Here is a 230,686-nt window from a genome sequence, read left to right as displayed (position 1 = left end):
CCTTGACGGCGTACACCAAATCGGCACGCTCATCTCGTGTGCGGATGGTCTTCGGCGTAAATTCCGCGCGGTCGCTAATCCAAAAGATGACGCCCTCGTCGCGATGCATCGGCTTATGTCGATCACCGGAGTCGGTAAAGACGTTCACCCGCTGACCCAATCGGACTTGCGAGAGCTGATCGCCGGTGATATAGACGCGCAGTGTCATGTGCGAGAGGTCGGCGATGCGATAAAGGGGTTGCCCAGGTGCAGTCATCTCGTTGGCGCGGACGTAGCGGGTCATCACGGTTCCACGCGTGGGGTTCACGATGTGACACCGGCGCAGTCGGTCGTCCATTTGCTCCACTTGCACGGCCAGGGCGCGGGCTTCTTTGTCGATGCCGTCGGTCGAGGTGCGCAGGGTGGACCTCTGTGCGGCGATTTGCTTCTGAAGCACGGCCACTTGTGCCGTTGCATCGTCCAGTTGCTTGCCCGTCGCGGCGTCGCCGGCCACTAAATGGGCCACGCGCTCCCGTTCGCGCACGGCCGTAGCCAGTTGTTCCTCCAGGGCAGCCAGCTGCACAGCCGTCTCGGGCCTTCTGGCCGTCAGGGCCTCGATGCGGGCGACGAGTTGCTCCCTCGTCAGGGAGAGGTCAGTCGTATCCACGCAACCGACGATCGCTCCACTGTCGATCACAGCCCCTTCCTCCACGTCGAGACGCAGTATAACGCCCTGCGACTGGGACGAGACGACCGTTTCTTCAGCTTCAAAGGCGCCGGAAGCGTCAAACGTTTGTTCGCTCTTGCATCCTCCCGCCATGCACATCAGAGCCAAGGCCGGGAAGAGGGAAAAATATCTCTTCATATCAATAGGTGTAAGTGGTTATGCGACTCTGTCGCGGTAATGAGAGGTAGATCGAAGTAGTTACGCGACTCTGTCGCGGTAGTAAGGGGTAGATGTAGGGCAGATGGCCCCTCTATGACGAAAAAATGCGTTGTACCCGGCCAGCTTCCCAGGCCTCGGCAGAGGCCTTGACCTTCTTTTGCTTCTTTTCTTGGGTCAAGCCAAGAAAAGAAGATATCGCCGCGGTAAGAACTACTCTCCTAACGTCATTTGATAGTTATACGCTTCCCAGAGCAGCTGCAATTCATGTTGTGCAAGGCCGAGCCGCGCCCGATTTTCCGCATTCACATGCAAGATATAGTCGTTCGCCGTCGCCGTTCCGAACTGCAACTGATTTCGAGTGCTCTCCTTCACCCGCTCTCGGAGCCGAATCACCTCCGCATCCGACGCCATCAGTCGGCGCAGCTTCTCCATCTCCGAGGCATGTTTATTCAGCGTCAATTTTGTCTCCAGTAAGAACGTTTCATGCTGCACATCCACCGCGCGAGCATTTAATTCCAGCTGACGTTTCTGTTTCCGCAGCGTGTATAGGCCTGCTATGTTCCAACTTAGTCGCAGCCCACCTACGGCATAGGGCTTAAAATTGTTGTCAAGCATGTTCAGCGCCGGCCTACCGTACCCTCCCTGCACAAAAAGGCTGATATGCGGCAAGTTGACGTCATGCAACAACCGCCGATTGACGTCGATCGACGCTTTTTGGGCTTCAAACAACCGCAGTTCCGGCCGACGGATCTCGCCCGACGGCTCCGTCGGCCATGCCGTCGGCCGACTGAGCGCCACGTCGCCCTCCAACTCCCTTCCAACCAGCAAACCGAGCGAGCTGACGTAGTTCTCGCGCGTAGCCCTCACCTCCGTGAGTCGTTGTTCGGCCACCATCAGCTCGGCTCTCAGCGCATCGGCCGCACTTCGGAGCATCACCCCATGTGCAGCAGCCGTATCCGCCCGGGCGATCCCTACCCGCAAGTCTTCAGTCATCAACTCGGCCATGCGCGCCTGCTCATCGAGCATGAGAATACCGAAAAAGAGCGCGTTTACACGCACCTTCAGCGCATGCATCTCCACATCGATCTGGCTGCGCTCTGTCGCCGCGTTAGCATGCGCCAAACGCACGTTGTCGCGCACTGTCAAGAGTCCGGTGAGCGGTTGCACCGCCTCGGCATAGACTCGATACTGATCTTTAGCCACCTCCGGCGGCTCGAATCCGGGCAGTGTGAACGGGACATGCGTCGTCGCCGACTGGATTGAGGCTTGTCCCGCCAGCGTAAGCTGCGGCAGCCGCCCTTTTGCGGCATTACTCGCCGAGGCATCCCCGTTCTCCGCCGCGATAGCGTATCGTTTCGCCGTAGGATGGTGCTCCGCTGCCCACGCTTGACAACTGTCGAGCGAAAGAGTTGGCCGGCTATCCTGGGCTGTGAGCTGCATCGCCGCGAGGAGTGCTCCCATCGCCACGGCACAGGCACGCCTCCTCGATACCGTGATATAAGCTGTCCGTGTCATGGCTTCAGTCGGCTGAGGATGGTCTCTTTAATCTCCGTCCGCCGACGGCAGATGAGTTCCGAGTACTCCGCGTCGCTCATTTCCCACACATTTCGGAAAACGGGTATGATCAAAAACGTACCGAGGCACAACGTCAGGACAGACATGAACAAATCGATGGTCTGAATGGGACGAATTTGTCCATTGGAGGCTGCCGCGCGCAATTCCGCATCGATCGGTGCAATAATGCTCCCCAAGGCCTCCCGCAGTCGGTTGGTAATATGCTCATTGACGGCCGGCGATTGCTGCGCCTCGTAGAGCATAAAGGCGGGTAGCCGCGGGTTTCGGCTGAGGAAGTCGAAATACACATCTATGATCTCCGCGACTCGCTCCTCCAGGGACTTCCCCGAACCACTGATGGCCGTAAGGCTCTCGATGACGAGCTTAATTTTCTCGCCATATATCCTTTCGAAGAGCTGTTCCTTAGTCCGATAATAATAGTGTACCATCGCCGAGTTACATCCCGCCTTCTTAGCGATTTGAACTGTCGTCGTCTTCACGAAACCCTGATCAATAAACAGTTCTTCTGCCGCTTTCAGGATGGTTTGCTCCATGTTTTGCTTCTCTATCTTCATAATCAATCGAGTTGTTTAACTGCAAAGTTAAACAGGTCAATGAAAACGGAAAGAAACGGGACTATTTTTCGGAGGGAAAAGCTAAACGAGCCGCGTTTTGATACTGCGATGAAGTAAGGAGAGATGGAGCGAGGCGAAATTTGAGGTCTCTTGGGGATTTGAGAGGCAGGAAAGGCGTGGGACAAAAACAATCAGGCCCAAGGAGTCTCATATTCGAGAAGTCCTTGGGCCTGATCGTCGAGGGAACCGTCCGCGCAACGGTCAGCCGTTGCTTGGTTGCGATGCGGGGTCTAATTCTATGCGGAAGGTGGTGCCTTTACCGGGTTCGGAGGAGCGAACGTAGATGCGGCCGCCGGGAGATGTCTCTACGATGCGTCGCACGAGGGAGAGTCCGAGGCCCCAACCACGTTTTTTGGTGGTGTATCCGGGGCTGAAGACGGTCTTAAAGCGTGACTTGGGGATGCCTTTGCCCGTGTCGGTCACGTCAATCCAAATGTGTCGCTTACGGCGACCGGTGGTGATGGTGATCATGCCACGACCTTCCATGGCATCGACGGCGTTTTTGGTCAGATTCTCTATGACCCACGAGAATAGGGATTCGTTCATCTGCACATAGAGTGGTTCTGGGGCGGGTTGATAGACAATCCGAACCTTGGCCGATACGCGTGTGCTCATGTAATTGCACGACGAACGTACCGCCTCGTTGATATCGAGAAGTTTGAGCGTAGGGACAGAGCCCACCTTAGAGAACCGGTCGGCTATGACTTCGAGCCGCTTTACGTCCTTCTCCATCTCGTTGAGGTAGGTGGCCTCGACATCTTTGGTCTTGAGGTATTCCACCCAGGCGATGAGCGACGAGATAGGTGTGCCGAGTTGGTGTGCGGTTTCTTTGGTTAGTCCCACCCAAACCTTGTTTTGCTCGGCGCGCTTGGTGCTGGCCAGGGCTAAGAAGGCAATGAGGATGAAGACGAAAACGACGGAGAGCTGTACGTAGGGGTAGATGAGTAGCCGCTTGAGGAGAATGGAGTCGTCGTAGAAGAGATACTGGTAGGAGTTGTTGCCGATGTCGACAACGATAGGCGTGTGTTTGGCTTGAAACTCGCGCACTTTCCTCTTGAGAAAGACGCTGTCTCCCTCGGTGGGGACGGGGATGTTGCGGTGGCTAAGGATATTCCCATGATCATCGCAGAGGATGACAGGGATGGAGGTGTTTCCCTCAATGATGCGAAGGATGACCATGAGGTTCTGGTCGGTGTCTTCTGTGGTTAGGACGCGGTAGGCCTCGGTCCATATCTCCATGCGCGAGCGTTCTTCCTGCGCGAGCTTCTTGATGAGGGAGTCCGATACGGCCACTGAGGCCAGCGCAATGAGGATCGCTACGATGATGAAGACGTATTTCAGTTGCTGTCGCGATTCATAGAGGATGTTCATGACTTGGTCGTTCTAAAAACACCTCAATCCAACGGAGGAAGGGGGTGAATATTGCTGCGACAGGGAGGGATGCAACGGCCAAAGTGCTTTTGGAAATGCTTGCGGGAGTCCCGCAAGTCTCTCGAGAAACTTTTTGGCGTTTGCGGGAGTCCCGCAAGTGCCTCGGAAAACTTTTCGGCGTTTGCGGGAGTCCCGCAAGTCTCTCGAGAAACTTTTTGGTGTTTGCGGGAGTCCCGCAAGTGCCTCGGAAAACTTTTTGGCGTTTGCGGGAGTCCCGCAAGTCTCTCGAGAAACTTTTTGGTGCTTGCGGGAGTCCCGCAAGTGCCTCGGAGTACTTTTTGGCGTTTGCGGAAGTTCCGCAAGTCTCTCGGAAAACCTTTTGGCGTTTGCGGGAGTCCCGCAAGCATTTCCAAAAGCACTATGACCGTTGCAGCGCGCTATTGAGATGATCCTGAAACGCGTGTTTTTTCCGGATCAATCACCGTCCGACTACGGTGCCGATGATGGCCGTTCGAGGGATGGGGCCGAGGTGGCGGGAGTCGATGGCGGCGTCGGGATTGTCGGCCAGGATCCAGTAGTGGTCGTGGCGGAAGCGGTAGCTGTCGGTGGGGTGACCGTCGAGATAGAGACGACCGGCACGGAGAGTGGCCCGACCCTGTGCTTCGCGGAGCAAGGCCTCGCCACAGAGGCGGAGGGTGTAGGTATCGATGGCGTAGTTCTGTCGGGCTGCGGGGAGGATGAACCGGAGGCGAGGTATCTCATGGGGGGGCGGTGTGGGGAGGAGCATGCGGGGGAGAAGCTCGCGGACACGATGGGCCTCCGTAGGGGTGAGGCAGAGGCAGAAGTGAGCCGTGTCGTCGGATAGGTGACGGATAGGGATGTCGAGCGAGAAGAGGAGGCTGAGGAGGGAGAGTCGGAGGTCGCGTGGGACGCGGTAGGTGTCGAGGATGTCTGCGGGTGCGGGGTAGAGGCGGCCGTGGATGAGGTAGCCGTCGGGGGTGACGGTGACGGTGTCGCCGGGCAGGCCCACACAGCGGCCGAAATGCAGGGCGTCGCCATCCTGTGGTCGGGGACTGCGATAGAGGACAATGGTCCCGCGACGAATCGGTGTGCCGCGTTTATCCACCGCCACACGGTCGCCCGGACGGAGCGCAGGCTGCATGGCGCGTGTGGCTACGGCGTAACGCCCAACCCAGAAACGCCCCACGGTGAGGGCTATCAGCAGGGCAGCTAATAGCACGACGACGCAGCGGATGAGGGGGCGTTTCATGGGGAGGCGTAGACGAGGCGAATCAATCCGAGCGGACGCGTCGGAACATGCGGTTCCATCGGATGCCGCCGTTGAAGAGGCTGCGATCCTTGTCGATGGAGAGCCAGATGAGGATGGGTTTGCCGATGATGTGATCCTCCGGCACAAAGCCCCACGAGCGACTGTCGGCGCTGTTGTGGCGGTTGTCGCCCATCATCCAGTAGTAGTCGTACTTAAAGGTGTAGGTCGTGGCTGGCTGTCCGTTGATGAGGAGGGTGCCGTCCGGGCGACGCTCCATGCGGTTGCCTTCGTAGTTGACGATGCAGCGGCGGTAGAGGGCCAGATTGCGCTCGTTGAGATCGATGGTGGCGCCTTTGCGTGGGATCCAGATGGGGCCGAAGTCGTCGCGTGTCCAACCGGTGACGTACCCCGGGGGATAGGTCGCTCCGCCGAGCTCAGCGGGCTCCACCTTAATGGTACGCACGAAGGGGAGCTTACGCAGATAGGCCAACGCTTCGGCGGTCAATGGGAGGCGATAGACGGGGTTGTAGCGTCCGTCCGCATTGGTGGTGAAGCCGAGGTAAGCCAGGGCTTCGTAGTAGTATAGGTCTTCGTTATGCTGCCCGGCGGAGACCAGTCGGCGGTCTTCGCGGCTGATGTTCATCTTGCGGAACTGCTCCTCGGTGAGGAGTGTGCCGTTGGTCTCGACGAAGTAGCAGAGCTGCATGCAGACGGGGTCTTTCTGGAGGCGACCGTTGATGTAGAGCTTGTTGTTGCGCAGCATCAGGGTGTCACCGGGCAGTCCGACGCAACGCTTGACGTAGTTCTCACGCTTATCGACAGGCCGGTAGACGATCTTGCCGAAGATGTCGCGGCGGGTGTTGACGACGTCGTACCCGTTCTCTTGCGTGAGCCAGTAGTAGTCCGGGTTCTGCTGGAGCAGGGCCACGGTGTCGCCCGTGGGGAGGTTGAAGACCACGATGTCGTTGCGCTGCACATGTCCCAGGCCTTTGACCCGCTTGTAGCCCCAATGCGGCCAGTCGAGGTAGGACTTGCAGTTGAAGAATGGCATCGTGTTTTGCACCAGCGGGAAGGAGAGGGGCGTGTTGGGTACACGCGGCCCATAGCTCAGTTTGCTGACGAAAAGGTAGTCGCCCACGAGGAGCGTTTTCTCGAGCGAGGCCGTGGGGATTTGGTAGTTCTGAAACACGAACAGGTTGATGAAATACACGGCGATGAGCGCAAAGAGGATGTCGTCCACCCATTCCAGCGCCTCGCGTACGTGCTTGTTTTTCGAGCGTTTCCATGCGCCCCAGGGGACAAACCGGGTGAGGAATATGTCCGCCAAAACGAACAGCCCGAGCAGCAGCCAGAGGTTTTCCATCCAAATGCAAAACAGGACGTACAGCGTGGCCCAGATGCCGAAGCCGATCCATTGTCTTCTTGAAATCTTCTTCATTGTGCTATTGTGTGTGTAGGGTGGGTGGCCGCCTTAGGCGTTCACCCGGAGTAAATCATTCATACCAAAGACGCCCCTTCGCCCGACGATGAACTCGGCCGCCAGAAGGGCTCCGAGCGCGAAGCCATCGCGGCTCTTGGCCTCGTGGATGAGGCAGATGGTGTCGACAGGGGAGTCGTACGTGACCTCGTGAGTGCCCGGCACTTCGCCCTCACGGACGGACTCGATGCCGATCTCGTCGGCCTGCTGCGCCTGGCCGCGCACCCACCGCGTCTTGCGGTCTATCCGGCGGACGATGGCCTCGGCCAGGGTCACGGCCGTGCCGCTCGGGGCGTCGAGCTTGTGTATGTGGTGCGTCTCTGAGAGGCGGACGTCGTAGTCTGGGTAGGCGTTCATCAGCTTGGCCAGATGGTCGCTCAGGGCAAAGAAGAGGTTCACACCGAGGCTGAAGTTGGAGGCATAAAAAAAGGCGCCCCCCGCCGCGAGGCAGTGCTCCTTCAGTTCGTCCATGCGGGCGGTCCATCCGGTGGATCCGCTCACTACGGGTAGGCCCGCGTCGATGCAGCGGGTGATGTTGTCATAGGCCGTCTGGGGGCCGGTGAACTCGATGGCCACGTCGGCCCGACGGAAGGCGTCGGAGTCGAAAGCGGTGCGGTAATTATCGATGTCGATGAGGGAGACGATGCGGTGTCCCCGGGTGGGTGCGAGGCGTTCGATGGTGTGGCCCATCTTGCCGTGGCCTATCAATGCTATGTTCATCGGGCGTGAAATCTGTGTAAATGAATGGCGCAAAGATAGGACGCGGGCGCTCGAATGCACGTACCGGGGGCCATCTTCCGGCACTCAACGTCGTATGCGGCGGAAGAGGGCGTCGACCGTCCAGAGCAGGAAGACGAGTGCGCCGATCTGGAAATAGAATCGGCAGGCTGCCAGGTCGGGCCACGTGATGTGCAGATCGGGCCACGGCAGGGCGACCTTCAGCACTTGGGTGACGACGATGAGCGTCACGATCGGCAGGGCGAACAGGAGGGCCATACCGATGCGTTCCCAGCGGCGCCACCGCGCCTCCGCCAGTTGGGCCTCTCGGTAGATGTGCTCCATCGTGCGGGCGGCGAATCCGTCGGGCAGATCGGCCTCAGGCCGCTGGGCGAACAGCTCGCGCAAGGGGTCTTTTTCCTTCTCTTCTATCATGGGTCAATCCTCCATAGCTTGCATTAAACTCATCAATTTCTTACGGGTGCGGTGGAGCCTGACCTTCACGTTGGAGAGGCTCAGCCCCGTGATGGCAGCCAGCTCGTCGACCGTCTTTTCTTGCTTATAGAACATATGTACGAGGGCACGATCGTCGGCTCGGAGCTGCGCCAAGGCACGGTCGAGGCGGCGGAAACGCTCCTCGTTGGCCTCCGCCTCGTCGGCCTCGTCGTCGATGGGGTCGGGCAGGCGCTCGATGGCCGTGTCGTCGTCCATCGAGGCCGGCCGGTCGGGGCGCTTTTTGCGCAGGGCGGAGAGGGCCGTGTTGTAGGCGATGCGGTAGATCCAGGTGGCGAAGCTGCAATCGCGTCGGAAGGAGCGGAGCGAACGGAAGGCCTTCAGGAAGGCGTCCTGAGCCAGCTCTTCGGCGTCGGCGCGGTTGCCCGTCATGCCCACCAAGAGGGCAAAGACGGGTCGGCTGTAACGCTCCATGAGTGGGGCGAAGCCGGCCGTATCGCCGTCCAGAACGCGGTTGATGTATGCTTCATCGTCGATCATCCCTAAGTCTCGTTTTTGTCGTGCAAGGATATGACGCAAAGGCGTGCCGCAGGTTACAATCGGCGCACTCCCACGCCTGCGACGGGCCAAACCGCACCAGCCTCCGCAGCCACCCCGACCAGTGCGACGCCTATCAGGCCCCGTTTACCTATCCGACGCCGGTGTCAGCCCCGAAAAGTGCCTCGTTTCCCTACCCGACACCGATGTCAGCTCCAAAAAGTGCCTCGTTTACCTATCCGACACCGCTGTTAGTTCCGAAAAGTGCCCCGTTTACCCAGCCAACACGCCTGCACGCCCCAAAAAGAGGCGTTTTTGGAAAAGCCATCTATCAGTTCGTGCTTATATACGTAGTATATCGGATCCGCACCATCAAATCGGACCAAATATACGTCGTATAGATTCATCCACTGTATAAATCGGATCTCATATTCATCGTATATCAGAATCAAGTGAACAAATCGGTTCAGATATACGCCGTATAGACCTGTCGCTTATATAAAGCGGCTTATATTCACAGTGTATATTTAACCCGATTCTAAGAGCTGAGTTAAATACACTGTGTTTATTCGATTCGCTTGAATAGTGCGACAGAAATACAGGCGGTTTATTTGATGCGATTCTATGGAGTGATTTACATGTACGATGTATAAATGATCCGTTTCTATAAAGCGATTCACACAAACGGCTCTTTTTAGGGCTTGCAAGCGTGTCGGCCGGGGAAACGAGGCACTTTTTGGAGCTGACATCGGTGTCGGATCGATAAACGAGGCACTTTTCGGAGCTTGCAGGCGTGTCGGATAGGCAAACGAGGTCTGATTGGCATCGCACTGGTCGGGGTGGCTGCGGAGGGCGGCGAGGTTTGGCCCGGCGCAGGCATGGAGGCGCCGATTGTAACCTGCGTCCATCCCTTGCGTCCATAGGGCAAACAGAAACGAGAGAGATTTCAAACCGTATTTAATCAGCGTTTAATTGAAAGGATAGCGTTATGCATGAATTAGTGCCTATAGGTGTTGTAGGGATCGTGTTTTACTTCACGTATAAGATGATCGAATTGCCTTCGCGGCGTAGAGAGCGAGAGATGATGATCGAGCGGATGGGCCGTACGAACGGCACGGTGCCGAATCTGTTGAGTACAGACCTACCCAAGCGGTCGTTCAGTGGGCTCCGGTTGGGCTGCCTGTTGATTGGCGTCGGACTGGGTCTGCTGGTCGGGCTGATCATCAACACGGCCCTGGCGCACGGTGGATACAGCATGAACAAATGGTCCGAGGAGCAACTCTTCGAGGTGGCTTACGGAGCGCCGGTGCTCATCTTCGGAGGCCTTGGCCTGCTGTGTTCCTACCTGTTGGAGCGTCGGCTATCGACCGACGACAAGCAACGGAGCGAGCGACCGTAAGCCCTTCCGTCCCCGCCCTGCTACGTATGTGAAACAGCCCCCATCCGAATCTTATCGGGTGGGGGCTGTTGGGCGTTATAGATAGGTATGATAGGGTTTACCTATCTATCATCCCATTTTTTTCAATTGTACGACTTATGATATACGGATACATCAGGGTGAGCAGCGACCGACAGACGGTGGAAAATCAGCGGTTTGAGATCAATAACTTTTGCCAGCGACAGGCGTTGCCGGTAGACGACTGGATCGAGGAAGTTTGACCGGCCCTCCCCTACTTGATCTCCGTCCGACAGCTCAGGGGCGCCTTGAGGCGGGCGGCGCTGCGGAAGTAGACCTCAGCGTAACCGATCTTCAGCTTCGCGCGGATCTTGATCGGCAGGAAGTTCTCGTCGTCGCCCACCCACAGCTCCGCAGCCGAACGCGTCTGTGTGAAGGCGTCGTCATGAATGTCGATCGAGAAGTGGTGCGTGCGATAGCGCGCTTTGTCGCGCTCCACAACGGCGGGGCCGTGATAGCGCAAGTTCACCTTCACCAGATCGTGCCCCACGGCAATGACGGCCGGAAAGACGTCGCCCGCCCGAAGGCTTGTCCGGTTGATCGTACGCAGGAAGTAGGTGGCCCCGAGCATGTCGAAAGCGCAGCCGGAGCGGACGTAGAGCGTGGTGTCGATCTTCATCTCCGTGGGTGTGTAGCGGCGCGAGCGGATGGTGGTTCGGCTCTTGGCGGGATAATAAAAGGTGAGCTCGTCCGTCAGGCGGTAGTCGTTTTCGTTCGATCGCTTGACGCTGTAGAGCAAGGCGCCTTCGGGCGTGTAGTAACAGTCGAGGGTGTCGCGCATACGGTAGACCGACTCAAAGATTTTGATCGTGCGGAAGAGCATGCGATAGCGACGGGCCGTGGCACCGCGAAACTTCGTCGTGTTGTATGAGATTGTGGCCTCACCAGCGCGCGACATGATCACGCCCCACTTGAAGTAGAGGTCGTAATTGACCGACTCGCCCACGTTCAGCGGGATGTTGGCCGGGGGGCACTGTGCACGGGCCGCGGCGAACACCAACAGCAGTGCGCACATCATGGCGGCGGCGCGGCGTAGGCCTCGGTCAGAACGGGAAGCCGCCGCTTCGGTTGCGATCACCGGAGCGACCTTCGTCTTTGTAGTTACGTTTCTTCGGAGTCTCATCTTTGGGTTTATTTTTTGTGATTGCGATAGGCTTCTGTCGGTCGAGGGGCAACGCTCTGGGCGCCCACGTTTCCTCGATCTCCCAATTGGCACGGATGACATATTCCTTTGGGGAATAGTAGACCATCTCGGGCTGCCGATGGGTGGCGTAATCGCCCGTATCCCAGCGGTCGTTGGCGTTGGTGTCGACCGTGAGGCGGGCGTAGTAGGTGGCGGGTTGCAGGTTGGCAAAGAGCACACCGCCATCCTTCACTCGGACGCGTCGCAGAGGCTCGTCGGAGGTGTTGAGTAGCTCCACGAAGGCCGTCGTGTCGATACCGTCGATGTTGATGTACAGGTGGCCGTAGTCCTCACGCTTGCGGATACTGAAGGCCGACTCGTAGGCGTCATTCGTATGTCCGTAAATGCTGCGGAGGCGTGCAGAATCGACGGCCAAGCGATAGTTGGCACCGTAGGCCCAAGCGTGGCGCAGGTTGTACTTCAGCAGATCCAAACTGTCTTGCTCCAAGACAAACTCAACGGGTGTCCAGACCGTGTCCACCTGTTGCTCCAGGCGGAAATCTTCACGGCGGAGGTCGGTCATGGGCTCCTCGAAAAGGAAGGACACCGTATCCGTCACCTCCACCATGCCCGAGGCGTTCGACTGGAAGACGAGGGGACGGCGCTCTGGTTTGTTTTCGCTGTCTTTCGGTTTACGCCGTGTGCGTGGCTTTCGCCAGACTAAATGGAGCGTGTCTGTCTGCGGGCGGAGTGTGTTCGTAGAGTCGCTTTTGAGGTAATCCACGCGCAGATGCACCGTGTCGCGCGCCCAAACGGCCGAGTCGGTGATCCAGTAACGGACAGCCGTGCGACCCGCCATCGTTTGGGTGAGGAACCACGGAGCGTTGCGTCGCGCACCATCGAGCAACGAGACGACGGGCAGCGAGTCCAGCGGCGCGTTGAAGTGCAACGTGAAGAGGTCGGCGCGGTCGCGACCGGGGCGGAGCATGTATTGGCGCTGGGTGACCTCTTTGAAGAGCCGCAGGGTGACGTCGTCAGGCAGGAAGTGCGTGTAGTGGACGGTGCGGATCGTATCGACGGTGACGGAATCTTTCCACGTCGTGTCCTGTCGGGTGGCGAAGCGGAAGGTGGGCGTCACGGTGGAGTCGAGGAAGGCGATGGCCTCGCCGGGCTGATCGAAGCGATAATCCCGATTGGCGTCGGCCAGGGCGTAGAGGCGATACGTACCGGTGGCGATGTTGCGGATCGTGAATCGTCCGCGGTCGTCCGTCTTTGAGGTTCGATCGAAGGACAGACGGGTAAAAGCCGTGTCGGCCGGATTAGTGTGCAGCCCGACGACGACGTCAGGCATCGGCTCCAAGTTTTCGGCGTTGAGTAGCACGCCGCCCACCTCGAGCGAGTCGATTACATCGCCCGTGGAGAAGGCAAAGCTGAAATGGCCGATGGGGTTCTTCTCGTTATTGTCGGAGATGGCGTGACCAAAGTCGATGGTGTACGTCGTGTTGGGCTTCAGCGTGTCTTTAAGCTCGACGCGGATCTTCCGCCCGACGATTTGAATGCTCGGCAGCTCCTTCTGTGGCGGGGCGATGACCACGTTTTGCGACGGCTTCTCGACCTGAATCAGTTCATCGAAAACGATCTCCACGCGTCGCCCCTTGTAGTTCGTTTGCTGCGGTGGCGGTGTACTGCTGACAAACCTGGGCGGCTTCTCGTCATACGGCCCACCGTTCGGTCCCGCCATATTGGCGCACGCCACAGCGCCCCCGATCAGCAATCCCAACCCCAGTCTTTTCATCACGTATGGCACGCACGCCTTCATTCGTTCATTCATCCGCAAATCGATCTTATGCTATTTGTCATCATAATGCCCCAACAGGGAAATCACATACACGGAAACAATGTCGTTATCCACTGTATAAAGCATCCTGTTCTTTCCATCAATTCGTCTTGACCATGTCTTGGCGCGATGTTTCAAGAGTTTGGGCTTCCCTGTTCCGGTGTAAGGGTGTTCCGATAATTCCACGAACAGCTTTTCGATCTTCTTTATGATCGTCTTATCCCCCAAACGGTAGAGTCTCCGTAGGTCATCTTTGGAATCACCTACGAGTTCTACAGTATACTTTCCCATATGTTATGAATGTCTTTGATCCGCGTTGTCCGCCCTGCTTGGATGTCCTCGTAGCCTTTCTGTATAGCACGTATTTCCTTTTCCGTAAGATCATCATCGGCAATGTCTATGACTATCGGGCGCGCGTTTTCACGTGTGACAAACACCGGCTCTTGCTCTGCCATATCAAAATATTTCTGCTGGTTATCGCTGAACTCCTTTGCTGTAATCACTTGCATGGCTTTTCCCTTTCTATCCGTGTCTTGTTCTTATTTATTATGATCGGGGGCAAAGATAGACGCGCTTCGAGAAAGGCTCCGAGGCGTGGGGAGGGCTTCAAAGACCGTAAGAGTTCCCCGCTAATACCGCTCCCCCCACAGCCGTCGCATGCGTTCGACCAGCTTATCCTCAGCGGCGTTCGGTTGCCCCTCCCAGATGCGCGTTTGGAGCAGCTCCTCGGGCAGGAAGTCTTGCTTCACGAAATGCCCCTCGTAGTCGTGCGCATACTTGTAATTCTTGCCGTAGTCCAGCTCCTTCATCAGCTTCGTGGGGGCGTTACGGAGGTGAAGCGGCACGGGCAGGTTGCCCGTCTCACGCACCAACGCCAGCGCACGGTCGATGGACAGATAAGCCGAGTTGCTCTTCGGGCTGCACGCCAAATAGACCGTCGCCTCGGCCAGGATGATGCGCCCCTCCGGCCACCCGATCTTCTTCAGCGCATCGAAGCAGGCGTTGGCCAGCAGCAGCGCGTTGGGGTTGGCCAGCCCGATGTCCTCCGCCGCAGAGATGACCAGCCGACGGGCGATGAACTCCGGATCCTCGCCCCCCTCGACCATCCTCGCCAGCCAGTAGACGGCCGCGTCCGGGTCGCTGCCGCGGATCGACTTGATGAAGGCCGAGATGATGTCGTAATGCATCTCGCCCCCCTTATCGTAGGCTACGGGGTTCTCCTGCAAACGCTCCACGACCTTTTGATCCGTGATCTCGATCGGCCCCTCAGGCTCGGCCGCGATGACCAAGTCGAGGATGTTGAGCAGCTTCCGCGCGTCCCCACCGGAGTAGCGCACCAGCGCGTCGGTCTCCCGGACCTCGATCGTTCGCTCGCGCAGCACCACGTCCTCGCTGACCGCCCGACGGATGAGCGTCAACAGGTCTTCCTCTTCCAACGGCTTCAAGACATAGACCTGACAGCGCGAAAGCAGCGGACGGATCACCTCGAACGAGGGGTTCTCCGTCGTGGCCCCGATGAGCGTCACCACGCCCGTCTCGACGGCGTTCAGCAGCGAATCCTGCTGCGATTTGCTGAAGCGGTGTATCTCGTCGATGAAGAGGATGGGCGCGACCGTGCCCGTGCGAAACAGCGGCTGGTTACGCGCCCGGTCGATCACCTCGCGCACCTCCTTCACCCCCGAGCTGACGGCGCTCAGGGTATAAAACGGCGCCTCCAGCCGCGACGCCACGATGCGCGCAAGCGTCGTTTTGCCCACCCCGGGCGGCCCCCAAAGGATGAATGACGGCACACGTCCGGCCTCGATCATGCGGCGTAGCGCCGCTGTGGGCCCCGTCAGGTGGCGTTGCCCGATGTACTCATCGAGCGTCTTCGGTCTCAATCGTTCTGCAAGTGGCTGACTCATGCCGCAAAGATAGCCGCGCCTGCTGGCCCTCGCCGCCGTCCCGCGCTATACGTATATGATATGGCCTCAGACGATCAGCCCTCGGCGGACATCCCCCGACCTTCTTCCGAGGCTTTTCTTCCGAGGTGTTTAGCCTCAAATCAAGTGCATAGAGAAAAAGTACTGCGGTAATTTATCGGAAATCAACTGCTTTAAGACTACTTACTGCGGTCATTCATTGCAATGCAATTGCTTTTCGACTACTTACCCGAGTAATTTATTACAATGCGATTGCTTTTCGACTACTTACTTGAGTAATTTATTGCAATGCAACTGCTTTGCGATTATTTACCGCGGTAATTTGTCATAATGCAAGTGATTTGTAATTATCGAACTCGTTACTTGATTACAATGCAAATGATTTGCGATTATTTACCGCGGTAATTTATCACAATGCGAGTGATTTGTAATCATCGAACTCGTTACTTGATTACAGTGCAACTGCTTTGCGATTATTTACTGCGGTAATTTGTCGCCATGCAACTGCACTGCGATAAAGTAACGCGGAGTTTGATCGGAAACCGGTTGCATGGCGATCAACCCGGGTGGGAGATGTTTCTCGGCAATAGATGGAGGATCGTCAGTCGAAGCCTTTCATCGTACGTCACACCGGTAGCGATGGATAGACTGCGACGGAGTTTCCCGCACGGTAGCCTCGGCCCGTCCCCCACGGGTTGGAGGTGTCCCGCAGAGGGGCTTTTGATGGCCCAACTTTGCCGTTTTGAAGCCACATCTGGTTATTCCTTCACAATCCTTGCACTTTTCTTTTGGCACATGGTTTTTGCGCCTACATTTGCCCGCGGTTTTAACACGCAACACATTTGATAGTATTATTTTTTCGATCTTATGAAGAAGCACAATTTTTATGCAGGACCCTCTATTTTGAGTGAGTACACGATCAAGAACACGGCCGACGCCGTACTGAATTTCGCAGGCACAGGCCTGTCGCTGCTGGAAGTCTCCCACCGCGGAAAAGAGTTCGTTGCCGTAAACGACGAGGCTCGCGCGCTGGTGAAGGAGCTGCTGGATGTGCCCGAAACGCACGAGGTGATCTTCCTCGGCGGTGGCGCCAGCCTCCAGTTCTACATGATCCCCTTCAACCTGATGAAGAAAAAGGCCTCGTATCTCGATACAGGTACGTGGGCATCCAACGCCATCAAGGAAGCCAAGTTCGTTGGTGAGGTGGACGTTGTGGCTTCGTCAGCGGACAAGAACTACACATACATCCCGAAGAACTACACCATCGCACCGGATTCGGAGTACTTCCACATCACGACCAACAACACGATCTACGGCACGGAGTTGCACAAGATCCCGGAAGTGAACATCCCGCTGGTGGCTGATATGTCGTCAGACATCTTCTCCTTCCCGGTTGACTTCTCGAAGTACAACGCCGTTTATGCCGGTGCACAGAAGAACCTGGCTCCGGCCGGCGTGACGATCATCATCGTTCGCAAAGACGCGCTGGGCCACGTAGACCGTCCGCTCCCCACGATGCTGGACTATCGCACACACATCAAGAAGGATTCGATGTTCAACACGCCTCCCGTACTGCCTATCTTCTCTGCGCTGCAGACCCTGAAGTGGTATAAGGAGCAGGGCGGCATCAAGGTGCTTCAGAAGAAGAACCAGGAGAAGGCTGCCGTGCTGTATGACGAGATCGACCGCAACAAGCTGTTCCGCGGAACGGTGGCTGTCGAAGACCGCTCGCTGATGAACGTTTGCTTCGTGATGAACGACGAGTACAAGGAGCTGGAGAAAGAGTTCGCAGACTTTGCCGCTGCTGCTGGCATGGTCGGCATCAAGGGCCACCGTTCGGTGGGCGGTTTCCGCGCTTCGCTCTACAACGCTATGCCGATCGAAAGCGTGAAGGCACTGGTTCAAACGATGCAGGAATTCGAAAAGAAGCACTGATGTTGAGTTGTTTGGTTGTTGAATCGTTGAGTTGTTTGTTTGACTGATGCACTTGTATGATCGAATAAGCTGAATGCGCTAAAGCAGAGTCAGATCAGGCGAAGCGAGATTCAACAACAAACGAATAAACAGATAAACAATTAGAGACATGAAGGTACTCGTTGCAACAGAGAAGCCCTTTGCAGCCGTTGCTGTGAATGGCATTCGTGAAGCTGTCGAGAAGGGCGGCTTGGAATTGGCATTGTTGGAAAAATACACCGAGAAGGCACAGTTGCTGGACGCCGTGAAGGATGCTGACGCGATCATCATCCGTAGCGATAAAGTAGACGCCGAAGTGCTCGACGCAGCCAAACAGCTGAAGATCGTAGTTCGCGCAGGCGCTGGCTACGACAACGTAGACCTGGAAGCTGCTACGGCACACAACGTGTGCGTGATGAACACGCCGGGTCAGAACTCGAACGCCGTGGCCGAGCTTGCGCTGGGTCTGATGGTTTACGGTGCACGTAACCTCTATAACGGCACGTCAGGCACGGAGCTGAAGGGCAAGAAGCTGGGTATCCACGCCTATGGCAACGTAGGTCGCAACGTGGCCCGCATCGCCAAAGGCTTCGGTATGGAGATCTATGCCTACGACGCATTCTGCCCCTCCGAAGTGATCGAGGCAGACGGTGTGAAGCCCGTCGCATCAGCTGAGGAGCTGTACAAGACCTGCCAGTACATCTCGCTGCACATCCCGGCCACGAAGGAGACAAAGAACTCCATCGGTCACGCCCTGCTGTCGAGCATGCCAAAGGGAGCCGTGCTGATCAACACCGCCCGCAAGGAGGTGATCAATGAGCCGGAACTGGTGAAGGTGCTGGAGGAACGTCCGGACTTCAAGTACCTGACGGACATCATGCCCGGTAACCACGCCGAGCTGGCTGAGAAGTTTGCTGCCCGCTACTTCAGCACACCCAAGAAGATGGGTGCGCAGACGGCTGAGGCTAACATCAACGCCGGTATCGCTGCTGCCAATCAGATTGTAGACTTCCTGAAGAACGGCAACCGCAAGTTCCAAGTGAATAAGTAATGAATCGAAAGGATCTCCCGTTTGTGCTCATATCCCTTTCATCCATTTTGTCGGGTGTGGGTGTGGCACGATCGGGAGTTCCTTCGTTTTGGGATTGGATCATCTTAATCCTCTGCGTAATCGTATTGGTTGCTTCGGTATGGATGATCTCCCTCAATCATAAAAACAAGAAAAAGGATTCGAATCAATCATGAAGATCAAACCATTCAAAGGCGTCCGCCCACCGAAGGAATACGTTGAGCAGGTGCAGTCGCGCCCATACGACGTGCTGAACTCTGCCGAGGCACGCGCCGAAGCGGAAGGGAACGAGAAATCGCTCTACCACATCATCAAGCCGGAGATCGACTTCCCCGAAGGCACGGACGAACACGATCCGAAAGTCTACGAGAAGGCCGCACAGAACTTCCAAATGTTTCAGGACAAAGGCTGGCTTGTGCAGGACGGCAAGGAACGCTACTACATCTACGCCCAGACGATGAACGGCAAGACGCAATACGGCCTCGTGGTCTGCGCCTATGTCGACGACTACATGACGGGCAAGATCAAGAAGCACGAGCTGACCCGCCGCGACAAAGAGGAAGACCGCATGAAGCATGTGCGCGTGAACAACGCCAACATCGAGCCAGTGTTCTTTGCCTACCCCGACAACAAGGACGTGGACGCTATCGTAGCCAAATACACCAAGGGCACGCCCGAGTATGACTACACGGCCGAGCTTGACGGTTTCCGCCACACGTTCTGGATCATCGACGACGACGCCGACATCCAGCGTATCACGGAGCTGTTTGCCGCCATGCCCGCTATGTATATTGCTGACGGGCACCATCGCTCCGCCGCCGCTGCACTCGTTGGCGCAGAGAAGGCTAAGCAGAACCCGAACCACCGTGGCGATGAGGAATACAACTTCTTCATGGCCGTTTGCTTCCCCGCCAACCAGCTTACGATCATCGACTACAACCGCGTGGTGAAGGACCTCAACGGACTCTCCGACGAGGAGTTCCTCAAGAAGCTGTCCGACGACTTCATCGTGGAGAAGAAGGGCACGGAGATCTTCAAGCCCTCGCGCTTGCATGAGTTCTCGCTCTACCTCGGTGGCAACTGGTACTCGTTGGTAGCTAAACCGGGCACGTACAACGACAACGATCCGATCGGGGTGCTCGACGTGACGATCTCTTCGAACCTGATCCTCGACAAGATCCTCGGCATTAAAGACCTCCGCAGTGATAAGCGCATCGACTTCGTCGGTGGCATCCGCGGACTGGGCGAGCTTAAGAAGCGCGTCGACAGCGGAGAGATGAAGGTGGCCCTCGCGCTCTACCCCGTCTCCATGAAACAGCTGATCGACATCGCCGACACGGGCAACATCATGCCGCCTAAGACAACCTGGTTTGAACCCAAGCTTCGTTCGGGATTAGTCATCCATAAGCTGAGCTAACCCTCATTCTCGAAAGAGAAACCACACCAATCAACCGCCAAAAAAGAGAGGACACGGGGCCGCGACGAACACTAACCTGTTCTCCACCCCGTGTCCTTCTCATCTCTCCCCACATCATAATGATCAACAACATCGTATTCGACATGGGCGGCGTGCTGGCTAAGATCCATCCGGAACGCGCCATACGCAGCTTCGAGGCCATCGGTGTATCCGACGCCGCAGACCTCATCAACCCCTATAACCACAGCGGACTCTTCGGCGACTTGGAGCGCGGAACGATCGACACGGACGAGTTCGTCCGCCAACTCTCCGCCCATTGTGGCCACGAGCTCAACCCGGAGGACGTCCGCCGCGCATGGCTCAGCATAGCCAACCCCGCGGAGGTCGAGAAGCTCGACTACATCCTCCGTCTCCGGCCCCGCTACCGCCTCTATGTGCTCAGCAACAACAATCCCATCGTCACCGGTTGGGCGCGCACGAGCGAGTTTTCCGCTGCCGGTCGGCCCGTCACGGACTACTTCGACCGCCTCTACATCTCCTACGAGATGCACTGCATGAAGCCCGAGCCCGAGATCTTCCAACGCATGATCGAGGACAGCGGCATGGTGCCCGCCGAGACACTCTTCATCGACGACGGCGCCCATCATCTCGTCACCGCCCGATCGCTTGGCTTCCACACCCTCCTCGCCACCAACGGCGGTGACTGGCGTCCAGACGTCGACCGGTTCCTCAGCGAAAACAAGTAGTAGGGACGCCCTGCGGGCTCCCGGTAGTCATGCGGCTTCGCCGCGGTAGTAGGGGCGGCCATAGTGGCCGCCCGGTAGTCCGAAAGTAGTTAGGAGGCAAAGCCTTCACTCCCGCGGCGACGCCGCATAAACACATCCTTTATCCTTATGAAAATCCCCTTCCGCATTTCACTCCTCGGATGGGTGGCCATAGCCATCGTAGGCGGCATCCTATTGGGGCAATTCCTGCCCACGGCCATCGTCCGAATCTTCGTCACGTTCAACAGTCTCTTTGGCAACTTCCTCTCGTTCGCCATTCCGCTCATCATCCTCGGCCTCGTGGCCCCCGCCATCGGCGAGTTAGGCAAGGGCGCAGGGAGGCTGCTACTCATCACGGCGCTCATCGCCTACGGATCGACCATCTTCTCCGGCTTCTTCACCTACTTCACCGGTGTGGCGGTTTTCCCCCACCTCCTCACCGTTGGCACCCAGTCGCTCGAGGCGTTGCAGAACCCCGAATCGGCCATGCTCACGCCCTATTTTACCGTTGCCATGCCGCCCGTGATGGACATTATGACCGCCCTTCTGCTCTCCTTCGTCGTCGGTCTCGGCCTCGCCTCCATCCCCGGCGACACGCTCCAAAAGGGCTGCGTAGACTTTCGTGACATCGTCTCGCGCCTCATCGAGACCGTCATCGTGCCCCTCTTGCCGCTCCACATCTTCGGCATCTTCCTCAACATCACCGTTAGCGGACAGGTGGCCGGCATCATGTCCATGTTCCTTCGGGTCATCCTCGTCATCTTCGTGCTGCACGTCGTGCTGCTGCTCATCCAGTTCAGCATAGCCGGTGTCATAGCGGGCAAGAATCCGCTCCGGCTCTTGAAGAACATGCTGCCGGCTTACGCCACCGCCCTTGGCACACAGTCGTCGGCCGCCACCATCCCCGTGACGCTCAAGCAGACGCTCCGGAATGGCGTCCGGGAGAGCATCGCCGTCTTCACCGTCCCACTCTGCGCCACGATCCACCTGGCCGGTAGCACGATGAAGATCACCGCCTGCGCAATGGCCATCCTCCTCATGTCCGGTCAAGCGATCGACCCGGCCGCATTCAGTGGCTTCATCCTCATGCTCGGCATTACGATGGTTGCTGCGCCCGGTGTGCCCGGCGGCGCCATCATGGCGGCCCTCGGACTCTTGGGCACCATGCTCGGCTTCGACGAGACCCTCCAAGCGCTCATGATCGCCCTTTACATCGCCATGGACAGCTTCGGCACGGCCTGCAACGTGACGGGCGACGGCGCCATTGCCGTCATCGTCGACCGCATCGCTGGCCAGCGCCCCGGCGAGCCACAAAACGCATAAGCCCGACGCCGTGGCCGCATCTGGCCATAGCCTTGCGGGGATCTGCAGATCCCCAGCGGGATGAAATGGCGACTGCTATCGAATCAATGCCTCCAGCCCACTCTCGGTTGGAGGCATTATCGTACTATATGATTAAGCCGCAAAATTGTAAGTTAACGTCGCTGTGCTGTATGATTAAGCCGCAAAATTGTAAGTTAACGTCGCTGTGCTGTATAATTAAGATGAAAAATTGTGAGTTATCGTCGCTGTACTACATCGTTAACTCACAAAATTGTGAGTTGCCGTCGTTGTACTATATCGTTAACTCACAAAGTTGTGAGTTGCCATCGTTGTACAATGTCGTTAACTCACAAAGTTGTGAGTTGCCGTCGTTGTACTATATCGTTCACTCGCAATTTTGCGCCTTATTATTTGGCAGGACTTATCCCCTCTTGCATGGTGAGAACAGGGGGTTGCGACCGTGGCCCTAACGCCGACAGGCCGGCCGCATCGCTGGAAATGGTCTACTTTTGCCCTATACAAAACCACACTCAGACAATTAATAACATCGATTTTATGGGGAAGATATTAGTGATCGGCGCCGGGGGCGTGAGCACCGTTGCCGTGAAGAAAATGGCTATGAATGCCGATGTGTTTACTGACATCATGCTGGCCAGCCGCACGAAAAGCAGATGCGATCGCATCGCGGAGGATATTAAGAACGTACGCGTGCGCACGGCTCAGGTGGACGCCGACAACGAGGACGAACTGGTGCGCCTCTTCGAGGACTTCCGCCCCGAGCTGGTGGTCAACCTCGCCCTGCCTTATCAGGATCTCCACATCATGAACGCCTGCCTCAAGTACGGCGTCAGCTACCTCGACACGGCCAACTATGAGCCGCTCGACGAAGCCAAATACGAGTACAGTTGGCAGTGGGCCTACAAGGATCGCTTCCGCGAGGCCGGCCTGACCGCCATCCTCGGTTGCGGCTTCGACCCCGGCGTGACGGGCGTCTTCACGGCCTACGCCGCCAAGCACCACTTCGACGAGCTGCACACGCTCGACATCGTCGACTGCAACGCCGGCGACCATCACAAGGCTTTCGCCACCAACTTCAACCCGGAGATCAACATCCGCGAGATCACCCAAAAGGGCCGCTATTATGAAGATGGAAAGTGGCACGAGACGGAGCCGCTCTCCGTACATCAGGCGCTGAACTACCCGAATGTTGGGCCGCGTGAGTCGTATCTCATGTATCACGAAGAGCTGGAGAGCCTCGTCAAGAACTACCCCACGCTGCGCCGTGCACGCTTCTGGATGACCTTCGGGCAGGAATACCTGACGCATCTGCGCGTGATGCAAAACATCGGCATGACGAGCATCAAGCCGATCCTCTACAAAGGCGTGGAGATTGTGCCCATCCAGTTCCTCAAGGCCGTCCTGCCCGATCCCGGCGAGCTGGGAGAGAACTACACGGGCGAGACGTCGATCGGCTGCCGCATCCGCGGGTTGAAGGACGGTCGCGAGCAGACGTACTACGTCTACAACAACTGTAGCCACCGCGCCGCCTACGAAGAGACCGGTGCGCAGGGCGTGAGCTACACCACGGGCGTGCCCGCCATGATTGGCGCCAAGATGTTTCTCGAGGGGCAGTGGCGTCGGCCGGGCGTGTGGAATGTGGAGGAGTTCGATCCTGATCCCTTCATGAAGGAGCTCAACGTGCAGGGTCTGCCGTGGCACGAGATCTTCGGTGGCGATTTGGAACTCTAACCCCCCGTCGTTTTATGGCTATACAAGTAGGCGATCGCGTGCCCGACCTGCTCGGGACGGATCAAGACGGAAAGGAAGTGCGCATGAGCGATTATCGCGGTCGTCGCGTCGCACTTTACTTCTACCCCAAGGACAACACCAGCGGATGCACTGCCGAGGCCTGTAGCTTGCGCGACGGCTATGCCGATCTGCAAGCGGCCGGCTACGACGTGATCGGCGTCAGCAAAGACAGTGCCCGCTCGCACCGCGGATTCATCGAAAAGCAAAGCCTGCCCTTCCGGCTCATCGCCGACACAGACACCACGCTGCAGCAGCAGTTCGGTGTCTGGGCCGAGAAGAAGCTCTACGGACGCACCTACATGGGTACCCTCCGCCAGACGTTTCTCATCAACGCCGAGGGTGTGGTGGAGCGCGTGATCGAGCGTGTGAATACGAAAGATCACGCCCGCCAGATCCTCTCAGAGGAGGCATAACCCCACACATTTACAATAAGCAAACACATACATGGCAAAAGAGAAAAAAGAAGCCGCCACGGGCGGGTCGGACAAGCTGTCGGCCCTAAAGGCGGCAATGGATAAGATCGAAAAGAACTTCGGTAAGGGTTCGATCATGGCACTGGGCGACCGGCAGGTGGAGGAGAACATCGAGGTGATCCCCACCGGATCCGTCGGGCTGAACGTCGCGCTGGGCGTCGGAGGCGTACCCCGCGGACGCATCGTGGAGGTCTTCGGCCCCGAATCGTCCGGTAAGACGACCATCGCGCTACATATGATCGCCGAGGCACAGAAGGGAGGCGGTATCGCCGCTTTCATTGACGCCGAACACGCCTTCGACAGCATCTACGCCAAGAAGTTAGGCGTCGATACGGACAACCTGCTCATCTCGCAGCCCGACAACGGTGAACAGGCGCTCGAAATCGCCGAGCAACTGATCCGCTCGGCTGCGGTAGACATCATCGTCATCGACTCCGTGGCCGCCCTCACGCCGAAGTCTGAGCTGGAGGGCAACATGGGCGAGAGTCAGATGGGCGTTCAGGCTAGGCTCATGTCGCAGGCCCTGCGCAAGATGACGGGTGCGATCAGCAAGACGCGCACGGTCTGCGTCTTCATCAACCAGCTGAGAGAGAAGATCGGTGCGCCGTCGTATGGCAGTGGCCCTCCCGAAACGACGACGGGTGGCAACGCGCTGAAGTTCTACGCCTCTGTCCGCCTGGACATCCGCCGCAGCACACCGATCAAGGATGGCGATGTCATCATCGGCAACCTGACGCGCGTCAAAGTGGTCAAGAACAAGGTGGCGCCGCCCTTCCGCAAAGCAGAGTTTGACATGATCTACGGTGAGGGCATCTCTCACACCGGCGAGCTCGTCGACATGGGCGTCGAGCTGGGACTGATCGCCAAGAATGGCTCATGGTTCAACTTCGGCGAGATACGCCTCGGTCAAGGTCGCGATTCGGCGAAGCAGTTCTTCAAGGATAACCCCGAGGCTGCCGCCGATCTGGAGGCAAAGATCTCGGAGAAGATGAAGAACCAATAACAGAAGGAGGGGAGCCGTACCGCCGTGGCTTTATCTGAAAAAGAGATCTACCGCGCACTCTGCCGCACGGAAGACGGTCTCCCCCTCTTCTCTCGCGACTGGTGGCTCGACGCCGCCTGTGGCGAGGATCACTGGGACGCGCTGATCATCGAGGATCGCGGACGCATCGCCGCGGCCATGCCCCTCTACCAGCCCCTCGCGGGCGTCGTCAGTATGCCGTCCTACACGCAGACGATGGGTCCTTGGATCGCTCCCTTGGCCGCGGACACGAAGTATGCCTCTGCGTTGGCGCGCCGCCAGGAGCTTATGACGATGCTGCTGGAACGAATCGACGGTCGCCGTGCCTTCCTGCAAAACTTTCATCACGCGGTCACCGATTGGCTGCCCTTCTACTGGGCGGGCTACACACAAACCACACGCTATACCTACCTCCTGCACACCATCCACGATACAGACGCATTGCGCGAACGGATGAGCCAAAACATTCGCCGCAACCTCATCAAGGCCCGTGACCGACACGGCATCACTGTCCGCGCAGGCCTCTCCACCGACGCCCTCCTCACCGTGCAGGAGCAAACATTTGAACGGCAGGGTGTCGCCAACAAACAAGATCCACGCGCACTTCGTCGCCTCGTAGAGGCAGCGCGCAGCCGCGGCCAAGGCGAAATCTTCGGCGGTTACGACGCCGAGGGCCAGCTGCATGCGGCCGTCTTTGTCGTGTGGCAACCGAGTGGTGCGAGCTACATCGCCGGCGGTAGCGATCCCGCCCTACGCGCCTCTGGCGCTCACGCGCTCACCCTTTGGGAGGCCGTCTGCCACACGGCCCAATACACTGACATCTTCGATCTGGAAGGCTCCATGCTTCGCGGCGTAGAGCGCTTCTTTCGTGAGTTTGGCGGCGTGCAGACGCCTTACTTCTGCGTCCGCCGTGGGCAGCTCAGCTTGTGGGATCGCGCACGGATGAAATGGAGGGGATAAATGAACGAGATACAAGCCTACATCCTCCGCTTCTTGCTGGGCGACAGCGTCCCCGAGGATGCCTGCCGCGCTGTGGGCTATACCGCCGACGCGCAAGCCTTTCACACTTTCCGCCTCGTCATCCTCCCCTCGGGCTTCTTCGATGAGGACGTCTACGGCACGGCCCGCTCGATGCCCATGCTCCCCTTACCGATGCTCAAGGGCGGCGCAGGGGAGGCGGTAGATGGCGACCTGCCGATCCTCTTTGGCCGGCCGGAGATCACGCGGCGCGGACATACCATCGTCTTGCACGCCGACGTCATCGCCGGCGCTTACTTTCTGCTCAGCCGGTACGAGGAGTGGATGCGGCCGGATGTGCGCGATATCCACGGCCGTTTCCCGGGCAGGGAGTCGATCGCCCATCGCGCCGGCTTCCTCCGCCGCCCGCTCGTCGACGATTATGGCCGCTTGCTGCGTCGGCTGCTGCGCGAGGTCGGCTGCGTAGCCCCCGAACCGCATGCCACATTCAGCCAGATCAACCTCACGCACGACGTTGACGCACCCTTCTTCTGCCGCACCCTGCGCAGCATGGCGCGCGAGCTGCTCCAGGGCCATTTCATCAGCGCTTTCCGCGGTCATTTCGGCCGACTGGAGGATGACCCTTACTACACTTTTCCCTGGATGCTGCAGCAGGACGACCGCATGCGCACCATCTTCGGCGCTGACCACTGTCGGCCGATCCTCTTCTTTCGCGCCGGTGGAAACGACGTGGAGGATCGCCCGCACTACGACCTTCACGGGCGCGACATCGGCCGCCTGCTCCAACTCTGCCGCGATTACGACGTTGAGATCGGCCTGCATGCCAGCCACGAGGCGGGTCGCCGGCCTGAGCTGATCGCCCGAGAGAAGGCGGCCTTGGAAAATGCCATCGACAGGCCTGTCACCTTGAATCGCCACCACTTTCTCGGCCTCCGCGAGCCGCAGCACATGGAGGCCCTCGAGGACGCCGGCATCACGGACGACTACACGATGGGATACGCCGATCAAGTCGGTTTCCGCCTCGGCACCGCGCGCCCCGTCCGCTGCATTTACCCTGCCACGCGCCACCTTTCGCACAGGCTCACTCTCCATCCGCTGACCGTCATGGAGTGCACCCTCTCCGCGGAGCGCTACATGCACCTCGACGAGCGTGATGCCCTCCGACTCATCATCGAATTGGCCGACGAGACGCGTCGCGCCCACGGCAGCCTGACCCTCCTCTGGCACAACACCTCCGCCACACCCCGCGCGGGTTACCTCAAAAACCTCTACAGCCGTACGTTGGTGTTGCTGGCCGATAGCGCCTATGAATCGCTGAGAAGGTAACCGAGGGGGTAGGGGTAATCATTTGTTTTTCGGCTATTCTTCATAGCGCAGGGACGATTTTTTATTCGTCTCTGCGCTTTATTCGTGCGCATTCGTTTCTATTGAAAACGTAGAGAGTGAGTCTGCTATATGATCCTAAAGATATGCGGGCGAAAAAAGTGGCCATTTGTTTCGATGGATCCCCATTACATGAAAAAATAAGCGTCAATCTGCTTGAATGGGCACTATTTCATGCCTAAATAATCGCGTATCTTGAGGAAGTATAATCAGAAACGCTGCAATCGGAGATGCTCCTCACAGAGACATGGCTATTGACGTTGCAATCGGTAGCGTCCCTCACGGTAACACGGCTATTGACGTTGCAATCTGGAGTGCTCCTCGCGGGAGCATGGCTGTTGACGCTGTAATCGGTGGTGCTTCTTACGGGAGCATGGCTATTGACGTTGCAATCGGGTATGCTCCTCGCGGGAACATGACTATTGACGTTGCAATCGGCGGTGCTCCTCACAGGAGCATACCTATCTGCATTGCAATCGGGTGTGCTCATCGCGGGAGCGGGCCTATCTGCATTGCAAACGGGTGTGACCATCTAAGAATATCTCCCGTCTTCAATAAAGTAGAGTTACGATACAGCTTTTTTGCGCCCGCAGAGCTCGCGGAAGGTGCAGTAACCGCAAGATTTTTCCTCGTTGGTCTGTATGAAGGGAATGCGTGGGTCGAAGAGTTCATCAAGCACATGGTGCATAGCGATCTCGAAGTCGGGTAGGCACTGGCCGACAAAGTCATCAATGAGGAGGCCGTATGTTCTTTGGCCTTCTTCTTTGGTGTAGATCGAGGGGTCGAAGACGTCTTTGAAAAGACTGCGCACATAATAGATGGACGGCCGAAGGGGCAGGCTTCGGGTGAGGTTTTCGGCGTGCAGCATCCATGCGTAGATAAGTACTTGCATGACGGCAGACTGGCGATTCATCCCCTTGTCCCGGTCGAAGAGGTCGGCGGGAGTGGCGAACTGCATCTTTTTCTCTGTACCTGTCTTATAATCTACGATGCGGAGCGAGCGGTCGACCTCGTCGAGTCGGTCAATGTAGCCCTTGAGCCGGACGCGGCGGCCGTCGGAGAGGGGAAAGGCCGACAGGATGCGTCGCTCGGAACCGACATAGACGAAGGGGGCCAGACTCTGGTCGTAACGAAGGATGCGGAGTATATATTTTTCGATCATGGCGGCGGTTAAGCTGTTTTGGCCGGTGAGGGGGCGGACGTCGCCCGGGGTGTGGAAGAAAAGTTCAGCGAAGGCTTCGCCGATCTTATGCCGCAGGTTTTCGCGATTGGCTATGACGGAGCCTAACCATGCCTTGTTGACGGTGGCGTTGCAGAGCGGCTTGTAGATCCCCTCCATGACGCGGTGGAGGATGCTGCCGAAGAGGCGGTTCTCAACGCTTTCGGTGATTTCATCCTCTTCCTGTAGGCCCATGACGGAGGAAAGGCAGAAACGCAGAGGGCAATCGATGTAGCTGTTAATCGTACTCGCAGAGAGTGCTTTTTCACCCTCCCCGAGGAACGATTCTAACTGATGGAGCACATCGCCCGTTTTGTCTATCCGTAGACGGAGGTCGTCAGACGAAGCGATAGCGAATGCCGGGGCCTCGTCTTTCATAGACACTTCGTAATGGTAGCGGAGTTGGTGGATGAAGCGGCTGACTTCACCCGTGGTGCGAAAGCCATCCGTGCGGGTGTCATAGAGGAGGTTTACGCTGCGGGCCCGCGAGATCATACGATAGAAATAGTAGGCAAAAACACTATCGCGCAGCTCGAAGGTAGGCAGACCGAAGCCGTGGCGAAGGGTGTGCGGGATGAACGACGGGGTGGCGCCGCGCGCAGGGAAGAGGCCCTCGTTCATGGAGAGGATGATGAGTCGGTCGAAGTCGAGGACGCGCGTTTCGAGCACGCCCATGATCTGGAGTCCGGCCAGCGGTTCGCCGCGGAAGGGGATGGATACGCTTTCGATAAGGCGAGCCAAGAGGCGGGTATAGGTATCGACCGACATGGAGATTTGGGCCTCGGCGATGAGGTCGTTCATGCGCGTTAAGGTGGTGTAGTAGGCGTAGGTGAACTCACCTTCGACGGCGTCCATACCGACCGGGTCGGTGGCGTCATCGTCGGCCGTTTCATCGATCCTGTCAGGGAAGAGGCCGTTGAGCCCTTTGAGTAGGTCGATGAGATAGCGCGAGAGGTCGGCTGCGGAGCGGACGCGTCGGAAAATGAGTCGGAGGAGGTCCGTCTGGGCCAAATCTTCCGCAGGGATATAGATGCGGTTATTGGCGATGATATTGCAGAGTAAGTCGGTCACGATGCGCGGCGCAGCACGGCGGACATAGCGGTGGTTGAGGATGGCTGTCACCTCGCGGTGGTAGTATTCCACGCCGCCGCCGGAAGTCGTGCGGAGGTTCTTCTGCAAAGCCAAAACGTCCTCGATAAGCGAGGCTACGGGAGTGCCGGAGAGGGGGTATCCCAGGGTGATATTGATGTGCGGCACAGTGTGGGGGATGGCGTTAAGGATGGGGATAAGCAGCTGTTCGTCAGGCAAGACGACGGCCGTTCGGAGCGCCTCGTCCTCCATCATGCGGAGGCGTCCGTCGGCCATGCGCAGGAGCAACTCATGGACGTGTTTCGTTTGTCCGATGCGCGAAGGCAGGCCGGTCAGGGTGATTACGGGCTCGTTAGGCTCCTCCGGGGGTAGAAACAGGTCGGAGGGGAAGCGGCGGAGATAGTCTCGGAGGAAATGCGCGGCGCGGTTGTCTTTGTCGAGCACGCGTCGGAAACCGTCTTCGCCCGCGTCGGCGTTGATCGTTCCGGCGTCCCAATAGAAGTCGGCGATGCCTTGTTTTTGAAGCTCCACCAAGAGTGCCTCCTCGGCGCGCGAGAGCGCATTGAAGCCCACGAAGACGACGCGGCTATAGGACAAATCGGCGCCCCCTTCGCGTCGGATACGCTCCACGACGTCGCGCGCGATCATACCCTCGTAGCCGCGCCCCCGGTTGGTGAGCTCGGCGCGGAAATCGAGGTAGATGTCGTGCAGGATGTCCCAGACGCCGAGGAAGGATCGGCGGTTGCCATCGTCCTCGGTGTCGGGACGGAAGGCGGCCCAGAAGCTGCGGATGGCTTCGACTTGTTCAGGCTCGAGATAAGAGAGATCCTTCTCGAACTCGTGGAGATGGCTGGCGTTGGTGAAGAGTTGGCGTGCGTCAACGAGATAGTTGTCGACATCGTTGAAGTCGCTGAGCAGCATTTCGCCCCAGTGGACGAAATCGTCGAACGTTTCCTGTCGCTGGCTGCGTCTGACATAGATATGGTAGAGGAGGAAGAGCATCTGCAAGTGATCCGCAGGTTGGAGCGTGCTGAGTTGCTCGAAGAGGCCGTTGAGGGTGAGGATGGTAGGGGAGAAAATCGGTCGGCCTACGGTCTGCGAGAGGTATTTGCGAAAGAAGAGACCTGCACGACGGTTGGGGAAGATGAAGGCCATCTGCTGCACGTCAGCACCATAGGCATCGTAAAAACATTTGGCAATCTGCTGAAGGAAGGGAGTCATAGAAAACGAAAAACTAAGAGTAAAGAATAGGGGGAGATGACTGTGAACGCCATTTTTTTGATCCAATCCGTAGGGATAATCGTCGGAATGGAAATAGAAAGTTATCGCGCGGAGTGGGCGCAGGGCGACAAAAGAGCAAAAGAAAGGGGCAACCCGTGCGGGCTTCCCCTTTTTTCTGATGACATGTAGCGCGGAGGCCGGTCAGATGGTCTCGCGGCTGGAGATATATTTCATGAATTGCGTCCGCTCGTACATCGATGCGTCGGCGGCATTCGAGAGGCTGAGGCGGCCGCGGAACTCCTCGACAGATTCGTACTTCGTGCGCTCCATCCAGTCGGCGATCTGCGTGATCATCTCAGGTATCACCTTCGCGCCGTGCTTGTAAAGTGTGCTGCAAAGCTGCACGGCTGAGGCTCCGGCCAAGATACATTTGATGGCGTCCTGCCACGTATGCACCCCGGTGGATGCGGCGATGGGCATGTCCGGCAGCGCGCCCGAGACGATGGCCGTCCAGCGGAGCGTGTCGCCCAGCTCGGACGGGTCGCTGAAGGGCGGCGCAGCGACGATGCGGCAGCGCTCGATGTCGATGTCCGGCCGGTAGTAGCGATTGAAGAGCACCACGGCATTGGCACCGAAGCCTTGCAGACGGTTGACGAAGGCGGGGATAGTGCTGAAGCCCTTGCCGATCTTCATGATGATGGGGATGGAGATGCGGCTGCGCACGTCTTTTAGAATCGAGCTGTAGTGCCGGAGCACTTCGCGGCTGTCGGAATGGATGTCGGTGTCTAAGTAGAACACGTTGAGCTCGAGGGCGTCGGCGCCCGCACGTTCGATCTCGGCGGCGAAGTCGGCCCAGGTGTCCGCGCGGTAGCAGTTTACGCTGGCGATCACGGGGATCACGTGGCAGGCGGCTTTGCTATCGCGGATCAACTGGAGATACTCTTCGCGTCCATTTGCGCGGACGTAGGCGCGGACATAATCTTCGGCCTCCGGGTAGTCGCTTGCGCCGGCCATTAATAGGTCACCTTGCGCCTCGATCTGCTCTTCGAAGAGCGATTTGAGGACCACGGCCCCCGCACCTGCTTCTTCCCATTTGCCGTTTTTATCAGCCTTGCTCGTAAGTCCCGAACTGCCGACGATCAACGGGTTACGCAGCGTCAAGCCGGCATATTTTGTCTCTAAATTTCTCATTGGTTATGCTGTTTTCGTTTACTATTCAAATTTCTATGTCCGACCCTTAGCTGTACTGTCGCGGCCCGAAGATCTTCGTGCCCACGCGGACCATCGTGCTACCGGCCTCGATGGCCGTCGGATAATCGTCGCTCATACCCATCGACAGCTCCGTGAAGCATGAGTCGACGGCTCCGGGCATCGCCCGCACCTCGTCGAAGAGTGTGCGGAGCCGATCAAATTCACGACGCACATGCTCGGTATCGTCCGTGAATGTAGCCATGCCCATTAGGCCTGCGATCTTGACGTGTTTGTAGGCCGAGAGTGCACCGTCAGCAAACAGTTTGCGACACTTGTCCACGCTGAATCCGTGCTTCGAGTCTTCTTCGGCGATATGCACCTCGATCAGTACGCGGATCTGTCGCCCCACGCGCTCTGCTGCCCGATCCACCTCGGTCAGCAACTTTAGCGAGTCAATGCTTTGAATGGTGTGGATGAAGGGAGCGAGGTATTTCACTTTGTTGGTCTGTAGCGATCCGATGAAGTGCCACTCGATATCGTTGGGAAGTAGAGGCTGCTTGGCTACAAGCTCCTGTACACGGCTCTCACCGAATAAGCGTTGCCCGGCATCGTAGGCCTCGCGCACCACTTCGGCAGGGTGGAACTTCGATACTGCCACCAACTCCACGTCTTTGGGCAACGTTCTCCGGATGGCTTCCAGACGTTCTGCTACCGTGCTCATGCCTCGTCCTCCGCAGAGCTTTTTTTCGGTGCTTCACCTTGCCGCGCCTTTGCGCCTTCAGAGAATGGGAAGACGTCTATCAGCGGACTCTCCGTGATGGAGGCTACTTCATAGTCAGCCATAGAGCCCTTCATGCCCTCATCGATCGTGTCTAACGCTTCCCTTACCGATGAGGCTTGGGCCAGCATCTGGACGGTGGTGCGTTTCTCCATCCCGCTCTTCTCGTCGAGCGAGATGTAGCAGACCTTCGCCTTATAGTATCGGTCGCCCTGTTCGTTGTAAAATAGCTCAGAGAGTCGTACCCGCTTGATGTCGGCTACTAAGAATTCACCTGTGATATAGGGTTGCAGCTCCTCGATGATCCGTGCCTCAGCCTCGGTGAACGACATCGCATCCACCAGATAAGGCTCTGTAACCTTCTTCTGCATCCCACCTTCGATCATCTTTTCGTATGATACCTTGCATTCAAACCAATTCATAACATCTGTCTTTTCTGCTTGCTGTACTTCATATATATCTATTTCACCTTATCTGTCCGCAAACGGCTATACACCTCTAAGTTCGTATGTCGACCGTTAGCTAATCGTGCCCCTCCACGCTCCGTCCCCTCGTGTACGAATCCTAGTCGCTCCGGTATGGCCCGGCTACGGATATTTTCCGTCGCACATTTGATCTGTACCCTGAACATCCGCTGTTTCCGAAATGCCCAGCGACATAATGCCTTTACCGATTCTGTCATGAGTCCTCGGCCCTGATACTCCTCACGCAGCCAGTATCCCAGCTCCGTTCTGCGGTTTTCTCGATCTGTATCCTTAAACCCGATCAATCCTGCAAATTGCTCCTCGCAAGCAATCACAAATACGTAATCTCCTCGTTCAAAATCAAGCATTGAGGTTCGCACATAGCGGAGAGTATCTTCAATAGTCCGCGTTCCACTCACGAAAGGTAGCCATTGAGCTAAGTAACGGCGTTGTGTGTCGATCGCGTTGAAAATATCCGGTGCATCCAGAGGAGTTAACAGTCGCAGAACTACAGCCGTGTTCAGTTTTATCTTCTCCACATTGTTTTGGCCCTCCCTCATGTGCTACTCATATAATAAGTAAGTGTGTATGTTGATTGGATTCCGCTCTATCGTAATCGTATTTCGGAAGTGCAAAGCTATGATATATTTCCTACTCCCTCCCTAATAAAAGTCTCAGTTAGGCATAGAGATCAGCATAGTTGCTTACGACTGCTATGATGCTCGGGCAAGTGTTTCTTAGCCTCTTGGATTGGCTGTCTTGATAAAAAAAACAGCGGTCCTCGTTTTCGTGTAGAGACTGTAAATCAGCAATCAAGCATAATTTAACACAGCAGATGTAGTGGTAAGATTTGGAAGAGAAGAAAGTCCATGTACTTTTGCACCCGCTTTCGAGAGAGGGAGCGACGATAAAGATGAAATGCTGGAAGAGCGAACGGTAAGAGTCGTTAAAGAAAAAGAACTTGGAAAGCAGTCTTCTTCTTAGTTAATAGGAAGAAGTCGATATATTTAAGTGTAAGATTCAGCGACGGGAAGCTTGATAAGAGTTATCCACTCAAATGTGAGTAAAGAAGCAAGCACCGTTCAACAAGAGAGTCCACTCGAAAATTTTTTTCTCGAAAAATTTGGTGGAATGAAATAAAGGGTTTTATCTTTGCGCCCCGAAACCTGCAAGAGAGAGCAGGTCGGAAGAAAGAAAAAATGCTAGAATGAGGAAAGTCAATAATAGATTCCTCTATCAGCGAAAGAGCGATCTTTGTAAGATTTACATGTATACAAGATGTAGTACAGAAAGAATAGAAAGTACCGTCAATGATACAATAAGAAAAGGGCATCTATGAGCGAAGCAAAGGATATAAACAATATCAACAACGGAGAGTTTGATCCTGGCTCAGGATGAACGCTAGCGACAGGCTTAACACATGCAAGTCGAGGGGCAGCAATTTGTAGCAATACAAAGTTGGCGACCGGCGCACGGGTGAGTAACGCGTATGCAACCTACCCACAACAGAAGAATAATCCGGCGAAAGTCGGTCTAATACTTCATAAAACAGGGACACCGCATGGTGTTATTTGTTAAAGATTTATCGGTTGTGGATGGGCATGCGTGCCATTAGGTAGTTGGTGAGGTAACGGCTCACCAAGCCTACGATGGTTAGGGGTTCTGAGAGGAAAGTCCCCCACACTGGTACTGAGACACGGACCAGACTCCTACGGGAGGCAGCAGTGAGGAATATTGGTCAATGGGCGAGAGCCTGAACCAGCCAAGTCGCGTGAAGGATGACGGCCCTATGGGTTGTAAACTTCTTTTGCAGGGGAATAAAGATATTCACGTGTGGGTAGTTGTATGTACCCTGCGAATAAGCATCGGCTAACTCCGTGCCAGCAGCCGCGGTAATACGGAGGATGCGAGCGTTATCCGGATTTATTGGGTTTAAAGGGTGCGTAGGTGGACTGTTAAGTCAGTGGTGAAAGTTTGTCGCTCAACGATAAAATTGCCGTTGAAACTGGTGGTCTTGAGTATGGATGAAGTAGGCGGAATGCGTGGTGTAGCGGTGAAATGCATAGAGATCACGCAGAACTCCGATTGCGAAGGCAGCTTACTAAGGCATAACTGACACTGAAGCACGAAAGCGTGGGTATCAAACAGGATTAGATACCCTGGTAGTCCACGCAGTAAACGATGATTACTAGGAGTTTGCGATATAGTGTAAGCTCTACAGCGAAAGCGTTAAGTAATCCACCTGGGGAGTACGCCGGCAACGGTGAAACTCAAAGGAATTGACGGGGGCCCGCACAAGCGGAGGAACATGTGGTTTAATTCGATGATACGCGAGGAACCTTACCCGGGATTGAAATGTACCTGACGAACTGCGAGAGTGGTTTTCCAGCAATGGCAGGTATGTAGGTGCTGCATGGTTGTCGTCAGCTCGTGCCGTGAGGTGTCGGCTTAAGTGCCATAACGAGCGCAACCCTGACTGTCAGTTGCTAACAGGTCAAGCTGAGGACTCTGGCGGGACTGCCGGCGTAAGCTGTGAGGAAGGTTGGGATGACGTCAAATCAGCACGGCCCTTACATCCGGGGCGACACACGTGTTACAATGGCAGGGACAAAGGGCAGCTACCGAGCGATCGGATGCAAATCTCTAAACCCTGTCTCAGTTCGGATCGGAGTCTGCAACTCGACTCCGTGAAGCTGGATTCGCTAGTAATCGCGCATCAGCCATGGCGCGGTGAATACGTTCCCGGGCCTTGTACACACCGCCCGTCAAGCCATGGGAGCCGGGGGTGCCTAAAGTCCGTAACCGTTGAGGATCGGCCTAGGGTAAAACTGGTGACTGGGGCTAAGTCGTAACAAGGTAGCCGTACCGGAAGGTGCGGCTGGAACACCTCCTTTCTGGAGCAAGCTCAGAAGATGTCCGATTTTCTGTATTATAGTCAAGTACTTCGTTTTAGTATGTACTACTTTCTTGTTTACATGTTATAAATAGAAGAATAAAAGAAGCTGGGTAGTTGATTCTTAGATGTTCGTAAACAATCATCATGATGAGGCTAAAGAAGAAGTTTTCCATATTCCCGGCGGAAGTTGAAAGAGAGTCCTATAGCTCAGTTGGTTAGAGCGCTACACTGATAATGTAGAGGTCGGCAGTTCAACTCTGCCTGGGACTACTTAAGAGACAATATGGGGGATTAGCTCAGCTGGCTAGAGCACCTGCTTTGCAAGCAGGGGGTCAACGGTTCGAATCCGTTATTCTCCACATAATTATCAGAACCTAGATTTGGGGATTGATAAGAATAAGATCTTTGACATTGATGGACAAAACAAAGTAAAGACTTCGTGTTGAAGCAATATGAGAAGAAGTATCCTCAAGAGGGAATTTTACTCGGAATTGGTTCGATACAAAGGAGACTAAGAGAAATTAAGGTAAAAATCGAAAAGAAGAGCCTATAGATAAAACGGATTGTGCGTCCAGTGATGAACGATCAATTAAAGATAAAAAGTAAAAGAAGGGCAGACGGTGGATGCCTTGGCTCTCGGAGGCGACGAAGGACGTGATAAGCTGCGAAAAGCCCGGTTGAGGTGCAAATAACCCTTGACGCCGGGATGTCCGAATGGGGAAACCCGATTGGTAGAAGACCAATCACATCGAAAGATGAGCAAACGTGGGGAACTGAAACATCTAAGTACCCATAGGAAGAGAAAATAATAATGATTGCGTAAGTAGTGGCGAGCGAACGCGTAAGAGCCCAAACCATAGATGTTTTGGCATCATATGGGGTTGTAGGATCGCAATGTGGCAAGAGGCAAAGGAAGTGGAACCCGCTGGAAAGAGGGCCATAGAGGGTGAAAGTCCCGTACACGAATCTTTTGTGAAGCCTAGCGATATCCTGAGTAAGTCGGGACACGTGAAATCCTGACCGAATCTACGGGGACCATCCCGTAAGGCTAAATACTCCCGAGAGACCGATAGTGAACCAGTACCGTGAGGGAAAGGTGAAAAGAACCTCGAATAGAGGAGTGAAATAGACCCTGAACCCGTCTGCCTACAAGCGGTCGGAGCACCTTTAAGGTGTGACGGCGTGCCTTTTGCATAATGAACCTGCGAGTTGTTCTTTTTGGCAAGGTTAAGCATCAGTAGGTGCGCAGCCGAAGCGAAAGCGAGTCTGAATAGGGCGACTAAGTCAAAAGGAGCAGACGCGAAACCAAGTGATCTACCGATGGCCAGGCTGAAGGTTGGGTAACACCAACTGGAGGGCCGAATGGATATACGTTGAAAAGTGTTCCAATGAGCTGTGGGTAGGGGTGAAAGGCTAATCAAACTTGGAGATAGCTCGTACTCCCCGAAATGCATTTAGGTGCAGCCTCGGGTAAGGTACTGATGAGAGGTAGAGCGACTGATTGGATGCGAGGGCTTCACCGCCTATCAAGTCCGGCCAAACTCCGAATGCTCATCAGCAACATCCCGGGAGTGAGGGCATGGGTGCTAAGGTCCATGTCCGAGAGGAGAAGAATCCAGATCACCGGCTAAGGTCCCCAAATAGCAGCTAAGTTGCATTAACGAAGTCCGACCGCAGCGACAGCCAGGATGTTGGCTTGGAAGCAGCCATTCATTTAAAGAGTGCGTAACAGCTCACTGGTCGAGGGGTCGGGCATGGATAATAATCGGGCATAAGCTGTTTACCGAAGCCGTGAGATCGAAAAGATCGGTAGGGGAGCATTCCATTATCAGCGTTGAAGATGAGAGGTGACTCTTGTTGGAGCGGATGGAAAAGCAAATGCAGGTATAAGTAACGATAAAGGGGGTGAAAAACCTCCTCGCCGAAAGACCAAGGGTTCCTGATCAACGCTAATCGGATCAGGGTTAGTCGGGACCTAAGGCTAAGCCGAAGGGCGATGCCGATGGAAGAACCGGTTAATATTCCGGTACTGCTTTGTGGAGTGATGTGGAGACGGAGAAGTGACAGCTCGGCCATCTGACGGAATAGGTGGTTAAAGGGTGTAGACGTTGATTGTTGTAGGCAAATCCGCGACAAGAGTTGAACCTGACAGTATGCAGCGTACTTGTACAATGTAATAAGAGCGTAATCAGGCTCCCAAGAAAACCCGCTAAACATATCTACAAAGCACCCGTACTCGAAACGGACACACGTGGTCGGGTTGAAAATACTAAGGCGCTCGAGTGATTCACGGTTAAGGAACTAGGCAAAATGGTCCTGTAACTTCGGGATAAAGGACGCCAATAGCAATATTGGTCGCAGAGAATAGGCCCAGGCGACTGTTTAACAAAAACACATGACTATGCGAAATCGAAAGATGAGGTATATGGTCTGACACCTGCCCGGTGCTGGAAGGTTAAGAGGAGATGTCATCCTGTAAGGGAGAAGCATTGAATTGAAGCCCCAGTAAACGGCGGCCGTAACTATAACGGTCCTAAGGTAGCGAAATTCCTTGTCGGGTAAGTTCCGACCTGCACGAATGGTGTAACGATCTGGGCACTGTCTCAACTGTGAGCTCGGTGAAATTGTAGTATCGGTGAAGATGCCGATTACCCGCGATGGGACGAAAAGACCCCGTGAACCTTTACTATAGCTTTACATTGAAATTGGGCATGCGATGTGTAGGATAGGCCGGAGGCTGAGAGACGGTGACGCCAGTCATCGTGGAGCCGCTGTTGAAATACGGCCCTTTGTGTGTTTGGTTTCTAACTCCCGGGAAAGGGAGGACGGTGTATGGTGGGTAGTTTGACTGGGGTGGTCGCCTCCAAAAGCGTAACGGAGGCTTCTAAAGGTACCCTCAGACCGATTGGTAACCGGTCGCAGAGTGTAATGGCATAAGGGTGCTTGACTGAGAGACCTACAAGTCGATCAGGTAGGAAACTAGAGCATAGTGATCCGGTGGTTCCGTATGGAAGGGCCATCGCTCAAAGGATAAAAGGTACTCCGGGGATAACAGGCTGATCGCCGCCAAGAGCTCATATCGACGCGGCGGTTTGGCACCTCGATGTCGGCTCGTCACATCCTGGGGCTGGAGAAGGTCCCAAGGGTTGGGCTGTTCGCCCATTAAAGTGGCACGCGAGCTGGGTTCAGAACGTCGTGAGACAGTTCGGTCTCTATCTATCGTGGGCGTAAGATATTTGCGGGGATCCTGACACTAGTACGAGAGGACCGTGTCGGACAGACCTCTGATATGCCGGTTGTTTCGCCAGGAGCACAGCCGGGTAGTTAAGTCTGGAAAGGATAAGTGCTGAAAGCATCTAAGTACGAAGCCTTCCTCAAGATGAGATATCCATTAAAGGGTCGTCGAAGACTACGACGTAGATAGGCTGCAGGTGTAAAGTCAGTAATGGCAAAGCTGAGCAGTACTAATTGCCCGAAACTTTTTATCGGAAAAGAGTTTACAAGACGTTTTATCGCTACGGCCAGATGATCCCTTAAAGAAGAGTAGTAGATATCCGATGTAAAGCGGAGTCTTAACTCTTTGTTTTGTCCTGAAGATGTCAGAAGAAGAAAGATATTAAGGTAGTTATAGCACGGGGGATCCACCTCTTCCCATTCCGAACAGAGAAGTTAAGCCCCGTAACGCCGATGGTACTGCTGAACTAAAAGTGGGAGAGTAGGTAGCTGCCGTTTTTTGAAAGGGAAGTCCCTCTGTTGATCGATTAAGATCGGCGGAGGGATTCTTTTTTGCTGTTATCCCATGTGCTTTCCCTTAAAGGAAGAAAGAGAAGAGGGCAAAGGGGGCATCAAGATCTCCTCTGGGAGCGGAACAGGGGACTTTGAGGGAATGCTTCGGATTGAGGTGGGCTAAGAAGATAGCTGCCTCTGTCGGTGGAGGAGGAACGTATTGCAATACGCCTCATGTGTACCCGGCCCCTGATCACAGGCCCCTTTACAAGCCCCATAAGAGGTGAATGTGATACGCACTCTTGCCCTGGTACTCTCTCTTATGACCGATTTGATATGAAATAGGAAACGCCCCACCACCTACGATGGCAGTGGGGCGTTGTTTTTAGGGAGGAGACGGAGGCTTTAGTCCGTGAGGGTGAAGGCAGGGTGAGCGGTGAGCTCTCGCTTTTGGCGCTCGAACTCCTCGGGGGAGATGGGGCGGGTGAGGCGTTCGGAGAGGGTGACTTCGTAGCCTAAGGAGAGGGCGTCCTTGATGGTGTAATAGACGCAATAGTCAGCGGCCAGACCAGCAACCGTGAGGCGGCCGATGCCGAGGCCACGGAGGTAGCCATCGAGGCCGGTCTGACGTCGGCGGAGGTTGTCGAAGAAGGCGCTGTAGCTGTCGATGTCGGGGTGGATGCCTTTGCGGAAGATAGCGGCGATGGGTGCCGTGTCGAGTCGGGGGTGGAGGGCGGCGCCGTCGCTGGCCTGTACGCAATGGGGCGGCCAGAGAGTCTGCGATTCGCCGTCGCGCTCGATGGTCTCGAAGGGCTTTCGGCCGGGGTGAGAGGTGTGGAAGCTGAAATGCGTGGCGGGGTGCCAGTCTTGGGTGGCGATGACGTACTCGTAATCCGTCATGCAACGGTTTACGGGGTCGATGATGGCGGCGCCGTCGGGGACGGGGAGGCTGCCGGTGATGAAGTCGTTTTGGATGTCGACTAAAAGGAGGGCTGTTTTCATATTTATGCGTGTGTGTGAGGTTGGGGTAAATGAAAAATTGGGGGCGAAAGTAGCTGTCCAAGCCGTTTTTCCAAGCTCTGGAGCGCGTGACGTTACACCGCGTGGCTGGGGCACCCGATTTTCTGTCCAAAAGGGTTGCTCACCGAAGTTATCTACCCCCTCTTTTGTTTCGGAGGAGCCGACACTTCCCCGCAGCTATACATTTTTGAGGGGAGAAGCACTGTCACGGACCTCGATAGGCTCTTTATTTCGAGAAAAACTACAGAAATGAGGTTCATATAGCCATATATCTCGAGAAATGGAACTGAAATGGTATTCAGATAGCTACATATTTCGAGAAATGGAATGAAATGAGGTTTGGATAGCTATATATTCCGAGAAATAGTACTGAAATTAGCTTCGGATAGCTATATATTTCGAGATATGGCACAAAACAATCCACAGGTATATATATATTTCGAGGAATGATACTAAAATGAGCTTCGGATAACTACATATCTCGAGAAATGGTACTAAAGTAAGCTTCGGATAGCTATATATTTCAAGGGATAGTGCGAGATGAGACTCGGGTCGCTGTATATTTTGAGGAATGATACTAGGATAAGCTTTGGATAGCTATGTATTTTGAGATATGGAATGAGATAAGGCCTTGAATAGTTGTGCATTTTGAAATATATCTCTGAAAGAGCCGTGCGGGCGGTCTTCTCCGAAAAAAACGGCATGGACGGTGGTGCGGGGCAGTCCTACCCGAAAAAAGAAGACATAGACGGTGGTGCGGGGCAGCCCTTCCCGAAAAAAAAGAAGGCCTTGCCGGATGAGGTTTACAGGGCTTTGCGGGGATTCTTTGCTTGACAGGACGGATGTCGGAAATGTTTTTCTAGAAAGATAGCCCTCACCCCATCTCCTGTCGGAGCTGCTGTTCGGCCAGAAGGCGGTAGCGGCGACCTTCGACGGCGATGAGTCCCTCGCGTACCATTTTACTGATCTCTTTCGAGAGTGCGGGGCGAGTGACGCAGAGGTAGTGCGCCAGTTGCGAGGTGTTGTGCTCGGCCGTGAACCATCCGTCGGGGCTGGTCGGGCGATCCAGCAGGTAGGCGACGAAGCGGTTGCGGACGGTCCGCTGCGTGAGGATGCGTAGGCGGACGGAAGTGCAATGGTTGCAGTTGCCCGAGACATGCAGGAAGTTCTTCAGCAGGTAAGGCTCCTCGCTGATGAGTCGAAAGACGGATTCGCGCGGGGCCATAAGCAGTGTGGAGGGCATGGTGGCTGTGAAAGTGGCCGGCAGCGTTTGGTCGCGGCTGAAGAGGTGGGGCGTGGCGAAGGAACCCGGTGCTACGATCGTTTCAATCATCACCCGATTACCCCATTCGTCGATGAGGTCGGTTCGCACACGCCCTTCGAGTAGCACGTAAAGTGCGCGGCAGACGGTGCCTTGATGAGCGACGATTTCGTTCTTTTCCAGCGTATAGAGTCGGGCGTCGAGCCGCTCCGTAAGCGACGCGCGGAGACTCTCCGGGGCCCCTTCGAAAAGTGGGATCCGGAATAAGGTCTGTTGTAGTGACTCAGTGAGTGAGATCTCATTCATGGTGCGTGTTCAGTACTTCTACTTTTATTCTCAAAGGCAAAGGTAGCCCTTATATAGAGTCGTCAGGGGAGTGTGCGTGCGCGGCGGCGTAATAAGTATTACGGCCAATGAACCGAATAACCTCGTCCTTTGCATCCATTAATCAAACAATGGAGGACTAAACAATGAGACGAACTATGTTTTGTATGATCTTTTCGCTGTTCGTAGGCGGAATGATGGCGCAACCGGGCGACAATCAAACGACGGTAGACGTGCAGGTTCGGCCGCGAGCCGAATATCGTAACGGGGCACTCTTTCCGCGTGATCGAGGAGAACTGCCGGCTCGGTTCATTGCCAATCGAGCGCGCCTCTCGTTGGGCTATGAGCGCAGCCAACTTGAGATGCGCTTCTCCGCGCAGCATGTAGGCGTTTGGGGGCAGGATCCGCAGATCGACCGCAACGGGCGCTTCATCCTCAACGAGGCTTGGGCTAAGCTCCGCTTCGGCCACGGCCTGTTTGCCAAGCTGGGGCGCCAGCCATTATCGTACGACGATGAACGCATCCTCGGCGCACTGGATTGGAACATGGCCGGGCGTTACCACGACGCCTTGAAGCTCGGCTATGAGTCTCGACGGGATCTCCTGCACCTGATCCTGGCCTTCAATCAAAACGATGAGCGGGTGATCGGGGGCACGTATTATCACCCCGGTGCACAGCCCTACAAGTCGATGCAGACGCTCTGGTACGCCCACTCCGACGAGCATTTCCGCGTTTCGGCCTTGGCGATGAACTTAGGGTTAGAAGGCGGCACCGCGGATCGTGCTGAGACGCGCTACCAGCAGACTTTCGGGGTGAACCTCGGGGTACGTCCGGATCGTGCCTTGGATCTCTCCGGTGCGTTTTACTATCAAATGGGACGTACCGCGGCCGATGTCTCCATCTCAGCTTGGATGGCAGCCCTGCGCGCCAACATTCACGCCACCGAAGGTCTCTCGTTCCAGCTCGGCTCGGACTACCTCTCGGGCGATAAGCGCGAGAGCACCCGCTTTGAAGCCTTCAATCCGCTCTACGGTACGCACCACAAGTTCTACGGGGCGATGGATTACTTCTACGCCTCTCCCTTCGCCAACGGTCTGAACCCTGGACTGTGGGATAACTACGCCGGACTGAACGTGGCTGTCACCCCCAGCTTGAGCCTCGGCGCTACGGGTCACTACTTCAGCACCACGAGCAACCTTCAGTCAGCCACTGGTCAGCGTTCGAAGGGCTTAGGCACGGAGGTCGATTTGCAGCTTAGCTGGAAGCTCATGAAAGACGTCAACCTCATGGCCGGCTATTCCTTTATGTCCGGTACGGAGACGATGGACTATGTGAAGGGCGGCGATCACACGCGCTGGCAGGATTGGGCGTGGCTCTCGGTGAACATTCAGACGCGCGTCTTCCAAGCCATGTGGTGAAGATGGCTGCCTATGTGCTGATTGCATCTGTAATTCTTATTACACTCTTGTTTACACTTCGGGGCTACCTTTGCCCCCGTTGATTGTAGCCCCGATCCGTTATGAAGAAATTATTGACCTCCCTACCGCGTCAGCTTGTCCTTCCCCTCTTCGTTTTCGGGGGAATCTTGGCCGGGCTTGGCGCTTATGCGGCTTACATGGCGAGGATACACACGTATCTCGGCGACGACCCATCGGTGTGCATCAACTGTCACATCATGGCGCCCTACTACAACTCGTGGGATCATAGTTCGCACGGGCGACGGGCAACGTGTAACGACTGCCATGTGCCGCATGACAACGTATTCCTCAAGTATGCCTTCAAGGCCAAAGACGGACTGCTCCACGCCTCCGTCTTCACGCTGCGAAGTGAACCTATGGCGCTGCGTCCGCGCGAGGAGAGCTATGAGGTGATCATGAACAACTGCATCCGCTGTCACACGCAGCTGAATCAGGAGTTCGTCAACACCGGTATGATCTCCTACGTGGATGCTGTGAATGGCAAAGGCAAAGCCTGCTGGGATTGTCACACAAGTGTGCCCCACGGCAAGCGTAGCAACCTGAATGGTACGCCAGACGCCGTTGTACCGCTGCCCAAGTCGCCCGTCCCTGACTGGCTGAAGAAGATGATGGGAAGCGGGAAATCGAAAATCTAAAGACGAAGCGCTGAGCACTCTCGTCACTCCTTTCCACCACCCTCTCACTACTTCTTACAACCCTTTGACTACCCTCTAACTACTCCTTACTACTATGTTCAAGAGATTAACTGACACCATTAGGCGCCGACCCATCGTCGGGTGGATCCTGTTCTTCGCCGTCATGGCGGGCGTGTTTCTGCTGGGTTTATTAGCCGCATCCATCACGGAGCGGCGCGCCGAGATCGCAACGATTTACAACAACAAGAAGACCGACATCCCCGAGTTCGAGACGCGCAACGAGATCTGGGGCCTCAACTATCCGCGCGAATACGAGACTTGGGCACAGACGGAGGACACCTCCTTCACGTCCGAGTTCAATGGTAGCCACGCCGTCGATGTGCTGGCTGCACGGCCACAGATGGTCATCTTTTGGGCCGGCTACTCCTTTTCTCGCGAATACAATTCGCCCCGCGGCCATAAGCATGCCATCGAAGACATGCGCGCCATCCTCCGCACGGGTAACCCCGGTATAGATGGCGAGGGCGACATTCAGCCGGCTACGTGCTGGACATGTAAAGGCCCCGACGTGCCCCGCATGATGCACGAGGTGGGCATCGCCAACTTCTACAAAGCACCGTGGAGCTCGATGGGTGCCGAGATCATGAACCCGATAGGTTGCGGCGACTGCCACGACCCGAAGACGATGGATCTGAAGATCACCCGTCCCGCGTTGATCGAGGCTTTCCAACGTCAAGGCAAGGACATCACCAAGGCCACCCCGCAGGAGATGCGCTCGCTCGTCTGCGCACAGTGCCACGTGGAGTATTACTTCAAGGGTGAAGGCCAATACCTCACCTTCCCGTGGGACAAGGGCATGACGATGGAGGACGCCGAGGCCTACTATGACGAGACGGACTACTACGACTACATCCATGCCCTCAGCCGTGCACCTATTCTCAAGGCGCAGCACCCTGAGTATGAGATTGCTCAACAAGGCATCCACGCGCAGCGCGGCGTAGCTTGCGCCGACTGCCACATGCCGTACAAGTCGGAAGGTGGCATCAAGTACTCCGATCACCACATCACCAGCCCGCTGCAATACATCGACCGCACCTGCCAAGTGTGCCACCGCGAAAGCGAGGAGACGCTCCGGCAGAACGTCTATGAACGCCAGCGCAAGGTCAACGAGGTGCGCAACAAGCTCGAGGATGAGCTTGTGCATGCCCACATCGAGGCTGAGTTTGCTTGGAAGAAGGGCGCTACCGAAGCCGAGATGGCACCCGTGCTGAAGTTCATTCGCCAGTCGCAATGGCGTTGGGACTATGGTGTGGCATCACACGGAGCATCCTTCCACGCACCGCAAGAGGTGACGCGCATCCTCAGCGCAGGCCTCGAACGCGCCATGAAGGCTCGCCTTGCCCTCTCCCGCATCTTAGCCAAGCACGGATACACCGACGAGGTGCCCATGCCTGACATCTCCACCAAGGAGAAGGCGCAGCGCTACATCGGCCTGAACCCCGAAGAGCTGCACCGCAAGAAGGGCGAGTTCCTCAAGACCGTCGTTCCGAAATGGATCGAAGAGGCGCGGAAGAAGAACCGCATCATGACGGCTGACGCATCAAGGAGCTAAATGGAGCAACAACACCGCCGCCCCATGTGGCAACATCCCTGGCACTGGAAAGAGAGTATCGCTTTCGTGTCAGGGATTCTTCTGACCGGGCTGCTATTGCAGCTCACGGTCGGCGAGTTCGACTTCGAACTGCTGCGTTATCCGGTGAACACCGTCGTGGGTGCCGTGATCGTCCTCTTAGCCGCCGCCATCGCCTGGGGAACGAAGCGCAGCGCTATCTGCCGTTGGTATACGGGTGTGCCGCTGGCTGTGACGCTCATCGTCGCCTTCGTGGTGACGGGTATCATCATGGGGCTCACGCCGCAGTCGACTGCTCGGCCTGCCGAGGGAACGATGCACTTTACCTCCCGCCTCGGTCTCGACCGGATGACGCGCGCTTGGCCTTTTGTCCTCCTCTATTTCCTCACGCTGCTTTCGCTCGGTGCACTCTTCATTCGTCGGTTGCTCCACTTCCAACGGTCGGACTATGCCTTCTACCTCAACCATGCCGGACTCTGGCTGCTGCTCTTCGCTGCGGGCCTCGGTGCGGCGGACATGGAGCGCTTCCTGATGCGTGTGCCAGAAGGCGAGGTGGAGTGGCGTGGCACGGATAGTCACGGGCGCGTCATGCAGCTGCCTATCGCCATCGAGCTATATGACTTCAGCATGGAGGAATATCCGCCATCGCTGACTATCATCGATCGGAAGACGGGTGCCAGTCAGCCGGTAGAGAAGCCCGAGTTCTTCCCCATTGATCCGAAGATACCGCGGGGCAAACTGGCCGGCTGGGACATCCAGCTGCTGGAATACATCCACGATGCCGTCCGTAATAGCGACAGCACCTACCGCGAGATCCATATGCCCGGCGCCTCACCCGCTGCACGCATCAAGGCTCGCAACCCCGTGACCGGTGTTGAACGCACGGGATGGGTTTGCGCGGGCAACATCTCTCAGCTGTATATGGTGCTCAATCTCGACACCAACCTCTGCGTGGCTGCGACCATGCCCGAACCGCGTCGCTTTGTCTCCGACATCGAAGTCTATCGCAAAGACCAAGACGTCGGTTCCCGTGCGCGCCTTGAGGTGAACCGCCCTTTCCGCACGGGCCCCTGGACCATCTACCAGCATGGCTACGACAGCGAAGCCGGTAAGCTCTCCGAATACACCGTCGTCGAGTTGGTCTACGACCCCTGGCTCACGCTTGTTTACATCGGCATCATCCTTCTGGCCGCCGGCTCCGTCTGCATGCTGTGGGGCGGACGTCGCCGAACAGCGTAGGAGCAAATAGCCCTCTACCGTCTACCCTCCACCCTCCACCCTCCACCCTCTACTCTCTATCCTCCACCCTCTACCCTCTACCCTCTACCCTCTATAAAATGACTTGGAACGACTTCCCCTGGTTCGCCCTGCCCGCCATGCTGTGCTGGGTGGCCGCCGGTATCACCGTATATAAATACAGAGGCATAAGCCATGTGCTGATGCTCCTCGGCACCCTCATCTACGCCGTCTTTATCGGCGGCCTGTGGGTCGGCCTGGAGCGACCGCCCATGCGCACCGTCGGCGAGACGCGTCTCTGGTACGCCTTCTTCCTCGCCGCCGTAGGCTACGCCACCTTCCGCCGTCACCGCTATCCCTGGCTGCTCTCCTTTGCAGCGCTCGTGGCATGCGTCTTCACATGTATCAACCTCTTCAAGCCCGAGATCCACTCCAAACACCTCATGCCTGCGCTCCAGAGCTACTGGTTTGTGCCGCACGTGACGGTCTACATCCTCTCTTACGCCATGCTTGGCGCAGCCACCGTCGGCGCCTTCATCCGTATGCACGCCCTGCGCAATGACCCTGATCTCCCCGAGGACGAGGCGCTCTATCGGCTGATGGACAACCTGGTCTACACCGGTTTTGGCTTCCTCATGTGCGGCATGCTCATGGGCGCCGTCTGGGCCAAGGAGGCGTGGGGCCACTACTGGTCGTGGGACCCGAAAGAGACGTGGGCCTTTGTCACCGCCGCCGCCTATCTCGTCTACATCCACCTCCGTCTGCGCCACGCCCCCGAGCGTGTCGTGCTCTGGACGCTCCCCATCTCCTTCATCCTGCTGATGATCACATGGATCGGCGTCAATTATTTGCCGGCGGCGCAAGGCAGTATCCATGTTTACAGTAGTTGATCGGGAGGAAGGCTGTCCACCCGGGGGATGTGCGCTGGAAAGCCGAGCTTCTACTTGGGGAAATCCTCCGAAGTCTACCCAAGCAAGCCCTGAAATGAATGGCCTTTGGTCTCCCCGCGAAAAAGAAAAGCCCCAATGACTGAATCATTGGGGCTTTTCGCCTTCTGTGAATCCGGCAAACTCGCCGATCAACGCCTAAACATACGTGAGTCCGACGTAAGCACTCACGTGAAATACCCTTCAGAACGTGGTGAAATACCGTTCCGAGGTGGTCATCGATACGTTCGGAACCTCATTAAATACCGCTTCGAGCACAGTGGAATACCCTTCGGGGTGGTATGAAATACCTCTCGGGACGTCATAAATACCCCTCGGGACGTAATTAAATACCCTTCAGGACGTAATTAAATACCCATCAGGACGGTATTAAATACCCCTCGGAACGTGGTTAAATACCCCTCGGAACGGTATTAAATATTCCCCGGAACGTATATAAATACCCCTCGGAACGGTATTAATCCTCTCAAAAGCAGAAGCCCCGATGTCGAAGCAAGTGGACTGATTATTAGGTGGAAAGGGGTCGATATGCTTCCGGTTGCGTCGAGCGGAAAAGGCAGAAAAGTGCGGATCCGAGCAAGAGTTCAGTTACCAAACCGTTACCCTGTCTGGTGGTAGGTAACGATGGTGCAAAAGCAGGTAACTGAACCTTTCTTGTACATGGTTCTTTTGCATTGATATACAGGAATCTGCACAGGTAACGGGCGCTTTGGACTGGGTAATTTTGCCCACAGTTTTCAAAGCGTATGGATGACATGAAAATGAAGGTGTTGCTCTACCTCAAAAAGAGCAGTCGCGACAGGTCGGGCAAGGCGCCGATCATGGGACGCATCACGCTGGGACGTTCCGTCGCACAGTTCAGTTGCAAGCTGTCTTGCAATCCCGACTTGTGGAATTCGCGCGAAAGTCGGGTGGACGGGAAGAGTCGCGAGGCGGTCGAAGTCAATGCCAAGTTGGACAACCTGCTTCTCGCCGTTCAAGCCTCCTATCAGTCCCTGCTTGCCAAAGGGGCTCCGTTTGACGCAACCGACATCAAGGAGCATTTCCAAGGCAATAGGCAGGCTCGATGTATGCTGATTGAACGCTTAGATCTCCTTGTCAAAGAGCGGGAGAAGCATGTAGGTATCGATCTCAAGGCGAGATCTATGTACAACTATCGCTCTGTTCGAAACCGGTTGCAGGAGTTCATCCGACAGCAATACAACGCTACGGATCTGGCTTTCTCGCAACTTACAGAGGGCTTTATCTATGAGTTTCAGACGTTCTGTCTTGGTCGATGCGGCCTTCAAGAAAGCACCTTCTTCGGAACGGCCTCTCTGCTGAAAACGGTATGCAAACTGGCTTACCGCGAAGGGCTGACGGATGTCTTACTGTTTAATAAGGTACGCGTAGAGCGAGGGGACAAGAAAACGCCGAAAGCGCTCGACAAGGCTGCGTTAGACAAGTTGAAGGCGCTCTGTTTTGACGGTTTGGACGGGGATATGGAGACTTCCCGCGATGTGTTTCTTTTTGCCTGTTACACCGGCGCCGCCTATTGCGATCTGATGGCGCTGCGCCCTGAGCATCTTGTCCGCGACGATGAGGGCGCCCTTTGGCTGAAGTTCAGCAGGCAGAAGACGAGTGTCCTTTGCCGCATAAAGCTGTTGCCCGAGGCGCTCCGATTGTTGGAGCAACTACACAGCGATGCCAGAGAAACACTGCTTCCTTATATGAACTATGCCACCTATTTGTCTTGTCTGAAGGCGATCTCGCTAAGGGCCGGACTGTCTTTGCCCATCACCACGCACACCGCCCGGCATACCTTCGCTACGCTCATCACTTTGGAACAGGGCGTGCCCATCGAAACCGTCAGCAAGATGCTTGGACATAGCACGGTGCGCATGACCGAGCGATATGCGAAGGTTACCCCTCAGAAACTATTCGAGGAGTTCGATCGCTTGATCGCCTTCACCGAAGACTTACACCTGACCATTTAACCACAAAGCACTATGAGAAGTACGTTCAAGACCCTGTTCTACATCAACAGACAGAAGACAAAAGCAGACGGCAAGACGGCCATCTTTTGCCGCGTCACCATCGATGGTAGGAGTGCGGTGATGACAACCGGCGAGGAATGTCTGCCAGATGAATGGAACAGCAAACAGGGTATAACCGGCGAAAAGAAAATCAACCAACGCCTCGCAGCGTTTAGAGAGCTTGTGGAAAAGACTTACTCGGAAATGCTCACGAAGGACGGCGTGGTCAGTGCAGAACTCCTCAAGAACCGCTTGCAGGGCACCGTTGCCGCACCAACCACTCTTTTAACCATGAGCGAGGCGGAACTGCAATCTGTGAAGACATGCGTGGGCAAGTCAAAGGCTGAAAGCACCTACCAAAACCTGATCTATTCGGACAAGCTACTTCGGGCGTTCGTGAAGGAAAACGGAGGGCGAGACATCCCCCTCGCAGGCATTACGGAAGATCTGTTTGAGGGCTTCCGCTTCTTTCTCAAAAAACGTGGTTTGGCGGCATCGACCATGAACCACCTTCTCTGCCGATTGAGTCGGTTGATGTATCGCGCGGTAAACTTGAACGTCATCCGCTGCCATCCCTTTGAGGATGTTGCCTATGAAAAGGAGGTACGGAAGGTTCGCTTCTTGCAAAAGAGCGATGTGGCCAAGCTCATGGCGCTGAAAGTAAACGACAAGGAAGCAGAGCAGGCCCGGCAGATGTTCCTCTTCTCCTGCTTCACCGGACTGGCCATTGCGGATATGGAGCGATTGAAGTTTTCGCATATCCAAACGTCAGCCGACGGCCGGAGGTATATCCGAAAGGAACGGCAGAAGACGAAAGTGGAGTCAGTTGTGCCGTTACATCCGATCGCGGAGGAGATCCTTAGCAGATGCCGAGAAGATCAGGCGGTGAAAGGAAAAGGCGACGCCCTTGTCTTCCCACGCGGTTGCGGCCGCAGTGTGATGAATAACAAACTGAATACTGTGGGACTGGCATGTGGTATCAGGCAACGCCTCTCTTTTCATATGGCGCGCCACACGTTCGGAACCCTGTCGCTCAGCGCAGGCATCCCGATAGAGAGCATCGCCAAGATGATGGGGCACGCGTCCATATCCAGCACGCAGATCTATGCGCAGGTGACGGACAAAAAGATCTCGGAAGACATGGACAAGCTGATCCGAAAGCAACAAACGGCGTCAGCGTGATCCCCTGACGGCCGCCCTAACAGGTCTTTTTCCCTTTCACTGATTCTATCTTACTACATGACTACAGCAGAGATAATACGGTGAAAAAGAAAGGAGCAAGGCGTAGTTGGATGTAGTCAGGAAATCATGCCTCCCCACTACATAACGTCTCATGTTGTACTGTATTTTTACCCGAAAAGGATTTGCAATCAAGCATAATCTCGCAGAAAATCAAAAAGAGCCTGGTGGTATAAAAACAAGAAAAGAATTGCGCCTTGTTGACTAACAAACCTAGGGTAATCGTCCGTTTGGCATCTCTGCCTCCCGTCTATCTTTGCCGCCACGAAACAGACAACTGTTCGATTGCCCCCAGAATGAATCACCTATCCGAAACAAACCATACACAAAAGATGAGCATCCCCCCATGCTATTGCGCCTATTGCGGCCGACCGTTTAAGAGCGTCAGTGAGCTGACGCGCGCGGGGCTGTGTGCGCGCCACCCCGACGGACCCGTCCGCGGCGGACACAAGCTCTACGAGGGCAGCGAGAAGTCGGTCTACCTATGCAAATACTGCGGCGCGGAGGCACGCACCATCGACCGCCTGACGGCCTCCTTCTGTGTGCATCACCCCAAGGGTCACAATCGCGGCCGACACGCGCCGGCGCTGTAGAAAGAGCGCCGAAGAGAAGTACATCAAACATCATCATCCCCCCAAATGACTTATGGAAATAAACATGGACACGAAGACACTCATTGAGATCGCCGAGTATCTCAAGTCGGACAAAGTGGCCGACGAACTCAAGGCGCTGGAACGGCGCCTGCAAGACGACAACGTTACACTGACCCTCCCCCTCGTGGGCGAGTTTAGCTCGGGCAAGACCAGCCTAATCAACGCCCTGACCGACTCCAAGCAGTTGGAGATCGCCACCAAGCCCACCACGGCAACCATCTACTTGTTGCACTTCGGGCAAGACCGGCAGTACGCCACGATCCACCGCGCCGATGGCAGCGAGGAAACCGTGGAAGCGATCGGCAGCTTGAAAAACAGCGAGCTGGCCGATGTGCCGCTCGTCGACATCTACGACACTTCCACCCGTGTGCCGCGTGACTTGATCTTGGTGGACACCCCGGGACTGTCATCGCCGGACGCGCGGCACAAGGACGCGCTGATCCGCTTCCTGCCGGAGGCCGATGCCATACTTATGACGGTGGACTGCAACCAGCAGATCACGAAATCCCTGCTGCGCTTTATCGAGGAGAGCAACTTGGCCGGCCGCAAGGTCTACCTGATCGTCACCAAGTGCGACACCAAGCCGGCGTCGGATCGAAAGAGTATCAAGAGGTATATCGTCGATAACAGCAAGCTGCCTATGGAGCACATCGTCTGCGTCTCGGCCCAGCAGGACGACCTCGCGGAGTTCTATGCCCTGATCAAGCAGCTCTCCCAAAGCAAGCGGGAGATCCTCGCCGCCGCCATCCGTGGGCGGTTGGAAAGCCTGAAGGAGGAACTCAAAAAGGAGGTTAACGAAACGCTCAAGCTGCCCAACACGGCCGAAGAGCTCAAGGAAAAACGCGCTGAACTCGAACGCCAAGAGGAAGAGATAGAGCGGGAAATCAAACACCTGATTTCGTCCGTGAGATCCTCCATCGATGACGTGTCGGACGAGGTCGTCCGGAGCTATCAAGACTTGCTTTTCCGTCGTTTGGACGCCCTGATCAATCAGCGCGCCGACAACATGACTGCCGAAGCGAATACAATCATTCAATCTGCCTCATTGAAAGTGATGACGGACTATCGGAGGAAGATTGTGCAAGAAGTCTCAAAGCAGACGGCGAAGGCTTCGTCCTTTATTCAATCGGCTGTCAACCGTCTTGACCTCTCCGGGTTAGAGGCACCCGAACAATCAATGAATATTGACCTCGACAGTATAGGGCATGAGCACGATAAGATGATCGCCGGAGGATTGCAGCTTGCGGCCGCGGCAGCTACGTTAGCTGCTTTCCGTGCTTTAGGCGCTGTAGGTAAAGCCGCTGGCACTGTAGGTGAGGCCGCAGGCACTGTAGGTGAGGCCGCAGGCACTGTAGGTGAAGCCGCTGACACTATAGGTAAAGCCGCTGGTACGGCAAACAAGTTGAGTAAGTCGGGCCGAGTGATAGAGTTCGTGCAAAAGGGAGCTCAGGTTGCTACAAGCACCGGGATCATCGACAGCCAAATGACGCCCAAGGTGAAGGGCTTTGTGGAGGGTATTGTAAGCACCTTCACCGATCGCATGGCCAAGCCCAAACGGCTCAGAGCCACACACGACTTTATCGAGCTGCAGCTGGCGCCGGTCTTTGCCGAGCAAATGCAGCAAAACGGCCGTATCATACTGGGCCTCTTGCAGGCGGAGATCGCGGAAGAGGCCAAAGGAGTCAGTGCCGAACGAAAGGCGCGAATCGCCGACTTGACGAACGACATTGATTCGAAGAATGGCGAGTATCAACAGAAGATGGACAGATTGAAAGCATACAACACGATACTTAATTCATAAATAATGGACAAGATGGAATGGATTATTGCAGCCGCAGTGGGCGCCGCAGCAGGCGCCGGAGCGATGTACGCAAAGAACGCGTCGAAGACGAAGGATCAGGGCGCCTCCAATCACGAGGTGAGCCGTTTGGAGAGTGAGTTAGAGAGTCAGCAGCAGAAGCGTGAGGCTTTGGAGAAAGAGAACGACCGACTCCGGCAGGAAATCGTAGACCTGAAGCGGAAGGCTTCGAGGACGGGCGACGAAACGATGGATCTCGAGGATGATTTGGAAGACGAAAAGCGTAAGGTTGCTAAACGTGACCGGGAGATAGAGCAACTGAAACGCACTTTGGATGAATACAAGGGTGCACTTCAGTCCTGCAAACTCGAGCTGGAAGCATTAAAGAAAAAGGAGGACTAAGATGGAAGCACTCGAGAAAGAACTCCAAAATCTAAGAGACAAGTTGGCCCAAAGCGAGAAGGAACTGAAGGTGCTGAAGCGACAGGTCAAAGAGTTGGAGGATGACAAGGACATGGCAGAGGAAGACAAAGAGTCGTTAGAGAAAAAGCTAAAGGCACGGAATGATGACTACAATAAGCTCTTTGCTGACATGCAGCACGCGCAGGTAGAGCGCAAAAAAATAGAGGAAGAAAACGCCCATCTCAAAACGCTCAGCGAGCAACGAAAGAAGGCCATCGAGTTCGTAAGCTACATTTTGAGTGCGCCGGCGGCTGACCGCACGGAGCGCTCGTCGCGCCAGCTAACCTTGGTCGATCAGATGGCGGCCTTTATCAAGGAAGACTTCGTGCCGCTGCTGCGAGAAAACAATATCACGGCCAATCTCGACCGAGCCGACTTTGAGCGATTCATGGCCAACCAAAAGAAGACATGGATCACTGGCAAAACGGCCGTAGCCTTTATCGGTGAGTTCTCCTCCGGTAAGACCTCCATCGTGAATCGTCTGCTGACGGCCGGTAATCCGAACGCTACCCTGATGAAGGTAAGTACCAAAGCCTCTACGGCCATCCCTACCTACATCAGCAGCATTGGGGAAAATGCCTATGCCACTTATTCCTTCATCGCCAAGGATGAGAGCCGAAAGGTGCTTGAAGGCAAAATGGTGGAAGAGATGAGCAAGGAGACGCTGGACGAGGTGCGCGGCATGGATCAGCTGATCAATTATGTGGTAAGAGAGGAGGCCAATTCTTTCCTGAATGACATTAGCATATTAGATACGCCGGGATTCAGCTCCAATGACGCCAAGGACAAGGAGCGCACCTTGGAAGTGGTCAACGAATGCGACGCCCTGTTTTGGGTGATCGACGTCAACAACGGTACGATCAACCAAAGCTCCCTTGCCGTGATCCAAGAGAAGCTGGAAAAGCCGCTGTATATCATCGTCAATAAGGTGGACACCAAGTCCTCGAATGAGGTAGATCAGGTGATCAACGTGATCTCTAGCACCCTGAGGTCAAAAGGGGTCGAATACAAACAGATTATCCCTTTCTCTAAGCTGGAAGACATCGATCAGCTGATGACCGTGATCCGCTCCATCAGAAAGACGGGGCAGGCCGAAGACTACTTCAGACGTGTACAAGGTCAGCTGAACATACTGGAGGGAAATCTCCGAAGGGAAGATGAAACAACACGCGAGAACGCAAATACGCAGATACAGAGACTTAGCTTGGCCATGAGGGGAGATATTAATGTTCTCAATGCTATTGTAACCAGAATCCGCGATTATAGAAGAAAGATTATTGATCTGCCTAACAGGAGAACAACTTGGTTGGGCTTTGGTGAAAATGAATATGTAATGACAAAACAGGAGCGACAGGCTTTTGTCAGACTCCTTGATGACATGGCTAATGCTCAACTCAAGCAACTGATCGAAAAAATCGAATCTCTCCAAGAGCATGCTATGGATTTTGGTGGGGCGTCAAAAGAAGCCGCTCATAAACTGAATGAAATAGCAGAAAAATACACGAGGGTCTCGGAGCACCAAGAGCAATTCAAGAAACTCCTTAAAGGCTTGGCGAATGGTGGGCAAACAAGGCAAACAAGCTATCAGGACTCCAGGAAATCTCAGGAAGAAATAGAATATGAGAGGAGACTGAGAGATTATCAGAACCTATATAATGGTTAGACAGAAATGAACGTATTTGAGCAATTCAATCAAAAGAAAGAGGCGCAGCGGGCGCTGATTAAGCAGGCCGCCGACAACAGATTTATCACCGACGAGCAGCGGCGAGAGTTCGAGCAGAAACTCGATAACGATGTGCTGACCATTGGTGTAATCGGGCAGATGAAGGCTGGTAAATCTACCTTCCTCAACGCGTTTGTGTTTGAGCGCGACGTGCTTCCCGCCGCCACGACGCCGATGACGGCTGCACTGACCGTCATCACGTATGGCCCGGAAGAAAAAATCGAAGTAGAGTTCTATACCCGTGAGGAGTGGGACGAGCAGCGCCTCACGGCGCAGCGGGAGTTACCCCCGGACAGCAGCGAGGCCGAAAAGTCGAAGGTGCAAGCCGCCCAAGAACTTGTTGAGAAGGCCGCCCGCATAAGCAGCTGCCTGCCGGAACTGCTCGGCACGAAGCACACTGACACGTTGGACAAGCTGATCGAATACGTCGGTGTCGACGGGCAGTTCGTCTCCATCACCAAGGCCGTCAAGATCTATTGCCCCAAGGAGTACCTCAAGGGCGTCGAGATCGTGGACACGCCGGGATTCAACGACCCGATCGTATCGCGCGAGGAGCGCACGAAGGACTTTCTGCGCCGAGCCGACGCCGTGCTGCTGATGCTTTACGCCGGCATGCCCTTCAATGCCACCGACCGCGAAATCGTCTTCAAGCATCTTTCGCAGTGCGGCATCGGCAAAGTGGTTATTGGGATCAATAAGTACGACATTCCCCTCCAAGACGGCGATACGGAAGAAATGATCAAGGACTACGTAGCGAAAGAAATCAAGGAAGCCTGTCGGGCATCGAACGACGAGGATCTGAAGGACATGCTAAAGAACGAGGAGCCGATACCGCTCTCAGCCGAGATGGCGCTGCTCTCCTATCTACCGATGAGCACTATCCTCAGCAACGAAAACTACAAGTTCTCGTGGGACAGGTATGGCAGAACCTTCGACCTCGAGTCGCAAGCGGATCTAAGGAAGGAAAGCCGTTTCGAGAACCTCGCTAAGCGCGTGCAAGAGATTGTGATGAAAGAGAAAGGCGAGATCCTCTTCAACAAGTCGCGCAACGCCATCAAGGCAGCCATCTCAAAGATCGGTTCAGACTTGGATCAAGCGATCATCCGCACCAAGGAGCTGAAGGAGAACTTGGACCTGCCGGACGATGCCTTAGAAGAGAAGCAGAGCAACTTGGAACGCGCCAAGAGACGACTCGAGAAGCAATTTGATACGTACATGATTGAGCTAAAAGAGGGTATGAGCGAGGTGCGCCGCAGGCAGAAAGACGCCATCGAAAAGGAAGTGGCGGCGCATTGCGGTCAGATCATTAGTGATATTGATGCCTTTGGACGTACCACTAGCGAGGCGACCATAAAGGATAAAGTCAGACAGGATCTCGGACGGATAAAGACCCGAATCATTCCTCGGCAAATGGAAAAGCTCAAAGAGGAGAAAAAGCGCTGCATCGCCCATATTTCAGAAGAGCACGTCGAGAAGTTCAAGCGGACGATTGAGAAGTACATGGACGTCGAGACGGAGCATCTAATTCCGAAGCTGCGAGAGCTGTGTGAGGAGGGCAAGGTCGACTCCTTTATAGAGGAAGTATTAACGACTAAGCAACCTTCCCAAAAGGAAGGTTTTATCGACGCCCTGCTTTCTGCATCTTTCGAATTCCTTGATGGAATGTTTGGACCGCTCATTGATGCGGGAGTTTGGCTTTTGGGTAACGATGGGATCAAATCGAGATTCCAATCAGAGGTCAAAGACTTCAAGAACCACTTTGACACCGATAAGAAGGTTGATGAGTTAATTCAGCGCCTGACTGACATCGGTCCAATCGAAGACCGCGTCAAGAAATTGATGTTTGATGATTTCATCGATCCGATCGATAAGGATCTCAAGCAAATCATCGAGAATCGGGAAGGTCGTGAGAAGCAGCGCGCCGATGCCGCAGCCAAGCTCGACTCCCTGCAAAAGCAGAAGCAGGAGTACGAAGCGAAGGTCGCCGCTATGGCGCTGTAACGACGCTAAACCCTGGAAGGTTCAGCCTCACTTTTCAAAAAGCAGCACTGAACCTCCAGGGTGCGGCTTCACTTTTCAAAAAACAGCGCTGAACCCTGAGTCGGTGAGCTGTTTGCTCATAATGAAGTTCTTTTCACCGTCCCCAGCTGTCAACTTTTTCAGTACTGGACAAATGTGTGATTGTCTTACCGTTTTCCGCCTCCCTTGTAATTCTCCTCCAGTATCCTTTCGAGATCTGAGGCCTTGTAAAGGATCTTGCCGGCAAACTGCGTGTAGGGGATGATCCTCCGATCGCGATAGTCCTGCAAGGTGCGGGGGCTGATGTAGAGCCGCTCGCAAACTTCCTTGCCCGTGAGGAAGTGTTCGCCGCTGAAGAGAGGCCGGTGCGTCTCCGACACTTCCCGAATCCTTTCTCTTACTCGTTGCAAGGCTGAGATGACCACCTGCATCTCGCCCGTCTCCATACTCAAGTCTTGAATCGCTTCCATCATCGCTTCGTCGTGTTTGTCGTTTTGTCAGACTTTACGCAGAGTAGTCGCTCCACGTCCTCCCGCTTGTAATAGCACTTATGCCCGATCTGCGCAAAAGGTAGCACGTTCGTATCCCGGTAATGTTGCAGAGTGCGTTCGCTGATGCCGAGCAGTCGGCAAACGTCTCCGTTATGCAACCAATCCGTGTGTTTAGATGGTTCTCCGAAAGCCTTCAGGCAACATTCTGCAAGGCTCAGTATCTCGTTCCGCAGGCTTAGCCAATCGGCCTCTGTAATAATTAAGTACTTCATGATCTCACGTATTAGTTTTCTGGTTGGTATTTAGGTTTTACTGTTTTCGGCGGCAAACGTAGTCGTACAAAAAACGCTGCCTATGCAATTGGGAACAGGAGGGATGCAAATGGAACAGCAGGGATACAACCGTCGCAGAAAGGGGCGGCTTTCGCTTATTCGGAAAACAGCCGCAAGTGAAAGCAGGTAATAGCCTGCTAATTGTTCCCGATCTCCCTCCCTTTCACAACCACTTTGTCTTATCAAAGGAGTAAGTGGTTCTCATACAAGACCTATTTTCCGAAGAAATCGGCCGCAAACAGATGCAACATTATGCCGGAATACACTGCATGCTTGGATGCCGGGGATGCTCATCACACTTTCACCCCCGAAAACTCATCCCAGCCAGCCATGAAGAAACAGGCAGATAGAAGCAACATAAACGTCGATAAAACACCGGACAACGGCGGACGTTCATCAAAGAACGGGGAGATCGAGGCCTACCTCGCCCGGCATTACATGTTCCGGTACAACACCGTTTGGGGACGGGCGGAATATCGCGGCCGAGAGGACACCCAATTCGTAAAAGTCGGTCGCTATGAGATCAACACGCTGCGCCGTGAACTCGACAATGAGGCCGGGATCACAACCTCTCCGGACAACCTGTACTCGATCATTGAAAGCAGCTTTTCGCCCCGTGTTAATCCCATACAGGCGTATTTCAAAGCCTTGCCCGCCGCTGTTCCGGATAAATCAGCGGCGCATGCCATCCGTGAATTAGCCGACTGCGTCGTTGTCCGTAACCAGGAGAAATGGCTGCTGTATCTAACAAAATGGCTTGTAGCTGTAGTTGCCAACGCAATGGATGACCGCGAGTGTCGCAACCACACCTGCCTGGTCTTAACCGGTGAACAAGGGCGATTCAAGACGACGTTTCTCGACCTGCTTTGCCCGCCTAAGCTGCACGATTACAGCTATACCGGCAAAATCTATCCGCAGGAAAAAGACACGCTGACCTACGTCGGGCAGAACCTCATTATCAACATCGACGACCAGCTCAAGGCGCTCAACAAACGGGATGAAAACGAACTGAAAAACCTGATCACCTGTCCGATGGTCAAGTACCGCATGCCCTACGACAAGCACGTGGAGGAGCACCCCCACATGGCGAGCTTCGTGGCCTCGGTGAACGGCAACGACTTCCTCACCGACCCCACCGGCAGCAGGCGCTTCCTGCCCTTCGAGGTGCTCTCCATCGACATCGATCGGGCAAGGAGCGTCTCGATGGACGCCGTCTATGCGGAGGCAAAATCGCTGTTGGAATCGGGCTATCGGTATTGGTTCAACGACGAGGAGATCGCGGAGTTGTACCGCGAAAGTGAGGCGTTCCAAGTGCAGACTGCGGAGATGGAGCTCCTGTTGCGCTGCTTCGAGCTGCCGACCACAGACAGTGATTACTCCTACCTGACAACGACCGAAATCTTGACTTACCTCGGCACCTACACGCGCCAGCCGCTCACGGCCAAACGTATGGGAGAGGCGTTGAAAAAGGCCGGATACCTCAAGGTCAGCCGACGGCGAAACGGCGGTAGTCCACTGTATGTCTACAAAATACGAAAGATCCTCCCCTGTCCCCTCCTTCAAATCTGTAGTAGCAACATGTAGTCAGCCGCGTAGTGACTTCTATTTGCATGAATGCTATTGGAAAACAATCGATTATGGCGATTGTAGTTTGTAGTAAGAAGAAGCCAAAAAGTACGGGCGTTTGATCTTAAATCACTTGCATTCCAATAAAACACCACACCATTTCATTACCCATCTCAATGTTTAATCACCGTGAAAGAAGAAAACCTATCGACCATCAAGCGGTATCCCATCACGGCGTACTTGGAAAGTAAAGGCATCACGCCCGTCCGACGGCTGGCGACCTACACGATGTATCGCTCGCCGCTGCGGGATGAACGCCACCCGAGCTTCAAGGTGGATACCGAGAGGAACCTGTGGATTGATTACGCCGAAGGCCGCGGAGGAAGCATCATCGACCTCTATATGCGGCTCGAGAGGTGCACCTTTCCGGAGGCCATCCGCTGTTTGGGGCAGATGATTTTCGGTTGCAGGACAAGCGATTACCCGCGGACGGAATCCCACCGTCATACTCCAGAGAGAACAGACGGAGGAAGAAAATTGATCGGCATATCGGATGACCTTCCGCCACATTTACAAGACTACCTGACAAAAGAGCGGAGCATCGACCTCGGTCGGGCCTGGCCCTTCCTCAGATGCGTCCGCTACGAAGTGAGGGGACGGGAGTACGAAGTCATCGGCTTTACCAATGTCTCGGGCGGCTACGAGCTCAGGGGCGCCGGGTTATTCAAAGGAACGCTGGCTCCGAAGGACATTACACCAATCTTTTCCGACGGGCGGCAGCCAGTCTGCCTCTTCGAAGGCTTTATGGACTTCCTCTCCTTCCTTTCAATGAAAGAAAAGGTCGACAGCCATTGCCTCGTGATGAACTCCGTGGCGAACGTCGGGCGGTGCATTCGTTACCTGCGCGAGCGACATATCACGGCACTCCGCGCCTTCCTCGATAACGACGAAGCTGGAAGACGAACCCTGAGCGCATTCATCGACGCCGGGTTCCAGGTGGAAGACATGTCCGTGCACTACCGCGGATGCAAGGATCTCAACGAGTTTCATGTTAGCCGCGTCTGTCGCCTACGAGGACAACAAGGACAAGCTCCTATCACAACCAAACCAACCCACACAATCAAACAGAAAAGGAGATAGCAACCATGAAAGAGAAAAACACCAACAAAACTGACCGGGAGTTTCTCGACGTCTATTTGGGAGAAACGCATCCACAGGAAGCAGAGCCATCCGAGCAGGCCGTGCATGCCGAGAGTGCACTCACACCGAAACGCATCAGCACGAAAATGAGGCGAGGGACGCTGGAGGCTTACAAGCAAGCCTTCCTTGTCCCTGCCAAGCTGACAGATCGCCGGGCTGTCTATTTGAGTCGGGCGACACAGGAGCGCGCCGACTTCGTTGTCCGTCGATTGGGAGACAGGGGCGCCAACCTCTCGAGCTTCGTGGAGCACATCGTGCGCGCCCATTTGGAGGACTACGCCGGGGAGATCGAGGAATGGCGGAAGCTGTAATCCAAGTACACAGATCCATCGAAGAGTCCACGATCGAATTACGTGCTAAGCATGCAGCAAGCTTTTGAATGCACAGCAAGCTGTGATTGTAAGAAACATTATAGGGTATGTAACGGAGCGTGACGACGGTAATGCAAGACGTCAGTTTGTTCCCACAAACTGCGCTTGCTCCCTCGCCCTGTCCGGACGTGTGAGAGGGCCGTAATCACATCCGTTCTCATCGGCCCCAACCATAGTATAAGCACCACAGAAAAGACCTATCCACATGAAAAAGTACAACAAGAAGGAAGACAAGAAACCGAACAAGACCGCCTTTATCAAGGTCAGATGTACGGCCGAAGAGAAGGAACGGATCCGCTCGAGAGCCACGAACGCAGGGCGGAAGTACTCCGACTACTGTCGCGAAATGTTGCTGGGAGGATCCGTCACCGCCGTCCCTCCGATAGGCGACAACGAGAAGGAGGCGCTTGCCATCCTCCGTCAGACGGCACTATTCTACGCGCACATTTCTAACCTGATTAAGGTCAAAGACGTCTCCTGGGTAGACGCGACGAAGGCCCTCGCCACCTACGCCAAGATCGCTTTTAAGCGGTTCTTCAGCCCTCGCTATCGGGTCCCCGATGAGGTGTTTAAGCGCTTAAATATTGAAGACCATGATCGCAAAGTGTAAGGCCATCGCGCACGGAGGCAACGCGCTGGAGTACGTTTTTCGAGAGGGAAAGCTCGGCCGCGTCCTCGCCCTCCACAACCTCTGTGGCGAAACGCCAAAGGAGATCCACGAGGAGATGAAGCTCGTCGGCGACTACAACAGTCGCTGCAAAAACAAGTTCCTGCGCATCGAGATCGGCATCGCCCCGCAGGACGAGCCGCAGATGACGTTCAAGACCCTGAACCGCCTCGTCCTCCTCTTTGCCAAACAGATGGGGTTAGACGATCACCAGTGGGTGGCTGTCACGCATAAAGACACCGACAATCTTCACATCCACATCATTGCCAATCGAATCAGCCTCGGTGGACAGGTCTACGATACCACCTTCGTCAGTAACCGAGCCGCCAGAGTAGCCGAAAAACTCAGTCGCAAGTACGGGCTGACCATCGCCAACGAAGTCCGATCCGCGCGACTACATCGGAAAGCCCAAGCCGATCCCGCAAGGGAACAAACGAAGCAGCAGGTTCGGAACATCTGCTATGCCCTGCTCGAGAAGCACAAAGGAAAAGGCCTGTCGGGTCACTCCATGTTTCTCTACGAACTCCACCGAAGTGGCGTCACGATCGAGCGCATGAAGAACAAGCAGGGGAAAGTCTACGGGCTGAAGTTCACCTACGGCGGCCACAGTTTCAAGGCCTCCGAGATCAGTCGTGAGTTCGGTTTTCGCACCCTGCCGAAACAGTTCGAGACCGGCAATGCGCAGAAGCCCATCACCCCCTCCGGCCATTCCTTCATGATCCATACGAAAGACGGTCCTCCTATCGCGCAAGTCACAGGCTCCGCTGTGGACACCGCTTTAGACGCTGCGGGAAGCTTTCTTTCAAAGACCGGAGAGGGCACACTCCTACAGACACATGGAGTCGACTACGCCGAGATCTCATGGCAACGTCGATTAAGGAACCAAGGCATGAAAAAGAAGAAGCGGGGTCGGGGAATATGAGCCTTAGCCCCCATCCGCTCTACGTTCACACACTCCCAAGTCGAAAAGCAGAATCGAGAGAATCGCATCCAAAGCACCTGCAATCCAAATGGTCATAGTAACATTGCACCCTCAAATGACAAGTGCCCTTTGTTTGTGCAGATTCCAGCAACCTCAAGCGCTTCGCTCGTTTCCACCTCGTTACCTATCCAACGCCTACGGTCGAGCAACTTCTTCTTTTTCAGGATGATATTTCCAAATGATTTTCTCAGGACGGTATTAAATACCCCCTCGGGACGTATTAAGCATGCATGCGCCAACCCTTACTTGTACACCCGTTTGAGCGTCTCGAGGTCTTCGAGGCCGTGGCGGAGGATGATCTTGTCGACAAACGAGCGGAGGAAGCCGAGCCCGTAGCCGTAGATCTGGATCAGCGAGGCGGCGACGGCGCGAAGGGCGATGCTGAGGCTGCGGGTCTTGACGAGGGCGTCGACGAGGAGCAGCACTAAGTAAAAGGCGGGCAGGAGCAACCACCACGGCGACAGCACGACGGCGCACACGAGGACGCCGACGCTGCCGAGGACAAACACGGCGGGGAGCGTGTGGACGGCCTTCAGCGAGTCGGGGTAGAGCTTGAAGAGGTTGATGCGGGCTTGACCGAAGATGTGCACCTGACGATAGAACTTGCGGAGGTTGCCGCGGCGCTTGTGGTAGACGTAGGCGTCGCGGTAGAGGCGGGTGGTGAAGCCGGCTTGATGGATGCGGATGCTGAGGTCGATGTCCTCGCCATACATGTCTTTGAAACCGCCCACGCGCTCGTACACCTCACGCGAAAAACCCATGTTGAAGGTGCGGGGCTTGAACTTCTCCAGGTTGGTGCGGCCGCCGCGTATGCCGCCCGTGGTCCAGAAGGAGGTCATGGCGTAGCTGATGGCCTTTTGCGTGGGGGTGAAGCTGGGGTGCTCGCGGTCGGGGCCGCCGAAGCAGTCGGCCGGCTCGGTGGCGAGGTAGCGGCGGACGGTGGCGAAGTAGTCCGGCGGGATGATGCAGTCGGAGTCGAAGAAGATGAGATAGGCACCGTGAGAGGCACGCATCCCGACGTTGCGCGAGTCGCTGCGGCCGGTGTTGGGCTTGACGATGTAGTGGATCGTGAGGCGAGAGCGGAAGGCTTCCACCTCGGCCGTACAGGGTCGGGTGGAGCCATCCTCGACGAGCACCAGCTCAAAGTCCCCGTCGGTCTGCGCGGCGAGGCTTTCGAGCAACTCGCGGGCTTCGTCCGGGCGGTTGTAGATGGGGACGATGATGGAGAAGAAGGGCGTCGGGTTCATTTTACCAGCTTGAGTTCTTGGATCAGGCGCGGGCATTTCCCCCAGCGGTCGATCACCCAAAGGACGTAGCGGATGTCGACGCTGATGGTGCGTTGCAGGTCGGGTTCGAAAGCGATGTCGCCGCTCATGGCCTCCCAGTTGCCGTCGAAGGCGAGCCCGATGACGCGTGCGTTACGGTCGAAGACGGGGCTGCCGGAGTTGCCGCCCGTGATGTCGTTGTTCGAGAGGAAGCAGAGTTGCAGATCGCCCTGCGGGTTAGCGTACGAGCCGAAGTCGCGGTTGCGAACGAGGGAGAGAATCTCGGGTTGCACGTAGAACTCCGAGCTCGTCGGGTCTTGCTTCTCTAAGATGCCGCGTTGGGTGGTGAAGTAGTTATACCACACGGCGTCGCGGGGCTGATAGCCGCCGATGGAGCCGTAGCTGGCACGCATGGTGAAGTTGGCGTCGGAGTAGAAGGTGCGCTCCGGGTGCATCTTCTGTAGGCCTTCGAAGTAGAGGCGTTCGCCGCGCTCAACATCCTCCAGAGAGGTGGAGAGGAGCTGCCGCACGCTCATCAGCGACAGGATGGTGGAATGGGAGAGCTCGGCGGCGGGATCCTTCTTCATCACCGTCTTGTAGTGCTTCTTGTCCTTGAGCAGGGCGGCCACTTTCTCGGGCGAGGTGAAGAGGGTGCGCTTGAAGAGGTCGTTGGCGTAGCGCTCATAGTCGCCCTTGTACTTCTTGTCGATCGTCTTGTAGATGTCCGGCAGGAATTCGGCGGGCACACGCTCCTTGACTACGCGCAGCATGACGGGCAACACCTGACGGTCGAGCTCCGGCTCATAGTCCTTGTAGAAGTCGTGCAGGCTGCCATTGATCCAGTCGTCGATCTCCTCGGGCGTGCTCTTCTCCACGTCGACGCTGTTGATCATGCGTGCCAGGCGGACGATCTCCGTGCCGCTCATGAAGGCCTCCAAGAGGTAGGTCGCCATGTTGGTGTACTTATCCGACTGCGTGTAGCCCTTCTCGAGCAGCTTCAGCACGTCGCCGTAGCGCGCCTGACGTTCGGGCGACTGGGCCACCCATGCCGCAAAGGCAGCCTCTTCGGCCCGTTTGCGGGCAATGACGTCGAGGTTGGCTAGGCCGCGGTTCATACCGATGGAGTTCTTCCAATAGTTGGAGCTGCCGGCATACTTCGAGGCGTACTTGATGCGTACGGCGTCGCTGGCTTGCATGGCTTTGCGCCAGATGTCCTGCTTGAGGCCTCGTACTTCGATGCGCGGCTTGTTGGAGTTCTCGATGCGTTGGTTGACGCCCCAGGAGGAGAGGTAGCGGTCAGTGCTACCGGGGAAGCCGATGGTCATCGCGTAATCCTTCTCGCCGTAACCCTGGAGGGAGACTTCGGCCACGTAGCGCGGGCGATAGGGTTTGTTGTCGGCGCTGTAGTCGGCCGGCTTATTGTCGGCACCGGCGTAGACGCGGAAGACGGAGAAGTCGCACGTGTGGCGTGTCCACATCCAGTTGTCCGTATCGCCGCCGAACTTGCCGAGCGACGTGGGCGGAGCGAAGACGAGTCGGACGTCGCGGAAGACGTCGTAGACGACGAGGAAGTACTTGTTGTTGTTATAGAAGGGCAGCACCTCGGCGTTGGTGAACTTGTCGCCCTTGGATACAGAGTCGGCGATGGCGCGGGCGATGGAGTCGGCTGTGCTGATGCGCTCATACTCGTCGGTGATGCCTTCGAGCTGCGGCATGATGCGGTCGGTGAGGTCGACCGTCTCGCGCAGGTACTGCACTTTGAGACCTTCGACGGGCAACTCGTCCTTGAAGCTCTGCGACACGAAGCCGTTCTTCAGATAGTCGTGCTTCACGCTGCTGAGCTTCTGGATGGAGCCGTAGCCGCAATGGTGGTTGGTGAAGATGAGCCCCTCGTCGGAGACGGTGATGCCGGAGCATCCGCCGCCGAAGATGACGACGGCGTTGGCTACGCAAGGGTTCGTCTCGCTGTAGAGGGTTTCGAAGGGCACGTTAAGGCCCAGTTCCTGCATGCGTGCGATGTTTTGTTTGTTCAGTTCTTTCAGCACCCACATGCCTTCGTCGGCCCGGGCGCCCGTGGCGAGCAGCATGCACGCGGCTACTGCAGCCATGATCTTGTTTGTTCTGTTCATGTTTATATGAGTTATTATAAGTAGTTATCGGTCTGCGACCAAGTAGTTATGCGCCTTCGGCGCGGTAGTTAGGGGCTTCGCCCCGGTAGTTCGAAGTAGTTATCGGCCTGCGGCCGGGTAGTTGAGGTAGTTAGAAGGTCTTCCATTGACTACTTCTGACTACTGAGCGCACCGCAGTGCGCCCCTACCGGTCGATAATCAGTTTGATGTTCTTCTCTTCGGTGCGCGCGCCCATCCATTGCGAGAGCTTGCGCTGCTCGTCGGGGGTGAGTGCGTTTTTGACTTTGACGTAAACCAAAAGCACGGTGTCCGGCTTGTCTTGGACGGTGTTGGCGATGATGGTCGGCGTGCAGGCTAAGCGCTCCACTTGCGGATAGAGCACACGCAGCTCGGGCGTCAGCGAGAGGGCCAGGTGAGAGGCTCGACGATAGCGATCCACGGTGTGCTTGAGCGAATCGATCTGTGCAGCTTGTGCTTGGATGAGCTCCTCGTTGTTCTTGTAGAGATCCTTCATCAGCACGCTCTTTAGCTCGTTGATGTCTACGTCGCTGCCAAAGCCTTGCTGTATGTTCAGGCCGATGCCACCGAGGCCATAGTCCCTCATGCGGGCGCGGGCGGTTTCGATCATCATGTCGGGCACTTCGTCACCGAGCAAGACGACGTTGAGCGCTTTGCGTCCTGCGGTGTCGACAGCGACGGTTCGGCTGAGGACTTGCGTGTTGGGGAAATCCAGCTCTTTGTTGACGAACGACCTTACCTGCTCGTCAAAGACGGTGTTGCGGAGGACGCGATAGGTGAGGTAAAGGCTGGGGATGATGGTGCAGGTGACGATGATCATCATGTAGCGCCGAACGACCAGGGCGCGCTTCTTGTCGAGGAACTCCTTGTTCGGATACTTCAGCACCCGCACCACGATGTAGGTGGAGAGGCTGATGAAGACCGTATTGATGAAATAGAGGTAGAAGGCGCCGAGGAAGTAGCTCAGGTTGCCCGTCGCCAAGCCGAAGCCGGCCGTGCAGAGGGGCGGCATGAGGGCGGTGGCGATGGCCACGCCGGGGATGACGTTACCCTTCGACTTGGTGGAGCCGGCCACGATGCCGGCCAAGCCGCCGAAGAAGGCGATGAGCACGTCGTAGATGGTCGGAGAGGTGCGTGCCAGCAGCTCGCTCTGCGCCTCGCTGATGGGCGAGATGAGGAAGTAAATGGTGGCCGTGACGACGCTGAAGAGCGTTGCCGTAAGGTAGCTGCGCAGGGAGCGCTTAACCAGGTCGAAGTCCGTGATGCCGAGGCCCAGCCCGAAGCCCATGATGGGGCCCATGAGCGGGGAGATAAGCATGGCGCCGATGATGACGGCCGTGGAGTTGGTGTTCAGCCCGAGTGAAGCCAGGAAGATGGCGAAGATGAGCACCCAGAGGTTGGTTCCGCGAAACTCGACGCCTTTCTTCAGTGATTCGATCGTCTCTTCTTCGTCTTCTTTCTCTTGTCGCAGATCAAAGTGGCGGCTCAGGAAGAATTTGATTTGTTGCAATAAGGGAGTTTCCATTGTTGAACTTAATTACGTGTGATAATACTATGTAGTGATGAATTCTATCTCTGTGAATGATGGCCAATCGAGTACTTGTTTGAGGCTGCGCAGGCCTCTGCCGAGGCCGAGGAAGTCTGCCTGGTACTCGGCATACTTGGCTGGCGTCCCTGACGCCCCGCGCAGGCCTCTGCCGAGGCCGGGGAAGTCTGCCTGGTACCCGGCATACTTGGCTGGCGTCCCTGACGCCCTGCGCACACTGCGCGAAGCAATCGAGCGCTTGATCGGGGTCGCCGTGATGGGGCTTCATGCCGCCTTCCTCCTTCCATGAATCAACGGCAGCTCGGAGAGCGGCAGGTCGCGTTTGATGATAATGCCGACGAAAACAAGCAGGAGCGCGGTGCGGTAGGCCATGCGCCAGACCGTGTTGTCGATCTCTGGCCACATGCCTGCGGCGAAGAAGGCCGCGGCGAGTAGGGTGTAGAAGGCAGCCGAACGGAGGTCGTAAGGCACGGGGTAATAGCGCCGCCCGACGAGGTAAGAGAGCACCATCATCAGCAGATTGCTGGCAAACGAGGCCCAGGCGCAGGCCATGAAGCCGTAGTGAGGCACAAAGAGCACGATGACGGCTACGGTCATTACGCATCCGGCGGTGGAGAAGTAGGCGCCCCACTGGGTGCGGTCGGTCAGCTTGTACCACACCGAGAGGTTGAAGTAGATGCCGAAAAACAGTTCCCCGAGCATGACGATAGGCACGACGCTGAGGCCGGCGTAGTAGCGGGCGTCGACGTAGTGCTTGAGCAGGTCGAGGTAGAAGGTGACGCCGAGGAAGATGACCCACGAAAAGATGATGAAGTAACGCATCGCCTCGACGTACGAGCGGCGGTTGTCGGCGTCGCGGGTCTTGGCGAAGACGAAGGGCTCGTAAGCGTAGCGGAAGGCTTGGATGAACATGACCATCACGACGGCGATCTTGAAGCAGGCGCCGTAGATGCCCAGTTGCGCGTCGGCCTCGGCCTTGTCGGCAAAGAGGAAGGGGAAGAGGATCTTGTCGGCCGTCTGGTTGAAGATGCCGGCGATGCTCAGGATCAGGATCGGGAAGGAGTAGGCCAGCATCTGTCGGAGGCGCGCCGCGTCGGGTCGGGCGCGGAGGCCGGGCATCATGTCGGGCAGCAGCATGAGCAGCGTGGTGGCGGTGGTAAAGACGTTGGTCAGGAAGATGTATCCGATGCCGTAGCCCGGGCGGTAGAACCACGCGATCCACTCGGGGTGCGACTCGTTCAGCTGCGGACAGACGACAAGGAAGAAGATGTTCAGCACAATGTTGAGGAAGATGTTGGCCAGTTTGATGGCGGCAAATCGTACGGCTTTGTTGCGGTATCTGAGGTAGGCGAAGGGCAGGCAGCAGAAGGCGTCGACGGCCACAATGCCGGCCATCATGCCCACGTATTCCGGGTGCGCTGCGTAGCCCAACGCTCCACTGATCGGCCCGAGCAACAGCCACGCCGCCACCATGAAGAGGGCCGACGTGAAGCCCACGCTGTAAAGCGCCGTGGCATAGACGCGCATCGGTTCGCGCTCCTCCTGCTTATTGACGAAGCGGAAGAAGCCCGTCTCCATGCCATACGTCAGGATGACGAGCAGCAGTGCCGTCCATCCGTAGAGGTTCGTCACCACGCCAAACTCATTCGTGTTCGCCAGCACCCGCGTGTACATCGGCACCAGCATCCAATTCAGGAAACGCCCCACGATGCTGCTCAGCCCGTAGATCGCCGTCTCCTTCGCTAACCGTTTCATTCCTCCGGCCATAATCTCATTCAACTAACAACTAAAATCAATCAAGTGCCAGGCCAACTTGGCCGGCAGCCTCTACCGAGGCAGGGAAGTTTGCCGGGTACGTGATAGAGATGATCGTGTACCAAGCCAACTTGGCTGGCGTCCCTGACGCCTTGACTTTCTTTTGCTCCTTTTCTTGTGTCAAGACAAGAAAAGGAGATAGGGGTTCAGGAGCAACGCACCTGATCAAAACAGCGAGCCTTGCGACGGCGTCGGCACCTTACCCAGATGCTCATACGCCAGTTGCGTCACCTCCCGTCCGCGCGGCGTACGCTTCAGGAAACCCTCTTGAATCAGGAACGGCTCATAGACCTCCTCCAGTGTGCCCGGATCCTCGCCGAGCGCCGTGGCGATCGTTGTCAACCCCACCGGTCCGCCGTTAAACTTGTCAATGAGCAGATTCAGGATCTTGTTATCGATCAAGTCGAGGCCATAGCGGTCGATGTGGAGCGCTTCGAGTGCATAGCAGGCGATCTCGCGATCTACGCGGCCCGATCCCTTCACCTGCGCAAAGTCGCGCACCCGGCGCAGTAGCGCGTTGGCGATGCGGGGCGTGCCCCGACTGCGTCCGGCTATCTCCTTCGCCGCATCCGTATCGCAGCCCACGCCGAGGATGTCCGCACTGCGATGGATGATGCGCGTGAGCGTCGCCGTGTCGTAATACTCCAAGTGCATGTTGATGCCGAAGCGTGCCCGGAGCGGCCCTGTCAGCAATCCGCTGCGCGTCGTGGCGCCAACGAGCGTGAAGGGTGCGAGGTCGATCTGTATCGAGCGTGCGCTGGGCCCCTTGTCGATCAAGATGTCGATGCGGTAATCCTCCATCGCCGAGTAGAGGTACTCCTCCACGATGGGGCTGAGGCGGTGGATCTCGTCGATGAAGAGCACGTCGTTTTTCTCCAGCGACGTCAGCAGTCCGGCCAGGTCGCCCGGCTTGTCGAGCACCGGCCCAGACGTCACCTTGAAGCCCACGCTCAGCTCGTTGGCGATGATGTTCGAGAGCGTCGTCTTGCCTAAGCCCGGTGGGCCGTGCAGCAGCACATGGTCGAGCGCCTCCTGACGCATGCGAGCGGCCATGACGAACACCTTCAGGTTCTCCACCACCTCGCGTTGGCCGCTGAAGCTGTCGAACGAGAGGGGGCGCAGGGCGTTCTCATAGTCGCGCTCCGTCTCCGGCGTTGTGCCGGCAGCCTTGCGTATGTCGAATTCAGCCATAGGTGTGTGAGTTACGAGTGATGAGTTACAAGTTACGAGTGGGGCGGGGTTCCCGTAAGAGCCGCGAGCGTACCTGCGAGTCTCGCGGCGTTTGCCGAGACGTTTGCGCAGTCCGCGCAAGTCTTGCAGCGTTTGCCGAGGCGTTTGCGCAGCTTGCGCAAGTTTCGTGGCGTTTGCCGGGGCGTTTGCGCAGCCTGCGCAAGTCTTGCGGCGTTTGCCGGGACGTTTGCGCAGCCCGCGCAAGTCTTGCGGCGTTTTCCGGGACGTTTGCGCAGCTTGCGCAAGTCTTGCGGTGTTTGCCGGGACGTTTGCGCAGCCTGCGCCGGGTCTCGCGGCATTAACAGAAAAAAGAGGGGGAACAAGCCCGCAAAGAGCTGCTCCCTCTCTCTTCTCCCAAATCGTCGGATGTCTACCCTCTACCCTCCATCCTCTACCCTCTATTAGAACTTCACGTTCCGCATGTCACCCGTTTCGATGAACGCCCGATGGAAGGCGAAGCACGCGTCGAGGCTCTGCGGTGTGTGACCCTTGACGCCGCGGTCGAGGTAGGCGTGCAGCAGCGGACGATATTCGGGATGTGCGCAACGCTCGATGATCTCGCGGGCACGCTGCACAGGCGACTTGCCGCGCAGGTCGGCCACACCGTATTCCGAGATGATCACCTTCACCGAGTGCTCGCTGTGATCCATGTGCGACACCATCGGTACGAACGAGCTGATCTTGCCATCCTTCGCCGTCGAAGGCGTGGTGAAGATCGAGACGTAGCCCGAGCGCGTAAAGTCGCCCGATCCGCCGATGCCGTTCATCATCTTCGTGCCCAGCACGTGCGTCGAGTTGACGTTGCCGAAGATGTCGGCTTCCAGTGCGGTGTTGATCGTGATCACTCCGAGTCGGCGCACCACCTCGGGGTTGTTCGAGATCTCCTGCGGACGCAGAAGCAGCTTGTCCTTGAAGAAGTCCAGACGGGAGTAAATCTCGCGCAGTGCCTCATGACTTACGCTCAGCGAGCAACCGCTGGCGAACGTCACGCGACCTTGGTCCATGAGCTTGATCACGGCGTCCTGAATCACCTCGGTGTAGACCGTGAAGGGCGGGATAGCCTCGTTTTCACCCATGCAACCGAGCACGGCGTTGGCTACGTTGCCCACACCGCTCTGGAGTGGCAAGAACGACTTCGGCAGACGGCCCGCCTTCATCTCGCCCACGAGGAAGTCCGACACGTTGCGGCCAATGGCCAGCGTGACGTCGTCCAGCGGGGCGAACTTGCTGCCGTCCGGCTCGCGGTTCGTCTCCACCACGCCGACGATCTTCTTCGGGTCGACCTTGACGAAGGGTTGGCCGATGCGGTCTGACGGTTTGTAGACGGGGATCTCGCGGCGCATGGGCGGATCTTCGGGCTCGTAGATGTCGTGGATGCCGCGCAGCTCCTTCGGGTGGAAGCGGTTCAGCTCGATGAGGATCTTGTCCGCCAGACGGCAGATGGTCGGCAGGATGCCCACGCCCTCGGCAGGTACGATCTCGCCGTCTTCCGTCACGTCGACGGCCTCAACGATGGCTACGTCCACGCGGCCGAGGAATCCGTAACGCAGCGACTGCGCCAGCTCCGAGAGGTGCATGTCGAAATACTCTGCGCCGTGAGCGTTGAGCAGCGTGCGCATGTCCTTGTTCGATTGGTAGGGGGTGCGAAATTTCACAGCCTCGGCGCGTGCCAATGCACCGTCCAGGTGGTCGCCAGTAGAGGCGCCGGTGAACATTCCGATTTTGAAGGGCCGTCCCTCCTTGTGTTCTTGTTCCGCCCGTCGCGCGATGGCTTCGGGGATGACCTTCGGACAGCCCGCAGGCGTAAATCCGCTAAATCCGACGTTGTCGTCGTGTTTCACATAAGTGGCGGCTTCTTCCGCCGTGATGAATTTCAGTGACATGATTCTGTTTCTTATTTAAGTAGATGTGTATTTGCGGGCAAAGATATGGATCGGGAGTAATAAGGGAAGGATGGAGCCCCAGGGCGCACCGCCGAGGGCGCTATTCCGTGCGAATGGCCCTACACTTGCACCCGTTTTCAATCCCCACACAAACATGACACATGATTTCCTACGCGTTGCGGCCGGTGTGCCGCGACTGAAGCCGGCCGATGACACGTACAACGCCGACCAGATCATTACGATGATGCGCAAAGCATCGAAACGGGGCGTCGACATCATCGCCTTCCCCCACATGGCCATCATGGGTAGCACCTGCGGCGATTTGCGTTTTGATCAGCGCTACAACGAGGGAGTGACGTTTGGACTGCTCGGCGTCTTAGGGCTCACGGGCTCCCTCCCCATCGTCGGTATTGTCGGCGCACCGCTCCGCGTCGGCGATTGCATCCGTGAGGCGGCCGTCGTCTTCCAGTCCGGGCGGATCCTCGGTGCGGTGGTTAACGGTGGGCCGGGCGAGCGCTTCCCCACCACGAATGTGCAGATCGCTGGCGTCTCTTTCAACGTCGGTTCCGAGCTGCGTTTTCGTTGCGAGACCTTCACGTTTGCCGTCACGCTGGGCGACGACCTCTTCCGTCCGGTGTCCACCAGTGCCCAGTGTGCTACGGAGGGGGCCAGCGTGCTCTTTCACCTCGACGCTATGCCTACGCAGGTCGGCCGACACGATGCGTTGCGCGACGTCGTACGGGAGCACGCCCGCCGCTGCATAGCCGGCCTTGTCTACGTATCGGCCGGGCATGGCGAATCGTCTACGGATCACTTCTTCGACGGCGAGGCCTTCATCGCTGACCGCGGACAGATCGTTGCCGAGTCGGTGCCTTTCTCCGCCGACGAGCAACTCCTCATCAGCGAGGTGGATCTCGCCGCCTTGAGCCATGACCGCTTCCGCAGCCCCTACTTTACGGGGCGTAACCCCTTCGCACCGCAGGCCCAGCGCAGCTTGCAGGACACCCTCCCCTTCGAGGTGCACACGGACGACAGTCCGCTCAGGCGCACCATTCCCCCGCATCCCTTCGTGCCCGAAGATGCCACCGCACGCGATCGGCGTTGCCGCGAAACGTTCCGCATCCAGTCGCACGCACTGGCCGAGCGACTCCGCCACATCGGCCTGCGGCGCGCCGTGATCGGCATCTCTGGCGGACTCGATTCGACGCTGGCGCTCATGGTTGCCATCGCTGCCTTCGACCTCTTGAAGCTGCCCCGCGAAGGCATCATCGGCGTCACCATGCCCGGCTTTGGTACCTCCGATCGCACGCACGACAACGCCCTGGCCCTGATGGCGTCCGAGGGCATCACCCTGCGCGAGATCTCCATCCGTGCCGCCTGCGAGCAACACTTCCGCGACATCGGCCACGACGGATCGCCCGACACGACTTACGAGAATGCTCAGGCGCGCGAACGGACGCAGATCCTCATGGACCTGGCCAACATGGAGGGCGCCTTGGTGGTCGGCACGGGCGACCTCTCGGAGCTGGCCCTCGGCTGGTGCACCTTCAACGGCGACCACATGTCGATGTACAGCGTCAACGCGGGCGTGCCCAAGACGCTCGTCGGCGCCGTCGTGCAGTGGCTGGCCCGTCGCACCAAGCGCCCCGAGACGCGCCGTGCCCTCCTGGACATCGCCGAGACGCCCATCAGCCCCGAGCTGCTCCCGCCCTCCCCCGACGGCGCGCACACGCAGCAGACGGAGCGCACGCTGGGCCCTTACGAGTTGCACGACTTCTTCCTCTATCGCTTCATGCGCTTTGGCGACGCCCCCCGGCGGATGCTCTTCCTGGCCGAACAGGCCTTCGGCGGTCGCTACACCCGCGTGGAGTTACTCGGTGTGCTCCGCACCTTCCTCCGCCGCTTCTTCGCCCAGCAATTCAAGCGCAACTGCATGCCCGACGGCCCCGCCATTGGCTCCATCAGCCTCTCTCCGCGCGGCGCCTGGCAGATGCCCTCCGATGCCTCCTCCGCCCTCTGGCTGCGCGCGGTGGAGGAGATGGAGAAAGCGATAAAGGAGGGTGAAAAATGAAGCGAGAGCGGTGAATGATGGGCGCCATACCATGTATCGGCCCAAATTCTCCGCCCCGGCGACGCCTTGATTTCCTTTTGCCTCCTTTTCCCCGCATCAAGACAAGAAAAGGAGGTTGGGAGCGAGGGGGATTTGCCCCTGTGTGTACCCGCCTTCTGATCAAACGTCCCTTGCAGGGCCGTCTGGAGGGCGTATGCGATACGCCCCTACCGCGTTACACGCATTCGTTTCCGATCATGCACCGAATACCGCCCGTTTTCAGTTCCCTGATCCCTCGATCTCGGTAGGGCGAAAATGGTTTTTGAGCGGAATCCCGAGATGCTGGTTTGTTACCATTTGGTTTCAGGCCAGTGTCTCGGGATTCTTTTTTGAGTCAAAATTGTTTTGGATTGGATGGTGTGAAATCTGATGCAATACAGAGCTGTTTCGGATTGAATAGCGTACAATCTGATAGAATACAAAACTGTTTCGGATCGGATCGTGTGCAATCTGATGTAATACAAGATTGTTTCAGATTGGATTGCATGCAATCTGATGCAATACAAAACTGTTTCAGATCGGATCGTGTGCAATCTTGTGTGATACAAAATTGTTTCGGATTGGATTGCATGCCATTTGATAGGATACAAAAAAGCGCCAATACATATTCTATGTAAATTTGCCGGAAACAAAGCGGAGATATACCGCTATGTGTAACCATTCTTATGATACAGAAAATGAAACAGATCGAAAGCATCTACATGGCCCGCATACCGGGCGGGGCGCACTTCCTGTTCGTCAACAATGTGTGCGAACGGGCCGAGGCCGACGCCAAGGTCAAGGTCGGCGCTAAGACGGAGCTCGAGACGCTGCGTGCGACGCGCGATGAGGAGGACGCCGCGCTGGCGCTGTCGCGAAAAAGCCTCCTCTCGGACACGATCCGCGAGGCCGACAAGCGTCGGGAACAGCTCTACATCACGCTCCGCAACATTGCCAAAGCCTATCGCAACTACCCCGTCGAGTCCGAGGCTGCGGCGGCGCGGCGGCTCGTGCAACTGCTCAAGGATTACGCCATCAACCCCCGCATGCAGCGCGATGCAGAGACGGGGCTCATGGTGCACCTCCTGGACGACCTGGCCGGACGGTGTGCCGCCGATGTGGCCACTCTTCGCCTCGGGCCGCTCGTCGAGGCCCTCAAGGAGGTCAACGAGCAGCTACGTAGCACCACCGAGAGACGATCTGACGAGCGGTCGGCCTACGTGGTGGGTCGGTTGAAAAAGGCGCGAAAGGAGGCCGATCGGGCTTACAGCGCGCTCGTCCGTAAGGTCAACGCCCTGGCCGTCGTCGGCCGTGCGGAGGATTACGCCGCGTTCATCGATTACGTCAACACCGAGGTGGCCCATTACCGCCGCGAGGTGATCCCGCCGCGCAAGAAAAAGGAGGCCCCGCTCGAGGCCGATCCCATATCCGCCCCCGCCGATAGCGGGGCGTGACGCTACTTTTGCGCGCAGAAAGAATCACAACCTAAACCCCTCATTAGACTTATGACAACGAACCAACCCATGGCCGCGCTCTTCGATTTGGACGGCGTGGTCTTCGACACCGAGCGGCAATACACCGTCTACTGGCAGCAGGTCGGGCTGCGCTATCACCCCACCCTCACGGACTTTGCGCAGCGCATCAAAGGGCGCACGCTCGTGGAGATCTTTCAGGCGTATTTCGACGGACAGATGGAGGCGCAGGCCGAAATCAGCCGTGGGCTCGTCGATTTTGAATCCCGTATGCACTACGACTACCTCCCCGGCGTGGAAGCGTTTCTCGACGAGCTGCGTCGGCACGGTGTGCCGCGAGCCGTCGTCACCAGCTCGAACCGCGCCAAGATGGCCTGCGTCTACCGAGCACGGCCGGAGCTGACGACGCACTTCGATGCCATCCTCGTGGCCGAAGATCTGGGTCGGTCTAAGCCCCATCCCGACGGCTATCTGCGGGCGGCCGAGCGTCTCGGTGTAGCGCCCACGCGTTGCGTGGTGTTCGAGGATTCGTTCACCGGATTGGAGGCTGGCCGACGGGCTGGAGGGGCCGTGGTGGGTTTGGCAACAACGAACCCGGCCGAGGCGATCGCCGATCGCTGCGATCGGGTGATCGACGACTTCCGCACCTTCACCGTCGGCGATATGGTGTCACTGATTCAAATGATAAACAGACGATGAATACATCCCCCTTCTTCACACCTGAGGAGAAACGCGAGTTCTTCTCCGCTTACCGCCGACTGCTCTCGGGCCTTTCGTCCTGCCTCAAGCCGGAGGATGCGCCCAAGATGAAAGCGCTGATCCGTCGCGTGGTCGCACTCGATTGTTACGGCCGCGATCGCAACGGCATCAACGGCCTCCTGCGCAACATCAACACGGCCGTCATCGCTACGCACGACATTGGCCTGAAACGCACCCCCGTCATCGCCCTCTTGCTCTATCGTCCGGTGATGAAGGAGGCCATCACGCTCGACGAGGTGGAGCAGACGTTCGATGCCGACGTGGCCCTCATGATCCGCCGCCTGCTGAAGACCTCCGACCTCTACGCCCGCAACACGGCGGTCAACTCGGAGAACTTCCACCACCTCCTCTTCTCTTTTGCCGAAGATGTGCGCGTGATCCTCGTCATGATTGCCGACCGCCTCTGCATGATGCGCATGGGCAAGCAGATCCGCGACGACAACGACCGCATTCGCCTGGCCACCGAGGTCTCCTACCTCTACGCCCCGCTGGCGCATCGCCTCGGCCTCTACACGATCAAGAGCGAGCTGGAAGATTTGTCGCTGAAATACATCGACCCCGACCGCTATCAGTACATCAAGCAGAAGCTCAACGAGACGAAGCGCTCGCGCGACCGCTACATCGCCGAGTTCATCCGCCCCGTGCGCGAAAAACTCGAGCAAGCGGGCCTGCATTTCGACATCAAGGGGCGCACGAAGTCGATCCATTCGATCAACAATAAGCTCAAGAAGCAGCACGTGGAGTTCGAGGGCATCTACGACCTCTTCGCCATCCGCATCATCCTCGATACGCCGCCCGAGGCCGAGCGCTCGGAGTGCTGGCGGGCGTATTCGATCGTTACGGACATGTATCAGCCCAACCCGAAGCGGATGCGCGACTGGCTCTCGGTGCCGAAGAGTAACGGTTACGAGAGCCTCCACATCACCGTGCTGGGGCCGGACAAACGTTGGGTAGAGGTGCAGATCCGCACGCGGCGCATGGACGAGATCGCCGAACGCGGTCTGGCTGCGCATTGGAAGTATAAAGGGGTGAAGGAGGAGCGTGGGCTGGACGAGTTCCTGAGCGACGTCCGCGCTATGCTCGAGACCCAGTCGGCCGACCCGATGGACTTGATGAAGGAGTTCCGCACGGACCTCTATCAGGACGAGATCTACGTCTTCACGCCCACCGGCGAGGTGATCAAGCTGGGCAAGGGCGCCACCGTGCTCGACTTTGCCTTCGCCATCCACTCCAAGATCGGCTGTGGGTGCATTTCGGGTAAAGTGAACGGCAAGAATGTGCCCATCCGACACACGCTCCAAAACGGCGACTCGGTGGAGGTCGTCACCTCGCCCACGCAATCGCCCAAGCGCGACTGGCTGACGTTCGTCAAGACCTCCAAGGCGCGATCGAAGATCAAGCAAGCGCTGCGCGAGGAGTCGGCCAAGGCGGCCGAGTACGCCAAGGAGCTGCTGCAACGACGCTTCAAGAACCGTAAGATCGAGGTCGAGGAAGCGCTGCTGATGCGATACATCAAAAAGTGTGGCTACAAGACGGTGACGGATTTCTATGTCGACATGGCCGAGGGCCGTCGCGACGCGAACACGGTGATCGAGGAGTACCTCGAGCTGGAGCGCCGCGAGCACGGCGAGACGTCGGAACACGCGGAGATCCGCAGCGCCGAGGAGTTTGTGGCGCCGTCGGAACCGGTCGAGTCGCGCAGCGATGTGCTCGTGATCGACAAGAACCTGACGGGCGTGGAGTATCACCTGGCCAAATGCTGCAACCCCATCTTCGGCGACCCCATCTTCGGCTTCGTCTCCACACGCGGCATCAAGATCCACCGCACGAACTGCCCCAACGCGCAAGACATGCTCAGCCGCTTCGGCTATCGCACCATCCAGGCGCGCTGGAGCGGCAAGGGCACGGACGGTTACGCCGTCACGCTCCACATCGTCGGCAACGATGATCTCGGCATCGTCACCAACATCACGTCCGTGATCAGCAAAGAGTCGGGCGTCATGCTCCGCTCCATCAATATCGATTCCGTGGATGGGCTTTTCCAAGGCAACTTCACCGTCACGGTCAAGGACACGGCCTCGCTCAGCGTCCTGACGAAGAAGCTCCAGGCCGTCCGGGGCGTGAAGAATATCGAGCGACTAAACACATGATTCGGCTGCGCTTGCCTGTTGAGTCGTTTGCCTGTTGAGTCGTTGAGTCGTTTGGGTCGTTTATCCGTTGAGATGTTGGATTGTTGAGAGCTTGAGTAGTCGTTTGTCTTCGCGCAGGCCTCTGCCGAGGCAGGGAAGTTTGCCTGGTACAAGAAATGGCGGCGATTTATCCAGTACCCGGCCAAACTTCGCTGGCGGCCGCAGCCGCCCCCAAACAGGCGCCTGTTTACTCTCGCGCAGATTGCGTAGCCCCAAACAGGCGCCTGTTTAGCTTCGCGCAGGCTGGAGTAACCCAAACAGGCGCCTGTTTAGCTTCGCGCAAATTGCATGGCCCCAAACAGGCGCCTGTTTGGCATTACACAAAATGCAGGACTCTAAACAGGCGCCTGTTTACCCTTACACAACTAAACAAGCTCGCGCAGCGAGCCTCAGCAACTCAACAATTCAACAATTCAACCGGCGAACGCCAGCGAGCCTCAACAATTCAACCCCTCAACAATTCAACGACTCAACCCGCTTGAGGCCCATCCGTGCGGCGCGGTCGTACATGAACTGGAGGGCGGCGTCGCGTTCGTTGGGGATCACGCCGTCGAGGATGGCGTTCTTGATCGCCTCCTTGAGCACGCCTACGGGGCGCGACGGCGCGAGTCCGAACGCCGCCATGATCTCCTCGCCCGTGACGGGCGGCTGGAAGTTGCGCACGCGGTCCTTCTCCTCGATCACGGCCATCTTCTCGCGCACCAGGCGGAAGTTGTTCAGGAAGCGGCGCACCTTCTCCGGGTTCTTGCTCGTGATGTCCGCTTCGCAGAGCTTCATCAGGTTGTCCACATCGTCGCCCGCCTCGAAGAGCAGGCGCCGCACGGCCGAATCCGTCACCTCGTCGTCCGCCAGGCTGATCGGCCGCATGTGGAGCAGCACCATCTTTTGCACAAACTTCATCTTCTCGTTCATCGGCAACTTCATCCGTCGGAAGATGCGCGGCACCATGCGCTCGCCCACCAGCTCGTGGTTGTGAAACGTCCACCCGAGCTTGTAATCGAACCGCTTCGTGGCCGGCTTACCGATGTCGTGCAGCAGCGCGGCCCAGCGCAGCCAGAGGTCGTCCGAGGTGCGGCTCAGCCGGTCGACGACCGTCAGCGTGTGTGCGAAGTTGTCCTTATGGCCGATCCCTTCGCGCGTCTCTGCCCCTTTCAGTGCGCATAGCTCGGGGAAGATCAGCTCCAGCAGGCCGCACTTGTCGAGCAGGTCGAAGCCGATCGAGGGCTTGGGCGAGAGCATGATCTTGTTCAGCTCGTCGGCGATGCGCTCCTTGGATATGATGGCGATGCGTTCGCGGTTGCGGGCGATGGCGTCGAAGGTCTCCGGATCGAGGTCGAAGCCCAGTTGCGAGGCGAATCGCACGGCACGCATCATGCGCAGCGGGTCGTCGCTGAAGGTCACGTCCGGGTCGCGCGGAGTGACGATGCGCAGCGCCTCCAGATCGTCCAGCCCCCCGAAGGGGTCGACCAATTCGCCGTATCGCCCATCGTTCAGGCAGAGCGCAAGGGCATTGATGGTGAAGTCGCGTCGGTTCTGATCGTCCTCCAGCGTGCCGTCCTCGACGATCGGTTTGCGGCTGTCGCGGCGGTACGACTCGCGCCGTGCCCCGACGAATTCGATCTCGCTGTCGCCCAGTTTCACCTGTGCCGTGCCGAAGTTCTTGAACACACTGAGGTGCGCCCGTCGTCCCAGCCTCCGCGCTACGGCCCGTGCCAGCTCGATGCCACTGCCGACGGTCACTACGTCGATATCCTTCGACGGTCGCCTAAGGATCAGATCGCGCACATAGCCACCGATCACATACGTCTCCAGCCCCAGCCTGTCGGCTTCCTCCCCGATCATCGGGAAGGGTTGCCCGGCCAGCGCCTCCGCAATATCTTCTTCGTAATACATCATCTGTCTGTCATTTTCAAAGGGCGGCAAAGATAGATGCCACCCTTGCCACGGATGAAAGCCCAGTCATGAGTTACCGCAGCGTGACGCCAGCTTCGGCGCAACGGGCCACCATCACTTCAGGCCACAGCGCAGCCTGTACCTCACCGATGTGGGCGCAGCGAAGGAGGTACATGCAGAGCCGCGACTGACCGATGCCACCGCCCACTGCGGGGGGCATTTCGCCGGCTGCCAGGGCGCGGTGGAAGGGCAACGCAAGGCGATCCATGCAGCCGGTCATCTCCAACTGACGGAGCAGTGCCGCGGGATCGACACGGATGCCCATTGAGGAGAGCTCCAGCGGTGCGTCGAGCACAGCGTTCCAAACCAGAATGTCGCCATTGAGGCCATGGAGACCGTCGGGCGTGGGGGCAGACCAATCGTCGTAGTCAGGGGCGCGGCCGTCGTGACGCGAGCCGTCGGCCAGGGGGCCGCCGATGCCGCGAATGAAGACGGCACCGTAGCGTCGGGCGGCCTCACGCTCGCGCTCCTTGGGGCTTAGGTCGGGGAATTCAGCGCGGAGCTCTTCGGCGTGCACGAACGTGATCTCTCGGGGCAGCGTGGGCGGGATGTGTGGGAAGGTGCGGTGCGTCACGGCCTCGGTGGCCAGCAGGGCGCCGTAGATGCGGCGGACGATGTCAGAGAGGAACTCCACCGTGCGATCCTCCGGGCGGATAGTGCGCTCCCAGTCCCATTGATCGACGTAGAGCGAGTGGATGTTATCCAGCTCCTCGTCGGCGCGGATAGCGTTCATATCCGTGTAGAGCCCTTGGCCGGGAGGGATGCGATAGGCGGCCAGCTTCATGCGCTTCCACTTGGCCAGTGAGTGCACCACCTCGGCACGTCGGTCGCCCATGTCTTTGATGGGGAACGATACGGGGCGCTCCACGCCGTTGAGGTTGTCGTTCAGACCCGAATCGGCAAAGACGAAGAGGGGCGCCGTGACGCGTCGGAGGCTGAGGGCCTCGGCGAGTTCGGCTTGGAAGGTTTGCTTGAGCAGCTTGATGGCGTCCTCCATGCCTTCCGTAGGCAGCATGGGGCGATAGTCGGGGGGGAGGTAGAGGTTCATTGTCTACAAGTAGTTTGAGGGTAGTTATAATTAGGGATGAGGAGTTAGGAGTAGAGGCAGCATCAAGCGCTGCCCGCTATTCGCGCGCAAAGGTAAAAGGGGGATGGGCTACTTTTGGCCCCATCATTTTTTACGCAAACAATACGATTTACGCATGAAAACAAATGCACCTCAAGCCTCCCGTTACGCCGGGTATGTCTACATCTTGGTCGCTTTCCTTTGCCTCACGCCGTGGGTTACGCCACCGGTAGCGCTCTTTGCCGGGCTTGTTTTTGCCTTCTTCCTCGGCTCACCCTTCCCCGCCTTTAACCGTCGAGCATCTCGCTATCTGCTGCAAGTCTCCGTCGTGGGGCTTGGCTTTGGCATGAACCTGAGCGAGTCGCTCCGGGCCGGGGCAGACGGTATCGTCTTCACCATCTTCTCTGTCGTGGGCGTGATGGCCGTTGGCATCCTCTTCGGGCGCCTTTTCCGGGTCGATCGTCAGACGGCTTACCTCATCTCCAGCGGTACAGCCATCTGCGGCGGCAGCGCCATCGCCGCCACGGGTCCGATCGCCAAGGCGAACGAGGCCCAGATGTCCGTCTCCTTAGCCACCATCTTCGTGCTGAACGCTGTGGCACTTTTCCTCTTCCCTCCGCTGGGCCATTTGCTTGGGCTCACCCAGCAGCAGTTCGGCACCTGGGCCGCCATCGCCATCCACGACACCAGCTCCGTAGTCGGTGCCGGGGCGGCCTATGGCGACGAGGCCCTGCGTATCGCAACCACTGTGAAGCTCACTCGCGCCCTGTGGATCATCCCCCTTTCACTCTACACCGCCTTTCATTTCCATGCCCGCAACGAACGCATCTCGATTCCGTGGTTCATCCTCTGCTTCGTACTGGCCATGACGGCCAATACTTACCTCGGTATCCCGGCGGAGGTGGGCTCGACCATCGTGCGTGTAGCCCGACAGTGCCTCACACTGACGCTTTTCTTCATTGGCGCCGGCCTCTCACGCGCCACACTGCGGACCGTGGGCGTCCGTCCCTTCATGCAGGGCATCGCACTCTGGTTCTTCATCGGCGCCATTAGCCTGACGTTCGTATGTCTCTATTATTGATTGGCGTACGGTGTGACGCCACTTGCACCACCCTCCCGTAGCGCCTCGATTATCGATCTATCTTTGCCCCCGAAACATTTTGACTGACAACAAGGGATTCCGGCTGGTTGAACAACGCCTCGGCCGGGATTCTTTTTTTTACTGAACAAATCATCAACCCAAAAAGAAGGAGACTGTAAGACATGGCTGTTACGTACATGACAGAAGAAGGCTACAATAAGATTTTGGCCGAAATCAACTACCTGGAGAGCGTAAAACGTCCGGAGATCTCAGCGCAGATAGCCGAGGCTCGGGACAAAGGAGACCTCTCCGAGAATGCAGAGTATGACGCCGCCAAGGAGGCGCAAGGAATACTCGAAGGAAAGATCGCCCAGCTCAAAGGGCTTATCGCCAACGCGCGTCTGATCGATGAGAAGCAAATCAAGACAGACGTAGTGCAGATCATGAACAAAGTGAAGCTCAAAAACGTAGCCAACGGCGCCGTGATGACCTACACCCTCGTGTCGGACTCGGAGGCCAACCTCAAGGAAAACAAACTCGCCATCAGTACCCCCATCGCCCAAGGCTTGATGGGAAAAAAGGTCGGCGATGTGGCTGAAATCAAGGTGCCCTCTGGCATCCTCAAATTCGAGATCATGGAGATTTCGATCTGAACCCCTAACTCACCCATTTACGCATCATGGCAACTGTATTCAGCAAAATCGTGGCGGGCGAGATACCCTGCCACAAGATCGCGGAGGACAGCGAGTTCTTCGCCTTTCTCGACATTCATCCCGTAGCTACGGGGCACACGTTGGTCATTCCGAAAGAGGAGGTGGACTACCTCTTCGCCATCGACGACGCGAAGCTCGGCCGCATGATGGCTTTCGCCAAACGGATCGCACGGGCGCAAGAGCAGGCCATCCCCTGCCGGCGCATTGGCCTGACCGTCATTGGGCTTGAGGTGCCGCATGCGCACATTCACCTGGTGCCCATCACGCACGAGTCCGATATGTACTTCGATCGGCCCAAGGGCACACCGACGAATGACGAACTGGCCGCCACCGCGGCTGCGATTCGCGAAAAGCTGGCCTAACCGGTCGCGCCAAGCAGGCTGCACGCGGTGTGGCCTCAAAAAAGAGTCCTGCCGGACGAAAGGGAATCCGTTCCCCTTCATCCGGCAGGACTTTTTTGTATGCCACCCGTCGTGTCGGGTGGTTTTCGTGATGATTTTCCGAATCGTGCTGCCCGTCAGGCCTCCTGCCTCGGCGAGGTGTTGGGAGCGTCGGCCGTTGCGCCCCGACGCCCATCGATTGGGCGACCTGATTTTTCGTCAGGCTTTCCGTCTTGGCGAGGTGCTGGGAGCGTCGGACGTTGCGCCCCGACGCCCACCGATTGGGCGACCTGATTTTCCGTCAGGCCTTCCGCCTCGGCGGGGTGTTGGGGGCGTCGACCGTTGCGCCCCGACGCCCACCGATTGGGCGACCTGATTTTTCGTCAGGCTTTCCGCCTTGGCGGGGTGCTGGGGGCGTCGACCGTTGCGCTCCGACGCTCACCGATTGGGCGACCTGATTTTTCGTCAGGCTTTCCGCCTCGGCGAGGTGTTGGGTGCGTGGGCCGTTGCGCTCCGACGCCCACCGATTGGGCGACCTGATTTTCCGTCAGGCTTTCCGCCTCGGCGAGGTGCTGGGGGCGTCGGCTGTTGCGCCCCGACGCCCACCGATTGGGCGACCTGATTTTCCGTCAGGCCTTTCGCCTCGGCGAGGTGTTGGGGGCGTCGGCCGTTGCGCTCCGACGCCCACCGATTGGGCGACCTGATTTTTCGTCAGGCCTTCCGGCTTGGCGGGGTGCTGGGGGTGTCGACCGTTGCGCTCCGACGCCCACCAATTGGGCGACCTGATTTTCCGTCAGGCCTTTCGCCTCGGCGAGGTGCTGGGAGCGTCGGCCGTTGCGCTCCGACGCCCACCGATTGGGCGACCTGATTTTCTGTCAGGCTTTCCGCCTCGGCGGGTTGCTGGGGGCGTCGGTCGTTGCGCCCCGATTCTCACCGATTGGGCGACCTGATTTTCCGTCAGGCCTTCCGCCTCGGCGAGGTGCTGGGAGCGTCGGCCGTTGCGCTCCGACGCCCACCGATTGGGCGACCTGATTTTCCGTCAGGCTTTTCACCTCGGCGGGGTGCTGGGGGCGTGGGCTGTTGCGCTCCGACGCTCACCGATTGGGTGACCTGATTTTTCGTCAGGCTTTCCGAACCACCGCGTTGCGGACGGCCATCCCGAGCAGGGCCAGAAAGACGACGCCGACTACAATCGATGCGATGAGCGAGATCCGTGCGCTGCGCAGATAGACATCGTCCACGCAGCGGAACTCAATCTTGTGCGTGCCCGCGGGGATCTCCAGCCCACGCAGGATGTAATCCACACGGATGGGCTTCACCTCACGGCCGTCGATGTAGGCGTGCCACGTTTTGTAGAACACCTCCGAGAAGACTGCCAAACGCGGCGAGGCGCTCTGGCTCTCGTAGAGCAGGCGGTCGGGCGCCGGGTAATCCGTCAGGCGAATCGTGGCGGCGCTGTCGCTCGAGGCCAGTTGCTGCCACGATGGCAGGTCGGCCTGCCACGCCTTATCGATGACGGCCGTGCGCACGGGGTTGAAGTCGTTCAGGGCCACGATTTCCTCGTCGGGCGAGTTGACCCAGCGAATCTCGTTGACGAACCAAACGCATCCGGGGGCGCCGGGGTTACGCTGCACCTGCGGCCCTTGATCCGTGGGGACGATCACGTAACGCGTGTTGAGCATGTTCAAAACGTTCGGATTGATCCCCTTAGCCGCAAAATGATAGTCGATAATATCCTGATAGCGGCGCAACTTGGCGGGGCTATAACCTCCGACGGACTTATGAAAGTACGACGTCTCGGATTCGTTAAACGTACTCTTGGTCAGGTTCAAAACCCGATAGTTCGGATCCTTGTCCTGCAGGATTTGCTTGTCCGCCTCCGTGGCTACGATTTCGCGTGCTTGGCGCTGCGGCACAAAGTCCTCGTAATTCAAAAAGCGCTTATCCACGGCCCAGAGATCAGCAAAAACGAGCAGCCCGATCACGGCCACCACGTAATTCGCGTTAAAAGGCTTCTTCAGATAAATGAATAGCAGCGCAGCCACCGCAGCGATGAACCCAAACGAACGCCAGGCATCGGCCGAGAGCATGCCTTGCCGATCGGCCACGAGCGCCATCAGCAAGTCGGGGTATTGCTTAAACTGCTCGTCGGCTGGGCCCGAAAAGCTCATCAGTCCGCCCCCAAGCAGGGCGTAGAGTAGGCAAAGGCCCCCGGAGAGGCCAGCGGCGATGTAGAGCGGGCGCAACAGGGCACGTTTGTCGTCCGCCTCGAGGATGCGCTTGACGGCCAGGATGGCCAGGGCCGCCATCGAAACTTCGGCCACCACAAGCGCCATGGAAGGCGTTCGGAACTTGTTGTAGAGCGGCAAATGATAGAAGAAGAACTCGTTGATGCCTGCATTTTTGCCCCACGAGAGGAGAATCGAAATGAGCGTCACGGCCAGCAGCCACCAGCGCTCAGGCCCCTTCACGATCAAGAGTCCGAGCACGAAAAGGAAGCAGATGATGGCCCCGACATACACCGGCCCGCTCGTGAAGGGTTGATCGCCCCAGTACATCGGGGCGAAGCGCGTAAACTGGCGCCCCTGATCCGCCTGCCCATGATCGGAAAAGAAGCGGTACGTGTGCGAGTCGGTGCCGATGTTATGATGCGAATCCGAGCCGTAGAAGTTGGGGATGAGCAGCGTCATGGTCTCGCCCCGGCCGTAGCTCCACATGTAGGCATAGTCGATCTCGAGCCCCGAGCTTTCTTTTTGACCCTCCGCATTGTTCTTCAGCACCGCCCCCCCGCGCATGGATTCCTTCACATAGTCGGCTGAGCTGATGAGCTGTCCGGCGGCTGGTGCCACGGCCAGCAGGCCTACCACGAGGAGCACGGCGGACGACTTGAGGTAGGCGCCCAACGTGTGGTTGCGAATCGCAAAGATCAGGTAGGTGAGGGCCAAAACGAACATCATAATCAATAGGTAATAGCTGATCTGCTGATGACTCCACAGGACGTTGAGCCCGGTGAAAAACAGGGTCACCAAGCTGCCCCAGAGCAGCCGCCCGCGATAGCAGAGGATCACGCCGCCCAGGATCGGCGCCATCGTCGACATGACGAGGCACTTATTGACGTGGCCGGCCTCAATGATGATCAGATTGTACGACGCGAAGGCGTAGGCCACAGCTCCCACCGCGGCCAGGCCCGGGCGACACCCCAGCGCGATCATAAACACGTAGAACCCTACCAAATAGAGCAGCACAAGCAGCGCGTTGCCCGGCAAGGTGTACGCCAGGAAGCGGCTCAGATAGTCAAAGATGTTTACTATCGGCGCGCTATTCGTGTAGTTATGCGGCATGCCGCCGAACATGCGCGCCGACCAGTAGGCGTGCTCGCCGGTTTTCAGATAGTGATCCGCGATGTCTTTTCCCCAGCCCTGAGCGCTGTTTACGTCGCCTTGCACCAGCCCCTTACCGTCGAACAGTTCAGGTGCGAAATAGATCGCTGCGAGCGCGAAAAACAGGATCACCACCACCACGTGCGGCCATCCCTTCTTGATTGCCTCATTCATATTTGAAAAACTAATTTGATGTCGTATAAATGTCGTCGGATTCGGTCAGAAAAGCGGCCCGCTGTGGGCGCGATTCAGAGGCGGATTCCCCGGCCTATTTGTTTGGTTTTGGGGCGCAAACGTAGGTAAAAAACCGCGACCCTTTTCGCCCGCCAACGCCTGTCGGGGTCTATTCGGCGGAGCGTTTTTCGGGTCGGCGCTGTGAGGGGGCGAAAAAAGTACCCTCGGCCGCCTTTCGATCCTGTGCTGTGCGCGATTCCCGCCTCCGCGTAGAGTCGATTTTGATTTTGGGGTGAGTAAAACCCGCCGGGTTTCACTCAAACGTGTGGCAATGTGAAAAACCCGCCGGGTTTTGGGCTATGTCGTGTGGCAAAGTTAAAAACCCGCCGGGTTTCACGCCATGTCGAGTGGCAAAGTCCAAAACCCGCCGGGTTTCGCGTCATGTCGAGTGGCAAAGTCCAAAACCCGCCGGGTTTCAGGCTATGTCGTGTGACAAAGTCCAAAACCCGCCGGGTTTCGCGCTATGTCGTGTGGCAAAGTCCAAAACTCGCCGGGTTTCGCGCTATGTCGTGTGGCAAAGTCCAAAACCCGTCGGGTTTCAGGCTATGTCGTGTGCGGGAATATGAAACCCGTCAAATTTTGCACGTACCCGTGTAGGGCGCAAAAGCATACGCCCCGAAATGTTCCTCGCCAAAGGTTTGGGTCTAAAATCGGGCGGTTTTTGGGTGTATCCCTATTGGGAAGGGTAAAATCGGGTACGTTTTTGGTGTATCCCTATTGGAGAAGGTAAAATCGGGTAGGTTTTTGGCGTATCCCTATTGGGAAAATGTGAAACCCGCCAAATTTTTCATATACCCGTGTAGGGGCGCAAAAGCATACGCCTCCCAAATGTTCCTCGCCAAAGGTTTGGGTCTAAAACCGGGCGCGTTTTTGGCGTATCCGTGTGCGGAAATATGAAACCGGGTGCGTTTTTGGTGTATCCCTATTGGGAAGTATGAAACTGGGTGCGTTTTTGGCGTATTCGTGTGCGGAAATATGAAACCCGCCAAATTTTTCATGTACCCGTGTAGGGGCGTATTGCATACGCCCCGAAATGTCCTGCGACAGGGGTTTGCGCCTAAAACCAGGCGGGTTTTGGGTGTATCCCTATTGGGAAAGGTGAAATCGGGTGGGTCTTTGGCGTATCCGGGTGGGGAAATATGAAACCCGCCGGGTTTTTCACGTACCCGTGTAGGGGCGCAAAAGCATACGCCCCCAAATGTCCTGCGCCGAAGGTTTGCGTCTAAAACCGGGTGCGTTTTGGGCTTATCCGTGTAAGGAGGTATGAAACCCGCCAAATTTTGTGTGTACCCGTGTAGGGCGCAAAAGCATACGCCCCCAAATGTCTTGCGACAGGGGTTTGCGCCTAAAATCGGGCAGGTTTTGGGTCTATCCCTATTGGGAAGGGTGAAAAAAGGTGCGTTTTTGGTGTACCCGTGTGCGGAAATATGAAACCCGCCAAATTTTGCACGTACCCGTGTAGGGGCGCAAAAGCATACGCCCCCAAATGTTCCTCGCCAAAGGTTTGGGTCTAAAATCGGGCAGGTTTTGGGTGTATCCTTATCGGGGAGGGTGAAATCGGGTGCGTTTTTGGTGTATCCGGATGGGGAAATGTGGAACCCGTTAAATTTTGCACGTACCCGTGTAGGGGCGCAAAAGCATACGCCCCCAAATGTTCCTCGCCGACGGTTTGGATGTAAAACCGGGCGGGTCTTGGGCGTATCCTTATTGGGAAAGGTGAAATCGGGTGCGTTTTTGACGTATCCGTATGCGGAAATATGAAACCGGACAAATTTTGCACGTATCCGTGTAGGGGCGTATTGCATACGCCCTGAAAATGTCCTGCGACAAGGTTTTGGGTCTAAAATCTGGCGGGTTTTGGGCGCATCTTTATTGGGAAAGGTGAAATCGGGTGGGTTTTGGGCGTATCCAGATGCGGAAATGTGAAACCCGCCAAATTTTGCACGTACCCGTGTAGGGGCGCAAAAGCATACGCCCCGAAATGTTCCTCGCCAAAGGTTCGGGTCTAAAATCGAGCAGGTTTTGGGTGCATCCTTATTGGAATGGGTGAAATCGGGTGCGTTTTTGGGTGCATCCGGGTGTGGAAATATGAAACCGGACAAATTTTTCACGTACCCGTGTAGGGGCGTATTGCATACGCCCCCAAATATCCTGCGACAAGGATCTGGGTCTAAAACAGGGTGGGTTTTGAGGCTGTCCTTATTGGGAAGGGTGAAACGGGGTGCGTTTTCGGTGTATCCGTATGAGGAAATGTGAAACCCGCCAAATTTTGCACGTACCCGTGTAGGGGCGCAAAAGCATACGCCCCGAAATGTCCCTCGCCAAGGATTTGGGCCTAAAACCGGGCGGGTTTTGGGCGTATCCTTATTGGAGAAGGTAAAACCGGGTGCGTTTTTGGTGGGTACGCGTGCGGGAAGTATGGAACTCGCCAAGTTTTTCACGTACCCATTTCGGGGCGTATTGCATACGCCCCGAAATGCCCCTCGACGACGGTTTAGGCCTAAAACCGGACGGGTTTTGGGTGTATCCCTATTGGGAAGGGTGAAATCGGGTGCGTTTTTGACGTATCCGGATGGGGAAATGTGGAACCGGGCGGGTTTTTCATGTATCCGTGTAGGGGCGCAAAAGCATACGCCCCGAAATGTCCCACGCCGACGGTTTGGGTGTAAAACCGGGCGGGTTTTGGGTGTACCCTTATTGGGGAGGGTGAAACGGGGTGCGTTTTTGGTGTATCCGTGTGCGAAAATATGAAACCCGCCAAATTTTGCGCGTACCCGTGTAGGGCGCAAAAGCATACGCCCCGAAAATGTCCTGCGTCAAGGATTTGGGTATAAAACAGGGCTGGTTTTGGGCGTATCCTTATTGGGATGGATGAAATCGGGTGCGTTTTTGGCGGGTACGGATACGGGAATGTGAAACCCGCCAAATTTTTCATGTACCCGTGTAGGGGCGTATTGCATACGCCCCTCAAATAGCCTCGCCGAAGGTTTAGGCCTAAAACCCGCCGGGTTTTTCATGTATCCGTGTAGGGGCGCAAAAGCATGCGCCCCGAAAAACCCCTCGACGGGGATTTGCACCTAAAATCGGGCGGGTTTTTGGCGTATCCGTGTGCGGAAATATGAGACCGGGCGGGTTTTGCACGTACCCGTGTAGGGCGCAAAAGCATACGCCCCGAAATGCCCCTCGACGATGGTTTGGGTCTAAAATCGGGCGGGTTTTGGGTGTATCCTTATTGGGATGGGTGAAATGAGGTGCGTTTTCGGGGGGTACGTGTTTCGGAAGACGTGGCGGGTCGGGCGTTCTTACCTCCACTAATGGCGACAGGCAAAACGCTTCTCAAATCAGACCTATCTTTGCCGCCTCTAATTAAACACGGAAAGAACAATGAGTTACAATTTATTGAAAGGGAAAAGAGGCATCATTTTTGGCGCCCTCAACGATTTATCTATCGCTTGGAAAGTGGCCGAACGGGCTGCAGAGGAAGGCGCACAAATCGCGCTGACAAATACACCGATCGCAATACGGATGGGCGAAGTCCGGGCGCTGGCGGAGCGTCTCCAAGCGCCGATGATCCCCGCCGACGCGACGAGCGTGGCGGACCTTGAAACGGTCTTCACGGAGTCGACGCAAGCCTTGGGCGGAAAGATTGACTTCGTGCTCCACTCCATCGGCATGAGCCCCAATGTGCGCAAGAAGCGCACGTACGACGATTTGGATTACGACCTGCTCTCGAAGACGCTCGACATCTCGGCCGTCTCCTTCCACAAGATGCTGCAAGTGGCCAAGAAGCAGGACGCCATAGCGGAGGGCGGATCGATCGTCGCCCTGACCTATGTGGCCTCGCAGCGCACATTCTTTGGCTATAACGACATGGCAGACGCGAAGAGTCTCCTGGAGTCCATCGCACGCAGCTTCGGTTACATCTACGGCCGCGAGAAAGGTGTACGCATCAACACGATTTCGCAGTCGCCGACGCTCACTACGGCCGGAAGCGGCATTAAGGGGATGGATCACCTGATGGACTTCGCCGACAAGATGAGTCCCTTAGGCAACGCTACGGCGGATGACTGCGCCGACTATTGCGTGACCCTGTTCTCGGATTTGACGCGTAAAGTGACGATGCAGAACCTCTTCCACGACGGTGGCTTCTCGAGCATGGGCATGAGCCTCCGCGCCATGAATCAGTATAGCAAGAGCTTCGAGGAGTTCAAGGACGAGTCGGGGAAGATCGTTTACGGCTGATGGTATAGTGGGGGAGGGGCTGACAGGAGGTGTCTGCCCGATCATTTACGGGTAGAGCAAAGCAAAGAGGCGTCCCACACACTGCGGTGCGGGACGCCTCTTTCAGTCTAGATTCGACGGCTGGGGCGGTTATTGGCCCGTCCAGTCGGAGATTACGCCCGATGGATCGGGGTTGAGGATGATGGCCTTGTTCTGGTCCGTTTCGTACTTATTGAAGTAGATGTTGAACCACGGCGCACAGTATCCCTCGATCGAGTTCATGCGGTAACCTACGGGGCAGTTCGTGTCCTTGTATCCGCGGGTAACCTTCAGCTCGAGGCGTTTGTAATCCCAGAAGATGATGCCTTCGCCCCAGAATTCAATGCGTTTTTGGAGCATTAATTCCTTGCGGAAGTCGGCCAGGGTCGTGGCTGAGCACTTATAGGAGTCGTAGCGATACGTCTTCATGAAGCTCTCCAAGGCAGAGACGCCCGCCGCAACGCCCTGGCTGGCAGCCAGTGCTTCGGCCTCGATGAAGTACATCTCCTCGACGCGCATCAGCGGATAGTCCATGGCGGCGCCCACCTTATAGTCGATCATGTTGCCTTCGTTGGGCTTAAACTTGAGTCCAGCGTAGGGAGCCAGCGTTTTGAAGTCGTCGTCGGTGAGGAGGGTGCGATACTTCGAGCCCGGGGCCTTGCCTGCGTCGCCGGGTGCGATCCAGGAGGCTTTGCGCCAGTCAGCGTCGGGGATCTGATCGAAAAGAGCCTTGCTGATGGTGCGTGTGGCTCCATAGGTTGCGTTAGCCACGCCGAAGGTCTGTTCGGGGCACATGTTAGAAGCGAAGTTGATGTAGGCGCTGTAGACGTTGGCCTCTTTGGTTATGATACCCCACATCCAAGAGGAGGCGAGGATGGAGTTGAAGCCCGTGGTGTAGCTCTTGCCACCGAACCAATCGCTCTCCGTCAACGGCTGGGCACCGCTGGCGGTGATGGCTTCGCGGGCGAACTGTGCGGCCTTGGCGTAGCAGTCTTTCGCGGAGGTGATGTCCGAACGTACGGCGGTGAAGGCGGCCAGATCGGCGGGATACTTCTCGAAGCGTGTGCCTAGCTCCAACCAAGTGCGGGCCTTCAAACCGGCGACAACGGCGGAGTTGGGCAGGTTTTTGGCTGACCGGGTGAAGCCGTTGAGGAGGTTACCGGCCGTCTCCAGTTCGTCGAGGATGTATTTGTACATCGTCTGGAAGGGGACGCGTGGATTATTGCGCGCATCGGTCTCGGAGGTCTTCTCGGTGACGAGCTGCGTGGTGAGGCCATAGACCTTGTTGGCGGCCGCTTCGTTGTCGAGTTTGGCGATGCCCGTCTTCTTGTATTCGTAGAGGCGTGCCATATCGAGGTAAGCCAGCGCGCGACAGGTGTGAGCCACGCCTGCGTACTGCTTCAGGAGCGGGTCGGTGGTCTCTTTGTCGATCAAGCCGACGAGGTCGTTGGCTCGCTTGAGGAGCTTGAAGTAGTAGCCGTAGAGCACGTAGCTCATTGTGTTGTTCACACCGAGGCTGGTGCAAAGGCCGTACGTGGAGAAGTAGTCATAGTCGGAGCTGTAGATGTAGAAGTCTTCGCACATCACATCGCGCATGATACCCCAAGCGGGGTATCCGAAGTCGAAGTTGTAGGCATTGTAGTAGTTCAAGTCACGTTCGTAACTATTGTACTCGTTGATGTAGCCCACGATGGAGTTTTGCAGGGCTTCCATCGCGCTCTTAGACTTCATGACTTGATCCTTTGTGGCCGTAGACGACTCGGGAAAAGTCTCTTCGATGCAACTGTTCAGGCCGACTGCCATGAGCAGTACGCAGCAGGCGAGGGCTTTCGTGATCAGAGTTATCTTTTTCATTGTGATCATCCTTTCTTATTGATATACATGGGTGAGGATAGGCTTAGAATTGCAGGCTGAGGCCAGCAGAGTAAGTGCGATAGGGCGACACGCCAGCTGAGGAGGTGCTACCGGTGGTGGTTGTGCGCGGATCCAAGCCTTTGCGTTTAGACCAGTAGTAGATGTTGTCGCAGGTGACGTAGAAGCGCAGGTTGCGGACGCCACCGAGGCGCTTAGTCAGCTTTTCAGGCACGGTATAGCCGAGCTGAATGTTCTGGAGGTTGAGGTAGCTACCGTCGATCAGGAAGCGGTCAGACTGTCCAGCGGCGTCGAGGTCGTTGAAGTACCAGCGAGGAATTTCAGAGCTGGTGTTCTCGGGCGACCATGCGTTGAAGACGTCCTTGTGCAGGCGGAAGCCACTGGCCGAAGAGGCAATCGGGTTAGACATCATGCTTGCATAGCCGTAGTCGTAGATCTTGCCACCCACGGAGTAGGAGAACTGTGCGGAGAAGTCGAAGCCGCGGAAGCTGAGTGAGGTGCCAAAACCACCGTAGAGGTCTGGGTTCGGGTCGCCGCAGAGGTAATAGTCCGCATTAGAGAAAGAGTCCGTCGTCTTCTCTTCGCCGGTCGTCTTGTCGGTGTAGTACCACAGCGACTTGCCTTCGGGAGACAGACCTGCAAAGCGATGAATGCGCCAGGTGTTGATGGGCAGACCTTCACCGTAGTAACGGATGCCATTCACATAGCCTTCGTATCCGCCCTCGTTGTTCGTCTTCTTCTCTTCGGGCAGGTAAGAGATCTTGTTCTTGTAGTGCGTCAGGTTGAAGTTGATGGTCCACACCAGATCCTTACGCTTGATGGGCGTGTAGTGGAGGTCGAGTTCGACACCGCTGTTAACCATGTCGCCAATGTTGTCGTAATAGCCGTTGTAACCCAGTGAGGGGGGCACGGTGAAGAAGTTGAGCATGTCGGTCGTCTTGCGATAGAAGAGCTCCACGTCGCCCGTCAGTTTGCCTTTCCAAAGCTCGAACTCGGCGCCGAGGTTGACGTTCGTGTTCGTCTCCCAGGTGATATCCTCTTTGCCTTTGTCACTAAAGGAGAGCGAGAGGGCGTCGTTGTTGTTGTTGATGCCATAGCGGTCGGTGTAGTAGAAGTCGTCGATATTGTCGTTACCCTGCTGACCGATGGAGAACTTGATCTTGAGCATGTCGAAAGCTTTGCACTTGAAGAACTCTTCGTTCGAGATCAGGTAAGCGCCACCGAGGGAGTAGAAGTTACCCCAGCGATGCTTCGGGTGGAAGCGTGAGGAGGCGTCGCGGCGGAAGGAGGCAGAAGCAAAGTATTTGCCGTTGTAGTCGTAGAGCCCACGGAAGAAGTAGCCTTCGGTATTGTAGTTGGTGGCGTAAGAGTCCGCTTTTTTACCGTCGATCACGGCGCCTTCCAGCTCATGATTGCCCCAGTAAGAGAACATGTTCTTCTTGGAAGCCGAGAGTTGCACGTAGTTGTACTTGTAATACTCATGCCCCAAGAGAGCGGAGAAGTTGTGGCTGTCGCCGAAGGTATGGTTGTAGTTCAGCAACTGCTGGAGGTTGAGCGTGGTGGTGCGATAATGATAGACCGAAATGTTTCCCTTCTCTTCGATGCCCCAGCCATAGAAGGGGTTTCCGGAGGTGAAGTAACGCTGTCCAAAGACAGACGTAGCGGCGTTGAAGGTGAACTTCAGTTCGTCGGAAAAGAGGATGTCTGTAAAGGCATTGCCGTTCAGTGAGTGCGCCTTGGTCTGTTGCAGATCGAGCATCATCGTTTGGATCGAGAGGTTGGAGTAAGCCGGGCGCACCAGCTTGGGGCCAGCCGTAGCCACACCATAGTCGTACATCTTACCGTTCTCGTCGGTGCGGATGTTGCCGTTGGCGTCGCGCAAGTAGACGGGGTAGATCGGCGCAATGCCTTGCGTGAAGGCAGTCGGGTCGGTCGATTCTGACTCGGAGAGCGTTTGCGTGGTACTGTAGACATAGCCCACGTTCATGCCATACTTCAGCCACTTCTTCGCTTGGTGCGAAGCCTTGACGCGGGCCGAATAGCGCTCATAGCCCGAGTTAGGCAGCACGCCATTGTCTTTGAGGTAACCGAAAGAGGAGTAGAGCTGCAGCGCTTCGTTGCCACCCGTCACGTTCACGTTATACTCCTGGCGCAGCGAGGTGCTGTAAGCCTCTTTCGTCCAGTCGTCCGGCAGCAGCATGTGACCGTTCACCACACGTCCCAGCGTCGCGTTCGGGTTCAGCTTGCCATCCTTACCGATCAGATACTGCCCGTCGGGATAGCTGTAGACGTTGTAAGCCAGGCCGCCCTTCTCTTTCACGCCGCTCACTAAGTCCTGGTTGGCCTGCACATAGGCGTCGTCGGCTGAGAGCTTGTCCACGTAGTGGAGCTTGTTGTAGAGTGCGCGGTATTGTGCCTCGTAATACTGTCCGGGATCCTTGATGTAATCGTAGTCGATCGTACCGCGTGTATTGGCGCCCCACTTCGCAGAGGCCGTGATGACGGCTTCGCCCGACTTCGCGTTCTTCGTCGTGATGATGATCACGCCATTGGCACCGCGTGCACCGTAAAGCGCATTAGAAGCGGCGTCTTTCAGCACGGAGATAGACTCCACGTCGGCCGGGTTGATGTTGTCCCAACCGCCGTCGTAAGGAGCACCGTCGACGATGATCAGCGGGCCCGTACTGGCGTTGATGGAGCCGATACCGCGGAGCAACATGGTCGGCGCGTCGCCACCGGCCTGACCCGAGCCACTCGTCATCTGGAGGCCCGCCACCTGTCCGGCCAGGGCCTGCACCACGTTCGTAGCCTGCTTCTTGGTCAATGCGTCGGAATTGATCACGGTGGCCGAACCCGTAAAGGCCGATCGTTTGGAGGTACCGTAAGCCACGACGATGACTTCATCGAGCTGCTCGTTGTCGTCCACCAAGACGACCTTCATCCCAGCCGTGGCCGGTAATTCTTGCGTTTTGTATCCCACATAGGAAATAACCAGCGTGCTACCCTTGGGCACCGAGAGGGCGAATTTGCCGTCGATGTCCGTGATGGTACCTGTCGTGGTATTGCCTTTCACATGCACGGTGACGCCGATCATGGGCTCACCCTGCTGGTCAGTCACAGTGCCGCTGGCCTGTGTCTGCGCCATCGCGGCCCCTGTCCCTATCAGGATAAGAGCCAGCAACATCATTAATCTCTTTTTCATACTGCTATAATAATTGGTTTAGAAGGAGTGTCTATTGGGATCGAAGGGGCACCTTTATGAGTGTACAGGTATTATGCCGGCCGCAGGGGCGAAGCTGCGGGGCGCGTCAAACATGCTGTTTCTATTCGTGTGGTTCACCGTGTTCCCTCTTCTGTTAAATTTCGGGGTGGCAAAGATGGCTGTTTTTTACACTAGCCGGTGAACTGAACTGAAAAATCGCACCCACGAAAAGGTTTCTTGGCGAACGATTGTCTCGCGCAATCGGCCCACCGGGAAGTCTGTGGTTCGAAAGACTCGCACAATCGCCCCGCCGAGAAGTCTGTGGCGTGAAAGACTCGCGCAATCGGCCCACCGGGAAGTTTTTGGAGCGAAAGACTCGCGCAATCGGCCCACCAGAAAGTCTGTGGCGCGAAAAACTCGCGCAATCGCCCCAACGAGAAGTCTGCGGCGCGAAAGACTCGCACAATCGGCCCACCGGGAAGTCTGTGGCTCGAAAGACTCGCGCAATCAGCCGAACGGGGTTGTTTTGGAGCGAAAAACTCGCACAATCAGCCGCCACGGAAGTGTTTCGGCCTGTTGTCCGCCGCAGGCAATCCGCGATTTTATGGGTGATTCACAGCCTAAGGCTTTCTGACCAAAAACGCTTAGATGAAGGTCAGCCTTCGGCTTTCGCTCGCCGACTTTGTCGGTGAACCGTAACCTTCCGCTTTGGGTTGTCAATTTTTGTATCGCAAGAAAGCCTTCGGAAAATTGTTACTCGCCGCTGTGGGGTCAGAAAGCCTCGAGCAAAAGCCTGTTTCTCGTTTTCGACGTTCAAAAGCCTCAGGCAAATGGGAATTTCCAATGAATAGCGTTAAAAGCCTGAGGCAAATATGCGCTTTCACTGGTGAGAGCCAAAAGCCTTAGGCTAAAGGCCGATTCACGCTGGCGAGAGCGTTTTGCCTGAAGCAAATTGATGTTTCCAGCGAGAAATGTCATTTTGCCTGAGGCAAATTGGTGTTTCCAGTTGAAAATGCATTTTTGCCTGAGGCAAAACGCTCTCGCCAGCGTGAATCGGCCTTTAGCCTAAGGCTTTCGTGTTTTTACGGTGTCTCCGCCCAATTGCCTGAGGTTTTTAAGTGCAGAAAAAGAAAAACGCCTGACGGCTCGAGGCTGTCAGGCGTTTACTTTTTTCGATGTCTATTTTCCTGAAGATTAGAGCGATCTACGACTCGTTTTTGGCCGCATCTAACGTCTCGGAGGCCTCAGACCAACGATCCATCGCGTCGGAGAGCGCTTTTTGCAGATCGTTATGGGCGGCGAAAAGCGACGTATCGGCGGCACCTTCAGGCGTATTCATTTGCGCTTCCAACTCGGCGCTGCGGCGCTCCAAATCGGAAATCTCGCGTTCGACGTCGGCCACGGCCTTCTCCAATCGGCGGATCTTCCGCGCCTGCTCCTTTTGCTCCTCATAAGATCGCTTGGCCGACGGCGCTCCGCTTTCCTCCGTCGACACCGACTGGGCAGGCGCAGCCGTACGCCGCTCTAACTCACGCAAATTCTCGATCCTTTTGCGCTCGAGGAAGTCGTAGATCCCCCCGAGGTGCTCGCGGACGCGGCCCCCGCCGAACTCGTACACTTTATCCACCAATCCGTCGAGGAATTCGCGGTCGTGCGAGACGACGATGAGCGTCCCGTCGAAGTCGCTGAGCGCCTCCTTGAGCACGTCCTTCGAGCGCATGTCTAAATGGTTTGTCGGCTCGTCGAGGATCAGCAGATTGACGGGTTCGAGCAGCAACCGAATCATGGCCAGCCGGCTGCGCTCTCCGCCGGAAAGCACGCCGACTTTCTTGTCCGACGCCTCGCCGCCGAACATGAACGCCCCGAGGATGTCACGAATTTTCGTCCGTATGTCGCCCGTGGCCACATAGTCGATAGTTTCAAAGACGGTCTTCGTTTCGTCTAAGAGTTGGGCCTGATTCTGCGCGAAATAGCCAATTCGGACATTGTGACCGAGGCGCAGCGTGCCGCTATAATCCGCGATCTCGCCCATGATACACTTGACGAGCGTCGATTTTCCCTCGCCATTTTTCCCCACGAAGGCGACTTTGTCTCCGCGATGAATCGTAAACGTGGCGTCCGAAAAGACGAGGTGGTCGCCATATCGTTTCGTGAGATGTTCCGCAATCACGGGATACGAGCCCGAGCGCGGCGCCGGCGGAAAGCGGAGGTGGAGCATGGCCGTATCCTCGGCGTCGACCTCAATCCGCTCCACGCGTGCCAACTGTTTAATGCGTGATTGCACCTGCACCGCCTTCGTAGCCTTATATCGAAAACGCTCGATGAAAGCCTCCGTGTCGGCCAACATTTTTTGTTGGTTTTCATACGCCCGCTGCTGCTGTTCGCGTCGTTCACGCCGGAGCTGTACGTATTCGTCGTACTTCACTTTGTAGTCATAGATGTGCCCCAGCTCGATCTCGAGTGTGCGGCGCGTAGTGTTGTTGATGAACGCTCGGTCGTGGGAAACGAGCACCACCACATTGGACGACGTGGCCATAAAATGCTCTAACCACTGGATGGATTCGATGTCCAGATGGTTCGTGGGTTCGTCCAGCAGCAAGACGTCCGGCCGCCGGAGCAGCAGCTTAGCCAGCTCGATGCGCATGCGCCATCCGCCGCTGAACTCCGCCGTGGGCCGGTCGAAGTCGTCGCGCGCAAACCCGAGGCCGAGCAGCGTCCGCTCTAACTCCGCCTGATAACTCGTGGCGCCGATCAGCTGAAGGCGTTCGCTGAGCGTAGTCATGCGCTCGATGAGCGTGTGGTACGTTTCGCTGTCGTAATCCGAGCGCTCCGCAAGCTCCCGATTGAGGCGCTCGACAGCCGCCTCCGTTTCGTGGATATGTGCAAAAGCCAGCTCTGCCTCTTGGCGCACGGTACGTTTATCCTCGAGTTGCATCTGCTGCGGCAGGTAGCCGATCGTCGTGTCACGCGGCACGCTGACGACACCGCTTGTCGGCTGTTGCAATCCGGCGAGGATCTTGAGCAGCGTCGATTTGCCCGCGCCATTTTTTCCGACCAGCGCGATCCGGTCTTTTTTGTTCACCACGAACGAGAGGTGGTCCAGCAGTGTGAATCCGCCAAATTCGACGGTCAAACCTTCGATTGAGATCATAAAAAAGGAACTATCTATCGGTGCGGGACGTCCGCCCGCCACTTTGGGTTACACATTATATAATAGGTACGCGGCGCCCGTCCTCCGTAGAGATCGACCGCGGCGCTCCAGCGAAAAAACGCGCGCAAAGGTAGACGCGCCCGCAAATAGCCTGCAGCCCGAGGTTGCACTTCGCCACCGACGGAAGGGGCCATCCGCTTTAGGCTTTGGGAGGATAGACATAGGTGGGGCACCATTGCCTCAGGCTTTGGGAAGATCAAAAAAACGGAGCCGCACTTTTCTGAAGGTTATGGTGGATCACAAAACGGGAGCATCTCTCGCCGAAGGTCTTGGATCACCGACCGCGTAGGCAACCCCAAGCCGACGGTCGGCCATCGCTTTCCGAAACAGCGACCGAAAGCCTCAGGCTGTGGCTCAGCCATAAAATCACGGAAAGCCTGCGGCGGACAACCGGCCCAAACACTTTCGTGGCAAGCGATTGAGCAAGTATTTCGCCCCAAAACCGTCTCGTTGGGCCGATTGTGCGAGGTTTTCAGGCCACAGACTTTCCGTTGGGGCGATTGTGCGAGTCTTTCGCTCCACAGACTTTCCGTTGGAGCGATAGTGCGAGGTTTTCGGCCGACAACCTTTTCGTTGGGGCGATTGTGCGAGGTTTTCGGCCCGCAGACTTTCCGTTGGGGCGATTGTGCAAGGTTTTCGCCCCACAGACTTTCCGGTGGAGTGTTTGTGCGAGTCTTTCGGCCCACACGATTCCCGTTGGAGTGATTGTGCGAGGTTTTCGGGCAAATGGACTTCGTGGCGGGCGAAAAACAGAGGCAATAGTGCGACAAGCACCCGATGGGGTTTCTATATCGGGGGCTACCTTTGCCATGAAACAATATCCTCTTATGAACACCCACCTCGATTTCTCCACCATCTGCGCCTTGTCCACGCCTGCGGGAAGTGGCGCGTTGGCCATCGTGCGCGTCTCCGGACCGGAGGCGGTCACGCTTTGCGACCGTTTTTTCCAACCTCGCTCGGGTGTACCGCTCGCCGAGCGTCGCTCGCATACGGCCACCTTCGGCCGTCTTGTCCGCGATGGCGAACTGCTCGACGAGGCTGTGGCTACCGTCTTCCGTGCCCCGCATTCGTTCACCGGTGAGGACACCGTGGAGCTGTCTTGCCACGGCTCGACCTTCATCCAACAACGCCTCCTTGAATGGCTCATCGACGGCGGAGCGCGCGCTGCCGCACCGGGCGAGTTCACCCGACGCGCCTTCCTCAATGGGCGTATGGATCTCTCGCAGGCGGAGGCTGTGGCCGACCTGATCGCATCGACTTCGGCCGGTATGCATCGCGTGGCGATGAACCAAATGCGTGGCGGATTCTCCGACGAATTGGCCACGCTACGCGCACAGTTGCTCGAATTTGCCTCGCTCGTGGAACTGGAGCTGGACTTTGGCGATCACGAGGAGCTGGAGTTTGCTGACCGCACACGCCTTGGCGAACTGGCTGATCGCATCGCCCGACGCATCGACACCTTGGCAGCCTCGTTCGCCGCCGGCAATGCACTCCGACACGGGTTGCCTGTGGCCATTATCGGCCGACCAAACGTGGGCAAGTCGACGCTGCTGAACGGGCTGCTCAACGAGGAGCGCGCCATCGTCTCAGACATCCCCGGCACAACGCGCGACACGATCGAGGAGACACTCACCCTCGACGGCCGACTTTTCCGCTTCATCGACACCGCCGGTTTACGCGATCGCACGACGGACCGCATCGAGGAGATCGGCATCCTTCGTAGCTTCGAAAAGGCCGATCAGGCCGCCATCATCCTTTACCTCCTCGACCTGACCGACAGCACGGCCGACGATTGGCTCGAGGCCAGCCGCTGGCTGCGGCGCTACGAGAAGCCCGTGCTGATGGTCGGCACGAAGAACGATCTGGCCCGCCGTAGCCCGATCCACACGACGGACAACGTGCAGGCGATCCACATCTCTTGCCGCGAGCCGGCCGACATCGAGCGTGTGAAGCAGCGGATCGTCGAGCTGGCCGATACGCTTACGGTGGGCACGCACGACGTGATCGTCACCAACGTGCGCCACTACGAGGCGCTCTGCCGCGCAGGCGAGGCCATCCGACGCGTACTGGCGGGACTCAGCGACGGTTTGCCGGGCGATCTGCTCGCGGAGGATCTGCGCGACTGCCTCCACGCGCTCGGCGAGATCACCGGCGGCGAGATCGTCACCGACGAGGTGCTCGCCAACATCTTCTCCAAGTTCTGCATCGGGAAGTAGGGGCGGTGAAAAACGAAAAGTCCCACCGGCTGGGGAGACGGGCAAACCCATCTCCGCCTGCCGGCAGGACTTTGCGCTTGAAACGGTTAGTTGTTAGTTGCCGAACACCAGCTGCCCCTCGCGGAAGTCCACCTTGACGGCATGGCCGCGGTCGATCTTGCCGCTGAGGATCTCTTTCGAGAGCTCGTTGAGGACAAGCTCTTGGATGGCGCGCTTCACGGGGCGGGCGCCGAACTGCGGGTCGTAGCCCTTCTCGGCGAGGTAGGCCACGGCGGTGTCGGAGAATTGCAGCGCGATGCCGTTGGCGGCGGCCATGCGCTCCACGCCCTTGAGTTGCAAGCCGACGATCTGGCGGATCTCCTGCTCGGTGAGCGGGGTGAACATGATGATCTCGTCGATGCGGTTGAGGAACTCCGGACGGATGGTCTTCTTCAGCAGGTCGAGCACCTCGGACTTCGTTTCGGCGACGACGCGCTCACGGTTCTCGTCGGTCAGTTGCTCGAAACGGTCGCGGATGAGCGACGAACCCATATTGCTGGTCATGATGATGATCGTGTTCTTGAAGTTCACCGTGCGGCCCTTGTTGTCCGTCAGGCGGCCGTCGTCGAGCACTTGCAGCAGCACGTTGAAGACGTCCGGGTGCGCCTTTTCGATCTCGTCGAAGAGGACCACGGAGTAGGGCTTGCGCCGGATGGCCTCCGTGAGCTGTCCGCCCTCGTCGTAACCGACGTATCCCGGAGGCGCTCCGACGAGCCGCGTGGCGCTGAACTTCTCCTGATATTCGCTCATGTCGATCCGCGTCATCATGTTCTCGTCGTCGAAGAGGTATTCGGCGAGCGCCTTGGCCAGCTCCGTCTTACCGACGCCCGTAGTGCCGAGGAAAATGAACGATCCGATGGGGCGCTTCGGGTCTTGCAGCCCCGCCCGACTGCGGCGCACGGCGTCAGCAATGGCGCGGATGGCCTCGTCTTGACCTACGACGCGCTTGTGCAACTCGTCCTCTAAGTGCAGCAGTTTCTCGCGCTCGCTTTGCAACATCTTGCTCACCGGGATGCCCGTCCAGCGGGAGACGACGTCGGCGATGTCTTCGCTGTCCACCTCCTCTTTGATCATGGCCGAGGCGCCCTGCATCTCGTGCAACTGGCGCTGGATGTCGGCGTTCTCCTCCTCTTTCGTCTTGATCCGCCCGTAGCGAATCTCGGCTACCTTGCCATAGTCGCCCTCGCGCTCGGCGCGGTCGGCCTCGTACTTCAGCGACTCGATGTCGATGCGGTTCTGCTGGATGCGGTCGATCAGCTCCTTCTCGTTTTGCCAGCGCGCTTTTTGCTTCTTCTCGTCCTCCTTCAGGTCCGCGATCTCGCGGCTGAGCTGCTCGAGCTTCGGCTGATCGTCTTCGCGCTTGATGGCCTCACGCTCGATCTCCAATTGGGCGATGCGGCGCGATACCTCGTCGAGCGATTCGGGCACGGAGTCCACCTGCATGCGCAGACGGGCCGCCGCCTCGTCCATCAGGTCGATGGCTTTGTCGGGCAGGAAGCGGTCGGTGATGTAGCGCGAGGAGAGCTGCACGGCCGCGATGATAGCGTCGTCCTTGATGCGGATCTTGTGGTGATTCTCATACTTCTCTTTCAGTCCGCGGAGGATGGAGATCGTGTCTGCCTCGTCCGGCTCGTCCACCATGACGGTCTGGAAACGCCGCTCCAAGGCCTTGTCTTTCTCGAAATACTTCTGGTACTCGTCGAGCGTCGTGGCGCCGATGGCTCGCAGTTCGCCGCGTGCCAAGGCCGGCTTGAGGATGTTGGCCGCGTCCATCGCGCCGTCGCTCTTGCCTGCACCCACCAGCGTGTGGATCTCGTCGATAAAGAGGATGATCTGCCCGTCGGACTTGGTCACCTCGTTCACTACGGCCTTGAGTCGCTCTTCGAACTCGCCCTTGTACTTCGCTCCAGCGATCAGTGCGCCCATGTCGAGCGAGAAGATCTGTTTGCTCTTCAGGTTCTCGGGCACGTCGCCGCGCACGATACGGTGCGCCAACCCTTCAGCGATGGCCGTCTTACCGACGCCCGGTTCACCGATCAGGATCGGGTTGTTCTTTGTCCGTCGACTCAGGATTTGGAGCACGCGTCGGATCTCCTCATCGCGTCCGATCACGGGGTCGAGCTTACCCGACCGTGCGCGTTCGTTCAGGTTGATGGCGTATTTGCTCAGCGAGTCGTACGTGTCCTCGGCCGATTGGCTGGTCACGTGGTTGCCCTTCCGCAGCTCGTCGATGGCCGCGCGCAGCTCCTTCTCGGTCATGCCCGCGTCCTTGAGCATTTGCGAGGCGTCGCTACGCTCGGAGAAGAGCGCCAGGATGATGTGTTCGAGCGACACGTATTGGTCGCCCATCTTGCCGCAATAGTCCACGGCTTTTTGCAGCACCGCGTTGGCCTCGCGGCTGAGGTAGGGTTCGCCGCCCTCCACCTTCGGATAGGAGGCGATCTTCCGATCCAGCGCCGCGTTCAATCCTTGCGGGTTGATGCCTAACTTTTGGAAGAGGAAGTTCACCACACTCTCACCTGTCAGTATGACAGCTTTCAAGAGGTGCGTGACCTCGATGCTCTGTTGGTTTTGCTGGCCGACCAGCTCTACCGCCTTCTGCACCGCTTCCTGCGATTTGATCGTGAAATTGTTCAGATTCATATGTGTTATGCGTTTTATTTACTGTTTGATGATTGTTTCTGGAGCCCCCTATGGTCAAATCTGGTGCCGTGGAATGGATGGTGACAAAATGACAGGACAAAGCCCCGCCGATCTGATCGACGAGGCTGATCTCTTAGGTGTGAAGTCTGGCAGGCCGCCTGCCAAAGTGGTCGGACACTCCGGTGACGTTGGCAGGCCGCCTGCCGGGACTATCGGACACTCAGGTGATGTTGTCAGGCCGCCTGCCAGGACTATCGAACACTCAGGTGATGTTGTCAGGCCGCCTGCCAGGGCTATCGAACACTCAGGTGATGTTGTCAGGCCGCCTGCCGGGGCCACCGGACACTCCGGCGATGTTGTCAGGCCGCCTGCCAGGGTTTACCGGCCGACGAGCGGAATAGGAATTACGGCTGCGTGGGCTCGTTGATGACCCGCATTTCGCAGCGCACGCAGTCGAACTCGAGCCGGAGGCGTGTCCCCTCGTGCAAGAGATAATACGGCTCGCGGAAGGGTGACCGGCCCTGTTGGTGTACCGGGCACCAGCCCATGCTGTAACGCAGGCAGTGGCGCGTGAACATCAGTGGGACACCTGCGCGGGGCTGCTCTTCGTAAGCTCGCTCGACGGTGCGCACGCCGTGGCTGCGATAGAAGGCCTCGGCTTTGGCGTTGCTGATGTTGGCCGTGTAATCGACTGTGGAGCTGGGGTAAACGGCGGTCGGGGATTCGGCGCGACGCCTGCGACGTGTGCGGCGAGCGAGGCGTTCGGACAGCAGTCGGTCGACGGCCTCGCGACGCATTTCACCGAGCAGTGAGGAGGGCACGAACAGGTTCTCGTGCATGTCCACGGTGACGCGCGCAGCCTCAAAAGGTGTGGTGCCGAGGCGCGAGAGTTGGGTGCGGATGTTCTCCCCTTGCGGTTTGACGGCTGGCTCGGCAGCGAAGGTGCGCGTGACGGTCACGCCGCATCCCGTGGCGTCCGTCAGGGTGAGCACAAAGCCGTCCGACGTGTCACTCCACACGATGTCGATGGCGATGCGGCGCTCGGCCGATGGCTTGGCGAGAACAGCCTCGAAGGCGCTGTCGACGTTGCGATAGAGCAGTGTGCCCGGCTTGACGGCCGGCATGCGTGCAGCGACAATGCGCCGACCCTCAGCTCGGTTCACTCGGAAGCCTTCGAGCTCGCCTCGCGGGTTGAAGAAGACCAGTCCGTCGCCGTTGTGGAGCGGCTTTGTGCCGTCTACGATGAGTCCACCGCCACGATTTGCACTGGCGCGTCCAAGGGGTTCGCCGATCGATTTGGGCGTGTCGAACGAGGTGATGTCGGGCCTGCGCCCATGGAGGAAATAGTCGGTGAAGCCGCGGTTGAAGCTCTTCTCCGGCCGCGGCTCGAAGGTGTAGGTGGATCGTCCGTCGGACGCCCGTCGGAGCGACGGATCGCGCGCCAGAATCTCGTCGAGTCGCTGGCGATAGTAAGCGGTGACATTCTTCACGTAGGCCACGTCTTTCAGTCGGCCCTCGATCTTGAGCGAGGAAACGCCGGCGGCAATCATAGCCTCGAGGTCGTCCGAACGGTTCATATCGCGGAGCGAAAGCAAGTGCTTGTCTTGAGCTATCGTCCGTCCGTCTGTGTCGACCATTGTGTAGGGCAGTCGGCAACACTGCGCGCATGCGCCGCGGTTAGCGCTGCGTCCCGTGAGGGCCGAGCTGAGGTAACATCTGCCGCTGTAGCTGACACATAAGGCACCGTGGACGAAGGCCTCAAGCGATACATCCTTCGGCGTGGCGTCGGCTATGCGACGGATCTCCTGGAGCGTCAGTTCGCGTGCCAGCACCACCTGCTCGAAGCCCGCTTGGGCCAAAAAGGCGACCTTCTCCGGCGTACAGTTGTCCATTTGCGTGCTGGCGTGCAGAGCGATCGGGGGGAGATCAAGCCGTGTCAGTCCCAAGTCCTGCACGATGAGCGCGTCCACGCCCGCGTCGTATAGTTGATGGATCATGCGCTCGGCCTCCTTCAGCTCGTCGTCGCGGAGGATGGTGTTGAGGGCGACGTAGATCGACACATTATATATATGGGCAAAATCGCAGAGTGCGCGGATGTCGTCAAGCGAGTTGCCAGCCGCGGCGCGTGCGCCGAATTTGGGAGCACCGATATAGACAGCATCGGCGCCATGCAGGATGGCCTCTCGGCCGCACGCCAGATCCTTGGCCGGAGCCAGCAGTTCGATAGGTCGGGCCATCGGTCAGAGGTCGCCTAAGTGACGGATGTCGTTGAGGTGGTAAGGCGTAGCCTGATAGACGTAATAGTTGAGCCAGTTGGAGAAGAGCAGGTTGGCGTGCCCCCGCCACCGCACAATGGGTGGCTTCGACGGGTCATTGTCCGCGTAGTATCCCGTGGGTGGAGCGATGGATAAGCCCTTCGCAAGGTCGCGTCGGTACTCATCGTCGAGCGTATTGGGCGCGTACTCGGAGTGCCCGGTGATGAAGAACTCGCGCCCCCCACGCGCCATCGCCATATAGACGCCCGCCTCATCGCTCTCTGAGAGCAACGTCAGCCCGGGTATTCCGACCATGTCGCTACGTCGCACCTCCGTGTGCCGGCTGTGTGGCACATAGAATTCGTCGTCAAAGCCGCGGAAGATGGGCAGGAATGGCTCGTTCATCGTATGGCGGAAGACGCCGAACATCTTGCTCGGTAAGTCGTGTTTCTGTACGCCGAAGAAGTGATACAACGCCGCCTGTGCCGCCCAGCATATATAGAAGGTCGACGTCACGTGTGTACGTCCCCAATCGAAGATCTCGGTCAACTCGTCCCAATACCTCACCTCCTCGAATGGCATCCGCTCTACCGGCGCCCCAGTGACGATCATACCGTCGTAAAATTCATCTCGCATATTGTCGAAATCCCGGTAGAACTCGCGCATATGCTCCACCGGCGTGTTCTTGGACGTGTGGCCCTTGATCTTCATCAGCTCCAGCTCCACCTGTAGCGGTGTGTTGCTCAGCAGCCGCACCAAATCGGTCTCGGTGGTGATCTTGAGTGGCATCAAATTGAGCACGACCACCCGTATAGGTCGGATGTCTTGCGAGTTGGCTCTGAGTGAGTCCATCACGAAAATATGTTCCGTCTTGAGTAGCTCTACGGCCGGCAGATTCTTCTGTAGATTGAGTGGCATATACTTGATTTCCCTTGCTTGTTGGGGTGATTTTTGATCGGGCGGCAAATGTAGCAAATGGTAGAAAGGCATTACGGACAGTGCGAATGCGCCTATTGCTACGTCTCCTTATCGAGGGCTTTCGATAATTATTTCGTGCGAGAATTTCCTTGTTTTCTTCCGAAGGCATACTTTTGCCATCAAATTTTTAACCATTAAACAAGTGTGTATATGAACAGGAAAATTGTTACGTTATTATTGGCAGCGGGTGCCCTGGTTGGGGTTTCATCTGTTGCAAGCGCACAGCTGACAGGTCAGCCGTGGAATCCCATGTGGGATATGGTAATGAGAGGAAATGATACCACAATTAGGCATCTTCCGAATCGTCCAGCAGCTCCTCGCCCAAGTGATCCGACTGCTGCTTGGCTCGATAGCACTCGTATTCGTCTTTATGAAGGATGTGCAGTACAGGTAGATACGGCATTCATCATCCCTGCTGGAAAGAATCGTCGGATCGTCTACAAGAATATGCCGAAAGACCATCTGGGACGGCATTACATTGTAAATGCGGTTACAGATAAGGTGTATACGGAGTTCGATACGATCAAACTGCCGGATGATACAGCTAAGACTGTTCTGTCGATGAACTTTAAGCACTTCAAATTGAGTGATGGCGAGCCGACTTTGCGTGATGGCTATCTCGGTGATATCCTACTTCAGGTTAAAGTAGGTAGTGAGTGGACTGGTTCAGCTTATGGAGGTGCCATTGAGAAGGTTGATACTCTCTTGTATCAGTACTTTAACCTTCCTCAGATCACGAATCTCAGGAAGGTAGATCCTTCACCTCGAGATACTGGACGTTTTGCTTTCAAATGGAGTGGAGCATTGGTAAACGGTGCTAATGGCGATCCTTACGAGCATTGGTCAAGCTGGGAGGATACTTCCATCCATAGTGGAGACAGCGTATTCTATGTTGCTCCTGCATACTACAGTTTGGACCGCGGTGCTACATGGTTGCCATGCGAGTCTGAAGGTGTCGATCTGAATGCTCGAGACATTGCAGATATGGGTAGGGATGTACCTGTCTTGGTAAGAGTTCCGAACGGATGCGGAAGCTATCAGGTGATTGAAGCACAAAGTCAACCGAATCCTCCTGTAGTTACACGAGAAGTAACCATTGAGAATGGAGATGGCGGAACGGTAGATCCGTACAAGAACAAGATAAATAGTGGTAGTGATTTCACTTTCACTGTTCGTCCGACCGGATCTAATGTGCCGAATGTCACAACGAGTCGTGACAAGGTGATTTCCGATGCGAGAGGTGTATTGTGGAAGAAAAATGCAGATGGTTCATACACATATACTGTACGTCGCGTTCAGGAGAATCTGACAGTGAAACTCTCTTATACGCAGTCTAACACTGAAGTGGCCGGAACGCGTGTATGGAGTGAGAACGGACAACTCTACGTTACGGCAGCTGTTTCTGGTAGAGCGAACGTGTACAACGTACTTGGTAAGTTGAACCGTAGCCTGACGTTCTCTGCAGGTGAGACGAAGAGCGTGGCTGTACCGGCTGGTATCTATGTTGTATCGCTGAATAACGGCAAGGCTTATAAGGTGGCCGTTCGTTAATCGTACGGATTAGATTCCAGATTTAGAACAGAAGGGTTCGGAGCTGAATAAGGCTTCGGGCCCTTTGTCTTTGGGGACGTCGGAGAGTCCATAGAGCCTTTGTTGCATACATACAGACCATGCAGATTCATCCGAGAGTGTGCTGTTGTAGAGCGAGAGCCGCATTGCTGTTTTCCTATCTTTGCGGCCGTTTCAAACGCAGATATTATTACGCAGAGGTGGCTAAACGCCTCGGATATTCTAATCAGAAAAAAGAGTAAGAGATGAGAACGGCAATTGTTGGAGCCAGTGGCGCAGTGGGACAAGAATTCCTTCGGGTACTCGAAGAACGAGACTTCCCGGTGGATGAGCTTGTGCTCTTTGGTTCGTCGCGTAGCGCGGGGCGCGAATATAAATTCCGCGGGAAAGCATACACAGTAAAAGAGTTGAAGCATAACGACGATTTCCGTGGAGTCGACGTGGCTTTCGTATCAGCTGGAGGAGGAACGTCCACAGCTTTTGCGGAGACGATCACGAAGCACGGTGCGGTGATGATCGATAATTCCAGCGCATTCCGTATGGATGCGGACGTTCCGTTGGTAGTGCCCGAAATCAACCCGGAGGATGCGCTCAAACGTCCGAAGGGAATCATTGCCAACCCGAACTGTTCAACGATTCAAATGGTTGTGGCGCTGAATGCGATCGAGAAGCTGTCGCACATTCGGCGTGTGCATGTGTCGACTTACCAGGCGGCCAGTGGCGCGGGTGCAGAGGCGATGAACGAGTTGCGGACGCAATACATGCAGTTGGCACAAGGAGAGGAGCCGGTGGTAGAGAAATTCTTCTACCAACTGGCCTACAACTTGATCCCGCAGATCGACGTCTTCACCGACAACGGATATACGAAGGAGGAGATGAAGATGTATCATGAAACGCGCAAAATCATGCACTCCGACGTCGAAGTGAGCGCCATGTGCGTGCGGGTGCCGGTAATGCGTGCACACAGCGAGGCGATTTGGGTAGAGACGGAGCGGCCCGTGTCTGTCGAAGAGGCGCGCGCGGCGTTTGCAGCTGACAAGGGCATCGTGTTGCAGGACGATCCCGCCAAAAAGGACTACCCCATGCCACTCTTCGTGGCCGGACATGATCCGGTTTACGTCGGCCGAATACGCAAGGACCTCGCTAACCCGAATGGCTTGATATTCTGGACTGTGAGTGACCAAATCAAGAAGGGTGCAGCGCTCAATGCAGTGCAAATTGCCGAATATTTGATCCAGGCTGGAAACATCGGAAAGTGATCGATCGATAGCCGAAAGTTACGGGGAGAACGGACGCGATTCGTTCTCCCCGTTTTGTGTTCGGACAAAATGTCATTTGATAGCGACAAAATGAGTCAAGAGTCCTTACTCAACGTCTTTGCAGGGCGCATGCGCCGGCTGCTGGGCGACGATTACGAGGTCTTTGAGCGGGCATTAGAGGGCGCGCCCACGGTCAGCTTGCGTGTGAACCCTCGGAAGGCGACGGACGGGCAAGATCTACCGGTGGGGGACCGTGTGCCGTGGTGTGAGACAGGGCGTTACCTCACGGAGCGGCCCGCCTTCACTTTCGATCCGCTGCTCCATGCGGGCGCCTATTACGTTCAGGAGGCAGCCTCTATGTTCCTCGAGAGGGCCGTCGGCCGTTACGTGACGGAGCCGGTCGTGGCGCTTGACCTCTGTGCTGCGCCCGGTGGCAAGTCGACGCACCTGATCAGCACGTTGCCCGAGGGTAGTCTGCTGATAAGTAATGAAACGATCCGCAGCCGCAGTCGCATTTTGGCTGAAAACATGGCCAAGTGGGGTGCCCCGAGCGTGGTCGTGACCCAGGCTGACGCGAAGGATTTCGGTCGGCTGACACACCGTTTCGACCTCATTGTGGCCGATATGCCGTGCTCGGGCGAGGGGATGTTTCGTAAGACCCCGTCGGCGCGGGCGGAGTGGAGTCTGGAGGCGGTGAGGCTCTGCGCCGCTCGGCAGCGTCGCATTGTGCATGACGTCTGGCCGGCGCTTCGCCCGGGCGGACTGTTCGTTTATTCGACATGCACGTTCAATACGGAGGAGAACGAGGACAATCTCCACGCCTTCGCGGACGCCTTCGGCGCCGAGGTGCTGCCGGTCGATACGCCCGAGGCGTGGGCTGTCGGCGGTGCGCTGACGGGGACGTTGCCTATCTGTCGGTTTTGGCCCCATCGCACACGTGGCGAGGGATTTACGCTGGCTGTGATCCGAAAACCGGACGACGGTCCGCTGCGCGCTACGCGTTTGCGACCGACACGCCGTCAGCCTGCGGCGGCTGTGCCCGAGGAGATGAAGCGGTGGCTTGTGGCGCCGGAGGATTACGCCCTGGAACGCACGGCGGACGGACGTGTGCGGGCCCTTCCGCGGGCGTTTCGCGACGTGGTGACGGAGCTCGAGGCGCACGTCCATGTGCTCACTGCGGGCGTTCTGCTGGGTGAGGTCAAGGGGCGTGACGCTGTGCCATCGGCGGCGTTGGCGCTGAGCTCGGCGCTGCGTCCGGAGGCGTTTGCGACGGTCGACCTCCCGCGGCTGGAGGCCCTTCGCTATCTGCGGCGCGAGGCACTCTCGCTCCCGGCCAATGTGCCGCGCGGATACGTCCTGGCCGCCTACGGCGGCCTGCCGTTGGGATTCATGAAGCAACTTGGGCCGAGGGCGAACAACCTCTTCCCGGATGAGTGGCGAATCCGTAAGGAGTTGATTTAGGCCGAAATAGGTGAGAAGAAAAAAGTCCTGCCGGACGAAAGGAGCAAGCGGGCTCTTCTCGTCCGGCAGGACTTTTTTTGTGTTGCCACGAAGGTGTTTCCTTCCGACCTATCCATGTGCTCACTGCGGGCGTTCCGCTGGGTGAGGTCAAGGGCCGTGACGCCGTGCCATCGGCGGCGTTGGCGCTGAGCTCGGCGTTGCGGCCGGAGGCGTTTGCGACGGTCGACCTCCCGCGGCCGGAGGCCCTCCGCTACCTGCGGCGCGAGGCACTCTCGCTCCCGGCCGATGTGCCGCGCGGATACGTCCTAGCTGCCTACGGCGGCCTGCCGCTGGGATTCATGAAACAGCTTGGGCCGCGGGCGAACAACCTCTTCCCGGATGAGTGGCGAATCCGTAAGGAGTTGATTTAGGCCGAAATAGGTGAGAAGAAAAAAGTCCTGCCGGACGAAAGGAGCAAGTGGGCTCTTCTCGTCCGGCAGGACTTTTTTTGTGTTGCCACGAAGGCGTTTCCTTCCGACCTATCCATGTGCTTACTGCGGGCGTTCCGCTGGGTGAGGTCAAGGGCCGTGACGCCGTGCCATCGGCGGCGTTGGCGCTGAGCACGGCGCTGCGTCCGGAGGCGTTTGCGACGGTCGACCTCCCGCGGCCGGAGGCCCTCCGATACCTGCGGCGCGAGGCACTCTCGCTCTCGGCCGATGTGCCGCGCGGATACGTCCTGGCCGCCTACGGCGGCCTGCCGCTGGGATTCATGAAGCAGCTTGGGCCGCGGGCGAACAACCTCTTCCCAGATGAGTGGAGAATCCGTAAGAAGTTGATTTAGAACGAAATAATTGACGTGAAAAAAAGTCCTGCCGGACGAAAGGAGCAAGTGGGCTCTTCTCGTCCGGCAGGACTTTTTTGTGTTGCCACGAAGGCGTTTCCTCCCGACCTGTGGCTGCGCTCAGGAGCAGAGCGAAAGCTCGATGCGGTTTTCGGCCATCATCCGTCGCATGTTCAGGATGGCGTAACGCATGCGGCCGAGGGCCGTGTTGATGCTGACGCTTGTGCGGGCCGCGATCTCCTTGAAACTCAGCTCTTCATAGTAGCGCATTTCCAAGACTTCGCGCTGATTAGCGGGTAAAAAGCGGATCATCTTCTTGACGTCTTCGAACACCTGTTTGTTGACCAACATTTCCTCTATCGTCTTGTCGCTGAAGCGCATATCGTTGAAAAGATCCACGGCTACCTCGTCGTTCGAGATGGTGTTCTCGTTGCGCTCTTGGCGGAAGTGATCGATGATGAGGTTGTGTGCGATACGCGTGATCCACGCCTTGAAGCGGCCGGATTCGGTGTATCGCCCTTGGCGGATGGTCGTGATCACCTTCATGAAGGTCTCTTGAAAGAGATCTTCCGTCAAATCATAATCACGCACGCTGAAATAAATGTACGAGTGGATCGTTTGTTTATAGCGCTCCAATAGCGCGTCGAAAGCGTCGTTATTCCCGTTCGCATACATCGCAACCAACGTCTCGTCGGTCTCCGATTTCATTTTACTCATTACGTCTTTAGTTTTGGTTTAAGAGTAATGTCTTGCAATAGGCAGCGGGGGATTTGGGGGGATTAATAGATGGATTCTTTTGTTATTTGACGGCTGCAAAGTAACGCAGAAAGGCCTTGCTGGCCAAGCCTCGGCCGGCGTTCGCGCGCGCAATGCGGCTTATTTTGTACAAAACCCGTGGCTTCGTTTTCAGATCAATGGCCCAAAGGCGGAAGGTGGGCTGATGGAGGCGGGAAAAATAGACAAATATTGCTATTTGTGATGTCGTTCGTTGCTGAGCTATGTCCATTGCCATACGCAATCAAAGGTTTGTTCTCTCGAAGCTGTACGTAGTTTATAGTAGGCTGTTTCCGCTTGGGGTTATTCGTGTAAAACCTTAAGCAAAAGGATAATACATATAGAGACACGGTCGAGAGAGTTGAGGAATTACACGTCATAGATTGCTACTCTTCCAAAGCCTTAAACAGATAGAATCTGAAAAAATACACCTCTCAAAAGCCTAAGGCAAATACCCTTCAACTGTTGAATTGTCCGCAGGAAGCTGAGAGATGCGTAATCTGAAAAATGTAAGACTTAAAAGCCTAAGGAAAATTGGAGCTTATCACTGTCGAGAGCAATTTGCCTTAGGCTAAAGGATGAATCACGCTGGCGAGACGAAATTGCTTCAGGCAAATTGAAGAATCACACTGGAAATTCCGGATTGCCTTAGGCAAATTGATGTTCTTCACTGGAAATGCGAAATTGCCTCAGGCAAATTGATTTTTCCAGCGTGATTCTTCAATTTGCCTGAGGCTTTTTGCTCTCGACGGTGAAATCACTCATTTTCCTTAGGCAATTGGATGCAGACTAAGTAATTTTTCCGTCTACCTGAGGCTTTCTATCATATCACATATTGGAGGGATACATTTCTTAAAGCGATGGAGCGTCGACGAATTGATTCTTCCGTCCGCCTGAGGCTTTTTCTCGTATTACGTATTGAAGAGATATATCTCTTGAAGCTATGAGGTCTCGACGAGTTGATTCTTTCGTTTGCTTGAGGATTTCTCTCGTATCACATATTGAAAGGATACGTTTTCTAAAGCTATGGAACCTCGACGAATTGATTTTTCTGTCCGCCTGAGGTTTTTTGTGTATCACGTATTGAAGCGATACTTATCCGAAGGGGAACGGGCGTTAGGGGAAGACGATGCGCTGCGGCTTTGGGCTGAAGGTGGCAGAATGAAAAAAGGAGCCGGATGAGGTTGTCATCCGGCTCCTTACGGTTTTCGCGGCGCCATCGAGGCGCGCTGTGTACGGTTTAATCGATGTGGCTCAAAGCGGCCAACGGCTTGTGGCTCAGAAGCGATAGCCGAAGGTCAGGAGCGTGCGCGTGGTCTTGATTTGCGTCGACGCTACGTCCGCGCTGAGGGCGCTGAGGTGACGCGAGGCGTCGGTGATGGGCAGGTCGGAGAAGGGGTGCAGCTGCTCCGCGGCGCTGCGGTAGAGGCAAGCCAAATCCACGTAAAAGTTAGGCGTGAAGCGGTATCCGAGGCCTACGGTATAGGTGTTGGCGGTGCCGACGGTGGAGTAGTGGGTGACGGTCCCGGAGGTGAAGATTTCGCCGCCCGCGGTGAGCCGTCCCTGCATCGGCGAGGCCTGCCAGACGTAGCCGGCGCGCACCGAGAACTGGGGTGTGACGCGGTATTCGGCGCCCAGCTTGAGCGTCTGCCCAACTTTGAAATCGCGCTCCGCCTGCTGCGTGATGTCGCTGTAATAGGTGTCGTCGTCGCGGTTCCCGAGGCGCATCTTTCGATAGTCGGTCAGCTCATAATCCAGGCTCAAAAGGGCCGTTTGCCCCACCACGCCCGCCAGGCTGAAGATCCAGCGGTCTGGCGATCGGAAGGCGTAGCTGAACGAGCCCTTGTCTTGCGGCGTCGAGCTGGACATCAGCGGCTTCTTGGCGTCAGCGGAGGAATAACTTTGGGCCGAGGCGTAGTAGTAGTCCGTCATGCGGTACCATTTGGGGGAGTTGTAAGCCACGCCCAAACGGAGCTCGTCGATGGGCCGGATGATGGCGCCGAGGTTGATGGAGTATCCCGAGCCGTCGGTTTCGAGCGCGTTTTGGAGGGCGGCGTAATTATTAGCGCCGAAGTCGTCGCGCTGTGCCGAATTGAGGTGGTAGGTGATGTCGGTCACGGCGACGGTGGCGCCGAGGAAGACGCGGTCGGAGATGTTCATCGAGCCCGAGAAATTGTACTCCACGATTTGTCCACTTTCGTTAATCTCCATCGTCGATTGGCTTGGCGAGTTCGAGGTCCAAATGCCGCTGCTGTTGTAGGCACCAAAACTGCTGCCGTAGACGTCGTTAAGATCTTTGTACCTGGTTCCGAAAAAGCCCGCCTTGTAGCCGAGGACGGAGAGCCAATCGCCGGTGAGGTCGTTATACGCGGAGTTGGCTGCCAATTTGTCTTCTGAAAGGCCGAAAATCCTGCCGTTTTGTTCGCGCGCGGTGGAGGTGCGCATCGCGGCGTAGTCGGCCAGCGACCGCGTGGGGCGGCCCGTCACGTGATAGGCGCGGTTGTAGTCGCGCACGCGGTTGTAGGCCACGCCGAAGTTCCAGGCCTTGATGCCGCTGTCGTAGCCCGTGGGCACATAGCCGACGTACGAGAAGTTGTCGAAGCGCATCCGCACCAGGCCCTTGCTGTCCTTCACACCCGTCCAGGTGGCGTCGGCGTCGGTTCGGGTCAGGGCGAGCGTGGTCTGGAGCTCGGAGCTGCGGTAGACGGCTATTCCGGCCGGGTTGTGCGACATAGCGGACATATCTCCGCCCAATGCGCCAAACGCACCCCCCATACCGATAGATCGGGCCGTGCCATTGAGATCCATCGGCGAGTAGCGGTAGGCGTCCATTTCCTGCTGTGCCCAAAGTGTGGCGGCGCTCAGGCTGAGCAGCGCTGCCACATAGATCCTTTTCATCTTCATCTGCTTTGTTCTTCTTTTTTGGTTTAACGTGTCATAAAAAAAGAGTGTGTGCCGAACGGGATGAACCGCCGCCACACGCTCTTTGCTTTGCTATGATGGATGGTGATGAGAGCTTATAGCTCAAACTTTTTCCTACGGTTACATCGTTTTAGCGCCTTCCGCCGCCGCTGCTGGAGCGACTGCTTCCGCCGCCTCCGCCACCGCCGCTGTAGCTGCCTCCGCCACCGCCGAAGCTGCCCGAACTGCTGGAGCGTGTGCTGCTTCCACCGAAGCTGCTGGAGCTACTCGAGCGCGAACTGCCGTAGCTGTTGTCGTAGCTGCTGGAGCGTGAGCTGTTGCCGCTATAGGAGCCGGAGGAGCGGGTGCTGCTGCCGTTGTACGAGCCCGACGAACGGGTGCTGCTGCCGCTGTAGATGCTGGACGAACGACTGCTGCCGCCGTCGTAATAGCCTCCGGATGAGCTCCGTGACGAGGCGCTGCGACTGCTGCCTTCGTACACTGACGAGCTGCGTGAGGAGGAGCCGTTGCTGCCGCCGTCGTAGTATCCGCCGGACGAGCTGCGGGACGAGGATCGTGAGCTGCCGCCGTCGTAAAAGCTGTCGGAGCTGCGCGAGGAAGAGCGCGTGCTGCTGCCGTCGTAGCTGGATGAGCTGCGTGAGGATGAGCTGCGGCTGCTGTAGATGTCGTCCGCCGTGCGGCTGTAGCTGGAGCTTCGGCTCGAGGCGTCGCGGCCGCTCCGGGTATATCCGTCGGATGAGGAGCGTGTGGAGGTCGAGCGCGTGGAATAGACGTCGCTGTAGTTGCCGCCGTCAGAAGAGCTGCGGTAGGTGGTCGATCGCGATGAGTAGTCGCGGCGGGTGTCACGGTTTCCGTTGTCCCAACCGTAATAGTAGTTGTTGGTTGTGGACGAGTAGGGATAGTAATAGTCGGCACAGCGATACCCCCAGTAGCCGCCATAATATCCGCTCCAGCCGCTATACCACGGGTCGTACCAGGGATCATACCAGCTGGCGTAGAATCCCCCCCAGCCGAAGCTCCACCCCCAGTAGGCGTTGCGCCAGCGCCAGGCTGATCGCCAGGGCGAGTAGAATCCGCCGTAAAACCATGGGTCGTACCATGAATACCAAGCGTCCCAGCCATTGCCGACGTTTACGTTGATATTCACGTTGGTGCGGCCGCCGGAGTAGTCGGTATCGTAGCTGTAGGAGTAGTATCCGTCGCTAAGATTGAGATCCACGTTGTCGGCGCCGGTGATGGTGATTTTGCTCGGGGAATGGTAGCGAATGATGCGTTCGGAGTACTCATTGTCGCCGCGGCGTTCGCTCGCCTTGGCCTTGCGGTTGTCGTCGCGAGCGTCACGGTCGTAGTCGTTATAATCCGCCGTCGAGCTGTCGGTGTAGCGGCGGTTGTAGGCATCCACATCGCGATCGCTGTCGAAGTTGTCGCGATCCCGATCGTAGCGCTGGCGTGACGCGGGCCGGTCAGAGGCCGACATGCGTCGTTCGTCCGTGCGTTCTCTCTTTTTGCTCTTTGTGGAGAAATACACGTCGTCGTAGTAGTCCTCTTGGGCCGTGGCGCTGATGGCCGCGAGCAGCAAGAGGCTGGTCAGGTAGACTGATTTCATCGTTTTCATCATCGTAATCTCCTCGTTGATTAATGTGTGGTTCTTGTCCCCGTTTGACGGGGTACATTGCTGAAGTTTAAGTGGCTGCTAAACCGTTGATTCCTTACGAGAGACAAACGTACGCATCTTTCGGAGGGCGGTTTTGCAGGCCGATATACTTTAACAACCCGAACGCTTTCGGCTGGCCACGTTTTAGCCCATCCTCTGGGTCAAAAAGTCGCGCAGAATGAGTGCGTGGTTGTGGTCTGTCGCCTTAGCGGCGGAGAGCAGCGTGACGGTGTCGTATGGCCGTATGCGGCTGATCACTTCGTCCACGCTGGGGGCGGTGGCGAGCTCTGATCGGTAGCGCTGGCTAAATTCAGCCCAACGTCCGTTGGGATCTTCGTGAAACCAACGGCGGAGTGCAGGGCTTGGGGTGAGATCTTTGGGCCAGAGGTCGTAGGGCAGGGCGTCTTTACGAATACCACGCGGCCACAGCCGGTCGACTAAAATGCGATAGCCGTCAGCGGGATCGGCAGCCTCGTAAACGCGTTTGATTTGAATGCAGGGCGTCATTATCTGAATGTTTATGGTGCAATAATGAGAGGGAAACGGCAGCGGGTTCGCTGCATAGGGCGCTGGAGCTTTCGGCAAATCTTATTCCAAAGTGGCTACCGTTGGAGGAGAGGGGAACGAAAAAAGGCACCCGTTGCGGGGTGCCTTCTTCACGTTGATCTGTGCGATCGGACGACGCGGATGGGGGAGGGCTACTCCTCGGTCTGCGTAGCGGCGTACTCTTTGAGCAGCTTCTCCTGCACGTCGGTGGGGACGAGCTCGTAGCCGGAGAACTTCATTGTGAACGAGGCGCGGCCTCCGGTGATGGAGCTCAGCGACGTGGAGTAGCTGGACATCTCTTTGAGCGGCACCTTGGCCATCAATTTCTCACAGCCGCGCTCGCTATTCATGCCCATGATCAGGGCACGACGGCCCTGAAGGTCGCTCATCACGTCGCCCAAGTAGTCGCCGGGGACGAGCACTTCGATGTCGTAGATCGGCTCGAGGATCTTCGGCGCAGCATCGCGGAAGGCGGTGCTGAAGGCGTTGCGTCCGGCCAGCATGAAGGAGATTTCGTTGCTGTCCACGGGGTGCATCTTACCGTCATAGACGCAGACGCGGACATCGCGGGCGTAGGAGCCGGTCAGCGGACCCTGCTCCATGCGGCCCATGATCCCTTTAAGGATGGCCGGGAGGAAGCGAGCATCGATGGCGCCGCCTACGATGCAGTTGACGAAGACGAGTTTGCCGCCCCACTCGAGGTCGTAAACCTGCGTGTCGCGGACGTTCATGCGATACTCTTGGCCGCCGAAGCGGTAGGTGCCGGGGGCTGGCATGCCCTCGTAGTAGGGCTCGATGATGAGGTGCACCTCGCCAAACTGTCCGGCGCCGCCAGACTGTTTCTTGTGGCGATAGTCAGCCCGGGCGGACTTGGTGATCGTCTCGCGGTAGGGGATTTTAGGCTCGAGGAACTCGATGGCCAGCTTGTCGTTGTTCTCGATGCGCCACTTGAGGGTGCGGAGGTGGAACTCGCCTTGACCTGAGACGATGGTCTGCTTCAGTTCTTTGGACTGTTCGACGATCCACGTCGGGTCCTCCTCGTGCATGCGGGAGAGGATCTCGCTCAGCTTCTCGGCGTCGGCCTCGTTGACCGGCTTGATGGCGCGGCGGAATTTGGGCTCCGGGTACTTGATGAAGTCGAAGCGATACTCGCAGCCTTTGCCATTGAGGGTGTTGCCGCGGCGGACGTCTTTGAGCTTGACCGTGGCGCCGATGTCGCCCGCTTCCATCTCGCTGACTTCGCTGCGGATCTGGCCGTCGACGGCGAAGAGTTGTGCGATGCGCTCCTTTGAGCCACGGTCGGCGTTGGTGAGATCATCGCCCACCTTGACTTTGCCCGAAACGACCTTGAAGTAAGACACCTGCCCGATGTGCGGTTCGATGGTGGTCTTGAAGAAGAAGAGGCTGGTCGGGCCCGCGGGATCGGCCGTGACTTCGATACCTTCCGTGGTGACGGGGCGCGGCATTTTGTCGGTACAGGGGACGACGTTGCCGAGGAACTCCAGTGTGCGGCGAACGCACATGTCCTTCCCTGCGCAAACGCAGAAAATGGGGAACATACCGCGGCTGACGAGGCCTGCGCGGATGCCTGCGCGCATGTCGTCCTCGGAGAGGGTGCCCTCTTCGAAGAACTTCTCCATCAGCGTGTCGTCATGCTCGGCGGCGGCTTCGACGAGCGCCTTGTGGAGCTCGGTGGCCTTGTCCATCTCCTCGGCGGGGATGTCGAGCACGTCTGGTTTGCCGCCCTCCGGCTTCCAGCGATACATTTTCATCTTCAGCACGTCCACCACGGCGTTAAACGCGGCCCCGGTCTGCACCGGATACTGGATCTGCACGGCTTTGGCGCCGTAGTTTTCGCGGAGCTGATGGACGGTGTTGTCGAAGTCGGCCTTGTCGTTGTCCAGCTGGTTGACGACGAAGATGACGGGCTTGTGAAACTGCTCGGTGTAGCGGAACTGGTTGATGGTGCCCACCTCGACGCCGTACTGGGCGTTGATGACCATCAGGGCCGTGTCGGTGACGTTGAGGGCCGAGACGGCGCCTCCGATGAAGTCGTCCGATCCGGGGCAGTCGATGAAATTCAACTTCAGCCCGTTCCATTCGACGCTGAATACAGTGGAGAAGACGGAGTAACCGTAGTCCTTCTCTACCGGGAAATAGTCGCTGACCGTGTTGCCGGCTTCCACCGTGCCACGGCGCTTGATCACTCCACCCTCGAAGAGCATGGCCTCTGCCAGGGTGGTCTTACCCGATCCTGAACTCCCCAGGATGGAGATGTTCTTGATTTCGTTTGTCTGATAAACTTTCATCGTAAAAGTGTTTTTGAGTGATGGATAATCGAGAATTGTCACTTCCATGCCGCCTTTTTATCGGTGGCGACGGCAAAGAAAGCAGGTTTGTTGTGAATGGGGATAGGGAGGTGTTTTGGGGTGTGCAATTCGGTGTGAAAAGGGTCGGCCACGCTCGTCTGGGCATATAACGGAAGGTGGAGGGTGTGGCGGTGGAAAGTGTATCTATTTCAGACGACAACGTGGGGTAATGCCCCGCATGTTTAATCCCCTCAGACAGGGTAAAAAGGCGATACACTGAAGCGATACTTGTCGTTTTTCGCAATGGACTTATACGCGTGGATCCTCTCTATGTCTCACACAATGGCAGAGTCATCAATATGGAAGCCTCTCATGTCTCAGTCGATAGCCAATTCATGCACCATGAAGCGCTCCATGTCCTAGGCGGTGGCGCGTTCCTATGCCATAAATGAACCGTTGTCTCAGACAATACTAAACACCTTGTCTATGGATTCACGATTATCCAAGGCGATCGTGAATAAGAATCAATCCATTTATTATTTATTGAGAAGATAACAAATGAGATTGCGTGTATTTGTTATTGATCGAGACAACAATGAATGCCTCGATCAGGTATTTAGTATTGTCTGAGACAATGGGATTTTTCTGTTCGGGGAGGGGCTTATTGCTTTAGACAATAAAGGATTCTCTATGCAGAAATCGCTTACTACTTCAGGCAATGGGACTTTCCATGTATAGGCGTTTTTTATTGCTTCAAACAATAGGGACTTTTACATACAGGAATCGCTTATTGTCTGAGACAATAGGGGATTGGAGGACAAAGCAAAGATTACGCCCTGAGGATTTGGGTCAGGCGAAGAGGGAGGAGATGATGCCGTCGGAGACGAAAAAGGCTTCCTCGGTGAGGCGAATGGTGTCGGCTGGGTCGTGCAGGCGGACGAGGCGACCGGAGGCGATGTAGGGCGTGGCGTGGCGGAGGAAGTGGGCGAGGCGGCGGGGGCCGAACGTGTCGCGGAGGTGTGGCAGGCTGATGCCCCACATGGTGCGAAGGCGGGTCATGAGGTACTCGTTGTAACGCATATCGTCGTCCGTCACTTCGCGCTCTCGGTCGGGGCGGCCGGAGAGGTTGCCGGTGACGTAGGCGGGGAGCGAGGCTACGTTCCAGCTGCGGGCGCGGCCGTCGTAAGAGTGTGCCGAGGGGCCTACGCCGATGTAGCGCGCACCGGTCCAGTAGGCCGAGTTGTGTCGGGCAAAGCGGCCGGGGAGACTGAAGTTCGACACCTCGTAGTGCTCCCAACCGGCGCGGGCGGCGCGCTCGATGAGGAGGCGGTAGAGGCGGACGCTGACGTCCTCGCTGATGGCGTGGATGCGTCCGCTGAGGAGCTGCCGGTGGAGGGGTGTGCCTGCCTCGTAGGTCAGATGGTAGGCCGAAAGATGGGAGACGCCGAGGCGGAAGGCCACGTCGAGGTTGCGCGCCCAAGCTTCCGGGGTCTGGTCCGGGAGGCCGTAGATGAGGTCGATGCTGATGTCGGTGAAGCCCGCCTCGAGGCAGCGGCCGACGGCCCGGATGGCGCCCTGGGAGTCGTGGCGGCGGCGGAGGCGGAGGAGGTCGGCGTCGTCGAAGCTCTGCACGCCGAGGCTGATGCGGCGGATGGGGAGCTGGGAGTGGAGCTGGCGGAGGTAGTCGGCGGAGAGGTCGTCGGGGTTGGCCTCCAGGGTGATCTCGCGGCAGGATGAGACGTCGTAGTGGGCGCGAATGGTGCGGAAGATGGCGCGGAGCGCATCGATGGGGAGCTGCGAGGGGGTGCCGCCGCCGAAGTAGATGGTGTCGAGCGGCTCATGGTCCAGCTCTGCGGCGCGTTCGGCCAGCTCGCGTCGGAGGGCGCGGAGGTAATCGGTGCGGAGACGGCTGTCGGTTTGGGTGTAGAAGTCGCAATAACTGCAGCGCTGGGTGCAGAAGGGGACGTGGACGTAGAGGCCGGCCATGGGGTGGAGGAGGGGTGAGGCGTGAGGGACGAAACGTTTGGACTGGCCGCGGCGTGAGGCGCAGTGGGCGATCCGGCGGGGAGCTTCGTCGGTGGGGGCTACTTAAATCGCGTGGCCAATTCGTCGTCGGTGAGGAGGATAAGCACCGGTTTGCCGTCCGGTGTGAGCTGGTTGGAGTCGGTGGAGAAGAGCGTGGCGACCATCTCCTCCATCTCTTCGGCCGAGAGCGGTCGGCCGGGGCGGATGGCGGCGGATCGGGCCAGGGCGAGGGCCAGCCTTTCGGTCAAGGCGTCGGAGGCGGCGGGGAGGGCGTCGGCGGCGCTGTCGAGCAGCTCTTTGAGCAGGCGCTTGGGATCCGTGTCGGGGAGGCCGGTGGGGAGGGCGGTCACGGAAAAGCTGTTGCCGCCCATGGGGCTTAGCTCGAAGCCGAGGCGGTGCAGGTCGTCGAGGAGGCTGGGCAGGAGCGCGGCCTCGGAGGCGGTGAGCTCCACGAGTTCGGGAAAGAGGAGCTGCTGGGAGGCGGCCGTGTGCTGGCGGACGTTGCGGAGGTAGCGGTCGTAGAGGATGCGGACGTGCGCGCGGTGCTGGTCGATCATGACCAGTCCGGATTTGAGGGCGGTGAGGATGTATCGGTTGCGGAACTGGAAGCAGTTGGAGGCCGCAGGCGTAGGTTCGGGGAAGAGGGGCGCCGTCGTGGACGGGGCCGTGGGCGGGTCGACCTCCGGGAGGGCGGGTCGGCCGTCGCGTTCGAAGTCTTGGTAGAGCTTCTCCCAGTTGCGGTCGGCAGCGAGGGGCGGCGCGGCACGGAAGGGGTTGTAACGCGTATTGACCTCGACGGATGGCTGCCGGACGGCTGTGCGATCGGCCGCGGGGTTATAGACTGGGATGTCGATGGCTCCCTCGGTGTCGAAATCGATGCTGGGTGCGGCGTTGAACTTTCCGAGCGTCTCGCGGACGGCTGAGGAGAGGATTTGCCAGATGGGCTGTTCGTTTTCGAACTTAATTTCTGTCTTGGTCGGGTGGATGTTGACGTCTATCGTGGCGGGATCTAAGGTGAGGTAGATGAAGTAATCGGGCAGTTCGCCGGGGGGCGTGAGGTTCTCGTAGGCGCGGATGACGGCCTTGTGGAAGTAGGGGTGGCGCATGTAACGACCGTTGACGAAGAAATAGTTGCGATAGCCGCGGCGGCGCACGGCATCGATTCGGCCGACGAAACCTTCAATTTTTACGAGCGACGTATCCGTTTCGACAGGCAGGAGTCGGCGGTTGAAACTTTTGCCAAACACGTCCACAATGCGCCGTCGCAGGGGGGCGGCCGGCAGATTCATCACTTCGGTGTCGCCATGCACGAGGCGGAAGGTGATCTCGGGGTGAGCGAGGACGACATGCTCGAACTCGGTGAGGATGTTGCGGAACTCGGTTTCGTTTGACTTGAGGAACTTTCTGCGCGCGGGGATGTTGAAGAAGAGGTTCTTGACGGAAAAGATGGCCCCTTCGGCACAGGCATCGGGTGCGAGGTCGACCAGTTCGGAGCCGTCTATTTCGAGGCGCGTTCCCAGCTCGGCCCCTCGGACGCGGGTACGGAGTTCCACCTGTGCCACGGCCGCGATGGAGGGCAACGCCTCGCCGCGGAAGCCCATCGTGCGGAGGGAGAAGAGATCTTCAGCGGCAGCGATCTTCGACGTGGCGTGCCGTTCGAAAGCCATGCGAGCGTCGGTCTCTGACATGCCCTTGCCGTTGTCGATCACCTGCACGAGCGTCCGTCCGGCATCCTTGATGATGACAGTGATTTGGTCGGCGCCGGCATCGACGGCGTTCTCCATCAGTTCCTTGACGACGGAGGCGGGTCGCTGGATGACCTCTCCGGCGGCGATTTGGTTGGCGATGTGGTCGGGGAGTAAGTGGATGATGTCGCTCATTCTGTGTGGTTGGGGATAGTGGGGGCGCGCAGTGTGCACCCGGTCGTTATGGGGCCTTGGGCCGAGGAAGTTAGCGGTGTGTGCGTCCGGGGTCACCGGAGGTAAAGGAACCAGTAGATGGCGGCCAGGAGGGCCAGGAGGAGGATGAGGCGCATGTTGCGGTAGAGGCGGTCGCGAGCATCGTCGCCCTTATCCTTACTCTTCTTCAGGTGGTGCGTACCCTCGACGAAGCTGCCTCGGATGGCGTCTTTGTATTGTTCGTAGTCCGTCTCCTCCACGCCCATTTCCATCTTGACTTTGTGGATGCGCTGCTCGAGCTTTTCCTTGCGGGGATCCCAGTAGATAGGCTTGTGCTCGAACTGGCGTGGTTTGCGCATGTTGTAGAAAGAAAACATTCCCATGATCGGTCTTGCTGTGATAGGTTGTTGAAATATCTGGTGAAGGAGGGCGCCATTGCGGGCGTCGGATCACTCTATGCTGCGGAACTTGTTGCTGCGTTTCGAGGGGGCGTCGGCTTCGATTGAGCGGCGGGCGTTGCGGAAGATGTCGTCCTTATCTCGGGGGCGGAGGTCTTCGTACCAGTGGAAGTCGCGGAGAGTCATCCGGTCCGGGGAGAGGTCGGGCAGCGGGGTGAGGGTACCCTGCGGCGAGGGCCAGAGGCGGAGCTTCTCGATTTTCCGATCCTTGATCCAGATGGTGAGGTAACTGCTCTTCGTTTCGTTCATTCCCACCATGCTACCGTCGTCCTCGAGGGGGAAGAAGATCGATTCCGCGTTGCCGTCTATGTCAATGCGTCGTACTTCGCGGCCTTCGAAGTAGGCCTTGAGGTCGTTGCCTTTGAGTTGGTTGAAGTGACTCGTGTCGACCTGCTCAATGGAGAAGGCGAGGCGGATGACGTGCACAAAGTCTATGGTCGTGTCGGCCATATGGACGACTATGGTGTCGCCGTAAAGCTGGTTCCGGTTGTTCCAGAGCACTGGGTCGAGGTAGAAGTAGAGCGTGGAGTCGACGGTGTTGAATTGCATCGAGTCGCAGATGCCCTGGAAGTCCGCGCGGAAGAATCGCACGCCGCGGTAGGCCTTCACCTGCCGAGCAGTGGAGTCTATGGAGATCATCTCGAACGTATCGGCGTGCATATAGAGCGTGTCGCCCTGCGAGTACTCCATGCAGCGTGCGCTGTCGGTGGCCAGAGCGTGGCCGGAACGCTCGTCGTACGAGCCGTAGTTACCTTCCAGCATCACCCTTTCCGTCGTGTCGCGTAGGACAACGCGTCCGAAGGCCTCCCCGAAGCCCCTGTCACGATCATAGGCGATGGTGTCGCCGACGAGGATGCGGTTGCCGGACGTGACCTGCGAGCGGTCGAGCAGTAGGGAGGTGTTCTGCACCGTGTTGTACCAGCCGCGGGAGGTGTAGATGTTGCCGCTGTCGGAGATGATGACTGAAGGGCCGAGGATGGTGGCCACCTTCGTCTGGGTGCTGTATTGCAGCGTGTCGGAGTAGAGCGTGAACTTGTCGTTGAAGACTCGCACGCTGTCGTTGAAGATGGCGATCCGCGTGGCGGGCGAATACTGGCCGTAGTAGGAGGAAAGCTCGTTGGCATCGTCTACTATCGTGCCGCCATCGAAGTAATAGCCGATGTTGGCGACGCGGTCGTAGTTGAGGCTGTCGGTGAAGAGGGTGACAATGGAACCATCGGCGCGGACACTTTCCATACGGACGTTGTCACGCATCTTCGCCACGCGTATGTTTCCGTCGTAGTAGAGGTAATCGCCGTAGACGAAGAGCGTGTCTCCCTGCTCCATGCGCACTTCACCGAAGGCCTCGAGCGAGCTGTTGGCCTCGTAGAAGTAGGCGCTGTCGCAGTACATGTAGGAGTTGTCGTGGCGAAAGCAGACGTCGCCTGAGAGCACTTGCCGGTCGGCGCTGACCTCTTTGTCGAAAGATTGCACGTCGGCATGTTCCAAGAAGACTTTCGTTTTACCGGGAGGCGAGGCGAGGGGTGTCTGCGCCGACAGGGAATCTGTGAGGGTGAGGGGCAGGAGGAACAGGAGGAGAAGGAATGGCAGGCGTCCGACCGAGCAGACCTCGGGGGCGTTGCACCCAATCCCCCACCCCCTTTTCTGCCCTTGACGGGAGAAAAGGAGGCCAAAGAAGATCAAGGCGCCAGGGGCGCCGGCCAAGAAGGCCGAGTACACGGCAGGCTTCATCATTTCTTGATCCAGCCCGGGAACTTAAAGTCGCAGTTCCGCCATCCGTCTGCGATGCGGACGTAGGTGGTCTTCTGCTGCTTGGTGATCCAGTCGTTGAGCAACTCTTCGCGCTTGTGGTTCTCCACCATCGTCTTCATCACCTGATAGTCGTCGGCCAGATTGGCGCGGTGGCTGTCGGTGCGCGCTTTCAGTTTGACGATGGCTACCACCTCGCGCTGCTTGTCGGTGAGCATGCGGAAAGGCTTCGAGATGTCGCCCGGCTTCATGCCGTAGACCACCTTGCTGATGTCCTGCGGCAGCTCCTGCATCTCGAACTTGGGCGTGCCCACATGCGAGCTCTCATAGTTCTGGTTCACCATGAGGCCCTTGTTGTTGCGCGTGTCCTTGTCGGCGGAGAGGTAGGTCGCGGCGTCCTCGAAGGTGAGCTTGCCGGCCTCGATGTCGGTGTAGATCGAATCCAAGCGCGCGGTAGCCTCCTCGAGTTCTCTGTCAGAGACCTTGGGGCGGAGCAGGATGTGGCGGCAATTGATTCGGTCGCCACGCTTCTCGATCAGCTGGATGATGTGGTAACCATACTCCGTCTCCACAATGTTCGAAACGCGCTTGGGGTCGGTTAGGTTGAAGGCCACGTTGGCAAACTCGGGCACGAGGCTCGACTTGCCCACAAAACCCATCTCACCGCCGCGCGAGGCCGAGGCTGGATCTTGGGAGTAGAGTCGGGCGAGGGTCGAGAACTCCATCTTGCCGTTGTTCACCTGCTCGGTGAACTCACGCAGACGGGCCTTGATGGCGTCCGTCTCCTCGAAGGGGATCTTCGGCTCCAGAGTCACGATCTGCACCTCTACGGTGGCGGGGATCATGGGCAGGCTGTCCTGTGGCACGTTCTGGAAATAGTGGCGCACGTCCGAGGGCGTGAGCTTGATCTTGCCCACGAGCTTCTTCTGCATTTCCTGCACGATCTGCTGTTCGCGCACCATCGTCTTGCGCTCTTCCTTGATCTGCGAGAGCTTCTTATTGAAATACTCTTCGAGCTTTTCGCGTCCGCCCACCTGATTGATGGCCATGTTGATCCACTGATCCACGGAGCGCAAGACCTGGCTTTCGCTCACGTCGATACTATCGATCTTGGCTTGGTTGAGGTAGAGCTTCTGGATGGCGATCTGTTCGGGGATGATGCAGTAGGGATCGCCGTCGAAGCGTTGGCCCTCGTTCTGCATATAGAGGCGTTGCGTCTCCACGTCGGAGCGGAGGATGGCCTCGTCGCCCACCACCCAGACGATCTCATCCACCACGTTATCCTGTCCGTAAGCCGTGCCCGCAAGGCAGACGGCGAGCAGACTCAAGCATGCTATTCTCTTCATTTCTTCTTATTGTTATCCTGTTTGGTGTCGTAAAAAAACGTCACGTCGCCCTTACGGACGGCGTCGCGATAGAGTTCCTCCTCGAAGTTGCGCAGGAAGTCCACCTTGCGCTGGTTGATCATCGTCTCCTCGATCTCGGGCCGGGCATAGTCGTAGGGGGCGATGCTGCCAGCGGTTACATAGCGCGAGATGTTGAGGAAGTAGCAATAGGTGCTGTCGGTGGTTTCGATGGCGCGGTTGGTGCGGAGGAATTGGGCTTTGTCCGTGACTTGAATGGGCATCTTTTGGAGCACCTCGTCCAGATCCATCCAGCGGTCGTAGAAATACTCATAGACGGCGGCGTTACTGAGGCTGTACTTCTCAATGTTTTCGACGGCGTCGGTCTTTTCTGAGCGGTACCATTTGCGCACGTTGTCGAGCCCCGGAGCATCGGCGGGCACCTTGACGAAGAGTCCGCGGATAAGGTTCGTCTTGAGCACAAAGCGCTGACTGTCCTCGCGGTAATAGGCCTGTTTGTCCTTCTCGCTGATCTGGGCCGAGAGCTTGTCGTGCACCATGATGTCGAGGTAACGTTGCCGCAGTAGGGCTTGGCGATACTCCTCCACAAGGCGCTCGATCTCCTCGCCCCCGTTGCCCATGTTGCGCTCGGCCACCTTGTAGATCAGCACGTCCGTGATCCACTTCTTGATGTAATTCTCGGCGATGAGCAGGCTGTCAGCAGGCGAGCTACCCTCAGGGATGAGCTTCGTCACCTCGCTGCGGGTCAGGGTGTATTTGTCGATCTGCACCAGCGTGTCGGCTTCTTCTTTGACGGCGGATCCTTTGCAGGCCGTGAGCGCGCAGCAGAGTGCGAGGCCCAGCAACAGTCGGGGCAGGTTCTTCTTTGTCATAAGCATGGAGGATCTTGTTTGATGAATGAAACGAATCGATGACCTTGAAACATATACAGAGGCGCTGGGGTTCAAATTTTTTCTGAGCGGCGCTAACCCCTGAGCGTTCCAGCCCTACTTTTTTCTAAGTGAGGCTGACCCCTGAGGGTTTAGCTCTACTTTTTTTCAAGGAGCACTGACCCCTGAGGGTTTGGTCCTACTTTTTTTCAAGTGACGCTGACCCCTGAGGGTTTGGGACTACTTTTTTTCTGGGTGACGCTGACCCCTGAGGGTTTAGCCCTTCTTTTTTTCAAGTAGCACTGACCCCTGAGGGTTTAGGGCTTCTTTTTTTCAAGTAGCACTGAACCCTGAGGGTTTAGCCCTACTTTTTTTCAAGTGACGCTGACCCCTGAGGGTTTGGGACTACTTTTTTTCTAGTAAGGCTGAACCCTGAGGGTTTAGCCCTACTTTTTTTCAAGCAGCCCTGAACCCTGAGGGTTTGAGGCTTCTTTTTTTCAAGTGACGCTGAACCCTGAGGGTTTAGCCCTTCTTTTTTTCAAGCAGCCCTGAACTCTGAAGTGTCGGCGCTCCTTTTCGAAAAGCAAGACCAGCCTTTCGCCTCGCGGAGTGTGCCCACCTTTTGAGGCGCTCGTCAAATACAACGGGACAGGGCTCCCGACGCTGCGGGGGTCCTGTCCTTAAAGGCGGTTGTGACAAAAGACATGAGTGGCGTCAACGCTTCATTTCTTGGACGTTGGCGCGATGTATTGCTTGAGGTTGCTGAGCACCTTGCGATTGATCTTGACCGCATACTTCCGGTCGAGCTCCTTCAGCCAGTCGGCCTCCAGTTTAGCCTGCTCCTCGACGGGATGGCTCCAGACGCGCTCGTTGCTGATGTTGAAGAGCAGGATGCCGTCACGATATTCCTTCATCAGTTTTTCCAACTCGGGGTGGTTGGCGTCCAGCTCGCGGCGTTCGAGGTTGTTCGTGATGTCGCGGACGAAAAGCTGATAGACTTCGCTCATGAAGTCGCCCGAATAGGTTTTGGTGGAGAAGGGATAGAGGCGGAGGTATTCGGCGAACTCGCTCTGGGGGATGTCCGTGTCGTGGATGCGGAGCAGCGTCTTGTGCATCTGTCGGGCTTGCTTATGGAAGTCCGAATCGGTGGGGAAATAGTTGTCGCAAAGGCGCTGGAGCTCTTCGTAGGCCTCGGGATAGAAGACGTAGCCGTACTTCTGCTTCATCATGTCGTCATACGTCTTGAAGAGTTCGAAGTTGCGGTCGCCCTGACGCATGGTCGTGTAGTAGCTCTTTTCCATCTCCTCGTAAGGGGGCATGGGGCGCTTATCCAGCAGCTTGATGATGTGGTATCCGAAGCGGGTGCGGACGGGGCGGGTGAAATCGCCCGTGTCTTTGAGGGCAAAGGCGGCCTCCTCGAAGGGGCGCACCATCTCACCGAGGGAGAAATAGGGCAGAATGCCACCGCTGTTGCGGGTGCGTCCGTCGGTGGAGTAGGTGTTGACGAGTGAGCTGAAGCTCTCGCCCTTTTTCAGCAAGTCATAGACCTCATTGGCGCGTCGGAGCAGGGCTACGGTGTCCTGATGATCTTCGTCAGATCCGATCAGGATATGGGCCACGCGGCGGCGTCCGGGATTGGGCGTGAGTTGATCCAGGCGCAGGATGTGGTATCCGGCCGGGGAACGCACGGGGCCCACGATCTGTCCGACCTTCATATTGAAGACGGTATTCTCGAGTGACTTCATGAGCTGCAAGGGGTAGATGTACTCCACGTGGTCGAAGAAGACGGAGTCGTCGTCTCGTCCGGGGGCCAGCTCACGGGCTACTTTATCGTAGTTCTCGCCTCGGCTGATGCGGTCGTAGGCGGCTTTGGCGCGGCGATAGACGGCTACGGTGTCTTTCGATACCGTTTTCTCAGGCAGGGGGAAGACGATGTCGCTGAACGAGGGGAGCATCTTGCCCCGGTTATAGACGGTGCGGATGGCTTCGGCCTCGCCCCGCTTGTCGGAGAGGAAGCCGGCACGCAGCTGCAACTCATAGTCGCGCAGTTCGTTGCGGAAGTTTTCCGTTTGGTCGTACTGGGCGGCTTCAGCGTCGGCCACCTTTTGCTTGAAGTGCTTGAAAAGCGTCACAAAGTCGTCGAGCGACTTCTTGTTGTTCAGGTCCACGCCGCTGTCTTTTTGGGCGATGAAGAGGAACTCCGAGACGGGGATGTCTTTCCCTGCCACGGTCATGATCGTCGGGTCGTCAGCTGCCTTTTTCTGTGCGAACGCTCCGCTGAGGGGCATGGCGCAACACAGGGCGACCCATAAAAGCCTTCTTTTCATTCTATCGTTGATTGGTTGATGATTGATCTGTGAGGCCGTTAGTTGGCCATTTCGGAGAGGAACTTGATGCGGACAAGCCGGATCTCGTCCTCGGTATAGTCGCTACCGAGCTCTTCGATGGCCTCCTGGAGGCTGTCCGTGGTTGACTCCTTGAAGTATTGATAGATGTCGTCCACGCGATCCTCGTCGATGGCGTCGAAGATGAAGTAGTCGATGTTGATCCGGGTGCCGGAGTAGACGATGGATTCGATCTCGTCCAGCAGCTCGGAAAATTCCAGTCCTTTAGACGAGGCGATGTCGTCGAGGGCCACCTTGCGGTCGATGCTCTGCACGATGTAGACCTTCAGCTTCGATTTGTTGGCCACGGTGCGCACACGCATGTCTTCGGGGCGTTCGATCTCGTTTTCCTCGACGTATTTCTTGATCAGGGCCACGAACTCCGTACCGTAGCGTTTGGCCTTGCCGGATCCTACGCCAGGGATGTTCTGTAGCTCCTCCAGTGTGACGGGATAGGTGGTGGCCATCGCCTCGAGCGAGGGATCTTGGAAGATGACGAAGGGAGGCACATCGAGCTGTTTAGAGAGCTTCTTCCGGAGGTCTTTCATGATCGAGAAAAGGGCTGGATCGACGGCGCTCGCACCGCTGCCACGCATCGGCATGTCTGCGCCTTCGTCCTCCTCGAATTCCTTGTCTTTCACGACGCGGAATGAGGTGGGGTGCTCCATGAACTCCCGTCCTTGAGGGGTGATTCGGAGGGTGCCGTAGTTCTCGATCTCTTTCGTTAGATAGCCTGCGATGAGGGCCTGACGAAGCACTGCGTTCCAAGTCTTGTCGTCCTCCTCTTGTCCGTTACCGAATTGCTCCATTTCGTTTTGCTGATAGGAGACGATGTCGGCCGTCTCTTTACCCATCAGGAAGTCGACGATGTGTTCTGCCTTGTAACGTTCACGCAGGAGGTCGATGGCTTCCAGCGCCGTTACGAGCAACTCTTTGCCCTCGACCGTAGTGCGCGGCGTGAGGCAATTGTCGCAGCTGCCGCAGTTCTCCTCCGTAAACTCTTCGCCGAAGTAGTGCAGCAGCACTTTACGTCGGCAGACTGCGGACTCGGCATAGGCAGCCGTCTCCAGCAGCAATTGTTTACCGATCTCCTGTTCGATGATGGGCTTGCCTTGCAGGAACTTCTCCAGCTTCTGAAGGTCTTTGTAGGCGTAGAAAGCCAGGCATCGGCCCTCGCCACCGTCACGTCCGGCACGCCCCGTCTCTTGGTAATACCCCTCGAGACTTTTGGGAATATCGTAATGGATCACATAGCGTACGTCGGGCTTGTCGATACCCATACCGAAGGCGATAGTGGCCACAATGACGTCAGCCTCTTCCATCAGGAAGGCGTCCTGATTCCTCGATCGCGCTTGCGAGTCCATACCTGCATGGTAGGGCAGAGCCTTGATACCGTTGGCGCAGAGAATGTCGGTGAACTCCTCCACCCGTTTTCGGCTGAGGCAATAGACGATGCCCGACTTGCCCTCGTTGGCTTTGATGTATTTGATGATCTCGCGATCTACATCCTTACCCTTCGGCCGCACCTCGTAGTAGAGGTTGGAGCGGTTGAAGGAGGACTTGAAGACCGTGGCATCCAGCATGCCGAGGTTCTTCTGAATGTCGTGCTGCACCTTCGGTGTGGCCGTAGCCGTCAAGGCGATGAGGGGATGCTTGCCGATCTCGTTGATGATGGGTCGTATGCGACGGTATTCGGGTCGGAAGTCGTGCCCCCACTCCGAGATACAGTGCGCCTCGTCGACGGCGTAAAACGAGATCTTCACCTGACGCAGAAACTCGACGTTCTCCTCTTTCGTCAATGATTCGGGTGCCACGTAAAGCAGTTTGGTAAGACCGGATAGGATGTCCTGCTTCACCTGCTCGATGGCGGTACGGTTGAGTGACGAGTTAATGAAGTGTGCCACGCCGTCCGCCTCGCTGAAGTTGCGCATAGCATCCACCTGATTCTTCATCAGTGCGATGAGGGGGGAGATGACGATCGCCGTACCTTCCATCATCAGCGAGGGCAACTGGTAACAGAGCGATTTGCCGCCGCCCGTAGGCATAAGCACAAACACATCTTTACCGGAAAGCAGCGTCTCAATGATGGCTTTCTGGTCTCCCTTAAAGGAATCAAATCCGAAATGTTTTTTTAGGGCCTCGGTGACGTTCATGTCCCCTTTGGACGTGGCGCCTTTGGCAGGCGACTTGGTGCGTGGTGTAGCTGTGGCAGTTTTTCTCGGCGCCACTCCCGGCTTTCTCTCTTCTGACGGCTTTTTGCTGCTTTCAGCTTTCGGTAATTCTTCGGCCATGCTTCTTCCTTTTAGACATATCTATTGCCATACTCTCTTCACTCTCGTGTGACGCCCTCATGCTCGTTGCAAACGGCTGAGATCCATCTTTTCGAACTGCTCTTTGGCGTAGCTCAGCCCGACGGCCATCTTCTTCCTGTTCTCAGAAGGCAGCCTGTACATGGCGTCCATCATAATAGCTTCCACAATCGACCTCAATCCTCGTGCTCCGAGCTTGAACTCGATCGCCTTGTCGACGACGTATTCATAAACCTCTTCGCTGAAGGTGAGTTTGATGCCGTCCATGTCGAACAGCTTGATGTATTGCTTGATGATGGAGTTTTTGGGTTCGGTCAGGATCTGCCGCAGCGCCTTTCTGTCCAGCGGATCAAGGTAGGTCAAGATGGGTAATCGACCGATGATCTCAGGAATCATACCGAAGGCCTTGAGGTCAGTCGGCGTGATGTATTGCATGAGGTTTTCCCGATCTACGACGGATGTATCTCGACTGGCAGCGTAACCCACGACGCGTGTGTTGAGTCGCTGGGCTATTTTCTTTTCGATGCCGTCGAAAGCACCACCGCAGATGAAAAGGATGTTGCGTGTGTCCACGGGGATCATGCGTTGCTCAGGATGCTTGCGTCCACCTTGGGGCGGGACGTTCACGATCGATCCTTCGAGCAATTTCAGAAGTCCTTGCTGCACACCCTCGCCACTCACGTCACGCGTGATGGAAGGGTTGTCGCTCTTACGGGCGATCTTATCGATCTCATCGATGAAAACAATGCCTCGCTGAGCGGCCTCAACGTTATAATCGGCCGCTTGCAGCAGGCGTGTCAGGATGCTTTCAATGTCTTCTCCCACATAGCCCGCTTCGGTCAGTACGGTGGCGTCGACTATGCAGAAGGGCACGTGCAGCTTGCGTGCCACGGTACGCGCCAGCAAGGTCTTGCCCGTGCCCGTGGCACCGACCATGATGATGTTGGATTTCTCAATCTCCACGTCATCAGCAGTCGTTTTCTGCATTAATCGTTTATAGTGGTTGTAGACAGCCACGGACAGGTAGCGCTTGGCTGTTTCCTGTCCGATGACATACTGATCCAAAAACTCCTTCAGCTCTTTGGGTTTAGGCACTTCCTCGCCTTTAGGCAGGAAGCTGCTTCCCACTGCACGCCCCTGTTGCACGATGTGATACGCTTGTGTCGCACATTCGTCACAGATCGCAGCGGAAAGCCCCGTGATCAGCATGCCTACGTCTTTGCCACTCTTGCCGCAAAAGGCACAAGTATTCTCTACCCCTTTTGACATCGTCTCTTACTTACGTTTCATGATTTCGTCAACCATGCCGTATTCCAGCGCTTCCTGGGCGTTCATCCAATAGTCGCGGTCGCTGTCGCGGGCAATTACCTCGTAAGGCTTGCCTGAATGTTCGGAGATGATGCGGTAGAGTTCATCCTTCACCTTCAATACCTCGCGTACAGCAATTTCCATGTCTGAAGCCTGCCCTTGCACACCGCTCATCGGCTGATGGATCAACACGCGCGAGTGGGTCAGGCAGCAACGTTTGCCTTTCTCTCCAGCCACCAGCAGCACCGATGCCATAGAGGCCGCAATGCCGGTACAGATCGTGGCCACCTTACTGCCGATGAACTGCATCGTGTCGTAAATCCCCAGCCCAGCATAGACGGATCCTCCAGGTGAGTTGATATAGATGGAGATATCCTTACCCGGATCGCTCGAATCCAAGTAGAGGAGCTGCGCCTGAATAACATTGGCGGTATAGTCGTCTATCTGTGTGCCGAGGAAGATGATGCGATCCATCATCAACCGCGAGAAGACGTCCATTTGGGCGACATTTAATTGGCGCTCTTCAATGATCGTCGGAGAGATGTAGCTGCTGGTGATGTTCATATAGCTCTCCAGCGCTGTAGAGCTCATGCCCAAATGCTTGGTAGCGTATTTCTTGAATTCGTTTTCCATCTGCGATTACTTTCCTTCTTCTTTTACGGCATCGTTGTTATTAGCAGTCTCGCTGGCTAAAGCCTTCTCATATTCTTCGGGCGATACCTCAACGGTTTCGACCGTGATCTGTCCCTTGGCCCACTCAGCGAATTTCCGATCTGCGGCACGGTTGATCAAGTTGCGTCGGGCCGCTTCATCTTTGAGGAGGTCTCTGACAAATGGGCCCACCAGATCATCCGATGCAGAGAGTATACCATACTGCATGAAATGCGAGCGCGCCAATAGTTTGGCTACCTCCTCGATGTCAGAGTCTTCTGCCTTTAATCCATTTTCAGCCATGAAGTACTCTCTGGCTACGTGATACTTCATATCCTCCACGAGGATGGGGTAGTCTCGATCCAGATCTTCGGGATTTACCTTGTCGCTGGTCAGCAAAAGCCAGCGCTTCAAGATGTCGTCAGCCAGCGGCACGTCTCCCACTTTGCGAATCAACAAGGCGCGCAGATCACGCTCGAAGCCCACTTCACTCCGTTGGTTGAGCGGAGCTTTCATCAGCTTTCTTATTTCGTCACGGAATTCCGCTTCGTCTTTCACCTTGTTGGGGCCCAGCACCCGATCAAACAGCTGCTGATTCATCTCGGCCGGTTTGAGGCGTGAGATGTGGGTGATTTCATAGCGACAATCGTTCGTGAATTGTTCTGCTGTTGCTTGATCCATGTTGAGCAGTGAGGCGACAGCACGTGGCGTATTGCCATAGGCGTTTTTGGGGTTAAAAACGATCTGGTCGCCCACCTTGGCGCCGATGAATTTAGCCAACAGCGCTTCGTCCTTAATGATATTCGGAAAGAGCACGGAGTTTTCCACCCAGACACCGCCAGGTTTCTGCTCGCCATTTTCCATTTCCACGAGTTTGCCTCTCAGCCAATCCTCACGCTCCACCGTCTCCGGTGTTTCTGTCGTCCCTTGATCCTGGCGATAGGCATCGATTTGCTTATCCAACAGCGCGTCGTCCACACGGATGTCGTACCATTTCAGGTGATCCTCTTTGGTCAGCTTGACATCCGTCATCTTCGGAGCCAGAGCCACGTCGAATTGGATCTTAAACTCTTCCTGCGTGTCGAAATTGATCGGTTCTTGGTCCGCCTTGGGGAGCGGTTCGCCCATTATACCGAGTCGGTTGTCACGAATATACTTAAAGAGGTGCTCCGACGTGAGCCGATTGATTTCATCGGCCAACACGCGCTTGCCGTACACTTTACGGATCATACCCATGGGGGCCGTGCCCTTTCGAAAGCCGGGCAATGTCATCTTCCGGCGGTACAGACGCAGGTTCTTATCCACGTCCTTCTCGTAGTCCTTTTTTTCTATTGCCACTGTGATGATACCGCGGATGGAGTCATCGCTCGTCAACGAAATATTCATACTGTTCTATCTTAATAATTAATCTATTAGGTCTGCCCTTTTATTTTGCAGGGTGCAAAATTAGACTATAATTTCAATCCAACAAATGAGTGCGGAGGGCCATAAAAAGGTGCTTAAAACAGCTGCTGAAGCCAGTTTTGGGCGTTTTTTACCGCTCAATTTTCCCTCTATTCTTAGGGCGCTCAGATACCCCTCTGCTGTACCTATATAATAGGGTCTCTTACGGTGGGAGTCTCTCCCTGAAATTCGTTCCGAAAACGCATCGAGTGGAGGACGGAGACGCTCTTTTGTTGGACTAAAATCACGGTAAAAAAGTCTTGCATATATCAATCTTTTATCCCTTTCTTTGCGGCCATGAAAGAAAGTATATATCGAATGTACTTAACAACCTATTCTGCAGCTGTCAATTAGCCGATGATTGGAGTATTGTTATGAACTCGCGAAATTCTTGCCTTTCACTGGTTACAACATTCTTTTTAATTTACAACTTATGAATATTTACTTGGGTAACCTGAATTATCGCGTTCAGGAAGAAGATTTGCAGAAACGATTGGAAGAGTACGGGGCAGTGGATTCTGTCCGGGTCATTAAGGATCGGGAAACGGGCCGTTCACGCGGCTATGCCTTCGCTGAAATGCCGAACGACGAAGAGGCGAACCGGGCAATTGCCGAGCTCAATGACCAGACGTTCGAAGGACGTCGGTTGGTAGCTAAAGTGGCGCTGCCTCGCCCCTAAAAATCTCCGGTGGGGGCGTTCCTCCGTAGCATACGTTTCAAACGAACGCTGGACACTTTACCACAAGATCGGATAGTACCTTTCGCTTTTCCTTGATGGGAGAGGCGGAAGGTTTTTTTATGCCGGAAATCTGGCTGAGCCTTGCTACCGTGTGCACAGAGGCCAACCGCGATGTGGAGGGCGAAGAATCAACCTGCAAAGCTGTGTCGGAGGACAGCGCGTCGCCTTTATGGATGATCGAGGACACGGCGCCGCTTTTTTCTATGTTTCGTGACTGCATGATGGAGTCTATCTCTCTATGTCGCCTATAATTTGTGTGAGCAGGATGTGTTTTCTGCCTATTTCTATTGTAATATGGCGTACGGGATGATGTGATATGATTGTGTTTGTATTTACATGTGTGCACAGAATGCCGTAAATCATATTTTCATATAAAAGTCCATGCACGATCTATTTATACATAATGTGACATTCATTTGTGTGGTGGTGATGGATTGATAGCGTGTTATTCATAGGATGATGATGGCACGTAGTATTGTTTCTAATTATCTATATGAATTTGTGCGGTCAGGATCATCTCTATTTGTGAGGATGTTCTCTATGACATGATGGCACGATTTAATTTGCGTATTGTTCTTTATCATGTGCATGCACTTTGATATGATGACAATGAGGATAGACAGGATGTGGGTGGCGTGGTGAGCTGATGATTATGTTTTCATATCGTCGTGCGTGGATTTGTGTGTGGATACTTGATGATGATATCTTCCTGATGTCACGAAGAAGCGTAAAGCCATCCTTCCTTATGCTTGTGGAGGCAGGAAGAAGTTGAAAAATGACGGAGAGGTCGAAAGCCGGGGGCGAAAGGCTGACCGAAACCTCGCGGAGGAGATTTCCGGCTTATTTTTGCGCCGATCATCCGAAAAGGGTAAGAAATGGACGAGTATTCAGACGGAAATTATTACACGGATCAGCCGCTACCGCAAGAAACGGTGCCGGAAAACGCGTTGACCGAAGAGGAATCAAAAAAGCGGGCCGCGATTTTGGAGGAGGTGCAGCAGGAGGTGGGGCGAATGCTGGGGAGCGTGTCGTGGACTCCGGGACTCGAGATGCCCAGTCTGGAGGATGTGAATAAGGCGCCGGAGAAGATCCTTGAGCTGTGGCGAATCTGCCGACGGACACAGTGGTCACCGACGCGTAACCGCGATTTCTACAGCCAAGCCATCTACGCTTCCGATTGCGAAGACAACGTGTCGAGGATCGAGCTCTTTTTCGCTTACAACCCTGTTTACCAAGATATGAACTTGGCGCAGATGCGCAGCTATTTCACGCTACGGGCGGGGTGGCGCCGCGGCGAATACCCCCAGAATATTTCGATATCGTACGTCTATGTCTACGTCTACGAGCTGCTGATGCAGGTGGGTACATGGCTGCCGGACGATGGGCTGAAGAAGCTCGAACAGATCCGCGACAATTATGGCCCGTTGGACGCGAAACTGCTGCGGAATATGAAGGAATGGCTGAAGGATTACGTCACGTTTTACGGGATGATCGACATGGCGGAGACGTATTTCGCTGAGGAGCAAGCGGAGGACGTGGCGGTGGAAGTGCTGGAGAATCTGGATGACTCGGACGACGTGGAGCTGTTTGAGGCCGTGGCGCCGCTCTCGGCGTATCACATCAAGGACTCACGACTCTACAAGCGGCACGAGGAGCTGGTGACAACGATCGGGGGGCGCATTATCCGGAAGGCGGCGCCGATCCTCGAGGAGCGCTATGGGCAGTCGATCCGCCGTGTGCTGGTGGGCCTGCGGAAGTATCTGCCCAGGCCGATGTTCTACTCGGCTGTCTTCTATCGTCGCTACCCTTATCGCAAGCGCTATTATCCGTTCACGGAGAACCGCTATTTCACTTGCATCAAGGGATCATGGACGAAGGAGACGTTTTGCAACGCGCTGGATGGCGAGAGGCGAGGCGAGGTGCTCGGGCGGCTGATGCAAGAGATGGATCGGCAGCTGCGAGCAAGGATGAAGGGGGAGGGCAAGCTCACGAAGCGCATCAACGACCGGACGCTGGAGGCGGTGGTCGAAAGGGAGGTGGAGCGTTACTGGGCCGAACAGCAGGAGGCTGAGCGGCAGGCTAAGCTCGACGCGGTGAAGGTGGATCGTTCGCGGTTTGACCGGATACGCAGCGATGCCGACGTGGTCCGTGAGGCGCTATTGACGGACGATGATCGCGCGGAGACGGCGGTGACGCATACGCCGTCGCCTGAACCGATCCCTCAGCCGTCGCCTGAACCGGAGCCTGCGGCAGTGTCCGCCTTTACCGATCAAGAGCGACGCTTCCTGCATCTGCTGATTGAGGGGGGCGACTGGGCGGGTTATCTGCGCGACATCCGTGTGCCTATGGGCGTGATGGTGGATGGGATTAACGAGAAAATGATGGAGGCGGTGCAGGACGTCGTCATTGCCGACCGTGGAAACGGGCCGGAGGTGATCGACGATTATCTGGACGACTTGGTTCGCAGGATATGAGAAGCCCGCACTTCTTACCTATTATATTATGGGCACAGGCAAGACGGCCCCGAAGGACTGCTTGCTATGACCACGAGCTACCTATTTTACGGGGACAGGCAAGACGGCCCCGAAGGGCTGCTTGCTATGACCACGAGCACTTCTAACTCTAACTACTTACATGAATATGGATAACAAACCGACGAAGATTCCGCGGCGCATAGCGCAGACGGTTGTGAACTCACTCAAGGGAGGCGTGGTGCCTCGCGTGGGACTGCCCTACATCACGGTGGGGCGAAGGCAAGAGATCGAGGCGCTGCTCCGCGATGTAGATATTGTCAGCGAGGGCGGCGCAGCGTTCCGCTTCATCGCGGGGAACTATGGCAGCGGGAAGTCCTTCCTGCTGCAGACGATGCGCAACTATGTGATGGACCGAAATTTTGTGGTGATGGACGCCGACCTCTCGCCTGAGCGACGCCTTTATGGCAATCAGGGACAGGGCTTGGCAACGTATCGCGAACTGATCAAGAACCTCAGCATAAAGACGCAGCCCGAGGGTGGAGCGCTGGCCAATGTGCTTGATCGATGGATCAGCACGGTGCAGATGCAGACGGCTGAAACGGCGGGCTGCAGCACGGATAGCCCGGAGTTTGCGGAGCGTGTAGAGCAACAGATCTTCGCTGTGGTGCGCACGATGCACGACTTGGTGCACGGCTTCGACTTTGCCCGTCTGCTCAGCCTTTACTATCGTGCCTTTGCCGAGGGTGACGACGAGCTGAAGGGGAAGGTGTTGAACTGGTTCCGCGGAGAATACGCCAATAAGTCCGAGGCGCGCGCCGATCTGGGTGTGAACGTGGCCATCACGGACGACAACTGGTACGACTACCTCAAGCTCTTCGCCTTCTTCTTCCACAGCGCGGGTTACAGCGGCCTGATCATCCTCGTGGATGAGCTGGTGAACCTCTACAAGATCCCCAACAGCATAGCCCGCCAGTACAACTACGAGAAGCTGCTGGCTATGTACAACGATGCCCTGCAAGGCAAAGCGCGATACATCGGCACACTGATGAGTGGCACCCCGCAGAGCATCGCTGATCCTCGCCGCGGGCTATACAGCTACGAGGCGCTCCGGTCGCGTCTACAAGAGGGCAAATTCACGCGTGAACAGGGCGTGTCGGATCTCCTTGCGCCCGTCATCAAGCTGCGGCCGCTGACGGCGGAAGAGATGACTGTGCTCACGGAGAAGATCGCCCTCATTCACGCCGGATTGTACGAGTATGAGCCGCGGCTCACGGACGACGATCTCGTGGCCTTCATTCGCACCGAGTACGCCCGCATTGGCGCTGATACGCACATCACGCCCCGTGAAGTGATCCGCGACTTTATCGAGTTGCTCGATTTGCTCTTTACGCATGCCGACTTGACGCTGGACAGTCTTCTACAGTCCGAGACTTTCAACTATGCCAAACCCGAGCTGGAGGAGAAGGACATCGACGCCGAATTTGCCGAGTTTACCCTGTAACGTATGGACGTCTACGCTCGCTATTCCCCAGCCATTCGCGACTACATCTACCGCAGCGGCTGGGACACGCTCCGCGCCGTACAGTCGGCTGCTGGTGACGTGCTCTTTGGCACCGACGCCCACCTGTTGCTCTGCGCTTCCACCGCCTCCGGTAAGACGGAGGCAGCCCTCTTCCCCATCATCACGCTCATGCAAGAGCAGCCTCCGACCTCCATCGGTTGCCTTTACATCGCGCCGCTCAAGGCCCTCATCAACGACCAATTCTTGCGCCTCAACGACGTCTGTGCCGAATGCAACATCCCGGTCTGGCATTGGCATGGCGACGTCTCCGACCGAGAGAAGAAGCGACTCATGCGCCGCCCATCGGGCATCCTTCAGATTACGCCCGAATCGCTCGAGGCCATGCTTTTCAACCGCCACGCACACGTGGCCTCCCTCTTTGGCGATCTGCGCTTCATCGTCATCGATGAGATCCACGCCTTCCTGCGTGGCGATCGTGGTGGGCAGGCGCTCTGTCTCATCGAGCGACTCTCGCGTGCGGCTGGGGTCAACCCGCGGCGCGTCGGACTGTCGGCCACGGTGGGCGATCCCGATTCAGTCGGGGAGTTCCTTGCCGCAGGCACGAAACGGCGCACCATCATTCCCCGCATACAGAGCACGCCGATCAAGTGGCGCCTATCCATGCAGCACTTCTTCAATAACGGTCCGCAGGCGACCGATACGGATCAGTCGACGGCCGATTCTGCGCCGAAGCCTGCGGTAGAAGTGTCGGACAGCACGGCTGACCTGCTCCCCGTTGACGAACAGCCCACGGACACAGCGCCCGTGGTGGCCGACCCCGGACTGGCCTACATCTTTGAGCATACGCGCGGTCGCAAGTGCCTCATCTTTTCCAACTCCCGCGAGGAGTGTGAGACGGTCACGGCCACACTGCGCCGCTATTGCGAGGCGCGTCACGAGCCCGATCGCTTCCTGATCCACCACGGCAACCTCTCTTATTCCATCCGTCGCCAGGCCGAAGAGCGCATGCGACAATCGGAGGCGGCGCTGACGGTCTGCACCACGTCTACGCTGGAGTTAGGCATTGACATCGGTCGGCTTGAACGCGCTTTCCAGATCGATGCTCCCGCCACCGTTTCTTCCTTCCTCCAGCGCATGGGGCGTACGGGTCGCAGGGGAGCACCAGCCGAAATGTGGTTCGTCATGCGGGAGAATCACACGGAGCCGCGCGCTCTGCTCCCGGAGACGATACCTTGGGAGTTGCTCCAAGGCATTGCTGTGGTGCAGCTCTATCTGGAGGATCGCTGGGTCGAGGCGCCGCACAAACGCCGATTGCCCTACAGTCTGCTCTATCATCAGACGATGGCCACGCTGGCGTCTGGTGGCGAGATGTTGCCGCCCGAGCTGGCTGCGCGTGTCTTGACGCTGCCGCCCTTTCGCAATGTTTCGCAGGACGACTTCCGCACCCTGCTCCTCCACCTGCTCGAGATCGACCACATCCAGCGCACCGACCGCGGTGGACTCCTTATCGGTTTGGCTGGCGAGCGTGTCGTCAACGACTATAAGTTCTACGCCGTCTTTCGTGAGAATGAGGAATACACCGTCCGCTGCGATTCCGAGGAGCTTGGTACCATCGTCAAGCCGCCGCCCGTGATGAGCAAGATTGCCATCGCCGGACACGTCTGGGAGGTGGAGGAGGTGGACTATAAGCACCACATCGTCTATTGCCATCGTGTCGGCGGCGTCGTTCACGCCTACTTTGGCGAGGAACCGGGCGACATCGACAACCGGGTGCTCGAGCGCATGCGCCTCCTGCTTCTCCAGACGGATAGCTACGCTTACCTCCTGCCCAACGCTGTCGCTCGTTTGGCCGACACCCGTCGCTTGGCTGCCCGCGCTGGCCTTGGCCTCCGTCCGCTCGTCCCGCTCGGTGGCGATATGTACAGCCTCACCCCTTGGCTTGGCAGCTACGCCTTCCTGGCTCTCGAGCGCTTCCTCCGCCTGCGTTGTGCCACGCACCTTGGCCTGTCGAAAGACTTCGACTCCTTCCGGCCGTACTACATGCGCTTCACCATGCAAGTCCCCTCGGCGGACTTCTATCGTATCCTGCGCGAAGAGATCGCCCGTCCGCTCGACCCGATGGATCTCCTTTACCCCAACGAGATACCCATCTTCGACAAGTACGACGAGACACTCCCCGCCTCGCTCACCCGCAAAGGCTTTGCCTACGGTGTCCTCGACGTCGACACCATGAAACAGTGGATCATGGTGCTACCTGATTAATGGCCAATGATCTCCCTGCTCCCCCCACGGATAGGGGCGAAATACAAAGCGGGCGGACACCGATGTGTCCGCCCGCTTTCATTTTGGCGCCTTAGGGTCGCATGTGAAGCGTGATGCCTCTTATGCGTGCTCGCTCACTCCAACGCCTGCTCTAAGACGGCCTTCACCTCGTCGGGGAAGATGCCGCCTTCGTGCACCTTGCGGCCGTCGATGTAGAACGTCGGCACGTAGTAGTAATCGTACTTGTCGGCCACCTCAGGCTGCTTCGACTCCTCGATCATTTCGATCTCGATGTCCTTATACCGATCCTGCTTCTTCAGCTCATCGATCGCCGCCCGCGCCTTCTTGCAGAACGGGCAATTCTCCAGATAAAACAATGTGATACGTTTCATTTCTCTATGATTTGAATGATGTTTGAATAACTATGGCCGGGCGCTCATGCCCGACTTGATTTTCCCCGGCCCCGGTGGGGCCTTGATTTTCTTTTGGCCGACCTTTCTTTCATCAAGGAAAGAAAAGTCGGGGAAGGGAGACTCCTATCTCCGTCCCCCGATCGTTAGTCGCCCCACAAGCCGATCGTAGCGACCCATTGCTGGGCGGTAGAAGACGGAGACGGTGTACTCGTTTTCCGTCTCAAACAGGCTCTCGTCCCCCGCCGGCATCCGACCGCGCCGCTCGCCGTTTGGCACGAACACGTAGCCATAATTGTAATACCCCTGCTTGAGCATCAGCGCCACCTCGTAGCAGCTCGAAGCCTCGTTGTACTGCATCCGACTGCGCTCATCGAAGACGTTCTGCGTCAGGTCGCCCATGACGTAGACCTCCCCGCCTGGGAGGCGCTCCGAGACGTACGAAAAGTGTACCAAGCCATAATCAGCCTCTCGCGCCGGCTCTCCGCAGCCGTTGCACGCCGTGAAGTAGCGCCCGTTCTGATCCTCGTCGTAGACGTACGCCCGCCGCGGCCCGTCTGGCCGCAGATCTACGTGGTAATACGGGTTGTGGAAGCCGATCCGCTCCACGCCCATCCCCGCGTGGCGGTAGGTCAGGCACTCGAACCGCCGATATTCGTTTCCGGCCTCGAAGATCAGTCGCCGGTCGTGTTCGTAGCCCAACCTCGTGCCTCCGATGGAGGTCGGTTGGAGGTCGCCCACCCGTGTGTCCGGCCGCCGATTTTGCTCTACAAACACCTTCAGCTCCCGCTGCGGAAAGTTCACCGTCAGCGCCTTCGTGTCCACTGCGAAGTTCACCTGCTGCACACCCCGGTTCAGCGCCACGTCCGTATTTGCCGTTGCCTCGCCGCTGATCCCCACCAGCCCTTCGCCCACGTTGAAACGCGCCGTCAGCAGCACCTCATTGCGCCGCCCCTCGGGGTAGATCTCCACCGCATACACCCCCGACACCTTCAGCCGCACCTGCTCGTTAGGTAGCCTCAGGCGGTAATTCATGTACGGCACGGTGGTGTTGAACGAAGGCGATGCGTCGTCCACCTCCATCCCGTCGAAGCCATCCATATACTCCATCGGCACCAGCGCTGACCGTCGGCCGTCCGCGTCGCAATGCACCACCGAATAGGCCAGCCGCTCGCCCGGCTCCGGGTTCAGCATGTCAAACGTCACCTCGATCTGCCGCTCTCCGCCCAGCTCCACATAGGGCTCCGACAGCCGTTCCCCAGCCACTCGCACCTCGAGCGCCCCCACACGGTTCGACCGCACGGCCGTCTCATATATCTGTCCTTTTGCCGCCATCGCACACACGATCATCGCAGCCGTAATCCATCTTTTCATCTGTCATCGTTTGGAATCGGCGCCAAAGATAACCTCCGTCGCAGACGGCTTCTGCCTCTTCGATACGTGAGTTCGACGAAGGCATGAGGCGTCTTGCCCCTGGAGAAGGTCTTTGCAGAACTTCTGCAAACGTCAAAATGGAGAAAATGACTTTTGCAGGACTTCTGCAAACACCAAAAAGGAGAAAATGGCCTTTGCAGAACTTCTGCAAACGTCAAAATGGAGAAAATGGCTTTTGCAGGACTTCTGCAAACGCCAAAAAGGAGAAAATGGCCTTTGCAGAACTTCTGCAAACGTCAAAATGGAGAAAATGGCCTTTGCAGAACTTCTGCAAGCGTCAAAATGGAGAAAATGGCCTTTGCAGGACTTCTGCAAGCGTCAAAATGGAGAAAATGGCCTTTGCAGGACTTCTGCAAGCGTTTCCAAAAGCGTTTTGGCCCTCGCGTAGCCTCCGTAGAGGCTCTCTGCTGACTGTATGCTTACATCGAACTCACATTAAGAGTAAGAAGTGTGCAGAGCTAGCACTTTTCTGCTTCTTTTGCGTGGACAGAAAACAGATGGTTTGACCGATAAACACAAGAAAGAAAATGGCAAAGATTTTAGTGGCATTCGACACGGTAAGCGAAGGCTTCGAAGCGCTTACCTCTGAACATGAAGTGATTTTTCCGCCTCGTGGGCGCGACTTTACGCAGGCCGAGATCGCCGAACGCATTGGCGATTGCGATGTGCTCTGCTCCGTTTTTGACATCCCCGTCGGCCGTGACCTGATCGACTGCGGCCATTCGCTCAAGCTGATTGCGAACTACGCCGTGGGCTACAACAACATCGACACGGCCTATGCGGCCGAGAAGGGGATCGTGGTGACGAACACGCCGCGGTCGGTGATCGAACCAACGGCTGACTTGGCGCTGGCGCTGCTGCTGAGCTGCTCGCGGCGCATCGCGGAGTGGGATCGCGCCTTCCGCCGTGATCGCGATGCGATCGAGCACGGACGACTCTGCCGACTCGGCGTCAACCTCTACGGTAAAACGCTCGGCATCCTGGGCTATGGCAATATCGGTGCGGCGGTGGCGCGGCGTTGTCAGGCCTTCGGCATGACGGTGCTCTACAACAAACGCACCCGCTACGGTGAGGCGGAGGAGCGTGAACGGGGCATCACGTATGCGGAGAAAGACGAGGTGATCCGTCGCGCCGATGTGCTGTCGCTTCACACGCCGCTGACGCCCGAGACGCGTCACCTGATTGGCGCCCGCGAGCTGGCGATGATGAAGCCTACGGCGATCCTAATCAATACGGCGCGTGGAGCTGTGGTGGACGAGCCGGCGTTAGTGGCAGCGCTCAAGGATGGGCGGATAGCCGCCGCAGGTCTCGATGTGTTCGAGCAGAACGACGTGCCCTCGCCCGAGCTTTTCGAGCTGGAGAACGTCTCGCTCACGCCGCACATTGGCACGCAGACGTACGACTCGCGCGTGGAGATGGTGCATGAGCTGTGTAACAACGTCATCGGCTTCCTACGCGGGGATCGGAAGATTGATCGCGTGAACTGATCTCTTTGGGAGCGTTCATCAAACGCCGGCTGCTTTCCGCTTGAGAAGGGGAGGGCAGCCGGCGTTGTGTTGGGTGGGGGCTACCGAAAACGGATCTCTCGGATGACGTCGGTACCCACCCGCTCGTTGAGGGCATGGACGAGGCGGTCGCGCCACATCATCAGTTCGCTGCGTAGGACGGCGGAGTCGAGCACAACGTGCAGCGTGGCGCCTCGCACGTAGACTTCGCGCGTAGCCTGTGCCACGCCCGGGCCAAGCACTTCTCGCCAGGCATGGATGATGCGTACCTCATCCAATCGACGACCGATCTCGGGATTTTGGGTAAAAAATTCACGGAGAATATCGCCGATGGATTGGGCGTTGACGCGTTTCATCGGCCTTCCTCCATGGCGGTCACCATTCCAACGTCGACGTGGAACATGGCGTATTCCTTACGGATAGACTCGAGGATGCTGTCTAAGTATTTGCGGTTGGTGTCGGTGATGAAGATCTGCCCGAATCGCTCCTCGCCAACAAGCCGGACGATGTGTTCCACACGCGTGGCATCCAGCTTGTCGAATATATCGTCGAGCAGTAAAATCGGTAGCGTGGTGTTCTTGGCCGAGAGGAAGGAGTATTGCGCGAGCTTGAGCGCCACGAGGCACGTCTTGTTCTGTCCCTGTGAACCGAGGTGACGGATGGGCAGGCCGTCGAGCGTCATCTCCAGATCGTCCTTGTGGACACCCGTCGTGGTATAGCCTACCTCACGCCGCTCACGCTCGCGGTGGCGTGCCAGCTCCGCCTCCAAATCGACCGTCTGCAACTGCGAGATGTAGCGCAGCCCCACGGCCTCGTCGTCCCGCCCGATGGCGCGATAGTACTCGTCGAAGAAGGGGAGGAACTCCTCAATGAGGCGGGTGCGAGCATCAAAAATCTGTTGGCCGTGTTGCGCGAGTTGCATCTCCAGCACCTCGTAAAGGGCAGTGTCGGTGCTCTGTTCGCGGAGCATACGGTTGCGTTGTTGCAGCGCCTTGTTGTAGCGGATGAGGGCATGCATGGCAAGACCGTCATATTGCGAGAGGATCATATCCATCCACCGTCTCCGCTCGTCGCTCCCTCCGCGAATCAACTCCGCATCCGACGGCGAGATCATGACGAGCGGCAGCAGCCCGATGTGGTCCGACAACCGTGGGTAAGGCTTTTGGTTGCGTTTGAATTGCTTGCGTTGGCCGCGTGGGAGGGCGAAAAAGATGGACTCTGTGCGGTCGCCAAAGAAGTACTCACCTTGTAGGACGCAGAGATCCTCGCCTCGTCGGAGGAGTCGCTCTTCGGTGGTGTAGACGTGGCTCTTGCAGAAGGAGAGATAATAGATGGCGTCGAGCAGATTGGTCTTGCCCATACCATTATTGCCGAAGAAGCAGTTGATCTTCGGCGAGCAAACGATGTCAGCCTGCCGGATGTTCTTATAGTTCAGGACGGAGAGCTTGTTCAATATCATACGAATAAATAGGTAGGGGGAATGTGGAGGGTGCTGTGTGCGGGGGCAAAAATAAATTGGGGAGAGACCGAAGTAGGCCTTTCGGGTAAAAAATTACTTTTGCGCCTCGAATTTCAAGAAGCAAAAACGAATAGTAAACAGAAAGAAAAAAGGATCGTTATGGCGAAAAAGACAACAAACGAGGAGAAGGAAATAGAAGTAGAAGAAATCGTTTCCCGATCGGAACAGTTTATTGAAAAGCATAAGCAGAAAATCATCGCCGGAGTGTCGGCCATAGCCGTTGTGGTCGGCCTCATTTTGGCCTACCACTACCTCTATGCCAAGCCACAAGCCGAGAAGGCTAAGCTGGCCATCTTCAAGGGCGAGCAATATCTGGCCATGGACTCTTTCGCCTTGGCGCTGAACGGAAACGGTGTCGACTACGACGGTTTCGAGGCCATTATCGATCGCTTTGGTGGCACCAAGACCGGTAATCTGGCCAAGGCCTACGCCGGCATCTGCTACTACCACCTCGGTGATCCCGAAAAAGCCATTCAGCGACTCAAAGCCTACAAGGGTGACGACGCCCAAATAGCCCCCACCATCATCGGACTGATTGGCGATTGCTATGTCACCACGGGCAACACGAAGGAAGGTATCAGCTACTTCGAGAAAGCTGCCTCGAAAGCCAATAACGACCTGATCAGTCCCATCTATCTGAAGAAGGCCGGCCTCGCCTACGAGTCCCTCAAGCAATACCCCAACGCCCTGAAGGCCTACGAGACCATCCGCGACAAATACAACCAGTCGATGGAGGCAATGGACATCGATAAGTACATCACTCGCGTCAAACTCCTCTCCGAATCCAAATAAGACACCGGAAGCATGGCAACTATCTATCACAACTTGTCGGAATACGACTTCGAGACCGTCCCCGATGCCTCCGAAATGCGCTTCGGGATCGTGGCCTCAGAGTGGAATCAGAACGTCACCGAAAAACTCTTGGAAGGCGCCTGCAACACGCTGGAGCGTCATGGCGCCAAGCAGGAAAACATTCACATCGAGCGCGTGCCTGGTAGCTTTGAGCTCACTTTCGGCGCCAAGATGATGGCCCAGTCGCAGGACGTCGACGTCGTGATTGTCATCGGTTGCGTCATTCGGGGTGATACGCCGCATTTCGACTACGTCTGTTCGGGGGTGACACAGGGTGTCACTGGGCTGAACCTCGAGGGCGACATCCCCTTCATCTTCGGCATGCTTACGACCGAGAACCTCAAGCAAGCCGAAGATCGCTGTGGCGGTCGCTACGGCAATAAAGGCGATGAGGCGGCGGTGACCGCCATTAAAATGGTCGATTTCGCTCGCCGGATTTGCACGGCTCGAAAATAGATCTACCTTTGCGCCGCATTTGACAGAAAAACGGGCAGTTACCAGAGTGGCCAAATGGGGCAGACTGTAAATCTGCTGGCTTACGCCTTCGGTGGTTCGAATCCATCACTGCCCACCCCACTGGGGAATGAAAAGCTGTCGCAATGCAACCATGCGGAAGTAGCTCAGTTGATAGAGCATTAGCCTTCCAAGCTGAGGGTCGCGGGTTTGAGCCCCGTCTTCCGCTCTTTAAGTTTAATAGATTTGGGTGGCAGAGGCTTTACAAAACGATTTTGTAGAGCCTCTGTTTTTTTAGTGTCCAGATCATAGCCCGACCTTCCGCCTGAGCACAGAGCAACTACCCTCAGGCCGATCCGCACGAAATACAGCCAGAGAAAATCATCAAACAACGCCCCTCATGGATACTTCACTGCTCTCCTTCGCACTGCTCTGCTTTACATCGTTCTTCACGCTGACGAACCCGTTGGGCACCATGCCTGTCTTTCTGACCATGACGAACGGTCTGGACGAGCGTCAGCGCCGCGCTATCGTCCGTCGTGCCACCATCGTAGCCTTTATCACCGTGCTGGTCTTCACCTTTTCGGGCCAATTCCTCTTCAAATTCTTCGGTATTTCCACGAACGGCTTCCGTATAGTCGGTGGCGTGATCATCTTCAAAGTCGGGTTCGACATGCTCCAAGCGCGCTACACCTCGCTGCGCCTCAAAAAGGAGGAAATCAAGACCTACGCCAACGATATCTCCATCACGCCGCTGGCTATCCCCATACTCTGTGGCCCCGGTGCCATCGCCAACGCCATCGTGCTAATGCAAGACGCCCACACGCTCGAGATGAAAGGCGTGCTGATCGGCGTCATCGCCTTCATCTACCTCTTTGCTTACATCATCCTCGGCTTCTCCACCCACTTGGTGCGTTTTCTGGGGGAGACCGGCAACAACGTCATGATGCGACTCATGGGCCTGATACTGATGGTCATCGCTGTGGAGTGTTTCGTGGGTGGTGCCCGGCCGATCTTGGTCGAAATCTTGCGAGAAGGCCTCAGATAGCTGTGCCCAGACGCTGAGACTCTCGTTATAGATTGTCGTCGAGTCGTTTTTCTGCGGGTACACCCTCGTCCCCTCAGGGGATAGGGGCGTCATCGTGAAAAAACGCCTCGTCCCCTGAGGGGATAGGGGTGTCATCGTGAAAAAACGCCTCGTCCCCTGAGGGGGTGAGGGTGTCATCGTGAAAAAACGCCTTATCCCCTGAGGGGATAGAGGTGTCATCGTGAAAATGGCTCTCATCCCCTGAGGGGATAGGGGTGTAATCGTAAAAATGGCTCCCATCCCCTGAGGGGATAGGGGTGTCATCGTGAAAATGGCTCTCATCCCCTGAGGGGATAGGGGTGTCATCGTGAAATAACGCCTCATCCCCTGAGGGGATAAGGGTGTGATCGTGAAAATGGCTCCCATCATGCGAGGTGATGGGGGTGTATTACTTTTGCCGCGCCTTGATTTCAAGGCACATTCATGCATCAACCCATGCGCTGGTCACGGCTCAGACCCTCCGGACGCAACTTTCCCCCACAAAAACGAAACGATGACAATGAGATTTTTCCATCGATGGCAGACGATCCTGATAGGCCTCCTTACAGCCATCACCTTCAGCGCTTCCGGGCAGAACGTGCGGCTGAGCGACGCCGCTGAGATCAGCCTCCTGACCTGTTCACCCTCCGACGAGGAGGCCTACACGCTCTATGGCCACACCGCCATCCGAGTGCGTGACCCCCACCCTGCGAGCGACTCTATGCGCCCGATCGACTTCGTGTTCAACTACGGCCTTTTCGATTTCTCCAAGCCCCATTTCATCTACCGCTTTGCCCGCGGTGAGACGGATTATATGCTCGGAGGAAACGATTTTGAGCAGTTCCTGGCCGCCTACCGTGCCCGCGGCAGTGAGGTCTGCGAGCAGACGCTGGCCCTCGACTCCGCCGAGCGGCAACGCCTCCTGGATGCCCTCGTGGAGAACGCCCTGCCGGAGAATCGCACGTATCGCTACAACTTCTTCTTCGATAACTGCGCGACGCGTCCGGCCGCGATGATTGAGCGCGCCGTCAACGGATCTATCGCTTATGAGGAGCGGCGCGAGGTGGAGACGTTTCGCGACCTGATCAACGGCTGCACCCGTCGCCATCCCTGGCTCACTTTCGGCTGCGACCTCGTGGTGGGTGCTCCCGCCGATCGGCCGATGCACCTGCGCGAATCATTCTTCATTCCTGAGCGGCTGCGCGAGTCGTTCGACGGCGCATGGATCATCACGCCCGACGGGTCGAAGCGTCGCTTAGTCTCCTCCACCCGTCTGCTCTCGGAGCGTACCGCCCCGGAGATCGTGCCCGACTTTTTCACGCCGCTCGTGTGTAGCCTGCTGCTCTTCATCGTCGTGGCGCTGCTGACCCTCATCGAGGTGCGGCGCGAGGCCTCGTTCCGTTGGCTGGACTTCCTGCTCTTCTTCGTGGCGGGGATGGCCGGCTGCGTTCTGGCCTTCTTGGCCTTCTTTTCGGTTCACCCCGCCATGTGGCCCAATGTGACGCTCCTTTGGCTTCATCCGCTCCATCTCATCGGCGCCGTCTGCATGGCCGTGAAGCGGTGTAAACGCCTGAGCTATGTGTATCATTTGCTTACATTCGCCGCGCTTTTGGCGGCAGGGGTCGGATACGTCATCGTCCCGCAGCATTTCAACGCCGCCTTTTTCCCCCTGATGCTGACCCTGCTCATGCGCTCGGGAAGATATTTGACGAGAAGAAAGAAAATCCGGTTTGAATAATCAATGAGGCGAATCCTATCCTCCCTACTCACCCTACTGGCCGTCACGCAGATTCAGGCGCAACAACAGCGCGCGCCCAAGTTGGTCATCTTCATCACGGTCGATCAGTTGCGGGGCGATTACATCGAATATTTCCAACACACCTTCGGCGAGCGCGGCTTCAAGCGCCTGTTGGCTGAGGGTGCCGTCTGCCACAATGTCCGCTACGGCTTCGCCAATCTCAACCAAGCCTCCGCCTTCGCTACCCTCTTCACCGGCGCCTATCCATCGGTTCATGGCGTCACTGGCCTCAGGACCTACAGCTTCGAGATGGCCAAAGAGGTCTCCCAACTCTACGACGCCGACTATCTCGGCAACTTCACCCGCGACAATTATTCCCCCCGCAACCTGCTGGCCGCCACGATCGGCGACGAACTGAAGATTGTCTCCGGCGGACGCAGCGAGGTCTACGCCATCGCCCCCGACGCCGAAGCCGCCATCCTCTCCGCAGGTCATGCCGCCAACGGTGCTTTCTGGATCGACAACTACAACGGCCGCTGGGCCACCACGACTTATTATAAAGGGGTACCCTGGTACGTCGAGAAGTACAACAACGGCAACGAATCGCTGCCAGCCCGACTTGGCACGCGTGTCTGGCAACCCGCCCTCTCGGCTGACAAATACGACGCCCTGCCCTGCCTTTCGGGGTCGAACACTTTCCAGTACACCTTCAAGGCCAACACCGCCGGCTGCTACCCCGACCTCAAGACATCGCCCTTCGGCAACGAGGAGGTCAGCCGCCTCTTCAACCAATTCCTCGAGTACGGTGCCCTCGGCACCCGCCCCACGCCCGACTTCGTGGCGCTCACCTTTTACGCTGGCAACTACCGTGGCATTCGCTACTCCGGCAACACGCGTGAGATTCAAGACCTCTATCACCGCTTGGACAAAGAGTTAGAGCGACTCATCGATGCCGTCGAGAAGAAAGTCGGGCTGCAGTACGTGCTTTTCGTGCTCACCGGTACGGGCCACTTTACGAGCGAGGAGGTCCGCCCCGAAGGCACCCGTTGGGTCGGCGGCGAGTTCCACCCCAAGCGTTGCATGGCGCTGCTGAACATGTACCTCATGGCCATCTACGGGCAGAAGAATTGGGTGCGCGAGTTCTACAACAATCAAGTCTACCTCAACCGCAAAGCGATCGAGGAAGCCAAGATCGACCTGGGCGAAATACAAGCACGAGCCGCCACTTTCCTGCAGGAGTTCAGTGGCGTGGAGCGCGTTACGACCGACATGACGCTGCGCTCCGGTGTGTGGAACGAGAACGTGATTGATCTCAGTCGCGGCACCTATCACGGCCGTCGCGGCGACCTCATACTGGCGCTCAGCCCCGGCTGGACGGTCGTCAACGACGATAACGCGAAAGATCGCCCCAAGGTCGTCCGCAATCAGGCCGTACCCACGCCGGTCATCTTCTTCGGCAACGGTATTAAGCCGCAACACATCTACCGCGAAGTCGAGGCCGTCGAGATCGCGCCGACTGTCACGCATGTCATGCGCATCCGATCGCCCAACGCGGGCGACGCTCTTCCGATACCGGAGATCCGGTAAGCGGAAGCGCCCTCACAACTCAAAGCGAACAGTCCGCCACCCCCGAAAGGGTGGCACCTTTTTTGCCACACCGTGGCACTTTCCCCCTCCCCCCAATACGTTTATACAAATAGTCAACACATCATACACTCATGGGATTTAATGAGATACTCACTAAGCTGTTCGGCAATAAGTCGCAGCGAGATTTGAAAGAAATAACCCCCTACGTCGACCGCGTGAAGGCCGCCTATCCGGCTATTCAGAAGCTGACCGACGACGAGCTGCGCACCAAGACGGCCGAGATCCGCCAACACATTCAGGACTACGTGGCCGAAGACAAAAAGCGCATCGCTGACCTCCGCCAAGGCATCGACGAGAAGGAGCTTGAAGAGCGCGAGGCCATCTGGGCTGAGGTCGACGAGATCGAGAAGAAGATCGCCGACCAATACGAGAAGGTGCTCGATGAGGTGCTGCCCGACGTCTTCGCCATCGTGAAGGATACGGCACGCCGCTTCGTTGAGAAGGAAGAGATCACTGTCACCGCCACCGACTTCGACCGTGATCTGGCTACGCGTCACGACTTCGTCCGTATCGACGGCGACAAAGCCATCTACCAGAACCACTGGATGGCCGGTGGCAACGAAATCAAGTGGGACATGATCCACTACGACGTGCAGCTCTTCGGCGGCGTTGTGCTCCACAAAGGCAAGATCGCCGAGATGGCCACTGGCGAGGGTAAGACACTCGTCGCTACGCTCCCCGTCTTTCTCAATGCCCTTACCGGCGAAGGTGTGCACGTGGTCACCGTCAACGATTACCTCTCCAAACGTGACTCCGAATGGATGGGACCGCTCTACATGTTTCACGGACTCTCCGTGGATTGTATCGACAAGTACCAGCCCAATTCCGACGAGCGCCGCAAGGCTTACCTCTCGGACATCACCTTCGGCACGAACAACGAGTTCGGCTTCGACTACCTGCGCGACAACATGGCCATCAGCCCGCAAGACCTCGTGCAGCGCAAGCATAACTACGCCATCGTCGACGAGGTTGACTCCGTGCTTATCGACGACGCTCGTACGCCGCTGATCATCTCCGGTCCCGTGCCCAAAGGCGAGGAACAACTCTTCGACGAGTATCGCTCGAAGGTGGAGACCGTGGTCAATGCGCAGAAGAATCTTTGCACCAAGCTCCTCACTGAGGCCAAGCAGAAGATGAAGAGCGACGACAAGAAGGTGCAGGAGGAAGGCTCCCTGCTCCTCTTCCGTTCTTTCAAGGGACTCCCCAAGAACAAAGCCCTCATCAAGTTCCTCAGCGAGCCGGGCATCAAGACAAGCATGCTCAAGACCGAGGAGTTCTACATGCAGGACAACATGCGCAACATGCACATCGTGACCGACGAGCTCTATTTCGTGATCGACGAGAAGAACAACAGCATCGAACTTACCGACAAAGGCCTCGACCTGCTGACGGGCAACATGGAGGACCCGCAATTCTTCGTCCTGCCCGACATCGCTTCCGAGCTTTCCCAGATCAGCAACCTACCCGGCAGCGACGCTGAACGCCAAGCAAAGAAGGACGCGCTGCTCACGAACTACTCCGTCAAGAGCGAGCGTGTGCACACCATCAACCAGCTGCTGAAGGCCTACACCCTCTTCGAGAAAGACGACCAGTACGTCGTGATCGACGGACAGGTGAAGATCGTCGACGAGCAGACGGGCCGTATCATGGAGGGCCGCCGCTATTCCGACGGGCTCCATCAAGCCATCGAGGCCAAGGAACGCGTCAAGGTGGAAGCCGCCACGCAGACCTTCGCCACGATCACACTCCAGAACTACTTCCGAATGTACCACAAGCTCTCCGGTATGACCGGTACGGCCGAGACGGAGGCCGGCGAGCTTTGGAACATCTACAAGCTCGACGTGGTCGTGATCCCCACCAACAAGCCCGTCATTCGTAAGGACATGAACGACCGGATCTACAAGACGAAGCGCGAGAAGTACAACGCCGTCATCGACGAGATCGTCCGTACGCGCAACGAGGGACGGCCCTCGCTCGTGGGTACCACGTCGGTCGAGATCTCCGAGCTACTCAGTCGTATGCTCAGCATCCGCAAGATCCCGCACAGCGTGCTCAACGCTAAGCTCCACCGCCGCGAGGCAGACATCGTCGCCCAAGCTGGACAGAGCGCGCTCGGCACCACGACCATCACCGACCCCGACGGCACGGAGCGCACCGAAGAACGCATGCTCGGCACCGTCACCATCGCCACGAACATGGCCGGTCGAGGTACCGACATCAAGCTCTCTCCCGACGTGCGTAACGCCGGCGGATTGGCCATCATCGGCACCGAGCGCCACGAGAGTCGCCGCGTCGATCGCCAGCTCCGCGGACGTGCCGGTCGTCAGGGCGACCCCGGTTCGTCGGTCTTTTTCATCTCCCTCGAGGATAACCTCATGCGCCTCTTCGCCTCCGAGCGCGTCGCCAAAGCGATGGACATGTTCGGCCACAAAGAGGGCGATGTGCTCGAGGCGGGCATGCTCAACAAGTCTGTCGAGCGCGCCCAGAAGAAAGTGGAGGAAAACAACTTCGGCATCCGTAAGCGCCTCTTGGAGTACGACGACGTGATGAACTCCCAACGTAACGTCATCTACACCCGCCGCCGCCACGCCCTCATGGGCGAGCGCATCGGGCTGGACGTGATGAACACGCTCTACGACGCCACCGTGGCCCTCGTCGAGCAGGCGCGCGATGGCGGCGACTTCGACGGCTTCAAGCTGGAGCTCTTCCGCACCTTCGCCCTCGAGTGCCCCGTCACGGAAGAGACCTTCCGCGAGGCCAAGACTGAGGCTCTCACCGACCAAGTCTTCAAGGCCGTCATGGAGCAATACAAGCGCCGCATGGAGCGCATGGCGCAGGTGGCCGACCCCGTCATCCGCCAGGTCTATGAGAACCAAGGCGCCATGTACGAGAATATCATGATCCCCGTGACCGACGGCAAGCGCATGTACAACGTCTCGTGCAACCTCAAGGAGGCTTACGACACCCATTCGCGCGCCATCGTCAAGGCCTTCCAAAAGGCCGTCACGCTGCTCACCATCGACGAGGCGTGGAAGGAACACCTCCGCGACATGGACGACCTCCGCCAGTCCGTTCAGAACGCCAGCTACGAGAACAAAGACCCGCTGCTGATCTACAAACTCGAGGCTTACAACCTCTTCAAGACGATGGTCGAGACGATGAACCGCAAGACGGTCGCCATCCTCATGCGTGGCCAGATTCCCGTCCAAGAGGCACCCGACGAGGAGCGTCAGGCCGCCCCTGAAGTGCGTCAGGCCGTCCCCGAGCGCCGCACCGACATGAGCCGTTATCGCACCGAGAAGGACGACGCCGACGCGGCTCCGCGCAGCGCCGACTCGGAGGGCACACAGCCGCAGCCGCCCGCGGGTCCCGCGCCGCGTCAGCCGCAGGAGCCCGTCCGGGTGGAGAAGAAAGTGGGCCGTAACGACCCCTGCCCCTGCGGCAGCGGCAAGAAGTACAAGAACTGTCACGGCCGCGGACTCTGATTGGTAAACTTCGGAGAAGAGCCGAAAATGAAAAATGCCGGGTACACGCTGCGAGAGGCGTGTATCCGGCATTGTCATAAGTAAGAAGGACATCCCCAAGGGGGTACCCCGGGGATATGCCCCCCTACTTCAGGTTCGTACGGTAGAAATCGGCAATGCGATCGAAGGGGATCTTGTCCGTTTGGTCGTAGAGATCCGTGTGCGTAGCGCCGGGGACGATCAGCAGCTGCTTATTGTCGCCCTTGAGGCGACGGTAGATGTCTTCGCCCATGTAACGGCTATGCGCCTTCTCGCCGTGGACGATGAGGACTGGCGCGTGGAGGTCTTCGGGGTGCGAGAGGAGGGCGTTGTTCATCCAGCCCGTCATGGCCTGTTGCATCCACCCAAGGTTGGAGTTGACCGAGCGGGGATGATAGCCGCGCGGAGCCTTGTAGTACTCCGAATACTGGCGGACGAAGTCCGGCTCTTTGCCTGTGAGCTGGTCGACGGGGATGGTCGTGAAGGCGTGTTTTGTGAGGCCGGCGGCGTACTCGCTGGTGCGGAGGTCTGCGATCTCCTGCTTGGCGCGATAGCGGTCGTCGGCCGTGCCGCTGTCGTTGTAGCCCCAGGCTCCGATGCGTGGCATGTCGTACATGGTGCTCGCCACGACGGCTTTGATGCGCGGATCGTTAGCGGCAGCATTGAGCGCGATGCCGCCCCAGCCGCAGATGCCGAGGATGCCGACGCGTGCGGGGTCGACACCGTCGAGGTTGCAGAGGTAGTCGACGGCGGCTTGGAAGTCTTCCGTGTTGATGTCGAGCGAGAAGACGTCGCGCGGATGGCCGCCACTCTCACCCGTAAAAGAGGGGTCGAAGGCCAGCGTGATGAAGCCGCGCTCGGCGAGTGTCTGTGCGTAAAGTCCGCTGGACTGCTCCTTGACGCCGCCGAAAAGTCCGCAGACGGCGATGGCGGGCAGCTTGCCCGTAGCGCCTTTGGGCATGTAGAGATCGGCGGCCAGGGTGAGGCCAAAATGGTTGTGGAAAGTCACCTTGCGGTGCTCCACACGGTCGCTTTGAGGGAACACTTTGTCCCATTCTGAAGTCAGTGACAAAGCCTCATCGAGAGGAGAACTTGCCGTTTTGTTCGTGTTCATTGTGCCTTGTGCTTGAAGAGTGAATGATGAGGCGCCTGCAAAGAGGAGCAGGCGGCCAGGGGATGAATGTATTTTCTCATTTGAAATATGGGGAATGAGGTTTCGGGTGAAAAAAAGAATGCCGGACACGGGTGGGGAGAGGGCGGGCATCTGTATCCGGCTATTCTTAGTGAGCCATAGCGTTATTCCTCCGGCAGCTTGATGTCGGGATTGCCGTCGTCCGGTTTCTTCGGATCCTTCGGCTTCTCGTCCGGCTTCTTCGGCTGTTCCGGTTGCTTCGGGTCGGGCGTAGGCTTGGGATCCTTGGGCTGCTTAGGTTCCTTCGGTTCTTTGGGAGTCTTGGGTTCCTTCGGCTTCTTGTCCCCGGCGGCCTTACGCTGGGCGAGGCTCTGGCGATAAACTGTTTCGATGCGGTCGGTTTGCTTGTTCATCGCTTCAGCCACTTGGGCAATAACGTTCGGGTCGACCGGCGCTTTGCCATAAACGTAATTCCATTGCAACACCAAAATCACGCGTTCATAGAGTGCATCCGTTTCGGGGCGCACCTTGCCAGAGGGCGGCAGGTGAGTCTTTTCCACTTCTGTCTCGCGGCGCTCTTTATAGATCTTACGGAACTCCGTGTTGACGGCCTCCAGCTTGGTGACCACCGGATCCAGCCCCAGCTTGGTGACGTCGGCCGTGTATTTGGCGTCCTTGAGGTCGGCCAAGAATCCTAAGATGTCAGCCGTTTCGCGGTCGAACGATTCCTTTTGAATGCCAGCGTAGCGGCGGGTCATAACGGAGAGGCGCTTGGCAGCGGCCACCATGTCGGCGTCGCTCAGCAGCAGGGCGTTGCGCACCGAGGCGATGATGAACAGCACCAGCCGGTCGCGCTCCTCGTCCTTCTCCATCATTAACGCCGTATTGGCGTCGGCCTGCGCGTCTCGATTATTCGAGATTTCGGTGTCGATGTTGCCGCGCCATTCCGGCATCACGTCGTCGGGCATACCGAGCTTCGTCGGGTCCACGGCGTGCACGATGTCGTACGTCTCGCTGTGAAATTGTACATGCAGGGGATTGTCATACTTTCTCAGCCCCGGCTTGTTGATTACTACGGTCTTTTTCATTGGACCTCCTTTGTTAAATGATTAAACGTGTTGATAGTTCGCTTTACTCCCCGAGAGTTGAGTTTGCCCGAGCCTCGGAAATGCCCCCTCCCGAAGGTTGGCCCCATTTCCTTAGTCGGGAAATGCCCCCTCCCGAAGGTTGGATCCATTTCCTTAGTCGGGAAATGCCCCCTCCCGAAGGTTGGCCCCATTTCCTTAGTCGGGAAATGACCTCTCCCGAAGGTTGGCCCCATTTCCTTAGTCGGGAAATGGCCTCTCCCGAAGGTTGGCCCCATTTCCTTAGTCGGGAAATGGCCTCTCCCGAAGGTTGGCCCCATTTCCTTAGTCGGGAAATGGCCTCTCCCGAAGGTTGCCCCCATTTCCTTAGTCGGGAAATGCCCTCTCCCGAAGGTTGGATCCATTTCCTTAGTCGGGAAATGACCTCTCCCGAAGGTTGGCCCCATTTCCTTAGTCGGGAAATGACCTCTCCCGAAGGTTGGCCCCATTTCCTTAGTCGGGAAATGGCCTCTCCCGAAGGTTGGCCCCATTTCCTTAGTCGGGAAATGCCCCCTCCCGAAGAGCGTCGGCGAAAGTAGAAAGATTTGGCAATTCCCCTTTGGCTCCCGGCCGCCTGATCATTCATCCCTGCGGGATGTCTGGGGGCGAATGCAATTCGCCCCTACACGAGTACCCGGCAAACTTGGCAGGCATCCCTGATGCCCCCGGCCCAACTTCGCAGCCCCCGCCTCCGCCCGCCTTGGACTGCGTAAACCGCGGACTTACCTTTGCCCCCGTCAAAAAAGGAGCGGCTGGCGCTCGTTGAACGGCTACTTCTCCCTCCTTTTGACTACTCCTAACTACATTATATGACCTCTATAAAGATGATCGAACAACAACTCTCGGCGGCCGTACGGGCTGCCATCGAGGCGCTCTACAACCACACCGTGGCGCCCGAACAAACCGCGCTGCAAAAGACAAAGAAGGAGTTTGAGGGCCACCTCACCCTTGTCGTCTTCCCCTTCCTGCGCATATCCCGGAAGTCGCCCGAAGAGACGGCCCGCGAGATCGGCCAGTACCTCCGCGAGCACGAGCCCGCCGTGGCCGACTTCAACGTGATCAAAGGCTTCCTCAACCTCACCATCGCCGGCAGCCGCTGGGTGGAGGCGCTCGGCGCCATCCATGCCGACGACGCCTTCGGCACACGCCCCATCACGGCGGAGTCGCCCCTCGTCATGGTCGAATACTCGTCGCCGAACACCAACAAGCCCCTCCACCTCGGCCACGTGCGCAACAATCTGCTCGGCTATAGCCTCTCTCGCATCCTCGAGGCCAACGGCAACCGGGTGGTCAAGACGAACATCGTCAACGATCGCGGCATCCACATCTGCAAGTCCATGCTCGCGTGGAAGAAGTGGGGCGAGGGCGCCACGCCGGAGTCGACCGGTAAGAAGGGCGACCACCTCGTGGGCGACTTCTACGTGCTCTTCGACAAGCATTACCGCGAGGAGCTGCGCACGCTCGAGGCCACCGGGCTGACCCGTGAGGAGGCCGAAGCCCAGTCGCCACTCATGGCCGAGGCGCGCGAGATGCTGCGCCGTTGGGAGGCCGGAGACGAGGAGGTGCGCGCCCTTTGGGCCACGATGAATAGCTGGGTCTACGCCGGCTTTGACGAGACGTATCGCCGCCTTGGCGTCGGCTTCGACAAGATCTATTACGAGTCGCAGACCTACCTTGAGGGGCGCGATAAAGTGCTCGAGGGCCTCTCGCGCGGACTCTTCTACCGTCGCCCCGACGGCTCCGTCTGGGCCGACCTCATCGCCGACGGACTCGACGAGAAGCTCCTCCTGCGCGCCGATGGCACGTCGGTCTACATGACGCAAGACATCGGCACCGCCAAGCTCCGCTACGACGATTACCCCATCGACCGCATGATCTACGTCGTCGGCAACGAGCAGAACTATCACTTTCAAGTCCTCTCTCTCCTGCTCGACAAGCTCGGGTTCGCCTTCGGCCGCGGCCTGATCCACTTCTCCTACGGCATGGTGGAGCTGCCCGAGGGCAAGATGAAGAGCCGCGAGGGCACCGTCGTCGATGCGGACGACCTGATGGACGAGATGATCGCCACAGCGCGCGACATCTCCAACGAGCTGGGCAAGCTCGACGGCCTCAGCCGCGAAGAGGCGGACGACATCATCCGCATCATCGGCCTCGGCTCCCTGAAATACTTCATCCTGAAGGTCGACCCGCGGAAGAACATGACCTTCAACCCCAAGGAGTCGATCGACTTCAATGGCAACACCGGCTCGTTCATTCAGTACACCTACGCGCGCATCCGCTCCGTCTTGCGTAAGGCCGCCGAGCAAGGGCTCACCGTCCCCGCCACGCTGCCCGCCGATACGCCGATCAACGCCAAGGAGCAAGCCTTGGTGCAGTCGCTGGCCGACTTTGCCGACGTCGTGCGTGAGGCGGGCGAGACGTACAGCCCGGCCTGCATCGCTAACTACACGTACGATCTGGTGCGGGAGTTCAACCAGTTCTATCACGATTACTCGATCCTCGGCGAGGCCGACGAACGCGTGCGCGCCTTGCGCCTGACGCTGTCGGCCGAGACGGCCAAGGTGATTCTCACCGGCATGTCGCTCCTCGGCATCGAAATGCCAGAGCGGATGTAAAGTCTTTAGTTACGAGTTACAAGTGCATAGTAAGTACCCGGCCAGTTTGGCCGGCGCCCCTTGGCGCCTTGATCTTCTTTTGCCTTCTTTTCTTCCATCAAGGGAAGAAAAGAAGGTAGGGGTCAGGGGACAAAGTCCCCAATAAGCCTATCCATGACGCCTGTCACTCGTCACTCGTCACTCGTCACTTGTAACTCCACCCATACATGAAGCTCATCACCATCCTCGGGGCACGTCCCCAGTTTATCAAAGCCGCGACTGTCAGCCGTGCCATCGTCGAGCATAACCGCCGCGCCACCGATAGTTCTCAGATCGAAGAAAAGATCCTGCACACCGGCCAGCACTACGACGCGAACATGAGCGACGTCTTCTTTCGTGCCCTCGAGATCCCTCGCCCCGCATGGAACCTGCAATGTGGCGGCATCGGCAGTCACGCCGAGGCCACGGCGCGCATGATGACGGGCATCGAGCGCGTGCTCCTCGACGAGCGCCCCGACCGCGTCCTTGTCTACGGCGACACCGACTCCACGCTCGCCGGTGCACTGACGGCCGCCAAGCTGCATATCCCCGTGGCACACGTCGAGGCCGGTCTGCGCAGCTTCAACCGACGCATGCCCGAGGAGATCAATCGCGTGCTTACGGACCACTTGGCCGACCGCCTCTTCTGCCCCACGCATGCCGCCATCGACCACCTCCGCCGCGAGGGCATCACCGATGGCGTCATGCACACGGGCGATGTGATGTATGACGCCGCCCTCATCTTCGGGAGCCTCGCCGCCCGTCGCTCGACTGTCATCGAATCGCTTGGCCTCACGCCGAAAGCGTTCTATCTCACCACCGTCCACCGCGCCGAGAATACGGACGACGTCACGCGTCTCACGGCCATCGTCCGCGCCCTCATCGAGGCCTCCACGCCCACGTGCCCCGTCGTTTGGCCGTTGCATCCCCGCACGCGGTCGCGCCTCGAAGCCTACGGGTTGCTTGCCCCCTTGAGCGACGCGGTGCGCCTGACGGATCCGGTCGATTACTGGGATATGGTGCGGTTGGAACAGTCCGCCGCCGCCATCCTCACCGACTCGGGCGGGATCCAGAAGGAAGCCTACTTCCACCGCACGCCCTGCGTCACGTTGCGCGACGAGACAGAGTGGACGGAGACGGTCGAGGCCGGTTGGAACAGCGTCGTAGGTTGCGACCCCGACCGCATCCTCCGTGCCCTGTACGAGCCGTCGCCCACGCGCCACGAGATAGCCGACTTTGGCGATGGCCATGCGGCGGAGCACATTGTTCGGGCGTTGTTTTAGAGGGTAGAGGGTAGAGGGTAGAGCCGGGTACATCATTTGTCTCTCTCCTGCTCCACTCTCTCCTCTCTCCTCTCTATCCTCTATCCTCTACTCTCTATCCTCTACCCTCTACCCTCTATCCTCTACAAATGAAATCCGTACTCATTCTTTGCGACCTCTTCCCCCCCGCCTTCGGCCCCCGCATGGGCTACCTCTGCAAGTACCTCGCGGGTGAGGGATGGACGCCTGTCGTAGTGACCGAGCAGGTGCCGGGCGACACGTTCGACTTCCTGCGCGAAGGGGTAGACGTGACCTATGTCCCTGCGTCACGCATGGCCAGCCTGACCGACGTCTTCTTCGGTCGCAAGACAGCCCGACTGGAGCGTGCGGCGGAGCGAAAGCTGGCGGAGCGGCCGTGCGATGTCGTGCTGTGCAGCACCTATCGCGAGTTTCCCTTGGATGCCGCCCGACGCATCGCGCGCCGTCACCGCCTGCCGCTCGTCGTCGACCTGCGCGACATCATCGAGCAGTATGCGGGCGACGAATACTTGTCGCACCCGCTGCCCCGACTCTTCGGCGTGGAGCGGATCGTCGCCCGACTCTTCCGCGCGCGCAGCCTCGCTATCCGCAACCGCGCGCTGGAGGAGGCGAAGGCTGTGACGACCATCTCGCCGTGGCATGTGGAGGTGCTCCGCCAACGCAACCCGCACGTGCACCTCATCTATAATGGCTACGACCCCGAACTCTTCGCCCCGCGCACCGTCCGCACGCCGCAGTTTCGCGTCACGTACACCGGTCGCCTGCTGAGCACGGCCATGCGTAACCCCGAGCTACTGCTGCGGGCCGTCGCCCGACTTGCGGCCGAGGGTGAGATCACGCCCGAGACGTTCCGCATCCGCTGGTTCACCGACGCGGCCTCCCGGCGCATCATCGAACAGGAGGCCGAGCGCTACGACTGCGCACCGTTCATGGACTATCCCGGCATGGTGCCCGCCACGGCTGTGCCTGATGTACTCAACGAGAGTTCCGTGTTGCTGCTGCTCACCAACCGCGCCGCGCCCGACGGTCCGCAGGGCATTATGACGACGAAGTTCTTTGAGGCGTTGGCCGTAGAGAAACCTATCCTCTGCGTTCGTGGCGACGAGGGGTGCCTGGAGCAGACCATCGCCGAGACGCGCTCCGGGCTGTCGGCCCACAACGAGGAGGAGGTGCACCGCTTCCTGCTCCATCATTACCGCCGCTGGCAGACCGATGGCTTCACCTCCGCCGATCCCGACCGCGCGGCCGTCCGCCGCTTCTCCCGCCGCGCACAAGCCGGACAGTTCGCACGGATTATAGAGGGTAGAGAGTAGAGGGTAGAGGGTAGATCCGGGTACCTGTCATAGAGGGTAGAGATTAGAGGGTAGAGGGTAGAGCCGGGTACATCATTTGTCTCTCCCCTGCTCTCCTCTCTCCACCCTCTATCCTCCACCCTCTACCCTCTACTCTCTACCCTCTACTCTCTACCCTCCACTCTCTACCCTCTACCCTCCACCCTCCACCCTCTATCCTCTATCCTCCACCCTCTACCCTCTATGCTCACCCTCCACGTCATCGCCCTCAACATCCCGTACCCCCCGAATTACGGCGGCGTCATCGATATCTATTATAAGCTCCTGGCGCTCCACCGGCTCGGCGTACGGCTCATCCTGCACTGCTACGAATACGAGCGCCCGCGCGCCCCGGAGCTGGAGTGCATCTGCGCCGAGGTGCACTATTACCCGCGTCGCACGGGGATGCTTGCGAACCTCACGCTGGAGCCTTACAACGTGGCCGGCCGACGCAACGAACGACTCGTGCAACGCCTCTTGCAGGACGACGCGCCGATCCTCTTCGAGGGCCTGCACACGTGTTTCTGCATCGACGACCCACGCCTGGCGGGGCGCGTCAAAGTGTTCCGCTCGTGCAACATCGAGCACGATTATTACCGGGCCATCGGCCAGGCTGAGCGCCATCCGCTCCGCCGACTCTTCTACCGTCTTGAGGCGTGGCGCTTCCGTCGCTACCTGCCCCACGCCGCCGCGGCCGATCTCGTCGCAGCCGTCTCCACCACCGACACCGACGCCCTGCGCCGCCTGTTGCCCGACTCGCGCGTCACCTTCATCCCCTGCTTCCATGCCCACGACAGCGTCAGCACCGTGCCCGGCCGCTCGGACTTCATCCTTTATCACGCCAAGCTCTCGGTGAAGGAGAACGAGCAGGCCGCGCTGTACCTCATCCGCCACGTCTTCCCCCGCCTCGCCCCCGCGCGCTGCATCATCGCCGGCATGGATCCCACGCCGACACTCTTCCGTGAGGCGGCGTGCCAGGCGCATATCACCGTCGAGGCCAACCCCACGTCCGAGCGCATGGACAGCCTGATCCGCGAGGCGCAGATCCACCTGCTTGTCACGTTTCAGGGCACGGGCCTGAAGCTGAAGTTGCTCAACAGCCTCTTTGCCGGCCGACACGTGGTGGTCAACCCGACGATGCTGGCGGGAAGCGGGTTGGACAGCCTCTGCCACATCGGCGCCACGCCCGACGAGCTGGTCGACACGTGTCGCCGCCTGATGGACGTCCCTTTTCGCGACGCCGAACTCGATGCGCGTCGCCGACTGCTCCTCCCCGCCTTTTCCAACGAGGCGCAGGCGCGGCGGCTGTTGGAGATGATCGAGGGGACGCGCGTTGCATAGATGGGGCAGCGCTCAGAATCGGATTCTGGGGGAAATGCAAGGCATGCAATCGCTCAGAATCAGATTCTGGAAGAATTGTAAGGTCTGCAATGGCTCAGAATCAGATTCTGGAGGAAATGTAAGGCGTGCAATCGCTCAGAATCAGATTCTGGAGGAAATGCAAGGCGTGCGATCGCTCAGAATCAGATTCTGGAGGAATTGCAGGGCGTGCAATGGCCCAAAACCGGGTTTTACAGGAATTGCAGAGCATGCAATGGCCCAAAACCGGGTTTTAGAGGAATTGCAGGGTGTGCAAAGGCCCAAAACCGGGTTTTAGAGGAATTGCAGGGTGTGCAAAGGCCCAAAACCGGGTTTTAGAGGAATTGCAGGGTGTGCAAAGGCCCAAAACCGGGTTTTACGAGGATTGCAGGGTGTGCAATGGCCCAAAACCGGGTTTTACGAGGATTGCAGGGCGTGCAATGGCCCAAAACCGGGTTTTATGAGAATTGCAGGGCGTGCAATGGCCCAAAACCGGGTTTTACGAGGATTGCAGGGCATGCAATGGCCCAAAAACAAAGAGCGGGGGCCGAGACCGTATCCCGCACCCCCGCTACATACAAGCGTGTGTAATGAAGACTCTCCGCTACGCGGCAAAGCCCCCACGGTTCTATTTGAGTTCAGACAGCGCTTTGGTGATACGGCGCATGGCCTCGATGATGGCCTCGTCGGAGGCGGCGTAGGAGAGGCGGATGCAGTCTGGGGCGCCGAAGGCATGACCGCCGACGGTGGCCACGTGGGCCGTCTCCAGGAGGTACATGGCCAGGTCGGCCGAGTCGTAGACTTTGCGATCGCCGGCGCTGCGGCCGAAGTAACGGCTGACGTCGGGGAAGATGTAGAAGGCGCCGTCGGGCACAGCCAGACGCATGTCGGGGATCTCGCGGCAGAGGCGGCAGATCAGGTCGCGCCGACGCTTGAAGGCCACGCGCATCTCCTCGACACACGCCTGGTCGCCGGAGAAGGCTTCGCAGGCGGCTTTCTGCGCAATGCTGCTGGGCCCCGAGGTGTACTGTCCTTGCAGCTTGCTGGCGGCCCGGGCCAGCCACAGCGGGGCGGCCAGGAAGCCAATGCGCCAGCCGGTCATGGCGTAGGCTTTGGAGACGCCATTGATGACGGCCACGCGGTCGCGCAACACGGGGAAGGAGGCGATGCTGGCGTGGCGGCCGACGTAGTTGATGTGCTCGTAGATCTCGTCGGAGATGACGACCACCTGCGGGTGACGCGCCAGGACGTCGGCCAGGGCCTCCAGCTCGTCGTGGCTGTAGACGCTGCCCGTGGGGTTCGAGGGCGTGCAGAGGATGAGCGCCTTGGTCTTGGGCGTGATGGCGGCCTCGAGCTGCTCGGGCGTGATCTTGAAGTTCTGGTCGATGCCGGCGGGCAGGATCACGTTCGTGCCCTCGGCCAGCTTGACCATCTCCACGTAGCTTACCCAGTAGGGGGCGGGCACGATGACTTCGTCGCCCGGATCTACGAGGCAGAGCAGGGTGTTGCAGATGGACTGCTTGGCGCCGTTGGAGACGATGATCTGATCGACGGTGTAGTCGAGGCCGTTCTCCCGCTTGAGTTTGGCGACGATGGCCTTCCGCAGGTCTAAGAAGCCCGGGACGGGGCTGTAGAACGAGAAGTTGTTGTCGATGGCCTTCTTCGCCGCGGCCTTGATGGGGTCGGGGGTGAAGAAATCGGGCTCGCCGACGCTCAGGTTGATGACGTCGACGCCTTGTGCCTTCAGCTCATTGCTTTTCTGCGACATGGCCAGTGTGGCAGACGACGAGAGACTCGTCAGGCGAACAGAAAGATGTTCCATTGTTGATTCTATTTATGGTTGGTTGTTATATAGGGTGGTTATGCCTCCTTCGGAGGCGGTAGTTACGGCCTTGCGGCCGGGTAGTTATGCACCTTCGGTGCGGTAGTTATAGGGTAGTTACAGGGTAGTCATAGGGTAGTTATGCCTCCTTCGGAGGCGGTAGTAGGGGGGAGTTACAGGGCTACTTCTAACTACCTCTAACTTCCTTCTAACTACCCGGCCGAAGGCCGTAACTACCTGAGGGCGCAGCCCTCATTCTACGTTAGTCAACGTGTGGCCCATGCGTTCCTTCTTGGTGCGCATGTAGAAGGCGTTGTATTCGTTGGGGGCGACTTCGATGGGCACGTTCTCGACCACCTCCAGCCCGTAGGCTTCGAGTCCGACGCGCTTGACGGGGTTGTTGGTGATGAGGCGCATTTTGGTGACGCCGATGCGGCTGAGGATCTGTGCACCCACGCCGTAGTCGCGCTCGTCGGCCTTATGGCAGAGGTGCAGGTTGGCCTCGACGGTGTCCATGCCTTCGTCTTGCAGCTTGTAGGCGTGGATCTTGTCCATCAGCCCGATGCCGCGGCCCTCTTGGTTGAGGTAGACCACCACGCCGCGCCCTTCTTTTTCGATCATGCGCATAGCCATGTGGAGCTGCTCGCCGCAGTCGCAGCGCAGGGAGCCGAAGATGTCGCCCGTCATGCAGGAGGAGTGTACACGCACCAGCACGGGTTCGTCCGGGCGTTCGCCGATGTTGCCTTTGATCAGCGCCGCGTGCTCCAGGCCGTTGCTCTTCTGGCGGAAGGGGATGATACGGAAGGGGCCGTATTCGGTGGGCAGCTTCGCCTCGACGCCCTCCTCCACGAGCGACTCGGTGCGGAGGCGGTAGGCGATTAGGTCACGGATGGTGATGATCTTGATGTTGAAACGTTCGGCCACCTCCATCAGCTGTGGCATGCGGGCCATGGTGCCGTCCTCGTTGAGGATCTCGATCAGTGCGCCGGCGGGATAGAGTCCGGCCAGGCGAGCCATGTCGACGGTGGCTTCGGTGTGTCCAGCGCGACGCAGCACACCGCGCGAACGGGCCCGCAACGGGTTGATGTGCCCCGGCCGACCGAGGTCGGTAGGTTTCGTAGTCGGATCGGCCAGTGCGCGGATGGTCTGTGCGCGGTCGTAGATGGAGACGCCCGTAGTGCAGCCCATGCCGAGCCGGTCGACGGTGACGGTGAAGGGCGTTTCTAACGTGGAGGTGTTATGGGCCACTTGCATGCCCAGGCCCAGCTCCTCGCAACGCTCCTCCGTGATGGGGGCGCAGAGCACGCCGCGACCGTTCTTGAGCATGAAGTTGACTTTCTCAGGGGTGATCTTTTCGGCGGCAATGATGAAGTCGCCTTCGTTCTCGCGGTCTTCGTCGTCGACAACAATGAGGAACTTGCCTTCGCGGAAGTCTTCGATCGCTTCTTTGATTGTGTTCAATCGGTTCATTTTATATGAGGGTGTATTTACGAGTTATCGTTAGGGATGAGCGTCTGCATTTCACCCGAGACGCGGAGGGTGGTGCGCAGGTCGTTAAGTAGCAGCTTGCGTCGGATCATAGAGAGTAGATAGATGGGCAGGGAGACGGGGAAGATCCACGCCATGATGCGCCCTGCACGTGGGCTCATGCGGAAATCGACGAGGTCGTATCCGCTGAGTATGGGGTAGTCCATCAGCTTGTTGAGCACCAAGTGACGGTCGGAGTTGCGGCCCTCCTCGACGACGTCCTCCAGCTGTCGGGCGATGCGCTCCGCCTCTGGATCGCGGCCGCCCTGACGCCAGAAGCGGAAGTAGGGCAGCCAGCGTCGGGAGCCTTGGAGGTAGGCCTTGATGTCGGTGTCTAATGCGGTGATGCGGCGGCTCCATGCGGCGTAGTCGAGGGCGTACATGATGACTTCCTTCCTCTCCACCTTTCGCGTGGGGCGCTTGCCGATGATTCGTTTGAGGGCCTCGGTGTAGGTGTCGGCGTTGAGGATGGCCGAGTCGTTCGATGCTTTATAGGTCAAGAAGATGCCGAGGGGCAGCAGTACGGCAGAGCTGAGCCACATGCCCTGCCAGGGTTGCCACATGCCGTTGCTGGCCATCTTGAACCCGATGTTGTCGATGACGTAATAGAAGATGAAGAGGAAGACGGAGATGACGACGGGCATGCCTAGGCCACCCTTGCGGATGATGGCGCCTAAGGGGGCGCCGATGAAGAAGAAGATGAGGCAGGCGAAGGAGAGGGTGAACTTCTTGTGCATCTCCGTGTGGTGGCGGCGCATCTCTTTCTCGTCGCTGGCCAGGATGTCGGCCTGAAACTCGTTGTCGGCCTTGATCATTTCGATGGTGTTGCGGGCGCTCTGTATGTAGGCGGTGCGGCGTTCGGGCGATAGCTCGGCCAGCAGACTGTCGAAGGTTTCGGGCGTGGGCTGCGGCGCAGGTGCGTGGGCTGCGGAGGTGTCGACGGTGGGGTTGAGGTCGCGGCGGTAGGAGTGGGCGTAGACCTCGCGGGCGTTGGACTCCTTGACGCTGTCGAGGCGTACGGTCATGGAGTCGATGGAGGTACGGAGGCTGGCGAGGTTCTTACCCACGTAGCGGTCTTGCATGGCGGACTCGTCGGCGCGGTGGAATTCGGAGTCGAAGCGGATGAGGATCTCGCGTGACTTGAACGATTCTTTCTGGTACGGCACTGCGCCGCCTTCGGTGGCTTCGCCCTGATCGCGGAGGTTCTTGAACATGCGTCCGTCGAAGAGGTAGAGGACGAGGAACTGCTTATCGGTGGAGACTTTCAGCCGTCCGGAGTCGGCCACGATGACTTGCGCGTTGTTGAATCCGTCGGAGTAGTCGTAGATCATCAGGTGGTGCAGCAGGCCGTCGTGATCTTTCTTCTTGACGTACACGTTGAAGCCTGAGATCTGGCTGTAGAAGGTGCTTTCGGGGATCTCGAGCTCGGGCGACTTGTCGCGCACGGAGCTGAGCAGGGTGTACATCTTGACCTGCGAGAGGGGGATGATGTTGTTCTGAAAAAAGAACGCCCCGACGGCCACGAAGGCGAGCAGGACGATGAAAGGCTGCATGATGCGGGGCAGGGAGATGCCGGCGGATTTCATGGCCAGGAGCTCGAGCTGCTCGCCGAGGTTGCCAAACGTCATCAGCGAGGCCAGTAGGATGGCCAGCGGCAGGGCCATGGGCACGAAGGAGAGGGCGGCGTAAAAAAACATCTCGGCAAGGACGCCGATACCGATGCCCTTGCCGACCATATCGTCCACGTACTTCCACAGGAACTGCATGAGTACGATGAAAAGACAAATACCGAAGGTCATGAAGAACAACGGTAGGAATGTTTTGAGTAGGAAAATATACAATCGCTTCATCCTGGGGGGTGCATCTCTTCGGAAGAGACGAGGGCAAAAGTAGTGCAAAAAGGGAGGGGATGGGCGTTTGGCGGCCTCTGCCGGGTGTCGAAGTGTGAAATTTCTTAACAGATGACCCGTTGACTGTTGTCAATGGCATGCAAAACGCATTTTGAGTGCCTCTGACTGTTGTCCGTGGGGCGTAAAACGCGTTTTAGGTACCTCTGACTGTTGTCAACGGCATGCAAAATGCGTTTTGAGTGCCTCTGACTGTTGTCAATGGCGTGTAAAACGCGTTTTGCATACCTCTGACGGTTGTCAATGCCCTGAATCCCCGCGGGAGCATGCCTCTGACGGCTGACAATGGGAGGCGGTTCAGAGGCTGTCGTAGTTCCAACGTCGGGTGGGGGATACTTATGCTATTCCCCAATCCGGAAATACTGCATCAGTGCGCGATACTCGTCTTGTGCCGTGAGGCAGGTATCGAGCAGGTAACCGTTCATCCGTCCCCATTCCCGCAGGCCGCGATAGTAAAACGGCTTCAGGCGGTCGGTGATGATGAAGGGGACGATGGCCTGTCCGAGGCACTCCTTGAAGAGGATCAGTCGGCCGACACGCCCGTTGCCGTCTTGGAAGGGGTGGATGGACTCAAAGCGGTGGTGGAAGTCGATAAGTGACTCGAGCGTCGGGTGAGGATCGGCGCGGTATGCGGCCAGAAGCGACTGCATGCGATCCGCCACCTCCTCAGGAGGGCAAGTCTCCATACCGCCCACCTCGTTGGGCAGTCGCTTGTAGTCGCCCACAGCGAACCATTCCCGTCGGCTGTCCGTCGTGGATTGCTTCAGCATGGCATGGAGCTCCTTGATGAAGGCCTCCGTCAGCGGCTGGTCAGCCTCGTCAATGATCCGATCGACGCAGCGGAAGTGGTTGACGGTTTCGAGGATGTCGTCCACGTTTACCGCGTCATTCGTTAGCCCGATCGTGTTCGTCTCAAAGATGCAGCGCGTCTGCTCGTGCGTCAGGCGGCTACCCTCGATACGGTTCGAGTTGTAAGTCAGATCCACTTGTGTGCGGTGATAGATGCCCCCCTTCAGTCGGGTGGCCTTCTGCTCACGGAGGGCAACGAGGAGCGGTGTGTTCGTGCGATGATTCACCTCGTCTGCTCTTTGTCCCCTCCCTCCCGACCGAAGGCGTCGAGAGCTTTCTTGACCGAGCCGTGGAGGAGGAGCAGGGTACGGGCGCGATCGTAGGAGAGGCCGAGCTCGCCCACCAGCATGCGCGCGCCACGGTCGACGAGCTTCTGGTTGCTCAGCTGCATGTTCACCATCTTGTTGCCCTTCACTCGGCCGAGGCGGATCATGACCGAGGTGGTGATCATGTTCAGGAGCATCTTCTGCGCCGTGCCGGACTTCATGCGGGAGCTTCCGGTGACGAACTCCGGGCCGAGGACGACTTCGATCGGTATCTCAGCCTCCGTAGCCACGGGCGATCCGGGATTACTCGTTATGCCAGCCGTGAGGATGCCCGCCTGACGCGCTGCACGTAGGGCACCAACCACGTAGGGCGTCGTGCCCGAGGCTGCGATGCCGACCACGGTGTCGTCGGCCGTGATGTGACGCTCCTGCAACTCCTGCCAACCGCGCTGGGTGTCGTCCTCGGCGTTTTCCACCGGGTTACGCAGCGCTGTGTCGCCACCGGCGATGAGTCCGATGACGAGTGTGGGCGGCATGCCGAACGTGGGCGGTATCTCCGATGCGTCGAGCACACCGAGGCGTCCGCTGGTGCCGGCACCGAGGTAGAAGATGCGCCCGCCACGCTGCATGCGCGGGACGATCTGTTCGACCAGTTTTTCTACTTGCGGAATAGCCTCGCCGACGGCTACGGCCACCTTGCGGTCCTCGCGATTGATGTCGTCCAGCAGTTCGCGGACGCTCTTGTTCTCTAAATTGTCGTAGAGCGAATCTTGCTCCGTAATCTTCGTAAATGCTGTCATAGGTAGTTCGATGAATAATAGGCCCGGAGTCCTTCCATCGGGCTTTGGGCGATGGTGCCAACGCGTAGGCCAAGGCCCTCAGCGGTGTCGCGGAGGAGTGGCTGGTAATGGTAGGCTACGGAGCCGACGAAGTGCACGGGGTGATCCGTATAGCCGTCGTATTGCATCACGTTGCGGGCGAAGAAGTCCTTGAAAGCGCCGCGGACGAGCTGCCGCATGCGTGGATCGTCGAGGTGGCGGGTGATGAAGGGCGAGAAGCTCGCCAAGAAACGGTTCGGGAAGGGCTGTCGGTAGACGCGTTCGATGATGTCGGCCGTTGTCAGACCGTATTCGCTGAGGAAGCGCTCCTTCAGCTCCTCGCCCAGTTGGTTCTTCAGCAGCAGGCCCACCAGCAGTCGGCCGAGCACGGCGCCGCTACCCTCATCGCCGAGGATGAAGCCCAAGGGCGAGACGTTGGCCGTGATCGCCGTGCCGTCGTAGAAGCAGGAGTTGGAGCCGGTGCCAAGGATGCAGGCGATGCCCGCCTCGCGGCCGCAGGTGCTACGCGCGGCGCCAAGCATATCGCTGCCTACCTCTACAACGCCACCATCCACGGGCAGGTTGGCCCGGAGCATCTCTTCCATGCCGCTGATCTTCTCCGGGGTACACCCCGCGCCGAAGAATCGGACAGCGGCGTAGGGCCCGGCTGGAATGTGGGGGAGTAGCGCGCTGCGCAGTTCCCGCCCCATCTCTTCGGACGTTTGGAAGTAGGGGTTCAGGCCTTTAGTGAAGACTTCGCAGACGAGCTGTCCGCGGCGGATGACGTTCCACTGTGTCTTGGTGGAACCACTATCGGCGATGAGGATCATAAGTGAGAAGTCTAAAAACGAAATTACCCTTTCACACTCCCGCCATTGGCGTGTTCACAGCCGGCGCAGCGGGCGGGCTCACCACGAAAACGTCGCTCTACAAGCGTGCGCAAGCGCTCCTTGAGCGGCTCGAGGCGGACGCGGTCGATGACGTCGGAGGTGAAGGCCACGCTCAGCATCATGCGCGCTTCGGACAGGGGGATGCCGCGGCTCTGCATGTAGAAGAGCGCCTGCTCGTCGAGCTGGCCGGTGGTCATGCCGTGCGAGCACTTCACGTCGTCAGCGTAGATCTCCAGCTGTGGCTTGCTGTACATGCGAGCCTCACGCGTCATGCAGATGTTGCGATTCGTCTGGTAAGCCTCCGTCTTGTCGGCGCCCTCGCAGACGAGGATGCGACCGGCAAAGGCACCCACGGCGCGGTCGTCGAGGACGTACTTGAAGAGCTCGTTGCTGGTGCAGCGGGGCACGCGGTGCGAGATGTGCGAGTACGTGTCCACGCGCTGCTCGCGGTCTTCGATGGCCATACCGCAGAGGGTCAGCTCGGCGCCTTCGCCATTGATGCGGGCGCGGTAGTTATTGCGTGTCTGGCCGTTGTTGAGCGTGATACCGTTAACGAGCACGTTGCTTCCGGCTTCCTGTGTGACGAAGAGTGAGGAGAAGCGGCGCGTGCGGATGGAGCTCTCCTCGAGGTCGTAATAGTCGACTACTGCGTCGCGGCCGGCGATGATCTCGATCACCTCTGTGGAGAGGAAATCGGTGTCGCCCATGCTGTGATCGCAGACGAGCAGTTTGGCTGAGGCGCCATCTTCTACGACGAAGAGGATGCGCCTATTTGCCATGATAGGCTCCGTGCTGCGGAAGAGGTTGATCAGCTGCACGGGCCGCTCCAGAGTGACGCCGGCGGGCACGTAGACCACGAGGCCGTCTTGCGCGAAGAGTGTGTTCAGCGCTGCGATCGCATCGTGGTTGGTGTGAGCCGCCTGCCCGTAGTAACGCGCGGCCTGCTCGGGGTGACGTTCGGCAAAGCCAGCGATGTTGCCCACGTAGACGCCTGCGGGGAGGGAAGCCTCGAGTCGGCCGTCAGAGTAGAACGTGTCGTTGACCACGAAGCAGGGCGTGGCGCTGAGGTTGGGCACATTGCAGCGGAAGAGGTCGGCCGTCTCGATAGCTACCGGTCGGCGGTCGAGGTTCAGGCCATAGTCCGGCGCAAAGGCCTCCTGCATGTCGGTGTATTTGTAGTACTCGCTTGTTGTCGACGGGAATCCCCCGCGGCGCAGATCCTCCAAAGCCCGGTCACGCGGTGCGTTCATGCACGCCGGTGCATGACGGTGCACCGTGTCGCGGTGACTCAAGTAGAGGTCGATGTATTGTTGTTCGGAGTTCATGTCAGCAGCGGGTCAATCGTTCTGTTCCTTGATCCAATCATATCCCTTCTTCTCCAGCTCGAGCGCCAGCTCTGGGCCGCCTGTCTTGACGATGCGTCCGTGGTAGAGTACATGCACCACGTCGGGCTTGATGTAGTCCAGGAGGCGCTGATAGTGCGTGATGACGATGGTGGCGTTATCCGGTCGGCGGAGCAGGTTGACACCTTTGGCCACGATGCGGAGGGCGTCGATGTCGAGGCCGCTGTCCGTCTCGTCGAGGATGGCGAGCGTGGGTTCGAGCATGGCCATTTGGAAGATCTCGTTGCGCTTCTTCTCGCCGCCGGAGAAGCCCTCGTTCACGCTGCGGTTCATCAGGCGGTTGTCCAGCTCCACGATTTCGCGCTTCTCACGCATCAACTTGAGGAAGTCGGTGGCTGAAACGGGCTCCTCGCCACGGTACTCGCGGCGGGCATTGACGGCCGCACGCATGAAGTTCACCATGCTCACGCCGGGGATCTCTACGGGGTACTGGAAGCTGAGGAAGATGCCTTCGCAGCTGCGCTCTTCGGGGGCCAGCTCCAGGAGGTCTTTGCCTTGGAAGGTCACTGAGCCTTGAGTCACCTCAAAGGCTGGATTGCCGACCAGCACACTGCTGAGTGTGCTCTTGCCCGAGCCATTGGGGCCCATGATGGCGTGTATCTCGCCGGCGTTCACGCGGAGGTCGATGCCTCGCAATATCTCTTTGCCGTCGATGCCGGCATGTAGGTTGTTTATCTCTAATAACATAGTAGGGGGTGATAAGGGGTAGGTTATATGTATGTAGGGTGAAATAGTTGGGGGCTTCTTCTCTGCTCCTTGCTTCTTCTCTGGTCCTTCTTTTCTTCCCTTGATGGAAGAAAAGAAGCAAAAGAAGATCAAGGCCTCAGGGAGGCCGGCCAAGCTGGCCGGGTACCTGGCAGGGGAGGGCCGCGCCCAACTTAGTAGAGGATGTTGTCGAGTATCATATAGAAAAGTGTCCAGGCGTCGCCCTCGCGGAAGCAGAAGGGGAAGTTGACCTTGAGGCCGACGCTGAGGTCGTGATACATGCCGCGGTCGGCATAGCTGGAGCCCATGTCGATGCCTCCACCGGGCTGGTCGATCGCCGTGCGGGCGCCGAGGCCGATGACAAAGTCGTAGCGCAGCGTGAGGGCGATGGACGAAAAGAGGTAACAGTCCAGCCCGATGCCGGGCGAAAGGGACAGACGCGGGTTGCGGAAGTAATACGTCGCGTGGCTGTCCAAATAGGGCGCCGTGGTGCGACGGACGCGTTCGTCGAAGTTGCCCCAGGCCGAGGCCGCGAGGAAGGGCTGCACGGGGAAGCGGTCGGGCAGGAAGTAGCGCTTCATCCCTAACCGCAGGCCCTGCATGGTGCGGGCGGCGTCGTTGTCGTAAACGATCTCCGTGTGGAAGTAACCCGCTTCGACGGCCCACTTGTCGGGCAGTGCGAGCTCGCCGGTCACGAACCACTCCGTGCCATGCGTCACGACGATAGCGCGGGGGTAGCTGCCCGTCTGCACCGGTTGTGCGAAGGGCGATCCGCCGGCGTTGATGGCCCACCGGCGCCGACAATCGTCTTGGCCGAAGGCTGTCATCCAGCCCACCGCCACGATGGACAGCAACAGGAGGAGCCGACGCCGTTTCATCCCACGCTTCCCTCCAGAGAGATCTGCAACAGCTTCGTGGCCTCGACGGCGAACTCCATCGGCAGCTTGTTCATCACCTCGCGGGCGTACCCGCCGACGATCAGGCTGACGGCCTTCTCCGTGTCGATGCCGCGCTGGTTGCAGTAGAACAGTTGCTCTTCGTTCACCTTGCTCGTTGTGGCCTCGTGCTCCACGACGGCCGTCTCGTTCTGTATGTCGACGTAGGGGAACGTGTGTGCGCCACAGGTGGAGCTGAGCAGCAGGCTGTCGCACTGGCTGTGGTTGCGGGCGCCCTCAGCGCGCGGGGTGACCTTCACGAGGCCGCGGTAGCTGTTCTGGCTATGTCCGGCGGAGATGCCCTTCGAGACGATCGTGCTGCGGGTGTTGCGGCCCAGGTGGATCATCTTCGTGCCCGTGTCGGCCTGCTGATAGTTGTTGGTCACGGCCACGGAGTAGAATTCGCCCACGGAATTGTCGCCGGCCAGGATGCACGAGGGGTATTTCCACGTGATGGCCGATCCGGTCTCCACCTGCGTCCAGGAGATCTTGCTACTCTCACCCTTACACATGCCGCGCTTGGTGACGAAGTTGTAGATACCGCCGTTGCCGTCCTTGTCGCCCGGATACCAGTTCTGCACGGTGGAGTATTTCACCTCCGCGCGATCCATGGCGATGATCTCCACGATGGCGGCGTGCAGCTGATTCTCGTCGCGCATGGGCGCGGTGCAACCTTCGAGGTAGCTCACGTAGGCGTCGTCGTCGGCCACGATGAGGGTGCGCTCAAACTGACCCGTGTTGGCGGCGTTGATGCGGAAGTAGGTGCTCAGCTCCATCGGGCAACGCACGCCTTTGGGGATGTAGACGAACGATCCGTCGGAGAAGACGGCCGAGTTGAGTGCGGCGAAGAAGTTGTCGCGATAACCGACCACCGTGCCGAGGTATTTGCGGACAAGGTCCGGGTGGTGCTTCACCGCCTCGCTGAAGGAGGAGAAGATGATGCCCTTTTCGGCCAGCACCTCCTTGAAGGTGGTCTTCACCGAGACGCTGTCCATGACCGCATCGACGGCCATGCCGCTGAGGATCTTCTGCTCGTGGAGCGGGATGCCCAGCTTGTCGAACGTCTTGAGTAGCTCCGGGTCCACCTCGTCGAGGCTCTTGGGCCCGGCCTTCTTTTTCGGGGCGGCGTAGTAGATGATGTCTTGATAATCGATGGGCGGGATGTTGAGGTGCGCCCATTGGGGCATCTCCAGCGTCTGCCAGTGGCGGAAGGCGCGGAGGCGGAAGTCTAAGAGCCACTCGGGCTCCTCCTTCTTGCGTGAGATCAGACGGATCACGTCCTCATCGAGTCCGCGGTGCAGCAGCTCCGTGTCGATGTCCGTAGTGAAGCCGTACTTGTATTCGCTGCCGGTGATCTCGTCCAGTAGCGGGTCGGTATTCTTCTTTGTTTTCTCCATTTGTCTGTTTGTGTGAGGGTGATATGTAGTCGGCTGTGCCTTGCGGCGGCCGTTGATGTCTCGTTTGGGTGGGGCAGGGAGAGGATTGCTCCGCCTCACGCGTGCTAAAAACGTGCCAAGTTTTACCTCCGTCACGTCGTGTAAAGCCCAAAACCGGGTTTTTATGCCATTGCAGGCATTGCAATCGTCCAAAACCGGGTTTTTATGCCATTGCAGGCGTTGCAATCGCCCAAAACCGGGTTTTTACGCCATTGCAGGCGTTGCAATCGCCCAAAACCGGGTTTTTACGCCATTGCAGGCATTGCAATCGCCCAAAACCGGGTTTTTATGCCATTGCAGGCATTGCAATCGTCCAAAACCGGGTTTTTATGCCATTGCAGGCGTTGCAATCGTCCAAAACCGGGTTTTTAAGCCGTTGCAGGCGTTGCAATCGCTCAGAATCAGATTCTGGAGGATTTGCACGGTCTGCAATGGCTCAGAATCAGATTCTGGAAGAATTGCATGGTCTGCAATGGCCCGGAATCAGATTCTGGAGGATTTGCATGGTCTGCAATGGCTCAGAATCAGATTCTGGAAGAATTGCACGGTCTGCAATGGCCCGGAATCAGATTCTGGGGTGCCCTGCGCACAAACCCCGGGCTGGAGATGGGCGCCCCCCACGGCTTGTCGGGGTGGGGCGATGTGACTCCTGTAGATCCCGCTCTCGCCAGACGAAGAACTTGGGCGAAAAGAGGGTCGGTACCGTCTCGCGGATGAAGGGATAGGTGCGCGAACGGCTCTTGGTCTCCTCAGTGAGGAGGAAGCCGTGGCGGTCGATCCCCTCGACGAAGTTCAGCGTGAAGCTGCTGATGAACAGGGCGACGCTGGCGGCACAGAGCGCACCGGCCAGGCGGTTGGGGATGTTGAGCGCGCTCTCGTCTACCCAGTGGTCTATCCATCGACCGGCCAGGCGGACGGTGGCGAAGATGAGGACGAAGGCGCCGATGTAGCTGACGAACGTCACGCTGCCCTCTGACACCCACCCTGCGCTCAGAACGAGCGCGCGCAGCCAGTGGGCCACGCGCGAACAGCAATAGATGACGGCCACGACGGCGCCAAGAACGGCCACTTCACGGACGAATCCGTCGTGCCAGCCCTTGACGAGGCCCCCTCCGACAAGGCCTAAGACCACGATATCCAGCCAGGTCATGCGCGTCTGGGGGGCTGTGGGTTAGAGCGTCTTCTTGACCTCGATCTCGTCGAACGGCTCGATCATGTCGCCCTCTTGCACATCGTTGTAGTTGTTGATGAAGAGGCCACACTCCTGTCCGGCCACGACCTCCTTCACCTCGTCTTTGAAGCGCTTGAGTGAGGCCAACTCGCCGGTGTGGATCACGATACCGTCACGGATGACGCGCACTTTGTTGGCGCGCTTGATCTTGCCTTCCTTCACGAGGCAGCCAGCCACGGTGCCCACCTTCGAGATCTTGAAGACTTGCAGCACCTCGAGGTTGCCGCAGATCTCCTCCCGAATCTCGGGCGAGAGCATGCCCTCCATAGCCGAGCGCACCTCCTCGATGGCGTCGTAGATGATGGAGTAGAGGCGGATCTCGACGCCCTCCTTGTCGGCCAACTTACGGGCGGCCTGGGCTGGGCGCACCTGGAAGCCGATGATGATGGCGCTGGATGAGGCGGCCAGCTCGACGTCGGATTCGGAGATCTGCCCGACGGCTTTGTGGATGACGTTGACCTGAATCTCTTCGGTGGAGAGCTTGATGAGCGTATCGGAGAGCGCCTCGACGGAGCCGTCCACGTCGCCCTTGACGATGAGGTTCAGCTCGTGGAAGTCGCCCAGTGCACGGCGGCGCCCAAGTTCCTCGAGTCCGAAGCGCTTCTGGGTGCGGAGCCCCAGCTCACGCTGCAACTGCTCGCGGCGTGCAGCGATTTCGCGCGCCTCCTGCTCGGTCTCCAAGACGTTGAGCGTGTCGCCCGCCTGTGGCGCACCGTCCAGGCCGAGGATCAGCACCGGCTCCGATGGCCCAGCGCTCTCCACGCGTTGGTTACGCTCGTTGAACATGGCCTTGACGCGTCCGTAGTGTGTACCCGCCAGCACGATGTCGCCTTGGCGCAGCGTCCCGTTGCTCACCAGTACTGTGGCCACATAGCCGCGCCCCTTGTCGAGCGACGACTCGATGACGGAGGCCGTGGCGCGACGTTTCGGGTTGGCCTTCAGCTCCAAAAGGTCGGCTTCGAGCAGCACCTTTTCGAGCAAGTCTTGCACGCCGATGCCCTTCTTGGCCGAGATGTCTTGGCTCTGATACTTGCCGCCCCACTCCTCGACGAGGTAATTCATCTGCGAGAGCTTCTCCTTGATCTTGTCCGGATTGGCGCCGGGCTTATCGATCTTATTGATGGCAAAGACGATGGGGACACCGGCCGCGGAGGCGTGGTTGATGGCCTCGACGGTCTGCGGCATGACGTTGTCGTCGGCTGCGACGATGATGATGGCGATGTCCGTCACCTTGGCGCCACGTGCACGCATGGCGGTGAAGGCCTCGTGGCCCGGGGTGTCGAGGAAGGTGATGTGTCGACCGTCGGGCAGGGTCACGCTGTAGGCACCGATGTGCTGCGTGATGCCACCGGCCTCACCGGCGATCACGTTGGCGTTGCGGATGTTGTCCAGCAGCGACGTCTTACCGTGGTCCACGTGGCCCATGACGGTCACGATTGGTGGGCGCGGCACCCAATCCTCGGGGTTGTCCTCCTCTTCTTTAATGGCTTCCGACACCTCGGCGCTGACGTATTCCGTCTTGAAGCCGAACTCCTCGGCTACGATGTTGATCGTCTCCGCGTCGAGTCGCTGATTGATGGAGACCATCATACCGATGCTCATGCAGGTGGAGATGACCTCGGAGACGGAGACGTCCATCATGTTGGCCAGGTCGTTGGCGGTGACGAACTCCGTGAGCTTCAGAATCCGGCTTTCGCGTTCTTCGGCGCGTAGCAGTTCCTGCTCGCGGAAGGCCACAGCGTCACGTTTCTCGCGGCGATACTTGGCGCCTTTGCTCTTGGCGCCCTTGCTGGTCAGACGGGCCAGTGTCTCCTTCACCTGACGCTGCACATCGCCCTCGTTTACCTCCGTATGCACGGGGCGTTTGGGGCGCTTGTTATCGTTCGATCGCTTGTTGTCGTTCGACCGTGCACCCGTATTGACGGCGGCGTTGATGTCGATGCGGTCTTTCTTGATGCGCTTACGCTTCTTCTTGGCGTCGGCGGATGCGGCGGCCGATGGGGTGGCGGGGGCATGAGGCGTCGCAGATGTAGCGGGCTTAGCTGGGGTAGCGGAAGCCTGCGGTTGCTGCCGCCGACGGTCACGGTTACGCTCGAAGCCCCTGCGCTTGGGGCGCATGGATTGGTTGATGGTGGCGAGGTCGATCTTGCCTGTCACTTTGATGTTCGACTCCAAGCGAGGTGTCTCCAGACGGAACACCTCGTCCTCCTTTTTCTCCGTCGATCCCGTCTGCGCCGTGCTGTCGGCCGATACCTCCGGTTTGGGCGTTTCGGCAACGGTCGGAGCTGGTTCTGCGGGCGCTTCAGCGATGGGTGCAGGCGCTTCCTGCGTTTGCGCTGTGGGTGCAGAGGCCTCCGCCTTGATCTCTACGGGGGCTGTCCCTTCCTTCGGTTGCTCTACGCTGGGGGCAGGCGCCTCAACGGTTGGAGCGCTTACGGCAGGAGTCTCCGGCTTAGCCTCTCCCTCAGAGGACGCTGGAGCAGGGGCAGCAGGCTTTGTCTCCGTGTGGTGTGTGGTCGCAGAATGTCCACTGTGTTTACGCCGCCGGGAGTGCGACGATCCGTGTCCGCTCGTTTCGGGTAGATCGATCTTGCCTTTGGTGACGAATTTGGGGAGGATGTCGTCCGGTATCTCGGTCTTGATCACATCCGGTTCCGTCTTGGTGGGTTCCTGAGCTACGGGTTCCGGCTTTGGTTCTGGTTTCACGTGCGTTTCTGTCGGTGCAGCTTTTTCGAGCAGACGACTTCGTTCGGACTCCGGCAGGTTTTTGCCGAATTCCTTAACGAGCAGGGTGTACTGCTCATCGGGAATGCGGACGTTGGGGTTGCTTTCGACCTCGAAACGCTTCCCGCGCAGATAGTCGACAACCGTCTGCAAGCCGACATTCAAGTCCTTCAATACTTTGTTCAATTTAACAGGCATATCTCTCTTCCTCGTGTAGTTATCTCTGATTTAATCCTCCTCTTTTTCGTCGGTGTCGTCTTCTTGAAACACTTCAGGGGTGTCGTCGTCCGCTTCTTCGTCGGCGTCGTCTTCTTCCGGTTCATCTTCTGTCGGTGTCTCGTCCGGTTCGTCGGTGGATTCAGCGGGCTGTTCGTCGACGGGTTCGGATGCGTCGGTTGTGTCAACGGGCTGTTCGTCGACGGGTTGTTCCTCTTCCGGAGCATAATCGTCGGGTGCCGGTTGAGCTTCGTCTTCAAACTCGGCTGAGAGGACACGCAGCAGGTCGTCCACGGTCTGCTCTTCCAGGTCGGCACGCTCCATGATCTCTTCGGGGGCGAGGGCAAGCACAGCTTTGGCGGTGTTGCAACCGATCTCCTTGAGGGCTTCGATTACCCAAGGCTCCACCTCGTCAGCGAACTCGTCGAGATAGATATCCTCCTCGTCGGCCGTATCGATGTCGCGGAAGACGTCGATGGTGTAGTCCGTAAGCATACTGGCCAGCTTGATGTTGAGTCCGTTCTTACCGATGGCCAGCGAAACCTCTTCAGGGCGCAGGAAGACTTCCGCCTTATGCTCCTCTTCGTCGACGCGGATGGAGGAGACTTTGGCCGGGCTGAGTGCGCGCTGGATATAGAGTGCGGTGTTGGTGGTGTAGTTTACGACGTCGATATTCTCGTTGCGCAGCTCGCGGACGATGCCGCGGATACGTGAGCCCTTCATGCCGACGCAGGCACCGACGGGATCGATGCGTTCGTCGTACGATTCGACGGCGATCTTGGCGCGTTCACCGGGGATGCGTGCGATAGAGCGGATGGTGATCAGGCCGTCGTTGATCTCGGGCACTTCGATTTCGAAGAGGCGCTGCAGGAAGGCCTTGTCGGTACGCGAGAGGTAGATCTTCGTGTTGTTATCCGTCTCTACCCGCTGCACGACGGCGCGTACGGCCTCGCCCTTGCGATAGAAGTCGCCGGGGATTTGCTCCGATTTGGGCAGCAGGAGCTCGTTGCCTTCGTCGTCGAGTAGCAGCACCTCTTTCTTCCATACCTGATAGACGTCGGCCACGACGATGGTGCCGATCAGCTCGCGATATTTGGCTGTGAGGTTGTCCTTTTGGAGCTCTAGGATCTTCGAGGCCAGCGCCTGTCGGAGGTTGAGGATGGCGCGCCGGCCAAAGTCGGCGAAGTGCACCTCGTCGGTCACTTCTTCACCGATGGTACAGTCGGCGTCGATCTGTTGCGCATCGCGTAGCGAGACCTCCAAATTGGGGTCGCTGACGTGTCCGTTTTCCACCACGGTGCGGTTGCGCCAGATCTCGAAGTCGCCCTTTTCGGGGTTGATGATCACGTCGTAATTCTCGTCCGTGCCGAACATTTTAGCGATCACGTTGCGGAACGACTCTTCGAGCACGTTGATCATCGTCTCCTTGTCGATATTCTTCAGGTCTTTGAACTCCTGAAGGCTGTCTATCATGCTGACTGTTTCCTGTTTCTTGGCCATATTCTCTTGTCTTCTCTCTATTTGAATCGGATTTTACTTTTCGCGTATGCTATCTCATCATATCGGTACGTCTCGTCTTCGTACACGGTGGTCTTGCGACGGGCACCTTCGGGCTTTACCTTTTTGGCTACGGTGAGCGTGACGCCCGTCTCGTCAGCATCCTTGAGCATACCCGTGCGGAGGGTACCTTCGCGGGGCTTGAGCTCGATTTCACTGCCGATATGCTTGCGGTATTGGCGGACGATCTTGAAGGGGCGATCGAGGCCGGCGGAGGTGACCTCCAGCTCGTAATCCTCGGCGTCACGGTCGAGGTGCTGCTCGATATATTGGCTCAGGGCCACGCAATCGTCGATGCTGACGGCCTCGTCGTGGTCAATCTCCACAACGATGGCGTTGTCGGCACCGATGACGACATCCACAAGGTAGCAAGCCGAGTCGGCCAGGGCGGCTTCAGCCAGACGCATCACTGTATTTCGTTCGATCATTATTGTGCAAAAAGAAAGGGAACCAAAGTGTTCCCCCGTCGTAATTTCGGGGGCAAATATACAATCAATCAGCCTTTTTCTAAGGAAAGGCGTTTTCCAGGCTTTGGCTGGAGAGGTGAAGGCGGATTGGGGGCGTGGCTTAGATGCAGGGCCGGGGCTGACCTTTTCCAAAGATCCCTTTTAAGTACGTTTGCGCCGTTTGAAAACAAAACACCTATAGATATATGAGTGAACTGCATATCATTAATCACCCGATGATCTGCCACAAGTTGACGCGGATCCGGGATGTGAACACGGGTGCGAAGGACTTCCGCGAGTTGCTCCGCGAGATTGCTATGCTGATGGGCTACGAGGTGACGCGCGATCTGCCGCTGACGGAGGTCGAGATCGAGACACCGATGGAGCGCACCGTGGCGTATGAAATCTCGGGCAAGAAGTTGGCTATCGTGCCCATCCTCCGCGCCGGCCTCGGCATGGTGGACGGACTGCTGAGCCTGCTGCCCGTGGCTAAGGTGGGGCACATTGGCCTCTATCGCGATCACGACACGCACCGCCCCGTCTTTTATTACTGCAAGCTGCCGGAGGACATCGACCGCCGTATGGTGATCGTCACCGACCCGATGTTGGCCACCGGTGGTAGTGCCTCGGACGCGATCCGTATGCTCAAAGAGAAGGGTTGCACCAACATCCGCCTCATGTGCCTCGTGGCGGCGCCTGAGGGGGTGGCTTACGTACAGAAGAACCACCCGGACGTGGACATCTACACCGCCTCGCTCGACCGCGAACTGAATCCGCAAGCTTACATCCTGCCTGGGCTGGGCGACGCGGGCGACCGCATTTTCGGCACAAAGTAGGCGTCGCCTAATAGCCGTAACGCTAAGCATCCTCTCGACAGGGGCCTCTCTCAAAAAGGTTCGCTGTCGGGAGGATGCGTTTTTTGTGCCCCGATAGAAATGCGGTTTCATGTCGCATGAAACGGCATTTTCGATTGGAAAAACCATTTCATGTCGCATGAAACCGCATTTCCGACTGGAAAAGTCATTTCGTGTCACATGAAACCGCATTTCCGACTGGAAAAGTCATTTCATGTCGCATGAAACGGCATTTTCGATTGGAAAAGCCATTTCGTGTCGCATGACGGGGCATTTCCGACTGGAAAAGCCATTTCGTGTCGCATGACGGGGCTTCGAGCATTGCCCCCACCCACTTTTTTAGATGAAAACGACTTCAAACGACGACGGAGGCGGAAGCATGAGGCGCGTTCAGCGTTGCGTGACGATCAGTGCGCGGCGCGTCTTTGAGGTGATGCGAAAACGGTTGTCGGTGCGATGGCCCACGATCCAAAGGATCCGCCCCGAGGCGTCGCAGAGGATCCACGCGGCGGCTTTGCGGAGGAGGCTGAATTTGTGGTCAGAGAAATAGTCGCTCAGCTTCTTGCGACCTGTCATGCCGAAGGGCACGAAGCTGTCGCCAGCGCGCCAACGCCGGAGGGTGAGTGGCAGGGCGATGCGATCGGCGTCGAAGGTGGCCACGTGGGGGCTGCGGCTGATGGTGAACGCCTCGTCGACGATGCGCTCCTCGAGGCTGAGGCGGATGGGCGCGGTGAGTTCGCTGCCCGGAGCGAGGGGGAAGGCGTCTGCGGACACTTCGTCGGCGGGGTATAGGATCAGGTGGAGGCGATCTTTGAGGAGGTGCCATCGGCCGCCGGGGGCGACGAACGAGCGACCGGATTCGCCGCTGAGGGCGCGGGCGATGTCGGCGCACTGTGAGGGTGTAAAGCCATAAGGCGTGAGCAGTTCGAAGAGCACGGCCTGCGGGGCGGGCGTGCGGAGGAGGGCGTCGATCGATATGCGGCCGTCGGCGTCGATAAGGTGCGCGCGGTGGCTATCGATGGCGTTGCGATAGATGGCTTCGACATCCGTGAGATGGCCGGCCATGCGTAGGATGGCGTCTCGGACCGACGGGTTGAGTTGCTCCATGAGCGGTAGCAGGCGGAGGCGGACGAAGTTGCGCCGATAGACGTCAGAGGCGTTCGAGCTGTCGGTGCGGAAGGGTAGGTGGCGATCGGCAAGCCAGCGGACGATCTGGTGGCGGTCGACCGAGAGCAGCGGCCGGACGATATGCCCATTGCGGGGCCGCATGCCGCATAGCCCGCTGAGGCCCGTGCCGCGGATGAGGTTGAGGAGGACGGTCTCGACGTTGTCGTCGCGGTGATGAGCCACGGCGATGGCCTCAGCCCCCAGCTCGCGGCGGAGCGTCTCGAACCATTCGTAGCGCAAGGTACGGGCAGCCATCTCCGTGGAGACGCCGTTTTGGCGGGCATAGTCGGCCGTGTCGAAATCGATGCGACGGAAGGGGAGGCCGAGCGCTTCGGCGGTCTGTTGGGCAAAGTCGGCGTCGGCGTCGGACTCGTCGTTGCGCAAGTGGAAGTTGCAATGGGCAGCCACGCAGGGGTAGCCGAGTCGGGTGAGGATATGCAGCAGGGCGACAGAGTCTGCGCCGCCACTCAGTCCGACGATGACGAGTGCCCCGGGCCGGAGCAGTTGGTGTTGCGCGATGTAGGCTTGGACGGTGGAAAGCATGGGTTGCGAGGTGGTTATGGGGGTAGTCAAGAGGTGGTTATGGGGTAGTCAGAGGGCGTGTGAAGTTGTATGGGGGGCGAATGATGCGCGCGCAAAAATAGATGGGGTGGGAGAGGGGCAATGAAATCAGCGACTTATGTTTGCCCGCACATGGAAAAGAAATACGGTTATTTCAAGCGAGACATCAGTTGGTTGTCATTCAATTATCGCGTCCTCCTGGAGGCCGCAGACGCCACCCTACCCATCTATGAGCGGATCCGCTTCCTCTCCATCTACGCCTCCAATCTGGAGGAGTTCTATGAGATACGCGTGGCCGATCAGCGCGGCGCTATCATGAAAAAGAATTACCGCGCCGACAATTCTGAGAAGGCCGAGGAGACGCTCAACGAGATCACCACCGAGGTGAACCGTCAGCAGCAGGATTTCTACAGCATCTTCAACGACGGCATCCTGCCCGAGCTGCGTCGCCAGCGCGTTTACCTCTATCAGACGCACGAGCCGCTGCCCTTCCACCGCGACTTTGTCCGCCGCTATTTCGACGAAGAGATCTTTCCCTACCTCTCGCCCGTCACGCTCCATGAAGGATTCCGCACCTTCATCCGCGACCGCCGGCTCTACCTCATCGCCCGCATCCTCAAGCGCGAGACGCGTGAACCGCTCTATGTGCTGATCAAAATACCGCACTCGAATGTGCCGCGCTTCATCGCCCTACCCGAGCATGAGGGCATGCACTACTTCATGTTTGTCGACGACATGATCCGCTACAACCTGCCCGCCATCTTTCCCGGTTATGTGCCCGACGGATGCTACGGGATTAAGATCTCGCGCGACGCCGATATCTATGTCGACGAAGAGACGCCGCAGAGCATCCTCCAGTCTATCCGCACGAAGGTGGGCAAGCGGAAGATCGGCGCCCTGAGCCGCTTCATGTACGACCGTGAGATGCCGCCCGATGTGCTGGCCTTCGTGCGACGGTCGTTCCACATCGCGGCCGACGACCTCGTCGTGGGTGGGCGTTACATGAACCTGCAAGACATGATCCGCCTTCCGAACCCCATCGGGGCGGAGCTGGTGCGCACGCCCCCTGCGCCGCTGCGGGTGCCGTATCTCGAGGAGTTGGCATCCATGTTTCGCGCCGTGGAGCGGGGCGACGTGTTGCTGCATTTCCCCTATCAATCGTTTGACTATCTGCTGCGCTTTCTCATGGAGGCGTCGTTCGATCCGGACGTGGAGGAGATCAAGATCACGCAGTATCGCGTGGCGGAAAACTCGGCCGTGATCCACTCCCTGATCGGTGCCGCGCGCAATGGCAAACGCGTGACGGTCTTCGTGGAGCTTAAGGCGCGCTTCGATGAGGAGAACAACATGAGCACGGCCGAAGAGATGCGTCAGGCGGGGATCAAGATCATCTACAGCATACCCGGGCTGAAGGTGCACGCCAAGGTGGCCGTCGTCTTGCGTCGTGGCGAGGCCGCTGACTTTGCCTGCCTCAGCACGGGCAACTTCAACGAGAAGACGGCCAAGGGCTACTCCGACATGGCCCTCCTGACCTGCGACAAAGCCATCGTGGGCGACGTCTGCCGTGTCTTTGAGGTCTTAGAGGGGCGCCTTGCGGAGCCACACTTCGACCGCCTATTGGTGGCGCGTTTCAACATGGTGCCGGAGCTGATCCGCCTGATCCGACGTGAGGCCGACCTAGCGCGTGCCGGTCGTGGAGGGCGAATCATTCTCAAGATGAACGGCCTCCAGGATAAGCAGATGATCGACGAACTCTACGAGGCCGGTCAGGCGGGCGTGGAGATCGACCTGCTCGTGCGCGGCATTTGTTGCCTGACGCCCGACCGCAGCTATAGCCCCAACATCCGCGTCACGCGTATCGTGGACATGTATCTCGAGCACGCCCGCCTCTGGTACTTCCGCGGCGATGGCGAAGAGACGATGTACCTCACCTCCTCGGACTGGATGCGGCGCAACCTCAATCGACGGATTGAAGCCGCCGTGCCCATCCTCTCGCCCGACGTCCGCCGCGAGATCCTCGACCTCCTCGACATCCAGCTGCGCGACAACGTCAAGGCCTGCCACATCGACGGCCAGCTGCGCAACATCTACATCCACAACGACGCCCCCCCCTTCGCGCCCAGCAAGCCACCTACGAATACATCAAGCGAAGGACGCACCCAGAGTAGAGACGAATCGCATACACCCCACAGGTACCCGGCCAACTTCCCCGGCCCCGGTGGGGCCTTGACTTTCTTTTGCTTCTTTTCTTGCGTCAAGGCAAGAAAAGAAGAAGGAGAGGCAAGAAAAGAAGGAGGAAAGACAAGAAAAGAAGAAGAGGTAGGCCGATGTGTCCACCCATAGTAATATTCTCCATCAAGCAATATTCCCCCCGTTTCGCCCGTTTCCATCCCACCAAATACAGAGAAAGAAAACTTCATTTATAGCACATACATACACCCATACACAACAAACATCCCCCCATTTTTCTGCCTATGAAAAAGATTACCCCTTCCGCCCCCGCCGAACGTCAGGACAACCCCTCCAACCGTCCCCCATCCTTCGGCCCTCGCCCCGAGACCCTCGCCCTGCTCAGCTGGTTCGCCCGCATTTATACGCCGGACAACGCGCCCAACCCCGCCCTCCCCATCGCCAACTGACGCCCGCCTCGCTCATAATATATAGCGCACAATGAACCATCTCATAGCCCCATCGCTCCTCTCGGCCGACTTTATGCACCTCGGCCGCGACGTGGAGATGATCAATCGCAGCGAGGCCGACTGGCTGCATATCGACGTCATGGACGGCGTCTTCGTCCCCAACATCTCCTTCGGCTTCCCGGTCATGAACGCCCTCCGCGGCGTCTGCCACAAGCCCACGGACGTGCACCTGATGATCGTCGAGCCCCAGAAATTCATCCGCGAGGTGGCCGACTCCGGCGCCTACATGATGACCGTCCACTACGAGGCCTGCACCCACCTCCACCGCACCGTCCACGCCATCCGCGACGCCGGCATGCGCGTCGGTGTGGCCCTCAATCCCCATACGCCCGTCACACTCCTCGAGGACATCCTCGGGGACCTCGACATGGTGCTCCTCATGTCCGTCAACCCCGGCTTTGCCGCCCAGAGCTTCATCGGCCACTCCGTCGTCAAGACCGCCAAGCTGCGCCGCATGATCCGCGAGCGCGAGCTAAAGACGCTCATCGAGGTAGACGGCGGCGTGAACACCGAGACGGCCCGCGTGCTCCTCGATGCTGGTGCCGACGTGCTCGTGGCCGGCAGCTACGTCTTCCGCTCGCCCGACCCCGAGGCCACCATCCGCGAGCTGAAGGCGCTCTAAACTATCGCCTACCATTTTCTTTGAAAAGCGACCGCTCCGACACCGTGTCGGGTGGCCGCTTTTCCATTTCTGGGGGACACGGGGGGGCGGAAATAGTGTATTTCGGAGCCATGCAAATCTGCGGCGGCCAGAAATAGTGTATTTCGAGCGTTGCAAAACCTGCGGCGACCAGAAATAGTGTATTTCGGGGCCATGCAAGTCTGCGGCGACCGGAAATAGTGTATTTCGAGCGTTGCAAAACCTGCGGCAGCCAGAAATAGTGTATTTCGGGCGTTGCAAAACCTGCGGCGGCCAGAAATAGTGTATTTCGGGCATTGCAAAACCTGCGGCGACCGGAAATAGTGTATTTCGGAGCCATGCAAGTCTGCAACGGCCCGTCGCTGTGTGCGATATTAAGAAACATGACAGGAACTGACTGTCGCTGTATGCGATACTAAGAAACATGCAGGAAATTGATTGTCGCTGTATGCGATACTAAGAAACACGCAGGGAATTGACTAGCAAAGTGTTCGATACTAAGACACATGCAGGAAACTGACTGGCGCTGTGTGCGACATTAAGAAACATGCATGCGATTTATTATCGCTGTGAATTTTGAGGCCTAACCAACCTGCGACATTTCGCCGCTGTGCTGTTTCCGGATAAAGTGTTCGATTTTGGCGTCTTACGGATTGGCGTATATTTGCCCCCGCTTGATCCCCCCTTCAAATAGCACCCATTAACCCCGGGAACGAGGGCCGGACGAAAAAGCAATCCTCACGATATATACAATTGATAGTTACATCATAAGCGAAGAGCCTGGTGGCGCGTGGACGCTGCGTATACATGTCCGCTTCTGCCCCGCGTACCCCCGCTAATTCTCCATTTATCCACATAACAACATGGTCAAATACAACATTGTCGAACTCACAGACATGGATCTCCCCCGGCTGCAAACCATCGCAACCGATCTGGGACTCACGGACATTAAAGGTGTCGAAAAACAAGCCCTGATTTATCAGATTCTTGACCGACAAGCCGAATCGGTAGCCGGTATGCAAAAGGAAAAAGAAGCTCAGAAATCCGAACAGAAACGCCGCGGCCCCGGCCGTCCACCCAAAAACAAGTCGGCCGAATCCGCCGCTGAGGCCTCCGCCTCCGAAAAGGAACCCAAAGCCGACACGACCGAAAAAGCGGAAAGCAAACCCGCCAAACGTCGCCCGGGCCGCCCGAAGAAAAACAAAGCGGCAGAGCCGACGGAAGCCGCCGCTCCAGCGTCTCCAGCCAAGGCCGAGACGACGGAAGCCGCGCCCAAGGCCGAGACGAAGGAGGAGGCCGAGGCAGCGGAAAGCAAACCCGCCAAACGCCGCCCGGGTCGTCCGAAGAAAAGCAAGTCGGCGGCAGCACCCGTCGCTGAGACACCCGCCTCCATCGCCGAAACGGAGCCGATCCTGGCCACCGAGCCGATGCTCGAAGCCGAAGAGATGCCCGTAGAAGCGCCCGTGGCTGCCCCCATTGCCCCCGTATCGCCCGTCGTTCCTCCATCCGCCGCACCTGAAACGACGCCCCAAACACCCGCCGTCGCTCATGAAGCGAAGCCGTCGCCCGAGGCGCCAACAGCGACACCCGCCACTCCCCCCGCGCCCGAGGAACCGAAACGCACCATCTTCAAGCATGCCACCGACACGCCTTCCGTCCTCGATCAGGTGCTGCCCATGCAGCCGCCCGCGCCGCAGCCCAAAGACAAGCAGCAGAACGAAGCCAAGAAACGCCCCCAACAGAATCATCGGCCCAACAATCCCAACCTACGCGAAAATGCTCCCGTCGTGCCGCCCCCGCCGATCTACGATTTCGACGGCATACTGACCGCCGCCGGCGTCCTCGAAATCGTGCCCGATGGCTACGGTTTCCTCCGCTCGTCGGACTATAATTACCTCGCTTCGCCGGACGACGTCTACGTCTCGGCCTCACAAATCAAGCTCTTCGGACTTCGCACCGGCGACCTCGTCGAAGGTCCCATCCGCCCGCCGCGCGAAGGCGAGAAATATTTTCCGCTCGTCAAGGTGGACACCATCAACGGCCGACTGCCCGAAGAGGTCCGCGACCGCGTCCCCTTCGACCATCTCACACCGCTTTTCCCCGAAGAGAAATTCAAACTCACCGACCGCCGTTCGCCGAAGGTTTACGACCCGTACGCCGTCCGCGTAGTCGACCTTTTTGCACCCATCGGCAAGGGGCAACGCGGGCTCATCGTGGCACAACCGAAGACTGGTAAGACGATGCTCCTCAAGGATATCGCCAACGCCATCGCCGCCAATCACCCGGAGGTTTACATGATCATCCTGCTCATCGACGAACGCCCCGAGGAGGTGACCGACATGGCCCGTAGCGTAGACGCCGAAGTCATCGCCTCCACCTTCGACGAGCCGGCCGACCGCCACGTGAAGATCGCCGAGATCGTCCTCAATAAGGCCAAACGCATGGTCGAGTGTGGCCACGACGTAGTCATCCTGCTCGACTCCATCACCCGCCTGGCCCGCGCTTATAACACCGTGCAACCGGCCTCGGGCAAGGTGCTTTCGGGTGGCGTGGAGGCCAATGCCCTCCAGAAGCCGAAGCGATTCTTCGGTGCTGCGCGTAACATCGAGCACGGCGGTAGCCTCACCATCCTTGCTACGGCTCTCACCGAAACGGGTTCGAAGATGGACGACGTGATCTTCGAGGAGTTCAAGGGTACGGGCAACATGGAGCTGCAACTCGACCGTAAGCTGGCCAACCGTCGCATCTTCCCTGCGGTCGACATCCAGGCCTCCAGCACGCGTCGCGACGATTTGCTGCAGGACGAGAACATCCGCAACCGCCTATTCGTACTCCGCAACACCGTACTCTCGGACATGAATACGGTCGAGGCAATGGAGTTCGTCAAGAAGCGCTTGGAGGGCACCACGGACAACGCCGAATTTTTGGCCTCCATGAACGGCTGACAGCCGGAGGAGCGTCACTCTGGCCTCTCGGACTTAGGGAGGCACCGCAGAAACGTCCTGTCGGGCGAAAGGGATCCGGTCGATTCCTTCCGTCCGGCAGGACGTTTCGTTTGCATCCGTCCGCCGTTGGCGGAGCTTAGTCGCGGTTCCGCCGCCTCATCAGTCGGCCCACGGCATTTTCAAGAGACTCCGTCGGCTCAATGATATTATAGCCGTCCCAGAAATTGGCGTCATAGAAGTCAGCTGCGCGGTCGGTCAGGGCGTCACGTGAGCGAAACGCCTCGCGGTAGGGGATTTTCTCTGCGTGTGTCTCGTCACGATCGGTGATGGCCATTTCCGACGTCACGACGTACGATGTGGCGAAAAGCCGCCGATGCCAGTCGCAACGAAAGGCCGTTTCGCAGCGCACGTAAGCCAGGCTACTGCGACCGTCGGCCTGTCGCCGATAGGTGACGAGGAAGGCCAATCGCTCGGGGCGAAAGCGCAGTCCGGCGGGTTTCTTGCGGAGCATGGCCTGCGTGGCCTTGAGGCGGTCGGTCATATCGAGGCTGAACTCCGCGCGGGAGATCGTCCGCGTTTCGCTGTCGATGTAAAGCAGCCCTTCGTAGAGCGCATAAGGGCAGACGACACGTGGCATGAAGCGGATCTCAACGTGCGGACGATCGTCTATCAGTGTGGTGCGATTGTAGCGGAAGGCGTAGTGTTCCATCTCGTCGGGGGCGAACATCAAATCGCTGTTTTTCACCACATCGAGAAAGATGGAGAGCGTCGGGCCGCCTTCGAATTTCACGATGAGCGTGTCGCCCGGCCGTTGGCTGAGCAGCCTCCGCCCCTTCTCGAGCCGTACCCGATCGGCGTTTGTGCCCACGCCATTGTAAGGCGTCTTGTAGAGCCCGACGATGGCCTCCGAAATGTCGATGTAGCGCCGCCCCTTGCGGATGACTTCCCGATAAAAACCAGTCAGGCGATTGGCCCGCTGCGGATAGTTGTCCGTGATGCGATCCACAGCCTGGCGCACGAGGTCGCGCGCATCACCGCCCATGACGGTCACCTCCTCCAGGAGGTTAGCGTTCGGTGTCAGTTGGATGGAGGCCGCCTCGACCTGCGTACCCGGTCGAATCGGATAGGTAAGGAGCGCGTAGCCGATGTGCGAAAACTCGATCCGATCGGCCCGGAGGGAGTCAGCCACATGGAGCGAAAAATAACCGTCGGCGTTGGTCACGGTGCCGATGCCCGTACCTGGCACGGCGACATGCACCGCCGGCAGCACACGGTTCGTGCGGGTATCGCGCACCGTTCCGCTGACGGTGGCGTACGGTCTACGTGCTGGCGCATCCGTCTGCGCCGCGCTGCGAAGCCCCACCATACCGGTGGCCATAAAGAGGCTCCACAGCAGAACTCGAAAAATCGTTTCAGTCTTCATGATTCGGTAAGCGTTTGAATAAAATGAATAGAGAAAGAGAGCGTGAAGTAAGCTGGGAATAAGTAGCACGAAATAACAAAAATCATCGGCAAGTAGACCTAAAAAAGTTTTAGCGCCCGTCCGCTTCCGGCTGCCTTTTCCCACCGACCGCGAGGCTCCCCAAGTGACCCCCTGCGATGACTCGAAAAAGTATGGCTCCAGACAGCCTTCGGCTTTGGGTCGATACCCTGCGAAAAGCCACTCCAGCCTTTGGAAATGTACCCCGAAAAGACGTTCCGGCCAGACAACCTCCGGCTGCCTTTTCCCACCGATCGTGAGGCACCCTAAGCGACCTGCTGCGATAACCCGAAAAAGTACAGCTCCAGACTGCCTTCGGCTTTTGGTCAATCCTTTTCGAAAAATCTCTCCAGCGGCCCGCTGCGATAACCCGAAAAAGTGTAGCTCCAGACAGCTTCCAGCTTTTAGTCAATCCTTTTCGAAAAATCTCTCCAGAGACCCGCTGCGATGACCCGAAAAAGAGCTGCTCCAGATAGCCTTTGACTTTTGGTCGATACTCCGCGAAAAGCCCTGCCAGCCTTCGGAGATGTACCCCGGAAAAATGTTTACGCCCGTCCGCTTTCGGCTTTTGGTCAATCCTCTGCGGAAAACCACTCAAGTGACCCGCTGCGATAGCTCGAAAAAGAGCAGCTCCAGACAGCCTTCGGCTTTTGGCCAATAACCCGCAAAAAGTCCCTCCAGCCTTTGGAGATGTGTCCTGAAAAACGTTTATACCAGACTGCCTTCGGCTTTTGGTCGATACTCCGCGAAAGGCCCCTCCAGCTTTCAGCTTTTGGTCAATCCCCTGCAAAAAGCCTCTCCAGCGCCCGGAGATGTGCCCCGGCCATTCGCCTCGGGCTGTCGGCTTTAGGCTGTAACAAAGATAAAAGAAATAGGGCGTGAGGGCTGCGAATAGGGTGTAAATTTCCAAAAGATGCGTCTTATAGCCCAAAACGCACTGAAGAAAAATGAACCGTTCTACAAACAGCCCTCGGCTATGTGAAGAAGCGCTTCGGCGACTCGAAACAGCTTCAAGATACCCCTTCCAGAAAATACGTATCGGCCTCAAGCCCAAAGCGCGCTGAGGAAAAATAAGCTATTCTACAGACGGCCTTCGGCTATGTGAAAAAGCGCTTCGGCGACTCGAAACGGCTTCAAGATACCCCTTCCAGAAAATACGTATCTACCTCAAGCCCAAAACGCGCTAAAGAAAAATAAGCTGTTCTACAGACGGCCTTCGGCTATGTGAAAAAGCGCTTCGGCGACTCGAAATGGCTTCAAGATACTTCTTCTCGAAAGTGCGTATCGGCCTCAAGCCCAAAACGCGCTGAGGAAAAATAAGCTGTTCTACAGACGGCCTTCGGCTATGTAAAGAAGCGCTTTGGCGACTCGAAAGGGCCTCAAGATACTTCTCCTCGAAAGTGTGTATCTGCCTCAAGCCCAAAACGCGCTGAAGAAAAATAAGCTATTCTACAGATGGCCTTCGGCTATGTGAAGAAGCGCTTCGGCGACTCGAAACGGCCTCAAGATAGTCCTCCTCGAAAGTGCGTATCTACCTCAAATCTTATGGCCTGCGGACCGAAACGGAGCGAATGTGTACGCAGCCTCTTACTTTTGCGCCCCCTAAAAAAGGGGACTCCAAAGATGATTGATAGTGCTTATTTTGAAGATAAAAAGGCGGCCTACTACACGCTGGGTTGCAAGCTCAATTTCGCCGAAACGTCCGCCATCGGCCGCGAACTGGCCGATCATGGTATCCGACGTGCGCGCGTCGGGGAACAGGCCGACGTCTGTGTGGTGAACACTTGCTCCGTGACGGAGCTTGCCGACAAAAAGTGTCGCCAATTAATCCGACGCATTCGCCGCCAACACCCGAAGGCGTTCGTTATCGTCACGGGATGTTACGCGCAACTGAAGCCGGACGAGGTGCTCGCCATCGATCACGTCGATCTGGTCTTAGGCGCTGAGCAGAAGGGAGATGTGATGCGTCACCTGCGCGAGCGGACGGCCGGCCTGGCGGTGACGACCGACACGAAACGCATTCGCGCTTTCACCCCCTCCTGCTCGGCGGACGATCGCACGCGCCACTTTTTGAAGGTGCAGGACGGCTGTGACTATTTCTGTTCTTTCTGTACCATCCCGTTTGCGCGCGGACGCAGTCGGAATGGCCGCATAGCCGACCTCGTGGCGCAGGCCGAAGGGGTGGCGCGCGAAGGCGGGCGGGAGATCGTCCTCACCGGCGTCAATATTGGCGACTTCGGGCGCTCCACGGGCGAGACTTTTCTGGACCTCCTCCGCGCGCTGGATCGGGTCGAGGGCATTGCGCGCTACCGCATTTCGTCCATCGAGCCGAACCTCGTCACGGATGAGGTCATCGAGCTTGTGGCCGCCAGCAGCCGCTTCATGCCGCACTTCCATATCCCGCTGCAAAGCGGCAGCGACACCGTCCTCGAGCTGATGCGCCGACGCTACGACACGTCGCTCTTTCGCCGCCGCGTGGAGCGGATCCGCAGCCTGATGCCGGACGCGTTTATCGGCGTGGACGTGATCGTGGGTACCCGCGGCGAGACGGAGGCGTGTTTTGCTGAGTGCCACGAATTTCTTGAAAATTTACCCTTCTCACAGCTTCACGTTTTTAGCTATTCCGAGCGGCCGGGGACGATGGCGCTGCGGATTACGCCCGTCGTTCCGGCCGACGTCAAGCACGCCCGCAGCCGCATGCTGCTCGACCTGTCGGACCGCAAACTCCATGCGTTTTACGACGCCCACATCGGTCGCGAGGCCACCGTCCTCTTCGAGCATGCCCGCAAAGGCGGCCGCATGTACGGGTTCACGGCGAACTATATTAAGGTAGAAACGGCGTACGACAGCGCACTCGCCAACCGCCTCACCCCCGTCCACCTCGACGGGTGGAACGCGGACGGTACGGCGCTCACGGCCACACTCCTCAGCCGCCCATGAAAGCCTTCGCGAACACGCTGATCTATGCGCTGCTTTACGCCGTGGTGCGTCTCCATGCGCTGCTCCCAATGGCCGTGCTCTACGTGCTGTCGGATATGTTTTACCTCCTCATCTATAGGTTAGTAGGCTATCGTCGGCGTATAGTCCGCAGCAACTTAGAGGGCGCCTTCCCGCACCTCTCGCCGGACGAACGCCTGCGGCTGGAGCGCCGTTTCTATCACCATTTCTCGGACTACATCGTCGAGACCATCAAGCTGGCCGGGATCTCGCACGAGGAGCTGCTGCGGCGGGCTCACCTGCGCAATCCGGAGATGGTCCGCCCGCTGCTCGAAGCCGGCCATAAATCGCTCATCCTCGTCATGGGCCACTACGGCAATTGGGAATGGTTCACCGGATTTCCTTCGCGTTTTGGGGAGCTACTGGAGGTGTGCCAGATCTACCGCCCGCTGGATAGCCCCGCCTTCGACCGACTCTTCCGCCACCTTCGGACGCGTTTCGGCGCCCGCTGCGTGCCCAAAAAAGACGTCGTCCGCGAACTCATCCGCACCGCCCGCCCCACGTCGCCCCCCGCGCTTTTCGTTTTCATTGCCGATCAGACCCCCAGCCGCGCGAATCTGCACTACTGGACCCAGTTTCTCGGCCGCGACACCGCCGTGCTCAACGGCCCCGAGCGGTTGGCCGTCAAGATGAATCTTCCCGTCATCTACGCCGACGTGCGGTGCGAAAGCCGCGGGCATTATACCGTTGATTTTCAACTCCTCACCGACGCCCCACGCTCCAAGTCCGAGAACTGGATCACCGAAGAATACACCCGGCGCATGGAGCGTACCATCCTGCGCGACCCCGCCGGTTGGCTCTGGACCCATCGCCGCTGGAAATACAGCCGATAGCCTCCGGCCGCGCCGCAAAAACGTTCCCCATCTTCTCATATCCCTCCGCCTTTAGCTATAAGGGGGCGTTGCCCCCTGTCCCCCACCTTCTTTTCTTGTCTTGACACAAGAAAAGAAGGCAAAAGAAAGTCAAGCCCTCGCGAGGGCATTTAGCTGCCTAAAGGCGGAAGGCTAAGGGTGTTTTTTTGATTTGAATTGACTGAAAGCCTGAGGCTATTGATCTTTTCTCATTGTTGACGCTTAAAAGCCTTAGGCAAATGAACGTTTCCAATGTTTACACCCGAAAGCCTCAGGCAAAAGCTCAAATCACTTCGGCGAGACAAAAATGCCTTAGGCAAAACGGCATTTTCAGTTGGAAACATCAAAAAGCCTCAAGCAAAACGGCATTTCCAATTGGAAACAGCAAAATGCCTTAGGCAAAACGACATTTCCAGCGAGAAACAACGATTTGCCTAAGGCTTTGGCGTCTCGACGGTGAAAACGCTTATTTGCCTAAGGCTTTCGGGCGTTTACGTATAGATTCGATGCATAGCTTCAGGCGTTTAGGTAAAACAAGGAGATAGATAGCAAAAGAGTAAGACGGCATTGTGTTTTCGTCTGTTTGGATCGGCTATCTTTCGGCTTCCTTGAACTGATCGAGGAGAGGGGCGTATGCCATACGCCCCTACATCTACCGGCCGAAAGGCGCATCCCAACCTGCGACTATACCTTATATATATACGGATATGACCCTCAGCCCTCCGCCTTTAGCTATAAGGGGGCGTTGCCCCCTGTCCCCCACCTTCTTTTCTTGTCTTGCCACAAGAAAAGAAGGCAAAAGAAAGTCAAGCCCTCGCGAGGGCTTTTAGCTGCCTGACGGCGGAAGGCTGTGGGTCGTCCGCTTATATATATAAGGTATAGCCGTAGGCTTTTAAGTCGTTCGAATCGTTGCGTTACGTCGGCCGCGAGCGGTGCGCAGTGGAAAGATTGAAAAAAAAGAGCGCCGAACGTTTGGCGGTAAAGAAAAAGGCGTATGTTTGCGGCATGATACCTGTATAAAAATTACAATAACCACATAATAAATCCCGATGGAAAAGATTCAAATCAATGTGCCTCGCACGATTACCTTCGTCAAGGCTAACAACACAAAGTTGAACAATTCGCTGCACGTGCAGTATCACCGCAAACAGTATGATCTGGTCATGGCCGTCGACAAAACGAAGCTGAAGCTGCCTGCCGACCTGCCGGAGAAGTGGAATACGGGAATCACGTATGAAACGAAGATCGACCAGCACTCCGCGCTCTCAGCCGACACGGCCAAGCTCAAGCAGAAGGATGCGGAGCGAAAAGACCAGTTGATCCACATTTTCCTCACGATACGCGCCCAGGAACGGTCGCATAAGGAAGATGTCCGAGACGCTGCCCTTCGACTCGCCGCCACGCTCCATCCGTACGAGAAGATCTACAAACTGCCCTACGAAATGGAGAGCGGCCGCCTGCTGAGCATGGAGGACGACATCAAAACGATGACGGCCGAGATCACTGCCTTGGGCCTCACCGAGGCCTTCGAGAATCTGAAGAAGATCAACACCGAGTTTGAGGCGCTGCACGTCCGCCGTCGGACGGGCGACGCCGACGGGAAGCTGCCCCAGGCGATCGAGATCCGTCCGCAGACGGACGCGGCGTTCGATGCCGTCTGCCAGTATATCCAAGCCGCCTATCTCAGTGCCGCTTCGGACGACGATCGCGCGCTCATCGATCAGCTCGTGGACCGAATGAACCAGACTTCGCGAGACTTCAAAACGATGCAGCGCTCCCTCACGGCCTCTCATCGGAAAGATAACAAAAAGAAGCCCGGAGAGAAGAAAAAACCGAGGAAGAAGCCGGACGACGGTCCCGACATTCGGCTGCCGGAAGACGGCAATCAGCCTAAGAAGCCGGAGGGCGGCGGTGGCGGCAAACAGCCCGAAACGCCGAAACCGGGCGGCGCTGGAGAGGGTAAGAAGCCCGAGACTCCTCAGCCGGGTGGCGCTGGCACGGGTGGCACAGGTGGCACGGGCGGCGGAGGTCCGGAAATCCACCTTCCGGAAGAATGAGGCGCGTAAGCCAATAGCGGACGACAAGAAACGGTTCCCCAGCAGTGAGAGCCGAAAGCGAACAATGAACGAGGAAAAATGCCGGGTACAAGAGCGAGGCTATCGCTCCATACCCGGCATTTTCCTTTGTCCGCTCCCGGCCGTGGATTGTCGTTCATTTTCAGCTTTTTGCTGCCTGACGCGTACGCATGGCGTTTTTTGTTGTTAGTTTTTCGCATCCGGCCGTGGCGCGTCGCTTATTTTCAGCTTTTTGCCGCCTGACGCGTACGCACGGCGTTTTCCGTTGTTGGCTTTTTACTTCCGGCTGCGGCGCGTCGCTTATTTTCAGCTTTTTGCCGCCTGACGCCTACGCACGGCGTTTTTTTGTCGTTAGTCTTTAGCCTCCGGCTGCCGCGCGTCACACATTCTCAGCCTTTTGCCGCCTGACGCCTACGCATGACGTTTTTGTTGTTAGTCTTTCGCTTCCGGCAACCGCGCGTCGTTCATTTTCAGCTTTTTGCTGCCTGACGCGTACGCATGGCGTTCGTCGTTGTCGGCTTTTTGCTTCCGGCAATTGCGCGTCGTTCATTTTCGGCCTTTTGTCGCTTGACGCCTACGCACAGCGTTTTTCATTGTCGGCTTTTCGCTTCCGGCTGCCGCACGTCGTTCATTTTCAGCTTTTTGCCGCCTGACGCGTACGCACGGCGTTCATCGTTGTTGGCTTTTCACTCTCGGCAACCGCGCGTCGTTCATTTTCAGCCTTTCGCCGCCTGCCGCGTACGCACAGCGTTTTTTGTCGTTAGCCTTTCGCTTCCGGCAACTGCGCGTCGTTCATTTTCAGCCTTTTGCTGCCTGACGCCTACGCACGGCGTTCGTCGTTGTTAGTCTTTCGCTTCCGGCTGCCGTGTGTCGTTCATTTTCAACTCTTTGCCGCCTGACGCGTACGCATGGCGTTCGTCGTTGTTAATCTTTCGCTTCCGGCAATTGCGCGTTGTTCATTTTCAGCTTTTTGCCGCCTGAGACGTACGCATGGCGTTTTTTGTCGTTAGTCTTTCGCTTCCGGCAGCCGCGCGTCGTTCATTTTCAGCCTTTTGCCGCCTGACGCTTACGCGCGGCGTTTTTCGTTGTTAGTTTTTAGCCTCTGACTTATATACGTCGTTCATTTTCAGCCTCTTACCGCCTGACGCGTACGCATGGCGTTTTTCGTTGTTAGTTTTTAGCTTCCGCCTGCCACGCGTCGCTTATTTTCAACCTTTTGCCGCCTGACGCGTACGCATGGCGTTTTTTGTCGTTAGTCTTTCGCCTTCGGCAGCCGTGCGTCGTTCATTTTCAGCCTTTTGCCGCCTGACGCCTACGCACGACGTTTTTCGTTGTTGACTTTTCGCTTCCGGCAATTGCGTGTCGCTTATTTTCAGCTTTTTGCCGCCTGATGCGTACGCATGGCGTTTTTCGTTGTTAGTCTTTCGCTTCCGACTTATACACGTCGTTCATTTTCAGCTTTTCGCCGCCTGACGCTTACGCACGGCGTTCGTTGTTGTTGGCTTTTTGTTTCCAGCTCCTGTGCGTTGTTCATTTTCAGCTTTTTGCCGCCTGAGGCGTACGCATGGTGTTTTTTGTCGTTAGTCTTTCGCTTCCGGCAGCCGCGCGTCGTTCATTTTCAGCCTTTTGCCGCCTGACGCCTATGCACGGCATTTTTTGTTGTTAGTCTTTCGCTTTTAGCTCGCTCCGCTTTTCATTGATTGCCTCGTTGAGGCGGCGGCGTTCGATCTCATTGTTTGAATCGTCGGCCGGCGGCGGGAGCAGATTGTACGATTTATAAGCCTGAGCGTGACGCGCGTTGTGCTTTTTCGCCCGGTAACTCGGCCAGAAAACAAAGCGGAGCATATTCTCGAAATTGACCGGAATACTGAGGCCCATCGGCAGCATTCCCGTGCCTACATGCCCAGCGCGTCGCAGCCCGATGCGTCGCAGCGCACGAAGGTCGCTAACCGTCGTAGCCGAAAGCATATAGCTGCCCACTGGCACGGTGGGCTGGGGGAGGGCGGCTGGCTCGTACAGCCGATAGACCGCGGGCGGCAGCTGGTCGGGGCGGGCCGTCGGACCGCCGGTGGGGCGAATGCTGTCGAAGGAAATGACCAAGGGGAGGTCGGCCGGACTATGCCGCAGCGCCGGAGCCGCCGACGTGGGCGAGAGGAGCGAACCGGAGCGGATGGCCCGCAGCGTTTCCTCGTTCAGCTCCAGCTCGCCGCTGCGTGCCCGCCGCAGCCAGGCCGTGTCCACAGCCGCAGGCTCCTGCGCCGCGATGAAGGCAGGGATAGCCAGCAGCCAGCCGAGCAGGGTGACTTTTACGAGAAACCACGCGGGCGGCGGCTTGAGAGCGTAGTGTAGCGGCAAGGCGTCCAAGACCGAGAGGGGGGAAACATGGTTGAGTGCATGGCCGAACAGCGGGGCGCGCAGGCAAGGCCACGGATGCGCTGCGATGTGAAGCCGAATCAGATTTCCTGTTCGATCTTGTAGTTGTTCCGATTCGGCGAGTTACGCGAGATCAACTCCCCGATAAAGCCCGAAAGGAAGAGCTGCGAGCCGATGATCATGGCCGTGAGCGAAATGTAGAAGAATGGCGACGTCGTGACCAAGGGGCGCAAATCGCCCTCCATCATCGAGGCCAATTTCATCACCAAGACGATGACGAGCGCAGCGAATCCGATGAGAAACATGCCGCTGCCCCAAAGCCCGAAGATGTGCATCGGTTTCTTTCCGAATTTCGACGTAAACCAAAGCGTAATGAGGTCGAGATAACCGTTCACGAAGCGATCGAGTCCGAATTTCGTAACGCCATATTTCCGCGCCTGATGGTGGACTACTTTTTCGCCAATCTTATTGAAACCAGCGATTTTCGCTAAGTAGGGGATATATCGGTGCATGTCGTTATAGACTTCGATGTTCTTTACCACCTCGCGGCGGTAAGCCTTGAGTCCGCAGTTGAAATCGTGCAGATTGATGCCGGAGAATTTGCGCGCCGTGGCGTTAAAGAGCTTCGACGGGAGGTTTTTCGTCAGGCGATTGTCATATCGCTTCTTTTTCCAGCCCGAGACGATGTCGTAGCCGTCTTCGCGGATCATGCGATAGAGTTCGGGAATCTCGTCGGGGCTGTCTTGCAGATCCGCGTCCATGGTGATCACCACGTCGCCCTCCGCGCGGTAGAAGCCGCAATGGAGCGCCGGCGACTTGCCATAGTTGCGTCGAAATTTGATTCCCTTCACATGCGTCGACTGCCTCGCCAGGCGTTCGATGACGCCCCATGAGCCGTCGGTGCTGCCGTCGTTCACATAGATGATCTCGTAACTGAAATGGTTTTCGTCCATCACTCGCTCAATCCATGCGTGCAACTCAGGCAGGGATTCCGCTTCATTATATAGGGGTACGACAACTGATATATCCATCGTTCGGTTCGTTTCTTTTGAGACGCAAAAGTAGGCCGGGATTTGAATTATCTCGGTGCGTCGCCCGCCCGAAGCGCAGAAGGTCGTCGGACGTCGTCGGCACCACGTAGCTTGAGGCTTGGGGGAGATCACGTATTTCGGGGGAACACGCCCGTAGGCTGAGGGTCGTTGGACGTCGTCGGCGCCACGTAGTTTGAGGCTTTGGGGAGATCACGTATTTCGGGGGAACGTATCGGTTGGCTGAGGGGCGTTGGACATCGTCGGCGCCGCGTAGCCTGAGGCTTGGGGGAGATCACGTATTTCTGGAGGACGTATCGGTTGGCTGAAGGGCGTTGGACGTCGTCGGCGCCACGTAGCCTGAGGCTTGGGGGAGATCACATATTTCGGGGGAACGTATCGATTGGCTGAGGGTCGTTGGATGTCGTCGGCGCCACGCAGCCTGAGGCCTTGGGGAGATCGCGTATTTCGGGAGTACGTATTTGTTACGCCCTCACTCAAAAGGGGTTTGAAGCCGCTTGGATACCGACTTTTGAGACGTTTGCGGGCGGTATGTAAGCCGCATCCTCAGCTGCAATTCGGCAAAAAATAGCGTATTTCGCAGCCGGTTACACAGAGAGCATCGAATGAGAAAAAGCATCATCGTCGTGTTGGCGACACTTGTTTTCGCCGTTATCCATGCGCAAGACAAGAACATTCAGCAGATCCGCAAGGATTACAATGAACTGAAGGCCTCCATCGCCCAGTTGACCTCGGGTGGGTCGGCAGGCAGTGGGCTGCTTTGCGTCACCCTCGACAATAATCCTTACGGCGCAAGCTATCCGGCCGTTGGCTCTTATCACACCACAACGCAGTTCTATTACGAGCCCTACGAGGGGCAAGCTCCTCAGCTCCGAATGGCTATCGAGCATTACGCAGCAGCCAACCAAAAGATGTACACCGAGGTGCTGTACCAGGAAAATCGGCCCGCATTCGTCTTTCTGAAGAACAATTACGATGGGGATGACGATCGCAGACTCTACTTAGAGGGCGATCAGATCATTCAATACTCAGAGAATAACGCCGTCAAACCTTATCCGAGCGATGACGACAGACGCATGAACTTGATAGACTACGCCGAGGTTTTGCTCAAGCAGTTCAAGGCTATTAAGGGATACGACCGCTGAAGATTTCTCCCGACGTCCTCTTTTGTATATGAACCGGTTATGAGAAAAAGTACACTTGTCGCACTGCTGTCGCTCGCCATTCTTGCTGCCTTTGCGCAAAGCAAAACCATCGAGCAAATTCGTGCGGATTACAACGCGTTGAAAACAGAGGTCGCCCGACTGCCACAGATGAAAGAGACGGGCATCATGTACTGTCTGATTATCGACGACAATCCGCAGGGCGCTACTTATCCAGGGGTCGGTCATTTTCGCTCCAAGACGCACTTTTATTACGACGTCGCTGGTGATGAGCCGCCCGTGCTGAGGTTGGCCGTTGAGTCGTATGAGGGCGGCACGCAGCGCACGCATACCGAGGCGATGTATGACGAGCGAGGGAGAGCCTCCTTCGTTTTCGTCAGTCAGCGGACGGTGGACGGCCAGCCTGTGATGGAGCAACGTCTCTACATGGAGGGCGACAGCGCGTTGGATTTTACCCTGAATAAGATCGGCGCGGCGGAAGGTCTTCGCGCGCAAAGTCAGCGCGATGTATGGATGAAGGCTAACCGGCTGGTGAAGCAATTTTTGAGTGTTATGGGAGGCGGCGATGAGTGATTTTCCCCGCCTCTAACTACATTAATTATAGATATGAGAAGAAGTATAATCACGGCCTTGGCAGCGCTCTGCCTGACCGCCGCCGCGCTGGCGCAAAACGCGAAAATTGACGGCATCCGCAAGGAATACGCCGCCATCAAGGCCGATGTGGCAGACCTGCAACGTGCAGGCGCCAAAGGCAAATGGTACGTCCTGACGCTGGACGATAACGCTTACGGACGACGTTATGTCGGCTCAGATCATTTCCGCGCGCGGCTTCATTTTTATTACGAGCTGGAGAGTGAGACGGTCATCCCCATCCTGCGTTATGCCACCGAAGAGGTGGAGGCCGACGAGCAACGTATCCGTCGAGAGGCGCTCTACACCGACGGACAGCCCGTTTATATCTACGAGAAGGACAGCGATCAGGATAACGTCGAACGCACACTCTTCTTGGACGAAGGCGAACCGATACAGTACGCCGAAAACAACAAAGTCCTGACCGGCGATGAGGCAACGGACGCCGCCGGTATGTTGCTTTGGCAGGCGGAGAACCTGATGAAGCGCTTCGAGGGATCTTTCGGCGACTCGCCCGAGGATACGCCCGATGACGACGGTGAGGTGATTCCCTTAGGCGACGAATGATTTTCGATTTCGGCACCCAAACACCTCATTCCATCAAAAGAAAGCGATGAACAAGCACCAATCGCATGCCGCTGCCTCTACCGCCGAAGCGCCCAAGGACACCCGACTGGGCTTCACGGGCGTGACCTCCTTCACGGTGGCCAACATGATCGGCACCGGCGTCTTTACTACGCTCGGCTTCCAGCTGCTCGACCTGCACACGCCTTTCGCTCTGCTTGCGCTCTGGATCGTGGGCGGATTGATCGCCCTCTGCGGTTCGCTCGTCTACGGCGAGCTCGGCGCTGCCATGCCGCGTTCGGGGGGCGAATACCACTACTTGTCGGTCATCTATCATCCCGCCGTAGGATTCCTCTCCGGCTTTGTCTCGCTGACGATTGGCTTTGCCGCGCCGGTGGCGCTGGCCTGCATGGCGCTGGGGCACTACACCGAATCGCTCTTCCCGGAGGGTGTCACGGCGCAGATGATCGCTGTCAGTGCACTCCTTATCATCACCGCCGTCCATATGTGGAGTGTGCGTGGGGGCAGTCGGTTCCAGAACGTTTTTACGCTGCTCAAGCTGGCGCTGATTGTCGCTTTCATTGTGTGTGGCGTCGCGGCCGGTGGCGACAAGCAACCGTTCCTGCCCGTGCCTGACGGCGCGGGGTGGCGGGAGCTGCTCAGCCCGGCGTTTGCCGTCTGTTTGATCTATGTCTCCTATGCCTATTCGGGCTGGAACGCGTCGGCGTATGTGGCCGGTGAAGTGCGCGATCCGCAACGTACGCTGCCGCGATCGCTGCTCTGGGGCGTGACCATCGTGGCCGTAGCCTACGTCGGGCTGAACGCCACGTTCCTCAGCCTCGTGCCGCACGAGGAAATGCAGGGAAAGTTGCAGGTGGGATTTATCGCCGCGCAACACCTCTTCGGGCCCACCGGCGCGAGCCTGATGGCGGGTGTGATCGGACTGTTACTCGTTTCGTCGATCAGCTCGATGATTTTCATCGGGCCGCGCGTTTCGCAGGTGATGGGTGAGGATTATACGCTGTTCCGCTTCTTGTCGCACCGTAGCCGACGGGGCACGCCGGCCGTGGCCGTGGCCGTACAGTCCGCCATCAGTCTGCTGTTCATCCTCTCCGGATCGTTTGAGCAGGTGGTGACTTTCTCCGGTTTTATCCTGTCGCTGTTCACGTTCCTCTCGGTGCTGGGCGTATTCGTCCATAGGCGGCGTTATCCCGAGGCTGAGCGACCCTATCGGACGTGGGGCTACCCCGTGACTCCGATTCTCTTCTTGTTACTGACGGGATGGACGATGGTCTTTCTGTTGGTTGAGAAAACGTCCGAATCCGTGCTGGGCATCTTTACGCTGGGCATCGGACTCGGGGCCTATGCCGTGTGCCGAGGATGGGAGATGATGAAGCGATATAAAGAACATCGGGAGCAGGTGGCCGAGATGGCAGCGGCGGACACAAGTGCGACTCGAAAAAAAAAACGGGCGACATACCCCGAATGACGCGTAACCCGAAAAAGCAAGCAAACAGTCTGCGGGGCATCACACCCCACCGAACCGGTGGAGACAGGGAGACCGCCCGCAGCACGCAATATCAAAAACAGGAAGAAAGCAAGTCTATGGTGATCACGTATGACGGCCCGGAAGACATTGAAGAGTCTCCGAATCGCAAGCCGAACGACCGGGAGGAGGAGTATTTCCGCAGCTACCGAAGTTACATGCAAGAGCTGGTGTACGGTCGTGAGCCGTATGACCCAGAGGCCGATCGTGGCGACTGTAGCGATACGGACGACAGCGGCGAGCCGTCGACTACGGACGAGGCGCAGATACCGATCATCAATAAGCTGGCGCAGTTTGGCCTCAAGGAGGATTATTTCAAGCCCGGACTCTTCTCGAGGGCCGTACGCTTTTCGGTGCGAATGATCCACTTCCTCAAGGCGGGCGAGAATGTCGAGCCCAGTGACGACCGTCGCTCTGTGCGACACCGAAAGGCACTGCTCCGTGAGCTGGAGCACCCCAACCCGACGGTGCAGCAGGCGGCGGAAGACTTTTTCTATTCCCCCAGTGGCACGCTGGTGGACCTCCTACGGCACCTCGTCGAATTTTGCCGCGCCCAAAACCAACACGAACGACGGATACAGCATCCCTTTCGCCGCGGTGACATCGCTGAATGGGCCGACTCACCCCTTTCACGCTCTCAAGGCAGCCGAATGGGTGACGATGGATTCACAGGGCCACACATGAATTGAGGGTTATCAACGCGACCCACCCCACCCGGGGCCTCCCCCGTTCTTCTTCTCATATGGATCAATAATCGAACTCGTAACAATAAAAAATGAACACAGGAAAACTACTTACTCTGGGACTTATCTTGCTGACATGCTGCGGGGCCTGCCGACCGAAATCCGGCCTTAAGGAGGCCGCCGAGGCTGGACTCCGCGGCGTCGAATCCGTCTTCGGATCGAAGGCCGACAGCGGCTCCGAAGAGCCCGCCTCGCAGCCCGAGGTGCAACCCGATCGTGACCTTACCGACGTGGCCCGTTTCATCGCCGGTATGGCTCCATCAGAGGGCGGCCGCCTCGACTCACTCGCTCACACCGACACCTGGAAACGCTACGCTGCACACGCTGACTCGGCCTGGACACGCCACCGACGCGAACAAGCCGACAGCATCCGCCAGTGGGCGCGCAACGAGCTGCCCCAAGGCACGGACACCATCGCCACCGTCTTCTACCCCTTCAGCGGCCCGGACTACTTCAACGTCAGCCTCTACTTCCCCAACGCCCGCAACTATATCCTCTTCGGTATGGAGGCCCCGGGGCGTGTGCCCGAACCCCGCACTGACGCACGACAGGTCGGACTCTCGCAATACCTCGCCGCCTACGGCCAGGAAGTCTCCGGTATCCTCCGCCTCAGTTTCTTCCAAACCAAACTCATGGCCACCCGCTACGAGACGCAAGAGATGTACGGCGTCACGCCCCTCCTGCTCCTCTTCCTGGCGCGGGCCGATAAGGAGATCGTACGCGTACGCCCCTTCGCGTTCACCGACGGCGGCCGTAAGCACTACCTCGACAGCGCGCCACGCTATCGCGGCGACGAGAAATACGGCAAGGGCGTCGAGATCGAGTTCACCGACCGTGACCACCGTACGCTCCGCACCCTGACCTACTTCTCGGCCAACATCGCCGACGGCGGCCTCTCCGTCAACAAGCCTACGCGTGACTTCCTCACCACCATCGACTCCGGCTGCGTGACCTACGTCAAGTCCGCCACCTACCTCATGCACAAGGCCTACTTCAGCACCATCCGCAACACCGTGCTCTCTAAGGCCTCCGTCATCCTGCAGGACGACTCCGGCATCAAGTTCTCCTTCTTCGATCCCAGCCGCTGGGACATCCGTCTCTACGGCATGTACGATCATCCCATTGCGCTCTTTGGCAACCACTTCGAGCCGGATCTATACGCAGCCTATCGTCGTGGTGCTGTCCGTCCGCTGCCCTTCCGCCGAGGCTACAACAGCCAGTCTAACCAGCTCCTGGCCCGCCGCCTCCGACCGGGGGAAACGAAGAACTAAGAAGCTAAACACTGAACCCTAAAAGCGAAAAGCCGGGTACATGTTGAGGATCTCCTCAGCGTGTACCCGGCTTTCGTTTTCCCCCCCCGCCCCCAGAAAAACCTGACCTCCGAAGTGTTAATTGCGACGTGAAGGATTGTTTACGGCTCGTGGATTTCGGGAACACCGCGGGAAGCATACGGCGCTGATAGGCAGTAAATAGGGCGCCTGTAAAATGAACATTCCGGCCATGTGCACGGGCGAGATGAAATACGTAATATTACGTATTGACACGCACGTCTTACGTATAGACCTTTGCCCTCGCAAACGGACAAGAATCCGGAGGCAAAAGCAAGATGAAGACGTACACTTATTCCTATCAGAACGTAAGAAAGCCCGGCCCCAGCTTCGGCAGGGGCCGTCCCTGACACCCCGGCGAAGCTGGCCGCGTACCCGGCAAACTTGGCAGGCGTCCCTGACGCCTCGGAAAGTGTCAAACAAGTTGTTTCAAGGTTTCCGAGGCCTCGGAAAGGCTCAAACAAGTTGTTTCAAGGAATCCGAGGCCTCGGAAAGGCTCAAACAAGTTGTTTCAAGGAATCCGAGGCCTCGGAAAGGCCCAAACAAGTTGTTTCAAGGTTTCCGACGCCTCGGGGCGTCTGCGGACGGCCCCTGCCGGGGCATGGAAGCTGGCCGGATACCCGAAGGGACCCGAATGCACGTACCACGGTAGGGGCGTATTGCATACGCCCTCCCAACCGGGCCGCAAGGCCCGAATGGGACGTACCCGGCCGGGCTGTAGGCCCGGTGGACCATAGCCCAGGGCGAAACCCTGGGCGGCGAAACCCCGGGGCGCAACGGCATACGCCCTCCAAACGGGCCACAGGCCCGAATGGATGTACCGCCCCGCCCGTATTCGACCGCATCGGGTACCCGGCCCGCCCAGGATTTCGCCCTGGGCTATGGTCCGGCGCCCCTACAGGGCGCACGGGTACCCGGGGCGGCCCGACGGGCCCGCACCAACAAACCAACAGGGCCGCAAGGCCCCCAACAACATCAACCGGGCCGCAAGGCCCCCAAACACATTCAGAATTATGGACTCAAGAACACATTACAAGAACATGCTCCTCGCCCTGTTGCTCATCCTCGCGGGGCTGGCAGGAGCCATCGCGCCGCAGACAGCGGCGGCGAAGGAGAACTACTACATCCGGATCGGCGGTGTGGACGTCACCTCCGATAATTACACCAACATCTCCGCCTCGGGCGGCTTCCCGGCCGTCCAGAGCGGCACGGTGACGTTTGACCCCGCTTCCAACACGCTGACGCTAAATAATGCCACGATCGAAGCGTCTGGAGTAGGAATTTATATCCGAAGACAAATCACCCTCGTGCTGCAAGGCAGCAATACCCTAACAACATCCGGCACCGGAATCGTGGTAGATGGAATGACGCAAGATGCCATCTCGCCGAACATCACAGGCTCGGGAAACTTGACAATCCATTCAGCTAAACGCGAGGGGATCTCTTCCGCGTCAGATGGCCTGAATATCACCTCGTGCACCTTGACGGTAAACGGAGACATTAAATTGCCGGGGGCGCTGACCATCCGTAGCAGCAACGTGTATGTCCAAGGTGGTCCATTGAAAGCGGGATATATATCGCTGTCGGGATGTAAGATCGTGCATCCGGCAGACGCCGCCTCCGAAAGGATCAAAGGCACGCCGTATTACGCTGTCACCTCATCATCCGGCGAGATCTGCTCGGAAGTCTGCATCAGCACAGGCAACCAATGTCATGAAAGCACCGGCCCCAGCACACCCACCACGTTCACCTTCTCCCCCTCGGAGGTAATCCTGAATGCGGCCGGGAATCAAATCACAGTGACACTCACCTGCAATAAGGAGTTTTCTATTTCAAACTACGATTGTCCGATATGGATATCTATACCCTATTACGGCCATGGCATAGGTAAGAAGCTACCGATATCGATTTCAGCCAACCCCAACACCGGCGACAACCGGCGGAGGGATGAAATCGTCATCCATACCAGCTTGGGGCCGGCGACGCTCAAGGTGACGCAGCTGGGAGCCAACACAAAGCCCGAGCTTACCCTCGATCCCAAGGAGCTAAAGGTGGATGCAAAGGGGGGAGAGCATAAGGTGACACTATCCAGTACCCAAACTATAGAAAGGATAGATGTCAGCATGCCGGATTGGATAAGCTACGACTATTCATCCGAAGGCCATACGAGCAAACCTGTTAAGCTAACCTTCAAGCCCAACCCCGGCCCCGAACGGACGGGCGAAATCGTCTTCAAAATCGGCCCGAGCGAACTCACGCTCAAGGTAACGCAGGCGGCGGGCAACGCAAAGCCCGAGCTTACCCTCGATCCTAAGGAGCTAAAGGTGGAAGCGAAGGGGGGAGAGCATAAGGTGTCACTCACCAGCAAACAAGATTTTGACCTCAACAAGGTGACGCTGCCGAATTGGATAAAAGAGGGAAAAACAAGTAGCGGCGCGGGGTTCTATGACTTTATGCTCGAGTTCCAGCCCAACACTGGCCCCGAACGGACGGCCGACGTCGTCTTCAAAACGGATTTGGGCGACGTGACGCTCAAGGTGACGCAGGTAGGCGGCGCAAAGCCGGAGCCGGAGAAGGCTGTCTTCACCCTCGAGCCCAAAGAGCTAAAGGTGGAAGCGAAGGGTGGCATGAAGGAGGTCACGCTCAGCTGCAACAAGGAATTCCTCATCAACCAGCTCGAAGTACCGGATTGGATCTCCAACTATACCTATTATTCTACGGCAGCGAAAAGCAATGAAATCAAACTTTTCATCAGTCAGAACACCGGCGCCGAGCGGACGGGCAACGCCGTCTTCAAAACCAACCAAGGCAACATCACGCTCAAGGTGACGCAGGCGGGCAAGAAGGAGAAGCCCGAGCCGACGCTGACGCTCAGCCCCGATATGCTCACCTTCCCCACCGGCGGCGGCAAGCAGACGGTCAACGTCAAGAGCGACTACGGTTGGGACACCAAGGCCAGCGCCGCCTCCGCAAGCTGGATGAAGCTCACGACCGACGTCAAGACGGGCACGATCGTCGTGGAAGTCACCCCCAACACCAGCACCAAGAAGCGCGGCGCAACGATTCAGGTGGTCTCGTCCAGGAGAAGGATAGGCCACCGCACCCCCATCACCCGCCACATCCTCGTCACGCAGGAAGCCGCGAAGGCCGTGGAGCCACCCGTGGCCGCCACCGGAATCTCCCTCAACCCCGCAGCCATGACCATGGGCAGCGGCGGCGGCACGGTCGGCTTCAACGTCTATGCCGGCAAGGGATGGACGATCAGCGGCAGCCCCGACTGGATGCACCCCGACGCCACACGTGGCTCGGGCACGCGCCTCGTCATCGTCCGCTTCGACCGCAATGAGTCCGGCGCCGAACGCACGGGCAAGCTCACCGTCAAGAGCGACGACGGCAAAGCCGAACGCACCTTCACCCTCACCCAGCGCGCCGGCCAACGCAAGCCCACGCCCAGCCCCGGCAGCACCCCATCCGAGGAATACGACTACGACCTGGCGCTGAACCCCGAAGAGATCACCGTCGGCCCGTCGGACGGCGCCGGTAGCTCGATCAGCGTCGCGACGAGTCGCCTCTGGGCCGGCTCCACGACCGAGGACTGGATCCGCCTCGAGAGCGCCGTAGGCCGCGGCAATGGCACGTTCACCTTCCGCCTCGCCGCCAACCCGTCCAAGGAGATGCGCCACGGCACGATCACCGTCCGCACGCAGCAAGGCATGGACGAGCTGAAAGTGGCCATCCACCAGCAGGGCAACGACGGCAGCGTCGTGCCACCCGCCGAGGTGAAAGTCTCTAACGTCACGCTCGACCCGGCCACGCTCACCGTCAACGGCGACCTCTCCACGGCGCTCATCTCCGCCATCGTCTCGCCGGACAACGCCCGCAACAAGGGTCTCTTGTGGATGAGCACCAACGCCTCCGTGGCCACCGTGCAAGTCTTCACCCCGAAGCAGTCGGCCGCACTGCCCCAGCTGCGCTTCGCCCCCGACGCCGACGACTACGCCCTCGTGACCATCGTCGGCAAGGGTAAGGCCGTGATCACGGCCGCCGCCTCAGACGGCAGTGGCATCGTCGCCCGCTGCGAGGTGAACGTCCTCTCGACCGTCGCCAACACCGTGCCCTACGCCCCGCAGGCGAAGGTCTACACCGTCGGCCCGACGCTCTACCTCTCCCTCCCGACGCCCGAGGCAGTGCAGGTCTACACCCTCGCCGGCACGCTCTACCGCACCTGGCAAGCCCCCGCCGGCGACACGTCCGTCACCCTCCCCCTCGGCACCTACATCATCAAGGTCGGCCCGCTGACGGAGAAGGTGGTCGTTCGGTAGGTGTTTAGTTGTTGGGGCTGCGCCCCGTTGAGATGTTTAGGCGTTTAGACGTTTGGCCGGGGCGTCTGCGGACGCCGGCGAATCTGGCCGGGTACCCGAAGGGACCCGAATGCACGTACCCGGTGTAGGGGCGTATCGCATACGCCCCACAAACATCCCGCAAGGGATGAATGAACATACCCGGCGTCCATCCATTCGGGCCCGTGGGGCCCGTTTGGTAGGGCGTATGTAATACGCCCCTACACGGGTACCCACCTCAACAAACCAACGGGCTGCAAGGCCCCAACAAACCAACATCAAACGGGCCCCCGGGCCCCAACAAACCAACAATTCAACGGGGCGTCCGTAGACGCCCCCGAGGCCTCGGAAAGTGTCAAAACGCGCCGCTGAACGTTTCCGACGCGTCGGAAAGCTCAAAAACGCGCCGCTGAAGGTTTCCGAGGCCTCGGAAAGCTCAAAAACACACCGCTGAACGTTTCCGACGCGTCGGAAAGCTCAAAAACGCGCCGCTGAGGGTTTCCGACGCGTCGGAAGGCTCAAAACACGCCGCTGAACGTTTCCGAGGCTTCGGAAAGGCCGGGTATCCGAAGGGGTGCCCGGCCTTTTTTGCGTGTACGAATCTGCCACTTTGGTCTGCCATTACGATACGATCATATCGCTATATTCCCTTTAATATCTTTTTCGACTCCACCGAAAAGCGCACTATCTTTGTGGCAAATTTTCACGTAAGATGCCGTTAAAGAAGTTGTATATCATCAGTTGTGTGGCCTGGTTGCTGTGTGCATGTGGCGAAAAAGCGACCTACCGGGTGGAGTTGGATCTGTCCAACTTGGAGACACAGAACCTTTACGCCGTGTTTGAGTCGGATGACCACAAGCAGGTCGACACGGTCGTTTATCGTCCTGGAAAGCCTGTGCAGATCACACGCGACGAGGGGCAGTTCGACCAGCTTACGGTCTATTTCGAGAATCATAAAGAGGGCATTACCATCTATTTGGAGCCGGGACGAAAGATCACCGTCACCGGCGACGCTCGCTATCCGCTTACCCTACAGGTGAGGGGTACGCGTACCAACGACTTGCTCTCCGACTTTCGTAAGCAGGCTGCCACGCTGCTCAAGGAGAAGACGGAGCTCTCCGGTGCTGCCCTCACCGAGGCCGACGCGGGACGAGCCGCCGAGGCGAGTCGGGCGGAACACCTTCCACGGCTGGCTAACATCGACCATGAGCTGGCCCAGATGGCCGAAAACTTCATCCATAAACACCCCAAAGACGAGGCCTCAGCCATCCTTATCCGCGACTATATCCTCGACCCCGAAGACCCTACGCGTGCCGAAAAGATGATCGGCACCCTCAGTCCCAAGCTGGAGAACACGCGTACCCTGCGCAACCTCCGTGCTTACTGTGAGCGGGCTATGCACACCATGGTCGGGGCTAAGGCGCCGGACTTCACCCTGCGCAATGTCTACGGTGCGACGCTCACCCGTGACTCCTTCGCGGGTCGCAACTTAGTGCTGGCCTTCACCGCCGCCTGGTGCGACCTCTGCAAGACGGAGAAGCTACTCTTAGATAAGATCCAAGCCGACTTCTCGCGCCAAGACGTCGCTGTGGCTCTTGTTAGCCTTGATGAGACCCCAAGCGACGTGCGTAGCCAAATGCGTACCGACACGACACACTGGAACGTCTTCACCGACTCCGCTGGGCAGTCCATCCGTGTCTTAGAGGCGTACAACGTCAACGCACTGCCCCGCTGCTTCCTGATCGATCGTAGCGGGACAATCGTCCTCAAGACAGACAATGGCATTGAGCTGCGTCGGGCCTTGGAGGCACTACTGAAGAAGAAATAGTGTGCCTAAGAAGCTGTTGGGAATTTATTGAGTGATTGTTTTATGGAGCTGCTTAGGCGGATCCTCCTTTCTTGTTTCGGGTCTATCGAGGCCTGTTTCTGCCCTTTTGTTCCATCATTAATCCTCACACGAGCTGGCTATGCTCGTCAAATGATGAAACAAGATCATCAGAAACATGCTCTAGGGTAGCCCCCGAAATAAATTCCAAACAGCCTTCTAAAAACAGAGCTGCCCGCAGCGCTTTACAGCACGGCAGGCAGCTCTTACTGAACCAACTTATTTCAATACGAAAAAGTCTCTCTCTCGGGATGGCTTGAGGGCTATGGATTACATCATGCCGCCCATGCCGCCACCCATACCCGGATTCATCGGGGGCATCGGGGGAAGGTCTTCTTTCTTCTCGGCTACGACACATTCGGTGGTCAGGAACATGCCAGCGATTGAGGCGGCATTCTCCAGCGCGATGCGGGTCACCTTGGCGGGATCTACGACACCTGCCTGATTGAGGTCTTCGTAGACGTCCGTGCGGGCGTTGTAACCGAAGGCAGCTTTGCCCTCCTTCACGCGCTGCACAACTACGGCACCCTCTTTACCAGCGTTGTTGACGATCTGACGGAGCGGCTCTTCGATGGCGCGCTTGATGATCTCGATGCCCGTCGTCTCGTCTTCGTTCTCGCCCTTGAGACCTTCCAGTGCGGAGATGGCGCGGATGTAAGCTACACCACCGCCGGGCACGGTACCTTCTTCAACGGCTGCACGTGTGGCATGCAGGGCATCGTCCACGCGATCCTTCTTCTCCTTCATCTCAACCTCCGAAGCGGCACCGACGTAGAGCACAGCTACGCCGCCGGCCAACTTAGCCAGACGCTCCTGCAGCTTCTCCTTGTCGTAGTCCGACGTGGTTGTTTCAATCTGCGCCTTGATCTGGTTGACGCGTGCTTCGATGGCCTTCTTGCTGCCATGACCCTTCACGATGGTGGTGTTGTCCTTGTCGACAGTCACCTTCTCGGCCGTACCCAGCATATCCATCTTGGCGTCCTCGAGCTTCATGCCCTTCTCTTCAGTGATCACGGTACCGCCGGTCAGTACGGCGATGTCTTCCAGCATGGCCTTGCGACGGTCGCCGAAGCCCGGAGCCTTCACGGCACACACCTTGAGGCCGCCACGCAGACGGTTCACAACGAGGGTGGCGAGTGCTTCGCTGTCGATATCCTCAGCGATGATCAGCAGGGCGCGGCCCGACTGTACAACTTGCTCGAGTATGGGCAGGAGGTCCTTCAGGACGGAGATCTTCTTGTCGTAGATGAGGATGTAGGGGTTCTCATACTGCGTCTCCATCTTCTCCGTGTCGGTCACGAAGTAGGCGGAGATGTAGCCGCGGTCGAACTGCATACCCTCGACCACTTCGACGGTCGTGTCCGTGCCCTTAGCCTCTTCTACGGTGATGACGCCTTCTTTCTTCACCTTCTGCATGGCCTCGGCGATCAGCTTACCGATGCTCTCGTCGCCGTTGGCGGAAATCTTAGCCACGTGCTCGATGCGCTCCATGTTCGAGCCCACCTCTTCGGCCTGTGCGGCGATGCTCTCTACGACCTTGGATACGGCCTTGTCGATACCGCGCTTCAGGTCCATCGGGTTGGCACCGGCGGTGACGTTCTTCAGACCTACGCCGATGATGGCCTGTGCCAGAACGGTTGCGGTAGTCGTACCGTCGCCAGCCTTGTCGTTCGTCTTGGAGGCTACCTCCTTAACCAGCTGCGCACCCATGTTTTCGTACGGGCAGGCCAGCTCGATCTCCTTGGCCACCGTCACGCCGTCCTTGGTGATCTGCGGTGCGCCAAATTTCTTCTCGATGATCACGTTGCGACCCTTGGGGCCGAGCGTTACTTTGACTGCATTTGCCAGTTCGTCTACGCCCTTTTTCAGTGAGTCGCGGGCGTCGATGTCGAATTTTATCTCTTTTGCCATGATTGTTATGTCTTACTCTTTTGTTTGTGATTCTGTGATTTAGATGATGGCCAAAACGTCCGATTGGCGCATGATGAGGTACTTCGTGCCCTCGAGTTCGATCTCCGTACCGGCATACTTGCCGTAGAGCACATGGTCACCCGGTTTGAGCACCATCTCCTCATCCTTTGTGCCTTTACCTGCGGCGATGATCTCGCCCTTGAGGGGTTTCTCCTTGGCCGAGTCGGGGATGATGATACCGCTCGCCGTCTTCTCTTCAGCTTCTGCTGGCTTAACCAGCACTCTGTCTGCTAATGGCTTTACATTCATGATTGTTCCTGTATTTATTGTTACTGATTATGATGTTCATTTCTCTTGTCGCTCGCCTCGCTTAGGAGCGACACGGCCCCTTTCTTGCGAATACCATGCCAAACTTGCCCGTGCCTTGTGCTGCGGATGTCTGCGGCGAGTGCACGTGTCATATTGCAGTCGTTTACGCAGTTGAAGGTCGGACAATGTGTCAGTATTCCGGAGGCGATGTGTCAGGAAATGCTTCGCGCGACTCATTGACTATTGGCGCTGGCGTCTGAAAGGCGTTTTTCAAGCCTCTGCCTGCGGATAATAGTCTGAGAAACGCATATAAATAGCTATTTGTCTACAGACAGAGCGTCGAAAAAGCCGACGTGTGGCTTCCGACGAATGTCAATGAGCCAAGACGCAGAGCTTTTATCCCGCTAACAGTTGTCAATGGAGAAAAAAAGGCGCTTCTTTGCCCGGCAATCAAAAAAATACCGAAATGAAAGAGCAAAGTTTACCGACCTTGGGTGAGTTCATTATCGAGAAGCAGATGGATTTCAAATATTCATCTGGCGAATTCTCCCGCTTGATCAGCTGTATCCAGATCGCCTCCAAGATGGTGAACCGCTTCATTAACAAAGCGGGTATCACCAACGTGCTGGGCGAGGCGGGCAACCGCAACGTGCAGGGCGAGGAACAGCAGAAGTTGGACGTCATCGCCAACGAGATCTTTATCAATGCCCTCTCGCAGCGCGAGGTGGTCTGCGGTGTGGCCTCGGAGGAGAATGACGACTTTATTGAGATTCGGAGCGGCGCTAACGCCGAACTGAGCAAGTATGTCGTGCTGATGGATCCGCTGGACGGGTCGTCAAACATCGACGTGAACGTGTCCGTGGGGACGATCTTTTCCATCTATCGCCGTATCACCCCCGCCGGCACCCCCGTGCAGCTGGAGGACTTCCTGCAAAAGGGGACGAACCAAGTGGCCGCTGGATACATCATCTACGGCTCGTCCACCATGCTGGTCTACACCACCGGCAACGGCGTCAACGGCTTCACCCTCGACCCCTCGCTGGGCAGCTACTACCTCTCCAACCCCAACATGCGCTTCCCCGAAGACGGCAAGATCTACTCCATCAACGAGGGCAACTACATCAAGTTCCCCCAGGGCGTGAAGGACTACATCAAGTACTGCCAACGGGAGGAGGAGAATCGGCCCTACACCTCGCGCTACATCGGTTCGCTGGTGGCCGACTTCCATCGTAACATGATCAAGGGGGGCATCTACATCTACCCCTCCACCTCGCAATCGCCACGTGGCAAGCTGCGTTTGCTCTACGAGTGCAACCCGATGGCCTTCCTCACGGAGCAGGCTGGCGGTAAGGCTTCGGATGGCTTCCGTCGCATCCTCGACATCGAGCCCACGGAGCTGCATCAGCGTACACCCTTCTTCTGCGGCAGTCGGAAGATGGTCGAGAAGGTGGAAGAGTTCATGCGTAACGCCCCCGAGTGATTCGCGCTGCCCATTAAAGAGAGAAGAGCTACGAGAGTCAGCAAAGCCCCGTAGCTCTTCTGTTTATTATGTAGCATGCTCCCCCTTCCGCCGTGTAATTTGAAATGAGTAATTGACCATGACCCTGGTCTACGCCAACATGAAGATGAGCGAGGCGATAGAGAGTCACCTCGCACTCGTGCCCGTCGTCAATCGCTTCGGCATTCGCCTCGGCGTGGGCGACGACACGGTCAAGGCCGTCTGCGATGCGTACAACGTAGACCCGGACTTCTTCCTCACCATCGTCAACACCTTCATCAACGAAGACTATTTCCCGGAGAAGAAGCTCCAGAACTTCCACCTCTCGCAGATCATCGACTATCTGAAGAAGACCAACCTCTACTATCTCCAGAACCAGTTGCCCAACATCGAGCGCCACCTCCACTTCTTCCTCCACGCCTCGGACAACACCTCCCTGCGCCTTCTGGGTGACATGTTCGCCAGCTTCAAGGAGGGCCTCCGCCGACGCATCGAGGCCGACGAGCGAGAGTGGTTCCCCCTGCTACTCACCCCCTCCGATACGAAGAGTCGCCGCCGCCCACGTCTCAAGCCCACCTCTGACGACGACGAGGCCATCCAAGCCACCCTCGACGATATGCGCCATATCATGCTCAAGCACCTCTCCGGAGCCTACGACGAGAACCTCTGCTACGCCGTCCTCTTCGCTATCGACACCCTCGGCCGCGACATCCGCCAGCATAACCGTATCCGCCACCGCATCCTCCTGCCCATGATCGACGACGAGAGCAACAGCCTCTCAGAGCGCGAGAAGGACGTCCTCCGCCTCATTGTCGAAGGTCTGACGAACAAAGAGATCGCCGCCCGCCTCTACGTCAGCGTCAACACCGTCCTGACGCACCGCAAGAACATCACCGCCAAGCTGGGCATCAAAACCACGCCCGGCCTCACCTTCTACGCCATCACCCACCGCCTCATCCCGGAGGTGAAGTGATCTCAACCGTATGACACAAGATAAAATGACATGCACCTATCAGCTCCCTATGCTGCCTCTTCCCTTCGACTTGGAGACGAAGGCCGTCCTCAGGCAGCTCAGCCTCTCGCACCGTCGATTGGCTGAACTCAAAGGTGTCGCCCGCACGATCCCCAACGAGCAAATCCTGATCAATACCCTGACGCTGCAAGAAGCCAAGGATAGCTCCGAGGTGGAAAACATCGTCACCACCAACGATGAGCTCTATCGTGCCGACTTAGCTATGAGGGACGTAGTCATCAACGCCTCGACGAAAGAGGTGCTGAACTATCGTCAATCCCTGCAAAGCGGCTTCTTCTCAGCAAGGAAGAAGGGCTTGCTCACGCTGAATGATATACAGCAGATACAAGCGGAACTGGTCAAAAACAGCGCTGGCTTTCGTGCCGTGCCTGGTACCACACTGAGGAATGATGCCGATGAAATTGTCTACATCCCACCGCAAGACAACGGCGAAATTCAGCGATTGATGGACAATCTGGAGCAATACATCAATGACCCCACGCTGCACGACGTCGACCCACTGATCAAAATGGCCGTCATTCATCACCAATTTGAAAGCATCCACCCCTTCTACGACGGCAACGGTCGTACCGGTCGCGTCATCTCTGTGCTCTATCTCGTGATCAACGGCCTGCTGGATCTCCCCATTCTTTACCTCAGTCGTTACATCACCCATAACAAGGGCACATACTACCGGCTGATACAACATGTCCGTGACACGCAGGGTGACACTGTTGCCCACCTCGCCGCTTGGGAGGAATGGATACTCTTTCTGCTCAAAGGCGTCGAGGTTACTTCGGAACAGACTATCCGGCTCGTTGAAGGCATATCGATGCTCATGGCCAAATACAAGCAGCATCTACGTCCGCTCTTTGCCAAAGCCTACAAGCACGAGCTGCTCAACAACCTTTTCTTCCATCCTTATACCAAGATTGAGTACCTCCAGCAGGACATGGGTGTGGGACGGAAGACGGCCGCTAAATACTTGGATTTGATCGTCGAAAACGGACTATTGGAACGGATAAAAGTCGGACGTTCCAATTATTACATCAATGCCTCACTGGTCAATCTCTTTGTCAACCACAGCCTCCCCTTTTCATGATCGATTCGTCTCCGCAACATGTACCCGAAACCCCACTTTGGGGTACATATTCTCATCGATATGTACCCGAAACCCCACTTTAGGGTACACATTCCTCTCTTCGATCCCTCGTAAACAACTCCAAAACGTACCTCATCATGCCCCGTCGTAAGATCAGCAACACCCAAGCCGTGTGCATCCTTTTTCTGTGGTTCCTTTTGGTCTACATGCTCCTCCGGTACAGCCCGACGGTGGACTTCATGACCGTCTTCACCATCATCGCCTCGGGCGTCATCGTCTTCGTGCCCCTCTACAAGAATCGGCGGCACAAGGACCGGTAGCGTCCTCTTCCTTCGACGCTCGTCGGAGCCGCGAACCCTGAGGGTTTCCTCCTTCGACGCCCGTCGGAGCCGTGAACCCTGAGGGTTTTCCCCTTCGACGCCCGTCGGAGCCATGAACCCTGAGGGTTTCCTCCTTCGACGCTCGTCGGAGCTGTGAACCCTGAGGGTTTCCTCCTTCGACGCTCGTCGGAGCTGTGAACCCTGAGGGTTTTCCCCTTCGACGCCCGTCGGAGCTGTGAACCCTGAGGGTTTTCTCCTTCGACGCCCGTCGGAGCACTTCATGCGCCCCCATACATGCGGGATAATCGGCCATCTCGCCTCCGTGCGGACATAAAAAAGGCGTAAGCGTGATAAACACTTACGCCGACACCCCGGAGAGAAACGCTTTGCCTTAAAAAGGGGGGCTGAAAGAACGAGATCTCCCTCTTGTTAGGGAAAGAGTAATTATAGATCAACGGCTTTCACCTTAAAGATCCGTCCGTTTCGAGCGAAGACCAGCTCGCCGTTCTCTTCCTTTCTCTTCTTCACCAAACGTTGGAAGGCCAAACTCGCACCTTTCACCACGTTCTCTTCAAACTTGCTCAACTCTCGTTCATTCATAAGTTTCCAATTTATTATAAACAACAGGGTTATAGATCTCTCTCTTTCCGTTCTTGAAGCCCTTAGCGATCACCTCCATCGGCGAGAGGGAATTGTCCGTGATCATCCAATAGTCGCAGATGGGGATGTAGAGCTGGAACAGGTTCTGAATACCCGCCGTGTAGCGCCGCCTAACGGTGCTTTCGGTGACATTGTGGCCGCCCGATGCTACTCGGTTACGTACGCGCTCTACGGCCAAGTCCGGCGTGTTCAGCCAGAAGTAGAGCAGGGTCACGTAATAGCTCTTTTCCTGCGCATTCTGTAGCAGTTTGGCTATCGAACGGCTGGCTAGGGTCGTCTCTAATGCAAACGTCTTGTTGGCGGCCACCAATTCCCGGATGCGCCTGTACATGATCCGGCTGGCCTCTACCGCTACGGCGATATTATCGGCGTTAAAGGGCGACAATCCCTTCGCGATTTCGTCGGAATTGACGAACTCCTTGCATCCTAACATTTCGGGCAGGATGGTGTAGGAGGCGGTCGTTTTACCGGCGCCGTTGCAGCCGGATATGATGTATAAGTAGGGCACTGTTCTGGGGGATTACTTGACGCAAAAGTAGGTTATATTTCCGTAACCCCCGCGTTTGGAGTACGAAAAGTGCAATAAAGGGGACAAAGCGGCGTTGCTCCCCAGCGACTTCTGATTTTCTATTACGGATGAAGCGAAACGGGGCGAAACGTCATCCTTCCGGGGTGTTTTTCTCCCATAATGACTGAATGAAACAGGTAACAAAACCGACCTATGATGAACTGGAATGAACGCTTGAAAGCCCTTGCTGAGCGACCGCTTTTTAATCGCTATGCACCGATCGGGGTGGTGTGGGCTGTGGCGGCCATTGCGGCTGCTCTACTGAAATTCCCGAACAACAACTTCACCATCTTCCGACATGTGTTTTGGCACGTTTGGGAGGGGTTGCCGCTGTATGTGCCTTATCCGGAGGTGTATCACGACGTCAATCTCTACGGCCCAGTGTTCAGCTGCGTCGTGGCGCCGTTTGCGGTCTGTCCGCCGCTGATGGGGCTTATGCTGTGGCTGTTGGCGATGGCGGGGCTGCTGTTCGTGGCCGTGCGAAAGCTGCCCATAGAGCGTCGGGGGCGGATCTTCATTGCCTGGTTCTGCGCCAATGAGCTGTTCACGGCGCTGAGCATGGCGCAGTTCAACGTGGCCATTGCGGCACTGCTGATCCTCGCCTTTGTGCTGATTGAGGAGGGGCACGAGGGCTGGGCTGCATTAATGATTGCCGTGGGGACCTTCGTCAAGCTGTACGGCATCGTGGGGCTGGCGTTCTTCTTCTTTGTGCGACGTAAGGGGCGATTCCTCGGGGCGCTGGCGGGGTGGAGCGTGGTGCTATTCCTGCTGCCTATGCTGCTGTCGTCGCCGGAATACATCGTGGGGCAGTATGGCGCATGGGCCGAGGCGCTCACGGTGAAGAATGATGCGAATCTCTTTGCGTTGCGCCAGAACATCTCACTGCTGGGCATGGTGCGGAAGATTTCGGGCCGGGCGGACTATTCTGACTTATGGCTCATCGTGCCCGGGCTGATCCTCTTTGCGCTGCCCTACCTCAGGCTCGACCAGTATCGCCACCGCGCGTTCCGACTCATGTTCTTAGCATCGGTCATGCTGTTCGTGGTGTTGTTCAGCACGGGCAGCGAGTCCAGCGGATATATCATTGCGCTGACCGGCGTGGCCATCTGGTACGTCGGGGTGCCCTGGCGCCGCAGCCGATGGGACCTGGCGCTGCTCATCTTTGCCCTGCTGCTGACCAGCTTTTCGCCCTCGGATCTGTTTCCGCGGCGCATCTATCATCATTATATCATACCCTACGCCCTGAAGGCATTGCCCTGCGTGATGGTATGGCTGAAGCTCATGTGGGAGATGATGACGCGTGATTATGAGGAGTGAACCGTATGGATCCACTTTTAGTTTTTCATTTTTAGTTTGACATGATCTTACTCAGTTTTGATATCGAGGAGTTCGACCTGCCGACGGAGTACGGGCTGGCGATCTCATGGGAAGAGCAGCTCCGCGTTTCGCGTGAGGGGAGCGGCCATATACTAAATGTACTGGCGCGCCACGGTGTGCGGGCCACCTTCTTTTGCACCGCGCGTTTTGCGGAGGCGGCGCCGGATGTGCTGCGCGCCATCTGCGACGGCGGTCACGAGGTGGCCTCACACGGCTATGCGCATAGCGCCTTCGAGGAGGCCGACCTCACGCGGTCGCGAGAGATTCTCCGGCGGATGTCGGGCCAGCCGGTCACGGGCTTTCGCATGCCGCGCATGATGCACGTCGCCGACGAGGCGCTCCTGCGGGCCGGCTACCGCTACAACTCGTCACTCAACCCGACCCTCATCCCCGGTCGTTACAACCACCTCAACCAGCCGCGCACCTGGTTCCGCCGCGAGGGCCTCCTACAGCTGCCCGCCTCCACCACGCCGCGCGTGCGCTTCCCCCTCTTCTGGCTCTCCTTCCACCACCTGCCCCCCGCGCTCTACCGCCGCCTGGCCCGCCTCACCCTGCGCCACGACGGCTACCTACTCCTCTACTTCCACCCTTGGGAGTTCATGCCTCTGCAAGGCATATCGGGGTTGCCGCGGCTCGTCACGCGTAACAGTGGCACCGCAGCCGTGGAGCGCCTCGATCAGCTGATCGACGACCTCAGTCTCCGCGGCTCAGGCTTCGGCACATTCACGGAGTTCGTCGACAGCCTGCCGAAATAAGTAGTCACTACGCCCGACAAAAGGTTCATCCATACATTTCACAGCCCGTTGTCTATGGACAAAGAGATGAAATACGTATTTCGAATCTCTCTGTCTACGGACAACGGGCTTATTTATGTCTATACGCATGCTTTGTCTGCGGCAGATATAGCCTGTGAACTATGAATAGATGTTTTGTCCGTAGACAATATGGCGCAATATGTATTTCAAGTGCTTTCGTCTATAGACAACAAGCTAGTCTATATTTATACATATGATTTGTCTATGGACAATGGCTATTTTTATATCTATACGTGTGTTTTGTCTATGGTAGATAAGCTATGCGATATATGAAAGCCAGTTTTGTCTGTAGACAAAAGCGAGTGAAACATATATGGGTATCTATTGTTTACAGTCGATGGAGGTCTATATGTATTCCAACGCCCATTGTCCATTGACAGCGCATCCGTTTATGTCGGGCTAAGCGTATTGACGGCGGACTCTCCCCTACAAGCGGCGAGTGGGAGGGCATCGTCAGATGGATGCCTACCATACTTCCCGGAGCGATCGCTCTCGGCCGCGGATGCTGACCTTGACACGACTCCGGCATCCATGATGATGGCCTGAAATGAACCATTCGCACGGTCATCTGTTGAATGAATTGAAATGAGATCAACCCCTAACATCCATTCCGCATCAATCATGAAGCAAACTGCGCCGGCGCTCGTATCGACGGAGATCAACGAATACATTCTGGACAATGGCCTGACGGTATGGCTCAACGAAGACCACAGCCAGCCGAAGGTCTTTGGTGCTGTTGTCGTGATGGCTGGATCGAAAGATTCCCCCAACACGGGCATAGCGCATTACTTTGAGCAT

General features: G+C 57.5%; 163 protein-coding genes, 4 tRNA genes, 3 rRNA genes and 2 pseudogenes (2 of these 172 only partly in view). 90 read left to right on the top strand and 82 right to left on the bottom strand.

Annotated elements, in window-relative coordinates:
* The 9 genes from C7123_RS04930 to C7123_RS04890 all read right to left on the bottom strand — a co-directional run.
* Nucleotides 1-844 carry the 5' portion of an HlyD family secretion protein gene (locus C7123_RS04930; protein ID WP_069175978.1) on the bottom strand. 65 nt of this gene lie to the left of the window's left edge, so only the first 844 of its 909 coding nucleotides appear in the window; the start codon lies at nucleotides 842-844; its stop codon lies beyond the left edge, outside the window.
* Between the two features lie 231 nt (nucleotides 845-1,075).
* Nucleotides 1,076-2,380, bottom strand: a complete 1,305-nt coding sequence (locus tag C7123_RS04925; protein WP_083206974.1) for a TolC family protein — start codon at nucleotides 2,378-2,380, stop codon at nucleotides 1,076-1,078.
* Nucleotides 2,377-2,994: a TetR/AcrR family transcriptional regulator gene (locus tag C7123_RS04920; protein WP_069175977.1), complete on the bottom strand. Its 618-nt coding sequence runs from the start codon at nucleotides 2,992-2,994 to the stop codon at nucleotides 2,377-2,379. The genes C7123_RS04925 and C7123_RS04920 overlap by 4 nt, the downstream gene beginning before the upstream one ends.
* A gap of 261 nt (nucleotides 2,995-3,255) precedes the next feature.
* Nucleotides 3,256-4,425: a sensor histidine kinase gene (locus tag C7123_RS04915; protein ID WP_069175976.1), complete on the bottom strand. Its 1,170-nt coding sequence runs from the start codon at nucleotides 4,423-4,425 to the stop codon at nucleotides 3,256-3,258.
* A gap of 478 nt (nucleotides 4,426-4,903) precedes the next feature.
* On the bottom strand, nucleotides 4,904-5,695 hold the full coding sequence (locus C7123_RS04910; protein WP_069175975.1) for a S26 family signal peptidase: 792 nt from the start codon (nucleotides 5,693-5,695) through the stop codon (nucleotides 4,904-4,906).
* 22 nt (nucleotides 5,696-5,717) lie between these two features.
* On the bottom strand, nucleotides 5,718-7,133 hold the full coding sequence (locus C7123_RS04905; protein ID WP_069175974.1) for a S26 family signal peptidase: 1,416 nt from the start codon (nucleotides 7,131-7,133) through the stop codon (nucleotides 5,718-5,720).
* A gap of 33 nt (nucleotides 7,134-7,166) precedes the next feature.
* Entirely contained in the window at nucleotides 7,167-7,892 is a 726-nt protein-coding gene (gene dapB / locus C7123_RS04900; RefSeq protein WP_069175973.1) for a 4-hydroxy-tetrahydrodipicolinate reductase, read from the bottom strand.
* 84 nt (nucleotides 7,893-7,976) lie between these two features.
* Nucleotides 7,977-8,324 carry an Asp23/Gls24 family envelope stress response protein gene (locus C7123_RS04895; RefSeq protein WP_069175972.1) on the bottom strand — a complete coding sequence of 116 codons (348 nt, stop codon included), beginning with the start codon at nucleotides 8,322-8,324 and terminating at the stop codon, nucleotides 7,977-7,979.
* A 3-nt stretch (nucleotides 8,325-8,327) separates the two neighbouring features.
* A complete protein-coding gene (locus tag C7123_RS04890; RefSeq protein ID WP_069175971.1) occupies nucleotides 8,328-8,882 on the bottom strand; it encodes an RNA polymerase sigma factor in 555 nt (184 codons plus the stop codon).
* A 985-nt stretch (nucleotides 8,883-9,867) separates the two neighbouring features.
* Between C7123_RS04890 and C7123_RS04880 the strand changes: the two genes are divergently transcribed.
* A complete protein-coding gene (locus tag C7123_RS04880; RefSeq protein WP_037981471.1) occupies nucleotides 9,868-10,278 on the top strand; it encodes a DUF6249 domain-containing protein in 411 nt (136 codons plus the stop codon).
* A 137-nt stretch (nucleotides 10,279-10,415) separates the two neighbouring features.
* Nucleotides 10,416-10,532, top strand: a pseudogene (locus C7123_RS04875) (recombinase family protein); the annotation flags it as partial.
* Nucleotides 10,533-10,549: 17 nt separating this feature from the next.
* On the opposite strand, the gene C7123_RS04870 reads toward C7123_RS04875, so the two are convergent.
* From C7123_RS04870 to C7123_RS04850, 5 genes are all read right to left on the bottom strand, one after another.
* On the bottom strand, nucleotides 10,550-11,458 hold the full coding sequence (locus tag C7123_RS04870; protein WP_317046606.1) for a DUF3108 domain-containing protein: 909 nt from the start codon (nucleotides 11,456-11,458) through the stop codon (nucleotides 10,550-10,552).
* A complete protein-coding gene (locus C7123_RS04865; protein ID WP_244905564.1) occupies nucleotides 11,379-13,253 on the bottom strand; it encodes an Ig-like domain-containing domain in 1,875 nt (624 codons plus the stop codon). Before C7123_RS04865 ends, C7123_RS04870 begins: the two co-directional genes overlap by 80 nt.
* A gap of 54 nt (nucleotides 13,254-13,307) precedes the next feature.
* On the bottom strand, nucleotides 13,308-13,586 hold the full coding sequence (locus tag C7123_RS04860) for a Txe/YoeB family addiction module toxin (RefSeq protein ID WP_069175968.1): 279 nt from the start codon (nucleotides 13,584-13,586) through the stop codon (nucleotides 13,308-13,310).
* Nucleotides 13,568-13,804, bottom strand: coding sequence for a prevent-host-death protein (locus tag C7123_RS04855; RefSeq protein ID WP_069175967.1), 237 nt, complete (start codon nucleotides 13,802-13,804; stop codon nucleotides 13,568-13,570). Before C7123_RS04855 ends, C7123_RS04860 begins: the two co-directional genes overlap by 19 nt.
* A 120-nt stretch (nucleotides 13,805-13,924) precedes the next feature.
* Nucleotides 13,925-15,199, bottom strand: coding sequence for a replication-associated recombination protein A (locus C7123_RS04850; RefSeq protein ID WP_069175966.1), 1,275 nt, complete (start codon nucleotides 15,197-15,199; stop codon nucleotides 13,925-13,927).
* 885 nt (nucleotides 15,200-16,084) lie between these two features.
* Here C7123_RS04850 and serC point away from each other — a divergent pair.
* The 10 genes from serC to C7123_RS04800 all read left to right on the top strand — a co-directional run bounded on the left by serC (nucleotide 16,085) and on the right by C7123_RS04800 (nucleotide 27,350).
* Nucleotides 16,085-17,152 carry a 3-phosphoserine/phosphohydroxythreonine transaminase gene (gene serC / locus C7123_RS04845; protein WP_037996200.1) on the top strand — a complete coding sequence of 356 codons (1,068 nt, stop codon included), beginning with the start codon at nucleotides 16,085-16,087 and terminating at the stop codon, nucleotides 17,150-17,152.
* 148 nt (nucleotides 17,153-17,300) lie between these two features.
* Nucleotides 17,301-18,221 carry a 3-phosphoglycerate dehydrogenase gene (locus tag C7123_RS04840; protein ID WP_037981487.1) on the top strand — a complete coding sequence of 307 codons (921 nt, stop codon included), beginning with the start codon at nucleotides 17,301-17,303 and terminating at the stop codon, nucleotides 18,219-18,221.
* 187 nt (nucleotides 18,222-18,408) lie between these two features.
* Entirely contained in the window at nucleotides 18,409-19,656 is a 1,248-nt protein-coding gene (locus C7123_RS04835) for a DUF1015 domain-containing protein (RefSeq protein ID WP_107490596.1), read from the top strand.
* A gap of 119 nt (nucleotides 19,657-19,775) precedes the next feature.
* Nucleotides 19,776-20,402 (top strand): HAD family hydrolase, encoded by a 627-nt coding sequence (locus tag C7123_RS04830; protein WP_069175964.1) that lies wholly within the window; start codon nucleotides 19,776-19,778, stop codon nucleotides 20,400-20,402.
* A gap of 147 nt (nucleotides 20,403-20,549) precedes the next feature.
* A complete protein-coding gene (locus tag C7123_RS04825; RefSeq protein ID WP_037985684.1) occupies nucleotides 20,550-21,743 on the top strand; it encodes a dicarboxylate/amino acid:cation symporter in 1,194 nt (397 codons plus the stop codon).
* 555 nt (nucleotides 21,744-22,298) lie between these two features.
* Complete coding sequence (locus C7123_RS04820; protein ID WP_069175963.1) at nucleotides 22,299-23,492, top strand: saccharopine dehydrogenase family protein; 1,194 nt, start codon at nucleotides 22,299-22,301, stop codon at nucleotides 23,490-23,492.
* Between the two features lie 14 nt (nucleotides 23,493-23,506).
* The gene (gene bcp / locus C7123_RS04815; RefSeq protein WP_037985680.1) at nucleotides 23,507-23,965 is read left to right on the top strand and encodes a thioredoxin-dependent thiol peroxidase; all 459 of its coding nucleotides are present in this window, start codon (nucleotides 23,507-23,509) and stop codon (nucleotides 23,963-23,965) included.
* Between the two features lie 31 nt (nucleotides 23,966-23,996).
* Complete coding sequence (gene recA / locus C7123_RS04810; protein ID WP_037996185.1) at nucleotides 23,997-25,028, top strand: recombinase RecA; 1,032 nt, start codon at nucleotides 23,997-23,999, stop codon at nucleotides 25,026-25,028.
* Nucleotides 25,029-25,052: 24 nt separating this feature from the next.
* Entirely contained in the window at nucleotides 25,053-26,006 is a 954-nt protein-coding gene (locus C7123_RS04805; protein WP_069175962.1) for a GNAT family N-acetyltransferase, read from the top strand.
* The gene (locus C7123_RS04800) at nucleotides 26,007-27,350 is read left to right on the top strand and encodes a polysaccharide deacetylase family protein (RefSeq protein WP_069175961.1); all 1,344 of its coding nucleotides are present in this window, start codon (nucleotides 26,007-26,009) and stop codon (nucleotides 27,348-27,350) included.
* A 622-nt stretch (nucleotides 27,351-27,972) separates the two neighbouring features.
* On the opposite strand, the gene C7123_RS04795 is transcribed toward C7123_RS04800, so the two are convergent.
* From C7123_RS04795 to C7123_RS04775, 5 genes are all read right to left on the bottom strand, one after another.
* Entirely contained in the window at nucleotides 27,973-30,936 is a 2,964-nt protein-coding gene (locus C7123_RS04795; RefSeq protein WP_069175960.1) for a PD-(D/E)XK nuclease family protein, read from the bottom strand.
* A 201-nt stretch (nucleotides 30,937-31,137) separates the two neighbouring features.
* Entirely contained in the window at nucleotides 31,138-32,127 is a 990-nt protein-coding gene (locus C7123_RS04790; protein WP_038009348.1) for a dihydroorotate dehydrogenase-like protein, read from the bottom strand.
* Between the two features lie 46 nt (nucleotides 32,128-32,173).
* Nucleotides 32,174-32,848 carry a YggS family pyridoxal phosphate-dependent enzyme gene (locus tag C7123_RS04785; protein WP_069175959.1) on the bottom strand — a complete coding sequence of 225 codons (675 nt, stop codon included), beginning with the start codon at nucleotides 32,846-32,848 and terminating at the stop codon, nucleotides 32,174-32,176.
* Nucleotides 32,845-33,327 carry a DUF4494 domain-containing protein gene (locus tag C7123_RS04780; RefSeq protein WP_037983443.1) on the bottom strand — a complete coding sequence of 161 codons (483 nt, stop codon included), beginning with the start codon at nucleotides 33,325-33,327 and terminating at the stop codon, nucleotides 32,845-32,847. Before C7123_RS04780 ends, C7123_RS04785 begins: the two co-directional genes overlap by 4 nt.
* Nucleotides 33,328-33,365: 38 nt before the next feature.
* Nucleotides 33,366-33,908, bottom strand: coding sequence for a GNAT family N-acetyltransferase (locus C7123_RS04775; protein WP_237269280.1), 543 nt, complete (start codon nucleotides 33,906-33,908; stop codon nucleotides 33,366-33,368).
* An 827-nt stretch (nucleotides 33,909-34,735) separates the two neighbouring features.
* On the opposite strand from C7123_RS04775, the gene C7123_RS04770 reads away from it, so the two are divergent.
* The 5 genes from C7123_RS04770 to rrf all read left to right on the top strand — a co-directional run bounded on the left by C7123_RS04770 (nucleotide 34,736) and on the right by rrf (nucleotide 39,997).
* A 16S ribosomal RNA gene (locus C7123_RS04770) occupies nucleotides 34,736-36,263 on the top strand.
* Nucleotides 36,264-36,461: 198 nt separating this feature from the next.
* Nucleotides 36,462-36,535 (top strand) — tRNA-Ile (locus tag C7123_RS04765).
* A gap of 15 nt (nucleotides 36,536-36,550) precedes the next feature.
* Nucleotides 36,551-36,624 (top strand) — tRNA-Ala (locus C7123_RS04760).
* Between the two features lie 237 nt (nucleotides 36,625-36,861).
* Nucleotides 36,862-39,752: ribosomal RNA gene (locus tag C7123_RS04755) — 23S ribosomal RNA — on the top strand.
* Between the two features lie 130 nt (nucleotides 39,753-39,882).
* Nucleotides 39,883-39,997: ribosomal RNA gene (gene rrf, locus C7123_RS04750) — 5S ribosomal RNA — on the top strand.
* The 16S, 23S and 5S rRNA genes sit together here with 2 tRNA genes alongside, the layout of an rRNA operon.
* A 399-nt stretch (nucleotides 39,998-40,396) precedes the next feature.
* Here rrf and pncA read toward each other — a convergent pair.
* Nucleotides 40,397-40,993, bottom strand: a complete 597-nt coding sequence (pncA, locus tag C7123_RS04745) for a bifunctional nicotinamidase/pyrazinamidase (protein WP_069175957.1) — start codon at nucleotides 40,991-40,993, stop codon at nucleotides 40,397-40,399.
* Between the two features lie 666 nt (nucleotides 40,994-41,659).
* On the opposite strand from pncA, the gene C7123_RS04740 reads away from it, so the two are divergent.
* Entirely contained in the window at nucleotides 41,660-41,845 is a 186-nt protein-coding gene (locus tag C7123_RS04740) for a hypothetical protein (RefSeq protein WP_159049835.1), read from the top strand.
* 40 nt (nucleotides 41,846-41,885) lie between these two features.
* Here C7123_RS04740 and C7123_RS04735 read toward each other — a convergent pair whose 3' ends face one another.
* Entirely contained in the window at nucleotides 41,886-42,578 is a 693-nt protein-coding gene (locus C7123_RS04735; RefSeq protein WP_069175955.1) for a Crp/Fnr family transcriptional regulator, read from the bottom strand.
* Between the two features lie 176 nt (nucleotides 42,579-42,754).
* Here C7123_RS04735 and C7123_RS04730 point away from each other — a divergent pair, with 176 nt between their 5' ends.
* The 12 genes from C7123_RS04730 to C7123_RS04675 all read left to right on the top strand — a co-directional run bounded on the left by C7123_RS04730 (nucleotide 42,755) and on the right by C7123_RS04675 (nucleotide 58,413).
* Nucleotides 42,755-44,014 carry an alginate export family protein gene (locus C7123_RS04730; protein ID WP_394365936.1) on the top strand — a complete coding sequence of 420 codons (1,260 nt, stop codon included), beginning with the start codon at nucleotides 42,755-42,757 and terminating at the stop codon, nucleotides 44,012-44,014.
* A gap of 101 nt (nucleotides 44,015-44,115) precedes the next feature.
* Entirely contained in the window at nucleotides 44,116-44,709 is a 594-nt protein-coding gene (gene nrfH, locus C7123_RS04725; protein WP_037981846.1) for a cytochrome c nitrite reductase small subunit, read from the top strand.
* Between the two features lie 94 nt (nucleotides 44,710-44,803).
* Nucleotides 44,804-46,321: an ammonia-forming cytochrome c nitrite reductase gene (gene nrfA / locus C7123_RS04720; protein ID WP_069175953.1), complete on the top strand. Its 1,518-nt coding sequence runs from the start codon at nucleotides 44,804-44,806 to the stop codon at nucleotides 46,319-46,321.
* Nucleotides 46,322-47,578 carry a cytochrome c biogenesis protein ResB gene (locus C7123_RS04715; protein WP_244905563.1) on the top strand — a complete coding sequence of 419 codons (1,257 nt, stop codon included), beginning with the start codon at nucleotides 46,322-46,324 and terminating at the stop codon, nucleotides 47,576-47,578.
* A 98-nt stretch (nucleotides 47,579-47,676) separates the two neighbouring features.
* Complete coding sequence (locus tag C7123_RS04710; protein ID WP_069175952.1) at nucleotides 47,677-48,465, top strand: cytochrome c biogenesis protein; 789 nt, start codon at nucleotides 47,677-47,679, stop codon at nucleotides 48,463-48,465.
* A gap of 803 nt (nucleotides 48,466-49,268) precedes the next feature.
* Nucleotides 49,269-50,498: a site-specific integrase gene (locus tag C7123_RS04705; RefSeq protein ID WP_069175951.1), complete on the top strand. Its 1,230-nt coding sequence runs from the start codon at nucleotides 49,269-49,271 to the stop codon at nucleotides 50,496-50,498.
* Between the two features lie 12 nt (nucleotides 50,499-50,510).
* Complete coding sequence (locus C7123_RS04700; RefSeq protein ID WP_069175950.1) at nucleotides 50,511-51,719, top strand: site-specific integrase; 1,209 nt, start codon at nucleotides 50,511-50,513, stop codon at nucleotides 51,717-51,719.
* Between the two features lie 389 nt (nucleotides 51,720-52,108).
* A complete protein-coding gene (locus C7123_RS04695; protein WP_069175949.1) occupies nucleotides 52,109-52,369 on the top strand; it encodes a hypothetical protein in 261 nt (86 codons plus the stop codon).
* A gap of 64 nt (nucleotides 52,370-52,433) precedes the next feature.
* A complete protein-coding gene (locus C7123_RS04690) occupies nucleotides 52,434-54,230 on the top strand; it encodes a dynamin family protein (RefSeq protein ID WP_069175948.1) in 1,797 nt (598 codons plus the stop codon).
* Between the two features lie 3 nt (nucleotides 54,231-54,233).
* The gene (locus C7123_RS04685; RefSeq protein WP_069175947.1) at nucleotides 54,234-54,629 is read left to right on the top strand and encodes a hypothetical protein; all 396 of its coding nucleotides are present in this window, start codon (nucleotides 54,234-54,236) and stop codon (nucleotides 54,627-54,629) included.
* Between the two features lies 1 nt (nucleotide 54,630).
* Complete coding sequence (locus C7123_RS04680) at nucleotides 54,631-56,352, top strand: dynamin family protein (RefSeq protein ID WP_069175946.1); 1,722 nt, start codon at nucleotides 54,631-54,633, stop codon at nucleotides 56,350-56,352.
* A 6-nt stretch (nucleotides 56,353-56,358) separates the two neighbouring features.
* A complete protein-coding gene (locus C7123_RS04675; protein ID WP_069175945.1) occupies nucleotides 56,359-58,413 on the top strand; it encodes a dynamin family protein in 2,055 nt (684 codons plus the stop codon).
* A 185-nt stretch (nucleotides 58,414-58,598) separates the two neighbouring features.
* Here C7123_RS04675 and C7123_RS04670 read toward each other — a convergent pair whose 3' ends face one another.
* On the bottom strand, nucleotides 58,599-58,904 hold the full coding sequence (locus C7123_RS04670; RefSeq protein ID WP_069175944.1) for a helix-turn-helix domain-containing protein: 306 nt from the start codon (nucleotides 58,902-58,904) through the stop codon (nucleotides 58,599-58,601).
* Nucleotides 58,901-59,194 (bottom strand): helix-turn-helix domain-containing protein, encoded by a 294-nt coding sequence (locus C7123_RS04665; RefSeq protein WP_069175943.1) that lies wholly within the window; start codon nucleotides 59,192-59,194, stop codon nucleotides 58,901-58,903. Before C7123_RS04665 ends, C7123_RS04670 begins: the two co-directional genes overlap by 4 nt.
* A 312-nt stretch (nucleotides 59,195-59,506) precedes the next feature.
* Here C7123_RS04665 and C7123_RS04660 point away from each other — a divergent pair, with 312 nt between their 5' ends.
* The 5 genes from C7123_RS04660 to C7123_RS04640 all read left to right on the top strand — a co-directional run bounded on the left by C7123_RS04660 (nucleotide 59,507) and on the right by C7123_RS04640 (nucleotide 63,980).
* A complete protein-coding gene (locus C7123_RS04660) occupies nucleotides 59,507-60,838 on the top strand; it encodes a VapE domain-containing protein (RefSeq protein WP_083206970.1) in 1,332 nt (443 codons plus the stop codon).
* A 171-nt stretch (nucleotides 60,839-61,009) separates the two neighbouring features.
* A complete protein-coding gene (locus C7123_RS04655; RefSeq protein ID WP_069175941.1) occupies nucleotides 61,010-61,960 on the top strand; it encodes a toprim domain-containing protein in 951 nt (316 codons plus the stop codon).
* A gap of 5 nt (nucleotides 61,961-61,965) precedes the next feature.
* Nucleotides 61,966-62,331 (top strand): DUF3408 domain-containing protein, encoded by a 366-nt coding sequence (locus tag C7123_RS04650; protein WP_069175940.1) that lies wholly within the window; start codon nucleotides 61,966-61,968, stop codon nucleotides 62,329-62,331.
* A 265-nt stretch (nucleotides 62,332-62,596) separates the two neighbouring features.
* Nucleotides 62,597-63,001: a plasmid mobilization protein gene (locus tag C7123_RS04645; RefSeq protein WP_069175939.1), complete on the top strand. Its 405-nt coding sequence runs from the start codon at nucleotides 62,597-62,599 to the stop codon at nucleotides 62,999-63,001.
* Nucleotides 62,985-63,980 (top strand): relaxase/mobilization nuclease domain-containing protein, encoded by a 996-nt coding sequence (locus C7123_RS04640; protein WP_069175938.1) that lies wholly within the window; start codon nucleotides 62,985-62,987, stop codon nucleotides 63,978-63,980. Before C7123_RS04645 ends, C7123_RS04640 begins: the two co-directional genes overlap by 17 nt.
* Nucleotides 63,981-64,282: 302 nt before the next feature.
* On the opposite strand, the gene C7123_RS04635 is transcribed toward C7123_RS04640, so the two are convergent.
* From C7123_RS04635 to C7123_RS04605, 6 genes are all read right to left on the bottom strand, one after another.
* The gene (locus C7123_RS04635; RefSeq protein WP_069175937.1) at nucleotides 64,283-65,287 is read right to left on the bottom strand and encodes a glycosyltransferase; all 1,005 of its coding nucleotides are present in this window, start codon (nucleotides 65,285-65,287) and stop codon (nucleotides 64,283-64,285) included.
* The gene (locus tag C7123_RS04630) at nucleotides 65,284-67,434 is read right to left on the bottom strand and encodes a S46 family peptidase (RefSeq protein WP_069175936.1); all 2,151 of its coding nucleotides are present in this window, start codon (nucleotides 67,432-67,434) and stop codon (nucleotides 65,284-65,286) included. The genes C7123_RS04635 and C7123_RS04630 overlap by 4 nt, the downstream gene beginning before the upstream one ends.
* A 184-nt stretch (nucleotides 67,435-67,618) precedes the next feature.
* Nucleotides 67,619-68,977: a TIGR00341 family protein gene (locus C7123_RS04625; protein WP_069175935.1), complete on the bottom strand. Its 1,359-nt coding sequence runs from the start codon at nucleotides 68,975-68,977 to the stop codon at nucleotides 67,619-67,621.
* A 285-nt stretch (nucleotides 68,978-69,262) separates the two neighbouring features.
* Nucleotides 69,263-70,765 (bottom strand): lipopolysaccharide biosynthesis protein, encoded by a 1,503-nt coding sequence (locus tag C7123_RS04615; RefSeq protein ID WP_069175934.1) that lies wholly within the window; start codon nucleotides 70,763-70,765, stop codon nucleotides 69,263-69,265.
* Nucleotides 70,766-70,978: 213 nt separating this feature from the next.
* A complete protein-coding gene (gene ruvB, locus C7123_RS04610; RefSeq protein WP_037984606.1) occupies nucleotides 70,979-72,004 on the bottom strand; it encodes a Holliday junction branch migration DNA helicase RuvB in 1,026 nt (341 codons plus the stop codon).
* A 440-nt stretch (nucleotides 72,005-72,444) separates the two neighbouring features.
* Nucleotides 72,445-73,926, bottom strand: a complete 1,482-nt coding sequence (locus tag C7123_RS04605) for an acetyl-CoA hydrolase/transferase family protein (RefSeq protein ID WP_069175933.1) — start codon at nucleotides 73,924-73,926, stop codon at nucleotides 72,445-72,447.
* Between the two features lie 154 nt (nucleotides 73,927-74,080).
* Between C7123_RS04605 and C7123_RS04600 the strand changes: the two genes are divergently transcribed.
* From C7123_RS04600 to C7123_RS04585, 4 genes are all read left to right on the top strand, one after another.
* Nucleotides 74,081-75,997 carry an NAD(+) synthase gene (locus C7123_RS04600; RefSeq protein WP_069175932.1) on the top strand — a complete coding sequence of 639 codons (1,917 nt, stop codon included), beginning with the start codon at nucleotides 74,081-74,083 and terminating at the stop codon, nucleotides 75,995-75,997.
* A 716-nt stretch (nucleotides 75,998-76,713) separates the two neighbouring features.
* Nucleotides 76,714-77,469, top strand: coding sequence for a DUF6261 family protein (locus tag C7123_RS04595; RefSeq protein ID WP_069175931.1), 756 nt, complete (start codon nucleotides 76,714-76,716; stop codon nucleotides 77,467-77,469).
* Nucleotides 77,470-77,520: 51 nt separating this feature from the next.
* Nucleotides 77,521-78,186 (top strand): HAD family hydrolase, encoded by a 666-nt coding sequence (locus C7123_RS04590; RefSeq protein ID WP_069175930.1) that lies wholly within the window; start codon nucleotides 77,521-77,523, stop codon nucleotides 78,184-78,186.
* Nucleotides 78,183-80,396 carry a RelA/SpoT family protein gene (locus tag C7123_RS04585; RefSeq protein WP_037984614.1) on the top strand — a complete coding sequence of 738 codons (2,214 nt, stop codon included), beginning with the start codon at nucleotides 78,183-78,185 and terminating at the stop codon, nucleotides 80,394-80,396. The genes C7123_RS04590 and C7123_RS04585 overlap by 4 nt, the downstream gene beginning before the upstream one ends.
* Before the next feature lie 492 nt (nucleotides 80,397-80,888).
* Here C7123_RS04585 and C7123_RS04580 read toward each other — a convergent pair whose 3' ends face one another.
* Nucleotides 80,889-82,331 carry a CCA tRNA nucleotidyltransferase gene (locus tag C7123_RS04580; RefSeq protein WP_069175929.1) on the bottom strand — a complete coding sequence of 481 codons (1,443 nt, stop codon included), beginning with the start codon at nucleotides 82,329-82,331 and terminating at the stop codon, nucleotides 80,889-80,891.
* A gap of 70 nt (nucleotides 82,332-82,401) precedes the next feature.
* Nucleotides 82,402-83,436, bottom strand: coding sequence for an aspartate--ammonia ligase (asnA, locus tag C7123_RS04575; RefSeq protein WP_069175928.1), 1,035 nt, complete (start codon nucleotides 83,434-83,436; stop codon nucleotides 82,402-82,404).
* A gap of 154 nt (nucleotides 83,437-83,590) precedes the next feature.
* Between asnA and C7123_RS04570 the strand changes: the two genes are divergently transcribed.
* From C7123_RS04570 to C7123_RS04560, 3 genes are all read left to right on the top strand, one after another.
* On the top strand, nucleotides 83,591-84,535 hold the full coding sequence (locus C7123_RS04570) for a YeiH family protein (protein ID WP_069175927.1): 945 nt from the start codon (nucleotides 83,591-83,593) through the stop codon (nucleotides 84,533-84,535).
* Nucleotides 84,536-84,717: 182 nt separating this feature from the next.
* Nucleotides 84,718-85,188 (top strand): transcription elongation factor GreA, encoded by a 471-nt coding sequence (gene greA, locus C7123_RS04565; RefSeq protein WP_037978834.1) that lies wholly within the window; start codon nucleotides 84,718-84,720, stop codon nucleotides 85,186-85,188.
* Nucleotides 85,189-85,214: 26 nt separating this feature from the next.
* Nucleotides 85,215-85,610 carry an HIT family protein gene (locus tag C7123_RS04560; protein WP_069175926.1) on the top strand — a complete coding sequence of 132 codons (396 nt, stop codon included), beginning with the start codon at nucleotides 85,215-85,217 and terminating at the stop codon, nucleotides 85,608-85,610.
* A gap of 1,139 nt (nucleotides 85,611-86,749) precedes the next feature.
* On the opposite strand, the gene C7123_RS04555 is transcribed toward C7123_RS04560, so the two are convergent.
* A complete protein-coding gene (locus C7123_RS04555; RefSeq protein ID WP_107490593.1) occupies nucleotides 86,750-89,182 on the bottom strand; it encodes a hypothetical protein in 2,433 nt (810 codons plus the stop codon).
* Between the two features lie 3,444 nt (nucleotides 89,183-92,626).
* On the opposite strand from C7123_RS04555, the gene C7123_RS04550 reads away from it, so the two are divergent.
* Nucleotides 92,627-93,484 (top strand): enoyl-ACP reductase FabI, encoded by an 858-nt coding sequence (locus tag C7123_RS04550; RefSeq protein WP_037981590.1) that lies wholly within the window; start codon nucleotides 92,627-92,629, stop codon nucleotides 93,482-93,484.
* A gap of 129 nt (nucleotides 93,485-93,613) precedes the next feature.
* Here C7123_RS04550 and C7123_RS04545 read toward each other — a convergent pair whose 3' ends face one another.
* The 3 genes from C7123_RS04545 to C7123_RS04535 form a co-directional block, all read right to left on the bottom strand.
* Nucleotides 93,614-95,356, bottom strand: coding sequence for a RagB/SusD family nutrient uptake outer membrane protein (locus tag C7123_RS04545; RefSeq protein ID WP_069176432.1), 1,743 nt, complete (start codon nucleotides 95,354-95,356; stop codon nucleotides 93,614-93,616).
* Between the two features lie 43 nt (nucleotides 95,357-95,399).
* A complete protein-coding gene (locus tag C7123_RS04540) occupies nucleotides 95,400-98,576 on the bottom strand; it encodes a SusC/RagA family TonB-linked outer membrane protein (RefSeq protein WP_069175925.1) in 3,177 nt (1,058 codons plus the stop codon).
* A 1,204-nt stretch (nucleotides 98,577-99,780) separates the two neighbouring features.
* On the bottom strand, nucleotides 99,781-101,727 hold the full coding sequence (locus C7123_RS04535; protein ID WP_069175924.1) for an ABC-F family ATP-binding cassette domain-containing protein: 1,947 nt from the start codon (nucleotides 101,725-101,727) through the stop codon (nucleotides 99,781-99,783).
* 887 nt (nucleotides 101,728-102,614) lie between these two features.
* Here C7123_RS04535 and mnmE point away from each other — a divergent pair.
* Nucleotides 102,615-104,003 carry a tRNA uridine-5-carboxymethylaminomethyl(34) synthesis GTPase MnmE gene (mnmE, locus tag C7123_RS04530; protein WP_069175923.1) on the top strand — a complete coding sequence of 463 codons (1,389 nt, stop codon included), beginning with the start codon at nucleotides 102,615-102,617 and terminating at the stop codon, nucleotides 104,001-104,003.
* A gap of 93 nt (nucleotides 104,004-104,096) precedes the next feature.
* Here mnmE and clpB read toward each other — a convergent pair whose 3' ends face one another.
* The 3 genes from clpB to metA all read right to left on the bottom strand — a co-directional run bounded on the left by clpB (nucleotide 104,097) and on the right by metA (nucleotide 109,858).
* Complete coding sequence (clpB, locus tag C7123_RS04525) at nucleotides 104,097-106,685, bottom strand: ATP-dependent chaperone ClpB (RefSeq protein ID WP_069175922.1); 2,589 nt, start codon at nucleotides 106,683-106,685, stop codon at nucleotides 104,097-104,099.
* A 404-nt stretch (nucleotides 106,686-107,089) separates the two neighbouring features.
* Entirely contained in the window at nucleotides 107,090-108,922 is a 1,833-nt protein-coding gene (locus C7123_RS04520) for a peptidase U32 family protein (protein WP_069175921.1), read from the bottom strand.
* Between the two features lie 3 nt (nucleotides 108,923-108,925).
* Nucleotides 108,926-109,858 (bottom strand): homoserine O-acetyltransferase MetA, encoded by a 933-nt coding sequence (gene metA / locus C7123_RS04515; protein WP_069176431.1) that lies wholly within the window; start codon nucleotides 109,856-109,858, stop codon nucleotides 108,926-108,928.
* A gap of 210 nt (nucleotides 109,859-110,068) precedes the next feature.
* Between metA and C7123_RS04510 the strand changes: the two genes are divergently transcribed.
* From C7123_RS04510 to C7123_RS04490, 5 genes are all read left to right on the top strand, one after another.
* Nucleotides 110,069-111,469: a DUF6383 domain-containing protein gene (locus tag C7123_RS04510; RefSeq protein WP_159049834.1), complete on the top strand. Its 1,401-nt coding sequence runs from the start codon at nucleotides 110,069-110,071 to the stop codon at nucleotides 111,467-111,469.
* A gap of 263 nt (nucleotides 111,470-111,732) precedes the next feature.
* A complete protein-coding gene (locus tag C7123_RS04505; RefSeq protein WP_037982055.1) occupies nucleotides 111,733-112,746 on the top strand; it encodes an aspartate-semialdehyde dehydrogenase in 1,014 nt (337 codons plus the stop codon).
* A 90-nt stretch (nucleotides 112,747-112,836) separates the two neighbouring features.
* Nucleotides 112,837-114,207, top strand: a complete 1,371-nt coding sequence (locus C7123_RS04500; protein WP_069175919.1) for a methyltransferase RsmF C-terminal domain-like protein — start codon at nucleotides 112,837-112,839, stop codon at nucleotides 114,205-114,207.
* A gap of 116 nt (nucleotides 114,208-114,323) precedes the next feature.
* Nucleotides 114,324-114,617: a methyltransferase RsmF C-terminal domain-like protein gene (locus C7123_RS04495; protein WP_069175918.1), complete on the top strand. Its 294-nt coding sequence runs from the start codon at nucleotides 114,324-114,326 to the stop codon at nucleotides 114,615-114,617.
* A gap of 116 nt (nucleotides 114,618-114,733) precedes the next feature.
* On the top strand, nucleotides 114,734-115,027 hold the full coding sequence (locus C7123_RS04490; RefSeq protein ID WP_069175917.1) for a methyltransferase RsmF C-terminal domain-like protein: 294 nt from the start codon (nucleotides 114,734-114,736) through the stop codon (nucleotides 115,025-115,027).
* Between the two features lie 120 nt (nucleotides 115,028-115,147).
* Here the strand turns inward: C7123_RS04490 and C7123_RS04485 are convergent, their stop codons facing one another.
* From C7123_RS04485 to C7123_RS04405, 16 genes are all read right to left on the bottom strand, one after another.
* The gene (locus C7123_RS04485) at nucleotides 115,148-115,744 is read right to left on the bottom strand and encodes an RNA polymerase sigma factor (RefSeq protein ID WP_037981142.1); all 597 of its coding nucleotides are present in this window, start codon (nucleotides 115,742-115,744) and stop codon (nucleotides 115,148-115,150) included.
* A 1,335-nt stretch (nucleotides 115,745-117,079) separates the two neighbouring features.
* Nucleotides 117,080-118,699 (bottom strand): OmpP1/FadL family transporter, encoded by a 1,620-nt coding sequence (locus tag C7123_RS04475; RefSeq protein ID WP_069176430.1) that lies wholly within the window; start codon nucleotides 118,697-118,699, stop codon nucleotides 117,080-117,082.
* 154 nt (nucleotides 118,700-118,853) lie between these two features.
* Complete coding sequence (locus C7123_RS04470) at nucleotides 118,854-120,338, bottom strand: hypothetical protein (protein WP_216820864.1); 1,485 nt, start codon at nucleotides 120,336-120,338, stop codon at nucleotides 118,854-118,856.
* Between the two features lie 183 nt (nucleotides 120,339-120,521).
* The gene (locus C7123_RS04465) at nucleotides 120,522-120,884 is read right to left on the bottom strand and encodes a DUF488 domain-containing protein (RefSeq protein WP_069175914.1); all 363 of its coding nucleotides are present in this window, start codon (nucleotides 120,882-120,884) and stop codon (nucleotides 120,522-120,524) included.
* A gap of 191 nt (nucleotides 120,885-121,075) precedes the next feature.
* On the bottom strand, nucleotides 121,076-123,232 hold the full coding sequence (locus C7123_RS04460) for an elongation factor G (RefSeq protein ID WP_069175913.1): 2,157 nt from the start codon (nucleotides 123,230-123,232) through the stop codon (nucleotides 121,076-121,078).
* 849 nt (nucleotides 123,233-124,081) lie between these two features.
* On the bottom strand, nucleotides 124,082-125,218 hold the full coding sequence (gene hemW, locus C7123_RS04455) for a radical SAM family heme chaperone HemW (RefSeq protein ID WP_069175912.1): 1,137 nt from the start codon (nucleotides 125,216-125,218) through the stop codon (nucleotides 124,082-124,084).
* A gap of 98 nt (nucleotides 125,219-125,316) precedes the next feature.
* The gene (mutL, locus tag C7123_RS04450; protein WP_069175911.1) at nucleotides 125,317-127,137 is read right to left on the bottom strand and encodes a DNA mismatch repair endonuclease MutL; all 1,821 of its coding nucleotides are present in this window, start codon (nucleotides 127,135-127,137) and stop codon (nucleotides 125,317-125,319) included.
* A 92-nt stretch (nucleotides 127,138-127,229) separates the two neighbouring features.
* Complete coding sequence (locus tag C7123_RS04445) at nucleotides 127,230-127,538, bottom strand: hypothetical protein (protein WP_037981157.1); 309 nt, start codon at nucleotides 127,536-127,538, stop codon at nucleotides 127,230-127,232.
* Between the two features lie 66 nt (nucleotides 127,539-127,604).
* Nucleotides 127,605-129,344: an OstA-like protein gene (locus C7123_RS04440; RefSeq protein ID WP_083207040.1), complete on the bottom strand. Its 1,740-nt coding sequence runs from the start codon at nucleotides 129,342-129,344 to the stop codon at nucleotides 127,605-127,607.
* Complete coding sequence (locus tag C7123_RS04435; protein ID WP_037983974.1) at nucleotides 129,344-130,708, bottom strand: peptidylprolyl isomerase; 1,365 nt, start codon at nucleotides 130,706-130,708, stop codon at nucleotides 129,344-129,346. The genes C7123_RS04440 and C7123_RS04435 overlap by 1 nt, the downstream gene beginning before the upstream one ends.
* Entirely contained in the window at nucleotides 130,705-131,598 is an 894-nt protein-coding gene (locus tag C7123_RS04430) for a hypothetical protein (protein WP_069175910.1), read from the bottom strand. The genes C7123_RS04435 and C7123_RS04430 overlap by 4 nt, the downstream gene beginning before the upstream one ends.
* 719 nt (nucleotides 131,599-132,317) lie before the next feature.
* The gene (locus C7123_RS13505; RefSeq protein WP_069175909.1) at nucleotides 132,318-133,922 is read right to left on the bottom strand and encodes a peptidylprolyl isomerase; all 1,605 of its coding nucleotides are present in this window, start codon (nucleotides 133,920-133,922) and stop codon (nucleotides 132,318-132,320) included.
* A gap of 38 nt (nucleotides 133,923-133,960) precedes the next feature.
* Nucleotides 133,961-136,132 (bottom strand): DNA helicase RecQ, encoded by a 2,172-nt coding sequence (gene recQ, locus C7123_RS04420; protein ID WP_069176429.1) that lies wholly within the window; start codon nucleotides 136,130-136,132, stop codon nucleotides 133,961-133,963.
* A 195-nt stretch (nucleotides 136,133-136,327) separates the two neighbouring features.
* Nucleotides 136,328-137,557, bottom strand: a complete 1,230-nt coding sequence (gene clpX, locus C7123_RS04415) for an ATP-dependent Clp protease ATP-binding subunit ClpX (protein ID WP_037983979.1) — start codon at nucleotides 137,555-137,557, stop codon at nucleotides 136,328-136,330.
* 6 nt (nucleotides 137,558-137,563) lie between these two features.
* Nucleotides 137,564-138,229: an ATP-dependent Clp endopeptidase proteolytic subunit ClpP gene (gene clpP, locus C7123_RS04410; protein ID WP_037979408.1), complete on the bottom strand. Its 666-nt coding sequence runs from the start codon at nucleotides 138,227-138,229 to the stop codon at nucleotides 137,564-137,566.
* 6 nt (nucleotides 138,230-138,235) lie between these two features.
* Nucleotides 138,236-139,633, bottom strand: a complete 1,398-nt coding sequence (locus tag C7123_RS04405) for a trigger factor (protein ID WP_069175908.1) — start codon at nucleotides 139,631-139,633, stop codon at nucleotides 138,236-138,238.
* Nucleotides 139,634-140,123: 490 nt separating this feature from the next.
* On the opposite strand from C7123_RS04405, the gene C7123_RS04400 reads away from it, so the two are divergent.
* The 4 genes from C7123_RS04400 to C7123_RS04380 all read left to right on the top strand — a co-directional run bounded on the left by C7123_RS04400 (nucleotide 140,124) and on the right by C7123_RS04380 (nucleotide 146,687).
* Nucleotides 140,124-140,369 carry an RNA recognition motif domain-containing protein gene (locus tag C7123_RS04400; protein ID WP_037979428.1) on the top strand — a complete coding sequence of 82 codons (246 nt, stop codon included), beginning with the start codon at nucleotides 140,124-140,126 and terminating at the stop codon, nucleotides 140,367-140,369.
* Nucleotides 140,370-141,304: 935 nt separating this feature from the next.
* Nucleotides 141,305-142,903 carry a TerB N-terminal domain-containing protein gene (locus C7123_RS04390; RefSeq protein WP_037998873.1) on the top strand — a complete coding sequence of 533 codons (1,599 nt, stop codon included), beginning with the start codon at nucleotides 141,305-141,307 and terminating at the stop codon, nucleotides 142,901-142,903.
* A 166-nt stretch (nucleotides 142,904-143,069) separates the two neighbouring features.
* Nucleotides 143,070-144,404: an ATP-binding protein gene (locus tag C7123_RS04385; protein WP_037979415.1), complete on the top strand. Its 1,335-nt coding sequence runs from the start codon at nucleotides 143,070-143,072 to the stop codon at nucleotides 144,402-144,404.
* Nucleotides 144,405-144,407: 3 nt separating this feature from the next.
* Nucleotides 144,408-146,687: a DEAD/DEAH box helicase gene (locus C7123_RS04380; protein WP_069175906.1), complete on the top strand. Its 2,280-nt coding sequence runs from the start codon at nucleotides 144,408-144,410 to the stop codon at nucleotides 146,685-146,687.
* Between the two features lie 134 nt (nucleotides 146,688-146,821).
* Here C7123_RS04380 and C7123_RS04375 read toward each other — a convergent pair whose 3' ends face one another.
* Nucleotides 146,822-147,079 carry a glutaredoxin family protein gene (locus C7123_RS04375; protein ID WP_037996709.1) on the bottom strand — a complete coding sequence of 86 codons (258 nt, stop codon included), beginning with the start codon at nucleotides 147,077-147,079 and terminating at the stop codon, nucleotides 146,822-146,824.
* Between the two features lie 144 nt (nucleotides 147,080-147,223).
* Nucleotides 147,224-148,471, bottom strand: coding sequence for a type IX secretion system plug protein (locus tag C7123_RS04370; protein WP_069175905.1), 1,248 nt, complete (start codon nucleotides 148,469-148,471; stop codon nucleotides 147,224-147,226).
* 187 nt (nucleotides 148,472-148,658) lie between these two features.
* Here C7123_RS04370 and C7123_RS04365 point away from each other — a divergent pair, with 187 nt between their 5' ends.
* Nucleotides 148,659-148,919 (top strand): hypothetical protein, encoded by a 261-nt coding sequence (locus tag C7123_RS04365; RefSeq protein WP_069175904.1) that lies wholly within the window; start codon nucleotides 148,659-148,661, stop codon nucleotides 148,917-148,919.
* 139 nt (nucleotides 148,920-149,058) lie between these two features.
* Nucleotides 149,059-150,018 carry a 2-hydroxyacid dehydrogenase family protein gene (locus C7123_RS04360; RefSeq protein WP_069175903.1) on the top strand — a complete coding sequence of 320 codons (960 nt, stop codon included), beginning with the start codon at nucleotides 149,059-149,061 and terminating at the stop codon, nucleotides 150,016-150,018.
* Between the two features lie 80 nt (nucleotides 150,019-150,098).
* Here C7123_RS04360 and C7123_RS04355 read toward each other — a convergent pair whose 3' ends face one another.
* Nucleotides 150,099-150,392: a DUF721 domain-containing protein gene (locus tag C7123_RS04355; RefSeq protein ID WP_069175902.1), complete on the bottom strand. Its 294-nt coding sequence runs from the start codon at nucleotides 150,390-150,392 to the stop codon at nucleotides 150,099-150,101.
* Nucleotides 150,389-151,495: a DNA replication/repair protein RecF gene (recF, locus tag C7123_RS04350; protein ID WP_069175901.1), complete on the bottom strand. Its 1,107-nt coding sequence runs from the start codon at nucleotides 151,493-151,495 to the stop codon at nucleotides 150,389-150,391. The genes C7123_RS04355 and recF overlap by 4 nt, the downstream gene beginning before the upstream one ends.
* Before the next feature lie 159 nt (nucleotides 151,496-151,654).
* Between recF and C7123_RS04345 the strand changes: the two genes are divergently transcribed.
* The 8 genes from C7123_RS04345 (at nucleotide 151,655) to secA (ending at nucleotide 160,796) form a co-directional block, all read left to right on the top strand.
* Nucleotides 151,655-152,347, top strand: a complete 693-nt coding sequence (locus C7123_RS04345) for a tetratricopeptide repeat protein (protein WP_069175900.1) — start codon at nucleotides 151,655-151,657, stop codon at nucleotides 152,345-152,347.
* Between the two features lie 12 nt (nucleotides 152,348-152,359).
* Nucleotides 152,360-152,863 (top strand): 6,7-dimethyl-8-ribityllumazine synthase, encoded by a 504-nt coding sequence (gene ribH / locus C7123_RS04340; RefSeq protein WP_037982264.1) that lies wholly within the window; start codon nucleotides 152,360-152,362, stop codon nucleotides 152,861-152,863.
* Between the two features lie 32 nt (nucleotides 152,864-152,895).
* Nucleotides 152,896-152,978, top strand: a tRNA-Tyr gene (locus C7123_RS04335).
* A gap of 38 nt (nucleotides 152,979-153,016) precedes the next feature.
* Nucleotides 153,017-153,089: transfer RNA gene (locus tag C7123_RS04330), tRNA-Gly, on the top strand.
* A gap of 171 nt (nucleotides 153,090-153,260) precedes the next feature.
* On the top strand, nucleotides 153,261-153,908 hold the full coding sequence (locus C7123_RS04325; protein WP_037998889.1) for a MarC family protein: 648 nt from the start codon (nucleotides 153,261-153,263) through the stop codon (nucleotides 153,906-153,908).
* Between the two features lie 538 nt (nucleotides 153,909-154,446).
* Complete coding sequence (locus tag C7123_RS04320; RefSeq protein ID WP_069175899.1) at nucleotides 154,447-155,664, top strand: lipoprotein N-acyltransferase Lnb domain-containing protein; 1,218 nt, start codon at nucleotides 154,447-154,449, stop codon at nucleotides 155,662-155,664.
* Nucleotides 155,665-155,667: 3 nt separating this feature from the next.
* Nucleotides 155,668-157,251: an alkaline phosphatase family protein gene (locus tag C7123_RS04315; RefSeq protein ID WP_069175898.1), complete on the top strand. Its 1,584-nt coding sequence runs from the start codon at nucleotides 155,668-155,670 to the stop codon at nucleotides 157,249-157,251.
* Between the two features lie 131 nt (nucleotides 157,252-157,382).
* Nucleotides 157,383-160,796 carry a preprotein translocase subunit SecA gene (gene secA / locus C7123_RS04310; RefSeq protein ID WP_069175897.1) on the top strand — a complete coding sequence of 1,138 codons (3,414 nt, stop codon included), beginning with the start codon at nucleotides 157,383-157,385 and terminating at the stop codon, nucleotides 160,794-160,796.
* 124 nt (nucleotides 160,797-160,920) lie between these two features.
* On the opposite strand, the gene C7123_RS04305 is transcribed toward secA, so the two are convergent.
* The gene (locus C7123_RS04305; RefSeq protein ID WP_069175896.1) at nucleotides 160,921-161,928 is read right to left on the bottom strand and encodes an alpha/beta hydrolase; all 1,008 of its coding nucleotides are present in this window, start codon (nucleotides 161,926-161,928) and stop codon (nucleotides 160,921-160,923) included.
* A 182-nt stretch (nucleotides 161,929-162,110) separates the two neighbouring features.
* A complete protein-coding gene (locus C7123_RS04300; RefSeq protein WP_038000332.1) occupies nucleotides 162,111-163,034 on the bottom strand; it encodes a DUF6261 family protein in 924 nt (307 codons plus the stop codon).
* An 860-nt stretch (nucleotides 163,035-163,894) separates the two neighbouring features.
* Here C7123_RS04300 and argS point away from each other — a divergent pair.
* The 4 genes from argS to C7123_RS04275 all read left to right on the top strand — a co-directional run bounded on the left by argS (nucleotide 163,895) and on the right by C7123_RS04275 (nucleotide 169,676).
* Entirely contained in the window at nucleotides 163,895-165,685 is a 1,791-nt protein-coding gene (gene argS / locus C7123_RS04290) for an arginine--tRNA ligase (RefSeq protein WP_069176428.1), read from the top strand.
* Nucleotides 165,686-165,891: 206 nt separating this feature from the next.
* On the top strand, nucleotides 165,892-166,986 hold the full coding sequence (gene wecB, locus C7123_RS04285) for a non-hydrolyzing UDP-N-acetylglucosamine 2-epimerase (RefSeq protein WP_069175894.1): 1,095 nt from the start codon (nucleotides 165,892-165,894) through the stop codon (nucleotides 166,984-166,986).
* Nucleotides 166,987-167,114: 128 nt separating this feature from the next.
* Complete coding sequence (locus C7123_RS04280) at nucleotides 167,115-168,317, top strand: glycosyltransferase (RefSeq protein WP_069175893.1); 1,203 nt, start codon at nucleotides 167,115-167,117, stop codon at nucleotides 168,315-168,317.
* Nucleotides 168,318-168,539: 222 nt separating this feature from the next.
* Nucleotides 168,540-169,676, top strand: coding sequence for a glycosyltransferase (locus tag C7123_RS04275; RefSeq protein ID WP_069175892.1), 1,137 nt, complete (start codon nucleotides 168,540-168,542; stop codon nucleotides 169,674-169,676).
* Nucleotides 169,677-170,322: 646 nt separating this feature from the next.
* Here the strand turns inward: C7123_RS04275 and C7123_RS04270 are convergent.
* The 14 genes from C7123_RS04270 to rimP all read right to left on the bottom strand — a co-directional run bounded on the left by C7123_RS04270 (nucleotide 170,323) and on the right by rimP (nucleotide 188,408).
* The gene (locus C7123_RS04270; protein WP_069175891.1) at nucleotides 170,323-171,516 is read right to left on the bottom strand and encodes a pyridoxal phosphate-dependent aminotransferase; all 1,194 of its coding nucleotides are present in this window, start codon (nucleotides 171,514-171,516) and stop codon (nucleotides 170,323-170,325) included.
* Nucleotides 171,517-171,768: 252 nt separating this feature from the next.
* Complete coding sequence (locus tag C7123_RS04265) at nucleotides 171,769-172,986, bottom strand: bifunctional 3,4-dihydroxy-2-butanone-4-phosphate synthase/GTP cyclohydrolase II (protein WP_038010371.1); 1,218 nt, start codon at nucleotides 172,984-172,986, stop codon at nucleotides 171,769-171,771.
* Between the two features lie 17 nt (nucleotides 172,987-173,003).
* Nucleotides 173,004-174,893, bottom strand: a complete 1,890-nt coding sequence (locus C7123_RS04260; RefSeq protein ID WP_069175890.1) for an LptF/LptG family permease — start codon at nucleotides 174,891-174,893, stop codon at nucleotides 173,004-173,006.
* A 398-nt stretch (nucleotides 174,894-175,291) separates the two neighbouring features.
* On the bottom strand, nucleotides 175,292-176,026 hold the full coding sequence (locus C7123_RS04255) for a Fic family protein (protein ID WP_069175889.1): 735 nt from the start codon (nucleotides 176,024-176,026) through the stop codon (nucleotides 175,292-175,294).
* Complete coding sequence (gene murQ / locus C7123_RS04250; protein WP_069175888.1) at nucleotides 176,023-176,865, bottom strand: N-acetylmuramic acid 6-phosphate etherase; 843 nt, start codon at nucleotides 176,863-176,865, stop codon at nucleotides 176,023-176,025. The genes C7123_RS04255 and murQ overlap by 4 nt, the downstream gene beginning before the upstream one ends.
* Entirely contained in the window at nucleotides 176,862-177,713 is an 852-nt protein-coding gene (locus C7123_RS04245; protein ID WP_037985374.1) for an ATPase, read from the bottom strand. The genes murQ and C7123_RS04245 overlap by 4 nt, the downstream gene beginning before the upstream one ends.
* Before the next feature lie 23 nt (nucleotides 177,714-177,736).
* Nucleotides 177,737-179,098: a Fe-S cluster assembly protein SufD gene (sufD, locus tag C7123_RS04240; RefSeq protein ID WP_069175887.1), complete on the bottom strand. Its 1,362-nt coding sequence runs from the start codon at nucleotides 179,096-179,098 to the stop codon at nucleotides 177,737-177,739.
* Nucleotides 179,099-179,110: 12 nt separating this feature from the next.
* The gene (gene sufC, locus C7123_RS04235) at nucleotides 179,111-179,863 is read right to left on the bottom strand and encodes a Fe-S cluster assembly ATPase SufC (protein WP_037983773.1); all 753 of its coding nucleotides are present in this window, start codon (nucleotides 179,861-179,863) and stop codon (nucleotides 179,111-179,113) included.
* Nucleotides 179,864-180,054: 191 nt separating this feature from the next.
* On the bottom strand, nucleotides 180,055-180,759 hold the full coding sequence (locus C7123_RS04230; RefSeq protein WP_069175886.1) for a hypothetical protein: 705 nt from the start codon (nucleotides 180,757-180,759) through the stop codon (nucleotides 180,055-180,057).
* On the bottom strand, nucleotides 180,756-182,213 hold the full coding sequence (gene sufB, locus C7123_RS04225; protein WP_069175885.1) for a Fe-S cluster assembly protein SufB: 1,458 nt from the start codon (nucleotides 182,211-182,213) through the stop codon (nucleotides 180,756-180,758). The genes C7123_RS04230 and sufB overlap by 4 nt, the downstream gene beginning before the upstream one ends.
* Before the next feature lie 604 nt (nucleotides 182,214-182,817).
* Nucleotides 182,818-183,402 carry a CvpA family protein gene (locus C7123_RS04220; RefSeq protein ID WP_069175884.1) on the bottom strand — a complete coding sequence of 195 codons (585 nt, stop codon included), beginning with the start codon at nucleotides 183,400-183,402 and terminating at the stop codon, nucleotides 182,818-182,820.
* A 21-nt stretch (nucleotides 183,403-183,423) separates the two neighbouring features.
* Nucleotides 183,424-186,405 carry a translation initiation factor IF-2 gene (gene infB, locus C7123_RS04215; protein ID WP_069175883.1) on the bottom strand — a complete coding sequence of 994 codons (2,982 nt, stop codon included), beginning with the start codon at nucleotides 186,403-186,405 and terminating at the stop codon, nucleotides 183,424-183,426.
* Nucleotides 186,406-186,435: 30 nt separating this feature from the next.
* Entirely contained in the window at nucleotides 186,436-187,923 is a 1,488-nt protein-coding gene (nusA, locus tag C7123_RS04210; RefSeq protein WP_083206965.1) for a transcription termination factor NusA, read from the bottom strand.
* Nucleotides 187,924-187,940: 17 nt separating this feature from the next.
* Nucleotides 187,941-188,408 (bottom strand): ribosome assembly cofactor RimP, encoded by a 468-nt coding sequence (gene rimP / locus C7123_RS04205; RefSeq protein ID WP_069175882.1) that lies wholly within the window; start codon nucleotides 188,406-188,408, stop codon nucleotides 187,941-187,943.
* A gap of 224 nt (nucleotides 188,409-188,632) precedes the next feature.
* Between rimP and upp the strand changes: the two genes are divergently transcribed.
* Nucleotides 188,633-189,262, top strand: coding sequence for a uracil phosphoribosyltransferase (gene upp, locus C7123_RS04200; RefSeq protein ID WP_037983767.1), 630 nt, complete (start codon nucleotides 188,633-188,635; stop codon nucleotides 189,260-189,262).
* Between the two features lie 408 nt (nucleotides 189,263-189,670).
* Here the strand turns inward: upp and tilS are convergent, their stop codons facing one another.
* A complete protein-coding gene (tilS, locus tag C7123_RS04195) occupies nucleotides 189,671-190,990 on the bottom strand; it encodes a tRNA lysidine(34) synthetase TilS (protein ID WP_069175881.1) in 1,320 nt (439 codons plus the stop codon).
* A 150-nt stretch (nucleotides 190,991-191,140) separates the two neighbouring features.
* Here tilS and ppk1 point away from each other — a divergent pair.
* The 4 genes and pseudogenes from ppk1 to rho all read left to right on the top strand — a co-directional run bounded on the left by ppk1 (nucleotide 191,141) and on the right by rho (nucleotide 197,292).
* Nucleotides 191,141-193,176: pseudogene (gene ppk1 / locus C7123_RS04190) on the top strand (polyphosphate kinase 1).
* A 306-nt stretch (nucleotides 193,177-193,482) separates the two neighbouring features.
* Complete coding sequence (locus C7123_RS12870) at nucleotides 193,483-193,647, top strand: hypothetical protein (RefSeq protein ID WP_159049833.1); 165 nt, start codon at nucleotides 193,483-193,485, stop codon at nucleotides 193,645-193,647.
* A 31-nt stretch (nucleotides 193,648-193,678) separates the two neighbouring features.
* Complete coding sequence (gene rpe, locus C7123_RS04185; protein WP_037983763.1) at nucleotides 193,679-194,329, top strand: ribulose-phosphate 3-epimerase; 651 nt, start codon at nucleotides 193,679-193,681, stop codon at nucleotides 194,327-194,329.
* A gap of 881 nt (nucleotides 194,330-195,210) precedes the next feature.
* Nucleotides 195,211-197,292: a transcription termination factor Rho gene (gene rho, locus C7123_RS04180; protein WP_107490592.1), complete on the top strand. Its 2,082-nt coding sequence runs from the start codon at nucleotides 195,211-195,213 to the stop codon at nucleotides 197,290-197,292.
* Between the two features lie 136 nt (nucleotides 197,293-197,428).
* Here the strand turns inward: rho and C7123_RS04175 are convergent, their stop codons facing one another.
* The gene (locus C7123_RS04175; RefSeq protein ID WP_069175878.1) at nucleotides 197,429-198,715 is read right to left on the bottom strand and encodes a carboxypeptidase-like regulatory domain-containing protein; all 1,287 of its coding nucleotides are present in this window, start codon (nucleotides 198,713-198,715) and stop codon (nucleotides 197,429-197,431) included.
* A gap of 1,680 nt (nucleotides 198,716-200,395) precedes the next feature.
* On the opposite strand from C7123_RS04175, the gene mtaB reads away from it, so the two are divergent.
* The 3 genes from mtaB to C7123_RS04155 all read left to right on the top strand — a co-directional run bounded on the left by mtaB (nucleotide 200,396) and on the right by C7123_RS04155 (nucleotide 204,677).
* Nucleotides 200,396-201,712, top strand: coding sequence for a tRNA (N(6)-L-threonylcarbamoyladenosine(37)-C(2))-methylthiotransferase MtaB (gene mtaB, locus C7123_RS04165; protein ID WP_069175876.1), 1,317 nt, complete (start codon nucleotides 200,396-200,398; stop codon nucleotides 201,710-201,712).
* Nucleotides 201,709-202,602 (top strand): lysophospholipid acyltransferase family protein, encoded by an 894-nt coding sequence (locus C7123_RS04160; protein WP_069175875.1) that lies wholly within the window; start codon nucleotides 201,709-201,711, stop codon nucleotides 202,600-202,602. The genes mtaB and C7123_RS04160 overlap by 4 nt, the downstream gene beginning before the upstream one ends.
* Nucleotides 202,603-203,669: 1,067 nt before the next feature.
* On the top strand, nucleotides 203,670-204,677 hold the full coding sequence (locus C7123_RS04155) for a DUF6261 family protein (protein ID WP_069175874.1): 1,008 nt from the start codon (nucleotides 203,670-203,672) through the stop codon (nucleotides 204,675-204,677).
* Between the two features lie 1,680 nt (nucleotides 204,678-206,357).
* Here the strand turns inward: C7123_RS04155 and C7123_RS04150 are convergent.
* On the bottom strand, nucleotides 206,358-207,059 hold the full coding sequence (locus tag C7123_RS04150; protein ID WP_069175873.1) for a hypothetical protein: 702 nt from the start codon (nucleotides 207,057-207,059) through the stop codon (nucleotides 206,358-206,360).
* Nucleotides 207,060-207,148: 89 nt separating this feature from the next.
* Nucleotides 207,149-208,099, bottom strand: coding sequence for a glycosyltransferase family 2 protein (locus C7123_RS04145; protein WP_037986070.1), 951 nt, complete (start codon nucleotides 208,097-208,099; stop codon nucleotides 207,149-207,151).
* A 623-nt stretch (nucleotides 208,100-208,722) separates the two neighbouring features.
* On the opposite strand from C7123_RS04145, the gene C7123_RS04140 reads away from it, so the two are divergent.
* The 8 genes from C7123_RS04140 (at nucleotide 208,723) to C7123_RS04105 (ending at nucleotide 220,259) form a co-directional block, all read left to right on the top strand.
* On the top strand, nucleotides 208,723-209,262 hold the full coding sequence (locus C7123_RS04140; RefSeq protein WP_069175872.1) for a hypothetical protein: 540 nt from the start codon (nucleotides 208,723-208,725) through the stop codon (nucleotides 209,260-209,262).
* A gap of 39 nt (nucleotides 209,263-209,301) precedes the next feature.
* A complete protein-coding gene (locus C7123_RS04135) occupies nucleotides 209,302-209,853 on the top strand; it encodes a hypothetical protein (protein WP_069175871.1) in 552 nt (183 codons plus the stop codon).
* Between the two features lie 33 nt (nucleotides 209,854-209,886).
* Nucleotides 209,887-210,477, top strand: coding sequence for a hypothetical protein (locus C7123_RS04130; protein ID WP_159049832.1), 591 nt, complete (start codon nucleotides 209,887-209,889; stop codon nucleotides 210,475-210,477).
* A gap of 46 nt (nucleotides 210,478-210,523) precedes the next feature.
* Complete coding sequence (locus tag C7123_RS04125) at nucleotides 210,524-211,963, top strand: APC family permease (protein WP_069175870.1); 1,440 nt, start codon at nucleotides 210,524-210,526, stop codon at nucleotides 211,961-211,963.
* A 116-nt stretch (nucleotides 211,964-212,079) separates the two neighbouring features.
* Nucleotides 212,080-212,709 carry a hypothetical protein gene (locus tag C7123_RS04120; RefSeq protein WP_162597291.1) on the top strand — a complete coding sequence of 210 codons (630 nt, stop codon included), beginning with the start codon at nucleotides 212,080-212,082 and terminating at the stop codon, nucleotides 212,707-212,709.
* 86 nt (nucleotides 212,710-212,795) lie between these two features.
* The gene (locus C7123_RS04115) at nucleotides 212,796-214,034 is read left to right on the top strand and encodes a hypothetical protein (RefSeq protein ID WP_159049831.1); all 1,239 of its coding nucleotides are present in this window, start codon (nucleotides 212,796-212,798) and stop codon (nucleotides 214,032-214,034) included.
* Nucleotides 214,035-215,104: 1,070 nt separating this feature from the next.
* The gene (locus C7123_RS04110; RefSeq protein ID WP_159049830.1) at nucleotides 215,105-218,413 is read left to right on the top strand and encodes a BACON domain-containing protein; all 3,309 of its coding nucleotides are present in this window, start codon (nucleotides 215,105-215,107) and stop codon (nucleotides 218,411-218,413) included.
* Between the two features lie 745 nt (nucleotides 218,414-219,158).
* Entirely contained in the window at nucleotides 219,159-220,259 is a 1,101-nt protein-coding gene (locus tag C7123_RS04105) for a TlpA family protein disulfide reductase (protein WP_159049829.1), read from the top strand.
* A 327-nt stretch (nucleotides 220,260-220,586) separates the two neighbouring features.
* On the opposite strand, the gene groL is transcribed toward C7123_RS04105, so the two are convergent.
* Together groL and C7123_RS04095 are read right to left on the bottom strand one after the other, a co-directional pair.
* On the bottom strand, nucleotides 220,587-222,227 hold the full coding sequence (gene groL / locus C7123_RS04100) for a chaperonin GroEL (protein WP_038012240.1): 1,641 nt from the start codon (nucleotides 222,225-222,227) through the stop codon (nucleotides 220,587-220,589).
* A 39-nt stretch (nucleotides 222,228-222,266) separates the two neighbouring features.
* A complete protein-coding gene (locus tag C7123_RS04095; protein WP_037983521.1) occupies nucleotides 222,267-222,536 on the bottom strand; it encodes a co-chaperone GroES in 270 nt (89 codons plus the stop codon).
* A gap of 466 nt (nucleotides 222,537-223,002) precedes the next feature.
* Here C7123_RS04095 and fbp point away from each other — a divergent pair, with 466 nt between their 5' ends.
* The 4 genes from fbp to C7123_RS04075 all read left to right on the top strand — a co-directional run bounded on the left by fbp (nucleotide 223,003) and on the right by C7123_RS04075 (nucleotide 226,468).
* Complete coding sequence (fbp, locus tag C7123_RS04090; protein WP_037983523.1) at nucleotides 223,003-224,016, top strand: class 1 fructose-bisphosphatase; 1,014 nt, start codon at nucleotides 223,003-223,005, stop codon at nucleotides 224,014-224,016.
* Nucleotides 224,017-224,134: 118 nt separating this feature from the next.
* The gene (locus tag C7123_RS04085; RefSeq protein WP_069175866.1) at nucleotides 224,135-225,007 is read left to right on the top strand and encodes a LuxR C-terminal-related transcriptional regulator; all 873 of its coding nucleotides are present in this window, start codon (nucleotides 224,135-224,137) and stop codon (nucleotides 225,005-225,007) included.
* A gap of 10 nt (nucleotides 225,008-225,017) precedes the next feature.
* Nucleotides 225,018-226,148: a Fic family protein gene (locus C7123_RS04080; RefSeq protein ID WP_237269276.1), complete on the top strand. Its 1,131-nt coding sequence runs from the start codon at nucleotides 225,018-225,020 to the stop codon at nucleotides 226,146-226,148.
* 137 nt (nucleotides 226,149-226,285) lie between these two features.
* Nucleotides 226,286-226,468: a hypothetical protein gene (locus C7123_RS04075; protein WP_037986056.1), complete on the top strand. Its 183-nt coding sequence runs from the start codon at nucleotides 226,286-226,288 to the stop codon at nucleotides 226,466-226,468.
* Between the two features lie 444 nt (nucleotides 226,469-226,912).
* Here C7123_RS04075 and C7123_RS13130 read toward each other — a convergent pair whose 3' ends face one another.
* Nucleotides 226,913-227,068, bottom strand: coding sequence for a hypothetical protein (locus C7123_RS13130; RefSeq protein ID WP_173897001.1), 156 nt, complete (start codon nucleotides 227,066-227,068; stop codon nucleotides 226,913-226,915).
* Nucleotides 227,061-227,636, bottom strand: coding sequence for an AAA family ATPase (locus tag C7123_RS04070; protein ID WP_069175865.1), 576 nt, complete (start codon nucleotides 227,634-227,636; stop codon nucleotides 227,061-227,063). The genes C7123_RS13130 and C7123_RS04070 overlap by 8 nt, the downstream gene beginning before the upstream one ends.
* Before the next feature lie 213 nt (nucleotides 227,637-227,849).
* Between C7123_RS04070 and C7123_RS04065 the strand changes: the two genes are divergently transcribed.
* The 3 genes from C7123_RS04065 to C7123_RS04050 form a co-directional block, all read left to right on the top strand.
* The gene (locus tag C7123_RS04065) at nucleotides 227,850-229,013 is read left to right on the top strand and encodes a glycosyltransferase family 87 protein (RefSeq protein ID WP_107490591.1); all 1,164 of its coding nucleotides are present in this window, start codon (nucleotides 227,850-227,852) and stop codon (nucleotides 229,011-229,013) included.
* A gap of 41 nt (nucleotides 229,014-229,054) precedes the next feature.
* On the top strand, nucleotides 229,055-229,828 hold the full coding sequence (locus C7123_RS04060) for a polysaccharide deacetylase family protein (RefSeq protein WP_069175864.1): 774 nt from the start codon (nucleotides 229,055-229,057) through the stop codon (nucleotides 229,826-229,828).
* 681 nt (nucleotides 229,829-230,509) lie between these two features.
* On the top strand, nucleotides 230,510-230,686 hold the 5' end (the start) of the coding sequence (locus tag C7123_RS04050) for a M16 family metallopeptidase (RefSeq protein WP_069175863.1). 2,661 nt of this gene lie beyond the right edge of the window; the window shows 177 of its 2,838 coding nt (coding positions 1-177); its start codon is at nucleotides 230,510-230,512; its stop codon lies off the right edge, out of view.

Origin of the sequence: Tannerella serpentiformis, assembly GCF_003033925.1 — a bacterium.
In the GTDB taxonomy this organism is placed as follows: Bacteria; Bacteroidota; Bacteroidia; order Bacteroidales; family Tannerellaceae; genus Tannerella; species Tannerella serpentiformis.
The sequence above is the reverse complement of the archived record's forward strand: the minus strand, read 5'-3'. Positions and strand labels throughout refer to the sequence as shown.

Coding starts and splice junctions, on each gene's coding strand:
- C7123_RS04220 (WP_069175884.1), bottom strand. CDS start 183,402: ATGACCTGGCTGGATATCGTGGTCTTAGGCCTTGTCGGAGGGGGCCTC.
- C7123_RS04905 (WP_069175974.1), bottom strand. CDS start 7,133: ATGAAGAAGATTTCAAGAAGACAATGGATCGGCTTCGGCATCTGGGCC.
- groL (WP_038012240.1), bottom strand. CDS start 222,227: ATGGCAAAAGAGATAAAATTCGACATCGACGCCCGCGACTCACTGAAA.
- C7123_RS04265 (WP_038010371.1), bottom strand. CDS start 172,986: ATGAACCGATTGAACACAATCAAAGAAGCGATCGAAGACTTCCGCGAA.
- C7123_RS04800 (WP_069175961.1), top strand. CDS start 26,007: ATGAACGAGATACAAGCCTACATCCTCCGCTTCTTGCTGGGCGACAGC.
- dapB (WP_069175973.1), bottom strand. CDS start 7,892: ATGAACATAGCATTGATAGGCCACGGCAAGATGGGCCACACCATCGAA.
- C7123_RS04910 (WP_069175975.1), bottom strand. CDS start 5,695: ATGAAACGCCCCCTCATCCGCTGCGTCGTCGTGCTATTAGCTGCCCTG.
- C7123_RS04505 (WP_037982055.1), top strand. CDS start 111,733: ATGAGAACGGCAATTGTTGGAGCCAGTGGCGCAGTGGGACAAGAATTC.
- C7123_RS04820 (WP_069175963.1), top strand. CDS start 22,299: ATGGGGAAGATATTAGTGATCGGCGCCGGGGGCGTGAGCACCGTTGCC.
- infB (WP_069175883.1), bottom strand. CDS start 186,405: ATGCCTGTTAAATTGAACAAAGTATTGAAGGACTTGAATGTCGGCTTG.
- C7123_RS04925 (WP_083206974.1), bottom strand. CDS start 2,380: ATGACACGGACAGCTTATATCACGGTATCGAGGAGGCGTGCCTGTGCC.
- secA (WP_069175897.1), top strand. CDS start 157,383: ATGGGATTTAATGAGATACTCACTAAGCTGTTCGGCAATAAGTCGCAG.
- C7123_RS04545 (WP_069176432.1), bottom strand. CDS start 95,356: ATGAAAAAGATAACTCTGATCACGAAAGCCCTCGCCTGCTGCGTACTG.
- clpP (WP_037979408.1), bottom strand. CDS start 138,229: ATGGAAAACGAATTCAAGAAATACGCTACCAAGCATTTGGGCATGAGC.
- sufD (WP_069175887.1), bottom strand. CDS start 179,098: ATGAACTCCGAACAACAATACATCGACCTCTACTTGAGTCACCGCGAC.
- C7123_RS04635 (WP_069175937.1), bottom strand. CDS start 65,287: ATGAACCCGACGCCCTTCTTCTCCATCATCGTCCCCATCTACAACCGC.
- C7123_RS04260 (WP_069175890.1), bottom strand. CDS start 174,893: ATGAAGCGATTGTATATTTTCCTACTCAAAACATTCCTACCGTTGTTC.
- fbp (WP_037983523.1), top strand. CDS start 223,003: ATGAAAGAGCAAAGTTTACCGACCTTGGGTGAGTTCATTATCGAGAAG.
- C7123_RS04430 (WP_069175910.1), bottom strand. CDS start 131,598: ATGACAAAGAAGAACCTGCCCCGACTGTTGCTGGGCCTCGCACTCTGC.
- C7123_RS04125 (WP_069175870.1), top strand. CDS start 210,524: ATGAACAAGCACCAATCGCATGCCGCTGCCTCTACCGCCGAAGCGCCC.
- C7123_RS04795 (WP_069175960.1), bottom strand. CDS start 30,936: ATGACTCCCTTCCTTCAGCAGATTGCCAAATGTTTTTACGATGCCTAT.
- C7123_RS04175 (WP_069175878.1), bottom strand. CDS start 198,715: ATGAAGACTGAAACGATTTTTCGAGTTCTGCTGTGGAGCCTCTTTATG.
- upp (WP_037983767.1), top strand. CDS start 188,633: ATGAGTGAACTGCATATCATTAATCACCCGATGATCTGCCACAAGTTG.
- rimP (WP_069175882.1), bottom strand. CDS start 188,408: ATGATCGAACGAAATACAGTGATGCGTCTGGCTGAAGCCGCCCTGGCC.
- C7123_RS04445 (WP_037981157.1), bottom strand. CDS start 127,538: ATGGGAATGTTTTCTTTCTACAACATGCGCAAACCACGCCAGTTCGAG.
- C7123_RS04345 (WP_069175900.1), top strand. CDS start 151,655: ATGGCGAAAAAGACAACAAACGAGGAGAAGGAAATAGAAGTAGAAGAA.
- serC (WP_037996200.1), top strand. CDS start 16,085: ATGAAGAAGCACAATTTTTATGCAGGACCCTCTATTTTGAGTGAGTAC.
- clpX (WP_037983979.1), bottom strand. CDS start 137,557: ATGTCAAAAGGGGTAGAGAATACTTGTGCCTTTTGCGGCAAGAGTGGC.
- C7123_RS04595 (WP_069175931.1), top strand. CDS start 76,714: ATGAAACAGATCGAAAGCATCTACATGGCCCGCATACCGGGCGGGGCG.
- C7123_RS04625 (WP_069175935.1), bottom strand. CDS start 68,977: ATGGAAACTCCCTTATTGCAACAAATCAAATTCTTCCTGAGCCGCCAC.
- C7123_RS04065 (WP_107490591.1), top strand. CDS start 227,850: ATGATGAACTGGAATGAACGCTTGAAAGCCCTTGCTGAGCGACCGCTT.
- C7123_RS04465 (WP_069175914.1), bottom strand. CDS start 120,884: ATGACGCCCTGCATTCAAATCAAACGCGTTTACGAGGCTGCCGATCCC.
- C7123_RS04140 (WP_069175872.1), top strand. CDS start 208,723: ATGAGAAAAAGCATCATCGTCGTGTTGGCGACACTTGTTTTCGCCGTT.
- C7123_RS04470 (WP_216820864.1), bottom strand. CDS start 120,338: ATGAAAACGATGAAATCAGTCTACCTGACCAGCCTCTTGCTGCTCGCG.
- murQ (WP_069175888.1), bottom strand. CDS start 176,865: ATGACAGCATTTACGAAGATTACGGAGCAAGATTCGCTCTACGACAAT.
- C7123_RS04230 (WP_069175886.1), bottom strand. CDS start 180,759: ATGAAACGGCGTCGGCTCCTCCTGTTGCTGTCCATCGTGGCGGTGGGC.
- C7123_RS04110 (WP_159049830.1), top strand. CDS start 215,105: ATGGACTCAAGAACACATTACAAGAACATGCTCCTCGCCCTGTTGCTC.
- recF (WP_069175901.1), bottom strand. CDS start 151,495: ATGATATTGAACAAGCTCTCCGTCCTGAACTATAAGAACATCCGGCAG.
- C7123_RS04735 (WP_069175955.1), bottom strand. CDS start 42,578: ATGAATGAGATCTCACTCACTGAGTCACTACAACAGACCTTATTCCGG.
- C7123_RS04120 (WP_162597291.1), top strand. CDS start 212,080: ATGGTGATCACGTATGACGGCCCGGAAGACATTGAAGAGTCTCCGAAT.
- C7123_RS04630 (WP_069175936.1), bottom strand. CDS start 67,434: ATGAACAGAACAAACAAGATCATGGCTGCAGTAGCCGCGTGCATGCTG.
- recA (WP_037996185.1), top strand. CDS start 23,997: ATGGCAAAAGAGAAAAAAGAAGCCGCCACGGGCGGGTCGGACAAGCTG.
- C7123_RS04325 (WP_037998889.1), top strand. CDS start 153,261: ATGGATACTTCACTGCTCTCCTTCGCACTGCTCTGCTTTACATCGTTC.
- nrfH (WP_037981846.1), top strand. CDS start 44,116: ATGAAGAAATTATTGACCTCCCTACCGCGTCAGCTTGTCCTTCCCCTC.
- C7123_RS04060 (WP_069175864.1), top strand. CDS start 229,055: ATGATCTTACTCAGTTTTGATATCGAGGAGTTCGACCTGCCGACGGAG.
- greA (WP_037978834.1), top strand. CDS start 84,718: ATGGCTGTTACGTACATGACAGAAGAAGGCTACAATAAGATTTTGGCC.
- C7123_RS04870 (WP_317046606.1), bottom strand. CDS start 11,458: ATGAGACTCCGAAGAAACGTAACTACAAAGACGAAGGTCGCTCCGGTG.
- C7123_RS04920 (WP_069175977.1), bottom strand. CDS start 2,994: ATGAAGATAGAGAAGCAAAACATGGAGCAAACCATCCTGAAAGCGGCA.
- mnmE (WP_069175923.1), top strand. CDS start 102,615: ATGAACACCCACCTCGATTTCTCCACCATCTGCGCCTTGTCCACGCCT.
- C7123_RS04280 (WP_069175893.1), top strand. CDS start 167,115: ATGAAATCCGTACTCATTCTTTGCGACCTCTTCCCCCCCGCCTTCGGC.
- C7123_RS04520 (WP_069175921.1), bottom strand. CDS start 108,922: ATGGCCCGACCTATCGAACTGCTGGCTCCGGCCAAGGATCTGGCGTGC.
- C7123_RS04275 (WP_069175892.1), top strand. CDS start 168,540: ATGCTCACCCTCCACGTCATCGCCCTCAACATCCCGTACCCCCCGAAT.
- metA (WP_069176431.1), bottom strand. CDS start 109,858: ATGCCACTCAATCTACAGAAGAATCTGCCGGCCGTAGAGCTACTCAAG.
- C7123_RS04895 (WP_069175972.1), bottom strand. CDS start 8,324: ATGATAGAAGAGAAGGAAAAAGACCCCTTGCGCGAGCTGTTCGCCCAG.
- C7123_RS04095 (WP_037983521.1), bottom strand. CDS start 222,536: ATGAATGTAAAGCCATTAGCAGACAGAGTGCTGGTTAAGCCAGCAGAA.
- C7123_RS04690 (WP_069175948.1), top strand. CDS start 52,434: ATGGACACGAAGACACTCATTGAGATCGCCGAGTATCTCAAGTCGGAC.
- C7123_RS04155 (WP_069175874.1), top strand. CDS start 203,670: ATGGAAAAGATTCAAATCAATGTGCCTCGCACGATTACCTTCGTCAAG.
- C7123_RS04915 (WP_069175976.1), bottom strand. CDS start 4,425: ATGAACATCCTCTATGAATCGCGACAGCAACTGAAATACGTCTTCATC.
- C7123_RS04385 (WP_037979415.1), top strand. CDS start 143,070: ATGGATAACAAACCGACGAAGATTCCGCGGCGCATAGCGCAGACGGTT.
- C7123_RS04700 (WP_069175950.1), top strand. CDS start 50,511: ATGAGAAGTACGTTCAAGACCCTGTTCTACATCAACAGACAGAAGACA.
- ribH (WP_037982264.1), top strand. CDS start 152,360: ATGGCAACTATCTATCACAACTTGTCGGAATACGACTTCGAGACCGTC.
- rho (WP_107490592.1), top strand. CDS start 195,211: ATGGTCAAATACAACATTGTCGAACTCACAGACATGGATCTCCCCCGG.
- nusA (WP_083206965.1), bottom strand. CDS start 187,923: ATGGCCAAGAAACAGGAAACAGTCAGCATGATAGACAGCCTTCAGGAG.
- hemW (WP_069175912.1), bottom strand. CDS start 125,218: ATGGCCGGCCTCTACGTCCACGTCCCCTTCTGCACCCAGCGCTGCAGT.
- C7123_RS04840 (WP_037981487.1), top strand. CDS start 17,301: ATGAAGGTACTCGTTGCAACAGAGAAGCCCTTTGCAGCCGTTGCTGTG.
- C7123_RS04475 (WP_069176430.1), bottom strand. CDS start 118,699: ATGAAAAGGATCTATGTGGCAGCGCTGCTCAGCCTGAGCGCCGCCACA.
- C7123_RS04555 (WP_107490593.1), bottom strand. CDS start 89,182: ATGAATGAGGCAATCAAGAAGGGATGGCCGCACGTGGTGGTGGTGATC.
- C7123_RS04680 (WP_069175946.1), top strand. CDS start 54,631: ATGGAAGCACTCGAGAAAGAACTCCAAAATCTAAGAGACAAGTTGGCC.
- nrfA (WP_069175953.1), top strand. CDS start 44,804: ATGTTCAAGAGATTAACTGACACCATTAGGCGCCGACCCATCGTCGGG.
- C7123_RS04085 (WP_069175866.1), top strand. CDS start 224,135: ATGACCCTGGTCTACGCCAACATGAAGATGAGCGAGGCGATAGAGAGT.
- C7123_RS04780 (WP_037983443.1), bottom strand. CDS start 33,327: ATGAATTGGTTTGAATGCAAGGTATCATACGAAAAGATGATCGAAGGT.
- C7123_RS04305 (WP_069175896.1), bottom strand. CDS start 161,928: ATGAACACGAACAAAACGGCAAGTTCTCCTCTCGATGAGGCTTTGTCA.
- C7123_RS04315 (WP_069175898.1), top strand. CDS start 155,668: ATGAGGCGAATCCTATCCTCCCTACTCACCCTACTGGCCGTCACGCAG.
- C7123_RS04665 (WP_069175943.1), bottom strand. CDS start 59,194: ATGAAGTACTTAATTATTACAGAGGCCGATTGGCTAAGCCTGCGGAAC.
- wecB (WP_069175894.1), top strand. CDS start 165,892: ATGAAGCTCATCACCATCCTCGGGGCACGTCCCCAGTTTATCAAAGCC.
- C7123_RS04145 (WP_037986070.1), bottom strand. CDS start 208,099: ATGGATATATCAGTTGTCGTACCCCTATATAATGAAGCGGAATCCCTG.
- rpe (WP_037983763.1), top strand. CDS start 193,679: ATGAACCATCTCATAGCCCCATCGCTCCTCTCGGCCGACTTTATGCAC.
- C7123_RS04615 (WP_069175934.1), bottom strand. CDS start 70,765: ATGGCCGGAGGAATGAAACGGTTAGCGAAGGAGACGGCGATCTACGGG.
- C7123_RS04365 (WP_069175904.1), top strand. CDS start 148,659: ATGGCCTTTGCAGAACTTCTGCAAACGTCAAAATGGAGAAAATGGCTT.
- C7123_RS04380 (WP_069175906.1), top strand. CDS start 144,408: ATGGACGTCTACGCTCGCTATTCCCCAGCCATTCGCGACTACATCTAC.
- C7123_RS04705 (WP_069175951.1), top strand. CDS start 49,269: ATGGATGACATGAAAATGAAGGTGTTGCTCTACCTCAAAAAGAGCAGT.
- C7123_RS04600 (WP_069175932.1), top strand. CDS start 74,081: ATGACACATGATTTCCTACGCGTTGCGGCCGGTGTGCCGCGACTGAAG.
- C7123_RS04370 (WP_069175905.1), bottom strand. CDS start 148,471: ATGAAAAGATGGATTACGGCTGCGATGATCGTGTGTGCGATGGCGGCA.
- C7123_RS04460 (WP_069175913.1), bottom strand. CDS start 123,232: ATGAAAGTTTATCAGACAAACGAAATCAAGAACATCTCCATCCTGGGG.
- C7123_RS04485 (WP_037981142.1), bottom strand. CDS start 115,744: ATGAGTAAAATGAAATCGGAGACCGACGAGACGTTGGTTGCGATGTAT.
- C7123_RS04245 (WP_037985374.1), bottom strand. CDS start 177,713: ATGATCCTCATCGCCGATAGTGGTTCCACCAAGACACAGTGGAACGTC.
- sufB (WP_069175885.1), bottom strand. CDS start 182,213: ATGGAGAAAACAAAGAAGAATACCGACCCGCTACTGGACGAGATCACC.
- C7123_RS04715 (WP_244905563.1), top strand. CDS start 46,322: ATGGAGCAACAACACCGCCGCCCCATGTGGCAACATCCCTGGCACTGG.
- C7123_RS04535 (WP_069175924.1), bottom strand. CDS start 101,727: ATGATCTCAATCGAAGGTTTGACCGTCGAATTTGGCGGATTCACACTG.
- C7123_RS04440 (WP_083207040.1), bottom strand. CDS start 129,344: ATGAAGCCTGCCGTGTACTCGGCCTTCTTGGCCGGCGCCCCTGGCGCC.
- C7123_RS04550 (WP_037981590.1), top strand. CDS start 92,627: ATGAGTTACAATTTATTGAAAGGGAAAAGAGGCATCATTTTTGGCGCC.
- argS (WP_069176428.1), top strand. CDS start 163,895: ATGATCGAACAACAACTCTCGGCGGCCGTACGGGCTGCCATCGAGGCG.
- C7123_RS04405 (WP_069175908.1), bottom strand. CDS start 139,633: ATGAATATTTCGTTGACGAGCGATGACTCCATCCGCGGTATCATCACA.
- C7123_RS04640 (WP_069175938.1), top strand. CDS start 62,985: ATGATCGCAAAGTGTAAGGCCATCGCGCACGGAGGCAACGCGCTGGAG.
- C7123_RS04695 (WP_069175949.1), top strand. CDS start 52,109: ATGAGCATCCCCCCATGCTATTGCGCCTATTGCGGCCGACCGTTTAAG.
- C7123_RS04570 (WP_069175927.1), top strand. CDS start 83,591: ATGAAAACAAATGCACCTCAAGCCTCCCGTTACGCCGGGTATGTCTAC.
- C7123_RS04785 (WP_069175959.1), bottom strand. CDS start 32,848: ATGAGCACGGTAGCAGAACGTCTGGAAGCCATCCGGAGAACGTTGCCC.
- C7123_RS12870 (WP_159049833.1), top strand. CDS start 193,483: ATGAAAAAGATTACCCCTTCCGCCCCCGCCGAACGTCAGGACAACCCC.
- C7123_RS04360 (WP_069175903.1), top strand. CDS start 149,059: ATGGCAAAGATTTTAGTGGCATTCGACACGGTAAGCGAAGGCTTCGAA.
- C7123_RS04300 (WP_038000332.1), bottom strand. CDS start 163,034: ATGAAAAAGACCGTAGTAATCAACAAGCCGGGGCTGAGAAAGTATGAC.
- clpB (WP_069175922.1), bottom strand. CDS start 106,685: ATGAATCTGAACAATTTCACGATCAAATCGCAGGAAGCGGTGCAGAAG.
- C7123_RS04080 (WP_237269276.1), top strand. CDS start 225,018: ATGACACAAGATAAAATGACATGCACCTATCAGCTCCCTATGCTGCCT.
- C7123_RS04890 (WP_069175971.1), bottom strand. CDS start 8,882: ATGATCGACGATGAAGCATACATCAACCGCGTTCTGGACGGCGATACG.
- C7123_RS04660 (WP_083206970.1), top strand. CDS start 59,507: ATGCCGGAATACACTGCATGCTTGGATGCCGGGGATGCTCATCACACT.
- asnA (WP_069175928.1), bottom strand. CDS start 83,436: ATGAACCTCTACCTCCCCCCCGACTATCGCCCCATGCTGCCTACGGAA.
- C7123_RS04320 (WP_069175899.1), top strand. CDS start 154,447: ATGAGATTTTTCCATCGATGGCAGACGATCCTGATAGGCCTCCTTACA.
- C7123_RS13130 (WP_173897001.1), bottom strand. CDS start 227,068: ATGAATGAACGAGAGTTGAGCAAGTTTGAAGAGAACGTGGTGAAAGGT.
- C7123_RS04585 (WP_037984614.1), top strand. CDS start 78,183: ATGAATACATCCCCCTTCTTCACACCTGAGGAGAAACGCGAGTTCTTC.
- C7123_RS04160 (WP_069175875.1), top strand. CDS start 201,709: ATGAAAGCCTTCGCGAACACGCTGATCTATGCGCTGCTTTACGCCGTG.
- C7123_RS04580 (WP_069175929.1), bottom strand. CDS start 82,331: ATGATGTATTACGAAGAAGATATTGCGGAGGCGCTGGCCGGGCAACCC.
- mtaB (WP_069175876.1), top strand. CDS start 200,396: ATGATTGATAGTGCTTATTTTGAAGATAAAAAGGCGGCCTACTACACG.
- C7123_RS04675 (WP_069175945.1), top strand. CDS start 56,359: ATGAACGTATTTGAGCAATTCAATCAAAAGAAAGAGGCGCAGCGGGCG.
- bcp (WP_037985680.1), top strand. CDS start 23,507: ATGGCTATACAAGTAGGCGATCGCGTGCCCGACCTGCTCGGGACGGAT.
- C7123_RS04710 (WP_069175952.1), top strand. CDS start 47,677: ATGACTTGGAACGACTTCCCCTGGTTCGCCCTGCCCGCCATGCTGTGC.
- C7123_RS04605 (WP_069175933.1), bottom strand. CDS start 73,926: ATGTCACTGAAATTCATCACGGCGGAAGAAGCCGCCACTTATGTGAAA.
- C7123_RS04390 (WP_037998873.1), top strand. CDS start 141,305: ATGGACGAGTATTCAGACGGAAATTATTACACGGATCAGCCGCTACCG.
- C7123_RS04825 (WP_037985684.1), top strand. CDS start 20,550: ATGAAAATCCCCTTCCGCATTTCACTCCTCGGATGGGTGGCCATAGCC.
- C7123_RS04500 (WP_069175919.1), top strand. CDS start 112,837: ATGAGTCAAGAGTCCTTACTCAACGTCTTTGCAGGGCGCATGCGCCGG.
- C7123_RS04375 (WP_037996709.1), bottom strand. CDS start 147,079: ATGAAACGTATCACATTGTTTTATCTGGAGAATTGCCCGTTCTGCAAG.
- ruvB (WP_037984606.1), bottom strand. CDS start 72,004: ATGGCTGAATTCGACATACGCAAGGCTGCCGGCACAACGCCGGAGACG.
- C7123_RS04850 (WP_069175966.1), bottom strand. CDS start 15,199: ATGAGTCAGCCACTTGCAGAACGATTGAGACCGAAGACGCTCGATGAG.
- C7123_RS04865 (WP_244905564.1), bottom strand. CDS start 13,253: ATGAAAAGACTGGGGTTGGGATTGCTGATCGGGGGCGCTGTGGCGTGC.
- C7123_RS04400 (WP_037979428.1), top strand. CDS start 140,124: ATGAATATTTACTTGGGTAACCTGAATTATCGCGTTCAGGAAGAAGAT.
- C7123_RS04855 (WP_069175967.1), bottom strand. CDS start 13,804: ATGCAAGTGATTACAGCAAAGGAGTTCAGCGATAACCAGCAGAAATAT.
- recQ (WP_069176429.1), bottom strand. CDS start 136,132: ATGAACGTCACCGAGGCCCTAAAAAAACATTTCGGATTTGATTCCTTT.
- C7123_RS04075 (WP_037986056.1), top strand. CDS start 226,286: ATGCCCCGTCGTAAGATCAGCAACACCCAAGCCGTGTGCATCCTTTTT.
- C7123_RS04510 (WP_159049834.1), top strand. CDS start 110,069: ATGAACAGGAAAATTGTTACGTTATTATTGGCAGCGGGTGCCCTGGTT.
- C7123_RS04650 (WP_069175940.1), top strand. CDS start 61,966: ATGAAAGAGAAAAACACCAACAAAACTGACCGGGAGTTTCTCGACGTC.
- C7123_RS04130 (WP_159049832.1), top strand. CDS start 209,887: ATGAGAAGAAGTATAATCACGGCCTTGGCAGCGCTCTGCCTGACCGCC.
- C7123_RS04590 (WP_069175930.1), top strand. CDS start 77,521: ATGACAACGAACCAACCCATGGCCGCGCTCTTCGATTTGGACGGCGTG.
- C7123_RS04730 (WP_394365936.1), top strand. CDS start 42,755: ATGTTTTGTATGATCTTTTCGCTGTTCGTAGGCGGAATGATGGCGCAA.
- C7123_RS04355 (WP_069175902.1), bottom strand. CDS start 150,392: ATGAAACGCGTCAACGCCCAATCCATCGGCGATATTCTCCGTGAATTT.
- C7123_RS04830 (WP_069175964.1), top strand. CDS start 19,776: ATGATCAACAACATCGTATTCGACATGGGCGGCGTGCTGGCTAAGATC.
- C7123_RS04560 (WP_069175926.1), top strand. CDS start 85,215: ATGGCAACTGTATTCAGCAAAATCGTGGCGGGCGAGATACCCTGCCAC.
- C7123_RS13505 (WP_069175909.1), bottom strand. CDS start 133,922: ATGAAAAGAAGGCTTTTATGGGTCGCCCTGTGTTGCGCCATGCCCCTC.
- C7123_RS04880 (WP_037981471.1), top strand. CDS start 9,868: ATGCATGAATTAGTGCCTATAGGTGTTGTAGGGATCGTGTTTTACTTC.
- C7123_RS04790 (WP_038009348.1), bottom strand. CDS start 32,127: ATGAGAAATTTAGAGACAAAATATGCCGGCTTGACGCTGCGTAACCCG.
- C7123_RS04135 (WP_069175871.1), top strand. CDS start 209,302: ATGAGAAAAAGTACACTTGTCGCACTGCTGTCGCTCGCCATTCTTGCT.
- pncA (WP_069175957.1), bottom strand. CDS start 40,993: ATGAAAACAGCCCTCCTTTTAGTCGACATCCAAAACGACTTCATCACC.
- C7123_RS04685 (WP_069175947.1), top strand. CDS start 54,234: ATGGACAAGATGGAATGGATTATTGCAGCCGCAGTGGGCGCCGCAGCA.
- C7123_RS04115 (WP_159049831.1), top strand. CDS start 212,796: ATGAACACAGGAAAACTACTTACTCTGGGACTTATCTTGCTGACATGC.
- C7123_RS04645 (WP_069175939.1), top strand. CDS start 62,597: ATGAAAAAGTACAACAAGAAGGAAGACAAGAAACCGAACAAGACCGCC.
- C7123_RS04670 (WP_069175944.1), bottom strand. CDS start 58,904: ATGATGGAAGCGATTCAAGACTTGAGTATGGAGACGGGCGAGATGCAG.
- mutL (WP_069175911.1), bottom strand. CDS start 127,137: ATGAGCGACATCATCCACTTACTCCCCGACCACATCGCCAACCAAATC.
- C7123_RS04435 (WP_037983974.1), bottom strand. CDS start 130,708: ATGAAGAGAATAGCATGCTTGAGTCTGCTCGCCGTCTGCCTTGCGGGC.
- C7123_RS04860 (WP_069175968.1), bottom strand. CDS start 13,586: ATGGGAAAGTATACTGTAGAACTCGTAGGTGATTCCAAAGATGACCTA.
- sufC (WP_037983773.1), bottom strand. CDS start 179,863: ATGTTATTAGAGATAAACAACCTACATGCCGGCATCGACGGCAAAGAG.
- C7123_RS04540 (WP_069175925.1), bottom strand. CDS start 98,576: ATGAAAAAGAGATTAATGATGTTGCTGGCTCTTATCCTGATAGGGACA.
- C7123_RS04270 (WP_069175891.1), bottom strand. CDS start 171,516: ATGGAACATCTTTCTGTTCGCCTGACGAGTCTCTCGTCGTCTGCCACA.
- tilS (WP_069175881.1), bottom strand. CDS start 190,990: ATGCTTTCCACCGTCCAAGCCTACATCGCGCAACACCAACTGCTCCGG.